The sequence below is a fragment of the Paenibacillus sp. FSL M7-0656 genome (assembly GCF_038003225.1).
In the GTDB taxonomy this organism is placed as follows: Bacteria; Bacillota; Bacilli; order Paenibacillales; family Paenibacillaceae; genus Paenibacillus; species Paenibacillus amylolyticus.
The window spans coordinates 2,768,227-2,998,912 of record NZ_JBBOOT010000001.1; the positions used below are offsets into that span (position 1 = coordinate 2,768,227).

The following is a 230,686-nucleotide window of genomic DNA, read 5'->3' on the forward strand; positions in this document are numbered from 1 at the left end:
CTTCGGTATTGTTCACTTTACCGATATACGTATCTTCCGCGGAGCGCTGCAAATCCGTGTTGATCGCATCCAAAACACGAATGGAACGGATTTTTTTCCACGCATTATTCTGTCCAGCGGCCGGAGTTACCAGGGTGTTTACACCGCGAAGTGCTTTCACCTGACGTCCATCATGGAAGAAAATAAATACGCCATTCTGTACCGCCTGCTCCTGTTCTGCACGCGTCCACCGACGTGTCACATCATCGAACGGAGTAGCTGCATAGGTTGTGGATTGGTTCAGACGTTGTCCGGCGATCAGACCTGCAACATAGGCGGATGTTTCCGCCGAGCTGTAAAATGCATCTCCAAGGCGAACCCCTGTACCAACATTAATCACACCTTCATGGTTGAGCGCAAGCGAACGTGCTGCTGCTTTTTGTGCTGCTGTAGCAGAAGTGTCATCCGCTGCGGAACCGCCAAATATAGCCACCACCGGTTTTCCTTCACTACGCACACGTTTCACCCATGCCGCAAAACTCGCAAGCAGGGGTGCATCAGCCGCCTGATCCAAAGCCAAGACGTCGAATTGCTCCCCTTCCAGCGCACCCTGTACAGCAATGTATTCTGCATTGGTCAGGTCATCGTTGCCACTTACGCCGCCTTTGAATGCCGCACCCGCAATTGTTGCAACTACACCTGCACCATCGCCAATCGCCTGAGCCGTTACCCAGACATTTTGTTCATCCGCGTTAATCTCTTTTGCCAGAGAAGCTGCTGTAATATCCGCTGTCAGGAGCGCATACAACATCCGATTACCTTCAAAAAGACGAACTTCATGTTTCGTATTATCAATCACACCTGGCTGGATGGTGACGTAGAATCCATTTGCACGATCCCCCGGATACTTCGCGTCCAGTTGCAGCACATTGGCATCACTGCTGTCCTTCAAGGTAAGCGTGGCTACTTTGGCCGCGGCACTTGCTACCCGATAAGCGAGCAACTTCTTCGGCCCACCCAACAGGGCGAGCTTCAAGGAAGTATAAGCCGTACCGTTATCCAGCACATTCGCCGCATAGATACGTTCAATCGCCGCTTCGCTCCCTACTTCAACAAAAGTCCCCACAGGACCCCAGTTGGCCTTGACTGGCACAACGACCGTTCCCCGCGTACCCGCTTGAATGGCCGAAGATGCTGCCGCCTGAAAATTCATATATAAGCCCGGAAGGACCGGACGATTTGTTTGCTCCCAAGTTCCACCTGCCATTATCCCTTCACCTTCGCTTTCATAAATTGGTTAATTCGTTCCTGCGTTTCTTCAATGGAAAACGTCTCTTGCGCCGCTTCGTACAGCGCACCGTACAGCACCTCTGCCTTAACGGCAAAGAGGGCTTCTGCATGATTCATCAGTTCTGCCCGTGTATACCGCGGGGCTGTCTGTTTGCTTTTTTTCACCGAGCTTGCCATTGCCATCTCACCTCATTTGTTGGACTACTAATTTCGTGAAACGATGATCTTTAAGCTTGATCTATGAATTTTTGATCCTATGAATATGAAGCTATAATGTTGAAGCTACATCTATCATCTCAAAGCTATAATCTGGAACCACTCTTAAAAGTGCATGTTCAAAAAGATCGGTTTTCAGTACCGAGAAGATGGGATGAAGTTAGAAATGGAGTAGCAGAGCGTAGGGAAAACTACGTGAGCAACTACAATGTTTCCAAAGGAAACATACTTCGTAAGCTCATGCTTATTCGGCTGAATTCCATATTCGATGCTGATGATGCCGTTAGGCATCCTTTGTAATCAAAAGCGGGCTTTTTGAACAACCTCTAATAGAAGGTTCCTCTCGACTAACGTTTACTCCATACCTTTGCTATGGTGAATCTCACGAATGAAAGGTACATTCGTACCCGGACGACGAATCCGCTGTTGCAACGTCAGGCGAATCTGACCATTCAAATACGCATCCGTCTGTAAATCTGCCGTGACTTCATCTACTGTGATATATCGCGTGTTACCTTCGTGCTCTTCGCCATCCGTTTCAGTGACGGCAAGACGAGATTGCACTGCAAGTTGCCGGGCCAACCGAGTAACGGTCTGACGTGTTAGTACTGGATGATCGGTTAGCACATGCCCAATCCACTGTTGTCGAACCTCCAATGCCGAAGTGCCCGCCACAGAAGTGCTGCATCCAGCCAATCGCCATAACACAGACGGCATATCGTATCCACCGGGCCAGACATCCCCATATACCGACCAGTTCGAGCCAAGCTCTTGCTGTGTCCAGTCTTGAAGCGCAGCTAGCCACACGTCTCCTGTTAAAGCGAGAGCAGCTCCCGAGCCTTCGGGAACATACACTCCGAACCGCAGACTGCGCGTAAGCATGCCAGACCCTGCATCCACCCGATCACTATCTGAAGAACCCAAATAGATGCAAGTGAATGCTCCACCTGCTTCATCCACCAGCCTTACCTGGTGCAACCCTTCGATTAGATCAGCTGACCAAGCTTCTACCTTTTCAGCGCCACCATCTTCTGGACGAGCGTATGGTGAGATTTTAATAATCCTTCGATATCCCGCCCAAGTAGACTTCGGCACCTCTTCGGCAAACGCAACCACGGCACAAGGCCAAACCAACACTTCTCCTGACGCAGGTACATCTAGCACACGATCGTCCCAATCTGGAACAAGTACTGCGAGCTTCTGTTTCAGCGTTTTTTTAATGAACTTACTCATTTTACCGGTGCTCATTACAGTGCTAATTTCATTTCTCATAGACACATTCATTTCGCCCCCTTTGGCTACAAGTTTGAGACCTGCCCACACCGTGCAGCGGCAATGCAGCAGCAGTAGACTCCCCCTTTTAACTCAGAGTCGTATTCCGACCGAACCAGTAACGGGACTACATTCACCGCATCAAAAAGACCGGCCACCTGGCCGGTCTGTACATTAGCGTATGTGCTTTCGGTGCGTCCCTTGTTATTGATCCGATAATACAATCTTACACCCTTTCATTCCTAGCGCGGATGGTGTTCCGTACGACTTCGGTGCGATTAAGGGAGACGTTCGGGTGGAAAAAAGACGATTCTAGATTGTGATTTTTTTCTCATTTATCTAGACAAATAAAATGTAAAAATATACTATTTAATAAAGTGATAGCGTTATATCATGATTGGAGGCGAAGTAATGAAAAAATCGGATTTAATTTATATATGGGTGTTGATCTCTAGCTACTGTGCAGGAATAGTTACCTACACTTTAAGCATGTTTCTTCTGTATAATGAAGAAGTTAGTGATTGGGGACAACTAATTACTTGGACTGCACAGACTTTTTTCACAGTAAACTTGTTATTATTTATTTTGTCCATTTTCTTTTTGAAATTGATTAACAAGTATTTTTTTTGGACACAAACCATTTTATTTGCAATTGTAGCAATTATTCCGGTTTATATTATTCCATTCCTTTCTGGTTTTTTTAATTTCGCTAATATCAGTTTCCCTTTTACTCAAGAAGGATTTTTATTTTATTTATTCTTTTTAATTGCAGCTCTTGTTTCATCATATGGAATATGGGTGGCGCAAAAGCGCTTAAATCCTAAATCATTTCTATTAGTATCCTTTGTTATATTAATTTTTTTAATAATTACCATCATTTTAAATTAAACGATAGAAAGCGAGCTACCATTGACCTGGAAGCTCGCTTTCTTTTATTTGGAACAGAAAGGTTATTCACCAGAACAGCTTATTGAAGTACAAGGTACCTACTCTTCAAAAAGCTCTGAAGCACCTTACGGTGCCTCAGTAACATTCGCGGATGAACTCGAAGCGAAGTACCAATATATCATTTTTAACAACGGAGAGATTAAGCAGTACAGTCATACCAGTGATTACCCTAAACATGAGGAACCCATGGTGAGATAACAGTTTAGTTCAGCGTAACCTGCGGGTTCAACGTAATCTCAAATGCACGGCCCCAGATGAAATCAGGATTCCCATATTCCAGCAGCGCACTGCCATACGTCGCATAGGACAATTCGTCATTACAGATCTGCTTAATCGCCACATTGCCTGTCTGGAAGGCTGTTTTATTCGCAAGCGCGGTGGTATAAGTCTGCATCAAATCACGGAGCAATGTTTGCAAATGGGCATAGTCTTCCTCTGAGTTGAACAGCAACATATTTTGATCCGAAAGTGTAGCCACATTGGTATACAGCGCATGGGCTCGGGAATACGTGCGGATGTCCGCAATCGCTACCGCTTTGTAGTAGTAATCCTTCAGAAAACGCTTAAACAACAGCGATCCATGCGCATTCATAGCATCTCGCAACTTATGCTCATGCTTCTCTGTTGTAATCAACGCGTACCTCGACTGCCCCATACCTACAGCAATACCGATCTTGTTACCTGGTGTATTCCATGCACTATAACCCAGAACCCGTCCGGTATATGGACTGTTGAGCAATGCTTCGGCAACATCAACATTGGCTGGTCCTTTACCCACAAAATCAATCAACACCGAAGGCAGACCTTGCTCACTATTCAGCGTCAATTGCTCCAACGCAGCCTGCACCTGATCCAGAGCCGTAATGGCGATAATCTCAATGTCGATGCCCGTGTTCTCCCCGGAATTACCTGGGTGACCCTTCGTCATACGATCCAGTTCGGAGGTCATGTCAAACGGGACAACTTGATCGGCTGCTACAGCCACTAGCTGTTCATTTTCCAAGCCAGCACCCACATCCGTCACCACCTCCGGTTCAGGATATGCCGAATCCGCTACAAGCACACCACCTACAATATCCACATGACGAACCACATTCTCGTGTACATCCATGTATTCATACGTGTTAATGATGGTATTGCCGTGAGGACCAAAATATTTCACTGCGTAACGTGTCCTCGCCCCGCCTCGGAACAACTGGTTAGCCATGCGAGCAACCAAAGCGTGCCCCAGACCATCCGCATCCGGCAAGACGATAGCTCGATCCGGATTTTGCCCATTGGTTCCACCCAGCCATTCATTGATCCGCGCTTCTACATATTTGATTTCATTGATCTGAACACCCTGCGTGTTAGCATCGTCGACTCCAACTGCAAGGAAATCGATATAACCTGTGCGAGCCAATTGATCCAGAATGTACAGATTTGTTTTGAATTTATGCTGTCTTGTATTGTAATACTGTTCTTTATCAAAATAGGTCGTTGTCCCATATTCCACTCCATCCGGGGACAGGTTATAACCTTCGATAATATCCTCAAACTCAGTGTATGTCTGACGTGGCTGCTGCATCAATGCACGGGACTCATTATATGCATCAAGCGCCAAGCCATCTGCAAACGAGGTCGTAGCCAAACGCATGATGGTGTCCATTACAAATACGGGTTTGCGTGGGTATTTCTGCTTGATCACGCGGATCACATCCAGGAAACGAGTGGTTTCCTCATCGTACTCAGGATAGGTGCCTCCTCCATCTTCGCGGAGCTGACGACTGCCGATCAGACCGCCATAGGCGAGCATATCGGATGAAATAATAAATCCGTCGACCTTGGCAGCATGTTTCAGAATAAAGTCGTGAATCTTGGACGGTTTGCCATAAACCGGCGTGGAGGTGCCGAGCAGCGTTGTGCCATCTACGGTTTTCTCCGAGTCCAGACGATTCTTAATATCACTCAGGTTCGGTGTAACGATATGGATACCGGCTGCTTTCCCTTGCACAATCACATCATCCAGATTCGCTGGACGATCATCCAGTGGAACATACAATACTGTTTTCATATCACGTAGCCTCCTGTTATCTGTTTAGTCTTTAATACCCGATCAGGGCAAGGATGCAATCACCGAATTAAAAAACCGGCCCCCTAGCCGGCTGTACGTTAGCGTATGAGCTGTCGGTGTGTCTTCCTTGCTGCTGATCCGATAATACCATTTTACCGCCTTTTCTCACTCGCGCTGATGGTAAACGGGATGAATTACGCCTGAATGTAGTCGTGTCCGGGGCGGACAATTGTCGGTTTTAATCTGGATAAAACTAATGTGTGCATTTCAATTCAAACAAGCTATACGATGATGGATTTTAGAATAATGGGTGCCCGTGTCCAAAAAGCTTGAAGTCCCAGCCCGCTAATTCCGGCGAATGGATAGATGATTTTCTAAAGAACACAGGACGTCTTATTTGGCATTCAGGTCCTCTTTTTAAATGATAAGGAACATCAGACACGTTATTTCCTAAATGCCCTGACAAAACCGCCGAAAACAGCTGTTTATTCTAATATAGCGTGTCTCAGGTTCCTCAGATTTCTGTAGACGCTTCAAATCCTTGAATAAGACACCTCCGATTCGTTAGCTCTCACGCCTCTAGGCTTTGCTCCAACCGCAAACCGGAGGGAAGACCTCGAATCCGTCTGGAGCAGAGCTCTGCATGAGAAGGGAGACAATCCGCCTTTTACGATATTACGAGCGTTTATCGCACATGAAGGACATGGGCTCGTAAATGAAGGGTGCATTCTCGGACATGAAAAGCTTAGTCTCGCAGATTCAGAATACAGTGAGCTTGCCAACTCCGGACACATTCGGATCCGCTTCGGCTTTCAGTAGCTTGGAATATTAACGCTAGAACACCAAAAAGCACCTGCCAGCTTTGGCAAGTGCTCTTCATTTTGATTCTATATCGTTGGTTCCATATCCTTCGTTCTATATCGTTTGTTCCATATTGTTGGCTCTATCTCACGCGATGATATAACGAAAATTCTCCCATGTTTCCGGTATAGGTTCCCCGTTCTTCGCATGATGATAGAAACTGAACGGGAATTTAAATACATGACCTCCGTTCCAGTCACGGGAACGTCTGTCGGTGAGCCAATATTCCAGTTCATGAGGGAGCGCCACTGATCGTTCTGCCCGTTCCAGTGGCAGCAGGTCTACGGGTGATTGCAATGTTGGCATCTCCTGTTCAATATCCACATCTCGGCTTAAGCGTAGTGCCTTCACCATGGTAAGGAAAGGCGGAATGCCTTTGTGGAATAATGCCGGATAACCCAATTCATATAATATGTTAAGCGCATGTCCATAGGTGAGCATATGACCGATCAGATCATGATGCGCTTCCGCGTGATAGATAGTCTGAAACGCCCCAAGCTCATCCAGAATCAGGCGTGACAACTGAACTGGATCTTCGATCTCGGGGAAACCATCGCTTTTTTCCGGCTTGAGACTGCGAATTTCTTTCATCGTTGTGTTCATCCAGGATCTTCCCGGGATGGTTCGATCGAATGAATCGATCAGTTCAACCAGCCGACCAATATCCTCCGCAGTGCCCCATCCATCCAGTTCGCGAATGGCTTTCAGACTGATTGCCCCGTAGATGGCCTGGTGTCCAACCCAGTGCAACTCTCCAATCGTTCGATCCAATGCGTCCGTAATACACGCCTCGGCATCTTCCCTGGGCATCATCTCACCAATCGGAGAGGTCTGACCAGGGCTGATTCCATGCTGGCGAAGCATGGCTTTTGCTTCGGCGGTAACACTGCCGGCGGCAAGGGCAGTGAGACGATTTTCCCGCAACCAAAAATATGCCGCAATCGCACCCGCCCCATAATGGGCGTGCCACAGATCTCCTGTACGTTCCCGACTGGAAACGATAATCGCTAGTCCATCTTCCAACAAACGTCGATCCAAGCTTGCCACCACCCTTCATCATCTGTAAGCCTGACAGAACAACCTTCCAATCACTGTTATCCCCAGATTTTTTTTCGATCCCCTTTCCTAAGGGAAAATCCGGTGATAAATGTGAGATTATGCTTATGAAGTAGCTTTCTTTCAGAAAGCTTTCAGCTTCGCTTTTTCAGGTTTTTTCTGTCCTCTCCGTTATCGTGTAAATTTAGTTCAACTTATATATCCTAATTAATAAATAAAGCGTTTACTTCTATAACATGATGGAAATGCTCCACATATGCCTGTTTTGCCCCGGAATACAATCTTTAGCCAATTCGAAGCTTGCCCACGCCACGGATGGATACTTCCAGCGGATAGATCTGTGCTTTTTGCTTGGAGAAAAACCACGTCCGATCCTTCCTCACCACAATAAATAAACCATGTACATCTCCTACAGGAGCAAAGGTATCACTAACCTCACCCCATCGCGTGAGTCCAATCTGCTGAAGCTCATTCACCGTAGACAGAACATCCTCCGTCACCAGTCCAACTTCACACACCTGTAATATATCTTGAGTCGAGAAGTCATGGTCACTCTCGTTCTGAATACGATGATGAGCAATCAGCTCAATAATATTGCCTGCTGGATCTTCGAAATAGAGAGAATGAGAGTTCCAATTAGTAGAGTACGTCTCATCCCGATCTCCTTCTCTGCTTAAAACAACACGTGATGCAGCCCACTGCTTCGCTTCCTTGAACCGATTCGTCGGAATCGACCAGGCCACATGATAAAAGGGCTCACGATCTGTTTCACACGGTTTGAAAATCATCTTTGTCCTTCCAACCTGCAGGTTGAAGGCCTGATCCGTCGCATTGGACACCTCCATTCCCAACGTATCACGATAAAAATGCTTGAGGTCCTCCATCCGTGTTGTATATAACTGTAATTCTTCAATCATCATACGGTCTTCTCCTGCATCTCCTCCCACTGACTCCACGGCACCATGCCGAGTTCAGGCTTCGCTTCATCCGGGAGCATGGCGATGAATTCAAGCAAATGACCATCTGGATCGTTAAAATATACAGATACCGCAGGCATCCAGCCGAAGACGTACAGTTCACCGATATCATCATTCAGGAAGTTCTGTGTCTTGATCCCTTTGTTCTCCAAGTGAGCCACCGCGTGTTTCATATCCTCCAGAGATACATGAAAAGCAAAGTGCTGACGGTTCACCTCGGAAGATTCCTTTTGCCACAATCCCAGCATGGCATTGCCTTTTCCACCAATCCAGTAGAAGGAGTTCCCACGTTCTTTCTGCCCGTAGGCATGAGGTAAACCCAGGACCGTTTCATAGAAATGATGGGATCTCTCCAGATCCGTCACGTTTAGATGTGTTTCAAATATGCCTTTAATCATAATGCTCATCCTCTTTTCCTTTTCCGATTTTTCATCTTCCTTGGTTCTCAACTCATGGTAGAATTCCGCGCATTCGTTAACGTCTGTGCCAGATTTAAAAACGATCCAATAACCCGCTGCACCCGGTCCTCTATATCCTGACTGCCTTCGTACTCTTCATATCCGTCAAATGTCGCTTCGAATTGTCTGCGCTGCGCACCACCAATGGATATCCACTCCTGGGCATTGATGCCATGCAGATTGCGAACAATCGCTTGCAGTTGTAAAAGCGAACTTACCCCCACCGCTCCGCCAGAGGAGCTGATGGACAGGACGGTCTTGCCGCTGAAATGAGCCTGACTCAGGTGATCCAGTGCATTTTTGAGCACACCGCTAATACTGCCGTGATACTCTGGTGTAGACAGGATGATCGCATCAGCCGCGAGCATACGTGTATTCAGGTCTGCCAGATGTTCATGATCCGCTTGTTTTTCATCTGGTGCGTAGAATGGGAGTGGTGTCTGATACAGATCAAACAGGCTGGCCTGATGTCCCTGACCGCGAATAATCTCCACAGCATACTCTCCCAGACGTGTACTGGTTGCATTGTTCCGATTGCTTCCTGCCAAAATAACAATATTCATTCATGTCACTCTCCTTGGTTTTTTAATAATTCAAACTCTCATGTTTCAACCGATCTGTTATTTCTACTCTTATCTTACCTTTCTTTTGCATCCAAATCGTCAGCAGATAGACTTAACTTGAAATACCAAAAAACTCAACCTTTAGGTTGAGTTTATACGACTTAAGTATGAACATATGTCGGAATTGGTCACACGACCCAGCCATTTCTTACGGCATGAAGAGCCGCTTGCGTCCGATCTGCCAGTCCCAGTTTGTCGAGCAGATGACTGACATGGGTTTTGACCGTTTTTTCGGTGATGACCAATTGAACTGCAATTTCCTTGTTGCTCAATCCTTGAGCAATCAGCCCCAAGACTTCTTGTTCACGGCGAGTGAGCATATCCAGTCCGCCAAGAGACGCTTCAGTTGATTTCCCCTTCTGCTTTGGCTCCTGATGTTGATTGTCTGCTGACCGATCTGTCAGTATATGCTGTGGTTGCTGTTCATTTATGGACCAATCGGATGAAGCCATCACATGCATCAATTGACCTGCTGCGTCAGGATGCAATTCCACCTGACCTGCATGCACATTGCGAATGGCTACAGCCAGATCCTCCGGTTCAATATCCTTGAGTAGATATCCTTTAACTCCTGCGCGAACAGCAGGAACGACATGATCCTGATCCGAAAACGAGGTGAGCACAATGATTCGCGTTGCTGGCAATAACGTGCGCAGCCTTCTGGCTGTTTCGATTCCGTCCATGACCGGCATATGCAGATCCATTAATACCACGTCAGGTTTTAACGCTTCCGCCTGAGCCAGTGCTTCCTGTCCGTTCGATGCTTCGCCCACAACCTTCATGTCTTGCTGTGTCGTCAAAAAAACGTGCAACCCCCGTCTCACCATCGCATGATCATCTGCGAGCAAAATCGTAATCGGCATCTCTTCTTCCCCCTGACTTTATACAGATTCGAACGGAAGTGGAATGACTGCCGTTACTGTCGTTCCCTTACGGGAAGAACTCACTATTTCTAAGTTGCCTCCGAGCGATTGAGCCCGTTCCTTCATAATGGACAGGCCAAGGGAGCTTCCAGACGACGCTTTTGGCCTGTTCGCACCACCTTTTCCCTGATCTGTGACAGTGAGCACCACTTCATGATTACTTAACTTGAGGGTGACCTCAGCAGAAGGAACATCCGCGTGTTTCCGTACATTATTCAGCGCTTCCTGTCCGATTCGCCACAATGCTTCTTCTATATTACGTGGTAAAGACCGCATTCCCGTCCGATTCGTCACCACTTGAAGACCCTGGCTGGTGCCGTATTCCTGTAGTGCATGGAGCAGCCCTGCTTCCAGTCCCGCGGGACGGAGCTGCATAATCAATGCGCGCATTTCCTTGAGAGCCTCCTGAGACAAAGCCCGAATATCCTTCAACGCTTCCGTTGCCGGGAGCAACTGCTCGGAGCCGGATAACATACTTTCCGCACCTTTAGCCGTTAACGATAGTGAAAATAAAATCTGATTAACCGAATCATGCAGATCGCGAGCCAACCGGTTTCTCTCTTCCATTCGTGCAAGTTCGCGGCGATTCTCCGCCAGCTTCAGACTCTCCCATGAGGCCGCAATATGTTCGGCCAATGCCTCCAGCACTTCACGGTCCGCCTGTGCAGGACCTGATGTTCCTATTCCGATCACCAGAATTCCCGTTTCTCCCGGCGTATGGTACGGAAGTGGAGCAGCAATTCCCGAGGCAATGGAATTCGTAGTCTGGTCAGGCTTGCACAGGGTAAATATTTCAGCGATCTCTGTCCCAGACAGAGATGTTACACGATGACTATTGATTACATGGTTAATGTGGCTCGTCACTTCGGAAGATAACGGAGTACCTGATAACGTTCGAACCGTATCATTTGCATAGGCTGCCTGCAAAACGAACATTCCGCTTTTCTGCTGAATGATTGTAGCAAAAGGCCAATCATAATGCTGCCCAAGCAGCTGTACAACTTTTAAACAAAAAGCATCAGAATTGGTGCATTCGTTCACTGCAAGACCCAAGGCCGTGCTGAACTCCCCCAGCTTGGCATACAGATCAGCTCGTCGCTGCTCCGTGCGATACAATCTCATCCGCTCTACCGCACTACCAATCTGGTATGCCACGCCCTGTAACAGCGCCAGTTCACTGTCGCTGAAATGTTCCTTGGCTGGCGCAGCCACGTTGAGCAGGCCGAGCATCTTCTCACCTGACCTTAACGGGACGGTTGCATGGTGGGTAATATCATGGGTATCTCCCCATTGGAATTCCACCGCATCCTCCAGCCGTTTACAGTTAATGATGTTGACCGCATGATTGAGTTGACCGTCCTTAAAGCGGTTCACACACCAGCAGGTACCCGTTCGCATGGGCTCTTTATCTTCACGCAGTAATGCCGGGGGCAGATTGTAATCCGAAACACAGGTATAGTCTCCACGTTCATTAATCAGAAACATCCAGCCTGCCGTTAATCCGGTCAACTCCAGTAATTTGCCGACCACGGTATCCAGCATTAAGTTCAGATCATTGGACGTATTGAGCGTTTCCGCGATTATCTTCAACGTGACCATTTCCTGCATTCCGACTTCTTCCGACATCGCAGAATTCTCTCCTTTGGCTGTACCAACTGTGGTTTGTTCAACTATTGTAACCAATCCACCTTGGATATTAAAGGATCAACTTCTTCAATCGCTCACTCAGCCCAGCTTCTGTCGCTCTTTGCGGGACACAGACAAAGGCTCCATATTAATCAGACCTCGATCTGACAGAGCCAGTGCCATTTTATAGAAAGCACGTGTACGAATCTTCGTATACGTATCCTTGCTGACAGGCGGATCAAACACATGGTTATACACTTTATAGTCAAACACATCATCGTCTTTCAGATATCGTTCACAGACGAGTACACGTTCCTTTTCACTCAGCCGGGATACAACAAAATCAATCGTATCGCAATATGCCTGACGCGCGCGCTGCAAGTCCACATTGTAGATTGCCGTTCTCGCCGTGGAATCCCCCGTCACATTGGTTGCACCGTGGAAACGCTCGGCGTAACTTGCCGTCACCATGACCTCTCGTTCTTCAAATGCAATGGTTTTATAGATTCGGTATTTTTCCAGCGCAGCTTCAACAGCTGTTTGCGTTTTGCGTCGGTCCAATTCGGGCAGCATCAATTCCATATTTATCTTCCTCCTTTAGTATTCTTTATAAAATAAATTTCTAATAGTTTCGCATGATCACTCTGATGACAGACAACCTAGTTAAACATGCAACCACTTCATCTTTAGCACTTTCATTTCTCAACTCATATCACTCATTCAATTTTTCACATGAAATTGTTTTGCAATCGTGAACGATGGCAAAACGCTCTTATCCATAGAGTTGTCCAGTTCCCTAAAAAAGTAACGACATTTTTTCAATTTTCCCCTGTTGCCTTTTGGAATCACTCCAAACCGCAATAATTCAGGGAATTCCGCTTTCCAGAAGGTGATTACAAAACACACGCTCTGCCTCAACTTTACATTTTGTTCGTATAGTGTTCGTATTTCTATTTGAGGATACCACTTTCTGGAGATCGGAGTAAACCTTCATTTTGGTTCGTTTTGACGATAAAATAAAACCTTCGCTCTCATTTCCTATGCCTTTTGGCATAATTGTTTCATATCTCTTTACCTAATGGTATATATACGATATAGTACTGTTTAATTAATGAACTTCCGTACAAGTCATTTGATTTTTAATATTAAGAAGCTCCCCTTCTCCTTAATGCCGCTAAGGTATATATCAAGCGCATACGTAGTGAAGGAGACGGAATCGATTCTGAAGAAGCAAAGCGTTCGCCTTTATCAACGGATTTCACCCTTTAGGAAAGGGAAACAGGAAATCCGGGGATAACAGCGATCAAAAGAACGATCCGAATCCGGAACGGCGCACCCGCAGAGGTTTAGGAGTTGTCGCATTCATCTTTCTTCTTAATATTAATTCAAGCACTTGTACGAATCGAAGGAGTTGGCATAATTGTGGAGCACGCTTTTGGTCCTTATATGAAACAACTGCGCGAGCAACAGGGATACAGCATCAATCAGCTCGCCGAAGCAGCCGGAATAAGCAACTCACAGATTTCACGTATTGAGAATGGGGTCCGGGGTGTGCCGAAACCAGCGACCATCCGCAAGATTTCAGATGCACTCTCGGTGCCCTATACAGAGATGATGAAGCAGGCCGGTTATATTGAACCAGGGAGTGCTGCTGAACTTCAGGACGTACCGGAATGGGCTACATACAAAGACCGTCGTGATTTCAAAAAGATGCTGGAGGACGATGATGATCTGATGTTTGACGGTATTCCACTCGATGAAGAGGACAAGAAACGAATCAAGGATGTGCTGACAGGTCTGTTCTGGGAAGCGAAACAGATGAACAAACGCAAAAAGACAGACGAATCGGACAATCGCCCATGAGGCATGACCCACTGAATTTAATGAGGCAGCAGGTGAGATCATATGGATGACATCGTAACAAAGCTGATTCGAAAACACCGGACCAACTGCCCGTTCAGCATTGCCCGCGCGGTTGGAATACAGATTCGTTTCACCAATTTGGGGAAGTCCACCAAGGGACTGTACTTTCGCAAGCTCCGGCGCAGGTTTATCGTCATACACAATGATTTGCCGCCGGAGTGGCAACGGTTCGTGTGCGCCCATGAGCTTGGACACGACCGACTTCATAAAGGTATTAATCGATTCTTTCTGGAGGAACATTCCTATTTTGCTCCAGGCAAGCTGGAAAGACAGGCTAACCGTTTTGCCATTCAATTGCTGACCTCCGGAGTGATGCCTGAACCGGATGAATCTTTGGAGAAATTTTGTTTGCGTACCGGACTGCCACGTGAAGCGCAGCATTTTTTTTACACTCTTTAAGAACATATGTTCTTTCCGAAGATTATATTTTCCAACAGCAGATTTACATGTCACTTTCAGGTTACTTATTTTTACGTAATTCGCGAGATTTCCTAATAATAGTCTGTTAAAATACTATTTGAGCTGTGTAAATGCTCAAGTAGATTATTATTTTGGGAGGTTTCGGAATCATATGAAAATCTGGAAGAATTACGTTTCACTTCTGCTAACGGTCTGTTTGCTGTTTGGCAGTGTAGGTATTGCCGCAGCTGCAACGGATACCACTCCGGGCACAGGTAAACACATTACCATTCTACATACGAATGATACGCATGCCCGTGCAGTTGAATCTTCACCTGCTATGGGTTTTGCCAAAGTAGCTGGAATCGCTGACAAATATCGTAGCGAAAACCCGAACACACTCTTGCTCGATGCTGGAGATGCTGTGCATGGTACAACATTTGCCACTCTTGTGAATGGTGAGAGCATCGTGAAAGTCATGAATGAAATGGGGTACCAAGCCATCGTACCGGGTAACCACGAATTCAACTATGGTTCAGATCGTCTGATCGAACTGGCAGACATGATGAACTTTCCCATGCTGAGTGCCAATGTGAAGAAAAAAGACGGAACACGTCTCTTCGATCCTTATCTCATTAAAGAAGTAGATGGCGTGAAGATCGGTATCATCGCTTTGACTACACCGGAAACGTTATACAAAACGAATCCAAAAAACGTAGAAGGTCTTGATATTACAGATCCATCTGCGGAAGCTAAAGTTCTGGTAAACGAAATCCGCAGCAAAGTAGATGTTGTTGTTGTACTGGGACACCTTGGACAAGACGCGTCCAGCACCGATACTAGCTTTAAAGTTGTTAAAGAAGTCCCTGGCATCGACGTATTCATCGATGGTCACAGTCACACTGTACTGCAAGATGGCCTTGTATCCGATAACGGAACATTGATAGCAAGTGCAGGAGAATACACCAACTATGTAGGTGTCATCGATCTATGGGTAGACGGTGGTAAAGTAACAAAGAAACAAGCAACATTAATTGATGAAACGGAAGCAAAAGACATCAAACCAAATGAGAAAGTCGCGACTCTCGTGAACTCCATTCAAAAAGAACAAGAACCTATTTTGAAAGAAGAAGTAGCCAATACAGCTATTCTGCTGGATGGTAAACGTGAACAGGTACGTGCAGGTGAAACTAACCTGGGTGACCTGCTTGCAGATGCCATTCGTGATGTCAGCAAAGCCGATATTGCACTGACTAACGGTGGTGGTATCCGTGCTTCCATCGAAAAAGGGATCGTAACCAAAGGTGATATCATCACAGTGCTTCCTTTTGGTAATCAAGTAGTAACCCTTGAAGTGAAAGGGTCCGATATTCTGGCAGCCCTTGAAGTCGGTGTAGCTTCCTACCCTGAACCAAGCGGTGGATTCCCGCAAGTATCTGGTATCAAGTTCAAAATCGATACTTCCGCTGCAGAAGGTAGCCGTGTACATTCCGTAACCGTGGGCGATAAAGCCCTTGATCCGGAAGCAACGTATACACTGGCAACGAATGATTTCACAGCTGTTGGTGGTGACGAATATAACATGTTTGCCAAATATCCAACTACGGGTATGTATGGCGCGCTGGACGAAGCATTGATCAATTACATGCAGAAGCTTGGCGCTGTAGACATCAAAACAGATGGTCGGATCAGTGAAGCGGTAAAACCTGCAGTAGAGCCGGAAACTCCGGCAACAGAAACACCAGCTCCAACCAAGCCAAAACCAGAAACACCAAAACCGGAAAAACCGTCTAAACCAACGCCGAGCAAACCAGCTCCAGCCAAACTGCATGTTGTGAAATCCGGAGATTCCCTGTACTCTATCTCCAAACAATACGGCACAACTTGGCAGGCATTGCAAAAGCTGAACAATATCAAAAATCCACACTGGATTTATCCAGGTCAACAATTGAAATTGCCTGCAGCTTCTTAAGCTCAGCAAAGCAAAGTGCATATAGGCATGACCGCTTATAGTGCATCAGCATACCGATCTATCTTGTCATAACTAAAAGGGTGTCCCCAAAGCCAGATTACTGGTTAAGGGGACACCCTTTTGTATCTCCGTTCTTAAACATCAATCCATATCAGATACTTGAACATTTCCTGTGGACATATCCTGCTGATCCTGACAATCATCTGAGGCAAAAATAAATCCCAGCCTGGCCTTTACGGACCAACTTCATCATGTGCCTTCCACACCGAACTATATAAAAACTCTCCGGAATGACCGTGTTCATGCGGTTATTGTACTTTTATTTCGACATCTCTATCTTCTCAACATTGCATACTTGCACATAAATCCGCCTGGGTATGATCATCTTCAAATCCTTAATCATAAAATCATTTGTATACTAAATACAACTATCCAAATATAGTTATTTCGTATGATATCACTCATAAAATCCTACCAAATTTTATGCCTATAGCCCTCTTTTTCATGCTCACATTGAAATTTTAGCAATCAAAATCAGCTACCGCATCATATTCGGTACTATTATATGAACTCATATAATTAGCGATTCCCCTGAATTTAGGAAGTGAGCTGTTCCTTCACATAAAGCACAGCTTCCTGTGCAGTCAACCCGATTCGTTTCGATTCACCTGTTGCTGCAAGTGCGTGTGACCCCAGTTCGACCTGTCCTTCGGCTGCTCCTCGGCCAATAACGATCTGCACAGGCAATCCAATCAGCTCCGCATCCTTGAATTTCACACCTGGACGTTCATCCCGGTCATCAACCAATACCGTGTAACCGCCATCGATCAATTGTTGTTCCAGTTCGAGGGTGAGCTGACGCTGCTGCTCATCCTTCCAACTTACTGTAATCAGATGCACATCATAAGGCGCAACAGCGGCAGGCCATCTTATGCCTTCATCTCCTGCATACTGTTCAGCTATCGCAGCCATCAGGCGGGATACGCCAATGCCGTAACATCCCATGACTGGCGCACACTGGCGACCATTACGATCCAGGAATGAAGCACCCATGGCATCACTATATTTCGTTCCCAATTTGAATATGTGTCCAACCTCAATACCTTTGGTAAACACAAGTGGCGATCCACATGTTGGACAAGCATCCCCTTCCGCAGCAAAGCGGATTCGTTCTACTCGCTCCAATGCAAAATCAACCCCTGGGCGTACACCGGAAACATGCACATCCACTTCATTGGCTCCTGTAATTGCACTCTTCATCACTGCCACGTCAGCGTCCACCACCATCGGCAGATTTAGTCCAATCGGACCCAGGAATCCTACCTTCAGATTTGGATGTGCCGCAATGGCTGCATCGTCTGCAAGGATCAGTTCCTCTGCCCCCAACACCTGCTTCAATGCGATGTCATTCAATTCATGATCTCCACGCACAAGCGCAGCGACGAGCTGACCATCCGCCACATAAACCAGCGTTTTGATCATATTTTCAGCCCCTTCGCCCACAAAAGTGGTTAACTCTGCGATCGTACGAACGCCAGGTGTCGAGATACGTACTACGGTTTCCACTCCTGAATGTTGATCCGTTTGAAGCGCGGAGTCTGCATTCGCAGAATCAGCTGGAACTTCCAAGCTTCCTTCTTTTTTCTCCATATCTCCAGAAGTCTGATAATCCGCTTTCTCCAGATTTGCAGCATATCCACAATGTTTGCAGGTTACAATTGTGTCCTCACCCACATCAGCAAGAGCCATGAACTCATGTGTTTCTCCTTGACCGCCAATCGTTCCTGCGTCCGCCTCAACACGGATATAGTCCAGACCACAACGCTCCAGAATGCGACTATACGCCGTGTTCATAGCCTGATAAGTCCGATCAAGCTCTTCCCAGTCCGAAGCAAAAGAGTACGCATCCTTCATGATGAACTCACGACCACGCAGCAATCCAAATCGAGGACGGCGCTCATCCCGGAACTTGGTTCCGATCTGGTACAGGGTGAATGGCAACTTACGATACGAGCTCACCTCGTCCCGCGCTAAAGCGGTTACGACTTCCTCATGTGTTGGTCCAAGAGCAAATTCCCGTGCATGACGATCCTTCAGACGCATCAATTCGGGACCATACTGTGTGTATCTTCCGGATTCTTCCCACAACTCCGCAGGCTGCATAATCGGCAGTAACACTTCCTGACATCCAGCACGATCCATCTCTTCACGAACGATCTGTTCAACATTTAACAATATACGCCGTCCAAGGGGCAGGTAACTGTATATCCCTGCTGCCAGTTGGCGAATCATGCCGGAACGCAGTAACCAGCGATGTCCCGCTGCATCTGCCTCCGCTGGCGCTTCACGTAATGTTGGGACAAGCATTTCACTTTGACGCATCATAACACACTCCTAATCTTCTTTTTTTTGTTATCAAATACGGCGCATAAACAGCAAAAAGACACATCCGTCAAGGGACGAATGTGTCGTGGTACCACCCTTATTTAACTGCAAATTAATCCGTTCGCAACCTATGCGATCTGTAACGTGCAGTCCTACGGGGCATAACGGGCCCTGCCGGCGGAGGTTGCAACCCTGTATGGGCATTCTCTTCCGCAGCTCGCGAGGTAGGAATTTATGAAGCAGCTACAGGAACCTTGCACCACACTGTTCCCTCTCTGTTGAAGCTGGCTTGCACAATCATGTCCTCGTTATAACGCTGTTATCATTTTTGACCACATTAGTTCATTTACAAGTAATTGTCAACCAATTAGTCGAATACAACTCCAGAATAATACTCCACTACATCACGAATGAGCATAAACGCATCCCCATTTGTAAGATTGTTCTTGTCAGCAATGCCAGCAAGCGTGTCGGCACTTATAAAGTTTTGTGTTTGCAAATGAGCAAGTGCCTGTTCAAGTGAAGTTTCCGTTTCTGAAGATCCCATTGCCAGACATAACATATACGCAGCCTGATCCAACGTTAAAGGTAGGGTTACGGCATTCTCCATATTTGCTAGAGCTTGGTCAGCACTACCTGTGTAGGCTTCTGGAAACATCGCTTGCATTCTTTTCAATTTACTTAAAAATCGTTCTGGATTCATTCCTTTATCCAGTTCCCAACCATCGTTATTATAATTGCCTGAAGTCATATACATACTCGCTGCAGCCAGCAATCCCTTGTAATCCTTATGCTCCATATAATCAGGCTGTTCGAAACGATGTACTTTCAGATCCATCCCCTGATTCTCCAGCATCTTACGTAATTCAGATGCTCGCTCTTCGGAAGTTGAGAGTTCGCGGAAGGACTCCTTATGGATATATGCCAGCTTAACCGCCGCTCCTGCTGCTTCTCCCTCTGCCATTCCCAGTGGGACAACTCTTGCACTACCGTGTGGGATTGTATCAAAACTTGCTGCACGTCCAACGACGAGCAAACCATCAACCTTTAGCGGTACAAGCGAGCGAAAAGGTACACCATATTGAATCGGACTCAACATAATCGTGCCGGGATTTCCAACACTCGTGCTCTGAATATCAATATCGTATGAGCCGTATCCAATGGCATCCCAATGATCACGATTTTCCATGACATCAGCTAATGTTAATCGGTACTCGCCATAGATATGACGTGATTCTCTCACGTAAAGCTCGTCTGCTGTTCCAGCATATTTTAGCCCTGCAAATTCATCATAATTTTTCTTCAGAAAATCAACAATTAGTGGGGCTTCTTTACGCCCGATTTCCAGACCTTTTTTCACAGATATCGGATCTAACGGATCTACCCCAAAGATTTGCATCGTATTAATCAAGATTGTATCATCATTTTGTCTTCCGATATTCAGACTTCGAATCTTAATATGTTGTGGATTGGAGGATTCATATTTTCTAGCATCACCGTACCCCCAAGCACTCATCTTATCAACCCCGGTTCCCTCTCTTTCCCTAAACTTTTGCCATACCTCATCAGTAACACCGCTTAACTTGAATACAAGCGTAGAGACCATTTTGGATTTACCATCTCCAATATCTTGTCTACCTATGGAGTATGGAACTCCTGCAGCGGCTGCAATATCCGCATCTTGCGTTGCATCAATGATGGAGCGGGTTGAAATCTGAACAGTTGTTCCATCTTCTTTAGTTATGCTCATACCCGTTATTGTCGTGTGATCTCCCGTAGATTGTTCAGTAAGGGGGACTAATTCCTTAACATTCATCAACAGGTCAATATTAGGTTCAGAACGAACCATCCGATAGAAAATGTTAGCCGCTGTATTGGTATCAAATGAACTACCCTCGATCTGGTCGAACCATTCCTGGAAGATACCTTTGTTCAAAAAGTCAGGCTGCCGCAAACTACTCAATAACTGCGGTTGTTCAGGGGAATAATTTAGATCCAGCGTATTAAGACCTCCCTCGGTCAACAATCCTCCCAACATGTTGCGATCTCTTGCTTCCACCAGCAATACACGCATCCCATTACGAGCAGCTGATAAGGCAGCAGTAATACCTTCCGGATCCGTTCCGGCTACAATAACGTTATAGGAATCTTTCAGGTTTAGTGTAGATTGCACGTCCTCCAAAGGCTGCCATACATAATTATTATTAAATTTATAATTCTTGTTCCAAATATAGAATGCACCATATGCAGCGCTCATTAAAACAATAAACACACTGGCTATAATTGCTGTTATTTTCAATTTTCTACTAATCAAAGAAACAAACCTCCATATGTACTTTAAATTCAATAATACTAACTCGTGAAGTAGTTTTCCTATGTTATACCAACAACCGACTAACTTTTTCTCCTTTCCTACATGAGTATGCTATAAATAATAAAAAACTCCCCAACACTTCAAACCGTGTTAGGAAGTTCTGATAATAAGACGTAAAATTCTACTTTTATGTTGCCATAAATACAAACAAAACATAGGAAAGTCCCTAACTTTCCTCATTATAACGACCACTTTTGGCGAAGTAAAGACTTACCAAAACCGGAAATGCATTAGAAAGATCATTAAACACTCAGACTGTCCGTTCATCCTGACTACAATGAATTCTCTGGCGATGGCTGACATGGCAGCACGTTCCCTGTAATATAGAGAAATAGAAATCTATCACAGGTATTAATCGATAAAGGAGCTTGTCCTATGCCATATATCATATATGATCTTGAATTCACGGTAAGCCGCAATACTCGCTATTCTTCTGAAATTATTGATATCGGTGCCGTCAAAGTTACGGAAAGTGCGGATGGATTGGTCGTAACGGATACGTTCCATACGTATGTTCGTCCTTCCAATAAGTCTGTTCTTTCCACTGACACGATTCAGTTTACAGGTATCACACAGAAAGATATTGATGCAGCCCCTCTTTTTCCGGCAGCACTGAATCAATTCATCGCCTGGATGGGAAGTGACCCCTATTACATGTGTTCCTGGGGACCCGATGACCGCAGCAAACTGATCTCTCATTGTCGCACCCATCAACTTGATGTGGCCTGGATCACCAATCATAACGATCTCCAGCAACAATGGTCCCGCACCGTTCGTAAAGAAGGTAAGTTCCGTCAACTCGGACTCGCTCAGGCTCTTGAAATCTGCGGAATTGAATTTGATGGTACCCAGCATCGTGCCTTGGATGATGCCATCAATACAGCCAAGGTGTTTATGCATCAATTTGACCGTTTCACTCTGGAAAACAACTGTGCAGCCGATGATGAGGGCATTACATCCAAGGTTGTTTATTCCAGCTCCACAGAAGATGAAGAGAAAGAATCTCCATTTGGCAATCTGGCAAGCCTTTTCAAAACCAAAGAGTAACCGTCCACAGCACAGTACTTAATCGTGTTTTGGCTTAGGATAGGTGGCATTCTAATCTCAACTTTTATTGTACATTTGTTGCCAATAGTTTAGACGTTCTTTCATCTTGATGCGGCAGATCTCCGGTTCGAGAATTTCCGCATCAGGTCCATATTTAGATATCCATACAAGAAATTCGTCAACATCACTTAATATGGCTTCAAATAACAGGCTACCTTCCGGTTCAATGGTTAGGATGGGTCGTAAAAAAAATTGCTCCTGCATCACACGCTCCACAGCATGGGGTGCAAATCGAATTTTGAACGCAGTCCACTCCGTACTTCCCTCGTATGCCCAAGGAATGCGGAAGTGCGATTGCATCAGATAATCCTCTTTGCGAAACGTGCGTGGCAATATTCGTATCTTTTGCAGCCGGCTCACCTGAAATATTCGAAGTTTCTCCGACAGGTGACAATACCCTAACAGCTCAAATCTGTATTCACGAGGGATAAGACAGTAAGGATCTATACGTACGATCCCTTTTTTACCTTGAGACAGATACTCCCCTTCAATGGTGTTCTGTGAAATGCCAGCCTGAAGCAGGGTAATCATGGATTGATTCTGCGAATCGTTGTTTTCATTTTGCCATGCGGGCAATCCCGCTTTGAACAATCCACTAATTTGCTCCGACCATTCCACTCGTTCTGTTTTGTTTTTCTGACTCGCAGCAACCACTTTCTCATAAGCGCTCTCAAAAGCAGGTTTCAGCAAAGGACGAATATTCTCCATAACTTCAGCAAGATGCATGAAGGCTTGGGCTTCTTCATCAGACCAATTTAGCGGATACATGGCAAATTGGCTGATAAACATGTACCCTTGCCCGTGTCCCATATTGGCGATCGGGATATGCATTGCACTGAGGGCCTCCATGTCGCGGTATATCGTCCTTTCCGTCGTCTCGCATCGCTGGGCGAGCTCACGTGCCAGTATGCCTGGCTTCGCCTGCACCAGCGTTATAATGCGCATTAATCGGATTAGTCGGTCTGTCATTTTGCCGGACCCTCCACGATGTTGTTTCAATAAATTTGATACAACTCCATCCATTATTTAATATGATATTGATACATACATTCGACCTTCTCCTAAACTTCACCTTCAAATATGTAGACTCTCTCTATACCGTTAACATCTGAAATCAACCCTATTCCCCTAATATCTTTTTTTCACGATCATGATATCCTGTTGTAAACGTGATCTCATAGTGATAACGCAACTTTTCAACGATCTCGGCTTCCGCGTAATAGTCCAGATCTTGCTTCCGCGCAGCTTCAATTAACAAGGCATCAGCATGACGACGTAACATATTACTTCCCTCTTGAACCCGGCCTCTTTCGTAGGCGCGCAGGGCTTGTTTGATCAAGGGTACCGTTTCACTTAATTTGATCGTCTTTTCCACCTTGGGATCTTCTGGCTGTCGCAGCATGCCCAGATGACTGGTGTACTGAATATACAACTGTTCTCTTCGTAACAATACACGTTGACTTTGCTTCAACTTCCTTGTGCTCCAGTAGGCTGAACATACGGCAGCTTTTCCTGATACACGGGGTCCCATGACGAATTCAAGCAAAATTTGTTTACTTTCTCCCTTGTACATATCCCCAAGCCTCAATAACCAGCCAATATCCGTTTCTTTGGAACGACATCCATAAATGCCTTTTAGCTGTACTCCATATTCCGGTTTGAGCAAAAGTTCCAAATCTCTTGATACAATTTTGGGTGCTATTTTCCTAAGTCTTTTGGCAGGGGCACCGTTACGCCACTCTACCATCATATATACGGGGTCGGCTCCCCCTGTCGGTATGGCCTCTTTATTCCACGAATAAGATACTTCAAAGACTGAGTTCACTGGTAGTCTCTCCCCCGATTTATGTGTATTATCTTCTAAGTTATCAGGGTGAATGGACACTATATTGTCACGGAACACATGTTCTCATTAAATTTTTCCAATATATTAGTTTTATATCCCTAAATCCGTCTCAATACGACAATAAACGACGAAAAAGCCTGGCATTATGCCAAGCTTATCAATCACTTATCTATGACAAGTCTCAAATTAAACAGTAGGATGATCGATTCCCATTTTGTGTAAATATTGTACACTATCTGCTTCGTTTACCGGTGCATAGGTGACACTGTCAATGACCAGCTTACGCCCTACTGGCTCTCCATTAACAGTGATCATAATTGTTTTGGTTGATGTGTTCTGATCTGCTGTATACATATGTTTCTACTCCTTCATGTTCACGATCTTATATTCAATCGGATATATTGGTATCGTTCATTAAATTGCGCATTTGTGAATAGCATGCACCCGGAACTGAAGTAAAAGATCTGTAAAACGGTCCGGTATGCTTGCCTATCGTTCTATTACCCCGCAGATTTGTAAGCTAAACAGCCCTGTTCCTAAATAATTTTATATATTTCGGGTAATAAAACGATATCATCTTGAACCCATCGTCCCGGTTTTGACGTATAATGTAAGAGCCGTATTTCAACAATAGACGACGAATTCGGCGATTGATCTATCTAACCGAAGAAAGAGGTGTTAACGATGCCAAAATCCATTCAGGGTTATTTCATTCGGGTGTTATTCACCACATGCATTCTATTTACCGTTTCGATCGCTTCGACAGTAAGTGCAGCCAGTGCCAATATTTTTACGGATATATACAGCGGATGGGAGCGAGTCTCCGAACTGCCCGGAGAAGTGAACGCTCTGCAGGAAAGTTATAAGCAAACGATGGAGCAATTAAATCAAACGTCTGCTCAGTTGGGACAAGCCCAGGCCAATGTCGAAGCATTTAAGACCCAGAACGAACAACTACTGGCTCAGAACCAGAAACTAACTGAAATGGTAAGTAAATTACAGGACGACCAGAATGCCAAAGCAGCTACCACCAAACGAATTCAGACGACGATCATCACTGTCGTTTCTCTCATATTGGGTTACTTTGTTCTGATTCGTGTGATGCGCTGGGGAATGCGTCGCCGTTCGGGCCGAGTATAAAAGAACAGGAGCAACTGCATGAACATACACCTGAACAATGCTGAAGCAAGCGGAGCAGGACAAGTCGTCACATTTTCACTGATTAAAGATGACCGCCTTCATATTTTGCATCCGCAGCAGATTGTGGCCTTCCGCGGTCCAAGTGGGAGTCGCAATGATAAATTCATGAATATCACGGGCATATATCGCAAAAAAAAGCTGATTAAATCCGAAATCACCGGACCTTGCCAATTTGTGGCTGCCCTGCCTCCCGGATTCACGATGAAGGAAGTGGAGCTCACGGAGGACAGTGATCTGCTCTATGACTTCCGCCACCTGTTCTTCTACTCTGATGGTGTAACCATGCATACCAAAATTCAGAAAATCAAAAACATGCTGATCACCCGTGATGCAGTGAAAATGAAATTTTCCGGCAAAGGCAAAATCGGATTGCTCACTCAAGGTCAGGTCTGCCAACAGGAACTTCACCCAACAGCGCCGCTCTATGTGGATGCTGGTAGCATTATTGCCTATCCCGAAAATGCACATCTGGAACTCACCGTATATGGTAACAACCTTGCCAGTCAGCATATGAATTATCATTGGAAGATGACAGGACATGGATCTGTACTCTTTCAGGCGGGACGTGAGAATCACCGCTTGGAACAGGATCTTAACGATGAGGGACTGTTAAAACGAATTCTGAAAGAAGTGATCCCTTTCGGCAATGTATTGATCAAATAAGCTGTTAGTTGATGGAGCCGACCAATTAGCTTCCACTATGCTCCAGTGGGGTGGTCACCACACCGTTTCATGTTATAATGGTTCAGACAATTGAAGAAGAAAATCCATGCCTGTGGCATGGGAGAGGTTCGCGAACTCCCTCTATAAGACTTGACCATGTGATGGTCAGTATAAGTCTTGCGTACACATTGCGGTCACCATGCAATCATGTACGTAAAAAACTAAGGACACTTACTCTTGCCTGCTTTTTTGAAGCGGTTATCGGGAAGGTGTGTTTTTTGATGGATGCCAGTTCATGAACTTCTCTGTTCTTCCGACACTCTATGCCTATGTGCATGGTTTGATCTCAAGAAGATAGAGAGGTTTTTTTATGTTGAACGAAGAAAAAGCAGTCGTTGTATTCAGCGGCGGTCAGGATAGTACCACGTGTCTGTTCTGGGCCAAACAACAGTTTGCCGAAGTCGAGGTTGTTACGTTTGATTATGGTCAGCGCCACAAGCTGGAGATTGAATGTGCAGCCGAGATCGCTCGTGATCTGGGCGTACAGCAAACGGTACTCGATATGAGCCTGTTAAATCAGCTTGCCCCCAATGCGCTCACTCGCACGGATGTGGAGATTACACATGAAGAAGGCGAACTGCCGAGTACATTTGTAGATGGACGAAATTTGCTGTTCCTCAGTTTTGCGGCCATTATGGCCAAGCAAAAAGGAGCACGTCACCTGGTTACAGGTGTATGTGAGACGGATTTCAGCGGATACCCGGATTGCCGGGATTCATTTGTGAAATCGATGAATGTGACACTTAACCTGTCGATGGACTATCCATTTGTCATTCATACCCCGCTCATGTGGCTGGACAAAGCCCAAACGTGGAAGATGGCCGATGACCTTGGTGCTTTTGATTATGTCCGTGAGCGTACTCTGACCTGTTATAACGGCGTGATCGGCGATGGATGCGGAGATTGCCCCGCTTGCAAACTACGCAAAGCCGGACTGGATCGTTATGTACAGCAACGTACTGCTGTTGAATCGGCGGGAGTGGATGTACGATGAGAGAGCCTGGAACATTCCGTATTGTAGAGCATCTGCAACGCATCGGAGAAGATATTCTGCCCACCCAGCTACGCTACCACCGCAAACGTGTGCTTGTAAGCAAAGAATTCACCTTTGACGCAGCACATCACCTGCATTGTTATGAAGGCAAGTGCAAGAACCTGCACGGTCATACGTATAAAGTTATTTTTGGTATCAGCGGTTATCCGGGTGAAACCGGGCTGACGGTTGATTTTGGACATATCAAAGATATATGGAAAACTCAAATTGAAGGATATCTGGATCATCAGTACCTCAACGAGACACTTCCTTTAATGAATACAACGGCTGAAAATATGGTCGTTTGGCTGTTCGAACAGATGGAACATGCGCTCCAGACGGAACCCTATGCCGGGCTGACCGATGGTGGGCGGACGGAGTTTGTCCGACTCTTCGAGACACCCACCAGTTACGCAGAAGCGAGACGGGAGTGGATGATCGATGAGTAGTGTGACACACCAGGTGAATGAGACGGGCTCTCGCAAAGAGGCTCGTATTCCCGTGATGGAGATTTTTGGTCCGACGGTTCAAGGCGAAGGCATGGTCATCGGACAAAAAACGATGTTTGTTCGTACCGCCGGCTGCGATTATCGCTGCTCCTGGTGCGACTCGGCCTTTACCTGGGACGGCAGTGGCAAGGACCAGATTCGGATGATTACGCCAGAGGATGTATGGGAAGAATTGCGCCGCGTTGGCGGCACCCGCTTCTCCCATGTGACCATCTCTGGCGGTAATCCCGCCCTGCTCGCTTCGCTGGGCGGATTGGTTGCTTTGCTGCGGGAGAACAGCATCCGCACCGCGGTGGAAACGCAGGGCTCCCGCTGGCAGCCTTGGCTGGCGAACATTGACGAAGTCACCGTCTCGCCCAAGCCACCGAGCTCCGGCATGGACACCGATTGGGCCGTGCTGGATGATCTGATCGAACGGCTGGCCGCTGGCCCGGTAGAACGAAGTCACAGTCTGAAGATCGTGATCTTCGATGAGACAGACTTGGACTATGCCCGCCGTGTGCATGCACGGTATCCGGGCACGGATTTATTTTTACAAACCGGGAACCCGGATGTGACTTCCGCCGATACGCCAGATCTGGCGTCCTCGCTGCTCGCTCGTTATGAGTGGCTGATTGACCAAGTCAGTGCCTCCGATGACCTGAATGATGTTCGTGTGCTTCCACAGCTTCATACGTTGGTATGGGGCAACAAACGCGGCGTGTGATGGGCAGTATGGGTGGAATGGGCGGCATGATGTAAGGATGAGGGCGAAAGGTCCTTAGAAAATAAGAGAATTCAACAGGCAAAAAAATGCCTATTCATATATACCGCGAGGCTTCGGCTTTGACGGAAACAAGGAGCGTTTAATAACCGATGAGACAACCTGATGAGATGCAAGATGTGACGTTGCTGGGCAACCAGAACGTTAAATATACGTTTGAATATGATCCCGGAATCTTGGAAAACTTTGACAACAAACATCCGTACCGCGATTATTTTGTGAAATTCAACTGCCCGGAGTTCACTAGTCTGTGCCCGATTACGGGTCAGCCGGACTTTGCAACGATCTATATCAGCTACATTCCGGATGTGAAAATGGTCGAGAGTAAATCACTCAAGCTGTACCTGTTCAGCTTCCGTAACCATGGTGATTTCCACGAGGATTGTGTGAATATCATCATGAACGACCTGATCAAGCTGATGGACCCCCGCTACATCGAAGTATGGGGCAAATTCACACCGCGCGGCGGTATCTCCATTGACCCGTATACGAACTATGGTAAGCCGGGAACAAAGTACGAGCAGATGGCCGACCATCGTATGATGAATCATGATATGTATCCGGAAACGATTGATAATCGTTAATTCGTCAGGTTCATCCATTCTGTATAAAATAGAATCATAGAATGCCAAAAGCCGAACTCTTCAAATCTGAAGAAGTTCGGCTTTTTAGTATAAACCTTTAGAAACTCAGACTCTCGATGCAGTGGGATCGCAGCGCATTCAAGTAGATTGATCATTCTTCAGTTTTTTGACTTTTTTGATGTAATGTCGCAACATCAGCACACCAATTGACTGACAAATGATAAATATGACGATAGCAACAGACAAAGATGCTGGGGCAACATATATAGCCTGAAACGTTATTACAACCATATACAAAATAGTCATCACCAACTCACGTTTGGCGGATTCATAAGGTGATAAGGATTTCATATCCATCCCTCCTCCATCCTTATTACACATAAATATAGGTCTTCTTACAGTAGATGCTAAAGTAATACGTTTATTTTGTAAATGTAATGCTATTAAAAAAACACCTCGGAAATAGAGTTCAATTCATCAACGTTTTCCCTTGTTCCCCTTGTCGGTCCAATCAATCTATCCTATTATGTAACAATATGCTTACACGCATATATTACAACATCAGGCGCTGATCCCTCGTGACCGCGACCAAAGGAGAATTGTACATGTCTACTCAATCCACTTTAACCAAGGACGCCACAGCGCGTTCGAAAGCCCCACCCGGATCGGATGCCCAAAGCACCGTTTACCGGATACTCATTGCCATCAGTTTGGTTCATCTCTTCAATGATTCGATCCAGTCGGTTATTCCAGCCATTTTTCCGATTCTAAAAGATTCCATGCATCTCACGTATACTCAGATCGGATGGATCTCATTTGCTATTAACTTTACCGCATCCATTATGCAGCCTGTCGTAGGCTGGTTTGCTGATAAAAAACCGACACCATCTATCCTGCCCATTGGCATGGGTTTTACATTTACCGGCATGTTGCTGTTGGCCTTCGCCGACAGTTATATGGCTGTCCTGATCTCCGTTATCTTTGTCGGTCTGGGTTCCGCCGCTTTCCATCCGGAAGGTTCACGGGTATCCCATATGGCTGCTGGTCAACGCCGTGGACTGGCACAGTCCATCTTCCAAGTTGGTGGTAACGCCGGACAGTCCCTTGCCCCATTGCTTACACGCTGGATCTTTATCCCGTTTGGACTGTTCGGTGCCATTGGATTTACAGGCATTGCTGCCATGGGGATTGCAGTTCAGATCTACATAGCCCGTTGGTACGGACGTATGCTGCAATCGGGAGGATATCTGCGTAGACAGGCTACTGCACGTCGTGCACCCAATCCTGCTTTGCGCAAAAAGATTACTGCCGCCATTACGCTATTAATCTTGCTCGTTTTTGTTCGTTCCTGGTATATCGCTTCCATCGGCAGCTTCTATGCGTTTAATCTGAAAGATACTTTTGGATTGTCCACAGAGGACGCGCAGATCTATATCTTCTTGTTCCTGGCTGCTGGAGCACTTGGTACGTTCTTCGGAGGCCCACTGGCAGATCGATTCGGCAAACGTAACCTGATCTTCCTGTCCATGGCTGGAGCTGCTCCGCTGGCTCTGTTGCTACCCTATGCGAATCTGTTCTGGACAGGTGTACTGCTAACCATTATTGGTTTTATCATGTTATCCAGCTTCTCGGTTACGGTTGTATACGCGCAAATGCTGATTCCGGGCAAAATCGGAACGGTTTCCGGTCTAATTACTGGTCTGGCATTTGGTATGGGAGGCCTGGGCGCACTCGTGCTGGGGAACTGGATTGACGTCTTCGGCGTATCACCGGTAATGCAGATGTGCAGCTTCCTGCCCCTGCTCGGGATTTTCACATTCCTGCTTCCATCCGATAAATTACTCAATATCTGGGCGAAAGAAAATGGTAGTGAGGAATAAAGAATACATCAACAGGTGTCCACTTTTTATTCTATATTAGATCCATTCCTTACGTGGCAGCATCGCCTTATAAGACGTTATCTTGCGCTAACGAACCTGACAGCACTTATTTGAACGAATACTGCCGGTTTCGCAATCTAAAGAATCTGAGCAACGCTATTCCTGAGAAAAAGGCCGAAAACCTTGGAATGTGCGTGTGAGATGCAGAAATAACGTGTCTGAGATTCTTTAGAAATCGGGATTAGTGAAATATCGCCGAATAACGTCTGCTGAGTTCGTTAGATTTCACTTTAGTCACCAACATTTGTAGTCTAAATAAAATGTTTGAACCATAACAAAAGGGTTCTTGCCAACTCTGTATTCACAGACTGGCAGGAACCCTTTTGTTATATATGTTTTTCTCGTATTTAGCTTCAACCATTTATTCCACGTCACACATGACAACGCTGCTACCTTGAGCTGTAATCAGTTCCTTCACATCTTCAAATTCAAGAAATACCGTTGCCGTATTTTCCATGGGATGAATTCCAATTTTCTGACCAACTAAATCCTTGTCAAAAACTACGGTCACGTTTTTCTGAATATTATTGATAACCCCCATAGGGTTGACGTGCCCTTTTTCCAATCCGAGGAACTCCAACAAATCCTTTTCACTGGCAAAACTTAATTTGCGGCTAGGTATCTTTTCGCTTAAACTTCTCAAATCAACTGACTTCGTTCCAGCAATCGTCACCAGATAATAGTTGCGCTTCTTGTCATCACGCAGAAACAGATTTTTAACGATACGTTCTGTATGTGGAATCTGATAAGAGAATATTTCCTCCATCGTGTATACTGCGGGATGTTCAATACTTTCGTAAACGATATTATTGCGATCTAAAAGATCATAGAAACCCTGTTTGTTTAACATATCAAATTCATCTCTTTCAATATAAATATTCTTCTCTAATATTACTTCTTCTGTAATATTACTTCAAACGCTGAAGGATCAGCCGTTTCTTGTACAACATTTTGCCTGCTTCGGCTACATCTCGAATTGTATTTTTGTTGCTCACGGAACCAAACACCATGCCGGCAATAGGCACGAGTTGGAACAGTTTCTTCCAACCAAAGGATTCACTGTAGGAGTTAAACACTTCCCGCCATCCCTGCATCTGCGATACCACTTCAATTGGCTTGTCCGGATCGTCGTAGGCGGCCAGTTCTTCAATGATCGCTTTCTTGCCTACAATATCGGCGGAAGAGAATTGCAGACATTTGACAATGAAGATGCGCTCCAGCGGTTCATCCGGATCATAACCATAACATAGAGCCATCTCTTGCAGTACCTTCAGAGAAAGCCCCATCACCATCGGAATATCTGCTGCTATGGTTACAATGCCACCAAACCCTGTAGCTGCTCCCTGAGCCGCGGCAAACTTGGTTCGACTCTCTGTGATGTTATCGGCCACCCGGTCCAGCACCTGAAGTGGCAGATTCTCTACACTATGAATCTTTGCTGTCCCCTCCGCTTCAGATTCCTGCTCCAGACGATAGGTCGTATCCATCATGGAATAACCTGACCTCCCGGCTTCCTCTTGCAACAGCTTGGCTACTTTTTTCTTCTGTACGAGGAACTTGCCCCCATTCTGCACATACTGACCCACATCGTTCAGGGAATCTCCGATCTTCTGTTTCAGCGCTTTAGGCATCACTTTATCCAACATCGCAAAGGGCAAACGCCCGATTTTATCCCAAATAAACAAGTCTTTCTGTTGTTTCTCCCATTTCAAAATCTGTTCAAGTTCCTTGTCCAACGTCTCGCGTGAATCCATATGTGATCCTCCTAATAGGTTCTGCATCGTAATCTGTATCTCTTTCATACGCAGAAATCATCGTTGTGGTTGCTTTGTTTTGTGTCCAGGACACATATGTTCAGGCCACTCTATCTTATCGTTCACACACAGAAGAGCCCTTAATCAGCATCACTCGCTAACTAAGGGCTCTCATATTAAGGTTTCACTACCTCTTATTTTGCTTCTGCTACTGCGTTGCCATCTGGGACCGGAACACCGAAATCAGGTGTGCCATCTTCACGCCAATGAATCACTTGAGCACGGGCATGGCGGTTCGGATCATACAAGGGATCACCCTCGATGTCTTTGTAATTACGCGCATGATAAATCAGAATATCGGTCTTGCCATCCGGTGACACCGTAAAGCTATTATGACCCGGGCCGTATTGGCCGTTCGCTTCACAAGTCTGGAATACCGGCTTGGGTGATTTCACCCAGCTTGCCGGATCAAGCAAGTCGGCATTTTCATCTGCGGTGAGCAGACCCATACAATAATTGTAATCGGTCGCGCTGGCCGAGTAGCCGATGAACAAACGCCCATTCCGATGCATCACGGCTGCTCCTTCATTGACCTTAAAGCCGATGATCTCCCAATCATACTCTGGCGTAGAGATCATAACCTGTTCGCCGCGTAGCGTCCATGGGTTCTCCATTTCGGCAATGTACAGGTTGGAGTTGCCCACAATATCGGGATCTTTCTGTGCCCAGACCAGATAGCGGATTCCCTTATGTTCAAAGGTCGTTGCATCCAGCGCAAATGATTCCCACCGGGTGTGAATCTGCCCTTTCTCTACCCACTCTCCTTCGAGTGGATTCGCGGAATCGTTCTCCAGGACATACATCCGATGATCGAACAGACCTTCGTTGGTCTCACTGGTGTGAGCGGCAGCGTAGTGTATGTACCATTTGCCATCGATAAAATGAATCTCCGGTGCCCAAATGTTGGCACTCATTGGCCCTGTGTCACGCTTCGTCCAAGCCGTTACCGGCTCAGCATCTCTTAACTCTTCCAACGTCTCTGCTCTTCGGATTTCAATCCGGTCAAAGGCTGGCACGGAAGCGGAGAAATAATAGTAACCGTCTGTATGACGGTACACCCACGGATCAGCACGCTGCTCCAGGATAGGATTAGTAAATGTAATGGAATCAGTCATGGGAATGCTCCCCTTTCAAATGTTGTTTGGCTCGAAGTTTGGGGATGTAACCCAATTGCGAAAAAGCGAAAACCCTTTTGGGGTGGTGCACAGCGGACGTTCGGGGGTGGCAGGGCCTTGGTGCTCTCTTGTCCTCCGATTTCTTTTCCCACCGCTCTTGGCGGTTGAAATCGGATGCCAAACTCACTCCTGCGGCTCCTTCCTCCCCCTCACTGCTTGTGCACCATCGAAGCGACAGCTCTCTCTTACCGCGCTCGCTGGGTTACAACCTCACTTCGAGCCTTTTTTGTTGGCTCGATCTTATGGGGTCGACCGCTTCGCAGGGTCAACTCTCCCCCATGTAATGTAGGGCTAGCCGCAGAGCTACAGGCTAGCTTTGTGGTGCACAGCGGATGCTCGGGGGTGGCAGGGCCTTGGTGCTCTCTTGTCCTCCGATTTCTTTTACTACCGCTCTCTGCGGTTGAAATCGGATGCCAAACTCGCTCCTGCGGCTCCTCCCTCCCCCTCACTGCTTGTGCACCCTCGGAGCGGTAGCTCGCTCTTACCGCGCTCGCTGGGTTACAACCTCACTTCGAGCCATTGTGTGGCTCGATCTTATGGGGTCGACCGCTTCGCAGGGTCAACTCTCCCCATATTTAGTGCATGATTGGCCTCAGACATAGGCCAGCACAGATGAATCTTAAGTGTCTATCTGCGTTAGCGCAGCTTAATAGGACAGCTTGCATGCACAGCGGACGTTCGGGGGTGGCAGGGCCTTGGTGCTCTCTTGTCCTCCGATTTCTTTTCCCCACCGCTCTTGACGGTTGAAATCGGATGCCAAACTCGCTCCTGCGGCTCCTTCCTCCCCCTCACTGCTTGTGCACCTTGGCGCAGCAGCTCGCTCTTACCGCGCTCGCTGCTCGCCCCCTTACTCCTCCGCTGCGCTGATCTGCTTGCCCCAGACCGCTACACCGCGGTCATTGAGGCCTGTTACCACCAACGCGGGCTGGCTTCGCTCCCAGTCCCAGGACGGGAGCAGCTTCAGCTCTTCCGTGGAGGCTCCGCCCCATGGGCTTTCTTTCCACTTCAACGTCAGTGTTTGTTTGTCATCAAATGTCCAGGTTCCTGAACCTTTTTCACTTTTAATTTTACCGTTGCTTGTTAGGGTATAAGGAACGGCTTGAATCTGCCCGTCTACGGACGGATCAAGCGCCATACCTTCCCACTCCCCCGCAATCATGGATTTCGGAATGTCCTGCGCTGTCTCACCAGCGTACCGTTCAGGTGAAACCACAGGCCAGCCATCCTTCGTCCATAACATTTTGCGCACATGCAGATAGGGCCAGTTTTTATCCGTCTCGCCCCGTGCATGATGCACGATGTAATAATCGTCTCCGTCCTTCAGAACCGAGTTATGTCCGGGCGCAACCCAGCCCTCGCCTTCTGTGAAGCGATAACCGCCGAGAATTTTGGTGCCGATCTCATATTGCGGCAGATGATCCGTATCCAGCATGTTCATGCCATTCATGTCCGTGTACGGTCCTGTGATTGAATCAGCACGCGCAACCCGCACGTTATAATCTTCGAACAAGGAATCATACGAGACGAACAAATAATACTTTTTGAACTCCGGGTTATACACAATGTATGGACCTTCCACTGCGCCCTCTTCAGTTGCACGATCCCGAGCAGCAATGCGAGTACCGTAACCCTCGTCCTTGAATTTCCCGGTGTCGGGATCAAGTGGCGCAATGTAGATTCCGTCAAAGAATGAACCGTATACCATCCACGAATTACCCTCGGCATCCACAATGGGATTGGCATCAATGGCATTTAATTTGTCTTGTTCATTCGCAGAGGTTTTCACAACGAGTCCTTCATCTGTCCATGGACCTTCGGGAGATGAGGATGTCTGAAGACCAATAGCCGACTGTGTACTGCCAAAAGAAGAAGCCGAATAATACATCCGATAGGTATCACCAGCCTGAATCACATCCGGTGCCCACAGATTGACTGCACCTGTCCAATCCAGCGCTTCTTGCGGAATCCCGGGCAGAGCCTGACCTACCCATGTCCAGTGGATCAGATCATCTGATTTGCGTACCATGACGCCGGGTTTCGCTTCTCCTGCTACACGAACGTCTGTGGAATAGACGTAGTATCCCTGGTCTGTTTTGATAATGGCCGGATCATGCGCATTGTTAACCGTCCAGCGTGATTCATCGTCCAAAATGGAAGTGTCGTACAACTGAGTATCTTGAGGAGCTTCAGGAAAGACGGGACGGGACACCGTTTCTCCTGCTCCAGAACAACCCGTAGCTCCAACAACCAACAATAACAACATGGAAGCAACCACTCCTTTTCCTGAATTCGACCACCGTCGGAATTTCTTCCGCTGGTTCATCCCTTCACTCCCGAAATGGCAACCGATTCAATAATCTGTTTCTGGAAGATCAGAAAGATGATTAATACAGGTAACAGAGCCACAATCGACGCCGCCATAATAAGCGGGTAATCTGTTTGAATCGCATACGTGGCATTAAAGTTCGCTATAACGAGCTGTAACGTCTGCTTCTCCGGTGAATTCAGATAAATAATCGGTGCCAGATAATCGTTCCAGATGCCCATGAACCAGAGAATCAGCTGTGCAGCAATCGCCGGTTTGATAAGCGGAAACGTAATACTGGAGTACAGCCGGAAGTAAGAACTTCCATCGATTTTTGCCGCCTCAATAATTGCATCAGGCACACTAAGCAGGTATTGGCGCAGGAAAAAGATCATGATTACGTTACCGAACAGGCCTGGAACGATCAGTGGCAACAGCGTATCCACCCAGCCCAGCTTTGCAAACATGATGAATTGCGGGATCATGACTGTTGGATAAGGAATCATCATGGATGCCAGCAACGCGAGAAACAGTTTGTTTTTGTGCGGGAATCTTAATTTGGCAAAAGCAAAGGCAGCGATACTGGACGTAAACGTACCCACCACCGTTACACTCACCGCAACGATGAGGCTGTTTTTGATCCCGCTGAGTAGGGGACCTGCTTCCCAGATTTCTTTATACTTACCAAATTGGAATACTTCAGGTATCCACACAGGCGGAAGCGCGAACACATCCTGCTTCTCCTTCAATGAAGTGGACAACATCCAGATCAGTGGTGCAATCATCGCAATCGCACCAATCGCGAGTACGATAAAGATGATAGAGTTCGTTAATTTCCTCTTTTGACTGTAAGACATCTCCGGTTCACTCCTTTCCTTGACAATCAATCCCCATCATAGGCTGATTTTTCGTTCATTTTGAATTGCACCAGGGTAATGACAAAAATGAAAATACCAAGAATCATGGCCATCGCTGAGGCATAACCCATCTGCAAGTTACTGAAGGCTTTCTGCCAGATGTAGAAAACGATTGATGCCGAAGAATATTCAGGACCACCCGTAGGTGTCATAATGTTCATCTCGGTGAAGATCTGGGAACCGCCAATGATATTTGTAACAATGAGGAAAAAGGTAACTGGCTTCACCATAGGCCAGGTGATATTGCGGAAGATTTGGAACCCGTTCGCTCCATCCAGCTCAGCCGCCTCGTAGTATGTACGTGATACACTTTGCAGTGCTGCCAGGTACAACAACATCGTGTATCCCAAGCCTTTCCACACCGTCATAATAATCAAAGCCGGTTTAACCGTGTCTTTGTTCGCTAGCCAGTTAGGACCTTTAATCCCAAACAGGTCAAGGAACTGGTTCACCAGACCGTAATCCCCGTTGTACGCCCAGTTCCACATGATGGACACCGCAGCGAGGGAAGAAATGACCGGGATGTAATAGATTACTCGGAATGTCGTGGTGCCGGGAATTTTACGATTCAGACCCATCGCCAGCAATAATGCGAGCAACAAACCAATCGGAATACCGAGCATCAGGAAGAATGTATTAAACATCGCTTTGTAGAAGAGGTCATCCGTGAGCAAATCCTTGAAGTTGGCCAAACCGATAAAGTTCATCTGTCCCAGTCCGTCCCAATCCGTAAAGGAACCATAAAGGGAGTAGAGGAACGGGAACATGACAAAGATCAGCAATCCAAGAATCGGAGGTAAAATAAACAGATATCCGTACAGCATCTCTTTGCGATACAAACTCGATTTCGTAATCACGGCGTTCACCCCTGTTTCTAGTATCAGCATGTGGCATTCTTCGATTGAACCTTGTCGATCAACGAATGCCACATGCCCGTATGGAATCCAATAAGTTCCAATACGAATGATGCCAGCAGCATGATTGCAGGCTGCCGGCATCACCCTTTCCTATCTACTATTTCTGAGATTTCTTTTCTTGTTCTACCGCTTTGTCGAGCAGTTTCTGCATTTTCGGTTGTTGCTGCTTCACATAGTCTGCGGCTGTAATCTTGCCATCCAATACCGGCTGGATGTCCGTGAAGAACAGGTCATACCATTCCGCATTGTACGTGTAGTTACCTGGCAGAGCCCGGCCATAATCTTCAACGATATCAATGAATTCCTGTTTGTTGGCTGGTTTCGTGGATGTATCTTTGGCCCACTCGTCTGCCATATCAAGCAAGTTCGGAATCTGTACCTTGGCATCTACCAGTTGCTGCATGCCTTCCTTCGAAGCCGTAAGGTAGTTCACCAATGCTGCTGCTTCTTCTGGATGTTTCGTTTTGGCCGATACTCCGATTCCCAGAGACCCGATCCACGTTGCCGATTTACCAGTTGATCCCGCAGGGAATGGCAGCAAATCATAATCGAAAGGCAATTTCTCAAATGTACTCATATCCCATGGGCCTACAGGGAAGAAAGCCATTTCACCTTTCATCCAGCGTTGATACGTATCCAATGTTTGCGCTTCCTCAATGGAAGGTGTAATTTTGTATACATTCTGCATATCCGCGAAGAACTGCAGCGCTTCAGCGAATTTTGGATCATCAATCGTTACCTTTGTTTTGGTCTCATCCAACCAATCCCCACCGTTGCTCCATACAAAGGATTGCAGGGCCCACTGTACGTTGAATCCAGTACCGTATACATCCGGTTTACCATCTCCATTGGTATCCTTGGTCGCTTGCTGATTCACCTTGATGAACTCTTCCCATGTGTATGGTTTATCCTTGTCAGGGAGTGGAATGCCCTCTTTTTCAAACAACGTTTTGTTGTAGCCCAGTGCAAATGGCCCCAGATCCTTCGGCATACCGTAGATATCACCTTGACCTGCCATTTGGCCGTCATAACGATACAGGTCCACGCCGTATTTCCAGATATTATCGAGATCAACATCCGGATTGTTTTCAATATACGAAGTGAGGTTCATCAGCACATTGCTGTTCACATACGCTTTCACGTCGCCCGGATTGATATAAAATACGTCAGGCAAGCTGTTGCCTGTAATTGCCGCTCTGAGCTTGGTTGCATATTGATCCGCAGCCGTTACGATAATTTTGACTTTCACACCCGGATGATCTTCTTCGAATTTCTTGACCACCGCTTGGTATGCTTTCTGCTCATCAGTACCGCCGCGGAACATAAACGTTAACTCCTTGTCCCCACTTGCACCGCTGCTTCCTCCGCAACCTGCGAGTACCAGCGCACTTACCAGCATAAGAAGCATAAATGTGACCCAACTCTTTTTCTTTACCATCTGAACCCCTCCTGATCTGGACTTGTAACCGTATTCAATTGGATGAAATAAGATTTCTGTTGTTAAATTTATCAAATCCAGATCACTTTAGTCAACACTTTTATAAAACATTTTATATTTATATAAAATAAATCAGTATTTCGGCCAGCCACTCGAGTCCCAAAGCAAGTCATTAATCAGCAATTTCGGATTGCCATTATCCTCTGCATCATAGGCATGTCTTGCGATGACATTGCCGTTGTACACGTCCTGACCACCTGGACCTTTCCATTTTACATTGCCTGTATCCAATATCGTTCCGCCACCATTCAGCATATTAACTCCGTTTTTGTCCACATAAGGGCCTGTTATACTGGTCGAACGTCCATAGACCATTTTGTAGGTACTGTTCACACCTTGGCAGCAAGAATCAATGGAAGCAAACAGGTAATAATAACCGCCACGATATACAATACTTGGTCCTTCAATAGCACCTCCGTTATTCGGGCGCGCAGCAATGGAAGTTATACTTCCCGTCGGTTTCATCGTGTTTTTGTCCAGCTTAACAATCTTCAGGCCACTCCAGAAAGAACCAAAGGCCAGCCACGGATTGCCTGAAGCATCAATGACCAGATTTGGATCAATGGCATTATAATTATTGGCGGTCGTGGTTTGAAGCACCAATCCTTCATCCTTCCACTGCCCTGCTCCAATGCTGTTCGCAGAAGCAAGACCAATCGCAGACCGATTGGAGCCAAAGGTGGAGATCGAATAATAGAGCCATACTTTTCCGTTATACTGCTCTACATCCGGTGCCCATACATCCAATCCGCTTTGTCCCGGAACGGCAGAAGCCCACCAGGATGGTTTACTTAAGAAGATTTGTGGAACACGATACCAGGACGATCCATTATCGGATTTCAATACTTGAATGCCCGGACCCGTTGAAAAGGTGTACCAGGAACTGCCCTCTTTGATAATCGACGGATCATGAACAGCGGTATCTCCGGTCAGATTCCAGAATGCCGCCAAAGCTTTTGACTGACCTGCCAGCAGTAATACCATCACAAGTAATGCCGGTAACGCCATGCGTTTCCACTTAAACCTCTTAACATTGCTTAACTTTTCCATACCGAACTCCACCTTTCCTGATCAAATGGTTAATTAGGTTCATGAAGTAATGAATCAATTTAGGTATAATAGGATTATAAAAGCGGTTACATTACATTTCAATGGTATATTTCAAATATATGTGAACTGATTAACACTTATTTTAACCGGAATAGTGGACAAAATATAGATTATATTTTCGTATTTGCGCTATATACAAGGGTTTTGGCTTCTATTTCTCCACCCTTCCCTTCCATGAGGGAATGATTTATAATTATCTGAAATAAAACATATAAATGTGCAAATGTCTGTGTCGAAGACTTTGTTCAGAACGGGGAAAGGAAATCCACCTATGATTTATATTAAAGATCTGATGTCGGGTGTGAATATCTTCAAAGCGCTCAGTTCGGAAATCCGGATTCAGATCATCGAGCTGCTAGCCAAGAACCAAAGCCTTAATCTCAATGATCTCGCAACCAAGCTGGGACTGAGCAATGGCGCTATCACAATGCATATCAAGAAGCTTGAAGAGAGCGGATTGATCGAGATCAACACCGCCGTTGGCAAACATGGAATTCAGAAGATATGTTATCTCAATGAGGAAAAATTGATGGTTGATCTGCGTTCACAAGAGATTAACAATCGTTATGAGGTGGAAATTCAGGTCGGTCATTATAGCGATTATCAGGCCGCACCTACATGTGGTCTCGCTACCCGGGACAGCATTGTTGGAGAGTTCGATGATCCGCGGTACTTTGCTGATCCACTGCGAATTGATGCGGAGATGATCTGGCTGGCTGAAGGTTATCTCGAGTATCGAATTCCAAACTATCTCAAACCTAATCAGTCGTTTAGCGAAATTCAGTTGTCGATGGAACTGGGTTCGGAGGCCCCTGGCTTTTGTGACAATTACCCTTCGGATATTTACTTCTATGTCAATGGGATTGAGATTGGCTGCTGGACAAGTCCGGGGGATTTTGGCAATACACGCGGTACCTTTAATCCGGAATGGTGGCCTCCGCACTTGAATCAGTACGGCATGCTGAAGCTGATCCGGATTACACAGGAAGGCAGCTATATCGACGGATGCCGCATTTCGGACGTAACGCTGGACCAGATTGGGCTGGATTACAAAAGCGATATTCACTTCCGCATTGCGGTTACGGACGAACCTTTGAACAAACGGGGCTTAACGATCTTTGGCAAAAACTTTGGTAACTATGGACAGAATCTGCTCGCTCGGGTTCTCTATAACGTGCAAGAAGAGTAGAGCTGGCTCTGTCTATTCACTCGATATGAAGTTCGACCGATCTGCTAACGTAACTGTTCAACACAACAACAATCATGTGTCTTCGAAAGGGTGCTATCCAGCACTCTTTTTTTGTTTCCTCTCACCGAAGAACTTGTCCAATTATGTTGGAACAAAACATACTGGATGTTATGACTTCTATAGACCCTCTGTAATCCTCCATCTTGTTTACCCTGGCGTGATATAATAATGGCCTGTAATGACAAAATGGAATAACGGGCGGGGATACCTTTTGAAATTGGAGCGATTAATCTCAATCATATACAAACTGCTGAACCACGAAGTATTGTCTGCTTCCACCTTGGCGGAAGAGTTTCAGGTGTCCCCAAGAACGATCTATCGGGATATTGATGTAATCTGTGCCGCCGGCTTCCCGGTCGTCTCCCATCAGGGACTCAAAGGTGGCTACGGCATGATGGACGGATACAAGATGGATAAAAGCTTGCTTGGTTCTTATGATGTGGACTCCCTGATCACGGTCCTGAGCAGCCTATCCACAGTATTCGAAGATGCACGTGCACAAGGCACGATTGAACGTCTGCAAACGATTGGACCGGAGCATCAAACCTCAAGTCTATCGGTGGATCTGGAGACACGCCGAACCGAACCTGATGCCCTTCCTCATCTGCGTAAAGGTATTACGGATCATCAGGTTGTCCGTTTTGACTACATCAATACAAAAAATGAACATACACCCCGCCATCTGGAACCGGTAAGACTTCATTTTAAATATCGTAATTGGTATGTATATGGATTTTGCCAGACACGGCAGGATTATCGCGAGTTCCGACTGTCCCGGATGATGAACGTGCAACTGACATCGGAACACTTCCAACCCCACCTTGAGCTTCCCCAAGAGACGGTTGGGTCAGATCCGTCATGGCAAGATCAGGTAAGTGATGTGGTATTTCGGGTGAACCCGGAAGCGCTCGCGGAAGCCATGGATCATTTTCAACAGGCAGATAAGCAATTTCACGAGGATGGAAGTATGACAATGCGTATCTCGGTTCATCAACCGTTACAAGCCAAGTGGTTATGGTCGTTTCTACTTAGTTTAGGCAGTGGCGCCGAGGTACTTGAACCGATTGAATTACGAGACATTCTGAAAGAACAACTTCGAAACGCACTTAAGCTCTATGAAGAAGTATGACACGCTGTTGTCATACTTCTTTTTTTATAATCATCTCAGTAAGTTAACCTAATCTATAGCCAAATTAAAGGAGACGATCATCAATGAATCATCCGGAACAAATGTATAACTACCACGCATGGGCCAACCAAACCATCCTGGGCAGAATCAAGGAATTGCCCTCTTCTGTACTGAGTCAGAAAGTGAACAGTTCATATCCAACCATTGCTCACGCACTCAGCCATATCTATACAGTGGATAAGATGTGGTATCTGGTGTTAACTGGCACCGGTATGCGCGAGGCACTGCAAGCATGCATACCACTCAATAGTGAAATTCACGGTTCTGTGGATGAGTACATCCAATGTTTTACCGACCTGTCGGCACAATACAGTGAGTGGTTACGAGGCCAAACTGATTTGGAGCAAACCATTCTACTCGATAATCCATTTGCAGGAGTTCGCGAAACCAGCTTATCGGACATCGTAATACATGTGGTTAACCACGGAACCTATCATCGAGGCAATGTTTCTACGATGCTGCGTCAATTGGGGCATGCCTCCATCATGAATGACTATTCACTCTTTTGGTATCAGGAACCGGCTCGGGTATAGTTGACAATCGGATGGAAAATGTAAATTGTATCCCCATGACGTCGAGGGATGAATTGAGAAATTGGTTGCAGACACATGGAAAAGTTGAGAAATCTTGCTGGGTAATAATAAGCATAAAACCCGTGCCAAATACCCTGCTGTATTTGGACGTGGTTGAGGAGTCGCTGTGCTTTGGCTGGATCGATGGAGTCAAAAAGAAAATATCCGAGACTCAATTAGCACAGAGATTATCTCCTAGAAGTAAACGCAGCTCATGGACTGAATTGAACAAGGAACGTGTCCGTCGTCTTGAAAAGTTGGGCTTCATGCATGACGAGGGTAGAAAGGTTCTTCCTGTTATGGAGCCAAATGCTTTCATAATTGATGGTGTGATCGAACAAAGGCTGAAAGAAGATCATCAGGTTTATGCAAATTTCATGTCCTTTCTTACCCTGTATCAAAACATTCGGATCGATACGATCCAAAGTGTTAAGAATCAGCCAGCATTATTCCAGAGCAGATTGGATAAGTTCATAACCAACACAAAGGAAAATAAAATGTACGGTCAGTGGCATGACAACGGACGGCTTTTGGACTATTAAATTCCCCCTTTTCCCTGAGACAGCAGACAGGACCTCCCTATGAGGAGGCCCTGTTTTGGTGTTTTATATTCGATCAGGTATTAATGAGTCTGCCTGTATGTTTTGGGGGATTCGCCAAAAGCTTTCTTAAACTGGCGGGTGAAATAATTACTGTCGTTAAACCCGCATTCATACGAAATTTCCGTAATGGACAGATTCCCGTTTTTCAACAAATGACATGCCTTCTCCAGACGCAACTTTTGCAGATAAGAGATCGGGGTCATCTGATAATAGGATCGAAAAATCCGATTCAGATGCCTTATTGAGATATTCGACTTCCCCGCAATATCCTCTAGCGACAGTGGCTCCAGATAATGATCTTCAATAAATGAAATGGCATTTGCCAGATGCATCAGATTATTACCTTCGATCCCTTTCTCCTGCGTATCATATTGCCTCGACAAATAAACAACCATCTCCGTAAGACGTGAGATCAACATCGTCTGATACCCTTGCTGTTTACTCTGATACTCCTCAATCATGAACGATATCAGCGATTCTACATACTCCAGACTGGAAATGGATAACGCCAATTTACTCGGAAAGGAGTGAATATTACGATAAAACGGTTCCAAAACAAACAGCGCCTGGAAGCCGTTAGATTTTCTCAGATCGGGCCCAGCCGAAGCAAGCATCTCGGGACTGAACATAATGTTACAGATCCTAAAATCATGAGGGTCTTTATACGCATGATGGGTGTCGCCATTAATCACAAATGCGTTCCCTTTTTTAATAAAAAATTCCTCGGTGTTCACCACATGGGTTGCATGACCATTCAGAACAATCACAAGTTCCGTAAAATCCATATGATTATGAAGCTCCATGTCCTCAACATGTCCACCGTACTGGATAAAAAACGGAAATTGTTGATGGTCCGAGGTAAACCATTTCAAATATGCATTACTCAAAAGCATTCCCCTCCGCGAACATAGTTGGGTTGAATGTCTATATCATGCTATTCCAAGACCGAAAAATCAAGGTTCCATATACTTATAAGCGTTATAATTCGCCTTGTAGCAGGGATTTTCAATGTGTCCAGATTCATACTAAACTCTCACAATGAATAGGAGCATAAATGATGAAATATACCAATCCGGTCATTCCGGGGTTTTACCCAGATCCAAGTATCTGCCGTGTAGATGAAGACTACTATCTGGTAACCAGTACCTTTGAATATTTCCCTGGTGTGCCCGTTTTTCATAGTAAAGACCTTGTGAACTGGCGACAGATCGGCCATGTCCTCACAACAACTGAGCAACTCCCTTTAGCGAACGCGGGCAGTTCTGGCGGCATTTTCGCCCCAACACTCCGGCACCATGATGGCTGGTTCTACATGACAACAACCAATGTCAGCGGCGGCGGAAATTTTTATGTGCGTAGTGCCCTGCCCGAGGGACCATGGTCTGCTCCGATTTTTGTTGATCAGGGCGGCATTGATCCCTCTTTTCTCTTTGATGATGATGGACGTGTGTATTTTCAAACGGCCTGTAACGGCGATGAAGGCGAGGGCATTTATCAGTGCGAGATAGACATCACGACCGGAGCCAGACTAACCGATAGCCGATTGATCTGGACTGGAACCGGAGGAGCAGCGCCCGAAGCGCCCCACATGTATAAAATAAACGGTATCTACTATCTGATGATCGCCGAAGGTGGAACCGAGTATGGTCATATGGAGACCATCGCTCGGAGCACAGAGCCATACGGACCATTTGATCCGTGTCCTCATAATCCGATACTGTCCAATCGGAGCATGAAATCCAGCATCCATGCAACCGGGCATGCAGACCTTGTCCAGATCCAGGACGGAAGCTGGTGGGCCGTATCTCTTGGTATTCGTCCAGCAGGTTATCCCATGCGACACCACCTGGGACGCGAGACCTTTCTAGCACCTGTCACTTGGACGGACACCGGTTGGCCGATGATCGGTGTGGACGGACATATTGAGCAGGAGATGACTGGGCCTTTGTTGACTGAGCACCCTTGGCCACCTCAGGCTATACGGGATCATTTTGACGAACCAACTTTGGACATGAACTGGATCTTCTTACGGAACCCGGCTCCGAATAGTTGGACACTCACAGAAAATCCCGGGCAACTCATCCTGCGGGGTCAGCCGGTTTCACTCGATGATGGAGGAAATCCAGCCTTTGTCGGACGTCGCTTGAGCCATTTCTTATGCAAAATGGCAACCGAGCTGCGTTATGAGCCAAATGCGAACGGTGAGGAAGCTGGACTAACCTTATTTATGAATGATAAATATCATTACGACTTGGCTGTAACACAGATCGACGGTCAGAAGAAAATCGTATTGCGGCGAACCGTCGGCTCTCTGCGAACCGAACAGGTGCTTGACTGTGACACGGGGCCGGTTGTATTACAAATCAAGGCTGACCGTAATCACTTCACGTTCCTCTATCAGCAAGGTTCATCCGATGCCATCGAAGTGGGTTCTGGAGAAACACATCTGTTATCTACCGAAGTGGCAAGTGGTTTCACAGGTGTGATGATCGCCATCTACGCTTATGCTCCATCGGGGGAGTGTACGCCTGCAAGTTACGATTGGTTTGACTATGAACCTCTAGACGAGTAATCGTTGTAACTCCTATATTCAGTAATAGAAAATATAATATATGATATATGATCAGCTGAAATTATCCCCTTAAAGTAGATACTCTTTGAAAAGCCTTGTGTGGTAGCATAAGGAAATGAGTGAACTTTGAGGGGATTTTGCTATAGCTATATCTTTCTTACGGATTGCACTGGAATTTATAAAAGAACCATTGCTTTATTAGAGAAGTTCTCCTAGTATTTTTAGAAGGAACACCCCAGCAGCTCCCATCTTGGCAATAACTTCACTGCCCATATGAGAGCGCTATCGCTGCAGCACTAAGATAAACGGGAGGTTGCAGATATGAAATGGAATCACTTCAAGTCCAAGCTTCTGTTTAAGTACACCCTATCCTATATCTCCATTTTCCTTATCCCTCTTGTTATTTTAACCATCATTATTTATCACAACGCTGTGGACACGCTCCGTTCAGAGATTGAACAGACCAATGTCAATCAGCTCACTCAAGCCAAAACTGTCATTGATGATCGCATGAAAGAACTCCAAGACATCGCTTTTCGCATCGCCTACGATGAGCAGTTAACGCGGTATTGGACCCACCATCCGTACTATAGCCGGGAATCAATCGGCGCATTGGTCAAATACAAAGCCACCAGTTCCATTATCGATGAGTTATTCCTGTTCTTCCGTGAAGATGATAACATCTATTCTTCTCAAGGTTCTGAGAACCTGGATGTATTCACTGGCCGCTACAAATTTACTACGTGGAACAAAACAGACATGATCCGGGATTTGAATAACGTACAGTCCCCCACAATACGTCCAGCGGAGCAGGTCGTCCAAGGAACCAGAATACCCAATTCCATGCTGGCATACCTTGTACCGATTGCACCTAACAATACGCCCGCTCATGGAACCGTCATGTACTTGATACACGAGTCCAATCTGACGGGCTTAATTGATTCCATCCTCAGCGACTATCACGGGATGACTTATATTTTCGATAATTTCGGGCAAGTCCTGGCAGCCAATTACAAGGGAGAAATCATATCCGAACAGGAAGTTAACGCTCTGTTTGCTCTTGAATCCGGCACGCACAGCATCTCCTTAAATCAAGAACCACATTCGGTTGTATCCGTTAAATCGGATGCGGGTTGGACTTATGTAACCGCTATGCCCAGCAACCAATTTTTTAGCCGAATCGTTCATATTCGCACCTTTGTTGTTCTTGTTTTCTCCTTCATGGTGGTGATGGGCACATTCTTCGCCATTATGTTGGCCCGAAGACAGTACCATCCGATTTCAGACTTAATGGAGTTCATTCGGTTGAAAAATGATCCTGCTCCATCCTCCACCACCAACGAGCTGGAATGGATCAAGAAAACACTGCATGATTATAGTCAGCGCGTAGATCTTCAGGAGCCCTATGCTCGCAATCATATTTTGCTCATGTTGCTGAAGCACGGTCACACCGGAGATTTTCCCTCTGAGTTTACGGATAAGCTTGGCATACGCTTTAACCGGTCCCATTATTTTGTCATGATCATGGGCTGGGAAATGCATGCTTTTCCTATCGGTGATAACCCCGAGCAACCTACTGTCATGCAGCTGATGAACGATGTGGACCTGCCGGAGTTGTCTGCATATGCTTACGGCGTAGAGCTGCCACAGGCAGACCAATTGGCCCTTATCGTGGGATTCGATGCCGAAATTGGGCATGAAGGTAGCCTGAATATCCGTATGGAGCCTATCGTTGAAAAACTGCAATGGATGGTGACAGGACACACCGGGGTCGCGCCCGCAATCGGGGTAGGCAATCGGTACACTTATCCGAAACAGCTGAATCAGTCCTACATTGAGGCCTCGACCGCTCTGGAAGCATCGATGCTGCATGGACAGGGCAGGAGTACATACTTTAACGACCTCTCTGGTTCCGATGTACAGGATTCCTCCTTCTGGGTCCCTAAGGATGTATTATTGAAGCTGGTTCAGAGCTTGAAACAAGGCAGCTATGATGTGGCAGTTCAGATGGTATCAACTGCGTTGAATACCCTGAAATCCGAAATGCCATCTGTACCGCTGCTGCGTTGCATCTGCTTTGATATTCTGAATACAATGCTCAAAACCGCTTCGGAGCTTGGAATCCATCATGTGGTTGATCAACTTCCAAGAATCACTTCCTACGACTCGTTGGAGGATTTGGAGAAAAAACTGACAGGCCTTGCCGCCGAAATCTGCGCCCATGTCGAGGCGAAGAGTGAGACGGAAGAAAGCTCTCTTATGGATGAAATCGTGGCTTATATCGATGCCAATTTCTCTGATTATGATCTCAGTTTAGGTACGATTTCATCGAAATTCACGATCTCTTCATCCTATTTCAGTCGTTCTTTCAAAGAAAAGATCGGCATGAACTTTACCCAATATATCTGGCAGAAACGGATGGATGAGGTCATTCGACTACTGCTGCATACAACCGATCCGTTAAAAGATATCATCACGCGTGTCGGTTACCTGGATACACCAAACTTCATCCGCAAATTCAAAAAAGAGACGGGTTATACCCCAGGGCAATACCGTAAAATGCACCGTCCCAACGGCTCCGCCGATTCCCCTGATGATGATGACGAGGAATGTATTGGATAAATGGTAATATCGTCTAACATGTGCCTGATTCATTAGACCAAAATAACGCAAACAAGGGGCCGTCCTATACGTCATGCTCATGACGTATAGGACGGCCCCTTCGTATGTTTTTAGTCTGTAGACATCATCTGACCCGTCGGCTCCCTGAGGTGTTTATCCTATTCTCCCAGCCGGAAGATCCCGCAGCCCTTGATGCATTGCACCAAGCAGACGATGGGTCGGATCACACGCGTACTCCCAGAACATGATCCCGGCCAGACCTTGATCCTTTACGTAATTACATTTGCATTGGATCGATTCTTCATCATCATAAGATATGAGGCTGGACCCATTAAACAAAAACGGTGCACAGGCTTCTTCATCCCAATAACGGGTGTAACCATTCTTGTTAATGTACTTCGCTTCCAGCTCGGCAAATGACGGACCGTAGCCGCCTGTGCTGCCGGCCATTTGATGGAGTCCGTGGTTTCGGTCAGGAACCTCAGTCCAGATCCGGGAATAGAAGGCGGCACCGATCACAATTTTCTCCTTCGGAACGCCTTCGCGAACAAACAGGTTCACGGAAGCATCCGTACTGATTCGAAACAGATCTCCTGTTGGCGTGTACAGATTCGTATGATGTCCGGTCAGAACCTGAAAACCGCCGCGCATATCATAGGTCATCAACTGCACGTAGTCCAGGTACTGCTGCACCTCAGCCATCTCTGTACCATCAACGTAGTATTGATCAGCCCCTGCCGCAATGGTGAGCAGATAATGACGGCCATCCGCTTCTCCCTTGGTACTCAGTGCCTCCCGCATCGTCTTGAGAAGTAAGGTGAAATTCCGTTTATCATCTGGGCTGGATGCGATACCAGCTTCACCGTAACAAGGATATTCCCAGTCCAGATCGATCCCGTCAAAAGGATATTCCTCCAGCGCCCTAACCGCTGATTCAGCCATGCTGTCCCTCCCCGCCTGGGTTGAGGCTGCTTCGGAAAAACCGCCTGCGCTCCATCCGCCTACAGACAGCAGCACTGTAAGATTTGGATGCTCCCGCTTGATGTTCTGGATCACATGACCGTTTTTTAGATGCTCGGTTGTTATTGCATCATTCTTGACATGTCCAAAGGCTACGTTCAGATGTGTTAATTTCAAGAGATCCTCATGTGTCATGTCAGGAAGAACTGAATCAACAGCATAACCCGCAGCAATATATTTCGTCACTCTCTTCACTCCGATCTGTTCGATGATTGAGATATCGCAGCAGCAATCTGCAAGGCTTCCTTCCCGGTACCAATCTTGTACCCGGAAGCCAAATAACGAACTTGATGCTGAGTATCCAGCACGAACAGATGTGGATAACCTGCTTCATGAGCCGCAGGCTTCGAATTGAAGCCGGACAAGGAAGCATAACTGGAATCTCGTACAAAAACCGTGCGTACAGGCAGCTTTGGATAACCAGCAGGGTCAAAGGCAGCGTTCCATTCCATATCTCCGATCATGAGTACGATGGGTATACCCAGCCTATCCAGCGGCTCTGCCAGCTCGCACAGTTCACGAATCAGATGTTTGGTCGGTTCCCGCTCCGGTTCAATCCAGGCAGCAATAGCACCCTCCGATCCCAGAAGTTCCTCTAGTTCTACCTCTGAACCGTCCAGAAGGGTCAGCATACTTCCTGGTGTCAGTTTACCCAGTACAGGAATATCAACCTCATTCTCGCGGTAAGACATTACAACCTCAGTGGTATCTCCGGCGTTCACGGTAAAGTAAACAAATCGCACTTTTGCCGTTCCATCTTTCAGCCTAACGCCTGTCGTTAAGCGATAAGCGCCTGCTTCAACCTCATATGGCTCGTTATAGACATCCGTACTGCCATAAGGATAAATCAACGTCTTGTAGACACCATCTTCCAGACGGGCAAACGTAAAGTTCTCGAAATAAGATGCTTCAGGTGTATCTTGCGGAGCTTTTATATCCCTATGAAGTTGGAGCATTCCCCAGCTTGTGCTCTCCTGAGTCAGAGGTGAGGTGAGACTAAATACTGCATCCTCCCAGCCTCTGTCTCTTAGATACTGTGGTTTCTGTGCACTGGGATGTAATCGGGCCGGAATACCCAAACTGCGACATACAGCCACAAACAAAATATCCAGTGACTGAAAGTCCCCCTTCTTCAGACTAAATGTCCCGATCGGATTCCCTTTACCTTTTAGATTAGGAAGATCTTCATAGTGTTCATATTGCTGTTCCAGTATTCGGGCAAGTTGCGAGGGATTCTCCCTGAAAGTTGCCGCTTCATCTGCCGAAAAGGCATTCTGGAATATCCCCCGATAAGGGACCAGCATCTCATAGGAGATCCGCGGACACAGGATGTATCTCACAAACGTATCCTCCGCCCAAGATCCTTGCTGCGAGAGCGCACCAATCAGATGATCATCCAGCGTCTGGCGAAAAGTATCAATTAAATCTTTTTCATTCATCGACTCCAGCAACCGGAGCGGCCACTCACCGTATGGATTGGAACGTTCCTCTAGAAAAGCTGCAATTTCCCGGCTGTTCCCCCGTGCCTTGCGGAGAACATCCCATACACGTACCGAGGGCAGTCCAACCTTTTTAGCCAGCGAGACAGCTTCCTCCTCACTCAGGAACGTGTCCTCATACTCGCTCCGGGTCTCCGCTCCTTCCTCCAAACGACGATTATGAATCTCAATTTTCTCTTCCGGTAATGCAACCATGACCTCTCCCTCCCTTTCCAGAGGAGGAACCATATCGAAATCTACAATCCCTGTGGGCTGCTCTGATGAGTCCAGCACTAGCTCTATAACTTTGTTTTCCTGAGCCTTGAATAGGACCTCACTCCACTTGCCGCCGCTAACCGCACGAATCAAAAGGTCACCACAGCCAGTCTTAAAGGTTGCTTCCCCTTGTGCATCCGTCCTAATCTCGGCAATCGGATAGAATTCAGCCGTATTGTACAACTCAAAGCGGACACTCGCGCCGGGTACGGGCTCTCCCTGTCCATTTTTCACCTTCACATAGATGTTACGTGTGGGCGCATAGTTCTCAAGTAAATTAATTTCCGTAAATCCCTTTTCGGAGAGCGTAATATCCTCTGGTCCGGGATAGTCGGCATAGATCCTCGTATTAATCAGCATGGCCCTGCGGGCTGGCGGACTGAACCACCCTTGGTTCAGACGGGCTTCAGGCTCGCATGCCCCGATGTAATACCATTGACCATCTGCCCAGGCTTCTACCCAAGCATGGTTACTGTCACAGTGAGCCCAGCGCGGTGTGTAGACCTGGCGGGCAGGTATACCGATGCTGCGAAGAGCGGCCACTGCCAGCGTGGATTCTTCGCCGCATCGGCCACGAGCATTTCGGATCATCGTCAGCGGTGATATCGTGCGCAGATCGCTGCCTATATAGGTCGCTTTTTCATGACACCAGTAATTGGTCTCCAAGATTGCATCTGCCATGGATAAGTTCGTAGTCCGCTCGACTAATTCGCCATACATCAAGCCGCGGTAATCTTCAATATTTTCCGTATTTACCCGATAAGGCAGCACAAAATGAAGGAACAGATGATCAGGAACTCGATCTCCCCAAGGCACACGTTTGCGGGTATCCAAAGCCCGGCGCACATGACTCAAGAACAAGTCCCCGTTATAATCAGCCATGTCGTTTACCGGCATATAGGCATAGACATACTTCAACGCCCATGCCTCTTCTTGCGTTAGCTCCTGCTGAAAAACATGAAACAATTCCGATTTGCGGGCCTCTGCAAAACGCACCTTCTCCTGGAACTTCTGCTCGATCCTCTCCAATGACTGTGCATCAAGGGAAAATACCAAGGTTTGGCTGGTCATTGTGTTCTCACTCCTTCCACAGCTTTCCGTCTTCCCGAATACAGATCAAGGCCGTTCCGTCCGAAGACGGCGCAGTAATCTGGAAAAGGCTACGAGTCGTTTCAATAACAGGCTCACAGCTCCACGATTCCTCACCCATAAGCAGCTTCACATCCTGTGTAAATTCACCATGGGTTTCATAATAATTACGTTCACGGTAGTAGAGCTTGCGAAGCTCCCATTTGATTCGTTCGTCTTCAGGCAACTCAAACGACTGATCCGTTCCGTCATCCGAGAATACAACATAACCCCATAACTCCGGGTAATGCATGTTGATAATACCCATAGGTGACCAAACCCAGTTGTCCTCCGGATAAGGTTTACCCGTATCTGGATTCAGCACCTTGCGGTACTCACCGTCCTGTACCTCGGTTTGCCACTCCACACGCGAGAAGTTGACACGCCAGAACTCACCCGGCTCAGGTGGACGGTTTCCTTCGGCACATTCCTTTAGACTGGCCCAGGGAATCGCGACTTCCACGCTCCATTTCCGGTTCTCTGCACCAGGTCTGTTTAGTTCCCCATCGATATATACGGCCGTCTTGAGACCACTGATGTCCCAACCGTTAACCGGAGGCCCACCATCCCGATAAGGCTTCACTAATAACAGGTCCCATACCGTATTGAGCGCATTGATCTCGAACTCATAATATTGATGGGAATCCCCGTCGGGATCAATAAAAATCTCGAAGTCATTGTCATAAAAAATAACGGAATCACGTTCAGTCAGGGTAGCCCAGATCTGATCTTCAATCAGCTCGGCAGCAAAATAGAAATAGTCGTCATCCCACAGCATTTTTACCCGTGTCTGTTTCTCTGGCTTCGGACGAAGATCCCCTTCGATATCAACGAAATCCTCCGTCCAATGAGCCGCATTCCAAAATGCCTTATCCACACGACCGTCTAACACCAATGGTTCCTGCGCACGCTTGCATATATAATGTTTGGGAGCATACTCAATCCTGGGTTCTGGTACTCCACTTCTGTTCATGTCACTCTCTCCAATTCGTAAGGGAGGGCATGCATCTACCAGCACACGCCCTCCCCGTAATGGTTAGTTATGGGTGACAACGGCTCCAGAGCCGCCGTACATTTCCAGCTCCTCATCGAATTCGAGCTTAAGAACGGTCACCTGTTCATGCGTGTCCTCCGGGGTCATCTTGATCCACGTTGTCCCCGGGATATTGAACCAAGGCACGCCCCCATGAATCTCATGATTCAGCTCTTTGCCCGAATGCAACACGGTAATTTTCTTGATCGGATTGCAGAGACCCTTGATGCACACATTCTCTTTTGGATCGTCATACACAAACAGGTACAGCGTCTTTCGATCCTCGGATACGGTGCTTCCCCCCAGATAATAGCGAGGCATAATGCCTTCACCCGTACCAAAGACGGCCTCTTCATGGGTTCGGATCCAAGCTCCCAGTCCAAGCAGAATATCCTCCTGCCTCTGATCGATGGTGCCATCTTCACGCGGACCGATATCCAGCAACATATTACCGCCCATCGAAATGCAGTCACAGAACATTCGAATGATCTGATTTAACGATTTGTATTTATGATCTGTTGGCACATAACCCCAAGATCTATTGATCGTGGTGCAGAATTCCCAGGGTCCCTCCGGTCTTGTGATCGGAATGCCTTGCTCAGGCGTTTTGTAATCCCCATAACCTTGAAGGCGGGAGTTGATGATGATATCCGGGTTAAAAGATTGCAGATAATGCTTGAACTCCGGCAGATTCCACTGCTCGGCACTCCGTTCCCAGTCCCCATCAAACCACAGCAGATCCACCTTTCCGTAATTTGTTAAAACCTCTTCCAGTTGATGGTTATTGAATTGCAGGAACTTCTGCCACTTTTCCTGATCTTGAACGCCGTCCACAGGACTTGAGTGCCGGTTGACACTGCTGAGATCCTCAGGCACTTTTCCACCTTCATACACGCTAGGATAATCCGGGTGTGACCAATCAATGAGTGAGTAATACATCCCCAGATGAATGCCCTTTTCCCGAATCGCTTCCGCATATTCCTTCACGATGTCCCGATTCGCTGGTGTCTGTTTGACAACATTGAGATCACTATATTGCGTATCCCATAGAGCAACGCCGTCATGATGCTTCGTTGTTAATACGGCATACCGGGCACCAGACTTCTCAATCAATTCCGCCCACTTCTCCGCATTGAATTCCGATGCCGTAAAACCATCCAACTGTTTCATATATTCTTCATAGGATATCCTGCCATTATAGAAGGACCAGGATTCCGCAACCCCGTCCACCGCATAGATGCCATAGTGGATGAATATCCCCAGTTTGGCTTCTTCAAACCATTTCTGCATAACGGTTCACACCTCCCGCGAGAATTCTTATATGCGAAAAATTTAATGCAGCTAACAATATTGAAGCTAACTGCTCTCTTTCTGCATGGGATGTACCTCGATAGGCTTTATTGCCCCGAATTCCAGCGGTCATATGCCCCCTGATACAGTTCGATGATACGGTCACTGCCCATTTTCTCCATCTGTGCAATGTACTTATCCCAGTTCTCAAGTGGTTCCTGGCTGGTCACAAACTTCGCTTCCATCTGTTTAACGTACGTATCCAAGTCAGACAATAGAGCGGTTGCTTCGCTTTGCTCTTCATTTGTCAAATAAACGTTAGGAAATGGTGCTTTTCCGATAGGTACCAACTTCTCTTGATTTTGCGTGTCAATCCACTCATCAAATTCGGTGCGAAGACCCTTCGCTACATCCGGATCATTAATACCCGGTGTCAAGATACCAAAGTTCGGCGTGATTTTACCCCGGTATTCCTCACGATCCCCGCCGCCAGGAACGGGGAGCCACTCTTTAACATGATTTTCCTTGTCTTTGAATTTCCACAGCACACCTTCCGGACCTTGATTGAACAGTGTCGCACCGTCATAACTGTATAAGTAATCGATCCATCGCATCGTCGCCTCGGGTGACGGGTTGCTGCTTGTAATAGCAAAGGTACTGCGAGCCGACATGCCCGGATGCTTGCCATATACTGGAGAGTCTGCCACCTCGCTCTTCACGGGTGTCATTAGCGGATGATCCGTGCTAGGTTCACCACCGAGTGTGAAGTATGGATGGTAATCGTTGAACAGTGCAAGTTTGTTGCTTTCACCTTTAGCTTTTTTCTGATCACCTGTTTGAGAGAAGGTCTCATGATCCAGCAAGTCTTCCTTCCACAAGCGGTTCATGAATATAAGATAACCTTTGTAACCTTCTTCTTGATAAGGATAGTGAACTTTACCGTCCTTATCGGAATAGATGCCTTCGTTGTACATTCCCCAGAAGCCGAAGAAAAACATGCGAAGATCATCAAGTTTTACAGAAGTAAGCGGAATTTCATCTTGCTGGCCATTGCCATTGGGATCTTCTTCTTTTACACGCTTGAGATACGTATACAATTCTTCCGTAGTCTTGGGCTCTTCTACGTTAAGTGCCTTCAAGAATTCCCCGTTATACCACATTGGGCCTCTATACCACACGGCCGCTTTATCAATGAATGGGAGTGCATACATATGCCCATCAGGTGTTGTAAATGATTTGCGGACATCCGGGTTCTCATCGAGAATCTTTTTGATATTTGGGGCGTAACCTTCGTCAATGTATTTTTCCAACGGGATCAGGATGCCCTGGCTGCCATAAGTCACCTGCTCGGCTGGCTTGAGGTCCGCAGCATAGAACATATCCGGCAAGTCTCCGCTCGCGAAAACCAGATTTTTCTTCGTTTCAAAGCTGTCGATTGGTGAGAGCTGGTACTCCAGCTTGATGCCCGACAGTTTCTCCATTTCTTGAAGCACAGGCATGGTGCTCCAATCGGCTACGCCCGCATCCTGGGACATGACCTTCAACGTTAGCGTTTTGTCTACAATGGGGAAACCTTCCTTTTTGACCCCCTCTACTTTGGAGGTCGTGCCTCCATCTTCATTGGTTGAACCACAAGCTGCAAGCAATGTTGCGAATAAGGTGAGACAGAGTGTAATGGATGAAGCCTTGCGAAGCTTTTTCATAACAACAACTCCCCTTGTTTAATGTGGTATATGGATTAAGATCATCCCTTAACGGAACCGATCATAACACCCTGTACAAAGTAACGCTGGAGGAATGGATACACCGCAATGACAGGTAGGGTGGCAACAATAATGACGGCATATTTAACCAGTGCAGCGATCTCCGCTTTGGTATTCATCGCCGTGGCTGAAGACGTATCGATAGCGCCTCCCCCTTGAGCCGCCATTTCTTGAAGCACCAGAATCTGGCGCAGAAAGAGCTGCAGCGGGTACTTGGAAGAATCATTCAGATAGATCATGGCACTAAAATAGCTGTTCCAGTGTCCGACTCCATAGAAGAGCGCCATCACTGCAATGATTGGCATCGAAAGCGGGAGCACAATCTTGATGAACAACCGGGTGTTGGTACACCCATCAATATGCGCCGCTTCCTGTAACTCCTTGGGAATGGTCGATTGGAAGAACGTCCGGCATACGATAATATTCCAGATGGATGCAGCCCCGGGCAGAATAAGTGCCCACATGCTGTTCACCATACCAAGATCCTTGACCAGCAGGTAACTTGGGACAAGCCCTCCGCCGAAGAACATCGTTACCATAAACATCGCCATGAAGAATCCACGTCCCACAAAGTCCGAGCGGCTGAGCGCATAGGCTGCCGGTAGTGTAACAATCAGGTTAACGATGGTGCCTACAACGGTATAGATAATCGTATTTTTGTACCCCATCCAGATGTTGGTGTTCTCAAACACCCGGGCGTAACCTTCAAACGTAATCCCTTTTGGCAGTAGCCACATCTCACCAGAGGCTACATATTTGGGATCACTGATTGAAGCACTGATGATGTATAACAGCGGATACAGCACAATGACGAGCGCTACCGTCAGATAGATGTAATTGCACAATAAGAACAATTTATCACTTCTGCTTTCTTTCACAGCGGATGACATGTGTATTCCCTCCTTTTACCACAGGCTGTTTTCACTGGTGCGGCGTGCAATCTGATTCACGGTAATAAGCAGAATCGCATTCACTACGGAGTTGAACAATCCCACCGCCGTAGAGAAACTGTACTGCGCATCAACCAGACCGGACCGATAGACAAATGTTGAGATGACATCGGACGAGCCCATGTTCAGCGGATTTTGCAGCAGCAGGATTTTCTCGAATCCGACGCCCAGAATACTGCCCATATTCAGAATTAACAAGATGGTGATCGTAGGGATGATCGCTGGAATGTTAATATGCAAAATCCGTTTGAAACGGCTCGCACCATCCACCACAGCCGCTTCATGCAGTTGCGGGTCCACACCCGATAGAGCGGCAAGGTATATAATGGTGCCCCAGCCTGCACTTTGCCAGACTCCTGACAGTACATACACTGTTTTGAACCACGCAGGGTCCGTCAGGAATTGAGGTGCCTGGAATCCAAGGGCCTGTACCAAATTGACAATCATGCCTGACGAGGGTGATAAAAAGGTAATGATCATCCCCGACATCACCACGACCGAAATGAAATGCGGTGCATACGTGACGGTCTGCACAGTACGCTTGAAGAAGGAATCCTTCACTTCATTGAACGATAACGCCAGAATAATCGGCAGTGGAAAACCTATAGCCAGCTCATACAAGCTGATGCTAAGGGTATTCCATAGTAAATCCCAGAAATAATACGAATTGAAGAAACGGATGAAATGATCGAATCCGACCCATGGGCTTCCTGTGACACCAAGCGTTGGGATAAAGTTTTTAAATGCAATTTGTATGCCGTACATCGGACCATAATGGAATATCAGAAAGTATAAAAAGGCTGGCGCAATAAACAGATACAACTCCCAGTTCCGAATCGTCCTTCTCCATAATTTATTTTTCTTGCTATTCGGAATCGTGTTTACCGTTAAGTTTTGCGTCGAGGGAGACTCCCCATTTAGCTGCATCAGTTGTTTCCTCCTTTTCTAATGAAAATCCGGCCGTTTGTGAGGAAGAGCGAAGCACTCCTGTTTTAATATAAGAAGGAGTTCCGAACCGCGTCTCCATAACGAGCGGCTCTGTTCCCCCTCTTAATTGGTAACGCTTACATACTGAGTTTATGGATCATTTTCGAATCCGTAAATATGCCATTTCCATCTTCACTTCTAAAATCACGGAATATACTGTTACAACAGGGGTTTACACTTTTGTTGCCAGCTTGTCATTGTCATTTCGCGGGTATAAAACATGTAGAATTTGACCTATTTCCCTCCTGTAGTTGTCATTGAGAGTTTCATCACATCAACTTGAAAGATGTCAGATCCGAACTTAGGTTAGAAAACAGACCTTAAAGTCAAAACCCACATATACGCATGGGACACGGTATTGATGTCTACAGCCATCATACTGAATTCTAAGGTTTGCAGGTTTCAAGGTTTTACCGACGTGATACAATGTAATATTATCTATCATACATCTCTCGCAAACTACAAGCCTGTAATGGCTTGCCTTTATTCTATATTTCTCCTCCCTCTTTCGTATATATGTTGTTTTTATCTTTGCCTTCAGGATACATAAACGCTTATAAACACTAGTAATTTGGAGTCATATATGTAAATTTTGCACAAGGTGTGGAATCTGAAAACAGTAGATATTTCGGAAAAGACCATTAAAAAAAGCCATTCCGCTAACACGAACTGGCTTTACATCCTAAGTAGATATCCATTTCTTTATAAAAAAGCGACAGGATTAATTACACTACATGTAATATAAATAATCATATGAAAACCTGTGTACAGTTTCAACTCAAATAAAAAACCACTCTCCATACATGTATGGAGAGTGGTTTGGAAGATACACATCCGTTTTAACCATGTTCAGTTTGTAGGGTTTGCAGTGAATTTACTTACCAGAAGGTTGAGCTTCTGCTGTATACCCTGTTGGGATATCCGTTTCTGCAGTCACATTGGTGATAACCATCGGATACATCATGTCTGGATCAGGTTGAATAATGGAATAGAGCACGATAGCGCGTCCATCCTTCTCCAATTTCACATCATCAATCTTCAATCCATAACCAGGATGCGGCATTTCAGCACTGAGTTTAACTTTGGTTGTTTTGTCATCAACCTTTGTCGTTGTTACTTCAGGTACAATCGCTTGTTGGCCTTCACCTGGATTGGTTGGAGTTGGCTCTGCTGAGCCGCCATTGCCGTGTTTATCCACAAATTCAAGTGCATTAAAGATCATGCTTGCAGCCTCCATACGGGTAAGCGACTGATCTGGACGGAAGTTACCGTCCTTATCCAGTTCAATGATGTTCATGTTCAGCAGGTTCTGGACTGCAGATATGGCGTCCTTACCGATTTTATTTTCGTCCTTAACAAGATTATACTTCATGATGACCGGATAATTCCCGGTTGTGTTAATCCCTTCATTCAGCAAAATGACAAACAGTTCACGTGTCATCTTGCCCTGCGGGTTCACTTCAACCGGAATGGACAGTCCATTCTGAGTAGCGGCCTGCACCGCATCGGCATACCACGTATCCGGACTGATTTTATTCTGAGCGGATGCTTCCGCAAATTCATTTTTCAGACCAAATGCATTCACAATCAGTTGAACACCCTGTGGCTCGGACAATGCAAGATCTGGACGGAACAGATCCGCTGTTACTCCGCTAACAATACCTTTTGATTTCAATGAATCCACAATCGACTTCTGACCTTCATCCTTCACATCTGTGAAAGCAAATACCGATGCACCTCCTGCTGTCAAAGAAACGCAGAGCGCAAGTGTTGCAGCCAAACCTTTTTTATGTTTCATTTCCTGGCACCTCCATATGATTAGTAAAGCCTATTTTTTACCTCTTCATTCCTACAGACGGGGCATCCTTAGAAAATGTTTCAGTAATTTCGACATCTGGTGAATACAACACGAGAACACGGCATAGAACCCTTCTCCAACGCCGATAATCTAAATCACCTGCTTTTTGCTAAGTGGCTTCGTTGACATCCCATCGGATTAGCGCAAAAATAAGAATAGAGAAATCTATCGGATGACGGATAAACAACGAACTGGATCGCATACAGTAAGAGGGCACGACGCGCTAATAACAGGTGTCGGCCCTTTTCTTGACTCCACCTGCTGAACTGACTTCACCTATAACAAAAGGAGAACAACGCTTATGTCCAAGAAAGGATTACTTCGCGGTTATGTTGTGTCGAACTGGCCTGTTTATCTGGTTGCTGTTCTTCTGATTATTGCCTCCAATGTCGGGCAAGCATCCTTGCCCCGCATACTCGGCAGCTTCACGGATCAGTTGATGCAGAACACGCTTCAGATGCAGACGGTCGTAAGGTACAGCCTGTCCCTTCTAGCTATTGCCATCGGGTATAATCTGCTGTTCGGTACCGGGCAATTCATGATTATGAAGCTCGGTCGACGCTTCGAATTCATGACGCGTGAGCGTATATTCAGTAAGTTTTCCGAACTTAGCGAACATTATTTCTCCAAACAGGGGAACGGAAAACTCCTCAGTTATGTCATGAATGACGTTACTTCCGTACGTGAAGCGATATCCAATGGTGTGACACTCATGACCAATGCCACCTTCCTGCTGTTGTCCTGCATTGTCATGATGCTACTTAGCGGGATTCCGTTGACGCTCATTTTAATCAGTGTTGTCCCTTTGCTGGCGATCCCATTTCTGGTCGTGTTTTTTGGTCCGCGGATTCGCAAGCGCTCTCGCGACGTGCAGGAAGCTCTTGCAACCATGACGGAATCGGCGGAAGAGCAGCTGGGTGGCATTCGCGTAACCAAGACGTTTGCCATCGAAGACAGTGCTCGTGCACGCTTTGGAACCACCGTCGATGAGATCAAGAGCAAACAGCTTCGACTCGTTCGTCTGTCTTCGTTGTTTCAAGCATTGCTCCCGCTGCTGGGAGCCATCTCATTGGTCGTTTCTCTGCTTGTCGGAGGTATTATGACCATGCAGAATTCTATTACACTCGGGAGTTTTGTCGCCTTAACCTTATATCTGCGCATTATTATGGGACCGCTTCAACAGATCGGCAATGTTATTAATACCGTTCAGCGCTCAGGCGCATCACTGGAGCGGGTGAATGACCTGCTCAGCGAAGTAGCAGATGTACGTGAACTTCCTGAAGCCACAGCGCTCCAAACCGTACAAGATATCACCATGGAGAATCTAACCTTCTCCTATCCTGGCAGTTCATCTCCTGCTCTCCAAAACATTCAACTCAATATCCGTGCCGGGCGAACGGTCGGTATTGTAGGCAAGACCGGCTCAGGTAAAAGCACCCTCGTTAAGCTATTGCTGCGTACATATGAACCACCTGAAGGAACAATTCGCATCAATGGTACCGATATTCGGCAGCTGTCGCTGGAAAGTCTAAGATCGCGCATCGCCTATGTCCCTCAGGATGGATTCCTGTTTAGTACCACCATCCGAGATAACATCGCATTTAGCGACCGGGAAGTATCGCTGGATACAGTGGAACATAGTGCACGGCAAGCCATGATCTATGATAATATTGTCCGTTTTCCTGATCGCTTCGATACACTGCTTGGCGAACGTGGACTCACCCTGTCTGGTGGACAACGTCAGCGAACCAGCCTTGCAAGAGGACTGATCAAACAAGCACAGTTACTTATTCTGGATGACAGTATGAGCGCGGTTGATGCCGTCACCGAGAGTGGTATTCTGCGCAGTTTGCGCGAGATTGGCAAGGGCAAGACTACATTAATCATCTCTCATCGCATCAGCGCGGTCCGTCATGCGGACGATATTATCGTTCTGGATGAAGGGCGAGTCGCTGAACAGGGAACACATGCGCAGTTGATGGCTGCCAAGGGGTTATATGCGGCCACCTACCGTTTGCAGGAGGAGGGATTACATCATGTCTAACACTAACGCTGAACTTCACCCAGATGCAGAGGCCGATCAGAGTAAACGAACTTCGTTTAAGGCCATGATGGCATACGCCAAACCGCATAAATGGGCTTTTGCCGGTATCTTCTTCTGCTCACTGCTCGGCATATCGGCAGATCTGCTGCAACCCTATCTGGTGAAGATCGCCATCGATGATCATCTGGCCGTGGGCCAGACCAGTGTGGGCTTTCTCGTTCAGCTCGCAGCCATCTTTCTTGGGCTGGCTGTCATCAGTTTTATTTTTACCTATATCCAGAATAATCTGTTGCAGCATGTGGGTCAGAACATTGTATCCCGGATCAGAAAGGACCTGTTCAAGCATATCTCCAAGATGTCCATGTCCTTCTTTGACCGTTTTCATATCGGCAGTCTGGTCACGAACGTATCCAGTGATACGGAGACCATCAGCAGCTTTTTCACTCAAGTACTGCTCAGTCTGATTCGGGATGGTATGATGCTGGTGCTCATTATCGTCTTTATGTTCCAACTTGATCCTGTGCTGGCGACATACTCCCTGATCGTTCTGCCTGTCATTGCGGTGGTTGCGGTATTATTCCGTAGTCGACTGCGAAAAGCTTATCAAAATGCCCGTACGCGTCTTTCCCGTCTGATCGCATTTACGGCGGAGAACCTGTCCGGTATGTTTCTGATTCAGGCTTTTCACCAAGAGGAAGAACAGAAGAAACGTTTCTCGGAACAGAACGCACTTCACCTGAAAGCCAACATTGCTCAAGCCCGCTCCAATGTTATCTTCAACCGGACGTTTGATATCCTTGGCAATGCGGCACTGGTTATGATGGTCTGGCTTGGAGGTCGCGCTGTACTGGGTGAGTCCCTGCAAGTCGGGGTATTGTATGCGTTTATCAGCTATATTCGTCAGTTCTTTCAACCGATTAACCAGATTACGATGCAATGGAATACATTCCAGTCCACGACCGTATCAATGGATCGCATCTGGAACATTCTGAATACACAGCCTGAAGTTGCCGATCCCAAACCCGGTATGGCTTCCTTGCTGGAACCAAAAAATGTGATGGGTCAGATTGATTTTAATGATGTGTCGTTTGGTTATCGGGCAGACCGGCCTTTGATCCAACAGATGAACCTGCACCTCTATCCGGGTGAAATGGTAGGTATCGTGGGAACAACAGGCGCTGGTAAAAGCACACTGATCTCCCTGCTCAATCGCTTCTATGATGTAGACAAGGGCAGTATCGAGATTGACGGTACCGATATCCGGCATCTGCCGCAGGCTAAGCTTCATCGGATCGTGGGTCTGATTCAACAGGAACCCTTCCTGTTCTCCGGTTCCATTATTGATAATGTGAGAATGTTTCGTGAGGATATTACGCGAGAGCAGGCAATTGAGGCCTGCCGGTTTGTCGGGGCACATGCGATGATTTCACGTTTGCCTCACGGATATGATACACATCTATCCGAACGCGGAAGCGGACTATCCGCTGGGGAGCGGCAGTTGATTTCATTTGCCCGGATCGTGGTGTTCCAACCCCGAGTGCTCATCCTGGATGAGGCAACCGCCAATCTGGACTCACACACGGAACAGCTTGTGCAGCAGGCGCTGGAATCGATATCCCAGGGACGCACCACCATTGTCATTGCTCATCGCCTGTCTACGGTGATGCATGCCGATCGAATTCTGGTGATGGAAAATGGTGAGATTGTGGAGGAAGGACCGCACCAGGAACTAATCACAGCCAAAGGTGTATATGCAGACTTGTACACCCATGCGCGTGATGCAGGTAAAAATTCAGCTATATCAGGGTAATGAACCTGAGTTATAGTAAATACAGAACGTTGAACATGCCGCTCTGCTTATGCAGGCGGCACGTTTGGCATATCGATCAGCATTGTTAATTAGGAGGAACATCTATGCAACAACCCGAAACACCCAAGCGTGACCATCAGCAGATTCGTTACCAACGCAGCACAGCTCTATGGAAGGGAAGTCTATGCTTCCTGTTCCTTCTCTTATGCGTGAGCTTATTATGGATCATCGTGGACGGACAAGCCGAAAGACTGGAGACGATATACTATTCCATTGCAGCCGTGCTGGGTATGTGGTTGATCGGACCGCTATTCTTCATGTTTGTGTCACGACTAACCCGAACCCCTGCCGTGTTGTTATCCTGGGATGATGATGCGTTGAGCACGGGCAAACGGAAGATTGCTTGGAGCCAGATTCGCAAAGTCGAACTTGCCTCACCTGCCCGCAGCAAGTGGCTCCTGTCTGCTTCTCCCATGTTTGTCCTGTACTTAAAGGACGGCACACGGTCTCATATTCAGACAGATCATCTGCTGAGCAAAAAAGAGCTGAACCAGGCGGTGTCCTTACTTCAGGAGACTTTGCAGGAACAGAAACTGGATCGTTGAGTACCGGGATGGATGAGGGCAAGTTCCCCGCATATCACTGTGATTTCTCAACACCTATGGACAGGCTGACTTTGTAATTGCCGTAAGGTAACAACGCTTCAAGCAGTTGGCCAAGCTGCTCTGTGGTGCCAGTCTGCACCCGCATCAGATAGCAGCCTTCTCCACTGACGCGATGGACTTCAACGATGTCCTCACGTTCAGCAATGAATGTACGAAAGGCAGCATGTCTGTCGCCGGAGTTCAAGAAAACTGTGACAAAGGCCTGTAGGCCGAGGCCAAGGCGTTCCGGGTTCCATTTTACCGTGTACCCTTCGATTACACCCAGATCTTGCAGCTTGCGCACTCTTGCACCAACGGCCTGTCCCGTGAGATGAACCTCTTCACCGATCTCTTTGTGAGAACGTTTGGCATCCTGAATCAGAATCTGCAAAATACGTATATCCGTGTCATCTATCATTTCATTCATCTTGCTTCAGCAATCCTTTCACGGTGAAATTAGCGTGGCCTAATTCCATTCATCATGTTATGTACGCCGTTAAACGGGTTGTATACCATATAGGGTAATACTATTAAACAACTCGAAGGAGTGCAAATATAATGAAAATTCAATTGATTCGCAATGCTACACTGTGGCTGGAATACGGAGGGCTGAACATTCTCGTTGATCCGATGTTGATGGACGTCGAAGTCATGCCTGCATTCCCGAACACACCGAATGAGCTACGTAACCCGAGAGTCGGTCTGCCCGAAACCGAAACGGATTATCTGAATCCGGATCTGTTGATTGTGACACACACCCATGTGGACCACTGGGATGAATCCGCGGCGAAACAACTTGGCAAAGACATTCCTCTGATCTGCCAGCCTGGGGATGAGAATGTATTTCTGGGTGCCGGATTCACGAATGTAACAGCTGTAGATGAAAAACATGAGCATCACTCTGTCCGATTTGCCCGCACATCCGGGCATCATGGCACAGGTGAAATCGGTGAACGTATGGGCAAGGTGTCCGGTTTCGTACTTGAAGCAGATGGAGAACCTGTCACCTATATTGCGGGGGATACGATCTGGTGTGAAGAACCTGCTGAGGCCATCCGCCAATATACGCCTGAAGTTATTGTCGTGAATGCCGGAGGTGCACGCTTCGTGGAGGGTGATCCCATTACGATGGACGGCCCTGACGTTGTCGCTGTGAAGCGCCATGCGCCGTCTGCTCATGTCATCGCTGTGCACATGGATGCGATTAACCATTGTGTGATGTCTCGTACGGATCTTGCGACTTTTCTGGCATCCGAGCAGTTGGATGGTCAGGTGCTCATCCCACGTGACGGTGAAAGTTTTGAGTTTTAAGTTGAAGCGGAAGCTACGCTGAATCAAAGCGGAAGAGAAATAAACTTTTCACACAGGTGGGTGGATTGTAACGAACTCAGCACACGTTATTAGTCTGTTTTCAGTTAATCTGATATTCTAACGAATCCTAGACACCTTATTTCCGCTCTGGGCATGCTTTTCCCGAGATTCATCCATCTTTTTGCCAGGATAACGTGTCTCCGATTCGTTAAATTTCTAATATAACAATAATCGGCACAATAAGGTGTCCCAGGTTCGTTAGCGCGTATGCGTATGACAGGACTGTGCACTTCATTTTCAACACACGCCATTACCTAATTTATATGCTACCTTGTCTGCCACTTCATTACTCATGCCTCCCATGCCTTCCTTTTTCCTATAAAATACAACGAAAAAAGCTGGATGCGATGAACTCGCACCCAGCTTTTTTGATTGAAGGAACACGCTAATCCGCTGTTCGCTGGCTTCCTTCTCAGGCATCAAGCCTGCCTTTGCGCTCCAACGTGTCCCATCCCTTTATGCTAATCCATTACTGCACTTTCAAACGAATCACGTTCCATGATGCTTTTGCCAAGCTCGCCGTAATCAGAGTATCAGATACAACTGCACCCCCGCGATTATGAGGAGCAACGCGGTTTGGTTGTGCTGCCGTATTAGATGCTTTGAGATCATCACTTTCCAGCACGATATGCTCGATCACGGTACACTTCCCGAAGCTGCGCAGGTCCACTTCGAGCGGAAGGGATTCTTCCAGATGACGGTTGACTGCAAATACAGTCACTTCACCCTGCTCTTCGTTATGAACCGCAATAGCTTCCAGATAAGGAACATCTGTGATTTGTTTTGTATCGTATTTTGGAGACTGGATCAATGGCACCAATGCTGTTCCACGTCCGAAGAGGGACGTATGCATGAATGGATAGAAGATTGTCTGTCTCCATGAACCACCGCCCGTATCTGTCATGATCGGTGCAATCACGTTAACGAGTTGTGCCAGACAGGCCATTTTAACCCGATCCGCATGTTTGAGCATACTGATCAACATACATCCAACAAGCAGTGCATCCTCATGATTGTAGATATCCTCCAGCTGTGGCGGAGCAATCTGCCAAGGGTCCATCTTCGAATCATTTTCATTGGAGTGATACCATACATTCCACTCATCAAAGGACAGATACATCGTCTTTTTGCTACGTTTCTTCGCTTTGATATAATCACAAGTCGCCTTCACGGTATCGATAAAACGATCCATTTCAAGCGAGCGTGCCAGGAACGTTGGCGTATCTTGCTCTTGATTGCCGTAGTATTGATGCAAGGACAGATACTCCACGTGATCATACGTATGATCCAGCACCGTTGCTTCCCATTCCGGGAACGATGGCATATTCAGATTCGAACTTCCGCAGGCTACCAGCTCAATCGTCGGGTCCGTCCACTTCATGACTTTTGCCGCTTCAACAGCTAACCGTCCATACTCATCTGCCGTTTTGTGACCAATCTGCCAAGGACCATCCATCTCGTTGCCCAGACACCATGTTTTGATCGCATGTGGCTGCTTGTATCCATGCTTGATGCGAAGATCACTATAGTACGAACCTTCCGGATGGTTGCTGTACTCCACAATGTTGCGAGCTGCATCCGTACCCCGTGTTCCCAGATTAACGGCCATCATGACTTCAGAATTAGCCTGTTTTGCCCAGTCCACGAATTCGTTGAAGCCAAATTCATTGGTCTCAATCGTTCTCCAGGCCAGTTCCAGTCTGCGTTTGCGTTCTGACACAGGTCCAACCGAATCTTCCCAATTGTAACCGGATACAAAATTACCTCCAGGATAACGTACAATCGGTACATTCAACTCCTTGACCATCTCCAGCACATCCGTGCGGAAACCCTGTTCATTCGCTGATGGATGCCCCGGCTCGTAAATCCCGCCATAGACGGCACGTCCCAGATGCTCAATAAATGATCCGTACAAGCGCTTATCCACTACACCAATAGTAAAATCTTTATCTACCGTCATTTTTGCTTTTTCCATAATGAATTTCAACTCCCTAAGATTAATATAAAAATTAATTGATATTCTATGGATCAACGTTCATATTTATATTAAAATCGATTATAGCCTTAATTTCAACCTGAATTTTGCAAAATGTTATTCTTTTTACTGAATTTATGTTTAACTTAATTCTATACAGATAAAATGGAGGAACAACTGTGATTAGAGCAAATACCGATGCCGAATGGCTCCCCCTATATGAAGCACTTGCCAGTGAAGTCCGTCTACAGATCATCCGCCTTGTTGCAGAGACCCCGATGAATGTGAAAGATCTTGCTGCTTCACTGGGTCTGAGTAGTGCCATCGTGACCATGCATGTCCGCAAACTTCAGGATGTAGGCATTATTCAGTCCAAAATGATACGCAAAGACGGCGGCACACACAAAATGAACAGCCTTGCTGTAGACTGGATTGGCATCTCCATGCCCCAAGAAAGCGGGACAGCCCGCAAGCTCCATGAGGTTTCCGTCCCTGTGGGACACTACACCCACTTTGACGTCTATCCGACATGTGGTCTGGCTACGTCCAATCATGTTATCGGTCAGTATGATGACCCTCGTTATTTTCTTGACCCCGAGCGGATGCATGCGCATATTCTGTGGTTTGGCCGTGGATTTGTGGAGTATAAAATTCCAAACTATATCTTATCCGGACAGCAGATCAATGCCATTGAACTGGCCCTCGAGATCGGATCAGAAGCCCCTTCGGTGAATCCGAATTGGCCCTCGGATATTACATTCATGCTGAATGGCATCCGATTGGGGGAATGGACAAGCCCTGGGGATTCAGGCAACGGACGTGGCATGTTCACCCCGGAATGGTGGAGTGACAGTGTCAATCAGTACGGCATGCTCAAGGTACTGCGAATTACCAATGAGGGTACGTTTATTGATGGACAACATCTATCCGACATTACACTCGCAGATATCCCGGTCGAACGCAACCAATGGACTCTTCGTCTTTCGGTGGAGGAAGATGCTCAGCATGTGGGCGGGCTTACCTTATATGGCGAGGGATTCGGCAACTACAATCAGGATATCCTGTTCCGGCTGTACTATCACGATTGAGTTCTTCAAAATAATAAATAACAACAAAACACCTCCCAGTCGCCTGTCAAAGGCAGAATGGGAGGTGTTTTGTATGCATATGAACATGCGTAGGTTATTTAAGAAAGTTCTTGTTCTAACTTACAGCGCACTGCCACCAAACAGGAAGCGATACTCCCAGTGTTTGCCGGAGATATCACTAGTTGTTACACCACCGCCAGCGTTGGAATACGTATGTAATACCTTGCCGTTGCCCAGGTAAATCCCTGTGTGCGTAATGGTTGCGCTAGATTTATTCACGCCCGAATACGATGATGCAGAGCTGCCTTTATACGACATGAAATACATCAGATCGCCGCGTTTCAGGTTTTTCCAGTTCGTCTGAACTGTACCCTTGGCTTTTACATAGTCTCCCTGTTTGCGGGAATCCGCTGGAAGCTTGATGCCCAGTGCATCAATGAAGGCCTGGCGTACAAAGCTGGAACAGTCAAAAGTAGCTGTGCTGTTACGACTGGCTCCGAACTCATAAGGTGTTCCCAAATATTTCATTCCCGCTGCAATCACTTTTTCTACAGATGCATTGCCGGTCACCGATGTACCACTATTCGAACCCGATCCGCTTGTGCCGCCACTAATCGCTTGTGTGTATTTGGATGAAGAAGATATGTAGCCTGTCCGGTTAGCAGAATCCTTAATCTTATACCAATCCGAACCGGATTGCTGAAGCACCGTTACCGTTTCCCCTTTAGCGACCAAGCGAACAATCTTCGCAGAAGAAGAAGGTGTTGTGCGTAAGTTTACGCCCCAAATTACTTTTACTTGTGAATTGTTAACAGCAGCTGCCGATACCTGTGCCGTTAGTGCTCCTGTCGTCAGACTTCCCATCAGCATCGTTGCTGTGACACTTGCCGTAATAATCGTTTTTTTCCAGTTCATGATGTCGAGTTCCCCCTGATGTTACAGAATTTTAACCTGGCTTGGTTCTCCCGGGCTTGCCCCATTGTAAACGGGCTCTCCATAACGTTCATCAGTCAAAAGTCCTGTATTGATATAGGCGAACTTGAGCACTAAGTATCAGGGTGCGTCCATAATCTACTGGAAAAATTCACTGCTGATCCCTTCTTTTTGAAAGGTTAAATTATTGTAACTATTTGATATGCTTCATTTTACCGCGATAAAAGAGTTAGGTCGTTTCTCATTCAGGCTATATGCCATATGACCTAGATTTTAATGTTTAAAATCGCAAATTTGGTAAACATTACTATGATTCATTTGCCGATTACCGTTCACCGAATTCACATTTTTGCCTCCAGCCCCAATACGGATCGATTTATCAGCAGTGTCCGTTTGATTATTTCGTATTTCATTTATGCTTTCCATAAAAAAAGAAAAGCCAGGGATTTCTCCCCGGCTTAACCTGTATGATGAGTAACATCACTCTACAATCGGTCGATCAACTCATTTAAGGTTCAATTCCCCATACCTTGGCGCCATCCTGATAAGCTGTCACTTTTGTCCAGGCACTGAAGGCCGATTGGGTGGAATCAAAGGAATAATCATTCGTTTGATCAAAATTCGTCCAGTTGTTTTTCGAGAAACGTCCCTGGATGATTCCGGTTTCGGCACCCGCGGCCAAACTGCCAGCACCTGCTTTGAATTCAATCTCCAGATACGTATCTGCCGTGCCCTTGGCCGGATCTATCGAAACAAAATGCCCTTCCACGTTACCACTGCCAATCTGCGCATAATCACACCAGAAACTCAGATCAGCGGCACTATCCTTGGTGAAATAATACCGGACCTTCACTTTGCTCAAGTCCACAGCAGTTGTACCTGTATTCTTCACATTAAATTGTGGAGTAATCGCATTGACCGAAGCCCCTGAACTACCATTACGGTATTGTACTTCAAGCGTTCCTGTTGTAACTGGAGGTGCCAATGGGGTCAACACCAATACATTTGAATTCGTCTGACCACTCGTATTAATGGCTACGACTCTATAATTATAAGCCGTACCATTCACCGCTGTAGCGTCGGTATACGTCAGTGCGGTCAAACCTGTTGCCAGATCAGCATATGCTCCGGTACCAACCGAACGTTGTACCTTATAACTCGCTGCTCCAGTTGATGCGGTCCATGTCAGTACCGCCTGGGCATTGCCAGCTGTTCCAGTAAGGTTGAATACGCCTGGCACAACGGTACCTGCGAGTGGTGTTGCAGATGCCTGTGTCGACGGTGCAGACTCACCTACGGCATTCACCGCAGTGATGACATAATAATACGTTGTGCCGTTGGTCAAGCCTGTATCCGTGAATGTCGATCCTGTGACCCCTGTCGCTACAGACGTATAAGGACCACCATTCACCGCTGCACGTTTCACAGTATACGAGGCTGCACCAGCGGCTGCGTTCCAATTCAGAATCACTTGCTCACTTCCTCCAGTTGCTGTTACGCCAGCAGGAGCAGCGGGTACTTCCACTTCCGGACTATCCGAATCTCCGAGGAGACGATCATACTCGCCGTACGCTGTAGCCATATCCACTTGTGACCAGAACCGGTGATACGTAAAGGTAGGTGCGCCGTTTTCCCACTGTTTCGTGGTTGTGTTATATGACGTTTTGTACAGATTATCCAGGTAAGCCCATGCCGGATCTTGCTTGATGGCTGGACGCAGATCGGAGTATCCAATGTATACGCCATTGCCACCTTTCGCCGGATCGGAAGGTACACCTGCTGTACCTGGAATCGTATTGCCTTGACCAAAGGTTCCAGACCAGTTCGCTGGGATATAGATCTCTTTGGCAAAGAAGCGGAAGTAGTCTTTACGTTCTTCTTCCGTAACAATCCCCACACCATCATTGTAATCCCAAGCTGTATCCAGCAAAGCCTCAGCCAAATCCTTGGCTTCTTGGCCTTCCGCGCTAAGTGTACCGTTCTCTGCCTGTGTTCCGGCTGCGAAGAAGGTCAGAGCTTTAACGTAACTTCCCAGAACTCCTGTGTCCTGCACTGGATCTTTGGTCGTTACACGGAAGTTCGGATTTTCCGTAAACGAACTGAATCCATTCCACTTGTCCGGTTGACCCTGCCATTCCTGACCACCCGGAATCCAGAACTCTCCCGGCGCCGGCGTTGTTGCTACCTGAACATTAGTTCCTCCCAAAATGCGCTGTCCAGCCGAATTCAGATAATACCCTTGCGCATCCGTCACCGGACGCTCACCTACAAATACATAATCCTTACTCCAGTCGATCCACTTCGTGATTACCTTCTTGGCCATCTGGAAGTTCTCAGAGGTCAAATCCCCGCTCTCCGCAAGAATATAGTACATCTCGGCTACACGCTCCAGCGGCCATGCCTGGAATCCAAACCAGGTGTTGGAATCCGGATCACGATATACAGGCGCCTCCTGATATGCCATGTCATAGAATGTACTTACCCCTGCTGGATAAGCTTTGTATGAACCATCCAGACTGTTCGTTGCTCCCCCGCCGATGGCTCCTTCATGGGATTGTAGCCAAGTGTAGAATTCCAACTGACGTTTCAGCGTCGCATTCCAATCTGCCTTCGCTGTTGCCGATTCCGGAATCAAGCCGCCAGCCGGGTCAGACAAAGCATAGGCTGCAACCGGGTTTTGATAAGCCTGATGGGTATGGCTCGCTCCAATGCGCCAAGCCCAATCCCCACCTTGACCCAAGCCACCTCCCCAAGACGTATACCAAGCCATGAGATACATGTTGGAATCCTTGCCTGTACCCGGAGTTGGTGTACCGCTCTTTGCACTCCCAATTTTCTGGAAGTATTTATCATACATGCCGTAGCGCAGATAGTCCCCCATCTTCTTCGCTTTATCCAGATATTCCGGATTGTTGTATCCCATCTCCTTCGCCCAATACAGCACCTGTACTGCACGTGCATCCGCATCCGTTGCGTTTGTATAACGCCATTGCGCTGACGGTACCTGAGTTTCCTTTGTGAACAAGCTCATGAAGCCTTCGTTTGCCTTACCAAAAGATTTATCATCCTGAGATGGATGCGGAATGGCTTCCCACACAGACTCCTGCTCCCCACGCTGGAACGTGTTCACATAGGTAGCCGTATGTGATGGATTCAACAGGTTTCCATATCCATACCAGTCATCCACATCGACCAGCCAGTGCATGAGATAAGTCTGATTGTTACCATAGGTCGCCTTAAGTTCGGCATCAATCGGGTCTTTACCCGCTGCATATTGACCATTAAGTGGCGATGGATATTGATCAGGAAAAGGTTTTTCCGCTGCATACGTAGCAGGGCTGTTCGGATTGTACGAGCTCATCGTAGGCTGTTCTTCCTTGCCGTCACCTTCGTTGACCGGGATAATGTATTTCTCCATACTGTCCCAAGCTGCTTCCAGTTGGGACCAGTCTCCAGTGTAGTGACCATACATGGTTTCCAACCACAGCCAGTAACTGTATGCCTCTGACGTCGTCATATGACCATAATCCGGGGCCTCACTGAGCAGGGTCTCAATGGAATGATACGGTAGACCCTCTGGCGAAAAATATCCGTTCGCCGGATCTTTCAACTGATCATATAATTGCAAAAACCGGGCTTCATTAATGCCGTCTGCCTGAATCTCGATGGCCTGATCTGCGGCATGTGCTGTTTGCGGCCCTGCCCAGAGTCCGGTGTATCCGGTCAACATGACGGTTCCCGCCAGCATGGCTGTTAAACTTTTTTTCGCAGCTGATTTCAACATTAATATATACCTCCCTGGAATAGTGGAAATTGAATATAAGTGCTGTTGGTCTGCCCATGCTGCTATTCGGCCAATGATCTTGAGCTAGTTACGGCTCCAAGCCCCATACTTTGGTGTTTCCCTGATACCCTGTTACCTTGTTCCATACGGCAAAAGCCGTCTTGGAAGCATCATAGGAATAATCATTACTTTGATCGAAATTACTCCAGTTATTTTTGGAAAAGCGTGCTTGAATCACGCCGGTCTCTGCTCCAGCGGCCAAACTGCCTGCTCCAGGCTTAAAGCTAATCTCCAGATACGTATCTGCGGTACCCTTCGCCGGATTCACTGCGACAAATGTACCTTCAACATTGGCCGTGCCCATCTCGGCATAATCACACCAGAAGGTCATTTGATCCGCACCATCCTTGGTGAAATAATATCGGATCTTCACGGTACTGAGATCAATCGCCTGTGTTCCGGTATTCTTCACGTTGAACTGCGGAGTCGCCGCATTACTTGAATTCCCAGACCCTCCGCTGCGGTACTGCACTTCGAGTGTACCCGTCGTCACCGGAGGTGCAGAAGGCGTCAGTGCCAGGACATTGGACAGTGTCTGTCCGTTCGCATTCACAGCTGCAATCCGGTAATTGTACGTGGTGCCATTCAGCGCTGTTGTGTCGGTGTAAGTCAACACGGACAATCCGGTTGCCACATCTGCATATGTCCCGCCTGCCACCGAACGTTGTACCTTATAGCTAGTAGCGCCCGAGGCTGCTGTCCAGGTCAGGACCGACTGCGCATCACCAGCTGTCCCACTTAAAGTCAGCGCTCCTGGCACCGTCGAAGCTACTTGCGGGGTAGCCGACACCTGCACAGAACCCGATGATTCCCCTGCTGAATTCACAGCAGTCACTACATAATAATAAGCCGTCCCGTTGGTCAGTCCCGTGTTTGTGTAGGTCAATCCATTAACCCCTGTCGCAACAGTTGTATATGGTCCTCCACTCACCTCGGAACGCTTCACCGTATACGATTCGGCCCCGGATACAGCGGCCCAGGTCAGGTTAACCTGACTACTTCCCGCTACAGCCTGCACGCCAGCAGGTGCGCCTGGAACCGTGACTGGTGTAACACCAGGCTCCTGTCCATACACCTTCACCCCCGCATCATAGACTGGAAGGTATATGCTCTTCACAGGAGTGCCTGTGGTCAGCGTCTGGAACGAATGGTCATTGCTGGCATTCCATGCACCCTGTGGGCCTGTAATGCGGAACTGTACTTCTTTACGATAATTTCCTTCCCCACCTGGATAGATCTTGGTATTACCGAAGTTCGCCGTAATGGCATAGATATGCTGAGCTGCATTCACCACAACTGGTTGAGATACCGTCGCCCCCTCCGTATAGGAGGTTGTCACTTGCACGTCCGATACCGTACGTCCGGCAGCATACACTTCACTCAAATCCAGGAAATACTTAAAAGAAAGTTGATCTCCCATTCGGGCGGGCCAAGCGGAACGATTATTAAGCTGTGCCCTGATTTCCGTATAATTGGCACCTGATGATTTGATCGCAGCTTCCACAAAGAACTCATCTCCCTTCACCTCAGGTGCAGGGAAGTTCGCCAGGGGCTGATGATTCTGACCAAACAGCAAATTCATCTTTGCCAGTGCGCCGGTAAAACCAGCATTGTAATCGGTTGCGACCTCATTACTCACGTAATCCCCGATATCATCGGTATATCCATCCGATGCATCCGGGCCACCGACCATGGCACCATACAGAATGTGGCGATGGTTAGCCGGGATATCTTCGTTATTCAGCCATGAACTGTGAGCGGTCCGATGATGCGGATGTTGAGGTGCATTTTGCCCATATCCGACCACATAACTGCTCTGACGCGGATTATCGCCCAGAATATAATTCATCTGTGAGACAGCAAAATCCTGATATCTTGACTTTTTCACAGGATCACTGACCCAGTCGGAGTATACAAAAGAAATAAAGGATGCATTCGCTGCATATCGGAGCGATCCCCACTGATCCAACCACGCCAGACCTCCTGGCGTATACTTGACTCGTGTCCCATTGACTCCAACCGTCCAATAATCCAGATTGCGCTCAGTCGACTGAATAAATCTTGTCGCCTCCGGCATGTTCAAACTGGACGTAATACGGGCAAGCAGAATCTGGGCACCATAATGTTTACTGTCCCAACCTTGTGTCCAGGTATAGGGCCAATTGGCTGAGCCTCCGCTAGAAGACCACCGGTCCGTAGCTGCAATGGCTTTGGACAAGTAAGCGCTATCATTAGTAGCTAAATAAAGCCATGCGCCACCCCATGCCAACTCGTCTTCGTATCCTGTCCACGAATTATAAAACGCTGCAGCATCAGTGATACAATCGGTGTATTCCCCCCGATATGTATCTGCGAAGTTGTACAGCTCTTTCGCATGTTGAAGCAGTCTGGCCGAATATGCCGGATCATCATCTGCAAATACAATCGATGACGCTGCCAGCGCTGCAGCCGTTTCTGCCGCCAGATCACTGCCCGGGCATGAAGCATCAATCTTGAACGAAGGACGGTTCATCTGCATGACTTCTGCGGGTCCCCACCAGGCATGGTCGGTATTACCTGCCCCCACTTGTCCCCATAATTCATTTGGTTTCGTATGCGCTTTCATAAAATAGTCGGTCGCCCATCGGATATTATCCTTGATCTCCTCCAGTTGTCCGGCCTGTTCATATCCGTCACTGTATTCCACGACAGACCAGGCGAGCATCGTTGCGGAAGCAGCCATCGGAAAACCAAACTTCACGTGATCTCCGGCATCATACCATCCTCCGGTCAGATCAACACCTACATCAGCTCCATCCTGCATGCCCGAATTACCACGCCATTCGACCCGATTACTCGCTGGCAACGGACCCGAGCGCTGTGCCTCATAGAAGTAAATGGCCTTTTGTAGTGCTTCAGCATAGTTCTGATTTCCGGCGGCCGCATCCGCCTTACGAATTCCTGTGCCCATCGATAAACTCCCTGCCAGTAATCCTGCCGATAACGCGATCATAGCGACTCGTCTCCACCAGCTCCCCTTCATGTTCAACTATTCATCTCCTCTTCATCAATATTCCGTATGCATTACTCTGGACTGCAAGTTTATATCGCTCCTTCCCATGGTGTATTTCAGTGTAAGTTACACCATTAATTACCATTATAGCCGTTTGTTTCACCAGCTATATAAGCGTTGGTGACTTCTGAAATAACATTGTTGTGACCTGCTCTGCGTCATGCGACAAAAAAAGCTGTTTCTCTAACGCATATGCGCGTTAGAGAAACAGCTTCTCGCCCTTGTTATCATCAACAGTACAAATCGAATGGCATTCTGACCATCCTGTCAGTATGTTTCTGTACACCTTAGATATCACAGAACATCTCTTAGTTACACTTTGAACTTGTTAATCTGCTCCTGCAGTTCTTCGGCCATTTTGGATAATGAACCTGCGGATGATGCAATCTCTTCCATCGAAGCCAACTGCTGCTGAGTTGCGGCAGATACATTATGAACCCCGCCCGCTGCCTCTCCAGCAATGTTGGAGATTTGACTTACATATCCTACAACCTCAGTTGTACTCGCCGACATTTCCTCTGAACCTGCAGATACTTCCTGGATTTCCCCCGCTACTTTGTTGACCGCATCCGAGATCTGCTCGAAGGCTTGTCCTGCCGCAGTAACCATCTCGATTCCGGCTTCTGTCTCACTGCTGTTCACTTTCACTGCCTGAACAGCATGATCCGTATCTTTCTGAATCAATTGAACGAGATCCGTAATTCTTTGCGCAGATGTAGAAGATTCCTCAGCCAACTTACGCACTTCTCCCGCAACTACGGCGAAACCACGTCCGTGCTCTCCTGCTCGTGCGGCTTCAATGGCTGCATTCAGTGCAAGCAGATTGGTCTGCCGGGCAATGTTGTTGATTACCTCGGTAATGGTTCCAATCTCTGCTGAACGTTCCCCCAGCCCTGTAACCAATTCAGTAAGCGAAGCAATGGAATTTCGAACAGAACCCATCTGTTCAACCGCTTGCTGAATAATCATATTTCCTTCGGAAGATTGATTCGCCGCATCTACAGCAGATACGGATACACTCTGAGCAAGCTCGGCAATCTGCTCTGATCCCAGAGCCATCTCATTCATCGCCTGTGAAGAGCGCTTCACAATATCAACTTGATCTGACGTGCCCACGGCCAGTTCCTCAACCGTTTCGGAAATCTGTTCCGAGGCTTGAGTATTTTGCTCTGCACTTGCAAGAAGCTCTTCCGATGAAGCCGCTACCTGTTCAGAAGTCATCGATACCGATTCAATCATGGAGCGCAAATTACCACTCATGGTATTGAAGGAAGCCGCCAGCGTTCCCAATTCGTCTTTGTTCTTAAGTACAATCGTCTCACCCGTCAGATCACCATTGGCAATAGCCATGGCCGCTTCATTCATCTTTTTGATTGGACGTGAGATGATGCTTGCAATGAAGAAGGCAATGAACACAGCTAGCAGGAATGCAAAAATCGTCACGGCCAAAATCACATTAAATGTATTCTCAGCCAACTCGACAGAATCATTCGTTGCTGCATCCGATCCTTTATTCCCAGATTCGATCAGCTTGGCAATCGTGTCGTTAGCTGTATACCACAATGGATAGGCTTCAGTGTGCAGTCTACTTGCTTCTTCATAGTTATTTGCAATACCGAATTCTATGAATGCAGGCATTTTCTCCACATAAGCATCATAATTCGTACTGAAATCATTGTAGAGCTTCATTGCTTCATCATTGCTCTCAATGAACGTTAGCAGCTGTTTACGCTCATCTTCAATCTTCGTGAGGAGCAACTTTAACGCTTCATTCACCTTGACGTTTTCTTCTTCGTCTTGTTCAACGATAATCGCCAACGCCAACCGCTCTACATCCGAAACATCACCATTTATCATACCTAGCAGGCTTACACTCGGCATCCAGGTCTGGTCCACATCATTGGCTTTACCAGACATATTATGGATCTGTATTAACGCATAAACGCTTACAACAATCAACAGAGCCACGACTATGAGAAAACCAGTCAGTAACTTGCCTCGAATCGTTAACTTCAATATCCCCAACTTATTCCCCCGCGTGTCTTCCATGTGTCCCACTCCTCAAAATAATACATATTTATAATATATCGTCACCTATCGTCATGAATTGTAGATGTTAGGATTCAATTTCTATAAATTTCATGTAACTTCGAACATAACACAAAAAAAGTCTCCCATCTTTGGCAGAACCAGAGATAAGAGACTTCTTTCAATAAACTACCAAAACTTCACTAGACATTACTTTCAAAAGCTAACGAAAAACACGACGGTGTATGTTAATGAAGAAGTCGGGAATCGACTTGGTATAATTGCGGGTTGTAATCAGAACCACACTAAGCAGACTTCCGAGAATGAATCCTCCCAGAATATCTCCTGGATAATGCACACCAACATATACACGCGACACCCCTGTCAACACAGCGAGTAACAACATCCATGACCCGAAGCGACGTCCAATAAAGAATGAAGCAGCCGCTAGAGCAAATACAGCGGAAGCATGTTTACTTGGAAAAGAAGGATCAGGTACATGGGCAACCAGCTGATGCACAGTCCCTTCCACAAAAGGTCTTGGATGACCGACCGCTGGTGATATCCCCCATTTGGCCAGAACTAGCGCTACAATGGAAGCCACACAGGCATAAAAAACAATTCGTTGTTTCGATGGATCGCCGAGAAACCATACGATAACGAGCAGTGCAATCATGACCCAAACCGCATACTCGGATGATGTGATCATAAACCAGTCCAGAAACGGTATTTGGTCTGCAAACTGATTAATCCAATTAAATAGTGATTGATTCATAACTGGCTTTTAATACCCCCATTACACAAAACAAGATTATTTTTTACATAATAAATATACACTAACTATTTGTCAAACATTCCTCACATTGACCGAAGTTACGAAATCAAAGAGGACATTTTGCTTTCTTTTTGTTAAACTAGTTTGGGTTACATATCAGTTCAATCATAGAAAGGTGAAGATTATGCTTAAAAAATGGTTATGGGGTACAGCCCTGACCCTGGCACTTGCGATTACAGGTGTCGTTGTATATTACGGATATTCGATTGTTCATTTTGCCAATAGCATCTCCACGGCTTCCGGGACTTCATCCAACTCGTCCTCTTCCGGCACAGACAGCGATTCAGACACACCAACAACAACGATTCCCAGATGGGAGGGCCAGGAACGAGTGAACATTCTGCTCCTTGGTGGAGACTCGAGAGGCGACGATGCAGGACGCTCAGACTCGGTCATGGTCGCTTCCATTGATCCGGTCACCAAGAAAGCCCATCTATTCTCCGTACTGCGTGATACCTATGTCGCCATTCCCGGGCATGGCAAAAGCAGACTTAATGCAGCCTTTTCCTACGGGGGTGCGGAGCTGACCAAACAAACCGTCAGTGATCTGCTCGGTATTCCCATTCAGCATTATGTCTACACAGACTTTACAGGTTTCATGGCACTTGTTGATGCGGTAGGCGGCATTGAGATCGATGTGGAGAAAGACATGTATTACACCAGTAAAGCAGATAAACATATGTACGACATTGACTTGAAAAAAGGATTGCAGCATATGGACGGCAAAACCGCCCTGCAATATGTTCGGTTCCGGCATGATGCCACATCGGATTTCACCCGTACCGAACGGCAGCGGATCTTCATGACCGAGCTGGCCAAGAAAATGCAGAGCACTACGTCGCTCTTCAAAATCCCTGATATCCTGGAAGCGATCGCTCCCTACATTGAGACGGACCTCAGTCCAACCCAGATGTTAAAACTCGCATCACTTGGCTTCGATATCCATGTGAACGATATCGATCAGCAGCAGATTCCACCGAACAAACTACTCACCAATGAACTCGTCGGCTCAGCTCAGGTGCTGGGTGTTGATGTAACCAAACTCCAGTCCTACATTCAGAAACTGTTTGAAGAAGATGCCGAGTCCTCAGAGACTCCATCATCAGAGGAACAGAACTAAAACAAGCATGAGATATATCAATAGAAAAGACGGCCAAAGCCGTCTTTTTTTGTACCTATTTTCTCCATTTAATGCAGTCTTAATGTTTAACGGGTACCCTTATATGATGAACTCCGGTTCCTGGAGGGAGGATTACAATGTGAAAAAACCGCGAATAACGGAATGGACCGAACTGCGGGGCATTGCCTTTCTGGCAATCGTCATGCAGCATAGTATCGCTGAGTATATCTATCGCGCTGATATTGAACAACCGGATTCCATTATGCTGACCATGATTTATCATCTGACCCGATTTGGTACGCCAACGTTTGTATTTCTATCGGGTGTAATGTTGTTTTACCATCATCGTAACACCAAACCGGAATATCCTCGCTTCATTCGAAAGCGATTTGGCGATATCTATATGCCGTTTGTCGTATGGACACTGATCTACTGGCTTTCTGTCCGTATCTTCACCCCCGCGTTCTGGCTTGCAGGCATACCGGATTTTCGCAGTCTGATTCGTGAACTGTTTATACCACAGACGGGATATCATCTCTGGTTTGTCATTATGGTGTTTCAATTCTATATTCTGTTCCCCCTGTTCTGGACAGGAGCAAAAGCCATTCAGAGACGTATCCAGAACACCTCACGTTTCACGCCCATGCAAGTCATTATCGGACTAATTCTCTTTGCAGCAGTACTATATGCCCTGCTTATGCAATGGTCCTACTATAATATGGAGGGCTGGACAGAATCCATGTCTGAGCCTTGGTCAACGTTGCTGCAATATCGCTCCTATTCATGGGTGATGTACTGGTTTTACTTTTTACTGGGTGCCGTATGTGCCTGGTCAGTGGATAGCTGGAGGAGCTGGACCACAAAGATCCTGCCATGGACGATCTGTCTGTTTATAGGGATGTATATATGGCTTGGTTACGATGTGCTGCGTGGGTCCGGGGATGTTGTTAATCTGAATATCTCCACCTATCTGAAACCAACCACATTCCTGATCATTATGGCTCAGATGTTTATGATGTATGGTTTCCTTGTACTGATGCGGGGCAAAGATACATGGTTTCAGCGCCTCTTAGCCTGGATTGGCCGCTATTCATTTGGTGGATATCTGGTTCATGCACTGGTGATCTACGCGATCGCTTACGTCACCAGACCGCTTCAACTCAGTGGATGGCATCTGCCTGTAACGTTGCTATCGTTCCTTGTAACAGTTGGCATTGCTCTTGCAATCAGTTGGGCGCTGTCCAAGCTTCCTGGCTCACGTTTCACCGTAGGGTTAATGCGCAAACCACGTTTAACTCCCAATCCATCAGCTGCTATGGACAAAAGAAATTCACCTGAGCGAACTCCGTCACCCGGCTCAACTCGCAGTCCGGGAACGAGTGAGCCGTTTTAGAATAAAGAAGAGCGTCCCCTCACGGAGACGCTCTTCTTTAATTTACTTCGCTCGAAGTTGATCGTCCAGGAACAGGTTCCTGGGGACCCGGGGCTGGATGTACGTTGCCCTTCTGATTCACAAATCTCTTCAGATCACCCGTTAATTGTTCCTTCAGCTTGTCCACCAGCTGCGTTTCACTAATGCCTTTTGCCTGAGCAATCTCAGCCAGGGATTTCCCTCCCTGAAGCTGCTCATGCAGTTGAGCAGGGGTCACTCCAATAAACCGGGCAATTTCGCCCTTATCTACCATGGAACGTTTGCCATGGTGGGCAAATTCACGCCGCAAATCACGCAGCGGGGTATTAATGACCTTTTTCAACTTGGTATCCATGTCCGCCTTCGTGGCTGCTGCTTGTTCCTTGGTGAGACAACCTTCTTCCACAGCTTGATCCAGACGCTGTGCAAGTGTAGGCTTCAACTTCTGCAATAACTGTTCCTCACTAAGTCCCTTACGCTCTTTCGCAATCTGGGACAACGTCTTGCCAAGTTCCATCTGTTCTTTCAGATCCCGAAGTCCAATCCCAAGCAAGTCTGCCGTCTCACCAATCATAAACAGACCGTGTCCTGCCTGCATGCATGGCTTCGCTGGTTTACCGGAGGAAGAAACTTTTGACGCATCGTCATGTTCCTCAGCCCGAACCGTTGAATCAGCAAAAGCTACATGTCCTGTTGCTGCTGTTATGACTACGGCCGCCAATCCGGCTGCCATCCATGTTTTCCATTTCAAATTCATTTTTCTGCCGCCTTTCCGATGTCGAAATCCTGTGCCTTCCTAGTTTGAGCCTAAAATCCACTTTTTTATGCCATAAAATACAAAAAGTCATCATTTTTCTCACAATTGATCACAAAAAATCCTATTTTTTTCAGTTTATTTCCGCTATACTAAATGTAACTTCATGATCTAGTCGAACAGTCCTTAGTCACCTTATCGCAGGAAGGACGATATGTAATAATGCTGAGAGATTGGTTAGATCCGTTTAGATCCGATCTGGAGGTCGTGTTTGCTTCAGCGGAACAACTCGTACGGGAATATCCCGAACCCTTGTCAGGACATGCATTAGAGCAGCTTCGTTCGGTTAATCCGCTGTTACGAGATTCGGGACACAGCTACATCGGGTACATCACTCCACTTTGGATGCAACACTCAGATAAACTACCCCCAGAGAAAGCACACCAATTAAGTACAGCCTGTCTCATCCATATGTTATATTTTCTGAATCAGGACGACGTGATGGATGAACAACCGGAGAATGCCACATTGAAGTTATCTCTTGGTAATCTATATTACATGGATGCACTTCAATCTTACTCGGTATTATTCAATCCTTCCTCCACGTTCTGGGTCTATTTCAGACAATATGTAGTGGATTGGGCCGTGAGTGTTACGGGTGAGCATTCCATTGATTATTTCCAACAGAATCCCTTGTTGATTGCGCAAAAGGCTGCCCCTCTCCTCATTGGAGCTACTGGTGCACTGCTTCTGCTGAATCAGTCCGACCGGATCATCCCGGTGTGTTCTGCCATCAACATCACACTCATGACACTCCAGATGACCGATGACTTCACAGACACGCAACAAGATGCTGTGCATGGAAACTACAACAGCTACCTCTCCCACATATCCGCAGCATTGAATCATAACTATCCAGTTCATCCTCTAAGCGACCGTATACATGACAATGTATACAATACACAACTCATGAACTCTTACGTAGACATTGCTTATCACTATAATCGTACACTAACATCGTCTAACTTAGGAATATCGCATCTTGAGGCGTTTAATTCTTATTTATGCAACACTTTAGTAAAAGCTGTTCAGGACATTACACAACGGAAGAAACAGCTCCTCCAAGGTGGGTTTCATCACTGGATTAGCGAGCAACAGTTGGGATTCTGAGCATAACGACTAAGCTGATTCAGTTTAATTTTAAATATGAAGGGAATGTTGACGATGATGGTATCAGAGAAAACGTTGCATGAGGATATTATTGAAAAGGCTTGGACTGACGAGCACTTCAGACAACAATTGCACTCCAATCCGAAGCAGGCGCTTCGTGAAGCGTTTGGCATCGTAATTCCGGAGCACATTCAGGTCCGTACTGTTGAGGAGCAGCAGAATGACTATGTACTTGTCATACCTCCCAATCCTTCCAAAGTAAATTATGATGTGAATTGCGGACCTTGGAGAAGTTAATTCGGGTGAGCTAATCTTGTAGTGTAAGAAATTAGGGGTAGGAACAAAAAAAGCCGCTGTATCCTTCTGTGAGTTCGTCAATCGACGAACTCGACAAAAGTTACAACCGCTTCTGTTCCTACCCCTTTGGTGCTTGTAAAGCTGATCTGTCCTTGCATCGCTTCAACAATACGGAATGTCACCATCATGCCGAGGCCTGTGCCTTTGATTTTATTGGAGAAATAAGGCTCGCCCAACCGGGAGAGTGCTTCCTCGTCCATTCCTTCTCCGTTATCCCTGACATGCACCTTAATCATTCCGTCCTGCTTGTACGCCCAGATATCAATCTGGCCTTGTCCCTGCAGAGCTTCAATACTGTTCTTAATAATATTGATAAAAGCCTGCTTAAACTTCGAGGAATTGCCTCGAATATATAGATCTGGCGGAATGTCAGTGGTGATTTTACCACCTTCCAGATTAGCCATCGGTACAAGAATGCCTTCAATATGATTGAACTCATCCGAGATATTGAGCGAGATAATATGATCAAACTCAGGTTTGGCAAAGGTAAGAAAATCCGTTATGATGCCCGAAGCCCGATCAAGTTCTTCCAGTGCAATTCGCACATACCCCTTATTTTTGTTGTCTTCCTGTTCCGTCATAAGTTGCAAGAACCCTCTTGTCACCTGAAGTGGATTACGTACTTCATGGGCAACGGAAGCGGCCAATTCACTAATAATCTCCATCTTTTCGGATCGCTGCAACTCATTGTTGAACAGCTCCAGTTCCTTGGAATACTCTAGAACTTTAGTATGTTTTTCGGCAAAACGACTTCCGAGAATGGCAATCAACGAGATCACAAATGCAACCATGGACCATTTCCACCATAACAGATGATACGTCCCACTCCGCTGATAATACCATAACAGTTCAGCCACACTGATCAAGGCAAATGTACCAAATCCCGTTGCAAGCAGCATAGCTTCCCGATTTCGTTGCAGCGCTTTGGCGATAGTACCAACTAACAGGATTGTCAGCAGAATGACCAGCACAATGCCAACCACACGCTGTACGAGCAGATTGTAGAGGATCTCCCATTGCCCACCTGAAGTAACATAGATAAATAGAGAGAATACAGCGATAACTGAATATATGAATAGTATTTTTCGCAGTTTGGTGAAGATTCCATGCAGTCCTGGCCCGATAATCTGTTCAAAAAAATAACATAGCGCTGGCATACCCAGCAGCATCGCCAGATCAAAGACTACGGAATACAGGTCACCATATACCTGATAGAACGTATACAAAAATTGCGAGTACGTGATGATCATCGTGCCGATGGAACCCATCACGATGCATAGCGAGATCCATAATCCCTTATGGAATTTGCCAAGGAAGAATGTACAACTCAGCATCGTAATCGCTGTGAACACAAAGGTCGCGCCCAAAATTACATCAATAAGTCCGTTATGAATATATTTCTCCTGTAACGCGGCATAAGGTCCAACCTGAACAATACCTTGTATCCCCAGACGGCCTTTTTCATTTTGCGACCATACATAGAGCGTGTCACCTGAATTTTCGCTGGATAAGGGCAGCAACACAGCATTATTATCATAATTGTAATGATAGTTCTCGTAGACCTTGCGGTCTTCCAGATAAACAACAATATGATTGCCTTTAATGTTCTCAAATCGAATGGCTGAACTTTCCTCACTCAACTCAGGAATGGTCAGGCGAGTCCATAAAGAATTCGATCGATCCGTATTGCTATACTCTAACTTATCACTGCCCTGCTTTTCCCATATTTCGTCTGCTCCCTTAACCTCACTGATGAATCCTTGATCGTCAACGTTCCCCCATTTTACTTCCCATCCTGTAATGGATACAGGTTGCTGAACCACTCCTGTAGTTGCAAAGACTATCCCATGTGGCATGCCTAGAATAATCAATACACTCATCCATAAGATGACGATAGCTTTGGGCACATTTTTCATTCACAGCACCTCAAAGTTCTAATTTTCCCTATCTTAGATTCTCTCATTTATCATTCGCCACCGTTTGTCACGTCACCTTCTTGAGATAAAATGAAATTTCACATTTAAGTCGATTTATAGTCTTATTTCCATTTTATTGTTAAAGTTATCCGATTAATCATGCAAGTCTTCGAACTGGTTCACTATCATTTCCCGTTCTTTCTGTTCAACTTGACTGCGAAATTCAAGCCACTGCTCTGTCTCCTCATCATCATAGATGGTCCATATGTCGGAAAAAAGGAAATCCCGTAACTGGACAACTTGCCCGGACCATATACCGCCTACCCAAAACAAACCATCCGGACGACGGATGACGGTACGGGAGAACCCGGGTGTGGACGCCTTTTGCCCGATACGGATGCGTGTGATCATATTACCCAGTGTATACCAGTCCACATGAATCCCTCCCTTACATATTCAAGCTTCATCATAACATAGGCAAAACAGGAAAAGCTGTAAAAACGGTGGCTGCGATTCAATCCTTTGCTCCGGGTGTAATGGTTTCTCAAAGCAAACAAACACGCTAAGGAGATGATTACAATGAATGAGCCCCATCGTACGGTTGAGGTAGAACATAAGGATGTTCAGCATAAATCGGATTCAAGTATGGTCGCTTCCACATTTATTAAATATGCCGCATATATCATTATCTTTTTCGGATTCTTATACTTCTTGGTTAAATATGTATTCCCCAAATTCTAAGGCATTCATATCGTAGTGAACACCCGGAGATAATAACCTGTGCAAGATTACAACACTAGCGCTTTGGGTAACTACGGAGTAAGAAGCTTTGGACAACCGACAATGAAAGGAAGTGTTACTCATGTCTGACAAACCAATTAGTAACGAAGAGAGCGACCGCTATTATGACCGTTATCAGAGGTCCCGCGATATTCCACCAGAGACGGAAGTCCCGGAAGGCGATATGGACACCTTTGATGAAGTTTCCGGCAGACGGATTGTTACGGAAGATTCGGATCTGGCACCCGTAGCCGCAACCGCTGTGGATGAGCCGGAATTGGATTCACGTTTGGCTGAGACACCGCTGGAATCTGTACCGGATGCAGATCTTCTGCAACCGAACAGTCCGGTTGATCCTGCTGCACCCGATCCGGATGCGTTGCATGGTACCGACTTGCTTAATGGTGCTGGTGCGGATGCTAAACCAGAGAACGACATTCCACCGCGACATTAACAGCTGTTATGACATCCTGAATGAGGAGGTGCATACACGATGAAGGAAGATCGCCAAAAGCATGTGCATGAACCGGATAATCTCGTGACCGAACGGGATATTGACCCGGACTTCGGACTGTTCACTGAGGACTCCTTCCCCGAAGCACTTGAGGATGAGGATCAACGTGATGCGGTCGAGCATGCCATTCCCAAAGAGAAGGCTTCTCGTAAGCCCTCTTCGGATGACTAACTTATATAGATCCGTAGTAGACTTAAAAAAGATGACGTCTGTAATTTCACAGCGTCATCTTTTTTGTTACCTGTAAGTTCACGTACTCTTAGTGATTTAGCATCATCGCTTAGCGGAAACCTTACTTGCCACGGGCAGTTTGTGATCCAATCCTGACCACTTCGCTACCATCGCAGTGATGATCAATGCCACTCCATTAATAATAAATATCCAGCGTATCGGCAGCCAGCCCCCAAGTACACCACCAATAATCGGTCCCGCCATCGTCCCGATCTGGGCAGCGGATTGATTCAGACTAAAAGCCCTGCCCCGGAAACTCGATGCGGTAGCCTGCACAATCATGGCGTTAATTGCTGGAAATACAGCCGCAAAGAATAAACCATACACAAATCGTAAAATGCCGAATGCGATATATCCTGTTGTAAAGAACTGCAGAAGATTCCCTACAGCCCCACCAACAAGTCCAATGATCAACACTTTACCGTATCCAATCCTTGAACCAATCTTGCCCCAACGCGGTGCCATAATAACTGTTGCTACCCCCACCGCTGAGAAAATAATACCCGAGCTGAGTGAGGCACGATCCGGCTGAACGCCCATCTCCATCACATAGACCGTCAATAATGGCTCCAGAATCATGACGGAGAACGTACATATGCCCATCATGCCAAGCACCGTCATAAACAAACGATTCGCTCTTGCTTCACGAATGTCATCCATGACGTGGGAACGCGCTTTGTTCCGATTGAAGTTCTCTTCTTTTACCCAGAAGGTTGCGATGATCGCGGAGACTAACACAACAATAGCCGAAAACAAAAATGCATTCCGGTTGCCATAATAATGACTCACCACGCCACCAATTAACGGTCCGATAATACCACCAGTGGCTCCTGCAGTGGACATAATACCAAGTGCATAACCAGTCTTCTCTTCAGGTGTATTCGTGCCTACCAGGGCTATCGCTGCTGGAACAAACCCTGCAAGCAGACCTTGAAACAATCGAACAACAATCAGAGAATACGGGTCCTGCACGAAATAATTAATTAAATACAAGACGGCAAGGCTGTATCCCGACCGGATCAGCATGGGCTTGCGTCCGTATTTGTCAGCCAGTGATCCCCAGAACGGAGACACGAGTGCACTCGCAAGAAACGTAATGCCAAATGCCAGTCCTGACCATAACTCCAGGTGATCACGAACCCCCAAGTCAGCACTTAGAAACAGAGGCAGAAATGGAATCGAGATCGAATAGGCGGTGCTGCAAAAAAATACACCAATCCACAATATGACCAGATTGCGCTTCCACGAGAAGTTCATATACCCGCACGCCCTTTCCGTTACTGACGCCGGGACTGCCGTGTATTGGAGCGGACGGAACAGACCCGTACGTCCCCGATGCGGAAGCATTTTCCTTATTTTACACCCATCATTCTATGAAGGCCATCCCTTGTTCACCACAAACACATGTATTACATTGCCATCTTGTCCACAAAAACGGTATGATAGTTGGGTAAATATCCAAATATGATTTGGAGAAAATATATAATGCAGAGATGCAAGGAGGAACGTTTTCATGTCTTTACGGTGGAAAAAAACAACCGCAGTATCGCTCGTTCTTGCGATGCTGCTTATCGTCATTAGTGGTTGCGGACGCCCTGCAACCAGTGCCGAGCAAGCGCCGGTCCCGGCCGCACCTGAAGGTCCAAACCCGGTGGCTACCATTGAGATGCAGGATGGTAAAAAGATCGTTATTGAGCTCTATCCCGAGATTGCGCCCAACACGGTGTATAATTTCATTTCCCTTGCGAATAAAGGGTTCTATGACGGCCTGATCTTTCACCGGGTCATTCCGGGCTTTATGGTTCAAAGTGGTGACCCAAATGGTAACGGTTCGGGCGGCCCGGGATACACGATTAAGGGCGAATTTACATCCAACGGTCACAAAAACCACCTGAATCATACTCGCGGAGTTATTTCCATGGCACGAAAAGATGGAGATCTGGATTCCGCAGGCTCCCAATTCTTCATCATGTTAGCTGACGCGGATCATTTGGATAATGCCTATGCTACTTTTGGAAAAGTGACCGAAGGTATGGAAGTTGTGGATAACATTGCAGCTCAGAAAATAGGTGAAGGTGACAAACCCGTTACGGATCAAGTTATGAAAAAAGTTACGGTAGACACCCACGGTCTGAAGTATCCAGAACCGGTAAAAATGCCTTAATTAACTTCCTTTCCAAACGGATAATAATCCATGGTTATGACTTGAAAGGAACTCTAAACAAACAAAAGCTCTGTCCTGTGCGTATCTCGCAAGGCAGAGCTTTATTTATTGATTTTAATGATAGCGGTTACATATATGACTTTATAAAAAATGACCTCTTCCGGCATCATCCTCAATACATCCATCCCATCAAACGTAACCAGCCGATAATCGCAATCCATAACGGGCAGCTAAAGGCAACGCCCCATGCAAGCCCTTTCAGTAAACCACGGTTTACTTCCACGAACAACGACTCCTTTCTCCAGGGAATAGTCGCAGTATCGGTAATAGTATATGATTTTATACCCGTTTTCATTCGTCACGCAACCCTCGTTTTCCTGCTTTTGTTCCGGAGATTCATGGAATGCTTTACGGGAACCTGATATACTATGACTACTGTACGATAAATGGAACCTGATTCATGTTTGGAAAGGAGATTTTCCTATGGCAAAATCCAAAAAACGCACTCCTGCTCCCAAAGCAGCAGTAGCACAGGATAAACCCACAACACTGAAGGATCTGCTTAGCAGTGATGTGCTGGAGAAGCTGAAAGCTCAGGCGGATGAAGCGAAGGCTACTGAAGCGGCTCTTAAAGAGCAGGAACGTCAGCAAGCAGAAGAAGCTCGCCAAGCGGAGCAGAAGCGCCGAGATAACGATTTCGAATATTTGCTCAATAACAGTGCAATGGACTGGAAGAAACATAAGTAAGCCAGGGCATGACCTAAGGATGTCTTCTATCACACATGCCAAAATAATATTACTGCAGACAGATCATGAAGATGATCTGTTCAAAGAACAGGGCCGCATTGCGGTCCTGTTCTTTTTGATATATACACATATGATTCACGCATCTTGAGCCGGGTATGTTAGAAGTAGAGCGTACAACGATAATCTAACTCTTGGAGGGATCAGAGATGACAGAACAACGTTTGGAAGGCAAAGTCGCGATTGTAACCGGAGGTGGATCCGGTATTGGTCAGGCTACTGCTATTCGATTCGCCGAGCATGGGGCCAAAGTGTACATGCTGGATCGCACACCCGAAAATGCGGAGGAAACCAAGCAGACGATTGAAAAGGCTGGTGGAGAAGCGTATGTGATCGAATGTGATATCTCCAAACCGGATAATGTGCAGAAGGCGATCAATCAGGCTGCGGCTGAAGCGGGTAAACTGGATATTATATTTGCAAATGCAGGCATTAACGGAACAATGGCCCCGATTGAAACGATGGAAATCGAGGACTGGGACCAGACGATGGAGATCAATATGCGAGGAACCTTCGCAACCGTAAAATATGCTATTCCCCATCTGAAAGAACATGGCGGCAGCATCATTATCACCAGTTCCATCAACGGTAACCGGGTCTTCTCAGGGATCGGTTTCTCTGCATACGCTTCCAGCAAAGCGGGACAAACTGCGTTTACCAAGATGGCTGCACTGGAGCTGGCTCGTTATAAGATCCGTGTAAACGCCGTCTGCCCAGGTGCCATCGATACCAATATTGATGATAATACCTATCCGTCGGATGATCTGAAAGAAGTACAGATTCCCGTTGAATTCCCTGAGGGTCATGAACATCCGCTTAAGGGCGAACCCGGAACGTCGAAGCAAGTCGCAAACCTCGTCCTGTTCCTCGCTTCCGATGAAGCCTCTCATGTTACAGGTACACGAATCTATGTGGATGGTGCGGAATCTCTGCTCCGTGGATAAAAATATAAAGATAAGTTGGTCCCTTCCAGGGACAACGCCAAAACATCCCGTAAGCAATCTGATCCGTTCAGATTACTGCGGGATGTTTTATATAAAGAGTTTATAATGCGGCGCAGGCGCAACTACTAGGATTATCCCTATACCGCGGAGCTTTTACCTTTTTTCACACGATGCTTCAACCGATCTGGAATGGCAAAGAGCAAAATGTACATCAGCGAGAACAAGACTAATGCAAGGATCTCTTCCCCAAGGATGTACATGGGATACGGACCTAGCACATCCAGCACCGAGGGTGTACTCGGTTTGTGTCTCAAAAACATGTAATTCGCGTCAAGCATGACATCTACAACGTATACGATTAGTGCTGCCACATTCACAAATATCGTCGAACCTGCTACAGATCTCCAGCTAGGTCGCAGCTGTTCCACCCAGGTCATGTAGAGTAAAGCCAGAATAATGCAGGCATGAGCAACGAAAAATTGAATGAATCGAAAATGTGCATAACCATAACCCAGATTAGGCGTAAGGATCGCCATAAGGGCTCCAGCAATACCTGCAAACAGCAGTGCAGAATGTAACAGTCGACTGCGTGTTAACAGTAACAACGCCGATAATAGCAGAGACAGACTGCATAGTTCGAGTGGCAGTGACGTCTGCAGGCTCCATATCCCTCCATACACATACCAGAGTTGCAACACGATTTCACAGGCAAACATGATACAAGCCAGAACAATTCGCAGTATGCGGCGTGCCCTCTCTGACCATGATCGAAGATGGTGTCGAAGCAAAAACATCAGTACAATCAATGCTGTAATTACGCTAATTGAAACGATATGTGAAGTGGAGAACAGGATAAACGGCTCTGCATCATAAGGGTCCAGCCATGTTGGATACGCCATGAATCTCTTCTCTCCTTTACAAGGATCTCACAAACAGTATCTCTCTTTAATGTTAACTTTTTCATTTTGCCATTGAATGAAAGTACTGTCCAGTTGGAATTCTAAATAAGCATTGTAATTTAAATATCTTTATGTTAAGATAAATTCAGAAACAAAACAAACGAAAAGTTAGTAACTTTCTTAAAAAAGAATAAATTAAAATAAACTCAAAAAATGTTCAACTGAACTTTTACACGATAACGGAGAGGACAGAAATAACCTGAAGAAGCAGAGCGTTCGCCTAAAAGCTTTCTGAAAGAAAGCTACATCGGAAGCATATGCTATCCCCGGATTTCCCCTTTCAAAAAAGGAGTCAAAAAATCTGGGGATAACAGCGATCGGAAGGTTGTTCTGTCATCGGAGTGCCAGTGTAAATAATCCTTAGTTGAACGTATAACCTAAATTAGGAGGAATTAATATGCAAATCAAAGGACTTCACCACGTATCCGCTCTTACAGCACATGCCGATCAGAACTATCGTTTCTACACCAACATCATGGGTCTGCGCCTCATTAAAAAAACGGTCAACCAGGACGACGTGTCCGTCTACCATCTCTTCTATGGCGATGAAAAAGGCAATCCGGGTACCGAACTTACCTTCTTCGAGATTCCGATGGCCGGACAGACTCGTGAAGGGGTGAACAGCATATCCGGAACGTCACTGCGCGTTCCAAGTGATGCAGCACTGACTTACTGGCAGCAGCGTTTTGACGAATTCGAAGTCCCACATGGAGAGATTGTTGAACGGGGTGGTCGTGCCACGCTTTCGTTCACAGACTTTGAAGGACAACGTCTGATTCTGGTCTCGGATGAAAACAACACAGGTGTCGCTGGTGGTAAACCATGGGATCAGAGTCCTGTGCCTGCCGAGTATGGCATTGTAGGTCTTGGCCCTATCCATCTTACGGTAAAAGATGCTTCCCTTACCGCTCCGGTTCTTACAGAATTGCTCGGTTTCAGAGCTAAAGGAAGTTACCCTGCCTTTACTCCAGGTCAACCTGATGTACTCGTTTTTGAATCCGGTGAAGGTGGCAGCGGCTCCGAGGTGCATGTTGAGGAACGGAATGACCTTGCCCAAGAGCGTCCTGGACGTGGCAGCGTACACCATGTTGCATTCCGTGTGGATAACGAAGAAGAACTGAAACAATGGGTGGAACGGGTTCGTAACTTCCAATTCCCTAACTCCGGTTTTGTAGATCGCTTCTACTTCCGCTCCCTGTACTTCCGTGAAGCAAACGGTATTCTGTTCGAACTTGCAACTGATGGTCCGGGATTTGATACAGACGAAGAATTGGAGCATCTGGGTGAATCGCTTGCTTTGCCTCCATTCCTTGAAGGTCGCCGCGCCGAGATTGAAGCCAATCTCAAACCGCTGGATACCGTCATTCGTTAATATTCGTAACAAAAAGAAAATAAAAACGATGTTCACCAGGCAACTCTGAATACCGGATACGGTTCAGGAATCGCCTAGTGAATCATCGTTTTTTTATGTTTATGCTTGTCTTGCCCCTTCTGTAAGGTCGCAAACTTGCAGATTGTGTTTTACTTCGTCAGATACGATGTTGTGAGCGGTACAAACAGAGCCGAACCCGGATCTTCAGATACAATCTCTACATAGACAGCGTCTGTACCTTTAACATCCACATCTAGACTCATCATACCGCTTTCTGGAGTGATATTGAACTTTTTGAGTGTCGCGAGATCCTGATCATAGATATGAATCTCCTGATTTCCTTTCAGCGCGGCAAGTTCCAAGTGCAGAGAAGAATACTTTTTACCCGTATTAATCTGGATATCATCCCCCTGTTTCGTAGGATCATTATGCAGATAAACATCCTTGTAATCCTTGCCTTTATATGTGGTATCCTTAGGATCTTTGGTGTGCCAAGCGGTAGATCCCAGTACGGATGTTCCAAGTGCACTCAGCGTTACTTTTCCGTTGGTTACGGGCTCAGATCCATTCTTTCCGCCAATCAGGACGGATGAAGTTGCACTGTCATAAGTGATCTCTGTCCCAAGCAAGGATCCCACAGCACGCACAGGCAAATAAGTCGTTCCGTTGTAAGTGATAGGCAACACTGTTTTACCATTGGCATCTTTGGCTGTCACCGTGGCACCATTCATTTTTAGCGTAATCTTGCTGTTCAGATAGGCTTTAATCTGTTCCAGTCCTGTTGCTGCGAGTGCACCTGTTCCGATTCCAAGCGTTAATGTGCCTACCATCAAACCCAGTACAACCTTTTTCTTCATCAAAATCCCTCCTGAATGTTAAAATGATTCGTCCTTTATACATTTAAACGACTAAAGCGATAAAGTCAATTGTTTCCTACGTTTTTAGTACACTGTGCCTATTTCCGGGCAGCACAAAACGAGGCTGTATGTCCCGATTTTTTTTCAGCCTCGCCCTGTTTCCCACTGTCCGTATACGGAGTAAGGAAGATATTCTTGTCAGATGTTCACTTAACTCCACACTCGAGAACTTTCAATTCCCGCTGTATTACGATATCAACATGACGCCATTAATCAAAAGTTTCATAATATTCTTCTTCATACACTTCCATACTGTACTTCAAATCTACGGCCTTCCACTCGCCATCTTGATACTCATAAGTGAATGTCAGATCACCCGCATATAAAGCCGCACCGTAAGATCCTGCTGCTGATACGACAAGCTGACCATCTTCTACACTGTAATAGGTTACTCCACCGAATCCCAACTCTTCGTTATATACGCCGCCACTTGTATCTTCCTCAATCCGTAAAGGTTCTGCTTGAACGCCATCAACGGCGACATCAACATCCACGCGGTCTGATCTAACCGTAACTTTTGACTTCACATGCTGTTTCGCAATCTCATCCAGAGATTGCATCTTCATCTCCTCCAGCGTTACCGGATTAATGATACGTGCTTGTCCCAAATAAATACCTGTTCCATGACCTTCCGTGTACAGAACAATAATTTCTTTCTGGCCGTCTCCATTCAGATCCAGCTCGTGCACTTCGGGTTTGTAAGACCCACCTTCTCCCTGCCAATCACTAAATTCTTGCGTTTTACCGTCCACTTCTAAAATCATTCCGTTATATATATAACCTGAACCCTCAACTTTCATAGGGTATAATCTGACGTTCTTATTCTCTGGAGCTACCGAAACATATTCCTCTTTCACGGGAATGGATTCCTGTGTTGTCTTCGCTGTGTCATGCATTTTATCTATATTGGAAGCCTCGACCACTGCGGTCTGGCTGGATTGATCATCTATATTAAGCTGTTTTTGCGATTCATTCATGGTTCTGGCAGCCGAAGTTGTACTAATCGTAGCTACCGCCAAAATAATCATCAGCAGGATACCTGTCCAAGTTTTCAATATACTGGGCTCCTTTATCTGTTGTGATAATCCTATTATATCTTCATTTATCGCCTGCAAGTTGCGAATTTGTTAATCTTTCATAAAATAATCTTTACAAATTTCCGTTTTCACGAAAGAACGTTCGGCTTTAACCAGAATAAGCAAATTCTCATGCCAAAACTTTTCTTCAAAAACAAAAAAAATCCCGAACACAGCTTAAGGCTGCATCCGGAATGCTTTGGTTTTGTCTAATAACCGATCGGTTAATTGTCTCAGTTCTTCCGCCGAGGATGAAATCTCCTCCATGATGGCTGTCTCTTCGTGTGCGGCATCCATAATTCGTCTCGCCTCATCCGAGAACGATCCGGCTTTCCCCTGGATCTTCTTCACATGACCGTGCGTTTGCTCCACGCGACCAGTCTGTTCTGCGATCTTGGAACCGATATCATGCGCACCCTTCATAAATACTTCCACTGTGCCTGTCAGCTCATGCAACGTCTGATCCACAGAGATGGTCCGCTCCGATTCATTGACCACGAGACCATGCTGCTCATGAGACAGTTGGGCTGTCTCCCTGATCCGTTGCTGCACACGACTTATCAGCTCATTAATACGATGTACCGATTCCTTACTTTCGTCTGCCAGCTTGCGGATCTGCTGCGCCACGACTGCAAATCCAGAACCCTCTTCTCCAGCTCGTGCAGCCTCAATAGAAGCATTCAGGGCAAGTAACCCTGTTTCCTCAGCAATGTTTTTGACAGAATGGGTAATTACCTCGATATCGGAGGCTTCCTTCTCCAGCAACAGCATAATGTCGCGGGAACGATTGTGCGACTCGGCCAGCTCGTCCATCCCCTTCATCAACGATGAGAAAGTCTGTTTGGTATGATCCACCGATCGTTCCATCTGACCGGACATCTCTGTCATGTCCATGGACTGGCTATGCATACGCTGGAAATCGTTCAGCATCTCATCCGCAGTGATCAGAGATTGATGGGAAGTGACCTTCTGCTCTTCTACGCCTACCGCAATATGATCTACCGCATCCGACATCATCTCGATCTGTTCGGCAGCCTGGGTAATCGCTTCACTCAGAGACTGTGCGTTCTGTGAAGTCGTTCTTGTACTGTCTGCAATATCATTTACAATGCTTCGAAGGTTAGAAACCATTGCGCGAAAAGCATCATATAATACGGTAAGTTCATCCTGCGTGCGTCGCTGCGGAATTTCGGTTGTCAGATCACCCGCTGACACCTGCTGTGCAGCCCGGGACAGGTGAACGATTGGACGAGTCAGCCAGCGTGAGGCAAACCATCCCAGAATCCCGTTCCAGCATACTCCCATGATCAAAATAATCGATATGTATACCCAATTCGGAATATCTAATGTAATCCAGTCTTTGACAAAAAATATAAAAAAGCCGCTAGTTCCGTAGGTAATAATCGAAATCAGTACCAGACCTGCGACAGTCTTTGCTCCTAAAGTCCATTTCATGTGCGCACCCCGTAGTCCTTTTTTCCTATTTTACCAATCAAGTACCAAATTTCATGTGATATACATCACTGAAAACGTTCTATTCCTCCCATACTTGCCGTTCATGCATGACTTCTCTACCATAAAGCGCATAATGTATAAGACAAGCTTGGATATCCCTAATTTTATTTATTATCGGCACAAGAGGTCAAATGATTTAGATTGGCATCCATTTTGCTTAAATGATATACTGAGTGCGCTTCAGCAACGCTGAAGCCGAACTATTTTTATTGATGCCACTGGAGGCGAACGAGATGTCTACTATGTCCACACGGACGGAGAAAGATTTTATCGGTGAAAAAGAAATCCCGGCTTATGCTTATTACGGAATTCAGACGGTACGGGCCGTGGAAAACTTCCCGATTACCGGCGTTCCGGTACACCGGGAGCTGATCACGGCTCTGGCTGCGGTGAAGAAGGCAGCAGCGATTACCAACATGGAGTTGAAGATGCTGCCGAGCAAGATTGGCGATGTGATCGTCATGGCAGCTGAAGAAATGATGAAAGGCCATCATCTGGATCATTTTATTGTAGACTCCATTCAGGGCGGTGCAGGCACCTCCATGAATATGAATATGAACGAAATTTTGGCCAACCGCGGGCTGGAACTGTTAACCAAAAGCAAGGGAGACTACTTCCATTGCAATCCCAATAATCATGTGAACATGTCCCAATCTACTAATGACGTGGTTCCTACAGCACTGCGCATTGCGGCGTATCAACTGTCGGAGACGTTACTCGCTACCATGAAAAGACTACAGGATGCGTTTCGTAAAAAAGAAGTGGAATTCAACGATGTGGTCAAGGTTGGCCGTACCCATCTTCAGGATGCCGTACCTATTCGCCTTGGACAAGAATTCGGAGCTTATGCCCGTGTCATCGGACGGGATATTGAGCGTCTTGAATTCGCCAATCGCCGCTTGCTTACCATTAACATGGGTGCAACTGCGGTAGGTACAGGACTCAATGCCAAACCCGAATATATCGTCAAGGTTACAGAGCACCTGTCTGATGTTACCGGACTTCCACTACAAACAGCTGAGGATCTCGTGGATGCAACGCAGAACACAGATGCCTATCTGGAACTTTCAGCGGCGCTGAAGGTATGTGCGGTTAGCCTTTCCAAAATCTGTAATGACATTCGTTTGATGGCTTCAGGCCCGCGTGCAGGATTCAATGAATTGCGCCTACCACCGCGTCAGCCAGGTTCGTCCATTATGCCGGGCAAAGTCAACCCCGTTATGGCGGAAGTCATTAACCAGGTATCCTTCCAGGTGATGGGGAACGACCATACGATCTGTATGGCGTGTGAAGCCGGTCAATTCGAGCTGAATGTCATGGGCCCAGTTATTGCGTTCAACTTGCTGCAATCGCTGAAAATTATGAATAACGGCATCGATGTTTTCACGCGTTATGCAGTTGAAGAGATGGAAGCTAACCGTGAGCGCTGCGAATTAATCATGAACCAAAGTTTCAGTATGGTTACGGCATTGAACCCGCACTTGGGTTATAATGTGGCAGCTTCCATCGTGAAGGAAGCGCTCAAGACTGGACTTTCCTTACAAGAGATTATTTTGGAACGCGGATTGCTGACACCGGAAGAACTGGAAGAGATTCTTCATCCGGAACAGATGACTACACCAGGGATTGCCGGAGAACACTTCCTGCGTAATATGGAACGATTGTAGGTAATCAGGAAAACTGTGCAGCAATCCAAACACGAATAATTAACAAGAACCCCCACAGACCGTTTATCCGGTTTGCGGGGGTTCTTGTATTCAGAGATGATAAGACGCCAGTTATTCGATTAAGCCCACCGTTTACGCTCAAGGGAAGGCAGAATCTGAAGTTCCTCCCTGTACTTGGCAACCGTTCTGCGGGAGATGACAATTCCCTCCTCGGCGAGCAGTGTGGCCAAATGACGATCCGAGTAGGGACGCTGAGTCTGTTCCGTGCGAATGATTTCTTTTAATCTACGTTTCACCGCTGAGGCAGATGTTTTATCCCCTGACGTTGTGCCGATTCCCGAGGCAAAGAAAGCTCTGAGTTCATATACACCATGCGGAGTGTCAATGTATTTACCGTTCACCGCACGACTTACCGTTGATTCATGCATGCCAATCTTCTCTGCAATAACAGCCAAATTAAGCGGTTTTAGCGCGGATGGGCCTTTGACCCAAAAGTGCTTCTGCTCTTCCATCACTGCCGCCAGCACACGCACTAAAGTCCTGCGCCGCAAGTGTACACTCCGAATGATAGCCCTCGCCTCTGCCACGCGGGTAGACCAGATTGCGTCCGGAGCCTCTTCCCTGATCCAGCGGAAGCACGCTTCATTCATCGATACACGAGGGTTACCTGCTGCATGCAGGCTAAAATGGGCCTCACCGTTACGCAACCTGACAATGGCATCCGGAATAATGTAATGTGGCCGTTCTGTACATCCGATGGATCGACAGGGCTTGGGGTCCAGACGTGTAATATAGTCATAGGCAGTCTGAGCTTCCCGTGAAGTCATACCTAATCGACTCCCTGTTCTACCTGGGTGAAAAGGAACCAGTGCTTCCAATCCCGCTTCCACCATACGTTCAGCGTACTGAATAGCCAATGGATCACGTCTAATCTGGAGCAACAGACATTCTTGCAGATTCCGCGCTCCTACACCAGCAGGGTCCAGCGATTGGAGAAGCTCCAGTCCCGCTGCAATCTTGCTCATCGAAAGCTCAAGTGTTGCTTGCACCTCTGCCAGTTCAACCGTCAGATAACCATCATCATTAACGCACCCTGCCAAATATACGGCCATATTTTCCAATTCATCTGGAAGTGTCATCACCCGAATTTGCGCAATCAGCAATTGTTCCAGAGTAGGTTCGGCACCTTTGGCCTGAAGCAACGGATCATAGGAATCATACCTGCGCTGATCCATTCTCCGCGGAATCCGGGCGAGAGGCGCAGCTTGTTCTTCCAGCTCAAGTACTGGATTTTCCTCCGCCGCATCCAGCAAGTAACGGGTCAGATCCTGGCCAGACATGGTTAGCAAATGAAAGGATTGTTTCATCTCCGGCGTGATGGACAGCCGAATACGTTGTTCCTGTACCAACTGAACACCTAACATCCGTTACCCTCCTTATGCCTTCGGCAATAAGCATCTGTGTTTCTTATACGAACAAAAGGATTTGCAGGGATAATAGCATACTATTCAAGCGAATGTAAGAAGTTTTTAGTTGGATTATGAGTTTCTGTCTAGTATTTCTCCGACACCAGCTTCGCCTGGGTAAACAACAGCAGATAGTCTCTTCCACCTGCCTTGGAATCCGTGCCTGACATGTTAAATCCGCCAAATGGATGTGTGCCTACCAGTGCTCCGGTACATTTCCGGTTGAAATACAGATTACCCGCAAAGTATTCGCGTCTTGCCTGTTCCAGATGTTCACGATTACGTGAGATCACCGCGCCGGTCAGACCATAGTCTGTATTATTGGCGATATCCAAAGCATCCTGGAAAGATTCTGCTTTGATGAACGCAAGCACAGGTCCAAAAATCTCATCCTGAGCAATCCGGGCTTTGGGATCCACATCGGCAATTATGGTTGGTTCAATGAAATAACCTTCAACGTTCCCTGTACCGCCACCGTGCATAAGCCGCCCCTCACCCTTGCCGATTTCAATATATTCCGTGATCTTCGCATAGGCCTTGTCATCGATAACGGGCCCAACCTGACTGCCAACTTCAAGCGGACTACCCATCGTCAGTTTCTGTGTCCGTTCAATCACTTTTTGCAATACTTCATCATATACATCCTTATGAATAATGGCACGGGAACACGCCGAACATTTCTGTCCTGAGAAACCAAATGCCGAAGCGGTAATGGACTCTGCCGCGAGTTCCAGATCACTGTCACTGTCTACTACGATGGAATCCTTGCCGCCCATCTCTGCAATAACCCGTTTGATCCACTTCTGACCTGGAGCTGTTCGTGCTGCACGTTCATTAATTCGCAGTCCCACATCTCGGGAACCAGTGAAGCTGATAAACCGGGTGAGCGCATGATCCACGAGATAATCACCCACTTCACTGCCTGGTCCTGGTAAAAAGTTCACAACGCCATCCGGCAGACCAACTTCTGCGAGCAGCTCCATAAACTTGGCGGCAATCACCGGAGTTGTACTTGCTGGCTTTAACACCACCGTGTTGCCAGATACCAGTGCAGCAGAGGTCATGCCTGCCATAATTGCCAGCGGGAAGTTCCAAGGTGGAATAACAACACCAACGCCCAGCGGAATATAACTCAGTTCATTATCTTCTCCTGCAATCCGCACGAGGGGCTGCGGTTCACTCAGTCGCTGCATATCCCGTGCATAGAATTCCATAAAATCAATGGCTTCCGCTGTATCCGCATCGGCTTCCGGCCAAGTCTTGCCGGCTTCATAGACCATCCATGCGGAGAATTCATGCTTGCGACGGCGCATAATGGCAGCTGCTTTGTATAGATAACGAGCTCGTTCATTCGGGTCAGTATGTTTCCATGTGTGGAATGTCTCCGCTGCTGTCTGAATGGCCTTTTCGGCCAATTCCTGATCTGCCTGATGGATCGTTCCGACAACTTGATTCTTGGCTGCGGGGTTCACGGAAGTTAACGTGCGGCTGCTTGTTATTTTTTGCCCACCAATAATAATCGGGTATTCCTGCCCAAGTTCAGCTTCTACCTGACGAAGTGCGTCTTCAAATGCTTCCTGATTCGCCTGGACTGCAAAAGGTGTGAATGGTTCGTTAACAAAAGGGATATTCATCAATGATTCCTCCTTCAGGATGTGGGATTCGCTGGCTGCTCGCCTGAATTATTTTGCATGTTACTCATCACCAAATATATGTAGCAAAATCCGTGCCAACTCCGGTTGGGATTGAAATATTTTTCGCTGAAAAATAAAAAATATTGAATCTTGCTGGTTCTGGCACGCTTCTTGCTTCTAATTAGGGATAAAAAGCATGATTTAACCGAGTTGGATCGAATGATGCACAATGCCGAAGGAGGAAACGAAAATGAGTGTGGGAACGGAAATATATCGCAAAACCTTATTAACCGTGGCAGGCAACAAAGCTGTAGAGAACCTGTCCATTAGATATGGTAAGAAGCTGGCAGGCAAGTTTATTGCAGGAAACACCTTGGAAGAAGCTCTCGAAGAGATCCGCATACTCAATAACAAAGGCATTATGGCTACGCTCGATCATCTGGGTGAAGGCATCACCCGCCTGAGCGAAGCGGCATTGTACAGGGATGAGTATGTACGCCTGGTAGAAGGCATTGCACGTGAAGGCGTAGACTCCAACGTCTCGCTAAAACCAACCCAGATGGGCCTCGCACTTGACCCGGAAGAGGGTTACCGAAATATCCGTACCGTTGCCACACAAGCCAAATTACATGATCTATTTGTTCGAATTGATATGGAGGATAGTCCATTTACTCAAGCAACGCTGGATATTGTCCGAAGACTGCACTCGGAAGGACTGCATAATACAGGCACAGTATTGCAAGCCTACCTGCATCGCACCGAAGAAGATACACGTGATATGATTCGGGAAGGTATTCGGCTTCGGCTGGTTAAAGGTGCTTACAAAGAACCCGGATCAGTCGCCTATCAGAATACTTCTGAAGTCATTCATCAATTCAAAACGATGATTCGTAATCACCTCGATCAGGGTGTGTACACTGCGGTTGCCTCTCATGATGATCACATCATTAACTGGACGAAACAATACGCCAAGGATCGGGGAATCTCGCCGGATGCCTTTGAATTCCAGATGTTATATGGTCTGCGCATGAGCGAACAGGAACGTCTCGCCAAAGAAGGTTATCGCATTCGCTGTTACGTACCTTATGGCACCATGTGGTATCCGTACTATACTCGCCGTTTGGCCGAAAAACCGGCTAATCTCTGGATGGTCGTTAAGAATATGTTCCGATAGTTATTTTCCTGCTGGATCAATATTTATGAAAAAAGACAAAAGAAAACCATGTCGCCTCTTTTTTTCTGGGCACATGGTTTTTTGTGTACGAACACTTTACGAGAGCATCCAACTTGACGAATGGTCTAAACAAAAGTTGACAACTATATAGTTAGGCACCATACTATATGTATGGACAATCAAAACAAATCAACAACTGATATGTACCTCATCCCTTCGTTAGTACAAACGAAGCGTCAGGTTGATCGCTATCAATTAGACGTGGATGCACAAGCCGTGCTTGTCGCATCCAGACTGATGGTAGCAGGAGCCAAACTTGGGCATGCTGCAGAAATCCATTTCTCCAGATTTGGTTTATCGACAGGACGATATCGTCTGTTGGCAGATCTTGAAGATCACGAAGGAGAAGAACTGCCCTCCCAACTGGCGGAAAATCTGGGTGTAACCCGTGCTACCGTAACTGGTCTAATCGAGATTTTAGAACGCGACGGACTGGTTGCTCGTCGGACGAGTTCCGTTGATGGTCGTCAGAAGTCAGTCATTTTGACCGCCAAAGGTGCGAAGAAACTAACGGATATGGCTGCGGAACATTTTGCCAGACTGGAAGCGATGGTTGGATTACTTACGATCGAGGAAAGGAGTGTGTTTCTCAACCTGCTGGGGCGTGTAACACAAGGTATTGCTGCACTTACAGATGAGTCACACGACTTCTCCGAACCAAAATCCTAGGAGCATAACGAAGAAAGGTGAACCGGGCTAGTTCAACTAGCCCATTTTCATCGCCATATAGTTAGGCTCCTAATTACTTATAGATGAAAGCAAATCAGTGATTTCTAAACAAAAAGGAGTAGTGATATGGTTAACCTTAATGACCCCATTCATTCCGAGGAAGCTTATCCAAACCGAGCTGCTAATTCTCCCCCAAAACCTTTTGTGCTGTGGCGTGAATTAATCCCGGCCTACTTGTCTCCTGCCATCATGGCAAGCATCGGGGGAATCGTTACCGCTGATGAAGTCCTTCAGTTACGAGCTTTAACAACGATTGGAGGGGCGTCTCTGCTTATGGCTCTATGGGCCGGACTCTGGCTTCGTAACCGTAAGAACCGCACACGGTGGGTGGCAAAAGCCCCCCGAATCATTGTCGTGGGCTGCTTGGCACTTGCAGGCGCAGGGTTTGGCTTGGTGGCGGCGTGGGGGATTTCTAATGTATTGCAGATCGTAAACCCGAGTTCTTCATGGGCTTGGTTGGATCATATTGGGTTCGATTTTCCATTGTCCGGTGCAATAGCTTGTACGATCATGACATGGCGCTGGCGAGCTTACATTATCAAATAAACAAGTTCATTATAAGGAGAGATTGAAACATGATTACTATTATTGGAGCAACAGGCATGATTGGAAATGTACTTTTGAGACGTTTGATGGAAAGAGGTATTCCCGTTCGGGCAGTAAGTAGAAAGCCGGATAAGCTTCGTCAACAAATGGCGGACTTGGCGTTGTCCGGGATTGAAATCTGTGCTGCCGATGCAAATGATTCCGAATCCATGCGCAGAGCTTTGGCGGGTACCAGTCAACTATTTCTAGCGTTATCCAACAACCCTAAACAAGTGGAACTAGAGACATCCATTATTCAGATGGCTGCGCAAGAGGGAGTCAAGCATGTCGTCAAAATATCCAGCCCAGCATATGACGAACGTTCACCAGTAACTGTAGCAGGCTGGCATGAACAAATCGAGCAAGCTCTAGTGAAATCCGGGATGACATATACAATGCTGCGGCCCTATGCTTTTATGCAAAATCTGCTCCGACTCGCACCAACCATTACAACTCAAGATGTATTCTTCGGCTGCATTGGAGATTCCCCGTGCAACTTCATCGATTGCCGAGACATCGCAGATATTGCCACAGAAGTGCTGACTAGAGACAAACCAGTGAACCGCATCTATACGCTTACCGGTTCCGAAGCATTCACTTATGCACAGACTGCAGATAAAATGTCCACCCTGTTCAATCGTCCGATCGGATTCTTCAACCTCAAACCCGAGGAGCTTCGAACGGATCTGATCGAACATGGACAGATGCCTCCTTGGCTTGCAGACCACGTTGTGGAAATTCAGACGATGTCTTCCGTTGTGCCAGAGAAGCCGACGGATACGGTCCAACGCTTGCTTGGCAGAGCGCCGCGTTCACTTGATGCATTCCTGAGAGAACATCGAGATGCATTTAAACCAAGGCTGTAAACCAAGTTATACAATAACGAAAAGGGGCTCTCTCGCTCCAAGCGCTAACGACCCCACCGCATATTAAAGCGATAAACAAAAATGCTAAGTTTAACGAACTTCAGCGTTCTAGAGGATGGTTATGAGCTCTACAGGAATCCTAGCCGGTAATAATGTTTTTAATGAGAGAACTTAACTATTAATTAAGCTAAAGTCTAGCCACTCAAAAAGAGCGGCTAGACTTTATATTATGACTCTTTTAATGCGAAAATTATTAAAGTGAGAACTTCCCATGATTTGCGACCGAAGACTGTCAACCACTAATTATGAGATAGGACCACAATTTTAAATGTCTATTTTTCTGGACACACCCATTTATTATTTAAAAGTTAACCACTTAACTGTTGAATAAGAATAGAAGCATTAGCATTGGTCTGTGTTCCACCTGCTAGTGTTTGCAGACCAACAGCTGATGCGCTGGAATGATTCCGTAATGTCAGCACATCACCGGGAGCAGCCGTAATAATGACCATGCCTGGATTCGGTTGAGTCCCAGCTCCTGAACCATAGACACTGCCACCTACAGGGGCTCCGTTTTGATAAAGGGTGAATTGGTTTGCCTGCACACCTGCAACGTTGAAAAACACCGCATAGTCCCCGGCATTACCAATAATAATCGCAGCGGTATTGGGCGCATGAGTAATATTAGTAAGATTTTGGTTGCTGTCGAAGATTACATCCGCTTCAATAGCTACAGTTTGAGCTGAAGTATTAAAAATATAGGCATAAGAGGACAACCCTTGCCCTGCTGTACCGGTTGCTCCAGTGACACCTGTTGTTCCGGTAACCCCAGTGCTTCCTGTTACTCCCGTAATACCCGTGGCTCCTGTTACTCCGGTAGCCCCGGTACTTCCCGTTGCTCCTGTAACACCAGTCGCTCCTGTCACTCCAGTAGCTCCAGTGCTTCCCGTTACTCCAGAAATGCCCGTGGCTCCTGTCACTCCGGTAGCCCCGATACTTCCCGTTGCTCCTGTAACACCAGTCGCTCCTGTCACTCCAGTAGCTCCAGTGCTTCCCGTTACTCCAGAAATGCCCGTGGCTCCCGTAACACCAGTGGCTCCTGTCACTCCAGTAGCCCCGGTGCTTCCCGTTGCTCCCGTAACACCAGTGGCTCCTGTCACTCCGGTAGCCCCGGTACTTCCCGTTGCTCCTGTAACACCAGTCGCTCCTGTCACTCCAGTAGCTCCAGTGCTTCCCGTTACTCCCGTAACACCCGTGGCTCCTGTCACTCCGGTGGCCCCGGTGCTTCCCGTTACTCCCGTAACGCCCGTGGCTCCTGTTATTCCGGTGGCCCCTGTGCCTCCTGTTACTCCCGTAACGCCCGTGGTTCCTGTCACTCCGGTGGCCCCGGTGCTTCCCGTTGCTCCCGTAACGCCCGTCGCTCCTGTTACTCCGGTGACCCCGGTGCTTCCCGTAACGCCCGTGGCCCCTGTTACTCCGGTGACCCCGGTGCTTCCCGTTACTCCCGTAACGCCCGTGGCTCCTGTTACTCCGGTGACCCCGGTGCTTCCCGTTACTCCCGTAACGCCCGTGGCTCCTGTTACTCCGGTGGTCCCAGTGCCTCCCGTTACTCCCGTAGCTCCTGTCACTCCAGTAGCTCCGGTGCCTCCTGTTACTCCCGTAATACCCGTGGCTCCAGTGGCTCCAGTTACACCCGTTGTGCTCAGCGTTTCTCCCAATAACTCCTTGGATACCAATCGGTGAGCCGCGACTAATTCGCCTGCCGCATTTTTACCCCATACGGATATTTGTGCTTCTGGAGCAGCCGTGTCTGAGGTTGAAAATACAAACTCAAAAGCATCAAAATTCCCATTATAAACTTTGGTTATGACCTGATTAGGTGATACATTGAGCAGTTCTTCTACATATAATGTTCTGACTCCATTAAGGTAATAGCCCCGAAGAAGCACTGTGAACATTTCTGTCGCATTCCGGTTATCGATTTTGACCGTAACGGATTGAGTTGGTCGGATCCCCGTTATTCCTGAAATATTATTCTCAATGGGCCCAGTTGATAGAATCGCCATTTCATCACCCTCCTTCGATTGAATTCATTCATTTCAGTCCTTGGTATAGTATTATTCAGACGATACTTAATGGTGTGGACAAATTGAGAGTCAACATATAGAATCACTTAACCTGCCCAGTGAATGTGTTGAGATTAACGAACTGATACTGTCATGTTCATGAATGCTTCACTTTCGCTTCAGATTGAGAGCGTATTCTAGTTGTACAAAACAAAATTAACCACTATTTCCGATTGTCTTATGTATGATTCATGTCAAAAAATCTATACACACTTCACTTTGAAAGCTATAATATGGATAACTATCTCACTCAAATATTTCCATTTACTCCGATCATAAAAGTTCCTTGTAACAGGTACAGTTCTGAAAGTTATGCCCTAACTGAGGTGATATCGATGAAACATTTACTTCCAGAATTAATGTCTTTATTGCGTACGGATATGGATGTTCTGGATACAGACCTCCCCACACTTACCATTCCGTCATCAACATCGTTGGTAGATGCCTTCTGCTTATTCGACACATCTTCTTATTTATTCCTTCAGGATGATGGCCCTCTATTGGGATATATCGCCGTATCCGATGTTTTGCATGCCATGATGCATGCGCATCGCCTAATAGAAGCTTATTTTGAGACCACACTGGAGACAGCGGGTTCAGCTCTGACATTAATTAATGAAGATGCCAAGGTGGCCTACTGGACAACTGGCGCGGAGCATGTTTTTTCGATCAGCAAAAATGATATTATCGGACAACCCGCGGCGGACTTTTTTCCTCCAGATCGGCTACAGTCTCTCAAGACGTTGTATACCGGCGAAACGGTCTATCGCAAACAGCATCAGCCACGGCCCGACCTGTTCGCCCTGATTAATGCTCGTCCTGTCCAACTGGATGGACATATTGTGGGTGCAGTTGCTGCCGAAGTGGATATAACAACCGAAATCCGATTACATCAGGAACTATTACATATGACCTCCAAAGTCCAGCACCTGGAGAAAGCCGTTGCTCGGCTACGTCCCGAATTAGATCCATTTGCCAGAATCAAGGGCAGCAGCCCGGTCATCAAGCAGTGCATGGAGACCATTCGCAAGATCAGCACCACCTCAGCAACCGTACTTATTCTCGGGGAGAGCGGCACAGGCAAGGAGTTATTCGCCAAAGCCATTCATGATCTCCGTGAATTGCAGACTGCACCGTTCATCGCTATTAACTGTGGGGCAATCCCTGCTTCCTTGTTTGAAAGTGAATTATTCGGCTACGAAAAAGGCGCCTTCTCCGGAGCGGATCCCAAAGGCAAAAAGGGCAAGATTGAGCTTGCCGAAGGGGGTACTCTTTTTCTGGATGAGATCGGTGAGATGCCATTGGAATTGCAAGTGAAACTGCTTCGGGTGTTGCAGGAGAAGAGTTACTTTCCTGTGGGGGGAACGCGTATGAAGCAGGCCGACTGCCGGATTATCGCAGCAACCAACCAGAATCTAATGAGTATGATTGCCCGTAATCAATTCCGAGAAGATCTCTACTATCGGCTGAATGTCATTAACCTAGTCATCCCTCCTCTGCGTATGCGCAAGGAAGATATATATGAATTAACCCAGACGTTCCTTCAAGAATTCTCATTGCTCTATAACCGTCATATTGAGTTGGTTCCACCTGAAGTGTTCAAGTTGCTGTTCCAATATGATTGGCCAGGCAACGTACGTGAATTACGAAATGTGATCGAACGCCTGACCATTCTGACGACAGATGGTGAGGTGAAGCAGGAATATCTGCCCGATACCCTCACTTCCCTCACCATACAAGAACAGTCCGAAATTCAACTGACATCCGGAATTCATTCACATGCCAACAACGAATATCAGCAACGTCAGGATTCGGCAGGAGCAGAACAAGAACCTCGAACAGTTGCAAATGTGGACGAATCAGATCCCTCGGATGATTCCGAACTTGTCTCCGGTGTTACCTACCAGCAAAAATTGGACACCTATGAGGCGCAACTTCTAATTCAATATCTGAAAGCAGCAAGTGGTAACAAACGAACCCTCGCCAAGCAACTTGGCATCTCCAGGGCAACGCTCTATAACCGCATGAAGAGGCTTGGTCTATGACCAGCCTCTTCTTATCGTCATTATCGGTATGATGAACGAATAGAACCCTACAAAATCCGCGCCAAGCGAGTCAGCGCTGTTCTGAGATGGCGATAGAATGTCGCCCGACTCATGGAACACGTCTGGGCTGCGGCAGTTGGATTGCCAGCATGCGTCCAGTAGGCCGCGTATAACAGCATCTGATCCTGTGGAGATAGGCCATGTACTCTGCCTTCTAACAGATCCATGACATACAGCTGTAACTGGATTCCATCCTTTACTCCTCTAACCCTGCCAGCATATTCATGTAATTCTCCCGGGGAACGAAGATCCCCCAACATCTTGCGAACATCCTGTTCAGTCCAGATTACACCATCCACTTCCGTTGTTTCCGGCTGTATACGATCCTCTGTTGATTCCGGATCAAGCAGAGACATGACCCACTCTCCGAATTGCCCGCTACGCAAATCCAAATCAAGTATGTCCGCCTGGTCCTCGAATCTGTCACAGACACGGGTGCGGGTTCTTCGCATCTGGAATCCAATGCTCTGCAAAAATAGTTTCAGGTGAGGATTCGTTGCAACGAGTATCGCTCGTGCACCATCACCCAGTAGAGATAGTCGATCCAGTGCCATGTATCCCACCAGTTCTTCTCGTGTATAACCAGGCACATCATCTCTTGCCGCAGCCAGCAAGGCAAAGTGCGTATCACTCTGATCCGGGTCATTTTCAAGTTCCTGTGGTGTGAAACATTCATACATCTCATTTGGAAAATATTTTAGTAAAAACTCACTACTCTCCCTATGTACAAGAATGGTAATGAACATGGCGATTGTCTCCCCAAGCTTGTCACGCATTAATACGATTCCTTCGGGATAACGGTGCGCCAGTTCATCCAGAAAGGGACCATAGGATACCGCCTGCCATGGTTCCACGCTGTACTCGCACCATTGCTGTAACAAGCTGTGCAGAGCGGGCAGATCCTCTTTTCTCATCGTCTCAAGAGGGGAGAACAGGGAATCACGAGACACGTCTGCGTACTTGCGGTATTGAAGCATCGATTCCTGACAGAGCAGCAGCATCTTTCGGGCGATTTGACGACGCTCATGAGCCCCTGCGTATTCATGTAGCGGTTTCAACAGCTTCGCAATCTTGATACGCAATGTCTGCAACCGATGTGGCTCACGCTGGCGAAAATCTCGTAGTAGATGTACTCTGGCCATATCATGCAGGGCAAGACCATCCGGGCCGGAACGGATAAACGACATCTGTCTCAGCATGTGGTACTCTTCTTTTGTCACGGTCATATCCAGTACTGATGATAATAGTTCCTGATTGGCTGTCTCAAGCAGTGTTAGTACCTCCACTACAGGATGCAGACGGGGTGTCGTAAGTTCCAATAATAATCGAGCACTGATCATATGGGACAGTTCAGCCCATTCGGACTGTGGGAGATTCCTCCTCTGATCTGCAGCTTCTACAGCAAGCGCCAGCCCCAGCGGATGTCCATCGGTCATTCGCGTAATGGTACCTGCCATCCCCTGATTCAGAAAGCCTGCCACCGTGATGTATTCCGTAATCTCATCAACTGTGAAATGTTGAAGCCGCATCTGTATAAATCTCTGATGTAATCGGGGATGTGTCCGCCAGGTGGACGCCAGTTCCGGGCGTGATGCAAGAATGACAAGTATCCCTCTTAACGGAAGTTTGGATACAAAGACTTCCATGAACCAGCTTTCTAACAGAGCAAGCTCTTCATAATTATCCACGGCCAGAACCAATCTCTTCTCGATCGATGTGTCTCTCAGCAGACTCAATGGTCGCGGGTATCCTTCACTATCCATTGTTTCCAAGCCTAATGTAGAGGACAAATAATCCATAAAAACGGAAGGAGTTGCCCCACATGATCGACCATCCATCCATATTGCCGTCGCACCTCGATCCCGAGAGACAGATAACATCTCTGAAAGCAAGGAAGATTTACCAATGCCTCCCATACCCGTAATTGAAAATATGGTTAATGGGGCTTCCGGATGATTGAACCACCGCTCCAGTGTCGTCAGTTCCTTGGTTCGACCAATGAAACGTTTGCCATCCTCAACATATTTGTCGTATTGAGCCTCACTACTGTTTCCCATATATGTCCTCCGTACTAGATACTGGTACTTTTAATATACTTTTTTGAATCCATTTCATAACTCAGTAAACTATCAATTTTGTAACTAGATATAGACAAATTGAATCGTTTTGATCTATATCTACCTTTGATTGAAGCAGCTGAAGGTATTATGAAATTGATTCTATTCTCTCACAAAATTGAGACTATATTGAGACGCGCAATTGGGTGTGAAGTGATAGAATCTTGTTAAAAGCCAATTTATAGTAAATATTCAAAACAGCGGACATGGAAACGTTTTTACAAGGTATACATAGACCCCTCCGCGCTACTTCTTAACATAATGGATCATTCCGCCAATCAAGCACAGCCAACATGTACATGAGCATTTACCGATCTCGAATTCATGCTTCCCTTTCATACCCTACTACCAGCCCGATATTCCAGGAAAGGCGGATTTCTGTGAGAATAAACCTCGATATCTGTAATCTGAGCGGACAACTTGGAATCAATCCTAAACGACTTAATGAATGGCTGCACCAAAGTGGCATTTCAATGGAGGACAATGAAGCAGAACAGGAAGGACGTCCCGACCGGTCGTCACCCCCGTATCGGCTGGCTACTCCTTCTTCATTATCACTGGCACCTTCCTCCGGTCAAACGAAGCTTTATCGGGGCCGACGCTCCGCTTCCACTCTGCAACGCCTGCCTGCTTCATTACGACACACCCGGCGGATTAGTAAAAACTGCTAGACTGTGCTCAAGGTAGTGTAAGATCGATGCACAGTCTGTGTTGCATCCCTTTCACCTCATCAAGAGGATTGCCACTGTCCATTCTCAATCATCACGTGCGCGAGCAACGCCATCTCCAGACAGATTCTTCTCCCTTGATCCATGTAACCTGGACCCATCAGTTCTTCCAGCTTCTCCAGTCTGTTGTACAACGTTTGCCGATGAATAAATAACTGGGCGGCCGCATCCCGTTTGGAACCAAAGTTCTGCAAGTAGGCATCCAACGTCTCTACCAATCGCAGGTGATGCGTTTGGTCATGTTCAATCAACATACCCAGGTGATCCTGGACAAAGGGTTGCAGGAAGGATTGGGGTAATGCCTTTAACATTTGATATATACCCATACGTTCGTAAAAGTGAACATGTTCCATCGAATCTACCGATCTCGAAACTTCGATCACCTGATAGGCCTCCTGAAGGCTCTCCGGCAGACTGGTCAAACGGCTGCGAAACTTGCCAAATCCGGTATGAATCATGACCTGGTTCAAGTTGCGGCTGGCAAACCGCTTCACATCCAGGGCGATTCCTTCCAGCAATCGCAGCAGTTGATGACGTGCAGCGGCCGTTACCGCTTCCTTCGCACAGCACAGATATACCTGGTTGTTCTTCAGCATAATCAGGCTAGGCAGATTGTTCTTCTTGAGCAGGGAACGAAGCAGGACAAGAACATCCTGATGATTCGCTTCCATCCTCTCCCGGCCCGTACCCTTCAATCGATGCTCAATCTCGATGACCCCTCCCGCAAACCAGTACTGTCCCTTCACCAGCAAACGAAGTCCCATTCGGGTCTGGGCCTGCTCCTCCTGATGGATGTTGCCATTCATCAGATCCTGGATCAGCTCGTTCTGATTGCGGACCATCTTCTCTTCAAGAAACTGGGAGCGAAGCGTGAGCGCTGCCGCTGCCTTCGCTGAATAGTCGAGCAACAGCTTGAGATATTCGACTGGAGCTGCGGGATGCACAATCATGCCTACAGCCGAAAATACCTGGCCAAAACAGACGACCGGATGACACAACAGAGCCTTCTCTTCGTCTATGTGGAACCATAATTCAGTATCCGAATCATTCAGATCCAGATGTTCTACCTCCTGTTCATACCAGGTATAGATTGCTTGCTCCATCTCCGGAGCAAGTTCGGGCACAAAGCTACCCGGCTCCATAGACGAGATGTACACCACCGGTTTGGCAGCGTATTCATGCAACAGGTTCAGCACAGCAGACATGTCCGTACTCTGTAATGTACGCTGCTGAAGCTGGCGGGAGTAGGCTTCCAGACTTTTCAACAGTTGGTGCTGATGATTAATGAGCAGAGAGTGAATATCCTGTGTAATCTCGACAAAACGGACCGGTTGCTCAAATACGATCAGCGGAAACTGGTGTCTGTCCGCCAGTTCAATCAGTTCTTCCGGGATTCCGAATATGCTGGTACCAAACTCCACACACAGCCCGGCTGCCTCACTGCCAATGAGCTGAAGCAGATACTCTTCGCGCCCTTCTTCCGATTGAAGCCACAGTCCAGTGGATAAAATAAGATCATGGGGGCTTACGAATGGAGATACATTGGTAATCTCCAATACATGAACCCAGCCAACCTGACGGTTCACTCCATCCTTCCCTGCCGCTAGTCGTGCTCGGCCAAATACCGGACGTGCAAGGATATCTTTGATCGTAAACACACGGTCATTTCGCAATGGCGATCCCTCTTCGTGTTATTTTTTCTTACATTATAATCCATGGACAAATGTCCTGAACAGTCTTTTTCGACAATATGTTGAGTTCAATTTCTAAAGATTAGACATCAAGTAAGGTGCAAAACGATTATCCAAGTCATAAACTTGTAGTATAAGCTAACAACCAATAAATGGACGAGGTGCATGGTGATGAGAATCGGAATTCCCAAAGAAATCAAGAATAATGAGAATCGTGTAGCAATGACTCCGGCCGGGGCTGCTGATTTCATCAGAGCCGGTCACCAGGTACTGATTGAACAAGGCGCGGGGAACGGCAGTGGATTCACGGATCATGAATATCAAACTGCGGGCGCCGAGATTCGGATGGATGCCAAGTCCGTGTGGACCGAAGCCGATATGATCATCAAGGTGAAAGAACCGCTTGCCAGTGAATATGGATATTTTCGTCCGGGACTGATTCTGTTCACATACCTGCACCTCGCAGCGGAACCGGAGCTTGCCAAAGCCCTTATTAAAAGCCGGGTAACGGCTATTGCGTATGAGACGTTGGAGGTCAACAGCGCTCTCCCCCTGTTAACCCCTATGAGTGAAGTTGCAGGCCGCATGGCCTCCCAGATCGGAGCACAGTTACTAGAGAAAACGGAAGGTGGCAAGGGCATTCTGTTGTCCGGTGTACCCGGCGTCAGTCGGGGGAAAGTGGTCATTATTGGTGGCGGAACGGTGGGAACAAATGCAGCCAAAATTGCTATTGGTCTTGGAGCTGATGTAACTATCCTTGACCTGAATCTGAATCGGCTGCGCCAATTGGATGATATCTTCGGCAATCAGATCCACACGCTGGTATCCAGCCCGTCCAACATTGCAACAGCTGTTGCGGCGGCAGATCTGTTGATCTGTGCGGTGCTGATTCCGGGCGCCAAGGCGCCAACGCTTGTCAGCGAGCAAGTGGTGAAGACGATGGCACCGGGTTCGGTCATTGTGGATGTGGCGATTGATCAGGGCGGGATCGTTGAGACCATTGATCATATCACAACCCACGATGAACCGACCTATGTGAAACATGGTGTCGTGCATTACGCCGTGGCGAACATGCCGGGCGCCGTGCCGCGTACGTCCACGGTGGCGCTGACCAACGCCACCATGCCTTATGCGCTCCAGCTGGCCAACCACGGTGCAGCCGCCGCGATTCGCGGCAGTTCGTCCATTCGCAGTGCGGTCAACGCGCTGAATGGACATATCACGTATGAGGCGGTTGCCCGGGATCTCGGGCATGCCTATGTTCCTGCGGGTCAGGCGCTGGAGAATACCGCCGCTGTCCAGTAATCTTGATATGATCGTTCCACCCCGGCGCCTTGTCGCCAGGCCTGTGGAACGCAATAGAAGCGCAAGTCGGGCAGATGATGTTCCCGGCTTGCGCTTCTTGTTTTTTTTCACATATGAAATAACTCATTAGTTGGTATAAGGCCTTTAGTTTCCTAAGGTTTGGGCGCTTCAGACTGCTCGCTCACTGCACACTTCGCGGAAGTTGCAATCCCGGCAGGACCGGTGCGATGGCATCGCTGTGAAGTAGGTGACGTCCTTGGGACGGTTGTAATACTCATCCTCCACGCAGGATCGCATCTCCTCAATGTAACGACCCACGTTCTCCTCCACCTTCCGGATATCCTCTTCTGTCGCTGTGAACTCCCGGTGTTTTCCGGTTAACAAGTACTCCACACGAAGCTCAATCTGCTCCAAAGGAATTCGGTAGTGCTCCCTTACATAGGACGCGTACAGCATTAGCTGATCTGAGAAGTCATCTTCTTTGCCCGTCTTCCAGTCCACAATAACAATATTGCCGTTACTGCGTCGATACAATAAATCCATCTTCACATACACACGCGTATCGTGCAGCATCATGGTATCCCATTTCTCGATCTCCAGAATGTCCGTACTTGCTCGGGACAAGTCCTCCCACGTAAGCGTCTGGTACAGGTTACCGACACAGGCCGAAGCCCGTTCCTTAATCGTGGCGATCCGGTCATTTAACGTATCATCCCCGTAATAGATCTCGGACAACATCGTGCGATTCTTGGGGTTCAGTCGCCACTGATCCGCGTCCATGGATTCCACATACGCCTGATTCAGCAGCTTGCGTATCGTCTGTTCCAGGAAGTGTTCACGCGGTTTATCTTTGCCCTCTTCCCTGCTGCGTACCGCCGACTCACACATCCGATGTGCGAGATCCCCAAAGACAAGATACAGATTGCTGAGCTGCTTCAGACGGTACAGACGAACCTGCATCTCATCAGCAGAGTCTGTCTTCCAACCGTTATGGGCACCGTAATAATGATAATAATATTTGCGCAGGCACTCATCGAACATACTCGCCCGCGACTGCGAATAAGACCACTGCGGGTATTGTGCCATAAGTAATCTGCCTTTCTGTATGCCGGATCTGCATGAGATCCCTTAATGCTCACAGTATAAAGCCCGGGCAACCTTGTCGCAAGCGCGCTTCCGTTATTTTCTTCTGACGCAACCGTTTCCGATTCGATCCGTATCGTTTATATAGTAACATCACCAAAAGATGAAATTGCGGAGCAGAACGCATAATATACTCTATAGAGGGCACGAATCCGGGACCTGGATGTTAGTACGGGTCTAGCTCGGGGCCAGTGCAGGCCCGGCGCTAACGAATCTCACACACCTTATCACGTGGATCACGAGGTTTTACGGAATCTAACGAACCCCAGACAAGCTAATTAGTCTTATTTCGGTTGTAGAACGTGTTTATTGCAAGCAAATGAGTTAATAGCGTGTCTCTGATTCGTTACATTTTCAGATCTGGCGATTTACGTGAAATAAGACTTACTCGGTTCGTTAGAAAATGATTATATGAAAAAAAATTGTACAGGCATATCCTAAAAGGAGGCACCACCCATGAATCGACCGGATTGGTTCCAGGCGGAAGAAGCACTACAACAGATCCAAGTCATCGGAAGCGACCGGAATGAGCTCGTGAACATCATCGGCGATGTAGAAGGATTGAATTGCATTGGCACAGGTACGGATGCGGCTGTATTTACGTATGACGGCTTGCCGCAGTATGCCTTCAAAATGTACTCGGATCATGCCTTGGACAAACTCGAAAATGAAAAACAGGTATACGAGCAGCTCAAAGGCCTGCCATACTTCCCTACCTATTTCGGCAGTGGCCGGAATGTACTTGTGATCAGTTTTGAACCCGGGGATACGCTGCTGGAATGTTTGGAAAAAGGAATCCCCGTCCCCGAGCAGGTGATGCTCGATGTGGACGCAGCGCGAGAAGCCGTTCGCAGCCGCGGGTTGAACCCTCGCGACATTCATCTGAAAAATGTAATACTTCAGGATGGACGCGGGAAAGTGATTGACGTATCCGAGTATATCCAGGACGGCAATGACAATCGCTGGGAGCATCTTGTCTGGGCTTATCACAACATCTATCCACGGATCAAGGGAACGCCCATATCTCCACGCATGTTGCAAACGATCAAATGGGGATACAATCAGTTCGATCATGCCAACGTCAAAATGGACGACCTCGCCAAGAAAGCCAATCGTCTGTTCTCCAGATTTATGAAATAAGCACGTTGTACACATAGATGATTGTCTTGATATGATTGAATCAAAACCACCCGGATAACAGCCTTGAGTTGGCCTTTATCCGGGTTATTCTTTGTATATGTGCGTATGCGTATAATTATGGTTACGGTAAGCACTTCTGTGTGCTTCCACTTCTGCTTCTGTTTCTACTTCTACTTCTACTCACAATTGCGACTGCGAGTTACTTAAGGTCACAACCTTCGTTATAGACATTTTATTCGAGACTACTGGTAAACTGGCCGTACTCAACCTTCTTTTCTCCCCCGCCCCTGTGAGGGGGTCATGCCCTTGTACTGTTTATATAACTTCGTAAAATAGTTGGCATTGTCGCAGCCGACTCTGGCGGCGATCTCTGTAATGGTCAGACTACTGCCTTGCAATAGTTGCTCTGCCTCACTCATCCTGCAACCGTTCACGTATTCCACAAAGGTACGTCCGGTCAGCTTTTTGAACATTTTGCAGAAGTGATACGCATTTAATCCCACATGACTTGCCGCTTCCGTAACAGACATCTTACCTGTGGGGTCCGCTTCAATCTGTGCAATCAACTGTTTGAAACGTTCGCGGTTTGGAAAATACGATCCGACCGTTTTATCCGGTAGCTGTTGCGGCATAAAGGTTCGCGCAAGCAGGGTGAACAAGGCATGCATCTTGGATTTCACCACGAGCTGATAAGCCGGGGGCTGTAACGCCATTTCCTCCACAGCTTCATTCAGCAAAGAATAATAGCCTGTGCAGGCTGTATTTTCCTCTGCTGGTTTGACCGGAAATCTCACTCTTCCTTCCAAATACGGCGCGACATATTGCTCATGCACAGGATCATGAGTGAAATCATGGAACAGTGCACGGTTGACCACAACGGAATCATAATGCACATCCCCCTCATCCAGAGCATATCCGACATGTAATGTACCTCCAGGAATGATGATGACCTCACCTGCTCGAACCACATAAGGTTTGCTATCAATATGAAACAGCGCACTGCCCTTGCGCATAATAATCAGCTCAAAATGTTCATGCCAATGCAAATACAAAATGCATTCTTCAGCTTTCATATCTGAACACCGATTTTGGAACAGCTGAAATGGATGTGATTTATGGTCAATTCGGGTATTTTCGTGAAGCGCTTTCAGATCCAGCACGACTTCTTCCCCCTCTTCACAAGATCCGACTATTATTACACAAGATTGTTTAGAGCCATCCCGTTAATCCACGGCTATAATGAGTGTGTCACGAAGTACTATAAGCCAATATTGGAGTGAAATACAACCATGAATAAATCATTACGCATCGGTACCCTTGTAGGCGGGCAGGACGCCGTCCGCGTTATCCCGCAGATCATGCAACATGGCTTCGAATCATTTAACCTGACCTTCTGGCAAACAACTGGTGACCTGGACTTGGCAGAGACAGCCAAACGTGTCCGTGAAATCGTGGACGAACAAGGTATTGTCATCTCCGCGGTGAGTGTATTTGGTAATCCGCTAACTGGAGCCGGAGACAACGCCGATACACTGGCAAGCTGGGAGCGAGTGATCGATCACGCACAGCTCTTCGGTGCAGATATCGTCTCCGGGTTCACCGGACGATTGACCGATCAACCCATTAACGAGTCCATCCACCGGTTCAAGGAAGTATTTGGTGAACTGGCACGCCGGGCAGCGGACCGGGGTGTACGGATTGCTTTTGAAAACTGTGATATGGGAGGCACCTGGCAGACAGGCGACTGGAACATCGCACATAATCCAACGGCCTGGGAGATGATGTTTGATGCTGTTCCGGATGAAAATGTAGGCCTGGAGTGGGAGCCTTGCCATCAAATGTCCAGCCTGATCGATCCTATTCCACAGCTACGCAAATGGGCTCACAAAGTCTTCCACGTACATGGCAAAGATGCCACGATTGCCTGGGATATTGTCAAAAAATATGGCGTGCATGGCCCACGTGAATTTGTCTGGCACCGCACACCCGGCTTCGGAGATAACAACTGGGCTGACATTATCACCATTCTGCGTCAAAACGGTTATCAGGGCACGATTGATATTGAAGGCTGGCATGATCCCGTCTACAAAGACGAACTCGAAATGACCGGACAGGTGCATGCATTGCGATATTTGAAACAATGCCGCGGCGGCGATTTTGTGCCCAATCCGGTATAGGAAACCATGCGAGGCTGTATAACACAATCCATGCAAAGGAGATGAGAACATGACTCATCCTTATCGGGTAATTATTGCTGGCTGCGGTGCCATGGCAAACACATGGGCGGACTATGCCTTGCAAAGGCCAGATACAGTAATCGTCGGACTGGTCGATCTGTATGAACAGACAGCCCTTGCTTTTGCTACAAGACATGGCCTCACCTGCCCCACGTTCACCGATATCCGTGAAGCCATTCAAACGACTGGTGCAAATATCATATTTGATGTCACGATTCCGGCGAGTCATTACGGCATTGCCATGACAGCCTTGAAGGAAGGATGTCACGTGTTTGGCGAGAAACCACTGGCAGAGTCCTTCTCCGACTGCACAGATATTGTGCAAACCGCTCGCAGCACAGGACACATTCAAGCCGTCATGCAGAATCGCCGTTTTGATCCGCGTATCCGCGCCTACCAGCACCTCATTTCCGGCGGAGCTATAGGGCAGGTAGGTTACGCAGGAGCCGACTTTTTCCTCGGGCCACACTTCGGCGGATTCCGTGATCTGATAGATAGTCCACTGCTGCTCGATATGGCGATACATACGTTTGATCAGGCACGGTATATTCTCGGAGCCAACCCGGTATCTGTGTACTGCCATGAGTTCAATCCTCCAGGTTCCTGGTATCAGGGCAATGCGATGGCGTTATGTATATTTGAGATGTCCGACGGGTCCGTATTCAACTATCGCGGGTCCTGGTGCGCAGAAGGTGTACCCACATCATGGGAAGCAAGCTGGCGCGTAATCGGTGAAAAAGGTACCGCCATCTGGGATGGTCATGATGACATCTATGCTGAAGTAGTTACTGCGCAAAGCCTGGATGCTGACGGCAAACCATCCTTTTTCCAGCCAAGTGAGCGGATTGAAGCGGAACTGCCTGTCATGGACAAAACAGGACATCACGGCTGTCTCGAAGACATGTTCGCCGCACTGGAATCCGGCCGACTGCCTGAGACCGATTGCAGTGATAACCAGTTCAGCATGGCCATGGTCCTCGCTTCCCTGGAAAGCGCCCGCACAGGACAGAAAGTGTTCATCGCCGATCTACTGAAAAACACATAGCGAAGCGCCTGTGTTTTTCATATTAAACAAAGCCCAACTGCAAAGTTCAGCAGTTTGGGCTTTCTTGTTTTTTACCTACTCTCCTATTCTAAAAATGATATCGTTCAAAAACAGTCGCGCTCGATAGTGAAAGTAGTGTAGGGGACGAAATCGATTCTGAAGAAGCAAAGCGTTCGCCTTTATCACCGGATTTCGACTTTACAAAAGTCGATCAGGAAATCCGGAGATAACAGCGATCAAAAGAACGATTCGTAACCGGAACGGACACTTTGCAGGCAGTTTTTTTGGACTTTCATCATTTTATAGAATTCCTTTTTTCATTGCCTTGTACACCAACTGCGAGAACAGGCTGTTGGACCAGGCAAACCATGGTCTGGTGAACGTGTTTGGATCATCGGCGTGGAAACCCTCATGCATGTATCCAGTACCCGCATCTGTGTTCTCCAGTAATTCAATCATCGCCAGCATCTCCTCGTCATTGTCTGCGGTCAGACCCTGCATGGATAGCGCCATGTGCCAGATGTATCCTGGAGGGGTGTGGGGGCTACCTATACCTTTGGCTACCTTCCCTTCATAGTAGAACGGGTTTTCTTTGCTCAAAATAAATCGACGAGTGTTTTGATACACCCTGTCTTCAATCGAAGCATACTCCATATACGGTATAGACATCAGTCCAGGTGTGCCCGCATCATCCATCAGACAAAAGTTGCCGTAACCGTCCGTCTCATAAGCATAGATCTGCCCATACTCTGGATGACGGTATGTACCGTACAGAGAAATACCGTGTCGTATCTCTTCTTCCAAACGAGCCATTTGACTCACCAGCTGCTCATCCCGGAACACCCACTTCGCGATCTCCCCCATCTGGCGCAAGGTTACCGCAGCGAACATGTTCGCCGGAATATTATAATGAAAATCACAGGCATCATCACTCGGACGAAATCCGGACCAGATCATCCCCGTATAATTCACCGGCATACCCAATCCTTCATTACGCAGCGTATCATGGGCTGGACAATTACGGCGCATGAACCGGTAAGGTGAACGCTCTGCGTGATGCTGCTCCGTCTCCCATAGTTGTACGATATTCTCCATCACTTTCTTGAAGCGCTCATCGAATATATCCGTAAGTTCCGTCTCCCGCCAATATGTATAAGCCAGCTTCATGGAGAAACAAAGAGAATCCAGCTCAAACTTCCGTTCCCACACCCAGGGCGACATCTCCGTCTCATCATTGGCGTCCCAATGCCATCCATTCGCCGTTTCATTGAACGCATTGGCATAGATATCCATATCAGCGTAGAACGTATGCCGTTTGATCAGGCCTCCGATAATACGTTGCAACTTCTCATCATCCTTCGCAAGTGGAACATAATGCATGACCTGCTCTACGGAATCCCTTAACCACATGGCGGGAATATCCCCTGTAATCACAAAGGTTGTCCCATCCTCCAGTAGCTTCGTGGTCGTTTCCAGTGTATTCGGAAAACAATTGCGAAACTGAGTCAGCAATCTCGGTCGATGTTGCAAACGCTCGTCCGCCTCAGTCAGAATATCCTGCACAGCTTGCGGCAATTCCAGATGCGGCATAGGGATTTTCGGTAATCTGAACTGTTCCATGGATGTTGTCTCCTTTGAATTGAAGTTTAGCAAATTGATTTAGATTAAGCCTAACACTCTCACACTATTGTTATTTTTGTTATGATAATTTATAATAACATTATTATTTGTAAGTGTACTGTGTCAGAAGATGATCGTCAAATGAAGGAGTAATGATATGTCACGCAAAGTATCCATTCAGACGCTGGCTGACCAGCTCGGATTATCCAAATATGCCGTCTCCCGCGCACTCAGTGGCAAGACGGGTGTCAGTGAAGCAACACGCGCACGGGTACTGGAACTCGCTCGGGCTTTAGGATATCGCCAAAGTACTCCGGGTGCTAACAATAGTCCTGCTACTGCAAACCATGCAGATCCGTCCGATCCACCGTTTGCTCTCATATGCATGAATCAGCTCAACCGCGGTGAACCTCACTACTGGCAACGTGTTCTGTCAGGCATGATCTCCGCCTGTAATGAGCGTGGTTGGCATCATGCCATTGTATCTCCCTCACTCGGAGTGACGGACGAGAACACCTCTCCCGAAAAAGCTATTGCTCCTCACTTGGACTGGGAACGTTGTGCCGGGATTATTGTCATGGGGGCTTTCCCTCATACGGTTCTGCAACGACTCTCTCAGACGGGTCGGCCTATTATTTTGGTAGATCATCAGGAACCCCTGCTGAATTGTGATACGATCAGCCATGATAATCTGGAAGCTGGCATCACCGTGGCTAGATATCTAATGTCTATGAATTGCCGAAGGATCGGCCTTATCACAGATGATGGGCGTGCTGCAAGCTTCGCGCAGCGGAAGATCGGGATTGAGTTGGCTTTGAACCATTTCCATGTGGACACCAGTCATACGACCAGCTTCAGAGAATGGAATATTCCGTATGAGAACGGGGAATGGGTTAACCAGCTGGCTACCACCATTCAAAACATGCCAGATGACAAACGTCCCGATGCCTGGATTGGTGTTAATGATGATATTGCCTTGCAATGGATGCACAAATTACAGGAGATCGGTATCTCTACACCTAAAGATTGTCTTGTCATCGGTATCGACAATGTACACTCTGCGGTTACGTCCTCCCCGCCCCTGACCACAGTTAATCTGTGTAAAGAGGAACTTGGACAGCGTGCCGTTGAAGCTTTACAACGCCGGATCGAACGCCCGGGAACGCCGAAAGAGACGGTTATGTTATCGACTACGTTGATTCCAAGGGAATCGGCATAATTCGGAAAGGGTAACCGCTCATTTCTGAAGATGGTTTCGTTAGGTACTTGCTGTCCCATAAGTCTGGTGCATACAAAAGAGGCCCCGCATATTATGCAGGGCCTTTTTCGTATATTAGGCTTATATCCTTATATTCCTGTACATTCACACTCAAATCTGTTGATCCATCTACCCATCCTTATATCATCCATTCGAAGCTTCATTTACTTCATGTCTAAGAATTGTACTAGTGGTTATTTCAGCCAAGGCAGGCTACTGTACGACGGAAGATCCACTTCCCAATTTACATCACGGAACTCTTTATCGACCACCTCACGTTTTAAGGTGAATTTTGTACCGTTATCTTTGTAAAAACCCTGAATGATCAATTGCAGTTTATCGGTAACATATTCACCATTATTATTGGGCTGATTTGGATAACCAACCACTTCAACAGGATATTCTGTCCCTTGTGAATCTACCGCTATCCAGCGATCGCCATGGAAAGCGTTTCGAAACGTCCCTGTTCCACTCAGAACAAGGGAATATCCTTTATTCACATCACTCTTGTGAAGGTTATATGATTGTGGAACAGGATTATAATTAAAATCATCAAATTGAAGCTTATCACCAAACTGCTCGAATTTTACAAAGGTATGAAATGCAGTGTCCTTACGCCTCTTCTCCAGATCAACTTCCACTGATTTCTCTTCCTTCACCGGAATAGTGTAGCCATCTAGGACAAAGCGAATGTTCTTGGCATCTAGCGATACTACAGACGGATCCCATGTATCTGACAATTTCAACGCTCCATCATTTCTCAATTCACGCTGATCATGGAGCCGAAACTTGGGTTCACGTGCACCTGGTCTATAACCGTTGAAAATTCGATATTCATTTGTTTCAGGAATCTCAAGATGGTAGATGATACTCATATAGCTCGCCCAATTCTCATCAACTTTGGCACGAAGCTGATCATCCAAACTCACATCCATATCAAGCCGAGTTCCGTTAGGAGTTCGAACAAGCTGTGTCATATCGAGCTTCAGCCCTTCTGGCGTGGTATATGTGTTATCCATAGAATTTTCAACAGCCAATGATTTAGCTTTGGTCATATCAACGCTGAATCCAAAACTCCAATCCACTGTAACGTCTCTTTCCTCATATGACTCTGTCACAAAATTATAGAACAACCCTACTTTTAAATGTCCTAATTCTCCACGCACGAGCACCTGATCAGGGATATCTTTGTGAAACTGAAATACAAATTTGTCAAGAGAGCCACTGCTTATTCTGGTATCCCTTGCAAGGGTCGCAACCTCTCTTCCTGTTTCATCAGTGACATGGATTCTTCCCATTTCAGGATATAAAATTGACATTCCGGTTCCATCAGGTGCTGTTTGTTGCAGCCTCATTACAATCTGAGAACGATCCACCAGCACATCTTCAATCTTGAGCTTGTATCCTTGATCTTCAATAAGTAAATTCGGATTCACCACTAGTCCATGAGGTTTAAGACGTTTGTAATCATCAGCCAAACTGGAATAGCGTAGCGCTTCCGGCACGGAAATATTAGGCAGTGGAACAATATCTACAGCGCTCACTACCGGCTGCTCGGGTGTACTTGTGCGATCCCAAGCCAGCCATGTACATCCTCCGAAAAGGAGCACAGCCGCAGCCACAATCCCCGTACGGTATATCCATCTTGTTTTAGGCACCTTTCTCGAGAATGGATGCTCAGCTTCTCCACTTTCCATGGACACGCCATCCAGCTTCTGCATGATTTTAAGCGTAAAATCTGCGTCCGGCTCCTCACGGTACAGGTGCTCCTCCCATAACCGATCTTCATCCCTTGAAATAGGCTTCATACGTAGCTAAACCTCCTTTGCGTTCCATTTGCTTCCTCAGCGTTTTTTTTCCGCGATAAAGGGCGTTGCGCACTTTGGTTGAACTCATGCCTGTAATGTCTGCAATCTCTTCATAGCTCAACTCGTTTGTGTACTTCAGTAATAACACCAGGCGATACGATTCAGGTAACTGTTCGAGCTGTCGATATATTTCACGCTGCATCTCTTTATGCAGCACACGCTTTTCAGGTGTTTCATTACTGACAGGTTCGATCCCCTGATCGACCGGAGACATGACGGGTTTCTTTTCCCGTATAAAATCCCGCATCCGATTCACCGCAATGGTATACACCCACGACGAGAAACTGCTTCCCTCCCGCCGCGAAGGGAGATAACGATAGATGCGAATAAACGTATCCTGAGCGAGATCCTGTGCATCCGGATGACTCGCGCCCATTCCGCGCATGATGCCGTAGACTTTATTTTTATATCGATCCACTAGCACGGAGAACAACTGCTTATCCCCTGCAACAATACGCTGAATAAGCTCCTCCTCCGGTATCTGTTGATTCATGTAATCCCCCTTCTCTACAGCTTCCATGCATGGTTCTGTACTATATAGACGGAAGCCGTTCCCGAAACCTCTCACTTTATCCAAAAAAAAAGAATTCGCCCTTATCGGCAAAGCCGACTGGGTGAACTCTGCTTACTTGCCTCTTAATCTTCCCTGTTCTTCTCCGCAACAAAATCAGCAAGCTGGGAATAGATCGCCACAATCTCATCCATCGACATGCGCACGAGTCCACTGGACGACGGAGCGACGAACTCCTGAATTTCCTTGACGACCGGGTCGTCCTGAAATCCCCATTGCACTTTGGTACGCTTGCTGTAATGGGTGTATACACCTTTTCCGACAAAACAAGCGATGTCCGGTCGGTATTTCTCCAACTTTTGCCGTAAAATCTGTCGTCCTTCTGCGTACTCTTCCTTCGTAATATCCTCCATACCTCTGGTGGGACGGGCCACAATATTCGTGAATCCATATCCCAGCTTCAGCAACTCTCCATCCTCCTGTGTATCATATAAACGCGGGGTTAATCCCGAACGTTCAAGAATGCGCCAGAACCGGTTTCCTTTGTAAGCATAATGATGACCCGTCTCTCCAGACGTAATGCTCGGATTGAAGCCTATAAACAATATCGATAAACCAACATCCAGATGATCTGGAATCATGATGGGAAGCCCCCTTATCTTTTTTAGCTAATTAAATCTTTCGTGTGTGTATAAAATGATATAATAAGCAAAGTATTTTCGAAATCGGATTGAAATTTTCATGAAAAAGGAAGCTGAACTAATGATTGCAGACATCATGCTTGAAGTCGTCCTGCCCGTCTTTCTCCTGATCGCCGTCGGGTCCTGGATGCAAAAGGTGTTCAAGCTGGACTTGTACACCCTCGCCAAAATCAATTTCTATTGTATTACCCCCGCAGCCGTCTTTATGAGCATGTACCACTCGGATATGTCGGGCGAACTGCTTGGGACCGTGACACTCTTTTACGCGATATATGTATTGATTCTCTATATTGTAGGTTCTGTATTTGCGCGCTCACTTCGGATGAATAAAGGCATGAAGGCTGCTTTCAACAACAGTATTATGCTGGATAACGCAGGCAACTATGGACTGCCCATCAATGCACTGGTATTCCGCGGGGATCCACTCGCCTCTTCCATTCAGGCACTGGTCATGTCTTTGCAGGCATTACTGACATTTACCTATGGCGTGTTGTCCATTCAGGGCGCGAAGCTCAAAGGTAATTACCGTGCCGTGATTATTGGATTTCTTAAAATGCCTGTTCCATATGCGCTCTTGCTGGGGATTCTGTTACACATGTGGAAGGTTCCCTTGCCTACGTTCCTGTCCATGCCACTGACCTATGCGCAGCAAAGTATGGTTGCCGTGGCGCTTCTGACACTCGGGGCACAGATTGTAAAATATCCAATTCAACTGTATCGCCTTGATGTGTATATTAGCACATTTTTGCGTCTTCTGATTGGCCCGGCTATCGGGATTTCGATTGTGCTTATGCTTGGGTTGGAAGGTATCGCTGCACAGGCACTTATTATCGCTTCCGGTATGCCGACGGGTGTCAACGCATCCATTCTCGCAGAAGAATACGATAACGAACCCGATTTTGCAGCCCAGACGGTACTAATCTCAACGTTGCTTAATATCATCACAATTACGGCACTGATCTCTTATGCCAAAACGTTCTAGATGAGGAATGTGCGTAAGTACATACCTCCGTTAAGACCAAAATCAAATTTACAAGTCCACGCCCCCTACAGGTGGTTGTGGGCTTCTTTGTTTATACTGTTCGTCCCACTTGCAGGAACAAAGTCTTACGAAGAGTACTTATTTAACCCAACCAAAGGACTGTTTTGCGCGTCAATTGCTTATTAGCCGTTGCGAATAAACGTTTCGACCTTTAAAATTAATGGGTAAATATTTCACAGCGTTTCATTTTTGATATATACATAATCTGTAGAAATTCTTAATTTTATCTTCCACGAGGTGAATGTCGTGACCAGGATTATTGTACCGCCTGAGCAGCTTCAGGCAATCTCCAACCAATTTGCTCAAGCTTCGGAACATAGTCGTAGCATGATTAACAATTTAAGCAGACATATAAGTACATTACAGAGCCAGTGGTCAGGAATCACACAAGAGCGTTTCTTTCAGAACTTTCAGGTGGCACATCGGCAAATGGAAAGATTCTCTAGCTCAGTCTCTGCGATTGGCACGGAACTACATACCATCGCAACTCGTTTCTCACAAGCGGATCAATCTCAGGAGCATGGTGTACAGACCAGTACAAGCCAATCCGCTTCTGGGAAAGATGTAAAAACGACGCTATCGGATATATATGATCAAGGAAGTAAGTCTTGGAATATAATTAATGGGATTCATGGGAATGTAGGCCTGATTGGAACAGGACTATATTCTGCTATGGCTACGTCCATGGTACTCTCCAAAACGGTTCATTTCAAAGTAGATCCCCGGAACTCTAGCCGTGCCAAAGTCCATAATGCTCCGTGGGTGAAGGGAAAGGGAAATTCCTTTCTGAGCAACATGGCACGTAAACTGGATAAACAATTCCGCAGCCCGGGTCTGGTCATGAAAGGATTAAAGGGCTTTGATCGACTTGCAGGTAAATTAAAAGTAGGTGATATCGGGCTTGGTTTCAACAAAGCCAACAGCTTCGGTCAATGGACCCGCAATGTTATTGCCGGTGTGAATAAAGGTCAATACGGTATGAAAATTTCCAAAATCCCTACAATGATAAGCAAAAAACTGTTCCCCATCAACGTAGGACTTAATGTTTGGGATGAAGGGGTTAAAACGGTCTCCAAGTATAAGGAAGGAACATTAACCAAAACGGATCTCGCCGTGTCCACATCGAATATCGTGATCAAGTCTGCCTCTGCAGGAGCCGGGGCTATTGTTGGCGGGACCCTATTATCATTCGCCGGGCCTGCAGGAACAGCAGTTGGAGCTTATGTAGGCGGAGCTATAGGTAGTTATGCCGGAAAACATATAGCCTCAGCAGCTGAAAAAGGGATTAGATGGGTTAGTAAACTCTTCAAATAATACTTAGGAGGTATCCATGCAGTTCGTTACATACCAACGCAAATATGCAATTCGTCATACGCTGATATCTGCTCTTTTTATCATTGCTGGACTTGTCTTGATTGGTGATGTTATCTATGGTGACAACAGCGTTCTTCAAACCTTGTACTTTACTAGTGCGGCATTCTTAAGCTTTTGGTTTGTGGGGCGTCTGTTTATCTGGAACATCACGAGAATATTTGGTACAAACATCTTATTTTCCTTCGATCTGTCTGGCATTAAGACAAATGCAGGAAAACAGTTATCTTGGAAGGATATACGCACCATTGATTTCGTAGCTCCGGGACTAAACAAATGGATTCAACCTACTCCATCCTATTACTTATTCAAAATGGTTGACGGAAAGAGCTATAAAATATATACGTATAGTCTACTGAAACATCAGGAAAGTGACATTCTTAAAATACTTCGAAAAACCTGGAATGAGCACAAATGACCTTCTAAAAAAAGTAACCTGTATCTATCAATCTACATAGAAAGTAGGCGGTTAAGCTCATGAATAAACGACTTGTTACCTTATCCATTGAAGAATTCGGATTTGCGCTGGCCACACTTGGCGCAGAGGACATTGCAGCCGGTCTCCTAAAACCGATGTATGGCGAGTTATCTGAACAACACTGGGAACTCGTTCTAAGGGCTGCCTCTCACGGTCTTTTATCCAAGGGGCTAATCTTGCATATGGAAGATACCAAGATAGAGATCGAGCCGGAGTTTTTGAAGATGCTTATGCATTTTGCCCAAAGCCGTAGCATGATTAGAGCGTACTCAGACAGCCTTGAACAAGAAAAGGTATTAACCATTCACAAAAGTACGGATAACAACGATACATACCTCTATCATTTGGCAGTAGATCAACGTGTGCATTTGTTCACCTGGACAGAACCTGAGGAATGGGAAGAGGAGTTGTTCCGATTTTACATAGGGCAACACAAACCATTCATTGATCAACCTACTCAGTTCACGATAACGGAGGAACAATGGACTGTCCTGACGAACGAGGAAAACCATATTTTTTTAGATAGATTCATGGATGATTGGGAGCTTCCTCTAGAAACACGCGAGTTATTGAAGGTATGGCATAACTCTTTTGAAGCTTCTGGTCGTAGTGTGGATAACCTCAGCATCATCAATTATGCCGAAGATGTAATTCCTCTGCCTGATCAAGCTCTCCTGCTGCTTCATACCGAACAAGGTATCTGGAGCATGACTAACAGAGATTCCACCAGCGAAAGTGATTCTAACATCGAGATTGACCAGCACACCAATTCCTCCTTTCGTAAACAATTGCGAGAATGGATCGATCTCTTCGCGGTCCCTGTCTCCCATACTTAAATGTGTAGCACACGCAAAAAAAAGTCCAAGAGCCACCACCTTTGGTCTCTTGGACTTCTTCCATTATTTAACCCATGAACTCTCAACTGCCTGCTCAGCCTACTTGTCATGCAGCCTGCCATAGGACTATGATTCAAACGTCGTTCGTTCCGGGAACTTGCCGCCTTCCCTGAATAAACATCGTACCAGTCGCTGCGCGGCTCGGTTAAAGAAAAAACTCGGGCTTACCCCATCCACCTGGACAGGTTCCAGTTCCTTCACACTTTCCTTAATCTTATTCATCTCAATGAGCCCCATCTTTCGCTCATTCGGTCCGAAGCGATAAATAACCTTCTCATCGTCCTCCGTCTGTTTCACCAGCAGAATCACAGATGCCATACAGGTTACCCCCTATCGTTACGTTATGAGATTCCATTAATCACTTGCCTACTATAATTATTACCCAGATTCTAGTGGAAGGATATAGGACTTAAGTTAGTTATACCTAAATTAAATATCCTGATATAAAGATTCTCTGAAATGAGTCGTTAGGCTCACAAACACCGTGTTTACACTATCCCAATGGATAGTCACTGTCATGAAAGTGCGTACTGCCCAAGTCGTTTTTCTCCGTTTATACTAACCATATCTTGAATTTCCAAAGGAGAGAAACTTATGACTACAGCTCAAATATATAGCCACGGGGTCCCGTGGGAAGAGGCATTCAGCGTTGCTCAGGGATACAGCATTAACGGTACGATCTACATTGCAGGTCAATTTTCGCATGATATGCAGGGAACGTTTATTGGTGTCAATGATATTGAAGCACAGGTCCGCCAGACATTGGATAACTTGGATCGCGTGCTCGCAGGATTTAACGTGACCAAGTCGAACATTGCTGAACTGGAGATTTTTTTGGTTCACCCGCAGGAGCATCTTGAGCCATGTGTTGCTGTGTATAAAGAGTATATTGGTACTCATCGTCCGGCTGTTACAATGGTTGGGACATCGGGTCTGGCCTTCCCTCATCAACTGATTGAGATTCGCGCCGTTGCTCATACCAACTGATCCAGGTCATGTCAAAAGTTGCAGCGCCAAGTAAAATGGCCTGATGAGGTTTCGCTTTAACGAAGTTCATATACAAAAAAGAAGCAGGGCCGGATAAACTCCGAACCTGCTTCTTTATGAATTCTTATTCTTATTCTTATTATTTGACTTTCACCGTCAGCGTATTACCAGATGAAGTGAGGGATGCCCCAAGCCCTTCTACCAAAACTCTGAGGGGAATATACGTCGTTCCCTTAATTTCTTTGGGTGCTGCCTGTAGGGTGACTTCTTTCCCGTTAACCTTCACCTTTTTACTGCCCAAGGTAAAGATTAGCTTGTACTTGTCTTTGGTAACGGTAATGGTCTGAGTCTTACTGTCCCAAGACGTTTTGGCTTTCATTGCTTTGGCCATCTCACGCAGAGGTACGAGATTTGTGTTATTCATTATAATTGGAGATTCGGTGAAAATAACCTTGGAACCATTCACCTTCACCTGAACAGCAGACTTGATATATTCTGGTTTAGGAGTGGCTTTCTTTTGGGTTGCCGTTGAAGACTTATTACTTTTCTTGGTACTTCCTGAACTGGATGAACTTGTAGAGGAAGATTTGGAACTCGAAGAAGAACCTCCGTTGTGATAATGATATTCCCCTTGTTTCAGCCCCCATTTTGCACAGTTGGTACGACAGGTGTGCCCTCCACTCGAATCTGTTCTTCCCGGGTGAGCAGACGCAATCGTAGCAAAAATCATAAAAATGGCAAGCAAACTACTTATTACTTTGATACGCATACGGATAACCTCCAGCAATTAGTTTGGCCAGAGTATCATACCATAATTACCCATACAATATAGGTGAATAACAAAATTTATTTTCATATAACAGTTTACAAACGCGGGTCTACTCGCTCTGATTCCAGCGAAAGCGCCGCCAGCACGCATTCATGAATTCGTTCCACTGGCTCTCTGCGTATAAAGCGCTCAATACCCTCCATACCCAAGACACTCTCCATTAAGGCGTGACGTTCTTTTTTGGACGTTTTGCGTTTACGAAGCCGGGACAGATTCTCGGGTGCCAGGTAATCCATACCATAGATGATGTGCAAATATGCACGTCCTCGTACTTTAATCGCAGGCTGGATGATTTTGTTGTTATTCCAGGCGCGGAATGTTTCGGGTTTGATCACAATCCCCTCATGTCCTTCCGCCGTAATCTCATCCCACCAACGAATGACATCCGTTTCATCTGTCTCACTTGCGATCACGCGATATTCCGTCTCCATCATCAAGGTCGACATCCGGGCGAACTCACGGTTTTGTTCCATATGCCATTCATGTGTTTGCTCCCAAAATGCTCCCGTGCTATGTGCAAGTGTATGGAACGGCGCAATCCGAATGTCCCCGATATCATCCACATCCCAGCAGTATTTCTGGAATACATCGCGGAACGTTTCGGCATTAGTGAGTTTACCTACCGTTTCCTGCAACCACTCCTCTACGTTACGACCTGCTGCTTGAGCTTCGCGCAGTTTGTCCAGCACCGTAGAGCGATCCATCATGGAGGCTTCAGCCACATGTGCATATTGTGAAGCAATCAGCTCACGCGCCTTTAGATTCCAAGGTACAATCTCCGCATCGAGCAGTACAAACTCTGTCTGATGACGATCAAAATAACCGTCTACGGTCAAGTCCGCATGTAATCTGGAAAGCACATCTTGCTCTGTCGAAGGGTCAAAAAAGGATCGGCCCGTCCGGGTCACAATGTTCCCCAACATCGGCCTACCCACTCGCTGCACCGCAGCTTGCTCATCCCGGAAAAGAAGCAAAATGGCCCGACTGCCCATGTGTTTCTTCTCGGCAACCATACGGGTAACGCCCTGTGAGCGATAATAATGGAACGCATCCTGTGGATGCTCCAGATATCCCTCTACAGAACAGACACTCGGCGGCGGACTCATCGTAGGCGGGATGTAAATCAGTTCTTCCAGCGGTACAGTATAATGGGAAAACGTATCAATTGCCGTCTTCGCCACCTCACCGTGCACAAACACATCAAGTTTGGATGCTGTCTGAACCGTGAAACCCTCCTTGAACTTACGTATGTTGGGCGGAGCAAAACGCCGCTGTTCCCAGCGCTTTAATGGACTATCCGGATCCCTCGCATAATCCTGCTTCGCCGGAACACTGACTGCCTCACGTTCTGGCATTCGCCAAGCAGTGAGCATGCCACCAAAAACGACACCTTGATCAATGTTGACCGTATCATTCACAATCGTAGGATATGGACGGGGATCATGTCCCCAGACGATGCATTCACCCGAATTGTGATCCACGTACCAATCCTTGCGCACAGGCCGACCCTGCTCATCCGTACCCTCCACATCGCCATATCGGCAGTAATCCTGAATGCGTTTGGACTGTTTTCCGATAAAATTATCTCGAATTCCCGCGTGTGCTACAACCACCTGTCTTACCCCGTTCCGGGAAAAGACCAGATGAGATGGTGCATCAAGCAGAAATGCCCTAAGCTCTGCACGTACTCGCTTTGCTGTCTCTTGGCCTTGCTCCCGCTCAAACTGTAGCAGTTCCATCTCCACCCGTTCGTCACCATGACTCAACGTAACGTCACGACCATCCAGATAACGCGCGATCTTCCAGCCGTGATTACTGTCAATCATGTAGGCGAGCTCGGCGGCACAATGCCGTTGCCAGAACAACAGACATTTTAAAGATTCTGGCCCACGGCTCGTTACGTCACCAACGGAGACCAATTTGCGTCCTTCAGGGTGACGGTACAGGCCACTCCCATCCTCGTCCACATACCCGAGACGCACGATTAATTCCATCATTTCATCGTAACAACCATGAATATCTCCGATGATATCAATACCTGCACCCATGTCGGTCACCAGCGGATTGGATGTGCGGACAAACGTAATCTCATCCGGCTGCTTCAGCACATAACTGGCATCGAAGCCATCCTCACGGATCGAGCGCAATGTGCGCTTGAACTGCTGCACCTGTTGTTTCACCCGTTGACGTCCACGCGGATACTCCCGCTGGGCATCACGTTCCAGCAACTCTTTTTCAGGGATATCCAGCACCACAGCAATCACAGGCACATGAGCCTTTCTTGCCACCTGAATCAGGCGCTCGCGATCCTCGGGATACAGATGTGTCGCATCCACCCAGGTCAGCTTGTTCAGACGGCAGCGGGTTGCCAGCATCGCCTCCATCGCCTCAAATGCTTTGGCCGATACTTGCTGATACTCCGCATAGATCACATTCGCTTCGCTACGGGGACGTTGTTTCCAATCCACATACTCATCATCTCCAACCAGCATGCGGAATTGATCTGACGAGACGGCTTCTGTGCGGCGAATGACACTTTCTGCAACGAGACGATCCAACATCGTACTTTTGCCACTGTTGGACGGGCCAACAAGAACGACGATACCTGCATAGGGCAGACGGATCTCCCGCTGTCTTTCCTCCATCCCATTTTTCCGATCCTGCTGTCCTCTGTCCACACCAACTGTTTCGCTAGAACCCGTTTTTCCACTCATGATAGACTCTCCTTTCTCCGTTCAAAAATGACCAGTTGGGTAGGTTGTCCATAGCCCTCTACATGCTCACCGATACCCTTAATTTCATAGCCATAGTTCCCGTGCTGCGTCCATTCCTCACACCGGGAAGCCAGCTCCGCACGAGTCCACTCAAAGCGATGATCATGGTGGCGGAAGTTTTCCTGCTCCATTGCATACACTTCGTTATATTCCTTGTTTGGTGTAGTGACCAGCAGCACTTCTGGCTGATAATCGTTCATGATCGTATCCATAATTCCGTTCAGACGATATTCCTCGATATGCTCAACCACTTCGCACAGAATCATAACGTCCTGGTTTTGCATCTGCTCGTCAAAATAAAACAGTGAACCGATGATCGGCTCCGGCATAGCCAACACTCCTGAACGACCCTCCAACTTAGCAAAGTGCTCCATGGCCCGGAGCCGCGACTGACCGGAAGGTTCAACGGCCAGAATTGCCTCCACACCGGGAATGTACGCCAAACGGGCAGACAGCTTGCCTTCACCCGCTCCCATATCAACAATGCGCCGTTTGACTGGCAACGCTGCAACCACATCTGTAATCGCACGATAACGCAACTCGTTTAACCGCACAGGAGGTTCAGATTGTTCAGATTGCCCGCCATCTCCTCCAGCTGTACCTGTATCTACATCAGCAATCTTTGCATTACCATCTTCTATCTCTGTATCTACATCTGCATCCGTACATTCACCTGGACCTCTAGAATCTGCATTCAGTTGCTTCTCATCGCTATCGGACTCGGACCCCAGGTGCTCTTGTTCTCCTTCTTCCTGATGCCCTGCTTTTTTCTCCTGAATAATCGCTTCCGAGATGTGACCTATTCCTCTCTCCTGTCCAAGAGACGCAGACAAAGCACCCTCTTGTCGCTCATACTGCCGAATCAGTTCGGCAAATCGTAGCGTACGCTTCACAATGAGTTCTTTCAGTGGGTGAGCATCCAGCCACCCTTCACCATACCGTTTGATTTTATCGATCTCATCTTCACTGATGAAATAATGTTTATAATTATCCAGCACTGGAATCAGTAGAAAAAGCTGACGCAGTGCATGTTGTACCGTGTTACGTCCACGCAGGATGATATGGCGAACCGTGCTTTTATTTTTCAGATCAAATGAATACGATAGTTCTCCACGCTCCACCGAAACGGCGTATCCTAATGGCGAGAATAATTCTTCCACAACTCGATCCGGCAGATCGGAAGCCACTGGGCCAAAGGTCAGTTCCAACTCAAAAGCATGACCTACCCATTGCACATAGTCTTCCTTGGGCTTACCATTCAGGGCTGTTCCTAGCGCCCCACGTATGTAAGAGCAGAACAGGCTGCTGGTTACGAACTCACGATCATTGGTATATTGCGTAATGTCATACCCATCAGGTGTACCTCTGACCAGATCCACAGGATCAGACTCGGCATGAATTAGTACTTCTGTTTCGTTCTCTGTAGCCGCAGTGTACACCATTCTTACACGCACACCTTTGTCTACGCGGTCATATATATTCAGCGGATTCTTCGCTAACAAATGGGATACAACCCCCGCGTCAGCGCCGCTTGCTTTCAAGATCAGATGCATCAGTTCTCCTCCTTATATATGAAAAATGTTGTCACGCACTAGTGCGTTTCTTGCAAACCTGCTGAAAGCCCAAGCGTTCTTAAACGTCCCGGAGCCAGAGCAGCACAAGTGCATGATGGAGCCCTAACGAATCGCTGGCGTCTTATTTCATGATGAGAAGCACCCTCGGAAACCTAACAAACCCCATTCACGCTATATGGAGATAAACCGCCTTTTTCTATCCTTTTATCCGACTTTTTCGGAAAATAACGTGTCCCATGTTCCTTACATTTTAAAAAATCACCCTTGAGGCAACATAAGACGTCCTGTGTTCCTTAGAACATACTCTCCCTAGCAATTGCAATTCGTCACAATCAGCCAGCCGACCTGGACTATAAAACGTTCGGACGCGGACATTCATCATCGAATCGCTTGCCTGGGTGAGAAGAAACGTCCTAATTGTTCCCCCATACCTCTTGTAATGCAAAACGGAAAATCCGGTCCAATTCTTCAAATTGAATAATCTGCTCATTCTCCATCTGGCCAGCCAGTCGTTCAAAATGCTCGATCTTCTCCGCCAAAAAAGCCTGTATTGCTGGCAACTGCGGCTCCAGATCCAGTTCCTCGCCCGCCTTTTTCCGGCGCAGCAATTCATGAATCTCCGTATACAGCGGTGTAGTCGCAGGTACAAGTTCTTGCACTAGTTCTTCAAATGCCATCGGTGGCATCGCATCATAACGTTCGATCCAGCCACAAGCCAGTAAGGGGCGAAGAACATAGAAATACTTTTTAATCTTCACCTGGTCCCCTTGTAAATAATCGCGGAAGTTCCCCTTTGCCATATTGAGATAATGATACATGCAGGACTTGGGCGAGAAGGTCAAAGGCGACAGTGCACGGATATGCTGTGCCACGTTATACTGTTCATCATACTGAATGGGGGATTGCAGCCACTCCAGCAGTGGTGGATTTGATTTGCGAAACAGCTTCAACGCCTTGCGCAGATCCCAACCATTGATATCGAGCTGATCACTGATTGGACGTTCGATCACATCCCTCTTATCCTCAATCGACAAGTACCATTCCAGTGGTCTTACATACAGAAAACGCACATCATAATCACTGTCTTGGGAAGGAAATCCCCAGGCTCGACTGCCCGATTCACAGGCATAGATAATCCTTACCTGCTCCTCCTGTTCAATCTGCTTCAGCTGTTGTCTAATCGTAACTCTCATTTCTTCATGAACATAGGTCATGGTCCACCCCCTCCAAATTTCCCAATTTAAATCTCTATCTCTCTCACCCGGTTCGCGAGTGTATCATATCCTGCCACAGTCTCGGCAATATACGTCAATACCGTTTCACTCCAACCGTAGATGTAAAAGGTTTTGCCATCCCGTGGCGGTACCATGGCCTGCTGATAAGGTGCTATATCCACAATAAATGCCTTCAGCTCCGGATTCATCATCCGCCGATATCGCTCAAGCTCAGCATATAACGGGCTGCCTTCATTCTGCTGTTCATCGGTGATCATAATGATCTGATCCACTTTTTCTCCGATATCCCGAAGTTCCCGCACTGGTCGACCCGTGTCTGTTCCACCTTGTGCGCGAATACGGTGAGCTTGGGAAAGGATGCTCTCATCCATCTTGGGACGAGCATCTTCAACCATATGGTCGAATAACCAGAACAACGCGTTACCTCTTGTTTGTTTATATAGTGCCAGTGCCAGCACCGAACCAATCCGCAAATAGTCCCCTTGCATGGAACCGGAGCGATCTAGGAAAATGGCCGTTCTTCCCGGCAGCGTTGGCAGGTTGCCAATGGATAGCTCCACCGCTTGCCGCAAAGCATCCCGCAACTCTTCTCTCGCAATCATTTCATATGCACTGGCGAATCGGAAAGGCAAGATGCGCGACTTACGCAGGGCTTCTGCATCCGTTAAACGACGTGTTACATAATCGATATTTTTCGATTTTTCAAAAACACCTGCCCGATCCATTGCATTCAGATGGCGCAACAATGCAAAGGTCGGCATCTGAGACATTAACGCCTCCCACACCGTACGTGTCGGTTGCATGATCGAGGTGACCACCGAATACGGGAGTTTACCTTTCTCGATCAGATGCATCCGACTTGCCGGGTTTGGGGTAGCTTTCAGCTTTTCAAGCGCCTGCAACTGCGGAAGTTCCGTAAGATCCACCTCATGCCCGCGCAAATAACGGAATAAGGCTTGTTGCTTCGTATCTATCGGCTTGGGATGTGCTGTAGCGATCATATCGCCCAGACTGTATCCACGCCCACGCCCGTTGTATTTGATGGCCCAATATTCAGTAATGCCGTTCAAAAACCGACTCACCTGACGCTTCACCGCTCGGCCGCCCTGTCCCCGACCAGTTCCTCTGAGAATGGTCAGAAAATCGGCCAAGTCAGCCGGTGTCTGTACCACCTTGGAGAATACCTTCGCAAACTGATCCGGGTCCACTTTGGACAGCAGTGCCAGCCCGTATAGAGGCTGTAACCGCATCAAACCTTCATTACGAGCATAGACCAGCGCCCGCGCCATAAACCCTGCATCGACCTCAGCCATCTCCTGATGACTGACCATCGCATCGTCCATCAGTTGCTGGGTATCTGTATAAAACGTATTGTTCAATGTATTGGTCATCAACATCTGTATATATTGTTCCTCCACCAATCGCTCATAGGCTCCATAACCCCCATGATTACGTGTCGTTGGCTGAGGTTGATTAAATAATTGTTTCGCTCTGCTCATCACTCATGACCTCCCGGTGTGAGTCTATTTGCTGTTCTTTCATAATAAAATGTTCCGAGGAAAAAGGTGGGAAGGTATAATACCCGCTCTACCGCTGAGCTACACCGCCATGAACGGCGGCGATTGGATTCGAACCAACGACCTGGTCGATTAACAGTCGAAGTAACCCTCCCTGGCGCCTCGGAACCTTAATTCACAGCGCTTATTGCTGTCCCGCTTCACAACCTCATTATGCCTCACACATCTACATGCGAACATGGTAAAAGTATGACGACGACTCAATTTCTGAAATGGAGTGAATTTTCATAAGTTTAAAATGAAACCTGCTACTCATCCTGCTACAATGAAGGGATAACAAGGAGTGAATGTGCATGGCAAGAGAGAGTTTTGACAAAGAAATTCAGTTCTTACGCATGTTATCCCTAACAAGCGGTGCATATAACCGTAAACAGTATGCCGAGCGGCTTGGCATATCCGTACATACCTTTGATAAAACCAATCGCAGATTAAAAGAAATCATGCAGACCGTCGCTGACCAGCGGTCAGGTGCCGAAGCAAGCCGGGAAATGGCAGATCTCGTCCGCTTCCAATACGGGGAGTCGGCAGAGCCAATGCTGCTCTTTCTCTTCCGCGCCAAGTCGATGAAAGAGACTGAAGTTCAGCGTCTTTCTGTTCTTTTGCATACCTTACAACATAAAGCCTTAACCGCAATGGAACTGCTGGACGCCTGCTGTGCTGATCTGCCGGAGGATCTGGCGTTACCTGACGAGAAAACCATTCGCTCCGACCTGAAGTATTTGGAAGAGGTTGGGGTTATTCGAAAAGAGCCCGGTGGCAGACCGTATCGATATGCTTTACAACAGGACGTCCTTACCGAATTAACAGTGGTGGAACAGCTGGAGTTGTATGATTTTGTGGATATGATGGCGAACACCCAAGTTCCTTCCGTACAGGGGTACTTATTGCGGGACAGTTTAAAAAAAGCCATTACGGCAAGTTTCCCGCAAGAAGAAGCTACCGAACCCTATATCTACAAGTATCACTATTATTCTCGTATCCTGGATGAAGCGCATCTCTACACACTGCTTGGTGCGATTCGTCAGCGCAAGCGTGTGCAGTTCATATACTATTCACCGAAAAAACCATCCAGCTACAGTTCACAGAATACGAATCCACGTTTTGAACGGGAAGCAGATGGTCGATCCAACCGGATCGTGCCCCTTGAAGTGATCTATGACCATCAGTATGGTCGTTGGTATGTCATTGGATATCAGGGCCGCCGTGGCTTTGTGAAATTCCGCATGGAAGGTATAACCCAACTGGAGGAAGAGGAGTCAGTCGAAGAGGAATACATGCTCGAGTTGAAGCAGCAGTGGACCGACATTAGTCGCTACAGTTGGCTCGTGGATACGGGGAATACTGTGACGGTTCAAGCACGCTTTTTCCACCCGGAGCGTGGTCAGCGCAACTTCATTCTGGATCGGGTTCGTCTGCAAGGTCAATGGGGCAAAATTATACCCGAAACGGATCATACCTTTCTCTATGAAATTCAGGTCAACGGTACCACCGAGATCAAACCGTGGTTACGGAGTTTTGGCTCCAGCTGTGAAATAATCGCACCTCAGAGACTACGCCAGGAGATGATCAAGGAATGGAAGGAGATTGCGGAATATTATGAACCTGTTCGAGAAGATGTTCAATTACCAGATGATGACACGACTGAATGAAACCGGACTGTTCACCTGGACCTCACAGGAACGGGCCTGGCTTCGCATGATGCTGAATCACCCTGCTGCGAGAGAAGCGCTAAGCGCTGTAACGTTGGATAAAATGTACAACATGCTGAATGGTGAGCAGGACCTGCACCTTCAAGATTACCTGACTGAAAAAGCCAAAAGCGAAGAAAACAGTGTCTCTCACCCACTACTTCGACAGTTACGGCTAATCATTCTGCATCATCAGGGATTTCGAATGACAGGCCGCGTCCGCAATGGACGCACAAGCCAGGATGAATTCGGCTTCCCGTATAAACTGGAGTATTCCATGGTAAAAAAAGAATGGTACGTGCTCTGGTACGCGCCTCGCTTCGACAAACTCATGTCCACCAAACTGCACAGCATCGTTACCGTGGAAGCCCAGCAGGTTGAACCGGATACCGCTTCGAGTTACACTGCTCGAATTGCCGCAATTACGGAGAAGCGCAAAACGACCATCACCATCGAGGTTCTGCCTGAGTTCAATCAGGAGTTATCCCGCATCCTCTATGCCTTCTCCTGCTTCGAGAAACAGGTCGAGTACCTAGAAGCCGAGCAGACGTATCGAATCGAGCTGACCGTTCCGCGGAATGAGATGGATTATGTCTTATCCAAGATGCGTTTTCTAGGCAAACGGGTTCGAATCGCTGACCACACGATGCTGCGGGAGCGGATGTCCGAGACAGCTGCCAAGGCATTGGCCCGTTATGCAGAGACAGATTCTGTTATGCATCCCAAACACTCCAATGAAGTTCAGCACCCCCAACGCGAGGAAGGCTCTCTTGCGAAAGCCGATGGCCAATGATTTTGTAAGAGTGGGTTAACCATAACTATTGCTCAAAAGCCAAATCCATATCCATATCCATATCCATATACGAAAAAAAAGGTCTGGATGATCTCATCCAAACCTTTTTGCTATACATGCGCCTAAACTAGGTTCCACCACTGCTAGCTGCCGAGTTCCTTCTTTTGTTAATCGCGTGCACGCCCATGACCACTGCAATTAATTCATACGTGTCCAGTTGTTCCGACTGGTTATCTAATACAAATGCCCCTGAACTAAACCAGCCGCTGGTGCGACGGAAACTGGCCACGATGCGGCCACCACTGCCACTTATATCATATTCCTGCGAAAATGCTGGGGCAGACACATCATACGTACCGCGTGATCCCGCATCATATTCATACTTTTTGTTAAAGAAACTGAACCTGGCCCGAAGCACACCCAGATGTCTCCCATCTGCTGCAGTGATATCCCAACGATTCGTTAACATGCGAAATTTGCCGCTGCAGACCAATCCCGTGTTATCCGATACATCGAGCGAAGAACCAAAGACACTTTTCAAATCCAGATGCCCGGCCTGTTCCTGATTCGGATTCATAATCTCGGTGTAACCCGCGTTAAAAAAGTTATCCCTGAAGTATAGTTCCATAACGCTTCCTCCTTTCGCTTACATATCCTTTTGTTCTCTTTAAACTAATCTCGCATCAAGCACACAATATATTTATATATACGTATAATTAATGGTAATGGATTCAAAAAGTGGATTATTACTGGATGCAAAAAACGAGCAACTCTGGTTGCTCGCATCACGTTCAAATTATCCTGTCATCAAACTTCGACTTTTTTGTTGTTCAAGTAAATGGTAGCCCATACCAAGATGACCGCCACAATGACTTCAAATACAATGCTTCCCCACATGCCGTCCGACCATAGTACACCATTGGCTGTGATTGCAATACCTGTACTTTCTTCCGTATACCGGAACATCTCATTTGGACTGAAACGTCCTGTCGTAATGATATTTTCCAACCAGCCAAGCAGATTAACGAGGACAAAGAATGCAACGATTCCAATCCATGGCCCCGTTCTCCAACGGAAGCTGCCTGCAATCGAGATCGAAAGGAAGATAATGACGGTCATGAATACCATAACCCATGCGCTAAACAGCAACAAACTAATATAATCCGAAACATGCAGACCCGAAAGATCAATATTGGTAGCCATGTTCATTCGTAGCTTCATTGAGATATAGATGTAGGCATGAGTCGCGAATATAATGACTAACCCCAACCCGCAAAGTAGTCCAAAGATCAAAGGAGACAACACATGTGATAGGCCCGTTACGGGTAACAGACGGCGATTATAAGAGCGGATATTGGACGTGTATGTTTTGATCATTTTCACATAAATAGCCACACCTACTCCAACATAACCCATAATGCCAAGCACAATCCCTGTGACCTCAGACACGAAAAGGGAAAGCCCCACTTGAGCGATAATCAAAATAACTAGCCCAGCCAGCAGTGTATTCCAGTTCCTTCTAAAGTCATACTTCAATAATGTCATCATTCCGCATAGACCTCCTTGAACATCTCATCCACACTTTTCCCATATTTCAGACGGAGCGTTTCCACTTCTTCCCGCATCACCAGCTCACCCTCGCGAATAAAGACAACTTCATCAAAAATCCGTTCGATATCATTCACAAGATGCGTGGAGATGATCAGACTGCTGTCTTCATCATAGAATTTGACGATCGCATCCAGAATCTTGCCACGCGCGACCGGATCTACTCCGCCAATCGGTTCATCCAGCAAATACAGACGAGCCTTACGAGAAAGTGCCAGTGTTAGTTGTAGTCGTTCATTCATACCTTTTGACAGATGTCGTACCCGGTCACTCTCGACAAGGTTCATGAAGTCCAGCATCTCCCGCGCCTTCTCCTCATCAAAATCAGCATAGAAATCGCGATAATACGCAATCGCATCCCGCACTCTCATCCACTTCTCGGTTAATGGACGATCCGGCATAAATGAAACCAGCGCCTTTGTCTCCAGCCCAACAGGCTTACCTGTGACTTGAATCGTTCCGCTGCTCGGATGTAACAACCCTGCAACCAGCTTCATGAGCGTACTTTTTCCACTACCGTTGCTACCCAGCAGACCTACGATTCGTCCTGGAGCAATATCCAATGTAATATTACTGAGCGCTTTCTTATTGCCATATGTCTTATTGATCTGGTTCAGTTCAAGGATGTTACTCATGCGTTGTTCCTCCCTTTCCTTCCGCAACGGCATCGGCTACGATGGATAAGATATCCTGCTCTTCGATCCCCAGTTCCTGCATTCCGGTCAGAAAGCGTTCCAGCAATTCACCGGCCATCTCTTTTTTGATCGTCATAATCTTCCGCTCCTCACTGGTCACATATCTGCCCAAGCCCCGTTTGGTTTCGACCACTTCTTCCCGCTCAAGCTCCTGAAATGTCCGTTGTACTGTATTTGGATTGATCTGTAGTTCAGCCGCCAGTTCACGAACCGAAGGAATTTTGTCACCTGCTTGAAGTGTCCCGGTTACAATCTGTCTCTTGATGTACTGCATGATCTGCAGATAGATTGGTAAATTGTTATCAAATTCTATAGTCACAAAGCTCTCGCTCCCCTCTGTACTGGTGTGTTAGTTACATAGTACACTAGTGAAATAGTGTTGTAAAGCCCATTTGTTAAAATATATATTCGCTCAATTGATGGGCAAGCTTCTGCTATCGATATCCATACAAAAAAAAGAGCAGATCGTGAAGATCTGCTCTGCATAACATTATTAATCGTATTGTTATCTTTTTCATATGCTTATCCAATAAAAAAGAGCCAGCTACACGATATCTAGAGGTACTTTTCCTTTAGGTGCAGGGAATGCCTCATCCAAACGGGCGAGTTCCTCTTGTGTCAAAACGATATTCACTGCTGCTGCATTGTCTGCCACATGATTCAGCTGTACCGCCTTCGGAATCGCCAGTACATCTCCATCCCTGATCACCCAGGCTAATGCGATCTGCGAAGTCGTAACTCCTCGATCCTGCGCAATCTTCTGAATGACTGGATGCTCCAACAATTCACTTCGAAGTCTGCCACCCTGTGCCAGTGGACAATACGCCATTACAGGAACGCTCCGTTCCCGCATCCAGGGAAGCAGATCATGTTCAATACCACGCGAAGCTGCATGGTAGAGCACCTGATTCACCATGCACTGAGACCCCTCCGGCAGACTCCATAACTCCTGCATATCCCTTGTATCCAGGTTTGATACACCCCAGCGAATGATTTTACCGGATTGCTTCAATTGTTCCAAAGCCTCAACCGTCTCTTCGAGTGGTACTCCCCCTCGCCAGTGGAGCAGATACAGATCCAGGCGATCTGTTCCTAAGCGCTTAAGACTACGTTCACAGGCCGTAATCATCTGCTTGCGATCCGCATGATGGGGATACACTTTGGATACGAGAAAAACTTCATCACGATAGCCCGCGATGGCCTTTCCCGTAACAACTTCTGCCCCACCTTCTGCATACATCTCCGCCGTATCAATCACGGTCATTCCCTGTTCAATACCGGAACGAAGTGCTCGTACTTCTTCTTCTTGGCTAGATTGCTTCTCTCCCATGTTCCATGTGCCTTGTCCTATCGCAGGCAGGGCAGTTCCATCCGGAAGTAGAATCGTGCGTGTTGCATCACCATGCATCATCTATATTCCTCCATTCTGAAGACTCTATGGACATTGTGACCTCTCTAACGACGATTATACGAATCATAAATCATGTTATCACTCACATGTCTCCAGTGGCTCATCATCATGATATACAATTGATCCAGCGGCACTGTGAGGCTACTTTGGGCAACGCTGATGGTTGCATCGACCATATTACTGTTGACCGTCATCAATTTGCGTTTCATCCCGTTCTGGCGATCCAGAAAGGCTTTCTCGTCCCGCAACTTGACCCCGATCATTTTCTGTCCCATCAATTCATACATAAAAATATTCTCAACGTCTTTCCAGGCCACTGCTCCTCCTGCGGTATAAGAAGATGCATCCACAAACCCATCCTCATCGATTACAAAAGAAGGTTCCTTCTTGATCATCTTTACCAGACTGTAACAGAAACATAGCCCAAAAAACAAAATGGATAGAAGTCCAATCACATCCGAAAGGATGGAATCATTCGTAACTGAAGAACGATCAAAAATCAAAAAAAATCCGGCTGCCACAAAAAGTGCTGCCCCTGCCGTGAGCCACGCCATTCGTTTCCGGTTTGGATATTCCACATGTTGCTCATAGGATGTGCTCAACGTGACGTTCCTCCTCCATTGCGACTGAATCATACGAGTTCTATATAAACGAATGGCTAAGAACCAAATACCTGAAATGTAGAACAGGAATTGCATTGTACATTAAACCAAATTCACCAATGTTAAACATTAAAATTAGACCGTTTTTCGTCATTTCTGCGCTTATTCAACATTAGGATTCGTCATCCTTCGAGCAAATCCTTTTAACACACCTATATGAATTGAACTAAAGAATGTTTGCACCGGCCACTCCGATGACAGAACAACCTTCCGATCGCTGTTATCCCCAGATTTTTCGATTCCACTTTTTCAAAGTGAAAATCCGGGGATAGCCTATGCTTCCGATGCAGCTTTCTTTCAGAAAGCTTTTAGGCGAACGCTCCGCTTCTTCAGGTAATTTCTGTCCTCTCCGTTATCACCCTTATTGTCCTGTCCCTTGCTTTCCGTTAATATAAATGGAAAGGTTGGGAAATTAACCAATTCTAATTCATGGTGGGAGGACAAACAATGATGAGTCAGCGCGGCATAACATCGGAAGATCTTTATCAGATTACATGGGTTAATGATCCAACTCCGTCCCCTCAAAGCGGACAACTGGTATATGTAAGCCGGAAAACGAATGAAGCACGTGACGGTTATTGTTCTCACCTGAGACTGCTGCATCTGGGGAGTCAGAAGGACAGGCCCTTTACCTCTGGTGAGAAGGATCATTCCCCTGCCTGGTCGCCCGATGGGTCTCAGCTTGCCTTTTTAAGAGAGGTTGATGGGAAATCCCAAGTGTGGATTATCGCATCAGATGGCGGAGAAGCACAGCAAATCAGTCACCTGAAACATGGCGTCAGTTCCCTGCTCTGGTCACCGGATGGTCATACTTTGCTTGTGAAATCATCCGTGGATATGAGCGGAGATGAAGAATCAGAACATACAGATCCTATAAACGATAAACCCAAACTGCTGCAAGAACATGTCGTAGACCGGATTCGCATGAAGTCAGATGCCAGTGGATTATGGAACGGTCGACGTTCCCACCTCTTCGCTCTCGCACCGATCGATGCGGAAGCAATTCCTGTAACTACAGGTCATTATGACGTTGGAGACTACGTCTGGTCCCCGGACGGATCATCCATCGCTTGGATTGCGCAGATGCCCGAAGAAGGCGAGGACCATAACGATTACACCCTGACTAATCATGTGTACCTTGCCAAAGCAGACGGATCGGATGTGCAGCAGTTGACCCCGGAAGGATATACGTTCAGCCGACTGGCCTTTGCACCGGATGGACAATCCATTGCACTGCTCGCCAGTGACCGTTCTTATGGAAATGCCACACTTGTGAAGTTGTACACCCTTCCAATATCAGGTGGTGAACTCGTATGTCTGAGCACAGATTGGGACGTACAGTTGAATCACAGCATTGTTGGCGACATGCGATCACATCTGACAACCACGGGGCCTGTATTCAGCAGGGATGGTTCTTCAATCTTCTGTCTGGCGACCATCCATGGCAGTGTACGCATCGCCAAATTCGCTCGAGACGGCAGCAGTGCTGACTATATATGGCCTGACGAACGGGAGATTTATCAATTTGCCGAGTTGGAAAACGGGCAGATCGTTGCCGCTGTAGCCGATACACTAAATCCTGGTGATCTCTATATATATGAACAACCGGAAAATCCCGGGGTAGAACCGATTCAGCTCACCCGCAGCAATCCACAGCTTGAGGATGAGATCCATCTAAGTACACCTGAGACCTTCTGGTTCAATTCCTCAGATGGCCTACGGCTGCAAGGATGGATCATGAAACCTCATGGCATGGTCGACGGGGTCAAAATTCCGACCATTCTGGAGATTCATGGCGGCCCACACATGATGTATGGTTTTACATTTATGCACGAGTTCCAGATTCTCGCCGCACAAGGCTACGCTGTTGTGTATATCAATCCACGCGGTGGCCTCGGATACGGGCAGCAGTTTGTAGACGCATGTCGCGGAGATTACGGCGGTGGAGATTATCGCGATCTCATGGAGAGCGTGGACTATGCCCTGTCTCAATATGAGTTTATCGATGAATCCAGACTGGGCGTAACCGGAGGTAGTTATGGTGGCTTCATGACCAATTGGATTGTTGGACACACGGATCGCTTCAAGGCCGCTGTTACCCAACGTTCCATCTCCAACTGGCTATCCTTCTATGGCGTAAGTGACATTGGATATTTTTTCACGGAAGACCAGATTGGCGGTAACGCGTGGGATGACACGGAAAAACTGTGGAAACATTCTCCGCTCGCTTATGTCGGCAACGTGAGTACTCCGCTGCTCATTTTACATGGCGAACAGGATCTGCGGTGTCCAATTGAACAGGCCGAGCAATTGTTCATTGCGCTGAAAAGACGCAAGCAGACCACAAGGCTCGTTCGTTTCCCAGGGGCAAACCACGAGTTGTCCCGTGGAGGTCACCCTCACTTGAGGGTACGCCGTTTGGAGCATATTGCCGGATGGTTTAACGAGTACCTGTAGCGGACTAATATCTAGACTATTAATTCAGAGTATAGAACCAGATATGGATTCAACCCTAAAAGCCGTCCAATGAAATCTGTTATGATTTCAACGGGCGGCTTTTGCTGTTCACCTCTTATAGAAGGAAAGATTACTCTTCGCCCCACACTACGGTGATTTCATTCAGATCCTTATTGGTTGCAGACACCGAACCTGTGATGGTTACGGCATATTTGCCATCTTCACGACCCACAATGCTGAAGCCATCTGCCTGGATATCCTGAGTGTTCTGGCTCAAGTTTTTGGTCTGGTAGTAGTCTTTGTAGGATGTTCCAACGGTTAGCAACGTTTCTTTGGTTGTGTACGTGAGCACTACTTTTTTGTCACCATCCATTATGTTCTCAATGAGACTTGTTGCCTTCGCATCCTTCGGTAATGGGAAATCAGCCGGAAGATACTTGGACTTTACTCCTGCCGCCTGTGTGTTTGTACCTGTTGAGGGCGATGTCGATCCGCTGTTGCCTGTGGATGTTGACCCACCAGAAGAGCTTGAAGAACCGATGCTTACTTTATTGTTTTGGGAATCATACTTCACTTCGGTCTTTAACGCATCGGCAATCGAACGAACGGGGAGATATGTACTGCCTTGATATGTAATTGGCGCAAGCTTTTTGCCCTGGTCACCTGTCGGTGTAAATTTCTGTCCGTTCACTTCGATGGCGAGCCCATGGTTCAGATAAGCTTTGATTGTCTCCAGTTGTGTACCTGCATATACACCTGCCGATCCGGTTAACACCATGCCAAACACACCCGCAGCAATCAACCACTTTTTGCTTTTCATCCCTAAACGCCTCCTGAGTTCAAATGTCAGCCTTATGCATAATACGATTCAAGCGATCGCTCGATGTACGCGAAAGACTCATGTAGTTATGCTCATCATGTATGGGTACGAGCTTATTCGGATAACAGCCCGTTGTTCCACCAAATGTTAGCAATATAATAGCATCTGACAAGAGGTTGTAAATAATATATGAACAAAACAGGACCAAGGGCGTACAAAAATAGTCTTTGTCGTATTCCCGCTGTACTCTCGCTCGTTAAGTTGTTCTTATATGAATAAAGTCCTGAATTCCGGACCATACATATGAAGCTAATCATACACGCACAATAGTTGCGAAATTAACCAATGTATTAGATAATTATTTGTCGATTTGTGGTCGAAGGAACGGAACTCAAGGGGGATTAAATACGATGAACAACAATAACAGCACATTTGACCAGTCTATTAACCGGATCTCTACCGGATCAGAAAAATGGGATGCGCTTGAGGATATCTTCGGAGCCGCTGATGCGCTTCCGATGTGGGTGGCCGATATGGATTTTGCTGCTCCACCATCCGTCATTCAGGCCCTGAAAACACGGATGGAGCACGGGATTTTTGGTTATACAGTACGGACTGAGGCGTATCATGCAGCTGTTGCAGGCTGGATGGAACGGCGTCACAACTGGAAAATTAACGATGACTGGATCGTATTCACTCCAGGTATTGTGCCCGCACTCAGCATTGCTGTACAACGATTCACCGATCCTGGAGATGCTGTAGTCATCCAAACCCCGGTGTATGCTCCCTTCTATGAAGTAGTACGTGGTCAGGGCCGTGAACTGATCACCAATCCTTTGGTAGAGAATAACGGTCATTACACGCTGGATCTGGAACAACTGGAATCCAGCTTACAGACCGGTCGGGTCAAAATGCTGATTCTGTGCAGTCCTCATAACCCGGTTGGACGGGTATGGACTCGTGAAGAGCTTGAAGGGCTTACGTCATTGTGTCTGCAATACAACGTACTGATGGTTTCAGATGAAATCCATGCCGATCTTGTTCATCAGCGCGGAACTCATACACCACTGACCCTGATCTCGGACGCCGTCTCTGATCTAAGCATCATCTGTACGGCTCCAAGCAAAACGTTCAACATTCCTGGCCTCTGCACATCCAATATCATCATCCCCAATGCCAAGTTGCGGGAATCGTTCGCGCAGGGTGTAAAAACGATGGGACTTGCCAATATCAGCACATTGGGGGCTGTTGCAACCGAAGCTGCTTACAATGATGCCGAGGAATGGCTGGATGAGTGTCTTGCCTATATCCGTGGAAATATGGAGTATGTACAGCAATATGTTGCGGAACATATGCCTCAGATTAAGATGCATCTGCCCGAAGCGACCTATCTGTTATGGATGGATTTCCGGGAGCTGAATATCCCACATGCACAACTATGCAATATGCTTCTTCATGAAGCAGGGCTTGCTTTCAATGACGGGAGCTTCTTTGGAACAGAGGGCTCAGGGTTCATGCGCATTAATGTAGCCTGTCCACGTTCCACGGTTGAAGAGGCGATGCGCAGGTTATCTGTGTTGTTAAGCAATGTGTCGGGCAAATAAGCTGTCAGTTACATCTATGTACGTTGCGAACAAAACGTGTACTGTTTGTTAAATGGTGAATATTTGTCAAAATAGAAAAAGGGGTGCCCCGTAGTCAAGTCCATGACTCATATTCATGGTCAATGACTTCACAAGGGGCACCCCTTTTGTATTCGATCATTTTATTTATTCAAAACATAATTAAAATTACAGTCACATCGATATCGGCATCGGTGTAATTCTGTCGCACAACCTGTTCAACAAATCCCGATCATGGCTTATGATCAATAGCCCCAGATCACGCTGGCGAGCCACTTCCATCACGGTATGCCATATCTGTGCCTGAGTGATTGCATCCAGCATCGTTGTCATCTCATCTGCGATCACATAACGTGTCGCTGTGCCAAGCGCCCGCGCCACACAGAAACGTTGCAGTTCTCCACCTGATAATTCAGTCGGCCTACGGTCCAACCAGGTCTGCTGAATACCCAAAGCTTCGAGCAACTGTTCATCCTGCACAGACGCCTCCTGAAGTACACGACGCATCCGCCAGCGTGGATTCACAGCCTTCTCCGGGTGCTGGAATACCAGCTGAACCGGACATACTCCTGTACGTGGGAGTGGGTTCCCATCCAGAAGCACTTGTCCTGCCACAGGTTCGGCATATCCTGCAAGGATGCGTCCAAGGCTTGTTTTTCCACAGCCACTTGGTCCCCACAAGCCAACGACTTCGCCTTGTTTCACCTGCATATTCATCTGCTGGAACACCCACGATTTCGGATCATAACGGTAACTCACGTCCCGTGCTTCAAGTGACATGGAAACACCTCACTTCTCCGCCCCGTACCTTACGAAGTTCTGGACGTTCGCGGGTACATGCAACGGTTGCTACGCTACATCGGGGAGCAAATGAACATCCTGTCGTGATCTCTTGACCTGCCAACGGCTGGGAGCCTGGGAGTGGCTGAAATCCGTTCTGCGGCAACGCATTCCAGAGCGCTTTTGTATATGGATGACGCAGACGTTCTCCATTCCCTTTAAAATCATCCACCTGCGCCGCCTCTACATTGGTCCCCGCATAAAATACAGCGATACGATCGGCTGCCATCAGGGCTGTCGTGACATCATGGGTGATCCACAGGATACCTACGCCTTGATTTGCAAGCTCGCGAAATTGCTTCATCGTCTCGGCCAGCACTTCGGGATGAATGCCTGGTGTCGGCTCATCTGCAATGATCAGCTTGGGCTGACCTGAGGTCGCTGTCGCCATCAACACCCGCCTTGCCATACCTCCAGACAACTCAAACGGGTATTTCCCGGCTGTTCCTTGAGGAAGATGATAACGATCCGTCAGCTCCTGCTCCGTCTTTTTCATATGGGATCGAGCTATGAAGCGGCTCTTCCGTCCCAAATCCAGGGTTACCGGCTGAACTTGTCTTCCCACCTTCATCAGCGGGTCCAAATAACTGACGGATTGTGGAATCAACACCAGTTCGTCTCCACGCAGATGAAGCTGCCGCTCTGGGGTTAAAGGCTCGCTATTATAGCTAATACGTCCCTCTAACCTGGCATTGGCAGGCAGAATGCCCATGATGGCCTGCGCCAGCACACTTTTACCCGATCCACTTGCGCCTACAACAGCCACGATCTCGCCCTCGTTTATGGAAAGATTCAGATTCTGAATGACATAAGTCTGTTCGCGTCCAAACCAACCACGAGCGCGCCGAAATGACACCGACACTCCCTCAATATCAAGCAGAGCCATATTTACCTCACCTCCCTTGAACTACCTGTACCCGTCAATGTCTTCAGACTGTTGCCCAATACATCAAAAGCACGAACAACCAGCAACAATGCCAGTCCCGGGAAAAAGGCGAGCCACCACATGCCAGCAGATAAATATCTCATCGACTCTGACAAAATAATTCCGATTGCCGGTTGTTGTGGGGACAACCCCAGCCCCAGAAACGTAATGGCTGCCTCATGCAGAATCGCATGGGGAAAGATTAGCAATATGCCCACGAACAGCTGCGGGACCAGATGTGGCAGCATATGTTGCATCGCAATCTGTAACCTCGATTGGCCCAACTTGTGTGAAACCTGAATGTATTCTGCGGATTTCAGTTGAATCATCTCCGCTCTTACAATCCGGGCCAGATTCGGCCAATGCGTCAGCGCAATCGCTGCCGCCACTCCTGCCAAACCTCCACCGAATACAAAGGCCAGCATAACTAGCGATACCAGATGAGGTACACTCAGGAACAGGTCGATAATCCATGAGATTACCCGGTCAGCAGCCTTGCTTGAAGCGGCAGCCAAACCCAATAGCAGTGCGATCAATCCGCCACCACATGCAGCGAGCAATCCCACTTGAATGCTGGTTGCCAATCCTTTTAACGTACGCATGAACATATCTCTTCCGAGCCAATCTGTGCCAAATGGATGTGCCCAGGTTGGAGCCAAATTCCGATCCATTAGTGAAGTCAGCGTAGAACCAGCCGGAAGCAGTCTGCCCGTCAACCATACAACGGCAATCCAGATCACCGCGAGGCTTCCCCAGATCACCGCTCTTTGGCGAGGGTTGCGGAAATTTTGGTCTCTGGCAGCCGTATGATCTTTTCTCGATGGGCGTGAGGTTCCTGTTCCATTCCCAGCTTGTAGAGACCCGGTATTAATGTTGTACCGTACCTCTTGATTCGCAGTTTTCACTTTCTGTATTTTGGCTGTTTCTGTCGTCTGCTCGGAGGAGCGTTCTACCGTCTGCTTCATGACATCAGCTCCTCCTTCATCCGTGGATCAATCAAGCGATACAGAATGTCGGCAACCATATTACCTGTGAAAACAAAAATCGCACTGCACATCACAAGTCCAAGCAGCAGTGGAACATCTCCACGCAACCCCGCCTGAACCGTCGCCTGACCAAGGCCGGGGTATGAAAAAACCTGTTCTGCAAGCACAGCCCCACCAAACAGTTCACTGAACGAAGCAAACTGCAGCGTGATGGCTGGCAAAACAACATGTCTGAACCCATGTCGACGGAACAGCTGAAATCCACGCTCACCTCGCGCTCTCGCAAACAGAATATAATCTGACTCGAGCACATCTGTGAGCTTCTGCCGGGTATGCAAAGCAATAGAGGCTACCCCGGTCAGGCTGAGAGTCAACGCTGGCAGAATCATATGAATAGCCCGATCTCCCCATGTGACCTGATCAGCCGACAGCCCTGCGGGTACCCCAAGACCAACTGGAAGCCATCCGAGCCACACCCCAAATACCATCAGCAGCAACAGCGCAATCCAGAATACCGGCGTGGAGGCCAGCGTATAACAATACCAACAGATCAGGCGATCCAGCTTCGAATCCCGTCTCATGGCGGCAACTACACCAAGAGTGAAACCAATGATGCCGGATAATATCCAAGCCACAGCCATAAGCGCAACAGAATTCATGAACCGTTCCTGGATAATATCCGCTACAGGCTGTCTGTAGATCATTGATGTCCCCAGATCTCCCTGAATCAGCGCTTGTCCCCAGGTTAGTAATCGTTCCACGGGAGATTCATTCAATCCCCAACGTTCTTCGATTAAACTGCGCTGTTCGGCGCTTACTCTAATCATGTCTCCACCAATGTAGGCTTCGATCGGGTCCACAGGAGAGAATTGCATTAATATAAAAGACAACACACTGACTCCAACCAATAAAGATACAAGTCGCAACACTTTAAAACCAACAAATCTGGCCCATCCATTCCTGCCCGTCATCCAATCTCTCCCCAATTCAGGCTAAAGCTACCGGTACGTTTCCTACTTTGTACTGTTATCCCAGGACCATTCCTCCAGATTGGTTGTCACCGGCCAGCCGTGACCATGAGGATGGATCTGCTGCTCACCAATGTTCAGTCCATTCGTAACCAGATACAGATGATCTATATTTACGAGCCATGCCCATGGCGCATCACCCTGATAACTGAAACCTGTTGTTCCATCCCATTCCGCTTTCTGCCAGAATGGCAATGCCTCTTCTTCACTGGTGGCCTGAAGGGCTTTGTCCATCCAAGAATCCACGACAGGATTACTGTACAGCCCCACATTGTAATACCCTTCTCCCTTATGAGTACTGCTATAGAGGTTATAGGTTTCCAAAGGATCATGACTGCCCCACCCAAACAATACAGCGTTGGAGTAAGCCATCTTTTTTGTCTCTTCACGGCTTTTGCCTTCAACATTGATTTTGATTCCCGCCTGAGCTACCATATCCGCAGCAGCCAGTGCCAGAGATTGTCTTGTTAAATCACCTGCAAAATAAAGCAGATTGAATTCGGCCTTAACGCCGTTTTTCTCGACGATACCATCACCATCCGCATCCACCCAGCCACCAGACGCCAGAATGCGCTTCGCTTCTTCGAGACTGGCATCTGTAAATACAGCTTCTGCATTGCTCCAAGGCAGATCATCACTGACGGAATACGCTGGACGACCGTACCCTTCCAGTACACCCTCAACCAAAGCCTCACGATCAATCACGACATTCACCGCTTGGCGAATGGCCAGATCGGATGTCACATCATTCCCTGCGGGAAGACCATCGCCCGACTTGGCACCAGCAGGTTGCATGGGGAACATGATGCCCCGGTTATCTACGGTTTTCACGGCCTCCAATGTCATGCCATTCACCTGTTGCTTGCTAAACGCTGCCGGGATAGCAGCGATATCCACCGTACCTGCCTGTGCAGCGGCATAGGCCGCATCTTCATCCAGATAGAGGAAGGTGAGTTTGTGGAATGCAGACTTGTTACCGTAATATTCTTCATTGGCCTCAACGATAGCCTGTTGTCCTTTGTCCCACTGAACCAGCTTGTACGGTCCTGATCCGACCGGATGTTCTGCATAATCGGCACCATAGGCGTGTTCAGGCACAATGCCAAGTGTCGTCAGCAGACTGATGAATGTAGACTGCGGCGACTTCAGTGTAAATACAACCGTGCTATTATCAGGTGCCTGCACATCAGCCATATTCGTCAAATCAATCACAGACCCACTCTTGGCAGCTGTTTCAAACGTAAATTTTACATCCTCAGCCGTCAGGGGTTCCCCATCAGAGAATTTCACATCGTTCCGGAGTGTAACCGTCCAGGTCAGCCCATCTTCACTAACTGAGTATGCCGTAGCCAGATCGTTAACCAGTTGTAACTTGGCATCCCGCTTCAGCAAGGTACTCTGGAAAAGTGGTGACCCATATTGCCCCCATCCGGTTGTTGGATCAAACCCACCTTCCGGCTCGGTGCCAACGGCCAGCACCAATTCGTCTTTGGTTAAGGCTGTACCTGACTGTCCATTCTCTGCTGACGAAGCTGTTGGCGCTGTGCCCTGTGCACAACCAGATAAACCAATGGAACATACAAGTAAAATGCCTAATCCTGTTCTACCTTTTCGTTTTCCCCATCTCCATAAAAATCTGCCCATTCTGGTCGTTCCCCCTCTAAATATGTGCTTCACTCCCTTTTTTCGTGTTACTTTTTAGAGAAATTGTAGCACAAAATATAAATCATATGTCAACAAAGTTAACTTCAAAATCCATATTTTTTCATATTTCAGATAAAAATCCGGATAAACTCTATAATCGAGCATCTGTATTGCTTATATGGAGTTAGGTATTATAACAAATAACAAAAAACAGACCGTTGGCATCTTGAATTGAGATGTCATAGCTCGGATGACGCACAAAAGTTTCGGAACCAAAGAAGAACTAAATAACATAAAAATTAAATTATTATAAAACTTTCTTCATTTTTTGTTGTTATATATTATAAGAGTTGGAAAAGGATGTAGTATGTAATGTATTACATACTACATCCTTTTCCTGCTCATAAAAAACCATGGTGAAAAAATGTCTAAGAGTAAGGTGAAATTATTTGGATTAAGATTGGCTGCATCTCTTATGTTTTCTAAGTGACTAGCTCATCTTTATATGAGCTCCTGTTTCTGTTGAACCAAAAGAAGGATTGTTTTTTGCTACCACTGAAGAAATTAGCAAAAACGTGGCACAGTCAAACATTGTACTAGAGAAACCTAGTTCTGATTTACATGCCCTTAATGATTACAGCTCTTTCCCATATGATGTAAAGGAATTTGCAATCAACCCTGAAATGAGATCATTCTTACAAAAAGCACTTCAAGGCGGGAAAAAGGTTTACTTATATGGTGGGCTGACTTCGGGGAAATATGAGGAGCTTTTAAACCAACCGTTAGAGTTTAAAGTAAGTAATGAAGCTGAGGGGGGAAGTAAGATCGCTCGTCATTAAATGATGTTCAACAAAACGAAGGTGAACTAAAAAGCGGCCTAAGAGAAACAACCGAACAAGAGATTGTGGGTTATACACTCGAGGATAAAACTATAAATTGTTGTTGCTTAACTATCAAAACATGAATGAAAACGGAAACGAAATACCTACGGATGCATCAATTATTTTAAATCAAATCGTCAATCACGAAGAAAGAGCGAATCAAATTACTCCTTCTGCTACTATTATAAAAAGTAATACAACTGATATTAGGACTGTTGTCGGCCTTTATGGACAATATAGTGGTGAAATGGTTACTCAATGGTTTCTGTACAAAGAGAATAATGAGTCAGATCCAAAATTTGATTATTTCGCAATCAAAGATATTATTCGAATAAACAAACTTGGGCTCTACCAATTCCAAGAAGTTAACAGTTACTCATGATGTCATTTACGCAAAAGATGATTTATATAGTGCTTCTCCTAAAACCTCAAGTAGTGGACCTTACACAGTTTCATTTGCGTATCCGTGGGGTTTAGAGTGGAGTTTTACTTACGATGGTAATCCCAACATTTCTGTCACAGAGAACACAAGTGCAGATACAGCAAAGTGGATAATCACACCTGGTTTCTTAAAGAATCTCCAAGGATCAGATAGACTTGAATTAGGTAGCAGCTGGAAAGCAAATCCTGCATCTACTTACACCGGAGTACAGGTCAGTCATGTTTCGGAATGGCACAGTGCCATTGATCGATTTAAGTAACACATTCAATGTGGGGGTATAATTGGTAATGAGTAAATTCCAAAAAATTGTGTCTGTTCTGCTGGTTCTGATAATTGTCTTACTGTGTCTTAACTATTTTGAGATACGGTACAGCAATAAATTACAAAATATTATCATTGAGCATTTGTACAATCATAAATCCTAAAACAAATTTAATTACAAAAGGCCACCTACATCTTAAATTGTTCCCTGTAAAGTAAACAGTAAAAAAACAAAAAATGAGTTCATTTAGATGCCTTAGTTCGGATGACGTGCTAAGGCATCTTGTTTATGCAGCTCGTCCGTATTCGTTCGGAGATACACAGCTCAAATGCTCTGTGTAACGGTAGTTTCTTAGTAGCACAATATACCTGTGAATCACGCTGTGAAGATCTTAGTAGTGCCCTAGATATAATAATTTTTAACTTATACGTTCCCCAAAATCGTTCAATCGGTTGGTTATCCAGACAGCGACTTACACGAAACTTCCTCTTCGTTTATCCGTACTTCAACTGAAGATGGTTCTACTCACGAGACATGTGCTGAAAGCCTCTGTCACTCTGGATCATAGGCAGCACACCTGAATGTTTGACATACGCCTTTTTCAAGGTATCCATCACGAGTTTATTATCTGCGTGGGATGAGTACCTATGAAACAAGACGCTTCACTTTCTAGCATGCACACTTTACATTTTTTTGGAAGAAGTTAAATTGTGCACTCCCTATTCGTTCTTGAGCTTTTTTTTTACGTCCCTTAATCACAGGAGACCGTTTTTTTCCCTTTATGAGCAGGTTTACATTCGATCCCCTGAGTATCGGTTTTCGGTACCTTTAACCCGTCCAATCCATGTACTCTGTATCCTGGACTGAATTCTTGCTTACCCCAAAGTGTTTAGCTTCTACATTCGGATTGAATTGGAGCTCAAGACAGCTTTGTACGATGTGTAATTTAATTTCTAAAGAAACCGGACTTAGTTAAGACATAAGAAAACTCCCCTCATCGTAGACGTAGAAGTTTGTTTTCTCTGCTGTCTACGATGAAGGGAGCATATCACATCTAACCAATGGTCTGTTTTAATTACATTCGCTATTTTTTAAAAACTTCACTCGTATTTGTCTTACTCCGTAGAGCGATGATGATGATGGCTGTGACCATGCTGACCCGCACTTTGATTGTGGTCCAGACTTTGATTCAGATTGCCATCCTGACCGCTACTCTGAGCATGAGCCAGTTTATTAAGTTCATCCACATAAGTCACAGACAGCTCCGCATACAATACCCCTTTTTGTACCTGGATCTGTTGATGCAAATGACGCAATCGTCCCAGGTTACCCCGTACGGCAATTACCTCCAGGCATTGGTCATGGTTCAGGTGCACGTGCATATTGGAAATGATGTCATGATGCGCCTCATGCTGGAGCTCCATCAAACGAATGGGAAGATCACTGATATGGTGATCGTAGACCATAACAATGGTGCCGGCCACATCCTGATCGGATTGTAATGCAGAAGGTTGCAGTAATGTTTTGCGAACAAGATCACGGAAAGCCTCAGATCGGTTTTTGTATCCCTGTTCCTCAATATACTGGTCAAACTGCTCAATTAGAGGTGTAGGAAACGCCACCCCGAACCGGGTCAAATCTTCTTTATCTGCCATACTTCTCCTCCTGCGCCCTCATTTGCTTCGAGTGTACCACAGACTTGTCTGCTCATCGACTATACTGTTGCATGAATCGTACTGCCGAATGTATCGCCTGTTGTCCAGCGTCACTCTCCAGATCAAATTGATAATCATGTCCCAGCTTCTCTGATGAGTTTGAGAAAAACAAGGTTTCCACCTCAACATCAAGGCGCTTCAATACTTGTGCCAGCTCAATCGATTGACTGGTCAACGGGTCATCATTGCCTGAGGTAATAAATGCAGGCGGGTACGCTGCTGTGGCCTGAAGCACGGTCGACATTTCATGCAGTCGTGGATAGTCTTCGAATGTTTTGACTCCCGTATATGACCAGAGAAATGTCCGTATGAGTGGAAAGCCTGTATTGGCTACCGTGCTTAGATTGTATGGACCACAGAATAGCAGAACCCCACGCAACTCTTCCGGCTGGGCGGCTGGTGTTATGTTCATCAGCTTGGCGAGAGATGGATTGGTCACCACTGCCGCAGTCTGACTTGCAATCTGGGCACCTGCCGAATTGCCTGCGAGAAATATGTTTTCCGGGTCACCGTGATACTCACTGACATGGTTCTTCACGTAAGTCAAAGCCTGATTCGTCTGGATCACGGGAATGGGATATTTCGTATCCGGTGCGAGCGCATAATTCATACTGACCACAACGTAACCCTGTTTGGCTAATTGTACGGCATAATCTGCGATATCCTTTTTGTCACCCAAGACCCATCCACCACCATGAACCCACAACACAACAGGCAAAGGTTCCGATGTTACGGAAGGATAATAGATATCCAGTGTACTGTCATTACGCCCTTCGTCTGCATAGGGTACATCCACAACACGAGTTATCCCACCCGAGAGCATAGTGTCCTTGCTATTTGTGTCTGTATTAGCAGTTTCAATTAATGATTTTAATAAAAATACCGTTATTTTGGGTGTCCATTGTGTACCAATCCCAATAAAACCTATGATCAAAATTAGTACAACGCTGGGAATCCAGTAACGTTTACGTTTAAAACCTTTTGCCCCCGTACGTTTCGTTTCCAACTTGGACTGCAATAGCTCCACCTCGTTCCATCATCATCGAAGCGTCTTTACATCTAAAGTTGTGTACGTTGCAGAGAGGACCGGGTTTCCTCTTATTTGGGTCTCTTGGCGATTTCCTGTCTGACTTTCACATACGTAGTGGATACGTTTTGCTCCAGTGTATGAATACTTTGTTTTGTTCCTGCCCACTTCTCTGCTACAGACGCCAAGGTGTTCAATGAGCTGAGTACACGTGACGTTTGGCTTTGTTTTGTACTCTGTTTGAACTGTTGTAGAGCTTTGGAATATCGTTCTTTTGCCAGACTCGCCTGTTTTTTAGCCGTTTGAATCTGTTTCTTCGCGGAGTCGGCCCCTGCTAGCATAGCTCGTAAACGTTTTATTTCAGCGCTCTTCCGTTTACGTGCTTCAGCAAGTTCCTTTTTCTTGATCCGGATGTCTTCTCTGGCAAGCTTCACAACGGGTCTCAACGTATCTGCCTGTGTGCGGATCGCTGCACTCCATTCCTTATTTTTGATGGCTTTGGCTGCATCCAACTGTCTATTGACTGAACTATAGAGAGCGAATAGTGGTTCATATCGGGCTTGGGTTTGCTTTACCTTTTCAGCTAGAGCTGCGACCTTCGCATCATCGATTTGTCTTATTTCTACACGTAATCGCTCCAATTGCGCGGTATTGGCGGCATGAAGTGTCTTTATTTTTTGTTCCCAAGCCTGCTCTTGTGTCTTCCAGTTTCCCACTTTATCGTACGCTTGCTTCAACGTTAACTTGGTTTGTGCGTCGGCTTTGTTCAAAACGGAATCCCATGCTTTTTGCGCTGTTACGCCAAGATCTATGCCAGCAGCCTCTACTGAAGAAGCAAAATACATCGTGCCTGCGCTGAACAGAATCACAAGCCCTATAAGCAGGCGTGATCCGAAAATAAGATGAGTCAACAATGGCAATTGACGACGCCGGACGTTACTTTGTTCCTTCATGTGACTATGGCTACCTGCTACTGGAGAAGGGAATAGTATGTCACTCGTCTCCATTAAAGCTATTTCTTCTGTAGATATATCTTCGATATGCTGTCGCACCTTCTTCTCTTCTACTAAACCGTGATGTTCTATGAAGTTATGAGAGCTTGATCGTTCCAATAGGGAACAACATACCATGGCCTCCTGTTCATTTATCGTTTCCTTCCATGCTTCTGTTTGCATGCGTCTCTACACCCTTTCTTCTAAAATATTTAGCAGAATAGCCCACGAAATCAGCGAACGACAAAAAAGCACCCGCAAGTCAGGCATTTGCCTGCTCTTACGGGTGCTTCCCTCATAAGCCGTTCCATATGAGATTCGATTGAACGAGTCGCTCGAACCTTTCCTTTTTCTAATATATTCCATTCACTGTGCCTGGTCAAGTAAATCTGGTTTCATTGGTTGAATAAAACTTTCGATCAACGGGAGAACCCTTCCCGCTTATAGTTAACAACTGATACAACTCAGCTTATTGATTGACCAAAATAGCTTTCATTTCCTCGGTCAGATCCTCTTCTTTCAACATCATATAGATGTTCGACCCCCTTACCGAGTTAAGCTTAATTTGGTAGACCGTATCCTGATCGGTGTAAAAACCGGTTCTTTGTCGCAGTAGCAGATCGCTGATTATTTTTTTGTTTTTGGTAGCGACCTGTCTGTTACCATCGATATTTACATCCACAAAATTAGGCTCAGGATACACCATTCTGTATTTACCTGGATTATCAATCTCCTGTTTAACAAATTGGGCAGAAGCCATATCCTCAGCCGATACCGTAAGTTGATCATAGAGATTGTTCTGTTTGAGCCATTCCATCAAGCGGCCATAGCTTGCCTTGAACTGATAACTCACACTGTGGCTCGGTCGATCCAGCTTTTCTTTGGAAGATGCTTCATCAAGATAATCCTGATAGACTTCTATCGAAGCGAACGATTCCCATGAGGATAGCTGGTCCTCATATGTCTGATTGAGTATTTCAGACTTCAAAAGTTCCTTGAATTCACGAATCAGCTTAGGATCGCTAATGAATACTTTACGCTCCGAGTTGAGACTGGATCGAATACCAATACTGCGAACATCTTCATCCAGTGCATAGGTGTCATAAGTCGTTGATTTATAATCTTCCCACTGTTTCACCTCTGCTAATTCCTGCCTGAATTCTTCTTCGGGAATCTGATACCTACGTGTCATCGTTTTCCCATTATTGAGTTGGTAGTCGATCAATACATATTCATCGTTGCTTCTGTTCTGACCGCTGTTCTGATTACGTACTCTTTCGAGCAAGGGCAGATCGGAGTGCACAATTTTCTGATGCAGTGCAAGCACAGCATCCACATAACCCGGAGTATCTGAATAAAATGGGCTACCATCCAGTTTTACACTTTTATCATTCACATAGATGTAATGGTCTCCCCCCAGTCGTACCATTTGTACATTTTCCTTTGAGGGCACATTATTAGCGTAACCGTTCCAATCGGCTACAGGGATATACAAAATTAATCCTGCCACGATACCATATACTGCAAACCGGGGGAGTAACCTGCTGCTCCAGATGAGCCATGTTTTACGTATAATCATCTCAGCACCAATATAACCAACCACACCACCTAGCAGATAACCAAAGATACCCCATACACCTGATCCTTCAGGAGCAATTCTGGTAAAGTAGGCACCTCCTAATAATACCAATGTGAACATGAATCCAAAACGGAAGATGGGTTTGACGATCCTGAACGTAATTGCTTGTGTCGCCGACTCTACATGTCTTCTCGCATACAGCACATAACACAACACGAAGAGTATACAAGTTATAGCCGCATAAATTCCCAATTCCCCCCATTCTGGAGGATAATAACCCATAGAGCTCATTCGGAAGAGCAGGGATGTTTTTTCCATGTTAAAGTTACTCGAATTATTGTACGTAAAGCCAAGCAAATAACGTTGTAAATGAAGCTCATAAACTCCCCAAAAGATCACCGGAATTAATATTAGACCAAAAACTGTAAGTCCTTGCAGAATAGATTGGCCTATACACATTCCCACGGCAACCGTCAGGGTAAACATAAACAATGAGAAGATGCTCATCGTCACGCCCCACATCCAGATATCATGACCACTGAAAATATAGGATGGTTGATCGAGCACCGCCCATACCCACCCGGTAATCCCGGTGGTTATCCAGATCGGAAGCAGAATCATGACATATCCGGTCAACAGATTCATCGTTAACAGATGTTTACGCTGTAAGGGCAGACTGTGGTATAAATCCGCAGGCGCACCAGTTTGAATATAGCGGAAGAGAAGCAGCGCTATGGCGACAGGAAAGGTCAGCGCAAATACCAGATGAATTTCATTAGCCTGAAACAGACTGGTGATTTCCAGAGGTACTTCTATATATTGTGTTCCAATATATAGCGGAAGTGAGAACAACAATGTGATGAGATATAAAATCCCTATCCATCCATGTTGTCTGAAATTTTGGATCAGGATGCCCCGGTTACAGAACAATCGGTTGAATATCATACCCTGCGTCCTCCATTTCGTAAATAAAGATTTCTTCGAGCGTCAAAGGCAGTACATCCAGCAGATACGGATCATGTACACGGAATTGATCCGTTACCTGTTGTCGGTTACCTTTGACAATGTACAGGGATACACTTCCCCGTTTCTCTTCATGCAAAATATCAATCTGCTCATCCATGGCTTTGGCATGGTCCGGGTGGCGGAAAGCGACCTGGATTTTATGCGTATCCGCCTTCAGATCATCGAGATCTTTCTCTACAATAATTCGGCCTTTGTGCATAATCGCCACATGGTCACACAGATCTTCAATCTCACGCAAGTTGTGCGATGAGATGACAATGGTTACTTGACGCTCAGCCGCTTCCTGGAACAGCAAGTTTTTGATCTGCTGGCGCATGACTGGGTCAAGGCCGTCAATAGGCTCATCCATCAGTAGCACTTCAGGCATACAGCTAAGTCCCAGCCATACGGCTGCCTGACGGCGCATGCCTTTGGACATGCGATGCAGCTTGCGTTTTACATCCAGTTTGAACACGGTAGCCAGTTGCTTGAACCGTTCCTCATTCCAGCGCGGATATACCGAACGATAAAATGCAGCCATCTGAGTTATTGAAGATTGCGGGAAAAAGTAGGGTGAATCTGCCATAAAAATTGTGCGGCCTTTGAGATCCATATTTTCATAAATCTCATTATCTTCGATACGAACAGTCCCGCTGTCCTGACGGTAAATGCCAGCCATCATTTTGAGCAGCGATGTCTTGCCTGCCCCGTTGGAACCGAGCAAACCATAGATCGACCCCTTATGTATGTGCATCGTTACGCCATCCACTGCCTTTTCCTGTTCAAATGCTTTGACGACTTGATTCAGCTCAATCATGAGGCTCCTCCTTCTCTATACGGGCCATCGCTTCCTCAAACAAAAGCGTCATATCCGCTTTGGTCAAACCGGAATACGAAGCTTCTGCAATCAACTTCACCAGAGACTCTCTGATCTCATCTCTCATGGCTTCATTCGGATGTTCCACTGACGATGATACGAAGCTCCCTTTTCCCTGCAAAGAATAAATGTAACCTTCACGTTCAAGCTCACGATACGCTTTCTGAATCGTATTTGGATTCACGGTCAGCTGCGTAGATAACGCACGAACGGAAGGAAGCTGCTCGTCGGGCTTTAGAATACCGTATACGATCATTTCTTTGACTTTGTCCACTAGTTGCTCGTAGATCGCCTTACGGCTGCGTACATCTAATTCGAACATCCCGCACCTCCTTTCTGTAAATGTGTGAATAACCTATGGGTTTAAATGACTGTATCTGAGGTGTATGTGTAGTTATCTGGCTGTAAAAAGGCATTACCTAAGCTGTACAGCTGTACGTATTCAACTCTTAGGTGTATTAACTGTACTACTATTATTAATACAGTTAAAACGAATTGTCAACCGTTGACTTTGACTTCTTGTTTTATTGGGAGTACGTTAATAAAGATAGGTTATATGGTTTAAATGACATATATAATTTGGGGAAGCAGGTTCATTCCGGCTTAGGACGCGGCACGATCAGGGTGGCGTTCACATGAGGTGAGGCAAAACGGTTATCTGAAGCAATGTGGCTACTTGAAGTGATACGGCTACCCGCAACCTTTGCTTGACCGCTTTTGACAGAATTACATGCAAAGGTTGTTCAGGTCTTTCCCCTTCCGTTATGATGGGGATGAAATATTGTTCAATAATCACTTTATCTTTGTTACTTTTTTGTGCGCGTTTAATCTGATTGATTGTTAGGTCTGTTATGCGTTTGTTGTGTTGTGTTGTCTCGCGTTATAGATCTATTGTCTGCACAAACGGTAGGCCTTAAACTGGGTAGCTATATCAGAGTTAGCAAAACTGTGTATTTGCTTTAAATTCGGGTTTGCACAAATAAGCTACTATGGAGTGGTCGAGTGTAGACTGGACCGTTATTCATTTGGCTTGTTGGTCTAAAATCCTAAGGCTATATATGAGTCGCGTTGGATGGGTCGGGCAGACTCCAGCCTTTTCAATCGTTTATCTGTTCGTTTGGAGTGCCAACTCGTGCTGTCCGCACTGAGCATACATATTGCATATTTGTCTTTCAAAGGGTGGACAAGTACATGAGAAAGCACCTCGGAATTGATATTCTACATATAGATTATTTTTAATTTTATATCTGAAAACATCTATATGTAGTGTTTCATATTCATGGATGGATATAGTATCTTTTTAGAAAAAGTGTCCACTCTTTGAAAGACAAAATCAAGATAAATGTCCTTTTGTAGTGGACAAATATATGCCCGAATTCCATTTATATAAGCTGAACTATACATTTACACGAAAATATAGAAGTAAGTAGTAACCCTAAGAAGTGTAACTAGAAACTTGCTGTAAGAAAGATACTATGGAGGCATATGTTACACTTCTAATACCTCATAAGGAGAATCCGAGATGAATGAACATAGACAGGATAAAGATCAGAATAATAAAGCGAACGCCTCATTCGAGACTAGTGACCAACAGGGAGAATTAAGCGGGGCAACAACGACTTCAGATACTAGTCCGGTACAAGCAAATTCATCACAACGTGTGTTAATTGTAACCGCGGTTGATGCGGAGAAAGATGCGGTCCTCCGTGGTTTGGGAGACATGGCCGCGGAACGATTTGACGTCATCGCTGCGGGCGTTGGCCCAGCCTCGGCAGCTGCGGGAACAGCCGCTACATTGGCATATGCCGTAGTGGCTGCAAGCACTAGGGCGTTGGCGCAGGGTTCCACTGCGCCAAGCCCATCCGATGTGGCACAGGCATCTGCCACATCGGATGGGCCGGGGCCCCTTGCCGGGACCGGTAGATCACCAGCCTACATGCTGGTGATCAGTGCCGGCATCGGCGGCGGGTTCCCCGGCCGGGCAGACGTCGGCTCCCTCGTGGTAGCCGACGCCATGGTTGCTGCCGATCTGGGCTCGCAGACGCCAGACGGCTTCCTTAGTGTGGACGAGCTCGGATTCGGCTCGTCCATTGTGGCGGCGGACGCGGAGCTTGCCGCTCGCCTGCGCCATGAGCTGCAGCGGGCTGGGCTCGCTGTCAGCGGAGGCACTGCGGTCACCGTGTCCACGGCGACCGGAACAGCGGAGACGGCCGCGGAGCTATTGCGCCGCGTGCCCGATGCCGCCGCCGAAGGCATGGAAGGCTTCGGCGTGGCAACAGCTGCCCAGCAGTTCGGCGTGCCAGCACTCGAACTGCGGGCCATATCCAACGCGGTCGGTCCACGCGACCGCGACGCTTGGCGCATCAAGGACGCCCTCGATGCGCTCCGGGCCGCAAGTTCCATTTTACGGGAGGTTATTACATCATGAAAATTGCATTTTCCCCTTGTCCAAACGATACATTTATCTTTCACGCGTGGGTGCACGGGTTAATCCCGGGCGCACCTAAGCTGGATGTCCGTTATGCTGATATTGATATTACCAATGGTCTGGCAGCAAATCCGGATGGACCCGACACACCTGAAGTGATGAAAATATCTTATGCAGCACTGCCATACGTGTTATCTGACTATGCTCTGCTTCCTGCTGGAGGCGCACTTGGCAGAGGCTGTGGTCCTTTGGTTCTGACCGCAAATGGCACGACCGATCCAGCATATCTGTCTGGACGACGGGTTGCTGTGCCAAGTGAACGCTCGACAGCATATCTATTATTCCGTCTGTGGGCAGCGCAAAATGTTCCTGGCGGTGTAGGCGAGATTGTTGTCATGCCATTCGACCAGATCATGCCTGCTGTTCGTGACGGCAAGATCGATGCCGGACTTGTCATCCATGAAGCACGCTTCACGTACCAGAATTATGATCTCAAACTAATGACAGATCTCGGGAACTGGTGGGAAAGCGACACAGGCCTTCCGATCCCGCTTGGAGCGATCATCGCACGTCGCAACATGGATGCTCATGCCCTCGCCGGATGGGCACGCGCCTCCGTTGAATATGCATGGGCGCACCCGGATGAGTCGAGAGCATACGTTATGGAACATGCCCAAGAAATGGACCCTGACGTAGCTGCACAACATATCGGCCTGTACGTTAACGAGTTCAGCGCCAACCTGGGTGATGATGGTTACGGTGCAATCACTGCACTGCTTGGCCGCGCCATGAAAGAAGGACTCGTTCCCGAGTTCGACCTTGATCTGTTGCGAATCTAGCTTTGATTTAATTTGAGTTAGTTTCACTTCGCTCTATATCTAAAGAACACAGCACATCTTATTTAGCCGAATAACGTGGTATGAGAATTCTAAAGAATCTCAGACACCGTATTCGGCTAAATCTCGTTCATATCACCGACAAACTCGCATAATTTCGCACAACAACGATCCTACGATTCGTTAGAAATTGGTATGTGCAGATTTTCCTAGAATAGCGTGTGCTCAGTTCGTTAGAGTCCGTTCCAAGACGCTCTGAGGAGCAAGCTTTGTAGAAGCCTATTCGGGGATTCGAAATTTAAGTGGTTTGTAAAAGTAGACTTAGGGTGCTACAAATTCGCAGTTTTTTTCTCTTACGAACCCAGTTCACCTTATTTAGCCAAATATCATGCTACGAAAATTCTAACGAATCCCAGACACTCTATTCAGTTAGAAATCGGTCATATCACCAACAAACCCGCTTCATTCCACCCAATAACGATCCTACGATTCGTTAGAAATTGGTATGTGCAGATTTTCCTAGAATAGCGTGTGCTCGGTTCGTTTGAGTCCGTTCCAAGGTGTTCTGAGGAGTAAGCTTCGTAGAAGTCTATTCGGGGTGTTCGTGGATACAAACCACTTAGCTAGCCAGGGTGATGGTGGTGTCCTTGCGTCTTGTTTCTTAAGAGCTTAGTTACTTAGGGCTAGTAAAGGTCGTATTCAGGAGGGCACGAATCGGAGTCTGTCCTTTAACTGCCCCGTACCTGTTTTGCTGAATTCCTACCTTCCAACAACAGTTGTATAAGCCTTAATGGGTTTCGGGTTTCGGATTTGCGGTTTGCGGTTTGCGGTTTGCGGTTTTAGAGTCTATTTTTTACCTAGGCAAAAAACTTTCATCAAGATTCTTTGCTGCAAACTAGTGACCTCACTAACCATGTTGGACTACACTACCCATGACACACCAAATAGAAAGAGCTGTCCCCTAACGTCAGACTTATGACGATGGGACAGCTCTTTTTTTCACTTTATATTCAACTTCATATTTATACTCATATCTAACACTCTGCTCAACCCAAGATCGAAGCAGACAAAAACCATGCAACTACACGCTCTCCACGTCATCTTGAACCCTACTGTACTCCATCATCCACCCCACTGCTCTCCCTCTCACAACTGCGGTCTACGAATCTAACCCTCGCCTACGTTCTCCTGCAACCGCAGCCGAACGATCGCAACCATTCCCTACGAATCAGCCACAACCGTGTGAATCATGATCCGCAGCGCATCCAGCATCATTGGAATAGGAAGCGACGGAACGGAAGGCTGCAACACAGCCATCTCTGTGGAGGCAGGAAAGTGTACAAATCCTGCACGGATCGGAAGATGCCCTATACGAATGTGATCCAGTACCCGATACATCGTGTTGTTGCAGATATATGTACCTGCTGTATTGGACACGGTAGCGGGGATACCTGCTGCGGACATGTCATCCACCATCGCACGTATGGGCAACGTGGAGAACAAACCGTCCGGGCTGCCATCTACAATTGGCTCGTCCACAGGACGCTGCCCCTGGTTATCCGCGTAGGAGCCCGGCGGAATATCTTTGACATTAACGGCAATCCGCTCCGGTGTGATGGACGTTCTGCCCTTGGCCAGCCCACAGGCGATGACAACATCTGGCCGATAGGCTTCCATCTCTGCAATCAGCAGGTCTGCACATTCATCAAAGTGCACGGGCAACAGTACTGTTTTTAGCTCAGCACCCTCGATCACTTCGTTTGCAAGAGCATCCATTAATGCCCCCGTCGGATTCACCGCATCCCCGCCAAAAGGTTCAAACCCGGATATCAGAATCTTCACCATCACACGTCAGCTCCTGTCTGTTACTCCGATTTGTAACGTAATCCCCACTGACCCCGAATTGTGTCCATCAGCTTCATGATTTCCAGGGATTCGTCCAGTTTAATGGTGTTGCTCTCCGTCCGACCTTCGAGGATACAACGTCCCGCTTCTTCTGCCTCAAAAGCATAACCAATGCACGTTCGATCATCCGTGAACTTTTCGGGCTCGTCCTGACCATTCACATGCAGATAGGCTTCTTTACCCGCCAAGAATAAAGGAAGACGAATCTTGCCTTCCGTACCGTATATGACCGCTTCATTGCTAAGGTTCAGACGAATGGCAGCACTCAGTGATGCAGAACGTCCCTCGGAATAGGACAACAACACGGAAAATTGCTCGTCCACACCCGTCTCACCGATATTGGCCGTACTCCATACATGCTGGGGCTGTTCACCAAAGATCATCGATGCAAAGGAGATCGGGTACACCCCTGCATCCAGCAAAGCGCCCCCACCCAGATCCGGATTAAGCAATCTTCCTTCCGGCTCCCAGCCGACACGGAATCCAAAGTCTGCCTGTAGCAAACGTACTTCACCGATTCGTCCTTCTGCAATCCATGCTCTGGCTTGAGCGATCGGTGGCAAAAAGCGTGTCCACATCCCTTCCATCAGGAAAAGGTTACGCTCCCGTGCCGTCTCCACCAGTTGCTCCAACTGACGTGCATTCATCGTAAATGGCTTTTCACAGAGCACCGCTTTACCTGCCTCCAGACAAGCCACTACATTCTCCTTATGCACAGGGTGAGGTGTTGCCACATAGATAATATCTACCTCAGGATCTTGCAGCATCTCTTCATAAGAACCGTAAGCGCGTGCAAAACCATATTCAGCTGCAAACTTCTCCGCACTTCCCGCTGTCCGTGAACCTACCGCTGCTTTCACAGCGTTTCCCGCATGCTCCAGATCCCTTGCAAACTGGGATGCAATCCATCCCGTGCCCATAATGCCCCAGCGTACTTTGTCCCGTCCCACTACTTCTGTCATATTAAAGCCTCCCTACTGCAATTTGAGTTGAAAAGGTTCATGATTCAGATCAGGCCAACATGTTATCCCCTTTATTTTACCAAAAAGAAACGCTTACGTCAGAAAACGATTTCGATGATGTGCTTTCAATAGACTTCAAGCTCATCAGGGCCTCGAACATATCTGTGTACATTTCAATTCTCCAGTAGATTTGCTAAGATTATCAGCAGACTAGGGCCAAGAAGTCTTGTCCCTAAACAAACTTGTAACTAGCGACAATCTGGTTAAACTATCGATTACATCTGATAACGGGATCATACCCGTGTGCTATTCATAAAACTTCTGACTATACTGCAAACGTGCTTTTGACAAGACAGCCAGTAATCATAACATCATGCGAAACGCATCAATAGTCGTTCAAGAAAGACCTTCAGGTCCGAGAAAATATGTTACGTTCCAGATTCAATTATTACCTAAACTGTTCATAAGAGAGGAGGTCGCATAGCACCATGACTACCATCCCCGGTACCGCCCACAGCGGCATGAATCCACACACGTTGGACCAGCAGACAAGTCCCAATGCAGAAAAGGAATCCTCAACCCGAGCAGACCTGGATGCATTCCTGAATGATACCCTGATCGAACTTCGTCAGACAGAACATATTATAACCCGTGAGAAATGGCGCTGGTCCACAACTGAGTTAGCTCATCATACCTTCATATACATGCACAAATTCACAGGCCAACTGATCATGAATGGAATCCAATCTCACGTGGTTCGCAAATCAGCTTGTCTGTCCCTACCAGGAACTGCAATTGAACTGATTAGTGATGAAGACCATGATATTGAACTATATATCATTCACTTTGATCTGTATCGGGCTACGGAGAAAACAAAAGCCAGACGAATCTACGAACGTGAACTCAGTTCACCTGTTACAGGTTGGATTCAGGGCCCATTTTACGGTATACAGCGCATTGCCGCACAGCTTACACAATTAAGCAATGAAGGTTTGGAAAGGGGCTTGAAAGCACAGCTCTTCCTGACGGAACTGTTACATATGCTCTGGCCTCAAGAAGACCAGACTGACGTGGGGGCTGGGCAGGATGAACCCGAACAGTGGCTCAGGTCCACCCTGCAATACATGCGCGAAAACTATATGCACGAGATCAAGCTGGAGAAGCTGGCTGAACTGGCTGACATGCACCCGTCCTATTACTCGCAGCTATTCAAGAGCCGCATGCAGAAAAATCCGATTGAGTACATCACTCATCTGCGTATGAACCGGGCCAAGGAATTGCTGCTTACTTCAGATCTGCGTATCCGTGATGTGGCTCGTGAAGTGGGTTACCGTGACGAATTTTATTTCAGCCGACGTTTCCGAAACCATGCCGGTTATGCGCCAACTTCCTATTCGAAGCAGGTCCACCGAAATATCGTGTCGCTCTCCTATCCATACACGGACCACCTGATGACACTTGGCATCACGCCATGCGCAGCTCAGATCCAAGGCCATCTTCCTCATATGCCCAAATCGCTGACGCTGCCCTTCCACGCCTATGAACCTTGGGAACAGGGACGTCAGGCTTTCCTGGATGTGAATCCTGAATTGATTCTGACCAAGGACAATGCAGCTGCCAAAGCGATGGAGCATATTGGCGATGTCGCGCCCATCATCACGATTCCCTGGAACCAGACAGACGTCTTCGGTCATCTGCATCAGATTGCATCCATTGTGGATCGTACCCAAGCAGCGACAGATTGGCTGGATCGACATGAACGCAAGGCAGAGCGTGCACGCAAAAAAATCAAGGAATTCGTCGGGGACATCACCGTTGCCGTTGGCACGTTAACACCTAAAGGTCCACGGATGTACAGCCATCGGAACTTTGGACATGTCTTTTATCGAACCTTGCAATTGGCCGCTCCTCAGCGCATTCAGACCGAACTGGCTGGCAAATCTCCCGGCGTTGGATTCAACTGGCTGCCCTTCACACCAGGAGAATGGGACGGACTTGAGGCAGATGTGCTGGTACTGGCGATTAATTCTATGCATGAAAAGGCAACACTGTTGAAAGAGATGGCTTCGAATCCACTGTGGAACAGCCATCCTGCGGTAAAAAACGGACGTGTACATCTCATCGACTGGAACTCATGGGTCGTATATGCTCCATATTCCATCAACATCCAGCTCGATGAAGCGCTCTCTATGTTGACGAATAAACCTTCACTTTTGTAATCTAAAAAATGTCCATCTCCAGAATCTTAATTTATGCCATGTACGGGCCTGAATTAAGATTCTATAATGATCACTAATTGATAATGATAATCAATAACAATGAAATACGTTGTTGGTACCAAAGGAGTGACCCGTATTCAACATCCGGGACTGCCACATCGTCCGTCTAATTCAAGAAAATCTGCAGTGACCGTTGGTCTGACGTTTTTGTCTGCCATAGCCATACTGCTGCTAAGTATGTTTGTCGCAATCTCTTTAGGTGCCAAAGGGTTAACGCTGGAAACCGTATGGGCTGCCATATTTCAGTACAACCCAGCTTTGACACCACATCAGATTATTCATGAGCTGCGGCTGCCTCGTGTCCTTGCCGCAGTTATTATCGGCGCTGCCTTTGCCGTTGCAGGAGCTTTAATGCAAGGCATTACGCGTAATCCGCTGGCAGACACGGGCATTCTGGGCATTAATGCTGGAGCCACTTTTGTCGTAGCACTGAGCTTTGCCTTTTGGCCCGGACTGCCATACGGCTGGATTATGTTTTTATCCTTCCTCGGGGCTGTTCTGGGCACACTGCTTATCTTCCTGCTTGGAATGGCAGCACCTGGTGGTCTGAATTCCATCAGACTGACCGTTGCCGGAGCGGTTATTGCAGCCATGTTAACCTCGCTCAGCACAGGCGTTGCCATTTATTTTGACCTGAGTCAGGATCTGGCCTTCTGGTATGCGGGAGGTTTTGGCGGAATTGAATGGCGGCATCTGAAGTTAATTCTTCCCGTACTGCTCGTGACACTAGTACTGATCATGCCACTCGCCCGGCGTGTATCCCTTATGTCACTCGGTGAAGAAGTAGCGATTAATCTCGGGATTAACTTGCGCTGGACGAGGTTTCTCGCCCTCGCAGCGGTTGTTGTGCTGGCTGGTGTGTCCGTGTCGGCAGTAGGCTCGATTGGATTTGTCGGACTTGTCATCCCTCATATCTCACGCAAACTGGTGGGTGTGGATTATCGACTCATCATTCCGATGTCTTCTCTGCTTGGAGCGATATTACTGGTGCTCGCTGATCTGGGCTCACGCATCGTGAACCCGCCCGAGGAGCTCGCGGTAGGCATTATGGTCGCTTTTGTCGGTGTACCGTTCTTCCTCTATCTGGCCCGTAAAGAAAGGAGGGCCTTGTAGCGATGAATTTTAATACACCTTCACGAGGTAAACGTTCGATAGTTGTCAGTATCACGCTGCTCTGCATCGCGATTGCCGTTATTGTGATCAGCCTGAACACGGGAACCATTCGTCTCTCCCCAGCGGCTGTGTTACAGACTTTGTTTGGTAATGGCAGTTCGGATGATCAGATTGTACTGTTTGATTACCGACTGCCTCGCATCCTGGTAACTGTACTGGCTGGAGCGGGACTTGGTATTGCCGGAGCAGCCTTGCAAGGGATCACCCGCAATCCATTGGCGGACCCGGGGATTCTGGGATTACATGCAGGGGCGGCATTTGGACTAATGGTGTTTGTTAGTCTTTCCTTTACGATGGATCGTTCTGTTGCCTTGCTGATCCCGTTGTTTGCTTTTGCAGGCAGTGTGGCCGCCGCCCTAATCATCATGCTGTTATCCTATGATCGGCACAACGGCGTATCGCCCATTAAGCTGATTCTGGTGGGAATCGCGGTAGCGGCCGGTTTCCATGCCTTGACACTCTACCTATCCCTGCGTCTGGATGAAGACACCTATTCCTTTGCCGCTCGCTGGTTGGCAGGAAGCGTCTGGGGCCGGGATTGGATTCATGTGCAAGCGTTGCTTCCTTGGGTGGTGTTATGTATCTCGTACATCTGGAGTCGATCCAAAACGCTCGATGCCTTCAATCTTGGAGATGCTGCCGCAACCAGTATCGGAACGCCTGTCCGATCCCAGCGTATTATTTTGCTGCTCTGTGCCGTGGCTTTGTCTGCCGTTAGTGTATCAATGGCTGGTGGAATCGGCTTTATCGGTCTGGCGGCACCACATCTGGCGCGTAGGCTTGTCGGTCCGATGCATCGGCATCTGATTCCAGCCGCCGGGCTTATCGGTATGGTTATTCTGGTGAGCGCCGATACAATCGGGCGAACGATCTTTCAGCCTAATGCCATTCCGGCAGGCGTGGTGGTTGCCGCGATTGGTGCACCTTACTTTTTGTACCTGTTAGTACGAAGCAAGTGATCTTTTTTTCAAAAAACAATTAAGACATCCAAGAGATGTTCAAGGAGAATGTGATTACCCATGTTAAAGAAAAATCTTATGCTTGTCATGAGTATCTGTCTGGTGCTTGTGCTTGCAGCCTGTGGAACGACCAATAATTCATCATCTGCTTCTGGTGGTTCGTCCACGGATACTTCAACCAAGAATCAAGACAACAGTGCAAGTTCGGGAGAGCAACGTATTGCCTCCATGTCGATCCATCTGACCAATGATCTGCTGTCTCTCGGCATTACTCCGGTTGGTTCCGTTATCGGTGGCGAAGCCAAAGGTTTCCTGTCCCATGTTGCTGATCAACTTCAAAATACAACGCCACTTGGTCCGGTTAAAGACCCGGATATGGAAGCTTTGCTTGCCCTGAAACCCGATGTGATCTATCTGGACGAAGAATTCTCCGGTGGTGATATTGCCAAATTCGAAAAAATTGCTCCGGTGCATGTCTTCAATCTGGATGACGGTACATGGCGCGACCATCTGAAAGACATTGGCAAACTTGTGAATCGCGAGAAGGAAGCCGAGCAATACATTCAGGACTACGCAACCGAAACGGAAGAAGTGAAATCTCTGATTCATGATACGATTGGTGATGGGACTGTGATGGCGATTCGTGTTACTGCCAAAGAATTGCGTGTATTCAGTACACGCCGTCCCATGGGTCCCATTTTGTATGAGGATCTCGGTCTGACTCCTGCCAAAGGGATCACTGATATCGATTCAACTAAACCGTATCAAGTCGTCTCCCGTGAAATATTGCCGGACTATGATGCAGATGCGATCTTTGTAGTTGTGAATTCGGATGATGAAGCCCAGACCATGTTCAAGGAACTGCAAAACAATCCGATCTGGCAAGGCCTGAAAGCAGTCAAAGCCGGCCATGTCTACCCGATTGGTGCACAGCCTTGGCTGGATTACTCATCGATCGGTAATAAAATGGCCATGGATGAAGCCAAAGAAATGTTCTCCAAAAAATAAAGTGTCCGTTACATCTGATACCCATCATCTATAAAAAAACAAAAAAAAACCTCACTTTGAAATCGGAACAGCGTTTGTATGAATCATACGGACGCTCTATTCCCTTCAAAGCTGAGGTTTTTTGCTTTGGATCTGCCAGCAAGCTGTAGTCCATCCTCTTCTACCATGTGTGCTCACAGTGTACAGACAATGATCTCAACATCCGTATTGGCAAAAGTTTCCTGGATAATCGGACTGACCTTCTCCCATTTCAGCCTGTCCAACCCGCATCCTATTCGGGGCATAGCCAGTTTCGTAATGCCATCCATCACACATACGTCTCGCATGGATTCTACCGCATTAGTCAACGATTGATACGTCGGCTTATTGGAGAACTTTACCTTGGTGACCAGATTCATCGTCCGTCCTACCGGATAACATCGTCCAATCTCAAGCGGCTCCTGTTTGGCCTGCTCTTGAAGATTTTCCAAACCAAATCGCTCCCGGAACTGTACCGCAATGCCCTTCCCCATCCTTGCATCGGCTGATATGCAGTGCGCAAGCGTGTACTCATCCCCCAGTTCAAATAAATCCTGTTCTCTCTCATGAAACTGCATGGCATTCATCTCCTTTTCACGCGCTCTCATTCAATCTATATCCCATATTTTTTTATTAGGCCTCTGCCAAAAAACGTTGAAATGCCTTTAATGTTCGCTGACCTGAGGATCGATCATATACAGCAAATACAATTCGTTCAAAGGAGTCCTTAAATCCCTCTCCCACTAACACATCGTGAAAATACTTCGCCACCACTGCCGGTTCATTACGAAATACTCCACAACCATATGCACCGAGAACAATCGTCCGATGACCATTCGTAGCAGCCACGTCCAGAATATAACGGATGCGTTCCTTCATCACGGACTCAATCTGTAGATCATCAGCTTCTCCACGCTCTTTCACCACACCCGCATTCACCGCTGGCGCAGTAATGAATGATGATACATAATATTGGTCCAGCAGTCGGTCTTCATCATCACGGATCACCGGAACATCCGGAGAATAGATCATATAATTCGAATAGAGACCTGATCGCTGTTTGCGATTGTACTCGTACATTTCATCCATTTGGGCGATGCACGGGTATAGTCCTGTCGCCCGGGCCAGACTCTCTTCCTGTGCCTGACTTCCACCAAGGAAACCGCCGCCAGGATTTTTCGCCGATGCAAAGTTCAGACAGACCACATCTTCTCTTCCTTCAGCTACCGTCAAACGTGAAGCCGCTCCAAGTGTAGTCTCTCCAGTAACCTCAATGCGCACTGACACAGATGCAGCTTCAGCTTCAGTTGATGAGGCTACCGAATGAGTTTCTGCGTGAGCTTCTGTACGGAACTTCCCCCTGAGTGTGGAAAGCTCCGAAGGACGATATAATACCGAATTTCGAATGGCTTGCTGCACATCGATACCTATCTCAACCTTGCGATCATACCCATTTACGTATTGCCCTTCATCCAAAATAGCCAGCGTCTGCTGTGCGATACTGGCCCGCATGGTACGTGGATTGGAGCCGGTAATACCCGTTGATCTATCAAGTGTACTGTTGTTGTTGTAACGTCCACTGCTGTTCTTGTTATTACTGCTATTGTTCTTATACTGTTGCTTATCACTCATCTGAATCACTTCCTATATCTTCTCTTAGACGGGTGAGAATCTCACCCAGCCAGTTGGTTCCCCGCCATGTTCTTCGATTACGAATACGTGGGTCTTCCTCTGCCAGTCCCACACCCCAGATACGATCATCAGGACTTGCTTCCACAAGGGTCGTTCCACGGGTGGCACGTAGCGCGGTTAGCAGTTCTTCGTTTTGTGTAAATTTGCCCCAATTGCCTTCGTAGACAATGCGCTGGCATTCCGTTTCCCATAAAGTCTGGTCGAAACTTGCGACCTGTCTGCCCAGCTTTTTTTGCACCGAAGCAGAGCTTGCCTTCAGAATCTTGTCTGCGATGGTCTGATCGCCAAACAGCAGCGCTTTCTGGTGCATCATGTATTGCTCCGCACTCGTATAGTGAACCCCGTTCATGGTAAAATCCGCCGGGTGCCACTGTGAGAACGGAGATGCAGTCCGCCAAAAAAACGTAAACTTTTCCATCCCTATCCCCTCTTTACTTGTTCCTCATGGTTGCAGCAATCCCGCCCATGGCTTGAATCACTTCTCCTATTTCATTGATGCTTCCCCTTTTCAGGGTGTCTGCCTCTCTGGGTCCAATCTGTATAAACGTGATGGTCGATGACCGGCACTGCTCGCATACTCTCCCGTCTCAATAACCCAATCGGCGATTTTACGCCGGAAAGCGGCAGCCAGCAGTTTTTTGCCACTGATGATCTCATGTACTTTCTGAAGTGCAGTCAGCGTAAACGTCTCCGGCATCAGATTAAATGCAATATCCGTGTACTCGATCTTGGATCGCAGACGTTCAAGTGCATAATGAATGATTTTGGCATGATCAAATGCAACCCCCTGAACCTCCCCCAACGTCAAACGATGGCTTCGTACTTTTCCTTCTATCGTTTCTTTCGTTTCAACAATTGCCGATAACTCTTCTGTTCCATTGGTCAAAATCAACTGCAATCTGCGTTCTGTCACACGTCCACGCTCATGGATATGGCGCTTCTCTTCCAGAAGCCGCTGCTCCACCCGAAACCAATTGGCCTCACTGGCATCATCGCCAGCCTGAAGCTCCAGCTCGCTGCTATCGACCAGCGCCATATAGGAACAGCTGATGACCCGTGTGCGCGGATCTCGCTCCACATCTCCCCAGGTGTACAGTTGCTCCAGATAAATATCATCCAGCCCTGTCTCCGTCAACAATTCCCGCCGAGCAGCATATTCCAATGATTCCTGCATGGAGACAAATCCGCCCGGTAACGCCCATTGGCCCAGATAGGGATGACCACCCCGCCGGATTAGTAGTAACTGGAGTTCGGGTTCAGCGAGCTTGCGATAATTCTCCTGAGCTTCACTGCGAATCGTAAAGACCAACATGTCCACGGTGACGGAAGGACGTTCGTAATCACCAGCATTATACGTTTCCAGAAACTGTTGTTCACTGATATGTACCTGATCCTGATGCTCCCGGTAATCGGGGGCTTTTCCTCCAAAGGAACCTTCGTAAGTCATAATATACAAACTCCATTCTGTTATTAACATTATGTTATTAACAATTAGATAATATCAATTTATCACATCATTTTATGTCAGGTCAATATTCCCAGTCCTAAATAAATGATCTGTATTCACTTGACGATATGTCAAATCAAACTTAAGATTTAGTTAGTCGACTAACTAAAAGGATATGAACGGAGCGGATGATATGAACCCAGTCCAAAATGATCGGTTAATGGGACAGCTATCCGAACTCGTGAAACTGAAACGCTACAAGGTTCATGAGAAACTTGTGAACCACCCCGAGTTATACCCGGGGCAGCCCCCTTTGCTGTTCCAGCTTGAACGGGAAGATGGCCAATCCCAGAAAAACCTGGCCGAACAACTTAAGCGCAGTCCCGCAACGGTAACCGTGATGCTCAAGCGCATGGAATCATCCGGTTATGTGAGACGTGAAGCAGACCCGAAAGATATGCGCAGTTTGCGGGTATACCTGACGGATCAAGGGCGCTCTGCGCTACAAGAATTGAGAGAAGTGATTCAGGAGTTGGAACAGCAAGCCCAGAAAGATTTTACACCGGAAGAATCCGAGATCATGTCTGCACTTGCACAGCGCATGCTTCAAAACCTGCGTGAAGCTTGAGGTAATACAGATTCGCGATTGAAGCAGCTAAAGGTATTATGAAATTGATTCACTTATGCTATGAAGATTGAGGTGATTCCCTATTGTGGACGTTAAAACGATTCTTGACCCCGTATAAGTCGGCGGCAATCGTCGCCCCGCTGCTCATGGTACTTGAGGTTACCATGGACCTGCTCCAGCCCAAGCTGATGTCCAGCATCGTGGATGATGGTGTACTTGCAGGGAATCTGCCCCATATCATAACTACAGGTCTGATCATGCTACTTGTTGCGTTAATCGGCTGGGTTGGCGGCGCAGGCTGTACACTCTATTCAAGTAAAGCTGCCGTTGGATACGGCACAGATCTGCGACAAGAACTGTTTGACCATATTCAAACCTTCTCCTTCCGCAATCTGGATACGTTTCAGGAAGGATCTCTGATCACTCGTCTGACCAGTGACATTACCCAGATGCAGACCTTTGTACAGATGCTGCTACGGATGTTTATCCGTTCACCAATGCTAATCATCGGTAGTATCATCATGGCGTTTACGATCAGTGTAAAGCTGGCTTTAATTCTTATTGCAACTGTACCGGTGCTGTTTATTATTTTATTTATTCTGATAAAAGCTTCCTATCCGCTGTTCGCCAGTGTGCAGAGCAAGCTTGATCAGGTCAACGCTGTGCTTCAGGAGAATCTTGCCGGCATTCGTGTCGTCAAGGCGTTTGCACGTGCGCGTCTGGAGAAAAAGCGGTTCAAACAATCCAATGAAGATTACACCTCAACTGCCGTCAAAGCCTGGCGTATTGTCACACTGAATGCACCCGTACTCAGCCTGATGCTGAACGCTACCATTGTAGCGGTGCTGTGGTTTGGAGGTTTCCAGGTAGTGGGAGGCGATATTGCTGCCGGGGATCTGATTGCTTTTATCAACTATGTCACGGTTGTACTCTCGTCCCTCACGTCGATCGGCATGATGATGATGAGTTTCTCCCGCGCCAAGGTATCAGCTGCACGGATCAACGAGGTGTTACATACACAGCCGGATATTCAATCGGGAACCGATAACTCCGGGAATGTACAGTCATCCCCGTCTACTCGTGATCAGTCCCGAAACCAAACGTCTTCTCTTCCCTCCTACACAGGCGGTCAAGTGGAGTTCAGAGACGTATCTTTCCGTTATGACGGAGACCATGCACTCACTGACATTAACCTGAAGGCTCGCTCGGGTGAGAAAGTGGCCCTGATCGGTTCAACAGGTTCAGGCAAAACCTCGCTGGTGCAGCTGATTCCCCGTCTATACGATGCTTCGCAGGGTGAAGTGCTCGTGAATGGTGTGAACGTTCGCCACTGGGATCTTCAGGATCTTCGCAGCCGTGTGTCCATTGTGCTACAGGAATCCATCCTGTTCAGCGGCAGCATCCGGGATAACATTTGCTTCGGCCGGCCCAATGCAACAGATGCTGAATTGCGTGCTGCGGCGCAAGCTGCGGCAGCGGATGATTTTATTATGAAACTGAAAGATGGGTATGACACGGAGCTGGGTCAGCGCGGGGTCAATCTGTCCGGTGGACAGAAACAGCGTATATCCATTGCACGCGCCCTGCTCATGCGACCGGAAGTACTGATTCTGGATGATAGCACCAGTGCTGTGGATCTGCGTACGGAAGGGAGTATTCAGAAGGCTTTGCAGTCCTTGATGAAAGACAGCACCACCTTTTTGATTGCACAACGGATCTCCTCCGTGAAGGATGCAGACTGTATATATGTCATTGATGAAGGACAGATCGTTGCCAGGGGCACACATGATGACCTTATGGCTCATTCATCACACTATCAAGCGATCTATTATTCGCAGCAACGGAAGGAGGATGTTCAATTTGGCTAAACCTGCCTCTTCCTCCATTCAACAAACCGTCGTGCCTCCGATCGGAAGACCCGGACCAGCAGGCAGAGGACCTGTTCCCAAAGTCAGAGCCAAAAATGCTCGCCACGCCCTGATTCGGGTATGGTCGTACATGGGGCGTCATCGCAAAGGAGTTATTGCTGCATTAGTGCTGACAGCTCTTGGAACACTGCTCAATCTGGCAGGACCTTATCTTCTCGGCCGTGCCGTTAACGAACATATCGTGCCCAAAGTAACAGCGGGTTTACTGAAGGAATGTCTTCTTTTGCTGAGTGTGTATGTCTTTGGCTCACTCCTGATGTGGGCTCAATCCTATGTCATGATTGGTGTGTCCCAACTGACCGTTAAGGATCTGCGACATGCGTTGTTCTCCCGACTGCAAGAGCTGCCTGTCAGCTTTTTTGATAAAAATCAAAGCGGGGATCTGATGAGCCGGGCCACCAATGATATCGATAACGTATCTACAACGCTGAATCAAAGCGTAACCCAATTGATGTCCAGTGCCATCCTGCTCGTTGGTTCTTTGTCGATCATGTTTGCACTCGATGTTCGGCTTACCCTGCTCAGTCTGATAACGGTACCGTTGATTACCATCGCCACTCGCCTGATCGCGTCAAGAACACGCAAACACTTCACCGCCCAGCAGAAATTGCTTGGTGAGCTTAACGGGTATGCTCAAGAAACCATTGCTGGACAAAAAGTCGTAGCGGCTTATAACCGTCAGGATCAGGCACATCAACATTTTGAGAATTTGAACGAGAAACTGCGCACATCCAGCACACAGGCCCAGACCGTTTCGGGTTTGGTTGGACCTACGATGAACGTGATGAACAATATCGGGTTTGCCATACTAGCTTCTGTAGGTGGATGGATGGCTTATCATGAAATGACGTCCATCGGACTGATCGTCAGCTTTCTCGCTTACTCCCGCCAGATTGAGCGGCCGCTCAACGATCTGGCCAATCAGTACAATCTGATTCAGGCTGCAATCGCAGGTGCTGAACGAGTGTTCCACATCATGGATACACCTAGCGAATACGTAGAGGAACAGAAGAAACAACTGGATCAGATTCAAGGTAAAGTGGTATTTGAAGACGTCTCCTTCGGGTACAGTGCGGAGCGAGACATTCTTAAGAAAGTTAGTTTTACTGCAAAACCTGGTGAGATGATTGCACTTGTTGGACCCACCGGCGCAGGCAAAACGACCATTATCAACCTGTTGCCCCGTTTCTACGAGATTACAGGCGGACGGATTACCATTGATGGATGTGACATCTCGGAACTGGAGAAGGATCAACTCCGTCGACAACTCGGCATTGTACTTCAGGATGCCTACCTGTTCTCGGGTACCATTCGCGACAATCTCGCCTACGGCAAGCCGGACGCAACCGATGAACAGATCAGGCAAGCGGCTGAGCTGGCGAATGCACATTCGTTCATCCGAAAACTGTCACAAGGTTACGACACCCCCATCATTTCCGGGGGAAGCAACCTGAGTCAGGGACAACGACAACTGCTGACCATTGCCCGGGCAATTCTGGCTGATCCGGCCATTCTTATTCTGGATGAAGCAACGAGTAGCATTGATACGCGCACGGAGATGCACATTCAGGAAGCGATGCGCACTTTAATGAAAGACCGCACCAGCTTTGTCATCGCCCACAGGCTGAGCACGATTCGTGAAGCCGATCAGATTCTCGTCATTGATGATGGGCAGATCGCTGAACGGGGCAACCATGATGAGTTGATGAAGCAACAAGGATTCTACTATCAGTTACATCAGGGACAGCTCAATAAGTCGAACTAAAGCGACTCTGCAAAGTTAATCCATGCCGAAGTGGACCTTAGCGCGTACGGAGCAAGCGAATGTGCTGTATCCTGAATGTGGGAGAACATGTCCTTCGCGTGCGAACAAGCGATCAATATGCCACAAAAGTGGATTTTCTCTATTCCAAATGAAAAGCTCCACTCCGTGCCGGGCGGGCTTGAGGACATCGTCCAGCTCGCGGTTGGAACAGAGCAAGAGCGTAAACTAACGAATCTGAGGCGCCTTATTCAAGCTTTTGAAGCTCCCTCAGAAATCTAAAGAACCTGAGACACGTTATATCCAAATAAACAGCCATTTTCAACGTTTTTTCATGGGATGTTGGGAAATAACGTGTCTGAAGTTTCTTACAAATTAAAGTAAGGACTTGAAGGCCAAATAAGACGTCCTATGTTCCTTAGAAAATCGACTACCCAATCGCCAGGATCAACCGGCTTGAACTTCAGACTTTTATACGCTGACCTCCATCATCATATCGCTTACTTGAATTTGCAGACACACTCTTATATATCTAAAATGATCGGAACCGATGTGGTCTCCACACATTAACTTTATTAATCGAAATATTAAACGCCGCACGGGGTTCTTCTGGACCCATGCGGCGTTTTTATGTTTTTGTCTAATGACTACTTAATTGCTATCTCTGGTAAGTTATATGATTCACGTCTCCATTGGCAGATGAAGCGTGAAGGTGGAACCAACCCCCATTTCGCTATGGACGGTAATTTTACCATTGTGATCCTGAACGATTTTCTGGCAGAGCGCAAGTCCAAGTCCCGTACCTTCTTCTTTGGTTGTATAAAATGGATTAAAGATGGTGGATAGCGAATTTTCCGGAATGCCGCTTCCTGTATCTGTAATTGAAATGAGCACTGCGTCTCCGTCCTGCAACAAATCCATATGGACCTCACCAGGGTCTGTCATTGCTTCAAAAGCGTTACGAATCAGATTGATCAATACCTGCACAATTTTATCACGATCCATGATAATTACAACTGGCTCATTAGTCATTTCAAGCGTAATTTGATGCCCCCGGGATGCCGCATCTGACTCGGTCAAAGACATCACTCGTTCAAGGCACTGACCCAGATGTTCAGGCTTCATGTGATTGGCATGTGGTTTGGAAAACTGTAAAAATTCAGCCGTCAGATCGGTTACTCTTGTCACCTCACCCATAATCACTTCATACCATGGCGCGATATTAAAGGCTTGTCCACGGGACAGCTGCAGGAATCCCCGAATTGCGGTAAGCGGGTTCCGAATTTCGTGAGCCATACCCGCGGCCAGTTCACCTACAGCCCTTAGTCTCTCGGAACGAAATACTTCTTCTTCATTTTTCAGCCATTTGCTGCGCTGTTGTTGAAGCAGCCTATCCTCGGCTACCGTCATAAAGTGCTGCAACGAATCCGACATTTCCGGGTACAGGGAGATGCTGTAGCTTACCTGGAGTCCTTGAAGCTGCACGGATAGTAGTGACGACATTCGTTCTTCCACATCCTGTATCTCTGGCAAAACGACCGCAAATCGGTCTCCTGCATACCGGGATATGCCATAGGCCTCGGTGAAATGATTGCTGATCATCTGGCCTGTACCTGTGATTACCGTACACCAAGGATCTTCTGACTCTTTTTTAAAGCCGCTAAAGTTATTGACGTTCAAAAGGACAAGCAAAAAAGACCGTTGCTCTTCTACTGTCTTATGTAACACCTCCATGTAACCTTCGTAATTCAACAGTCCGGTAAGCGGATCATGCAGGGTCAGGAACCGATTTTTTTCCCGAAGCCTGCGCTTCTCGACCTCACTGTTGATTAAGGTATGATACAAAAAAATGATAACAACCGAGGTTAACAGGTCAAATAACGAAACCAGCAAAGCATATGTATCTACAGGCACATACGAAAGCCGAATCAACGTATATTGCAGCATAAGCAGCAACGAAATCGGCAAGGTCTGCGTCAACCTTGGTTTGTCCTGGATCATTGAAATAATGAGCATATAATACAGCATGTTGCACCAGTTCAGTTCACTGAAATAGTGGAATATCCCTAGAAAAATCCACTGAAATTTTCGCAGCACAGGATATCGTCTCTCCCCATAAATACTTGCTACCAATAATGTCGCCGAAAGTGACATTATTGCCATATTAGGGGTAAGCCTGAGAACATAAGAGGACAGAATGACAAGCAGACAACCTAGCGGGAATATCACCATTTTCATCGTGTAACTAAGCAAACAGCCTCGCCCCCCTTTGACATAAAACTCACATCAAATAACTTATGTACATGTATTATATCGATTATGATTAGCTGATGTTGTCGATTAGTGGAGGCTCGCCAAATTCGCACGAATGTATAAATTATGAAGGCAATAGGACATATGATGTAATTGTAATCAACAAAAGTGAAACAATTCCTCTTCGCATAAATCATTATTGTGGTACAATACAATAATGGATTAATTTAGGATAAATACTTGGTTATGGAGGATATCACATGACAACACAACGAAAACCACTGGGCCTCGGAACGCTCTCTCTACTCGTACTATTGATGGGTCTCGCCTTTAATTTTCAATGGGGCACAACAAATTTTATGATCAGTCATTATCTTTTTAACTTAATAAACATACCTATTTATAGCAACGGAACTCAAGGACTTCACATTCCTTTTGTAGTAGCAGCCCTCTTCTGGATTCCAGCCTTCTTGATCGCCAAAAAAAATCGTTCACATTATGGCACAAGTGTATCTTATAACGTCGCCGGATTTATGTTGCTCTTATGCATCATTGGACCAGTTATCTCCGTTATCGATTGGATGGTCAATGGTTAAACAATTAAAGCCAGCTCTCTATATCCCGAGGGCTGGCTTCTTTGCTGCTTTTCCATATAAGATGAACAAATTGTTTACACGATAACGTAGAGGACAGAAATAACCTGAAGAAGCGGAGCGTTCGCCTAAAAGCTTTCTGAAAGAAAGCTGCATCGGAAGCATATGCTATCCCCGGATTTTCACTTCTTTAGAAGGGAATCAAAAAATCTGGGGATAACAGCGATCAGAAGGTTGTTCTGTCATCGGAGTGACTGGTGTAACCTCTTGAGGCTCATCTTATTTCTTTGCCATATACTTACGGATATCAAAAGCCACCGCAGCAACAATGATCAATCCTTTGATAATCAACTGCCAGTATGGACTCACACCGATAAACGTCAGACCATAGTTAATGACCCCGAAGATCAGTACACCCGCCATTACCCCAGGTACTGTTCCAATACCACCCGCCGTTGATACGCCGCCTACCACACATGCGGCAATCGCATCCAGCTCATACATGTTACCGTAATTGTTTGTTGCTCCACCTGTGCGTGCTGCCTCAAGTACACCACCCAGACCATACAGTGCACCCGCAATGGCATACAGCGCAACCAGGTTGCGAGCCACATGAATCCCGGATACATGCGCCGCCTGAATGTTGCCACCGATCGCGTACATGTTTTTGCCGAGACGTGTTTTGTTAAAGATTACCCAGCAGATTAATGCCACCGCAATAGCAATGAGGACAATATACGGGATGGAATAACCTCCGCCCAGATCAATGTATCCAGAGCCAATGACGGTAAAATCGGGTCTCAATCCTCCGATCGGCTGTGACTGGTTGGGTTCCGTATCAAAATAAATGGAGTTCAGTCCGTACACGGCAACCATTGTACCCAGCGTTGCGATAAATGGGGGCACATGTAATTTGGCGACAATGAGTCCATTGACCAATCCCACAAACAGACCTGCGGTAATCCCGACAAGGATCGGCAGACCCACCCATAAGTGGGGCAGATCGGGGAAGAAGCGATTGGCATACTCGTCAATTTGTAGCATCGATGCCGATACAACAGCCGTCAGACCAACCACCCGTCCAGCGGACAGATCGACCCCGCCCGTGACAAGGATAAAGGCTGCACCGAGCGCAATAATGGCCCGTGTGGAGGACTGCTGCAAGATGTCCCGCAGTGTGGAGAAGGCCAGAAAATTCGGATCGGCAATCGCAATACCAATAATGAGCAGGATCAGTACGATAAAGATGGCGCGCTGTGTTACATATTGTTTCACTTGATTGATCATCTGTGTGTTCATCTGTTTCCCTCCTGACTAAGCCATCCGCTGCTGCGCGGCCAGCCTCATAATATCCTGCTCTGTTGCCTCGGCTCCGTCCACGATTCCGGTGAGACGCCCTTCGCTCATCACCATAATGCGATCCGACATACCCAAAAGCTCAGGCATCTCTGAGCTAATCATGATAATGCTTTTGCCCTGACGAGCCAGTTCCGTAATAATGGTGTAAATCTCAAACTTGGCCCCTACATCGATTCCACGTGTCGGTTCATCCAGTAGCAGAATCTCCGGGTCGGTCAGCAACCAGCGCGCTAACAGAACTTTCTGTTGATTGCCGCCAGACAGGTTTCGAATCAGCGTGTTAACTGAAGGCGTTTTGGTTCTGAACTTCTGCGTCTGCTCACGTGCCTCTTCGCGGCCCTTTTTCTCGTCCAGCAAGCCCACGCGATTTCGGTAGCGCCCCAGACTGGCAATGATCGTGTTCTCATACACCGACAACACCGGGAAGATTCCTGTGACTCTTCGTTCTTCCGTGAGCAACGCAATGTTATGACGCTTCGCTGCTGCGGGGGAATTAATCTTCACCTTGCGCCCATGAATCGAAATCGTACCTGAAGCGAGTCCGCGCAGTCCAAACAAGGACTCAATCAGTTCTGTCCGCTGTGCTCCAACCAAGCCGCCAATACCAAGTACTTCACCTTTTCGCAGCTCAAAGGATACATCACAAAACGATTTGGACTGGCTTGATGTCAGACCCTCGGCTTTTAATATCACTTCACCGGGTACGTTCGTCCGTTCCGGGAAACGTTCGTCCAGATCACGGCCAACCATACGCGTAATGATCAGATCTGTCGTTAGATCCACAGCATCCCATGTCCCGACAACGAAACCATCACGCATGATCGTCACTTCATCCGAGATCGTCAGGATTTCCTCCATCTTGTGTGAAATATAGATAATGGATACGCCGCGACTGCGCAGTTCATTAATAATGGCAAATAGCTGATCCACTTCTTTGCCTGTCAGGGAAGAAGTTGGCTCATCCATGACGATGACTTTGGATTGAAAAGAGACCGCCTTGGCGATTTCCATGGATTGAATCTTGGAGACAGACAGTGTTCCCGCCTGAGCCTTCGGATCAATATCCAGGTTCAAGTCCTTGAACAGGGCCAGCGTATCGGTATACATCCGTTTCTCGTCCACCAGTATTCCCCTCATCGGAAAACGACCCAGCCATATATTCTCCATCACCGGACGATGCGGGACCGGATTCAGCTCCTGATGAATCATGGATATGCCTTGCTGAAGTGCCGCTTTGGAATTCGGAATATCCACATCCTTTCCTTCGATACGTATCGTTCCTTCATCCGGGTGATACATGCCGAACAGACATTTCATCAGTGTGGATTTCCCCGCTCCATTCTCTCCCATCAAGGCGTGAACCGTCCCCGGCTTTACTTTCAATGTGACCTGACTTAGTGCCTGCACACCCGGAAATGCTTTGGAAACTCCATTCATCTCCAGCAGGTAAGGTGACTCCATCTTGGTTCCTCCCTTCCATATGACCGTCAAAAAAGGGACGCTACCCGAATGTCGGACGTCCCTGTCTCGTGCTGTTATTGGGCGTCGGCGATGTTGTCTTTTGTAATCTTTTTGTATGCAATCCAGACGTATTTACCATCTGTAATGTCGTATTTGGTATTTTCCTTTGTTGGTGTCTCACCTTTAGCAAGTACGGAAGCCAGTGCCACCGTGGCTGCACCCTGATTCTTGGCATCATTAAGCACCGTGCCCAGCATTGTGCCATCCTGGAGAGCCTGAATGGCTGGAGCTGTTGCATCCACACCTACCACCGGCATGGATTTGCCATCTTTGAAGTATCCGGCTGCTTTCAATGCCTCAATGGCTCCCAAGGCCATGTCATCATTGTTTGCGAGAACGGCTTCAATCTTGTCACCATGGGAAGCCAGGAACGCCTGCATTTTCTCCTGACCTTTCACCCGGTCCCACATCGCCGTGTCTTCCGCCAGTGCTTCCACTTCGATTCCGGCATCCTGGATCGCCTGAACCGAATATTTGGTCCGAAGCTCTGCATCCTGGTGACCCGGTTCCCCTTTCAGCATGACGTATTGCAGTTTGCCATCGCCGTTTTTGTCCGCTTCCGGATGTGCTTTCCAGTAATCCACAATCAGCTGTCCAGAGATTGTACCGGACTCCTCCGCTTTTGCTCCTACGTAATACACTTTATCCCATTTGTTCATATCTTCAGCTACTGGCTCACGGTTGAGGAATACCACTGGAATGTTCGCTGCCTTAGCCTTGTCAATGATGACACCTGCCGCCGTCCGGTCCACCGGGTTCACGGCCATTGCATTGTATTTCTTGGACACAAACAGATCGACTTTCTCATTCTGGGTCGGCTGTGCATTCTGGCTATCCACGATATCCAAAGTCGCGACACCTTCCGCTGCTGCGGTCATGGCATTACGTACACCCGTCATGAATGTATCGTCAAATTTGTAGATGGCAACACCAATCTTGGGCGTTTCCGTACCGGCTGCTGTCTGGCCTCCTGTATCTGTTCCCGTACTTCCACCTGCGCTGTCTCCGCCGCTACTGCACCCCGCCGCCACAACCATACATGCCGTAATCAACAGTGTCATCCATGTCTTCTTCATATCCTAATGACCTCCCCCAAGTTCATTCGGCTTCACCGATGTCTTTATTATGAAAGGGTTTACATTAAATTCGAATACAATATCTTCACCTGTTCTATCGAAATCTTCCTCAAGTTAACAAACACCTTAATTTCTTCGTTCAGCATTCGTTCCAGCATTGGTTCATTGTACAAAAGGAAACAACAGCTTCTGGTTATCCATCCAGAACATATTGTCTGTACTAACCAGCTTGGTCTCAAGTAACACTCTCGCTTGCACCTGTTGATTGTTCAGCCGCGCAACGGCTTGATTCAATCCCAGATAACCTGCACTGTATCCATTCTGGACGATGAGATGATCAAAGACCCCTTCTTGCAATTGCTCCAGTTGCTGTTGTTCACTGCCAAATCCAACTATCCTTACCTTGTCCGCAGAGTTGCGTCGATTCAGTTCATCTGCTGCTCCCAGAGAAGCCGGTTCCTGAAGAGTAATGAAACCATCTACCTCCTGCTGGTCCAGCAATTGCTTCGCAGTCTGCCAACATCCATCCCGTGTATTACATATCGATTTGGGTTCCACTTGAATATTAGGATACTGTACCAAGGCTTCCATAACTCCCTGCTCTCTCTGAATCAGACCCGAATTAAGAGGATCAGGGCCCAATAAAGCCACATGCCCTTTCCCTTCCAGAAGCTCCGCCATAGCCTGGCCGGCCTGTCTTCCCGCCTCAACATTATCCATCGAGATGAAACTGGTGATGCCTTTCACGGGAAATTCATCGTTAAGCACAATGACAGGAACAATGGTTCCATCGGAATTTGTTGTCTGTGCCTCCTGAATGATGTCACTAAGTGCCTTTTCACTTAGGGGATCAACCAATAGAGCTGATGCCCCATGCTTCAGAGCCGATGCGGCGGCCTTCACTTGAGCCTGCTCTCGCGCACTGCGAGACAACGTTTGGCTTTTGATATTTGCATGTTTGACCTGCATCTGACTTCCAGCAGAGTCCAGAATGGCAGGCGTGTAGATATCACCATCGGAAGGGTATGCTTCCACGGTAATCAGTTCGGCCCCGTTCTCTTTGGCAGCCGCTTCGGCACCAAGCCGGATAGCTTCCGCAAGTTCCCCTGTCCCAGCTGGCGTAATCAGCGCGATACGTGGCGGTACTGTCGTAGCATCGGGACTCGATAAGCCACAGGCGCTGCATATGAGCAGACAGCAGCTTGCAGCTGTCTGGGTTACTAACCAACGTTTCCGGATTCCAGGGAAACTCGCAGCAACCTTTTTCCAAAACGTACGGATATTCAATCCTTTACCTCTATGGGCATCGTTCCTATTCACTTGGTTGTCTGTCATCAGGCTCTCCCTCCTTCTGCTGCGATTGAATGGGAATCCGAACCCAGACCGTGGTGCCTTCTTCCAACTCACTTGCAAATTCAAGGCCATATGCCTCTCCATAATAGAGCCGGATTCGGTCATGTACGTTGCGTACAGCTACGCCTGATCCTGCACCGCTTTTGACAACCGGACTGCCACTCAATAATCCCGACATCTGTTCTTCCGTCATGCCGACCCCATTATCTGTTATGCGAAACACCAGCTTGTTGCCCTCACGATAAACATCAACCTCAATACTTCCTTCGTCCATGTGGTACTCGATGCCATGAACAATGGCGTTTTCAATCAGGGGTTGGAGCACCAGCTTCAATGTCAGGCAATCCAGAAGCGTATCATCTGCCTTAATCGTAAAGTTGAATTTACGCTTGAACCTCATCTGCTGAATCGTCAAATAATGCTGCGCATGCTCCAGCTCTTCCCTGATCGTGATAATCGTTTTGCCTTGACTAAGACTGATGCGGAACAGGCGAGAGAGAGACGTGATCATCGTAATCACTTCTTCATTGCGACTCATGCCTACCATGCGCACTACTGAATTCAGAGTATTATATAAAAAATGTGGATTGATCTGGGCCTGCAAGGCTTCCAGCTCCAGACGCCGCTTCTGTTCCTGCTCATGGATGATCTCATCCATCAGGGTGCGAATTTTATTGACCATCAGGTTGAAGCGACGGGATAGACGTTCCACCTCCAGCGGCCCTTCAATAGGCAACTCCACGTTGAAATCCCCGCGCTCTACGGCCTTCATTTTACGTTCCATTCGCCGAATCGGACGAGTCAGACTGGAGGATAAGAACAGCGAGACAAGAATGACCAGTACCAGTACAACGACCAATACACGAATGAGATATCCGTTCACTTCCTGACGCGTTGTCATAATCTCATCCAAATAAGCAACACCGACGATTTTCCACCCGATATTGGCAACGGACTTTACGGTATTCAGCCTTTTCTGCCCATCTGCTTCATCTTCGTAACTGCCGGAAGCCACCAAAGCCTGTTCGATATTCTCGCTTTTGAGTCCCATATACATCAATTGTTGCTGCGGATGGTACACGATATTGCCCGCACTCTCATCGATGATATACACGTATCCTCGTTGCCCCAGACTGACCCGACGGCTCAGTTCATCCATCTGTTTGAAATTGATATCGACCAGCAGGATAACCTGCCGATCCTGACCATTTTGCCGTATCGTTATGCCTTTGCTCATGGAAACGACCCATTTATATGGGCCTGTGTACATGTTCTGAATATGAGGTAACGAGAAACTCAGGTGATCCGGCACACGAAGCGCAGACTGAAACCACCCTTGCTGTGTCACATGGGCGCTGGTTTTTAATTCGGCTGTAGGTCGGTTCTTGAGCAATTTCCCCGTGGAATCAAGCAGAGTAATCGAGATGATATCTTCACGACTGCTGAGCAGTGTGTCAAGCTGTTTGTCCACCAGTTCCCCTTCCCATGTCCCGTCACGCAACATGTGTTCCTCAATGGCACGGTACAGATGCGACATACTGCGGACGTAATCCTCCAGGTTATAACTGACCTGATCCACAATTTGTCTCGTCGTGAGTTCCGCACTTCGCTCGGCAGCCTGCGTGAACTTGTCATGCAGAAGCATCGCCATGATGGTTAGCACCAAGACGATGAAGACGGAAAAGGACCATGTAATAATAAACCGGATACTGCTGACTCTGGACGAACGCAAACGAGAGCGTAATTGAGGTCCCATGGACTTTACCCATCTGGACAACAACTTCATCGGATTGAACCTTCACTTGCCGCCTGGGAAGCCTGTTTACGATATTCTTTGGGCGAGACGCCAATATGTTTTTTGAAACAAAAACTGAAGTAGTTGGGTTCGGCAAAGCCAACCTGCTCCGCAATTTCAAACGACTTCAGCTCGGTCGAGCGAAGCAGTTCACGCGCTGCCTCCATTCGGATCTGCATCAGGTACTGCAAGAATGTAAGTTGTACTTCTTTTTTGAAAATGCCACAAAAATAACCGGAGCTGATATGCAAATGCCCGCACACCTTCTGAATGGACAGGTCCGGGTCAGCATAATGCTCTTTCGTGAAAACTAATGCCTGCTCGACAATATCTTTGTATACATGCTGGCGTCCGCTGGCAATGCGATGTTGCACGAGTAGACAGACCTCCCGTACCTTCTTCTGTGCCTCAGTAAGTCCAGGCAGTCGGAACAAATCCGCATACAACTGGAACCCTGCACCAAAGATGTCCTCCATCGCTTCCCCTGATGCCTGTGCCGCCTTCCATACTGTTGTTAACACTTCAATTAAATAGAGCTGAATATCACTTCGCCCGTGTTCCACTGTAATTTCCCGAAAAATGATCGCAAGTGCTTCCTCCAGCTCCGCTTGTGTACCCGCCTTCAGGCAACGTGTCAGCGTCTGCTGCTTCAACTCGTCGAACCGCAGCTTGCCCGCTGTCTGTCGCTCCACGTCCGCGATGTATATAATTGAATCCGTCCCGGGCACAAGCCGATAATCCAATGCCAGCAGGGCATCTTCATAGGCATGATTCACATCCGCGAGTGTATCCACAATCTGACCAGAGCCCACCGTAGCCGGGATACGTAAATAGTGGTTGATGCTGCGCATCACATTTTCCAATGCCTTCTGTTGCCGCTTCGCTCCATCTGTACCGCCCGTACGATCCACATAGAGCAGAACAATCGTCTCCTGATGCATAAAGGCATGACCAGCCCCATGCTCCGCCCAAACTTCTGCCGCAATGTTAAGTGCCGCAAAGCGTTTCAGTTCAGCATCCTCAGATTGACGCAAGGAACCTCCGGGAACGAATATCTCAGACTGGTCCGCTACCTCGGATGTTGTTTTGTTATGTCGCTGTGGGGGCTCGCTGAATCCTCCCTCAGGTTTCTCCTTCTGCACATCTCCATCCATATGCAGTGTCAATACGGACACCCCATAGCGTTCCCCTGTCAGATCCAATCCGCATTGTTTGGCTTTACTATGAATATATGTTGAGGATTTCTGTCGATGGAGCAAGGTCGCCATCAGATCTGCCTGTAATAAAGGCAAACTGGTATGATAGTGCTCACGCAGTTGCTGTACATCTTCACGCTCAGCCACTTCAGACGCCATCTGGGCGCGCAATCTTGTGAGCAGTTCGGTGAGATGCCCTGCCGAGAACGGCTTCAGCAGATATTCATCCACACTTAACGAGATGGCTTGCCTCGCATAATCAAATTCATCATATCCAGTCAAAATGACCACCTTTACGAGTGGATTACGTTTCCTCAATCTTTGTGCGAGTTCCAGACCATTCATGAATGGCATGCTGATATCCGTCACCACAATGTCCGGCTCTACCCTCTCCGCCATCTCCAATGCTTCCCGCCCATTCTCAGCCAAACCGACTATCCGCAGATCGAGCGCTTCCCAATCGACCTCTACAACAAGTCCTTCACGCACATCTTCTTCATCATCCACCAGCAGTACCCGGTACACGTTTGGATTCCTCCCTTTTGATGACGGCCTTAGCCCTATCAACGAATATATATGTAGCATTGTGAATCATTTGATTTCTTATTGCTCAACGAATTGAAGCAAAATGCAAAGGCTCAGCGTTGATCTGTTCCAAGGTTGCCATCATAATATACAATATTATCAGGGATATGTAATCGCTTTCTTTATTAGAGGTAAGGCAACCCTGTCGGGCAGTGCCTAAGTGAAATGTGAAGGATCGTATATGAATGCTAAAGGTAGGTTAAAGTAATACAAACACGGAAAATTTCGAAGTACTTCTAATAAGAGGTGTTTTGATTCTGACTATAATTCAGTCTTCATTCTTGTTCTTTACGATGATTCGTACTTAATGCTTTAAAATAAATCATTGTTGTATCTGGGTTGGTGTGTCCCATTATCTCGGCCAAACGGTGCAGTGGCGTATGCTCAGCCATGGCGTAGCCAAAACGATGACGCAGGTCGTGTGAACTCAGTCCTTCCAGCCCTGCTGTTATCATTACTTTTTTAATCAGGTGGCGCAATGCTCTCTCCGTTAAACGATCGTTTGTCTTCTCTGAAGGAAAAAGATACGCACGATCGGTAGCAAGATCAGATAAGTACTGATTCAATATGACAACACACTGCATATTCAGAGGGATCTTACGTTGCACGTTGCGTTTATCTGCGCTCACTGTCAGGTGACCGCTTCGTCTACCAATTTCGATATCATGAGGCTTGAGGTTGCATACCTCCATCGTTCGCAAGCCTGTGTGAAACATAAGGGTGAGGATGGTCTGATCACGAAGGGAATTACCATACTCCACTGCCGCGAGGAATGCCTGCTCTTCTTCCAATGTCATTCGGCGTGGACTTACTTTGTCTTCCGGAATGAATTTTAATGGTTTGGAAGGGTCATGACTGAGCCTGGATTCCAAGACAGCCCATTTGAAAAAACGCTTCAGCGTAATCAATCTCCGGTTAATGGTGGCTGGTTTCAATAACATAACTTGGTGAGCATCTTCACGATAACTGACTAAAGTGGATGTATCCACATCTTCAATTCGCAGTGAAAACTCTGCGCTGAGCATGGTGCTTTCCTTGTACCATTCAATAAAGTGCTTCAGATCACTTGCATATTCCTTCACGGTTTTGGGATGCAATTCCCCCTCTTTAGCAAGCATATGTATGAATTCCTCTACTGTCGGTTCCCGCTGCACCGAAACCCCTGATGACTGATTCATTAGAAAATACCTCCAAATCTTGACTTATATTAGCGGACATGGTATTATCATATTAATCGATACATTAGCGGACATCAAGTTCGTGGTTTAAATGCACCAGGTGAGTGTCAATTTTAAATTATACTCGTCATAATGATCGGCTAAAAACTTATTTTTTGGAGGAATCACATGCAAACAGGTACAGTGAAATGGTTCAACGCGGATAAAGGATTCGGCTTTATCGAAACTGAAGAAGGAACAGATGTATTCGTTCATTTCAGTGCAATTCAAGGTGAAGGTTACAAATCTTTGGACGAAGGTCAACGCGTTCAATTTGAAGTAACTCAAGGTAACCGTGGACCACAAGCTGAGAACGTTACTAAACTTTAATTATATGAAAGCTGCCTTATTAATAAGGCAGCTTTTTATTTACACATATGTTGCACAGTAAAGAAAAGATTTCACATCCCAAGATTGAAAGCGAGGTATTCCCCATGGATAAAGAACAATTGATCACAGAAGTAGCTAAGGCTGGCGGTTTCTCCAAGAAGAATGCTGAAAAAGCTGTAACCGTTGTACTGGACTCGATTCTCGAAGCTCTCAAAGAAGGCAAAGAAGTTCAACTGGTCGGATTCGGGAAATTTGAAGTGCAGAAGCGTGAGGCAAGAACGGGAAGAAGCCGGAAAACAGGCAAAGAAATTCAACTACCTGCAGGTAAAGTTCCTGTATTCACAGCAGGCTTAAGCATGAAAGAAGCTTTAAATTAAACAACGCAACAACTTATTGAAAAGAGGTTTTTATTCAAACACACAATGATAATATGGATTTAAATGTCGTGTTTACTACCGTTGATGATATCATTAACTTTTATTCAGGCAAACAGACAAACTCGGATCATACAGAAAATCACACTCATTTGAAGCCCCCATCAACAAAGTCTGATTGTACCCTACGACCACCCACTCGTTAAATTAACATTTCATCTTGGACAACAAGAGGCCCTGATCCGCTCAAAACGGTCCAGGGCCTGATTTGCTTGGAAGCCGGCTCCGTCAGGAACCAGCTTATTTGTCTTTTAAGCACAATGCACATCCAGCCTATTTGCTGTTCAGAAGTTCGCGCAAGATCTGTAGATCATATGTAGAGACAAGACGTTCCAAATGCGTATCCAGCCATTCCTCATCCTGATCCCACCACTTCAATTCCAGCAGCAGTGCAATCGTCTCTTCGTCAAAACGCTTTTTAACAGTCTTGGCTGGATTACCACCAACAATCGTATAGGGTTCAATGTCCTTAACAACGGTTGAATTGGAGGCAACGATTGCCCCGTCTCCAATCTTGATACCAGGCATGATCGTTACATTTTGTCCAAGCCATACATCGTTCCCCAGTACCGTGTCACCCTTATATGGAAGTTGTTCCACTGTAGGTGTCACACGCTCCCATCCTCCACCAAAAATGTTGAACGGATACGTGGTCATACCCTCCATCCGATGATTCGCGCCATTCATAATGAATGTCACACCTTCCGCAATTGCACAGAAATTTCCAATGACCAGGCGATCACCAATAAAGTCATAATGATGCTGTATCCGGTCATAGAATTGCTCTGGTGGATTTGTGTTATCACTATAATACGTATAATCACCGATGTCCACGTTGGAACGCGGCGGCAGGTTTTGAATGTAACATACCGTACGGATATTCTCATTCGGGAAAAGTTTTGTTTTATCAGGGGCCATATGAAGTCCCTCCTTTTCCCTATTGTAACAGATTTTAAATCTTAAACGGACTAAGTGAGGTCGGACATGGACGAGGCCGGATTTTGCTGGATGTTCGCTCCGTCTAACCTGACAAAACAGAGCAAAAAGGGATTCGATCTGACCATCGAATCCCTTTTCTCGTTCTCCATACTAACGTTGATCTGCAGGAGATATTTCTTATTTGGATGTAAGGCTTACTTGTGCAGCGGTTTGATCCCAGTCCACGGTAAGTCCCAGTCCTTCTGAGTTGAAGCGTACAGGCACAAGTGTGCGACTGTTTTGAATGATCGCTGGTGCATCAATTTCAAGTGTCTCTCCATTTACGGTTGCGGTGCTACTTCCGATCTTGAGCACAAGGGTCTGATCATTCAGAACCGCTGTTACCGTCTTCGCCGCTTTGTCCCAAGTCACTTCTGCACCCATTGCTTCGAGGATTGCGTTCACAGACACCATCACTCGGCCACTTTGCTGCAGCGGGTCCTGATCCTGGAATGTGATCAATTTACCATCGAGAGTTACGGTAATGGTTTTGTCGGTTGTTCCAGATGAGGTGTTCGAACCTGTCTCTTCCGAAGTCTCAGGCAAAGGCGTTACTTCACGTCCAAGTTGCTCTTGCAGATTCGCAAGACGGTTCAGTGCAAATGTCGTCAGTGACCCGGCTGCCATGGAGCCCATGCCTCCGCCCCCACCGCCAAAGTTACCACCAGGGCGTGTCTGCGTATTATCTGTACCCGTTGTTGCATCTGTTGTACCGTTTCCGGTTGCAGTACCCGGCTGAGTTGGAGGTGTTGTTCCATCTGGAGGTGTCATTCCTTCGAAACCTTCAGGCGGCGTCATACCTTCCATGCCTTCAGGTGGGGTCATGCCTTCAAATCCTGCTGGTGGTGTACCGCCCATACCACCTGCCGCGTCTGCATTTGCAGAATAAGCGATGTTGGATTCGAACTGTTCTGTCGTATAAAATTTCGTGGAATCTGCTTCCACATAAGGACGAATCTCATCGGCAAGGCCAGTGATACGATCCTGAATGCCTTCCATGTAGTCCGTCAGTTTATTGACGTAGCTCAAATATTTTTCCTTATACTCCGGCACAGCAAGCAGGTTATTAATCATCGGTACATTTTCCATGTTAATGCCTAGTACCGGCTCGTCCACAGATACGTTTGTTGCGTTGGTGTTGGTCGTGGTTGATCCGGTTGTTGTGCCACGTCCGCCTCCACCCGAGTACCCGTTGAAGGACATGTTAAAGTCCCAAGGAACAACGGTGAACTTGCCAGCGGCATCACTGTAGAGCATGTAGTTGTGCCCTTTGTCGCCGTTATAACTGTCATAGTTGCCAAAAACCATGTTGCCTGCAATATATTGAAGCGCCGAATCCACGTCCAGTACATTTTCAATATCACCTTTTTCACCTTCTGGCATCTCGTTCAGCGTTTGGATGAAGGTTTTGAGTTTGGCTTTGTCTTTATCTGTACCCAAATCTTTGGTGATTGTACTGTAGTCACTGCCCTCTTCATATTGAAGATAACTCTTCTCATCCGTATCATAGAGGACGCCTTCTTCGTAATCCTCACCGTAGTTGCGCTCCAGATAGCTATCATCCACTGCTTCAACGCCAGTATAGAAACCAACCAGCTCGCTGTTAACGTACAAATTAACATAGTTCGTCATTGGTACATCCATGCCAATGCTGCGCAGTGCTTCATAGTGAAGAACTTCATGCATGTACGACGGATCGGCGTAGTTATTGTTTAGTACCATTTTATCCAGTCCAAGCAGGGTTTGTGTTTTGTCGTATTTATCAAACTTCAGTCTGAAGCTGTAACGGTCCGAATCTTCCATTGAGGCTACAGCTTTCAGGGTCAGATTGCCCTTGGTGGAGAAACCGACATTGTCCAGCTTGTTGCCGTCCACTTCCACACTAACATTCTTATAATCCTTATCCAGCGGACTCTCGAGCATGCTCTTCCAGTCTGCATCATCAATCGTTACATTCACATCAATGACGTTATCCGTCTGGAACAACGATTCATAAGCTTGCGTCACGCCTACACTCGTGGTTGTCGCTGTACTTTCTGCGGCAAATGCCGCATTCGGACTTCCGATCAGACCAAAAGATGTCGTTACCATCGTCACGGACAATGCCGTTACTGCAACTTTTCGTAATAAAATATTCAAATGATGAATCCTCCTTCTTGGTTTCTGTTAAGCAACCGAGGCTTATGTAACCATGGTAGGGGACGAACCTTTAGTGAATCTTAAACGCGATCAAAAATGATATGTATCACTATGAAATTTTCATGGATATACAAGAAATATAATGAAAAAAGCGCAATTATAACCTTGGAACCGGTTCATAAGTCCTATTTTGTTGCAAATATCTAATATTAATATGCCTATATAACGATATATCTGAAGAGTAGAACTTACCTGGAGTTCATATACGTGAATAGCAAAACCCATTACGAAAAGCTTTTAGAAACAAAAGAGAATTTGATCAGACAGGATATTTAGGGACGATTTCACAGTTTTTAAGTCAACAATTACATAGCGTGTACAACACCCAGGATAAGTCCTTCGTCACAATCGTAGAAGGAGTGAACCATCTTGTTTAATAAGCTTCGCTGGAGTACCATGCCTTTCTTCATCAAAAATTTGGTGATTTCATTCGGCAGCATCATGTTGATCGGTGTAATCCTGATTACTGCCGCGTATCAATTGCAAAAAAATATCTTGGTTGAACAGTTGCACGACCAGGCTACCGTCATCACCCAAAAATGGTATGATGATCTCGACACTGCCAAAGTGGCAGAAGCGGCTAAGGAAAAAAGCTACTCCGGTCCTATACAGCTGGAAATGAAAACTTATCTCGATTCCATCCATGAATTCTATCCAAACATCGCGCAAGCGTACATTTTTGGTTCAGAACTTGAGCAAGGAAACGGAACGTCCATCATCGCGATTCCAACGAACCTGTTGGAACCATTCGAGGAAGGTAATCTGCCCGCAGGTGCCATGTACCCGCTGCCTCAGAATAACGTCGTAGTGCTGGAACAGATGAAAAAGGACGGAAAACCTGCCTTCAGTGATTTCTACACGGATGAGTACGGAACCTGGACCACTCTGATCTATCCGATTAATAACGCAGATGGCTCCATGTACGCTGCTCTTTACTTCGATGTAGATGCAAGTGCCGTTCCAAAAGGTTTGAACAAACTGCTTACGTACGGTTTGATGTTCCTGATCGGTTTCCTGATCCTGTTCATGGTGTTGCAATTCATTTTGCTGAAAAGAACGTTGCTTCCGATCCGCAATCTGATGAAAGGTATCGAAGAAGTCAGCACGGGTAATCTGGACGTAACCATCGATACCGGACGAGATGATCTGGGTATCATCAACGAGAAGTTTAATGCGATGATCCATCGCTTCAATACAACCATCTATAAAGTACAGAATGCTTCACATCACCTCTCGGAGTCTTCCAAACAACTACTGGGCATTTCCGAGAAAAATAATGTGAACATTCAATCCATCAGCACCAATATTCGAGAAATCTCTACTGGACTGGTGTCACAAGACAAAGCCACTGTGGAGAACGCTCGTGCCATGACAGAGATGTCAACGGTAGTGCAGACGATCGCCAGCAGCTCAGCCGATGTGGCAGATGAAGCACTCAGCATGGAGCAGCGCTCCAGCACAGGTAATGTGGTGATGCAACAAGTCATTGAGCAGATGCGCCTGATCTCCGGTGCGGTGCAAAATACGTCAAACTCGATTCAGTCTTTGGAAAATAACTCGAACCAGATTAGCAACATAGTTAACGTGATTACGGAGATTGCTGGACAAACCAACTTGCTTGCACTTAACGCTTCAATCGAGGCAGCCCGCGCAGGTGAAGAAGGAAGAGGTTTTGCCGTGGTTGCAGGCGAGGTACGTAACCTGGCAGAGCAATCGCAGGAATCAGCGAAGCAAATTCGACAGTTAATTGAAGAAATTCAACGGGATATCATGCAGTCTTCCGAAGCGATGCAGTTGGGTTCCAAGGAAGTTACCAAAGGCTTGGAAGTTACCCAAGAGACTGGTGTATTCTTCGAGAATATTCTGACTGCTACGAATAAAGTTGCAAACCAGATTCAGGATATCTCCAGTTCTACTGAAGAAATCTCGGCAAGCACACAGGAAATGTCTGCCACCGCCGATGAACTGTCTGCCAATGTCAGCAAGGCAGCAAGCAGCAGTAAACAAATTGAGCAGTCAATTGATGAGCAGGAAGCCTCCATGGCAGCCATTGTGAGTGCCTCCGATGAGCTCTCGGTTGTATCCGAGCAACTGCAAGAACTGATCTCATTCTTTAAAGTACGTGCAGAATAGAATTAATAGGATATAGATAAAAGTAATAAGACACAGTAAAAACCAAGGCTCATGAGTGACTGAACTCAAAGCCTTGGTTTTTTTGTTGATACCAGGGTAGGCTCTATACCTTCCCGGTATCATTTAACAGACAGTGGTGTCATCAACTGATTGTTGAACCTCCAATCCACTATAATCCTGCAGCTGCTTTAATTTCTTTTCTCTGAGAAACGATTAATGATTGTAACTTTGCTGTTCCAAATGCACCTGCTGAGAAAGCATTCGCTTTCGGATAATAAACCATTCGAAAAGATGTTCCATCTTGAAGGTGCACACGTAAAAAAATCCCTGTCTCATGCTTGGATTTCTTATACACCTCATCAAAGCCAACATATCGCAACGGCAAAAGCTCGTTCATGAATTCGGATGCGGCTTCCTGGGGAAAGTCACCGATTGGGCTGCCATCGTTCCCGCTTTCAAGGCTGACTTTTTCCACTTTGTCTTCAATGTCCATCAGGTCTCCCATTGTCTTAGCATTGGGATTTTCTTTTGCTTCGTAAACCTTATTATTCGCTACTACGCGATAATGCGACTTATAACCTTTCAGTTCATATATAACAGTTCCAATTGGAAGATATGCCGCATCACCATTCTCGGTCACGTGATCCGCACACGCATGCTCGTTCAGCATGTAGCTCACTTCCCCTACCCTATCCCCAATTTGCTCTGCAGGTACCACTTTGGCCCCTTCGTTGTTTTGAAAATATGTAACATTATGAATCATCAGAAAATCAATCCATTCAAGGGTTCCCGGGCATCGTTTCGTTGATTCCTTTGAAACTTCTTTCGTAATCGTTTCCTGGGGTTTGGATGTTATTTCTCCCTTATTCGATGTTCCACAGCCAACAATAATGACTAGAATTAAAAGTATACTCAAACGCTGGCTCCAATATTTAAATGGTTGCATGATCAATCACCTCAACCTAGTAGACGGATTCAACTAAGACATAGTTACGAGTTTTTTTCAATCAGCTATTCAACTCATTAACATTATAAGAATAGAGAGCAGTTATTTGGGCCAATGTGTTCCTTGGTGTACTTCATTCATGCAAGCGGCATTTCTGGATCTTTCTAAAAAACAGGTAGCAATGCTTATGTAGTAATCGTAGTTCTAACCGTTGCCATACAAAAAACACAAACAGCTCAGCCATCTGTGAATTCATTACTCGTATTAGGAGCTCAGTTAGATACCGAAACCATGCTCTTCCTCCTACCAAAATTTCAATTCATACACACTATAGGGAGTGCGACTCGTTGAACGCGATCGGGTCCGCAAGGAGCTTGAAATTTCAATCCACGCACTCCATATAGAGTGCCACTAAAGGGTGTTGGGGTCCTTTACTTTCCCTACATCATTTCAATCCGCACACTCCATACGGAGTACGACACCGACAATTGCATCAGACTCAGCGATACCTTCAAATTTCGATACACATTCTTCATACGGAGTGCAACCTTAATTTACTGATAATTTCACAATTGGGTTTATCCAATTTCAATCCACATAGTGCGATACATAAGGCAGTTCAGCTCAGTTGAATGCTATTATTTTAATCTACACACTCCATACGGAGTGCGACGCCTGCCATCTGTATCCCTCCTTGGTTAGAGGCCGATTTCAATCCACGTACTCCATACAGAGTGCGACTCCAGAAGCGCCTGCCGGTTGGTGCACGTGCAGCTATTTCAATCCACGAACTCCATACAGAGTGCGACTAAAAATCTCAAACCTAATACCAACTATGTCTATATTTCAATCCACGCACTCCATACAGAGTGCGACCCGAGTCCAAACCCAAACCCGAGCCCACCATCTAAAATTTCAATTCACGCACTCCATACAGAGTGCGACTTAACACAGCCTTGCAAACTACCGTCCGCAACAGCATTTCAATCCACGCACTCCATACAGAGTGCGACGCTCACAAAAAATAGACCTTAACTCCGGATCCAGAATTTCAATCCACGCACTCCATACGGAGTGCGACCGGACAAGGATACAGGGACACTTTGTTGGGATGATATTTCAATCCACGCACTCCATACGGAGTGCGACTACGCCACCAACCCGAATTACGCGAACAACCTTATATTTCAATCCACGCACTCCATACGGAGTGCGACAGCGAAAAAACACGTATCTCAACAACCCGAACCATCAAAAACACGTTTTTTCACTATTATTCTATGACTTTCCATATCATTATTCAATCAAATTATGCCTACATGTTGCCTTAAGGTAACAATTTTGCCCATTTCGACAAATTCTGAGGTGCGAATCCCCCAGGGTTTTCATGTGAGCATCACATTCGCACCTGTCCTATCCATACCATGACAAAGATCACATCCACCTTCCCTGTTCAAGTGCTACAGTTGTTAACGACCAACTGACTATAATAGTAAAACGGTCAATATAGGACTTACCTTACCATTATCCTTTCAACCTACAAGGAGGTGTATATGCGATGAAAACGATAGATCGAAGGCAACAGGTGATGGACTCTGCCGAGAAATCCTTTGCCCTGTTTGGCTACAAGGCCACAACGATGGAGCAGGTTGCGAGACTTGCCAATGTGGGCAAGGGAACGATCTATACTTTTTTTGATAATAAAGAAGAACTGTTTAGCGAGATTCTGCGCTCGATCATTGCGGATATGAGACAGATTACAGAGCAGACGGTGAAGGAAGAGAACTCCTTTCTGGATAACGTGCATATGAGTATGGATTCTTTGCTGGAGTACCGGGAGGAACATGAGCTGTTGATCAAGCTCTTTCAGGAGGTCAACGAGTTTGGTACACCGCAAGCCAAGGAAGGTTTGCAGAAAGTGGAGACAGCCATTCTCGAATATCTGGAGCGTCAGGTGAGCCGTGCCATGGAGTTGGAGCAGATTCGCAGAGACGATCCCAAGCTGGTTTCTTTTGTCCTGCTGAAGCTGTATGTCACCTTAACCTCAGATTGGAACAAAGCGCATCCTACGTTGCACAAAGATAAGATCAAGGATTTTGTGGGCCTCTTTCTCAAGAATGGCTTATCCCCCACCTAGAAAAGGCATGTACTAGATTCAACACATAATAGAGATAAAACAAACGGATTAGCGTAAGGATAGGGAGAGAACATGATGAAATCATTCCACGTATTTGGGCAGGATCTGAAGTCCGCCTTTAAAAAACCAAAAGTATTTATTCCAATTCTCGTTGTACTGTTCATTCCGGTGCTGTATAGCGGCCTGTTCCTGAATGCATTCTGGGACCCCTATGGCAAAATGAATGAGTTACCTGTGGCAGTGGTCAACACGGATCAGGGCGCAACCTACAATGACAAATCGCTGGAAGTCGGTCAGAATCTGGTCGATGAATTGAAAAAAAGTAATGATTTCGACTGGAAATTCGTGACACGGGAACAAGCGGAGCAAGGTATGGAAGACGACAAGTATTATATGACCATCGTGATCCCCGAGGATTTTTCAGCAAAAGCTACCACTCTGATGGAGGATCACCCACAACCAGCGGAGCTGATCTATGAGCCCAATGAAGGATACAACTTCCTCGCGGGTCAGATTGGTGGAACTGCGGTCAAACAGATCAAATCCAAAATCTCCGCCAAAGTAACTGAGTCGTATACCGAAACGTTACTGGATCAGGTGGAGAAGATCTCTAGCGGTTTATCAGATGCCGGAGCTGGTGCTGACAAGATCAACGAGGGCGCAACCAAGCTGGATGACGGTGCTGCCACATTGAAAAAGAACCTGTCCAAACTGGCGGATAGAACCGACAAACTGGAAACAGGTGTGGCACCGTTAAAAGAGGGTACAGCTACCTTGGCACAAGGAATCGGCACGCTTCATGCAGGAGCCAGCTCCCTGTCGGATGGATTGTCCCAATTGGCAGCAGCAGGCACGAAGCTAAGTGATGGAGCAACCCAGGCTGAAACAGGCGGCAAACAACTACAGGCTGGCCTTCAATCTGCTCAGGAAGGCGCAGCCAAGCTGGATGCAGGACTGGCGGCTTCCGAGGAAGGCAGTGCAAAGCTGACTGCTGGGCTGCAAAGTTCTGTTGAGGGCAGTGGTAAAGTTAGCGAAGGTACCAAAGCGGTTGCACAAGGGCTCGCCCAATTAGCTGAAGCCAGTCCGGAACTTGCGGCAAGTCCTGCTGTGCAGCAACTCTTGGTAGCCAGTCAGGCCGTAGCCGCTGGCAGCGAACAAGTGTATCAGGGTGGACAGCAATTAGTGGCAGGCAGCCAAAACCTGTATGCTGCACAACAGCAACTACATCAAGGCAGCAGTCAGTTGGTACAGGGTGAACAACAACTGGTACAAGGAGCTACGCAGTTGTCCGCCGGACAAGAAAAGCTTGCAACAGGGCTGAAACAATTCAATTCCAAATTATCCGAAGCAGCCGCTGGCGGAGCCAAACTTGTGGATGGTTCAGGTCAATTGAATGCTGGTGCAGGCAAATTGGTTGCGGGTGTAAGCCAGCTTACAGACGGAATCTCAACCCTTGCAGATGGTTCACATAAGCTTGATGACGGCGCCGGTCAGTTAAAAGAAGGTACGCTTAAGCTAACGGACGGCTCTGGCAAACTTGCCACCAAGCTGAATGAAGCGGCTGAGCAGACGGGGAGTGTGAAGAAGACCGATGAGCTGGTAACCATGTATGCAGAGCCTGTTCAGGTCGATGAGCATAAATATAACGAGGTTCCTAACTATGGTACAGGATTCTCGCCATACTTCCTGTCACTCGGGCTATTTGTAGGGGCATTAATTGCCACATTGGTAGTGCCAACACGCGGCAGCACGGTTAGTGAGGCAAGTGGCTGGAATCGTTTTGTGAGTAAAACGCTGTCCTTCACGCTCATGAGTGCTGTACAGTCCCTGCTTGCTTCATGGCTGGTCTTGTACGGTTTGGGTCTGGATGTTCAGAGCGTTCCATTGTTCCTCTTGTTCAGCTTTGTTACCAGTCTAAGCTTCATGTACATCATTCAGGCACTGGTGACTTGGCTGGAGAATCCGGGTCGTTTTCTTGCGATTCTGATGCTGATCTTCCAGCTCACCACCAGTGCAGGCACCTTCCCGCTCGAACTAATTCCAAATTGGCTGAAAGTGTTTAATCCATGGCTGCCTATGACCTATTCGGTAACAGGTTATAAAGCAGTTATCTCGAGTGGACAGTTCAGTGTAACCTGGGATCAGATTGGTATTCTGTGCATATTCGCCGTGATTGGTCTTGGAGGAACCTTAACGTATTTCCTGATGCATCGCACCACGGAGAACGAAAATGTAAGCAGTGAAGCTGTTTTCCAAGTTTAAATAAAGCGACTTCAAGCTTAGTATAAGCATTAGATAAGATATTGAAGCGATATAGAAGTAATAGACTATTAACGCTATAGAAACCAAAAGGCATATCCTCTGTCCTGACTCGCTGATTCACAGCCAGTCTGGTGTATGGGATATGCCTTTAAATATTAAAAAACGTGTCACACTAATACAGCTGACCTTACCTAGGATTTAGAGCAAATAAAAAATTCCAGGTTGAGCCCTTTACTTCAATTTTCGCTGTAGTTCTAGTAACAACTCTGGCTCCTGGGGAAGGAACATTTACTGGTGACCATCCATAATTTCTTGGAAGTATCGTTCCAGAAATACCTATATCTAAAATTTTAGTTTGATTACTTATTGCTTTACCACTAATACCCATACCATTTTGATGAATCTCCATCTTTTTCTCAGTTACTTTGTACAATGAGTCCTTAATCTCTAATCGATAGTCGATTTTATTTATGTTTATATAACTAAATCCAGGATCATCTAAATGAACCGTATAATAAATTGTCTCATAAAAAGTCATACCATTATTCGAGTCCGATTCATTACCTTTTGTTTGGTGCTCAGATGATGCTTTAATTTCAGTTTTATATTGGACTGCTTCTTCTCCAGTTTGTTTATCAATCAGGTCATACAGTTTTTGGGTTTGTAATTCTTCTACAGACCCTATTATCTTCTCACCAGTTACATCGTTATCCATTGCTATCTCCATTTGAGAACTAGATGTATGCCCAAGAAGACTTGACTCTAACTCTTTTTCATTTAATATACTCTGTTTATGAGTGTCAGCATAACTTCTTTTAATAGTATACTTTTCAGTATCAAATGAATGTTCGTTTTCCTGTGCAAGAACAGAAGTATTTCCCAATGAAATGAGTAATAGAACGGATAATATTATTCTTGAAAATCTCGGTTTTCTCAAAATTATTCCACCTTTCATTATTTTTTCTTACCTCGGATTCATACTAAATGAGAATTCCCACGAATTCGACCCTCTCGTAACTAAAGCAGTTGTTTTAGTTCCTAATCTAGTTATTAGATGATCAAATCGAGTAGCGACCCATCCGAAATCTCTAACCAATATCGTTCCTGAGCTATTTAAATCAACTGTAATAAATTGATCTTTGTACTTATTATCGTTAATACCTGCCCCCCTTTGATTGATGAGCATTTTCTTTTGAGTTACTACATACTGTGGATCTTGTCTTTCAAATCTATAGTCAATTTTATTAATATTTATATAATCGACAACATTTGTTGTAGCCGTATAATAGATTGTTTGAAAGTATTTTAATCCTCCAGATTTATCAACTCCATTATCACTTCCTTGGTTTTCTGTTGAAGCCATAATTTCTGCTTTATAATGTACAGCTGCCTCACCAGTTTGTTTATCTACAAGGTCATATAGTTTCTCAATTTCTACATTTTCAATTAAACCAAGGTTCGTTTCACCAGTTTCTGTATCAGTTAACTTAACTTCTCCCAAAGATATAAGACTATTAGGGAATTTGCTTGTTGCATAATTTTTTTTAACTTCATCACTCTCTTGGTGTAGGTTAGAAGATCCCTTGACAATCTCATACTTTTCCTCATCGTAGGTCGCATCATCAGATAGAGCTAAAGCAGACGAACCAAAAGCAAAAGACGTAATAAAAAAAATAGAAACCATACATAATTTCAATAATGAATTGTATCTCATAATATTCCTCCTCTTATTAATAATCCTTAAACCATATCATAAATATTTATAAAAAGTAACAAATAGTGGGTTTTATTCTAAATAACATACTTTATACCTACACAATTAGGAGGTTTCAGCTATAAAATTAGTTATTAATTAATCAGTTCCGTTGATTTATACCTAATTTAATTACTTCACGATTTTTAAATATGAATATCGAATTTATTTATCTGCGCACCAAAAAAACGCTATGAACACACCCTGGAATGTATTCATCGCGTATAGGTTATATTTCTATATAATATAATTCTTTCAATCAATTCAACGAGACTCCCCTTGCATGTCCACCCGCTGTAAAAACGTCCGGGTACGTGCAAGCTTTGGATTGCCGAAGATCTGTTCTGGAGGCCCTGCCTCTGCGATCTCGCCGTTATCCATGAAGAATACGCGATCCGCAACGTCACGGGCAAAGCCCATCTCATGCGTGACAATCATCATGGTCATGTTCTCCTGCGCAAGCTGTTTGATGACACGCAACACTTCTCCCGTCAGTTCGGGATCGAGTGCCGATGTCGGCTCATCAAACAGGAGGATATCCGGTTGCATCATGAGTGCGCGGGCAATAGCTACACGCTGTTTCTGTCCACCGGACAGATTACCAGGGTAGACATCGGCCTTGTCCGACAGCCCTACTTTGCCGAGTAATTCCAGACTGCGCTTCCGGATGATTGCCAAGCCATCTTTTTTCAACGTCTTTGGTGCGAGTTCTAAGTTCTCCCTTACAGTCAGATGCGGGAAGAGGTTGAAATGCTGAAATACCATTCCCATGCGATCCGTAATCTTTCGAATATCCGCCGCACCAGCGTAACGGCCATTATCAACCAACGTCTGATCCTGAATGCGAATCGTTCCTCCCGAAATATCCTCCAGATGAATCAGGCTGCGCAGCATCGTACTTTTTCCCGAACCCGAAGGCCCGATCACGGCAATCACTTCGCCTGGTTCCACTTTGAAAGATACCTGCTTCAGCACATCAAGTGTACCGAATGATTTTCTCAACTGATTTACTTCTAATATATGTGTCATATGCAGACAGTCCTTTGATTGATCAGATTTAATTTATTCAAATGAAAACCGCTTCTCCAATCCTTTAAACAGCAAAGTAAGTACCAGGGTCATCAATAGGTACATAATCGCAGCGATGAAAAAAGCAATCAACTGCCCATCCCGATTCACTGCCGCTTGAGCATAATACAACAACTCATGCACAGAAACAGCATATAACAATGCCGTATCCTTAATCAGTGTAATGGACTCATTGGCTGTTGCTGGCAATACCACGCGGATCATCTGCGGGATAATGACCTTCATCATCGTTTGCCGTCTCGTTAAGCCCAGCACTTTAGCTGCCTCATGCTGCCCCTTGTCTACGGAGAGCAATCCACCTCTGAAGATTTCGGCAAAATATGCCGCATAATTTAGTATAAACGCAATCGCTGCTGCAACAAATCGATCAAACACTAAATATTCGCCAATTACAGGCAACAGCGGCAGACCGAAACAGAAGAAGAAAATTTGCAGCAATAGCGGCGTTCCGCGCATAACATAGACGTACATATGTGCGATCCAGGCTAGGGGTTTGAAACGACTTCGCATGATTAACGTTATCCCAAAACCAAACGGCACAGAGAGCACGATAGCGAACAAAAACATGAAAATCGTCATCTGAGCCCCTTCCAGCATCGGCTTCATCACGGTAAAAATATAATCCCAACTCATTATTATGTCTCCTCTAATCTGTTAACCCCGCATTCCTCAGCAGCTTCATGGGCTCCATCGTGGAATACGGGGTCATTTTGTTTTAACTCATATTTCAGGTGTCACACCTGTCTATTTCAGAACCTTATCTTCACCCAACCATTGAGTGGAGATCTTAGCCGCTGTTCCGTCTGCATTCAACTCATCCAGCGCTTTTTGCAGCTGATTCAGAAGTTCTTCATTGCCTTTTTTGATCCCAATACCATATTGCTCCGGCGCAAGGGCTTCATCCAACAACTTGTACTTTCCCTCTTCCTTGGACATGTAATATCTCGCAACCACTTCATCAATAATGACTGCATCCAGCCGTGTCGTTTTTAAATCGGTCAGTGCAAGTACATTATCCTTGAATTCCGATGTTTTCACTTTGTCCTTCAAAGGACTTGCCGCGAGGGCGTCTGCCGCCGAGGAGAGAGCCTGCAATCCCACATTTTTACCATCGAGTTCATCCAGCTTTGTGATTGGCGAGTCCACCAGTGTAATAGCTACCTGACTGTTTTCCAGATATGGCTTCGTAAAGAGTACTTTCTCTTTGCGCTCATCTGTAATGGTGTACCCGTTCCAGATCATGTCGATCCGGCCACTGTTCAGCTCCAACTCTTTGGAAGACCAGTCGATTGGCTGGAATGTGATTTCTTTACCCATTTTCTCCGCTGCAGCTCTTGCGTAATCAATATCAAAACCAACAATTTCATTTTGCTCGTCCCGGAAGCCCATTGGAGCAAACTTGTCATCAATTCCTACAACAATCGTGTTATCGTCTTTGCTTGCGGAACTGGAACAACCAGCCACAATCAATACACATATACTAATGAATAATAGTAAAATCGCTTTTTTTCTCATCTCTCGAACCCCTCCATGTCTATAACCAAAACCCAAACGCTTTAGTTCGTTACCACGTTATCAGAGATTTATAATAACATAGCATGGGAGAAGAGTCGAGTCTCTTGCTTATTTCCTTCTATTTCATGCAGCTTAATTGGCAACAATCTGTGAAAAAGCCTCTTTCACTTGTCCCGGTTCCACCAGCTTCTCGCGTACAGTCGAATTCCATAACTCCGGATTCTGAAGCTCCTTTAATTCCGTACCTGTCCATTGTTGGGCAGATTCACGACGTAAGGTATGGCTGGTATTGTCAAACTGGTAGACGATCTGCTCCAGATTATCGATCATAACAAAGTTCGCAACCGCATTATATACGAGTATCCGCTCAAGTTCCTCTGCATCCATCTCACGCGTATCCAAGCTATAATTCACTTGAGCTGTGAACGTCTCCGGGTACAGTTGGTAACCATTCAATCTTTCACGTAAAGGTAAAGCCTGATTCAGATGACTAAGGTTTGAATTATCACCCATGTAGGGACTGCGATATTTGGCTAAAGCGGCAAAATTATGTGTCAGCGGATTCTGCTGCTCTTCCTCGTACCGAGTCTGTTTCGCCTCGATCTTCGGATTAACGAAGCCTTCAACAATCACTAAGCCACTGATGCCCAACACAACAAGTGTTATAATCCATATGTTTCTAATTCTCATAACGCATCACTCACTTCATACTTACTAACAATCCGATACGCCCGATGCACAACCAAAGGAATAATAACACTCAGTAATGGGATGGCAAAGGCAATGACGATCACAGCAAACTGATAGGGTCCATCCACCTGAATGGGTCGATTAAACCAGATGTTGCTTCCGAATCGTAACGCTGCCTGCGTTCCCCATAGTACGAGTATTAATGCTGCCCACAACCACCATATCCTGCGATTCCACTGCACTAAGGCAGGGATTCGAATAACCGTGGTTTTCACGGAGGTTGCAGAATCGTTCGTCTTGTTGATCAACAGATACAATACATACATGCCACCAACAATGAGACTCACGATCATAAGCAGATTGTTTATGGCGGAGCCTTGCATCAGCACTCTCATTGGAATGGTAATGATCCAGGCTACGAGGCTATAAATCAGAGCAGACTGCAACAACGCTGTCCAGTAAGGAACACGTTGTACCCTTCGATGGTCACTCATCACTTCATCCATACCAGCGATATGCTGAATGGCGGTCTGGAACGCCTTCTCTTCACTCATACCCTGCGAGATATAATCGTCAATCCGCGCAGCGAGATTGCTGTGAATCTCTTCTTTTAATTCTCGATTGTCTAATGTATCTTGTGCGTGAGCGAACAAACGATTCACATGACGAGTGATGCGAGCTTCCAATCTCATAGGTCTTCATCTCCTTTTTCTCCAGTGACAATCATGCAATCAATCAGTGCCTTGGCTGCTTGCCAAGCATGAACCTGCTCTCTATAGGCTTTAAGGCCTTGCGTTGTAATTCGGTAATATTTGCGTCGTCCTCCCTGCGTCTCTTCCCCCCAGTAGGACTCCACATATCCACTCTTCTCCAGCCTCTTCAAACTGGAATAAAGCGTAGGTTCCTTCAATTCAAACTGCTCTCCGCTCTTACGATAGATCTCCTTAATAATGCTGTAGCCATAGTTATCTGCGGGTATAAGTACACTCAGAATGATGGGGTCAATATTGCCCCGAATCAGATCACTGTTAATCACTTGCACATCCATCTACGAGTTTCACCGACTTTCTTCCGTCCTGTGTATACTATAAGACACATTACTATGTCTGTAAAGGTAATATGTATCACATGGTAAATATGCATCGCAAGAGTAACACTAGCAACATTCCTCTCTTGCAAATAAAATTCTTCAATACGATAAGAACATTGACCACATTGGTATTTCTTTCAACTTTGCTTATATTATCCGGCTGTAATCCTACTCCAAGTCATAGTACAAACAAAACTGCCTACACTAGTGATACAGACTGAAAGTGGCACTCCTATTCCTGCTATACAGGGCAGTTATTGCTGGGAAAGTATGTGTGCAGACTATGCAGGTGATATGGAACTGTTGGAAGGTCAGGTACCTGTCTCCGTGTTGGTAGGCGAGAATATATCTATTCATCTGGGTACAAATGTACCACCTGACGAGTTAACTCTTGTCGAATATGTAAATGGAGTGGCACGTCCCATCTCTTTACGAGAAGGTTCATTCCAGTTAGCGCAGGAAAAAGGTACTCATTATTATGGAGCCTTTGCCCGCTGGACTTCCCCTCAAAATTCCCAGGTTTCCTTGGGTGATACCTCTTTTGCCTTTGTTATCCGTGGTGTCGAAAAAAAATAAAAACAAACAGGGCCCCTCCAATTTTGGAGAGGCCCTTACGCATTTTTATCTATTGCTGCACTTTCTCGCGATCTTTCCCTTTATCGGATTCGCCCGCATTTTTGTTCGCAGCATCGCGATCCTGTTTCATTTCTTCCACCGTTTTCACCTTGAGTCTTGCCGCTCCTTCATATTCCATTGTTGGAATAAGGTCACCTGCAGCAAGTCTTGTTTCTGCAGCTGCAATCGCATCTCCGTACTGCGGCAACCACTCGGCCTGTGCAACGAGCATCTCGTCGACCATCTGCCAGATTTCTTTTGGATTACATACGGCACCCACGAGCGGGTCCATCATGAACGCCTGACGAAGTAATTTGTCATCTCCGTTCACCGCGGCTTCAACCGCGAGCCGTTGCACGGAAATACTCACATTACATACCGCCGCCGGGCCAAGGGGCAGATCCCCTACATGTGGCATAGAGATCCCGTTGCGATCCACATATCCCGGTGCCTCAATAATCGCATCATCCGGCAGGTTGGAGATGACTCCATTATTAACGGTATTGAAATGTCCACGATAGACACGTCCCGTCTCCAGCCCTTCAATAATGTATGAACCGTGCTCCTCGCCCCGTTTTTCCGGAATGAATTGCATCGGTTCATCCTTCATCCAGTTAGGAAAATCAGTCTCAAACCAGTTGCGCCCCTCGGTACATACGCGCAGATACCCACCTGTCTCTCCGTTGATCCAGTTGCCCAGGTCGATCCATTCGTTAATCTCTTCCGGACGTTTGCGGTACCACGGCACATATTCACTCAGATGACCATTCGATTCTGTACTGTAATATCCGAACCGGCGTAGCATATCGATCCGCACTTTCTCAGTACGGCTATACTCCGGATGTTTCTCGAAGGCTTCGAGCAGGTCACCTGTAAGGTCTTTACCTTCATGAGAAGCCTGAATATACCAGGTCTGATGGTTGATGCCGGCACAGACAATATCCACTTCACTCTTTTTCAATCCAAAAGCTTCCGCAATCTGATGATGACCATGCTGTACGCCATGACACAGTCCGATCGTCCGTACACCACCGTACTTGTTGCAAGCCCATGTGAGCATCGCCATCGGATTGGAATAGTTCAAGAGCAGCACGTCGGGTGCGCTCTGTTCACGAATATCCTTACAGATGTCCAGCATCTCGGCGATTCCCCGTTGTCCGTACATAATGCCGCCTGCACACAGCGTATCGCCGACACATTGGTCTACCCCATATTTCAGTGGAATATCTACATCTGTTGCAAATGCTTCCAGTCCCCCAACACGAATCGTACACAGTACATACTTCGCATCTTTCAATGCTTCTTTACGATCTGTTGTCGGCTGAATCTGAATATTCAATCCATTCTCACGGATATCCCGCTGACACAGCTCAGTCACCATGTCCAGATTGTGCTGGTTAATATCGCAGAACGCAATCTCGATGTTGTTAAACTCGGGTACCGTGAGCAAATCCCTTAACAATCCCCGTGTAAATCCGATACTTCCTGCCCCGATAAACGCCACTTTAAAAGACATCCCTATGTCCTCCCTTAATCCGAATCTTTCGCTTCGGTTAATGACTCTCTTCATGAAATCATTGTACCAACCGCATATAGGGAAGCGTTATCAAAATCATGACCTGTTCAAGATCTTGTTGTCAAAAATCCTAACTTTTACGCGCTAGCTCCAATAATCCAGTTGTATTCGAAATAACTGCAATCGGCTCATTCATCGGACGGGTACTGACTGACATGTCGTTCCATAGAGGAGCGAAATTCAACCGGCGTACGACCTGTATATTTTTTGAACAACATATGAAAATACTGACGACTGCCTACTCCAACATAGTCAGAGATTTCCGAAATCGGAATATTGGTCTGCTGAAGCAGCATCTTGGCCTTTTCCATTCGAAGCATCGTCAGGTAGTCGGTAGGTGTGCGCTGCGTGTGCTGACGAAAAATACGATGTAAATAGCCTGGATGCAGATTAACTGCTGCCGCAATATCCTTCATCTGAATGTTACGATCCATATTGTGATGCATGAATTCAATGGTTCGTTTGACGTACAGTTCCGCCTGATCTGGCGCACTCCGGCTCATTTCTCCGCGCAGACGTGCAACACGGACCAGCAACTGCACGAACAGCGTACGCACCAGCATACCCTGTTCCGGGGACGAGAGATTCCGGGCTTCCCGGTGATGCAACCTTTCCTCAGGTGGAATAATCCTCATTGACGTGGGCGCTCTTCCTTGCTCCAGTAGACCACGCTGATCGAGTTCCAGCACCAGACTTTTCATAATATGATACACTTCTTCCGGGTCAGGCAGTACCAGATATGGAGAAGCATTAGTGAGTAGAGTGTGGACTTCTTCCTCTTCCAGCGCAAGCTGGCGGATGGATAGCTGTCCGGGAGACGAGGTGGAGAAACCAAACTCCACATTGAGCATCCGGCAAGGGACACCATCTTCCACCAGCAAACGGTGCGGGACACCTGCGTCGAGCATAATGAACTGCCCTTTTTTCAAAACGGCCTGCTCCGAACTCCCATCCGACATCTGCACATCCACCCGGCACATTCCCGAAATAATATACATGATCTCTGTCGAATCATGATTGTGATAGGACATACGATAGTTGTCCCATTGCTTGTAGTAGTACGCGTAAAATCGCGGCCCGCAATCCTCTGTTCGCAAACCCTCCTGATACAGGCTTCCTGTCCAAGGCTTTGTGATGCTCATGTCGATACCTCCATTCCTTCAACGATCGATCCTCACTTTTCTCCATTGTAGCAATTCTATAGGTTGAATATAAACTGTCTTGCTTAAAAGCCTCATTGCAATATTTAATTAGATGAATATATAATTAGTTTATCATCTAATCATTTATGTGAACTGTCTATAACTAAGGAGGTTTCCAATCATGAGTACCACCTTTCATTTGGTGAGACATGGTCTCAAAGAACGAAGAATCGGTGATGTCTCCCTCACTGCCGAAGGGGCTTTACAAGCCGAAGCCACAGCACTTCATTTTGCCAGAGCTATCTTTCCCGTTACTAAAATCCTTACCAGCCCACTTCAACGGGCCCGAGAAACTGCAAGTATGATTGCCCGCCACACCCGTTTTCATATAACCGAAGATCCTCGCCTGCGCGAACGTGCCAATTGGGGCGATTGCCCGGATCAGTCATTCGAAGAATTCATTGCGATGTGGGATCGATGTACGTCTGAGCCAGATTACATTCCACCCGTGGGAGACTCGGCCAAACAGGCTGGTGAACGTCTGGCCTCCCTCCTAACCGAATTAGCTAATGAAGAGCCAGAGAACAGTAACATTATTGTGGTTACACATGGTGGACTCATTACTGATTTTCTGGTGCAAACCTTTAGCGAGCGCGAGCTTAACGTCTGGCATTCCGATTTTATAGCTATGCAGAACCAACTTATCCCGGAGTGCTCCATCACCACATTGATCCATGATCAAGGTAAATACACCATTAAAGCATTCGCTTCTACCGTGCATCTAGACTCCAACGATGTAAAAAAATGACGTAACATGGATGGCTGAGCAAACGCCAAGCTTTATCCGCAGATCCTTATGTGAAAAAAGCTCTGAAACCCCATGTGCGAGACACATTGGGATTCCAGAGCTTTTAAGCTTCGATGCCAATTCTTAAAAATGCCAACGCTGCTTTACGTTACAGGCTCACATGTTGTAGTGCTATTGCTAGGCAGTGCTCATCCAGCCTGCTTACTTTCCGCCCTTACCTGGCGTGTAGAACTTAGGTAGCGTTACTTTGGACCAGTCCATATCCGATGCCATATAGAAGGACGGATAGGACGGCTGATTGTATCCACTGTTCTGTCCGGCAATGCCCACACGATACATCGCATCATGCATCAGCGTGTACAGCTTGCGGTCTGTCTTCTCGGTACTCAGATAGATACGAATCGCGGAACTGTCCGTGGTTCTCACCAGCATCTCTTCCCGCCAATCCCCTAAGATATCAGCTACAAGGGAAGGTGTACCTTTGGTGTGATTGTTGGTCAATGTGCCTGTTGCCGTCAGCAACGTGCCACGATTCCAGTCTTTGATGGTTGGTGTAACATCAATCGCACCATCAACGATCTGTGTCGTCATATCGGCAGACCAACGGATATTCATATTCGTTCCCGGCATCTGATCACTGATTTTCTCACCCTTAGCTGTCCACAAACCTACAGCCCATGTCTCCAGTCCACGGCGAGTCGGATCAACATCACCCACCATGCCGCGACCGGTATCTTTCCCCGTGTACCCACCATAGATTACTTCTCCGGTCTTCGCATCACGCAGGGAATAGCCGTATGGCGCCCACGGACCACCCTCGTGAACCATGAAAATCTCCAGTCCCGGACGATCCGGGTCGATATCTGCCACATGAAGAGCATCCCCATGACCCAGACGGGCAATCGTTCCAGGCGCAGCACTTTCGGCAGGCATCAGGTCTGTTGAGCTGTATAGCACGCTGCCGTCATGATCAATCGTAGCGGAGCCATAGATAATCTCCTGTTTACCATCTCCATCCACATCCGCCACACTGAAATAGTGCGCTCCCTGAGTTGTAATGGAGCCGTACTGCGGATCTGTACCATCTACGCCGTGCGGTCCGTCATTGAACGGGTTCTTCATCGGCGTCCAACCGCTGTCCACTTTCCATTCCTTTTTCAGCTTCTTGCCGTCCCAATTGTAGGCAACCATCGTTGAACGTGTATAGTATCCGCGTGCAAATATAGCAGATGGTTTCTTGCCGTCCAGATAAGCCACTCCGGCTAGGAAACGGTCCACCCGATTCCCAGGTTCGATCCGTGCCATGGCATAATCGCCCCACATCAGGCCATCATCATGACGCTCAGGTTCATATGGGATGGTCTCCAGCTCTTTGCCCGATTTGCCTTCAAATACCGTAACATACTCAGGACCATCCACGATAAAACCTTCGAACTTGCGCAGCTCATTGCGGTTACTGCGTTCTACCGCATATACATCAATGAAGTAGTCAGCCAGGCCCTCGGCATCCTGCTGAGATAATGGGTAATTATATTTTTTCTCGATTCCAAAAGCTTCTTCTAATGTCGCAGGCCAGTTCCCCTTTACAACCTCGTCGTGCTTATGCCAGTTTCTGAACATATCCACCATATGATCGTAGTACCCATCAGCACTCAAGCGATAATCATCTTCGTTTGAGTACCCTGCCTTGCGATCCTGCTTCGGAAGTGTAATGTATTTCTCGGATGTCACTTTTCCTTTTTTGTTATATTTGATAATCTTCGTGCCCGGCGCGGTCTTGAACATCATCTCAGCCTTGCCATCCCCGTCAAAATCGTAAACGAGCATCTGTGTATAATGAGCACCTGCACGGATATTGACCCCAAGATCGATCCGGTACAACAACTGACCGTCCAAGGTGTAAGCATCAATGTAGGTTTTACCTGTATATCCTTTTTGCGATACGTCCTTGGCGTTGGAAGGGTCCCATTTGACGAAAAACTCATATTGACCATCCCCATCCACATCACCCACGCTCATGTCATTGGCGGAATACGTATAAGCTTCTCCCGCAGGCGTCACACCATCGGCGGGTTTTTGCAGTGGAATGTCCACATACCCGTTCGCCCAAGGTTTGACGGATGCACTGCGTTTGCTCTCCTTCCCCTTCTTGTTCACCGCTGCCACTTCATAACGGGAAGAAGATTTGCCCGCGGCATCTACATAGTTGGTGCTGTCGGTGACGGTAGCGATCTTTTTGCCATCACGATAGACGTTAAAGTCCGTACCTGTCAGCCCTTTGTCGCTATACCCTGTGGCCTCGTCACCAAGCAATCTCCAACTGAGAAAAACACCTTCAGATGTCGATGCAGCCACCAAACCCCGATCCAGATATTCCAGTTGAATCTCTTTCACGTGACTGTCCCCCTTATGTGATTGCAGGCCAGCCTCCGTCCCCCCATTACCGTTCGAAGCTTCCGCTCCGGTAATCCCAGCGGTTCCTCCAATGAGCAAAGCTACGCTGAGTGCCGAAGAGAGCACCTTGGCTGCAAGTGGCATACGAGCCTTCCTGCGACCGGATTGCCGACCTGACACCGATCCCTTATGTACCGGCGCTGTTGTTTCTGAGTTCATCCACCTTCACGCTCCTTGAGACAGAATGGGTAACGCTTGTACACATCGATGATGATTAGACGTTCGATAATTCATAGAGGCCTTCTTCGAAAGAAGGTTTCAACCCGAAATGATTACGCTTACAAAATTAAAAAAGAGAAATCAGCTTGCCCGACTACCAGAGTGCGGTCCCCCTTCCATTCTCTTTCCAATCCGAGCGAGGTGATCCCGCCCATCGGGTTCTATTATAGACATCCTGTCTGCTAGACCCTAGGCAAATATCCGTCCAAAACGATTAATAATCAGTGTTTTTAGGAGTCATTTGGAAAATCAACCCGATGACGCTTCAGTCGGAAGGATGATTTAAGCTCACCGCCAAGTTTTTCTAACGAATCTCAAACACCCTATTGGGGCGTTATACTCCAACAACGAATCCTTACGAATCTCAGCAATCTTATTTGGACCAAAACGGGTCTAAGGGGATCAAAATCCACCCAAATTAACTGAATAGCGTGTCTACGGTTCGTTAGAATTTTCAAATGCATCAATTCAACTAAATAGCGTGCCCTCTGTTCGTTAGAAAAGAAATAGTGCCGCCCCCTCCCCCTGATTATTTTCATAACCAGAGGACAGCCCAGCTTAATATATCCGCTCTCACATCCTAATTTCGGATCTTCAAGCGATTCTAAATACATTTTCATGTGAGAACTTCAATCTAGAATGACTCTTGTACTAGAGTAAAAGGCTGGGCAAAACCCAGCCTCTCCTCATCAAACCGTACGTGAGGTTTTCCCTCATACGGCTTTCCGATGTTTGTCATTCATGGGCATGCAGATTACAATAGCGTTTTTAATTCATATTGACTGGCGATGTACTTAACCTCAGCTATTGAACCCATCCATTTTCTGCGTTGTCTCTTCTTCGCGTACCACCGTGTTAACCGTTGCAACATATACCAATCCAGCTTAGCTAGTCTCTTTTGGCTGTAACTCGTGTAGTAATAGTTTCTCCACCCTTGAATTTTCGGATTGAGCCATTTCACATGTTCCGCAAACGATCTAGATCGCATACTCGGTGGGGATAATCGCTCTTTAATGACTCCACGAATTCGTTCTTCCGCCTTTTTGGTTAGCCATTGCTGTGTGGTGTAATATACCTTCCCTTGCGACGTTTCTGCTTTCGTTTTTCGGTGGTGCATTCCTAAGAAGTCGAATCCCTCGTTTCCTGTCCATAGACCTACAATGCGAGTTTTGGTCGGGTGCAGGGTTAGCTCCAGACGTTCCATAATTTTGCCTATGTGTTCATACGCATGCTCGGCGTCCTTTTTGGTTTTACAGATGACTACAAAGTCGTCTGCATACCTTGTCAGTTCTCCCAGACCTCTTCCATGTTTCTCCCATAGTCGGTCAAAATAGTTCAGATAGATATTCGCCAGAAGCGGTGAGATCACACCACCTTGCGGCGTTCCTAAATCGGAGCGCCTTACGTTTCCTTCTTCCATCACTCCCGCCTGAAGCCACTTCCGTATTAATTTCAGTATCCGCCTGTCGTTGATGCGCATCTGCACCAATTTCATAAGCTTCTCTTGATTAATGTTATCGAAGTAACCTTGGATATCGACGTCGACTACCCAATTCCCTTTGCGGTTGCAGGCTTTCCGAATTCGTTCCAGCGCTCCTTTCGCACTTCGTTTTGGGCGAAATCCGAAGGATACGTCCTCAAAATCCACTTCAAAGATGGGTTCAATTACCAGTTTCGTTGCCATCTGTATGACTCGGTCGCGCACGGTGGGTATGCCCAGCGGCCTTTGCTTCCCATCTTTCTTGGGGATATAGTGCCGCCGTACAGGCTGCGGATGGTAGTTGCCTTCTTTCAACGCTCGTTCGCAGTCCTTAAGGAAGTTCATTTCTCCTTGTTCCTCCACATCTGCCAGCGTCATGGCATCTACTCCTGCTGCTCCCTTGTTCGCTTTCACTCGTCTCCAGGCTTCGCACAAAACATCTCCCCGGTAGACTTTGTCGTACAAGGCATGGAATTTACGCTTGCTGTTCTCCTTGGCCACATGACCTAGCTTTTCTTGGAGTTGTTGAACTTTTTCCTTTGGTGTTGTTAGCCGATTGGCATTCACTCACTCGTACCTCCTCCAAAAGCATAAACAAAGCAGGGCTCCTTCCCTCCCCAAGGTTATGTTGTCCTTGGGTTCTTCGGTACTATGAGCCCCTCGGACTCCCTTCCCACAGACGTTTCACTTCGTCTTTTGGACTTATAGAGCATCTCTTTACGAATTCCTAAAAAAAAAAAATCCGTGTGGGGGAGGGTCTCCCCAGTTCACTGCATGATCTTTCAAGCCATGCCGCTCCCTTTACGCCGGAAGGTTCTTCACTGTTGTTCCAAGTTCTGCACAGCTTCCTTGGCCTTCATCTATATGACCGAGACTCGGCACCTTCTTTTCCCCCTTGCAGGGCCTTTTTGACGACGCGGCAGGATTCACTTCATGTTACGGCCTGGCTTGTTGCTCGCCCTGTTTCTGACAGGTACTTTTGTCGATGCGCTTTTGCACACAGATTTCGCCATATGCAAGCATCCTAGCTACCAAGGTGGCTTGGCCCCTCCTTGGGTTGGACTTTCACCAACAAGATCATGCGTGCCTCTGGGCACGCATGCATAGCAAAAAACCGCAATCCTCTAACACACAGAGGATCGCGGTTAAGACAGTTACAAATAAAGTTTAAGGCTCAATACCCCATACCAGGTTTCCACCTTGGTGGAGTGTTACCTTGTTCCAATCCTGATAGGATGTTTTCGTTGGATCGAAGGAATAGTCATTAGTCTCGTCAAAGTTGGACCAGTCTGTTTTGTACATGCGAAGCTGGATGTCTCCAGTCTGTCCACCAGCCTGAATGCTGCCAGCGCCAGATGTGAAGCTCAGCTCAACGTACGAGTCTGTGAAGGTCCGCTGGATATTGGCTCCGCCAACTTGAGCGTAATCGATGGCAGAATCCATCGCAGCCGAGCCTTCTTTGGAGAAGTAATACCGGATCTTCAGATCACTCAGATTCACAGCAGTACTACCCAGATTTTTGATGTTGAAATACGGTTTGATCTGGCTATCTTGAGCATTGGTATCTCCAGCACGATATTGCACGACAAGATCACTCGTTGGTACAACGACACTTTGAGGTGTCGCGGAAGCTACAGCGGAATTGGCACTTTGCCCTGCTACATTCACTGCACTTACCACATAATGATACGTTGTGCCGTTCGTCAGGGCAGTGTTGGTGTAGGACGTACCACTCACATTCGCCGCGATCGTTGTGAACGGACCTGTTGCACTCAGTGCGCGTTTCACATCATAACTTGTTGCAGCTGTAGAAGCTGTCCACGTCAGGCTCACCTGCGCATTGCCTGCAGTTGCTGTGAGAGCAGTCGGTGCAGCTGGCGCCGTTACACCTGCAACAGGTGTAGCTGTTGCTGTTGCAGAGTTAACACTTTCACCTACTGCATTTGTTGCCGTTACCACATAATAATAGGTTGTACCATTGATCAGACCGGTGTTGCTGTAAGATGTTCCACTTACATTAGCTGCAACTGTTGTGAATGGACCTGATGCACTCAGTGCCCGCTTCACACTATAACTTGTAGCCCCTGTAGAAGCTGTCCACGTCAAGGAGACCTGAGCGTTACCGGCAGAAGCTGTCAATGCTGCTGGTGCTGCCGGAGCTGTTGTTCCGCCCGGAGGATTACCTCCACCGTTACTTGCAGGAAGTACAGGGAATGCGTTTTTCACCAGTGCCACGAATTGATCATGGAACCAGTGACCCGATACCGGAGCATTAGGCAATGCACCTGTTAATACACCATCCCGAGTTGTGAAGGTTGGATCACACATCCGGTCAAAACCTTTGCCTTCGTTATTCGGAATTTCGGAGCTGGAGCCATCGGATTCACCCGGAGGTTTCACCCATACATAAGCATCCAGATGCGCTGGTCCTGGTGCAGCCTTAGGTGCTTCACCAATACCTGCGCCACTGGCATTACACCAGTTCCCCCGATGCTCCCGGCGATCTACACGTCCGGAGTTCACATAATCGTTGATGTTGCTGCCCGTAGCAGATGCTGGACGGTCTACCCCGCCCCACCCATTCCGGCTAGTATCAATCAGGAAACCTGTACTGCTTGGCCAGCCAGCTTGTACGAAATCGGCATACAGCGCAGCAGTGAAATCGGTTTCGTCAAAATAAGGATTCCACTCATAAAACTTGGCAGATTTAATCGGTTGTCCACCGATATTGAGATCAGGGTTAGACAGGTTCGGCTCCCCCAGCGGTGTAGTGTTTGCTGTATTTGTAATGAAACCATCTGCACTGCTCAGACCTGCGGCTGTCCCTTGCACAACACTTGTATACAGCGCGACTGCTGCAGAACGATTGTTATCCCACCCAAGCCAGCCGGAGTGGCCGATATCCAGATAGTTGTACACATTTGGAATGGCGTGCAGCTTGTCCAATGCATACTTCACACCCGCCTCATAGATACCTGTTGAGCTGGCTTGACCACAAGCTGGTGTACTCAGGTTGGTCACAAGGTTAGGCAGACTGTCCGGTTCAATGACAGCAATAATACGAATATCCTGATACTTCGGATCTGCGAAGATATCTGCGAGCACATCAATATAATCCGTTTTATAGGTCTGCAGTGCCGCCTGTGTTAGTGGAAGCTCACCATTCGATGCAAGTGCATGACAATCCCGTCCGGGCAGATTGTAAATGACAAATGAAGCCGTTATTGGTGTACCCGGTTTCTTTTGAGCGAGAACGGCATCAAGATGTTGCTCTACACTTTTGCGACCAGCGTTGTCCGTACCGCCATAGATTGCAGCAATCCGGTCAACCCATACTGCGGTTGGATACGATTTGATGGTCTCCATCTTGGCCTTCAACGACGCATCGTTGGTCAGTGCAATGGATGTATCCACGAGAGCTGAATAGTCCTGATTCAGATAGGCCGTTGCCCCTACAAATGGATTATCCACATGTGCTTCAGCCGCCTGAGCCAAGCCGGGAGACAGTCCAGGGAAAATCCCCGCCGCGAGCAGCGTTGCTGCCAACATTTGCTTTACACCTTTGCGCAGGATCTTCTTACCTCTTGATTTGGTTTTCAATTTAGTCTTCATAGTTCCACCTTTCCTTTAGTTAGATTGGGTTGTACTCATGTCTGATCCTCTGTGTCATTATGATGCTTAGCACGAAGAGAACGTTCGGATGAGTTGGTTGTATCACCTCCAAAAGAAATGGTTGTATCACTGGAATCTTGAGCAAACAAATGGTGTGTGAGGGAGAATCATGTGAATGAGTATAATATGGTGGGTGTGGTTGAACGTGTGTTAGACATGAAGAAGTGTGAACAATGACTTATGGGATGTCTGAATCCTAAATCGGGTAAGCGCTTTCTTCAAACGGTTAAAAAAAAGGTCTTCGCCTATCCATCTACAAACATGATGTTCGGTGTCACCTCCTTATGTTCTGATTATACGACATGTAAATTTTACTGTAAATTGAATTATATAAATTTAATTATATTTTTTTCCATAATTCAGGCAGGAATCTGGACATCCCTTGCTCCAAAAGACACACGAGGTCCATCGTGGCAATCTGCCACAATGAACCTCGTGTTTTTCAATGCCGAATTAACCCGCTCGTCTAGCTAGTCACTACATATAATGTCTTGTTCTTATATTCCTACATCTAAGGCAAAACGACAATGTCTCCCGGTTTCAAGCCACTAACCACTTCCGTCTTGTCCCCCGATTCCATTCCAGCCTGGATCGTCAGCGGCTCGGTCTGTCCATTGCCTTTGTCTAACAGTACGTAAGGCTCGGTCTGATCCCGCATGATCGCGAGGCTTGACACTACCGTCACTTTATCCTTCCGCATTGTCTCGATATCGCCTTCCAGACTCACGCCTCCATACATTCTGGCGTCCGGCTTCAGATCAATGACCACGTCAAACTGTGAAGCTTGCTTGAGGTCCGTATCGGTACTCTTGCGGGCGAATTTGGACACCTTACTCACCTTCCCGGTGAATTGCAGGTCTTTCTGCGCTGTCATTCGCACCTTAACTGGCATGCCCACCTTGAGCCTGAACATTTCTTCCTCACCAACAATCGTCATAAATTTCAGTTTGCTGATGTTTGTAATCGACCCGATCAGCTGTCCTTCCGTCACCGCACGTGTCTTGCTATCCTCTTCATTCATCTGAAATATACCGGATGCGGAAGCATACACAACAGACTTACTTATTACTGCCTGCTTTTTCTGTATCTCCTTCTCCTTGAGGGCCAACGCTTTTTGATTCAATTCATTCGTCAGGCGTTTACCTTCCCGATCTGCAAATGCCTTCTTGCGCTCCTCTTCCGTCACGCCAAGGGTCTCACTCATATTCGCCTGATCCAGGGTAACCTGATTCATCTTGTTTTCCAGCTGAGCTTTCTCCAGATCACTCTGCAACTGTTCTACTTCCGTTTGTAACGTGGAAGTATCGAGGCTAAACAGGATATCGCCTTTGCTCACCTGCTCACCACTTTTCACGTGCCACTGCTTGATGTTGGAAGCATACGGAGCGAAGATATCCGTCTGATCGGTGTATACGGATTTCCCTTTCACCTGTATCGTTTGCGTCATCGTTTCCTGTGTCACATCAAAGGTAATCGGGGGTGGAATCTCTATAGGCGCCTCCGGTTTTGGCTTGTACTTTTCATACAGCCAGTACCCTGCACCTGCCAAAAGTACAACGGTGATGATAATTTTAATCCATTTCTTCATGTGCCCAATTTCCCTTTCGCTGATAAAATTACATTGATTTGATCACAGTTAATGCATTGGTCCGAGATGCGCTGATTGCCGGATATATACCTGATACAATGCCAACCAGAAC

The 230,686-nt window shown here is 46.9% G+C and carries 193 protein-coding genes (2 of these 193 running past the window's edge); 76 read left to right on the plus strand and 117 right to left on the minus strand.

Annotated elements, in window-relative coordinates; translation table 11 throughout:
- From MHI01_RS12320 to MHI01_RS12330, 3 genes are all read right to left on the minus strand, one after another.
- Window positions 1-1,246 carry the 5' portion of a phage tail sheath subtilisin-like domain-containing protein gene (locus tag MHI01_RS12320; protein ID WP_340983221.1) on the minus strand. Its footprint begins 218 nt before the window's first position, so only the first 1,246 of its 1,464 coding nucleotides appear in the window; the start codon lies at window positions 1,244-1,246; its stop codon lies beyond the left edge, outside the window.
- Complete coding sequence (locus MHI01_RS12325; protein ID WP_249911568.1) at window positions 1,246-1,434, minus strand: hypothetical protein; 189 nt, start codon at window positions 1,432-1,434, stop codon at window positions 1,246-1,248. The genes MHI01_RS12320 and MHI01_RS12325 overlap by 1 nt, the downstream gene beginning before the upstream one ends.
- A 405-nt stretch (window positions 1,435-1,839) precedes the next feature.
- Window positions 1,840-2,763 carry a hypothetical protein gene (locus tag MHI01_RS12330; protein ID WP_340983222.1) on the minus strand — a complete coding sequence of 308 codons (924 nt, stop codon included), beginning with the start codon at window positions 2,761-2,763 and terminating at the stop codon, window positions 1,840-1,842.
- Window positions 2,764-3,168: 405 nt separating this feature from the next.
- Here MHI01_RS12330 and MHI01_RS12335 point away from each other — a divergent pair, with 405 nt between their 5' ends.
- Window positions 3,169-3,645, plus strand: a complete 477-nt coding sequence (locus MHI01_RS12335; protein ID WP_340983223.1) for a hypothetical protein — start codon at window positions 3,169-3,171, stop codon at window positions 3,643-3,645.
- A 21-nt stretch (window positions 3,646-3,666) separates the two neighbouring features.
- Window positions 3,667-3,903, plus strand: coding sequence for a hypothetical protein (locus tag MHI01_RS12340; RefSeq protein ID WP_340983224.1), 237 nt, complete (start codon window positions 3,667-3,669; stop codon window positions 3,901-3,903).
- 4 nt (window positions 3,904-3,907) lie between these two features.
- On the opposite strand, the gene MHI01_RS12345 is transcribed toward MHI01_RS12340, so the two are convergent.
- The 8 genes from MHI01_RS12345 to MHI01_RS12380 form a co-directional block, all read right to left on the minus strand.
- The gene (locus tag MHI01_RS12345; RefSeq protein ID WP_340983225.1) at window positions 3,908-5,758 is read right to left on the minus strand and encodes a DUF4127 family protein; all 1,851 of its coding nucleotides are present in this window, start codon (window positions 5,756-5,758) and stop codon (window positions 3,908-3,910) included.
- 948 nt (window positions 5,759-6,706) lie between these two features.
- Window positions 6,707-7,666 (minus strand): hypothetical protein, encoded by a 960-nt coding sequence (locus MHI01_RS12350; protein ID WP_425607804.1) that lies wholly within the window; start codon window positions 7,664-7,666, stop codon window positions 6,707-6,709.
- Window positions 7,667-7,959: 293 nt separating this feature from the next.
- On the minus strand, window positions 7,960-8,595 hold the full coding sequence (locus tag MHI01_RS12355) for a VOC family protein (protein ID WP_340983226.1): 636 nt from the start codon (window positions 8,593-8,595) through the stop codon (window positions 7,960-7,962).
- Window positions 8,592-9,050: a VOC family protein gene (locus MHI01_RS12360; RefSeq protein WP_340983227.1), complete on the minus strand. Its 459-nt coding sequence runs from the start codon at window positions 9,048-9,050 to the stop codon at window positions 8,592-8,594. The genes MHI01_RS12355 and MHI01_RS12360 overlap by 4 nt, the downstream gene beginning before the upstream one ends.
- Before the next feature lie 47 nt (window positions 9,051-9,097).
- Window positions 9,098-9,673, minus strand: coding sequence for an NADPH-dependent FMN reductase (locus MHI01_RS12365; RefSeq protein WP_340983228.1), 576 nt, complete (start codon window positions 9,671-9,673; stop codon window positions 9,098-9,100).
- Window positions 9,674-9,861: 188 nt separating this feature from the next.
- Complete coding sequence (locus tag MHI01_RS12370) at window positions 9,862-10,596, minus strand: response regulator (protein WP_282319144.1); 735 nt, start codon at window positions 10,594-10,596, stop codon at window positions 9,862-9,864.
- Between the two features lie 18 nt (window positions 10,597-10,614).
- Window positions 10,615-12,282 (minus strand): GAF domain-containing sensor histidine kinase, encoded by a 1,668-nt coding sequence (locus tag MHI01_RS12375; RefSeq protein WP_340983229.1) that lies wholly within the window; start codon window positions 12,280-12,282, stop codon window positions 10,615-10,617.
- Window positions 12,283-12,381: 99 nt separating this feature from the next.
- Window positions 12,382-12,864: an ArpU family phage packaging/lysis transcriptional regulator gene (locus tag MHI01_RS12380; RefSeq protein ID WP_253506193.1), complete on the minus strand. Its 483-nt coding sequence runs from the start codon at window positions 12,862-12,864 to the stop codon at window positions 12,382-12,384.
- An 837-nt stretch (window positions 12,865-13,701) separates the two neighbouring features.
- Here MHI01_RS12380 and MHI01_RS12385 point away from each other — a divergent pair.
- The 3 genes from MHI01_RS12385 (at window position 13,702) to MHI01_RS12395 (ending at window position 16,576) form a co-directional block, all read left to right on the plus strand.
- A complete protein-coding gene (locus MHI01_RS12385; RefSeq protein WP_082219000.1) occupies window positions 13,702-14,145 on the plus strand; it encodes a helix-turn-helix domain-containing protein in 444 nt (147 codons plus the stop codon).
- 42 nt (window positions 14,146-14,187) lie between these two features.
- On the plus strand, window positions 14,188-14,604 hold the full coding sequence (locus MHI01_RS12390) for an ImmA/IrrE family metallo-endopeptidase (RefSeq protein WP_017690190.1): 417 nt from the start codon (window positions 14,188-14,190) through the stop codon (window positions 14,602-14,604).
- A 172-nt stretch (window positions 14,605-14,776) separates the two neighbouring features.
- Complete coding sequence (locus tag MHI01_RS12395; RefSeq protein ID WP_282319146.1) at window positions 14,777-16,576, plus strand: 5'-nucleotidase C-terminal domain-containing protein; 1,800 nt, start codon at window positions 14,777-14,779, stop codon at window positions 16,574-16,576.
- A gap of 597 nt (window positions 16,577-17,173) precedes the next feature.
- Here the strand turns inward: MHI01_RS12395 and MHI01_RS12400 are convergent.
- Both MHI01_RS12400 and MHI01_RS12405 read right to left on the minus strand, forming a co-directional pair.
- On the minus strand, window positions 17,174-18,958 hold the full coding sequence (locus MHI01_RS12400) for a proline--tRNA ligase (protein WP_282322221.1): 1,785 nt from the start codon (window positions 18,956-18,958) through the stop codon (window positions 17,174-17,176).
- 370 nt (window positions 18,959-19,328) lie between these two features.
- Entirely contained in the window at window positions 19,329-21,275 is a 1,947-nt protein-coding gene (locus MHI01_RS12405) for an FAD-dependent oxidoreductase (RefSeq protein ID WP_315373371.1), read from the minus strand.
- Window positions 21,276-21,710: 435 nt separating this feature from the next.
- Between MHI01_RS12405 and MHI01_RS12410 the strand changes: the two genes are divergently transcribed.
- Entirely contained in the window at window positions 21,711-22,382 is a 672-nt protein-coding gene (locus MHI01_RS12410) for a 3'-5' exonuclease (RefSeq protein ID WP_017690193.1), read from the plus strand.
- 57 nt (window positions 22,383-22,439) lie between these two features.
- Here MHI01_RS12410 and MHI01_RS12415 read toward each other — a convergent pair whose 3' ends face one another.
- From MHI01_RS12415 to MHI01_RS12425, 3 genes are all read right to left on the minus strand, one after another.
- Entirely contained in the window at window positions 22,440-23,411 is a 972-nt protein-coding gene (locus tag MHI01_RS12415; RefSeq protein WP_036669185.1) for a helix-turn-helix transcriptional regulator, read from the minus strand.
- Between the two features lie 151 nt (window positions 23,412-23,562).
- Window positions 23,563-24,267, minus strand: coding sequence for a hypothetical protein (locus MHI01_RS12420; RefSeq protein WP_017690195.1), 705 nt, complete (start codon window positions 24,265-24,267; stop codon window positions 23,563-23,565).
- A 207-nt stretch (window positions 24,268-24,474) separates the two neighbouring features.
- Window positions 24,475-24,642, minus strand: coding sequence for a hypothetical protein (locus MHI01_RS12425; RefSeq protein WP_164783260.1), 168 nt, complete (start codon window positions 24,640-24,642; stop codon window positions 24,475-24,477).
- Window positions 24,643-24,972: 330 nt separating this feature from the next.
- On the opposite strand from MHI01_RS12425, the gene MHI01_RS12430 reads away from it, so the two are divergent.
- The 6 genes from MHI01_RS12430 to queF all read left to right on the plus strand — a co-directional run bounded on the left by MHI01_RS12430 (window position 24,973) and on the right by queF (window position 29,100).
- Complete coding sequence (locus tag MHI01_RS12430) at window positions 24,973-25,428, plus strand: hypothetical protein (protein WP_036611459.1); 456 nt, start codon at window positions 24,973-24,975, stop codon at window positions 25,426-25,428.
- Between the two features lie 18 nt (window positions 25,429-25,446).
- Complete coding sequence (locus MHI01_RS12435; protein ID WP_282319147.1) at window positions 25,447-26,151, plus strand: AIM24 family protein; 705 nt, start codon at window positions 25,447-25,449, stop codon at window positions 26,149-26,151.
- Between the two features lie 373 nt (window positions 26,152-26,524).
- On the plus strand, window positions 26,525-27,205 hold the full coding sequence (gene queC, locus MHI01_RS12440) for a 7-cyano-7-deazaguanine synthase QueC (protein WP_282322222.1): 681 nt from the start codon (window positions 26,525-26,527) through the stop codon (window positions 27,203-27,205).
- Window positions 27,202-27,693: a 6-carboxytetrahydropterin synthase QueD gene (queD, locus tag MHI01_RS12445; RefSeq protein ID WP_036611465.1), complete on the plus strand. Its 492-nt coding sequence runs from the start codon at window positions 27,202-27,204 to the stop codon at window positions 27,691-27,693. Before queC ends, queD begins: the two co-directional genes overlap by 4 nt.
- Entirely contained in the window at window positions 27,686-28,459 is a 774-nt protein-coding gene (gene queE / locus MHI01_RS12450) for a 7-carboxy-7-deazaguanine synthase QueE (RefSeq protein WP_315371496.1), read from the plus strand. Before queD ends, queE begins: the two co-directional genes overlap by 8 nt.
- 149 nt (window positions 28,460-28,608) lie before the next feature.
- Window positions 28,609-29,100 (plus strand): preQ(1) synthase, encoded by a 492-nt coding sequence (gene queF, locus MHI01_RS12455; RefSeq protein WP_036668798.1) that lies wholly within the window; start codon window positions 28,609-28,611, stop codon window positions 29,098-29,100.
- A 138-nt stretch (window positions 29,101-29,238) separates the two neighbouring features.
- Here queF and MHI01_RS12460 read toward each other — a convergent pair whose 3' ends face one another.
- A complete protein-coding gene (locus MHI01_RS12460; protein WP_101314161.1) occupies window positions 29,239-29,451 on the minus strand; it encodes a hypothetical protein in 213 nt (70 codons plus the stop codon).
- A gap of 254 nt (window positions 29,452-29,705) precedes the next feature.
- On the opposite strand from MHI01_RS12460, the gene MHI01_RS12465 reads away from it, so the two are divergent.
- Complete coding sequence (locus MHI01_RS12465; RefSeq protein ID WP_315371497.1) at window positions 29,706-30,980, plus strand: MFS transporter; 1,275 nt, start codon at window positions 29,706-29,708, stop codon at window positions 30,978-30,980.
- 421 nt (window positions 30,981-31,401) lie between these two features.
- On the opposite strand, the gene MHI01_RS12470 is transcribed toward MHI01_RS12465, so the two are convergent.
- From MHI01_RS12470 to MHI01_RS12505, 8 genes are all read right to left on the minus strand, one after another.
- The gene (locus MHI01_RS12470; RefSeq protein WP_127547923.1) at window positions 31,402-31,890 is read right to left on the minus strand and encodes a prolyl-tRNA synthetase associated domain-containing protein; all 489 of its coding nucleotides are present in this window, start codon (window positions 31,888-31,890) and stop codon (window positions 31,402-31,404) included.
- Between the two features lie 58 nt (window positions 31,891-31,948).
- Window positions 31,949-32,794 carry an EcsC family protein gene (locus MHI01_RS12475; RefSeq protein ID WP_082218996.1) on the minus strand — a complete coding sequence of 282 codons (846 nt, stop codon included), beginning with the start codon at window positions 32,792-32,794 and terminating at the stop codon, window positions 31,949-31,951.
- A 194-nt stretch (window positions 32,795-32,988) separates the two neighbouring features.
- A complete protein-coding gene (locus tag MHI01_RS12480) occupies window positions 32,989-33,969 on the minus strand; it encodes a glycoside hydrolase family 43 protein (RefSeq protein ID WP_315371498.1) in 981 nt (326 codons plus the stop codon).
- Window positions 33,970-34,876: 907 nt separating this feature from the next.
- A complete protein-coding gene (locus MHI01_RS12485) occupies window positions 34,877-36,292 on the minus strand; it encodes an arabinan endo-1,5-alpha-L-arabinosidase (RefSeq protein ID WP_340984852.1) in 1,416 nt (471 codons plus the stop codon).
- A 56-nt stretch (window positions 36,293-36,348) separates the two neighbouring features.
- Window positions 36,349-37,191, minus strand: coding sequence for a carbohydrate ABC transporter permease (locus MHI01_RS12490; protein ID WP_036611483.1), 843 nt, complete (start codon window positions 37,189-37,191; stop codon window positions 36,349-36,351).
- 26 nt (window positions 37,192-37,217) lie between these two features.
- Window positions 37,218-38,108, minus strand: a complete 891-nt coding sequence (locus tag MHI01_RS12495; RefSeq protein ID WP_036611613.1) for a carbohydrate ABC transporter permease — start codon at window positions 38,106-38,108, stop codon at window positions 37,218-37,220.
- Window positions 38,109-38,265: 157 nt separating this feature from the next.
- The gene (locus tag MHI01_RS12500) at window positions 38,266-39,606 is read right to left on the minus strand and encodes an ABC transporter substrate-binding protein (RefSeq protein WP_076319039.1); all 1,341 of its coding nucleotides are present in this window, start codon (window positions 39,604-39,606) and stop codon (window positions 38,266-38,268) included.
- A 132-nt stretch (window positions 39,607-39,738) separates the two neighbouring features.
- Entirely contained in the window at window positions 39,739-40,674 is a 936-nt protein-coding gene (locus MHI01_RS12505) for a glycoside hydrolase family 43 protein (protein WP_445744924.1), read from the minus strand.
- 373 nt (window positions 40,675-41,047) lie between these two features.
- Between MHI01_RS12505 and MHI01_RS12510 the strand changes: the two genes are divergently transcribed.
- The 4 genes from MHI01_RS12510 to MHI01_RS12525 all read left to right on the plus strand — a co-directional run bounded on the left by MHI01_RS12510 (window position 41,048) and on the right by MHI01_RS12525 (window position 44,328).
- Window positions 41,048-41,965: an ArsR/SmtB family transcription factor gene (locus MHI01_RS12510; RefSeq protein WP_036668788.1), complete on the plus strand. Its 918-nt coding sequence runs from the start codon at window positions 41,048-41,050 to the stop codon at window positions 41,963-41,965.
- A 271-nt stretch (window positions 41,966-42,236) separates the two neighbouring features.
- On the plus strand, window positions 42,237-43,154 hold the full coding sequence (locus MHI01_RS12515) for a helix-turn-helix transcriptional regulator (RefSeq protein ID WP_076319038.1): 918 nt from the start codon (window positions 42,237-42,239) through the stop codon (window positions 43,152-43,154).
- 83 nt (window positions 43,155-43,237) lie between these two features.
- A complete protein-coding gene (locus MHI01_RS12520; RefSeq protein WP_340983230.1) occupies window positions 43,238-43,747 on the plus strand; it encodes a DinB family protein in 510 nt (169 codons plus the stop codon).
- A gap of 11 nt (window positions 43,748-43,758) precedes the next feature.
- On the plus strand, window positions 43,759-44,328 hold the full coding sequence (locus MHI01_RS12525) for a YdeI/OmpD-associated family protein (RefSeq protein ID WP_340983231.1): 570 nt from the start codon (window positions 43,759-43,761) through the stop codon (window positions 44,326-44,328).
- Window positions 44,329-44,408: 80 nt separating this feature from the next.
- On the opposite strand, the gene MHI01_RS12530 is transcribed toward MHI01_RS12525, so the two are convergent.
- Entirely contained in the window at window positions 44,409-45,275 is an 867-nt protein-coding gene (locus tag MHI01_RS12530) for a helix-turn-helix domain-containing protein (RefSeq protein ID WP_340983232.1), read from the minus strand.
- Between the two features lie 170 nt (window positions 45,276-45,445).
- On the opposite strand from MHI01_RS12530, the gene MHI01_RS12535 reads away from it, so the two are divergent.
- Together MHI01_RS12535 and MHI01_RS12540 are read left to right on the plus strand one after the other, a co-directional pair.
- Window positions 45,446-46,960, plus strand: coding sequence for a glycoside hydrolase family 43 protein (locus MHI01_RS12535; RefSeq protein WP_340983233.1), 1,515 nt, complete (start codon window positions 45,446-45,448; stop codon window positions 46,958-46,960).
- Between the two features lie 321 nt (window positions 46,961-47,281).
- Window positions 47,282-49,582, plus strand: coding sequence for an AraC family transcriptional regulator (locus tag MHI01_RS12540; RefSeq protein WP_340983234.1), 2,301 nt, complete (start codon window positions 47,282-47,284; stop codon window positions 49,580-49,582).
- Between the two features lie 153 nt (window positions 49,583-49,735).
- Here MHI01_RS12540 and MHI01_RS12545 read toward each other — a convergent pair whose 3' ends face one another.
- The 8 genes from MHI01_RS12545 to MHI01_RS12580 form a co-directional block, all read right to left on the minus strand.
- On the minus strand, window positions 49,736-50,788 hold the full coding sequence (locus tag MHI01_RS12545) for a glycoside hydrolase family 18 protein (protein WP_340984853.1): 1,053 nt from the start codon (window positions 50,786-50,788) through the stop codon (window positions 49,736-49,738).
- A gap of 5 nt (window positions 50,789-50,793) precedes the next feature.
- Window positions 50,794-53,427, minus strand: a complete 2,634-nt coding sequence (locus MHI01_RS12550) for a transglutaminase domain-containing protein (protein ID WP_340983235.1) — start codon at window positions 53,425-53,427, stop codon at window positions 50,794-50,796.
- 7 nt (window positions 53,428-53,434) lie between these two features.
- Window positions 53,435-54,457 (minus strand): carbohydrate-binding family 9-like protein, encoded by a 1,023-nt coding sequence (locus MHI01_RS12555; protein WP_340983236.1) that lies wholly within the window; start codon window positions 54,455-54,457, stop codon window positions 53,435-53,437.
- Between the two features lie 63 nt (window positions 54,458-54,520).
- Window positions 54,521-55,807, minus strand: coding sequence for an alpha-L-fucosidase (locus MHI01_RS12560; RefSeq protein WP_340983237.1), 1,287 nt, complete (start codon window positions 55,805-55,807; stop codon window positions 54,521-54,523).
- A gap of 107 nt (window positions 55,808-55,914) precedes the next feature.
- Entirely contained in the window at window positions 55,915-57,510 is a 1,596-nt protein-coding gene (locus MHI01_RS12565) for an extracellular solute-binding protein (protein WP_340983238.1), read from the minus strand.
- A gap of 41 nt (window positions 57,511-57,551) precedes the next feature.
- Complete coding sequence (locus MHI01_RS12570) at window positions 57,552-58,460, minus strand: carbohydrate ABC transporter permease (protein WP_253506155.1); 909 nt, start codon at window positions 58,458-58,460, stop codon at window positions 57,552-57,554.
- Between the two features lie 15 nt (window positions 58,461-58,475).
- Window positions 58,476-59,447, minus strand: a complete 972-nt coding sequence (locus MHI01_RS12575) for an ABC transporter permease (protein WP_340983239.1) — start codon at window positions 59,445-59,447, stop codon at window positions 58,476-58,478.
- A 934-nt stretch (window positions 59,448-60,381) separates the two neighbouring features.
- Window positions 60,382-61,305: an S-layer homology domain-containing protein gene (locus tag MHI01_RS12580; protein ID WP_315371906.1), complete on the minus strand. Its 924-nt coding sequence runs from the start codon at window positions 61,303-61,305 to the stop codon at window positions 60,382-60,384.
- A 361-nt stretch (window positions 61,306-61,666) separates the two neighbouring features.
- On the opposite strand from MHI01_RS12580, the gene MHI01_RS12585 reads away from it, so the two are divergent.
- The 3 genes from MHI01_RS12585 (at window position 61,667) to MHI01_RS12595 (ending at window position 65,824) form a co-directional block, all read left to right on the plus strand.
- Window positions 61,667-63,409: an ABC transporter ATP-binding protein gene (locus tag MHI01_RS12585; RefSeq protein ID WP_076214585.1), complete on the plus strand. Its 1,743-nt coding sequence runs from the start codon at window positions 61,667-61,669 to the stop codon at window positions 63,407-63,409.
- Window positions 63,402-65,219, plus strand: coding sequence for an ABC transporter ATP-binding protein (locus MHI01_RS12590; RefSeq protein WP_340983240.1), 1,818 nt, complete (start codon window positions 63,402-63,404; stop codon window positions 65,217-65,219). The genes MHI01_RS12585 and MHI01_RS12590 overlap by 8 nt, the downstream gene beginning before the upstream one ends.
- A gap of 104 nt (window positions 65,220-65,323) precedes the next feature.
- Window positions 65,324-65,824, plus strand: a complete 501-nt coding sequence (locus tag MHI01_RS12595; protein WP_340983241.1) for a hypothetical protein — start codon at window positions 65,324-65,326, stop codon at window positions 65,822-65,824.
- 34 nt (window positions 65,825-65,858) lie between these two features.
- Here the strand turns inward: MHI01_RS12595 and MHI01_RS12600 are convergent, their stop codons facing one another.
- Complete coding sequence (locus tag MHI01_RS12600) at window positions 65,859-66,290, minus strand: Lrp/AsnC family transcriptional regulator (RefSeq protein ID WP_036611514.1); 432 nt, start codon at window positions 66,288-66,290, stop codon at window positions 65,859-65,861.
- 131 nt (window positions 66,291-66,421) lie between these two features.
- Between MHI01_RS12600 and MHI01_RS12605 the strand changes: the two genes are divergently transcribed.
- The gene (locus tag MHI01_RS12605; protein WP_340983242.1) at window positions 66,422-67,174 is read left to right on the plus strand and encodes an MBL fold metallo-hydrolase; all 753 of its coding nucleotides are present in this window, start codon (window positions 66,422-66,424) and stop codon (window positions 67,172-67,174) included.
- A gap of 297 nt (window positions 67,175-67,471) precedes the next feature.
- Here MHI01_RS12605 and MHI01_RS12610 read toward each other — a convergent pair whose 3' ends face one another.
- Both MHI01_RS12610 and arfA read right to left on the minus strand, forming a co-directional pair.
- Complete coding sequence (locus MHI01_RS12610; RefSeq protein WP_340983243.1) at window positions 67,472-67,654, minus strand: hypothetical protein; 183 nt, start codon at window positions 67,652-67,654, stop codon at window positions 67,472-67,474.
- A gap of 49 nt (window positions 67,655-67,703) precedes the next feature.
- The gene (gene arfA / locus MHI01_RS12615) at window positions 67,704-69,209 is read right to left on the minus strand and encodes an arabinosylfuranosidase ArfA (RefSeq protein ID WP_100526926.1); all 1,506 of its coding nucleotides are present in this window, start codon (window positions 69,207-69,209) and stop codon (window positions 67,704-67,706) included.
- Between the two features lie 182 nt (window positions 69,210-69,391).
- Here arfA and MHI01_RS12620 point away from each other — a divergent pair, with 182 nt between their 5' ends.
- Window positions 69,392-70,297, plus strand: a complete 906-nt coding sequence (locus MHI01_RS12620; RefSeq protein ID WP_036611621.1) for an ArsR/SmtB family transcription factor — start codon at window positions 69,392-69,394, stop codon at window positions 70,295-70,297.
- Between the two features lie 120 nt (window positions 70,298-70,417).
- On the opposite strand, the gene MHI01_RS12625 is transcribed toward MHI01_RS12620, so the two are convergent.
- The 5 genes from MHI01_RS12625 to MHI01_RS12645 form a co-directional block, all read right to left on the minus strand.
- A complete protein-coding gene (locus tag MHI01_RS12625) occupies window positions 70,418-71,212 on the minus strand; it encodes a C40 family peptidase (protein ID WP_047841902.1) in 795 nt (264 codons plus the stop codon).
- 526 nt (window positions 71,213-71,738) lie between these two features.
- The gene (locus MHI01_RS12630) at window positions 71,739-75,014 is read right to left on the minus strand and encodes a glycoside hydrolase family 48 protein (RefSeq protein ID WP_340983244.1); all 3,276 of its coding nucleotides are present in this window, start codon (window positions 75,012-75,014) and stop codon (window positions 71,739-71,741) included.
- 88 nt (window positions 75,015-75,102) lie between these two features.
- Entirely contained in the window at window positions 75,103-78,096 is a 2,994-nt protein-coding gene (locus MHI01_RS12635; RefSeq protein ID WP_340984854.1) for a glycoside hydrolase family 9 protein, read from the minus strand.
- A gap of 342 nt (window positions 78,097-78,438) precedes the next feature.
- Window positions 78,439-80,175, minus strand: a complete 1,737-nt coding sequence (locus MHI01_RS12640; protein WP_340983245.1) for a methyl-accepting chemotaxis protein — start codon at window positions 80,173-80,175, stop codon at window positions 78,439-78,441.
- A 202-nt stretch (window positions 80,176-80,377) separates the two neighbouring features.
- The gene (locus tag MHI01_RS12645; RefSeq protein WP_340983246.1) at window positions 80,378-80,929 is read right to left on the minus strand and encodes an undecaprenyl-diphosphatase; all 552 of its coding nucleotides are present in this window, start codon (window positions 80,927-80,929) and stop codon (window positions 80,378-80,380) included.
- 184 nt (window positions 80,930-81,113) lie between these two features.
- Here MHI01_RS12645 and MHI01_RS12650 point away from each other — a divergent pair, with 184 nt between their 5' ends.
- Together MHI01_RS12650 and MHI01_RS12655 are read left to right on the plus strand one after the other, a co-directional pair.
- A complete protein-coding gene (locus MHI01_RS12650) occupies window positions 81,114-82,109 on the plus strand; it encodes an LCP family protein (protein ID WP_340983247.1) in 996 nt (331 codons plus the stop codon).
- Between the two features lie 139 nt (window positions 82,110-82,248).
- Complete coding sequence (locus tag MHI01_RS12655) at window positions 82,249-83,502, plus strand: acyltransferase (RefSeq protein WP_340983248.1); 1,254 nt, start codon at window positions 82,249-82,251, stop codon at window positions 83,500-83,502.
- Between the two features lie 37 nt (window positions 83,503-83,539).
- On the opposite strand, the gene MHI01_RS12660 is transcribed toward MHI01_RS12655, so the two are convergent.
- A complete protein-coding gene (locus MHI01_RS12660) occupies window positions 83,540-84,277 on the minus strand; it encodes a hypothetical protein (RefSeq protein ID WP_315373220.1) in 738 nt (245 codons plus the stop codon).
- Between the two features lie 219 nt (window positions 84,278-84,496).
- Here MHI01_RS12660 and MHI01_RS12665 point away from each other — a divergent pair, with 219 nt between their 5' ends.
- On the plus strand, window positions 84,497-85,444 hold the full coding sequence (locus tag MHI01_RS12665; RefSeq protein WP_340983249.1) for a hypothetical protein: 948 nt from the start codon (window positions 84,497-84,499) through the stop codon (window positions 85,442-85,444).
- Between the two features lie 54 nt (window positions 85,445-85,498).
- Window positions 85,499-85,741, plus strand: a complete 243-nt coding sequence (locus MHI01_RS12670) for an NHLP leader peptide family RiPP precursor (protein WP_091015589.1) — start codon at window positions 85,499-85,501, stop codon at window positions 85,739-85,741.
- A 77-nt stretch (window positions 85,742-85,818) separates the two neighbouring features.
- Here MHI01_RS12670 and MHI01_RS12675 read toward each other — a convergent pair whose 3' ends face one another.
- Together MHI01_RS12675 and MHI01_RS12680 are read right to left on the minus strand one after the other, a co-directional pair.
- Complete coding sequence (locus MHI01_RS12675; protein WP_282319166.1) at window positions 85,819-87,681, minus strand: sensor histidine kinase; 1,863 nt, start codon at window positions 87,679-87,681, stop codon at window positions 85,819-85,821.
- A 189-nt stretch (window positions 87,682-87,870) separates the two neighbouring features.
- Window positions 87,871-88,152, minus strand: a complete 282-nt coding sequence (locus tag MHI01_RS12680) for a hypothetical protein (protein WP_282319167.1) — start codon at window positions 88,150-88,152, stop codon at window positions 87,871-87,873.
- A gap of 144 nt (window positions 88,153-88,296) precedes the next feature.
- Here MHI01_RS12680 and MHI01_RS12685 point away from each other — a divergent pair, with 144 nt between their 5' ends.
- From MHI01_RS12685 to MHI01_RS12695, 3 genes are all read left to right on the plus strand, one after another.
- On the plus strand, window positions 88,297-88,458 hold the full coding sequence (locus MHI01_RS12685) for a hypothetical protein (protein WP_017690239.1): 162 nt from the start codon (window positions 88,297-88,299) through the stop codon (window positions 88,456-88,458).
- Window positions 88,459-88,579: 121 nt separating this feature from the next.
- Window positions 88,580-88,951, plus strand: coding sequence for a hypothetical protein (locus MHI01_RS12690; RefSeq protein WP_036611534.1), 372 nt, complete (start codon window positions 88,580-88,582; stop codon window positions 88,949-88,951).
- Between the two features lie 39 nt (window positions 88,952-88,990).
- On the plus strand, window positions 88,991-89,182 hold the full coding sequence (locus MHI01_RS12695) for a hypothetical protein (protein WP_036611535.1): 192 nt from the start codon (window positions 88,991-88,993) through the stop codon (window positions 89,180-89,182).
- Between the two features lie 102 nt (window positions 89,183-89,284).
- Here the strand turns inward: MHI01_RS12695 and MHI01_RS12700 are convergent, their stop codons facing one another.
- Window positions 89,285-90,499: an MFS transporter gene (locus MHI01_RS12700; protein ID WP_036612104.1), complete on the minus strand. Its 1,215-nt coding sequence runs from the start codon at window positions 90,497-90,499 to the stop codon at window positions 89,285-89,287.
- A 256-nt stretch (window positions 90,500-90,755) separates the two neighbouring features.
- On the opposite strand from MHI01_RS12700, the gene MHI01_RS12705 reads away from it, so the two are divergent.
- From MHI01_RS12705 to MHI01_RS12715, 3 genes are all read left to right on the plus strand, one after another.
- Entirely contained in the window at window positions 90,756-91,406 is a 651-nt protein-coding gene (locus tag MHI01_RS12705; protein ID WP_340983250.1) for a peptidylprolyl isomerase, read from the plus strand.
- A 483-nt stretch (window positions 91,407-91,889) separates the two neighbouring features.
- Window positions 91,890-92,153 (plus strand): YqkE family protein, encoded by a 264-nt coding sequence (locus MHI01_RS12710; protein ID WP_076251319.1) that lies wholly within the window; start codon window positions 91,890-91,892, stop codon window positions 92,151-92,153.
- 206 nt (window positions 92,154-92,359) lie between these two features.
- Complete coding sequence (locus tag MHI01_RS12715) at window positions 92,360-93,154, plus strand: SDR family oxidoreductase (protein WP_036612094.1); 795 nt, start codon at window positions 92,360-92,362, stop codon at window positions 93,152-93,154.
- A gap of 137 nt (window positions 93,155-93,291) precedes the next feature.
- Here MHI01_RS12715 and MHI01_RS12720 read toward each other — a convergent pair whose 3' ends face one another.
- Window positions 93,292-94,053 (minus strand): YwaF family protein, encoded by a 762-nt coding sequence (locus MHI01_RS12720; protein WP_340983251.1) that lies wholly within the window; start codon window positions 94,051-94,053, stop codon window positions 93,292-93,294.
- Window positions 94,054-94,510: 457 nt separating this feature from the next.
- On the opposite strand from MHI01_RS12720, the gene MHI01_RS12725 reads away from it, so the two are divergent.
- On the plus strand, window positions 94,511-95,485 hold the full coding sequence (locus MHI01_RS12725; RefSeq protein ID WP_076251315.1) for a ring-cleaving dioxygenase: 975 nt from the start codon (window positions 94,511-94,513) through the stop codon (window positions 95,483-95,485).
- 149 nt (window positions 95,486-95,634) lie between these two features.
- Here the strand turns inward: MHI01_RS12725 and MHI01_RS12730 are convergent, their stop codons facing one another.
- From MHI01_RS12730 to MHI01_RS12740, 3 genes are all read right to left on the minus strand, one after another.
- Complete coding sequence (locus MHI01_RS12730) at window positions 95,635-96,342, minus strand: stalk domain-containing protein (protein WP_340983252.1); 708 nt, start codon at window positions 96,340-96,342, stop codon at window positions 95,635-95,637.
- Window positions 96,343-96,611: 269 nt separating this feature from the next.
- Entirely contained in the window at window positions 96,612-97,457 is an 846-nt protein-coding gene (locus tag MHI01_RS12735; RefSeq protein ID WP_340983253.1) for a hypothetical protein, read from the minus strand.
- 198 nt (window positions 97,458-97,655) lie between these two features.
- A complete protein-coding gene (locus MHI01_RS12740) occupies window positions 97,656-98,933 on the minus strand; it encodes a methyl-accepting chemotaxis protein (protein ID WP_221819020.1) in 1,278 nt (425 codons plus the stop codon).
- 293 nt (window positions 98,934-99,226) lie between these two features.
- Here MHI01_RS12740 and MHI01_RS12745 point away from each other — a divergent pair, with 293 nt between their 5' ends.
- The gene (locus MHI01_RS12745; RefSeq protein ID WP_307414688.1) at window positions 99,227-100,660 is read left to right on the plus strand and encodes an aspartate ammonia-lyase; all 1,434 of its coding nucleotides are present in this window, start codon (window positions 99,227-99,229) and stop codon (window positions 100,658-100,660) included.
- Between the two features lie 119 nt (window positions 100,661-100,779).
- Here the strand turns inward: MHI01_RS12745 and rpoN are convergent, their stop codons facing one another.
- On the minus strand, window positions 100,780-102,084 hold the full coding sequence (gene rpoN, locus MHI01_RS12750) for an RNA polymerase factor sigma-54 (protein ID WP_307414689.1): 1,305 nt from the start codon (window positions 102,082-102,084) through the stop codon (window positions 100,780-100,782).
- Between the two features lie 128 nt (window positions 102,085-102,212).
- A complete protein-coding gene (pruA, locus tag MHI01_RS12755; protein ID WP_340983254.1) occupies window positions 102,213-103,760 on the minus strand; it encodes an L-glutamate gamma-semialdehyde dehydrogenase in 1,548 nt (515 codons plus the stop codon).
- 250 nt (window positions 103,761-104,010) lie between these two features.
- Here pruA and MHI01_RS12760 point away from each other — a divergent pair, with 250 nt between their 5' ends.
- The 4 genes from MHI01_RS12760 (at window position 104,011) to MHI01_RS12775 (ending at window position 107,174) form a co-directional block, all read left to right on the plus strand.
- Entirely contained in the window at window positions 104,011-104,934 is a 924-nt protein-coding gene (locus tag MHI01_RS12760) for a proline dehydrogenase family protein (protein WP_210109584.1), read from the plus strand.
- A gap of 171 nt (window positions 104,935-105,105) precedes the next feature.
- The gene (locus tag MHI01_RS12765; RefSeq protein ID WP_047841886.1) at window positions 105,106-105,663 is read left to right on the plus strand and encodes a MarR family winged helix-turn-helix transcriptional regulator; all 558 of its coding nucleotides are present in this window, start codon (window positions 105,106-105,108) and stop codon (window positions 105,661-105,663) included.
- 126 nt (window positions 105,664-105,789) lie between these two features.
- Window positions 105,790-106,269, plus strand: a complete 480-nt coding sequence (locus tag MHI01_RS12770) for a hypothetical protein (protein WP_340983256.1) — start codon at window positions 105,790-105,792, stop codon at window positions 106,267-106,269.
- Window positions 106,270-106,298: 29 nt separating this feature from the next.
- A complete protein-coding gene (locus tag MHI01_RS12775; RefSeq protein ID WP_340983257.1) occupies window positions 106,299-107,174 on the plus strand; it encodes an SDR family oxidoreductase in 876 nt (291 codons plus the stop codon).
- Window positions 107,175-107,542: 368 nt separating this feature from the next.
- Here MHI01_RS12775 and MHI01_RS12780 read toward each other — a convergent pair whose 3' ends face one another.
- Window positions 107,543-109,240 carry a beta strand repeat-containing protein gene (locus MHI01_RS12780; RefSeq protein WP_340983258.1) on the minus strand — a complete coding sequence of 566 codons (1,698 nt, stop codon included), beginning with the start codon at window positions 109,238-109,240 and terminating at the stop codon, window positions 107,543-107,545.
- 395 nt (window positions 109,241-109,635) lie between these two features.
- On the opposite strand from MHI01_RS12780, the gene MHI01_RS12785 reads away from it, so the two are divergent.
- Window positions 109,636-111,345, plus strand: coding sequence for a sigma-54 interaction domain-containing protein (locus MHI01_RS12785; RefSeq protein WP_340983259.1), 1,710 nt, complete (start codon window positions 109,636-109,638; stop codon window positions 111,343-111,345).
- A gap of 47 nt (window positions 111,346-111,392) precedes the next feature.
- Here the strand turns inward: MHI01_RS12785 and MHI01_RS12790 are convergent, their stop codons facing one another.
- Window positions 111,393-113,462: an nSTAND1 domain-containing NTPase gene (locus MHI01_RS12790; protein WP_340983260.1), complete on the minus strand. Its 2,070-nt coding sequence runs from the start codon at window positions 113,460-113,462 to the stop codon at window positions 111,393-111,395.
- A gap of 440 nt (window positions 113,463-113,902) precedes the next feature.
- Here MHI01_RS12790 and MHI01_RS12795 point away from each other — a divergent pair, with 440 nt between their 5' ends.
- Window positions 113,903-114,193: a hypothetical protein gene (locus MHI01_RS12795; protein WP_340983261.1), complete on the plus strand. Its 291-nt coding sequence runs from the start codon at window positions 113,903-113,905 to the stop codon at window positions 114,191-114,193.
- 59 nt (window positions 114,194-114,252) lie between these two features.
- Here MHI01_RS12795 and MHI01_RS12800 read toward each other — a convergent pair whose 3' ends face one another.
- Window positions 114,253-115,923 (minus strand): PucR family transcriptional regulator, encoded by a 1,671-nt coding sequence (locus tag MHI01_RS12800; RefSeq protein ID WP_340983262.1) that lies wholly within the window; start codon window positions 115,921-115,923, stop codon window positions 114,253-114,255.
- Between the two features lie 189 nt (window positions 115,924-116,112).
- Between MHI01_RS12800 and ald the strand changes: the two genes are divergently transcribed.
- Window positions 116,113-117,246 carry an alanine dehydrogenase gene (gene ald / locus MHI01_RS12805; RefSeq protein WP_340983263.1) on the plus strand — a complete coding sequence of 378 codons (1,134 nt, stop codon included), beginning with the start codon at window positions 116,113-116,115 and terminating at the stop codon, window positions 117,244-117,246.
- A 168-nt stretch (window positions 117,247-117,414) separates the two neighbouring features.
- On the opposite strand, the gene MHI01_RS12810 is transcribed toward ald, so the two are convergent.
- Window positions 117,415-118,332, minus strand: a complete 918-nt coding sequence (locus tag MHI01_RS12810) for a PD-(D/E)XK nuclease family protein (protein WP_076329468.1) — start codon at window positions 118,330-118,332, stop codon at window positions 117,415-117,417.
- Between the two features lie 513 nt (window positions 118,333-118,845).
- Between MHI01_RS12810 and MHI01_RS12815 the strand changes: the two genes are divergently transcribed.
- Window positions 118,846-119,529: a serine/threonine protein kinase gene (locus MHI01_RS12815; protein ID WP_340983264.1), complete on the plus strand. Its 684-nt coding sequence runs from the start codon at window positions 118,846-118,848 to the stop codon at window positions 119,527-119,529.
- Window positions 119,530-119,792: 263 nt separating this feature from the next.
- Here MHI01_RS12815 and MHI01_RS12820 read toward each other — a convergent pair whose 3' ends face one another.
- The gene (locus tag MHI01_RS12820; protein WP_340983265.1) at window positions 119,793-120,689 is read right to left on the minus strand and encodes a helix-turn-helix transcriptional regulator; all 897 of its coding nucleotides are present in this window, start codon (window positions 120,687-120,689) and stop codon (window positions 119,793-119,795) included.
- 129 nt (window positions 120,690-120,818) lie between these two features.
- Here MHI01_RS12820 and MHI01_RS12825 point away from each other — a divergent pair, with 129 nt between their 5' ends.
- Window positions 120,819-121,706, plus strand: coding sequence for a sugar phosphate isomerase/epimerase family protein (locus MHI01_RS12825; protein WP_340983266.1), 888 nt, complete (start codon window positions 120,819-120,821; stop codon window positions 121,704-121,706).
- Window positions 121,707-121,755: 49 nt separating this feature from the next.
- Complete coding sequence (locus MHI01_RS12830; protein ID WP_340983267.1) at window positions 121,756-122,811, plus strand: Gfo/Idh/MocA family protein; 1,056 nt, start codon at window positions 121,756-121,758, stop codon at window positions 122,809-122,811.
- Window positions 122,812-123,111: 300 nt separating this feature from the next.
- On the opposite strand, the gene MHI01_RS12835 is transcribed toward MHI01_RS12830, so the two are convergent.
- Entirely contained in the window at window positions 123,112-124,431 is a 1,320-nt protein-coding gene (locus tag MHI01_RS12835; protein WP_340983268.1) for a glycoside hydrolase family 125 protein, read from the minus strand.
- A gap of 157 nt (window positions 124,432-124,588) precedes the next feature.
- Between MHI01_RS12835 and MHI01_RS12840 the strand changes: the two genes are divergently transcribed.
- Window positions 124,589-125,650, plus strand: a complete 1,062-nt coding sequence (locus MHI01_RS12840) for a LacI family DNA-binding transcriptional regulator (protein WP_340983269.1) — start codon at window positions 124,589-124,591, stop codon at window positions 125,648-125,650.
- Between the two features lie 233 nt (window positions 125,651-125,883).
- Here MHI01_RS12840 and MHI01_RS12845 read toward each other — a convergent pair whose 3' ends face one another.
- The 3 genes from MHI01_RS12845 to MHI01_RS12855 form a co-directional block, all read right to left on the minus strand.
- On the minus strand, window positions 125,884-127,497 hold the full coding sequence (locus MHI01_RS12845; RefSeq protein ID WP_340983270.1) for a DUF4179 domain-containing protein: 1,614 nt from the start codon (window positions 127,495-127,497) through the stop codon (window positions 125,884-125,886).
- Window positions 127,475-128,050 carry an RNA polymerase sigma factor gene (locus tag MHI01_RS12850; RefSeq protein ID WP_036606450.1) on the minus strand — a complete coding sequence of 192 codons (576 nt, stop codon included), beginning with the start codon at window positions 128,048-128,050 and terminating at the stop codon, window positions 127,475-127,477. Before MHI01_RS12850 ends, MHI01_RS12845 begins: the two co-directional genes overlap by 23 nt.
- 143 nt (window positions 128,051-128,193) lie before the next feature.
- On the minus strand, window positions 128,194-128,709 hold the full coding sequence (locus MHI01_RS12855) for a mismatch-specific DNA-glycosylase (protein ID WP_340983271.1): 516 nt from the start codon (window positions 128,707-128,709) through the stop codon (window positions 128,194-128,196).
- A 121-nt stretch (window positions 128,710-128,830) separates the two neighbouring features.
- On the opposite strand from MHI01_RS12855, the gene MHI01_RS12860 reads away from it, so the two are divergent.
- The 4 genes from MHI01_RS12860 to MHI01_RS12875 all read left to right on the plus strand — a co-directional run bounded on the left by MHI01_RS12860 (window position 128,831) and on the right by MHI01_RS12875 (window position 132,496).
- The gene (locus tag MHI01_RS12860) at window positions 128,831-129,751 is read left to right on the plus strand and encodes an AEC family transporter (RefSeq protein WP_091015648.1); all 921 of its coding nucleotides are present in this window, start codon (window positions 128,831-128,833) and stop codon (window positions 129,749-129,751) included.
- A gap of 306 nt (window positions 129,752-130,057) precedes the next feature.
- Window positions 130,058-131,125 carry a WXG100 family type VII secretion target gene (locus tag MHI01_RS12865; RefSeq protein WP_340983272.1) on the plus strand — a complete coding sequence of 356 codons (1,068 nt, stop codon included), beginning with the start codon at window positions 130,058-130,060 and terminating at the stop codon, window positions 131,123-131,125.
- A 16-nt stretch (window positions 131,126-131,141) separates the two neighbouring features.
- Window positions 131,142-131,600, plus strand: a complete 459-nt coding sequence (locus MHI01_RS12870) for a hypothetical protein (protein WP_315937942.1) — start codon at window positions 131,142-131,144, stop codon at window positions 131,598-131,600.
- A gap of 59 nt (window positions 131,601-131,659) precedes the next feature.
- Window positions 131,660-132,496 (plus strand): hypothetical protein, encoded by an 837-nt coding sequence (locus MHI01_RS12875; RefSeq protein WP_127547169.1) that lies wholly within the window; start codon window positions 131,660-131,662, stop codon window positions 132,494-132,496.
- 126 nt (window positions 132,497-132,622) lie between these two features.
- Here the strand turns inward: MHI01_RS12875 and MHI01_RS12880 are convergent, their stop codons facing one another.
- Window positions 132,623-132,874: a hypothetical protein gene (locus MHI01_RS12880; RefSeq protein ID WP_076251279.1), complete on the minus strand. Its 252-nt coding sequence runs from the start codon at window positions 132,872-132,874 to the stop codon at window positions 132,623-132,625.
- Window positions 132,875-133,150: 276 nt separating this feature from the next.
- Here MHI01_RS12880 and MHI01_RS12885 point away from each other — a divergent pair, with 276 nt between their 5' ends.
- Window positions 133,151-133,543 (plus strand): RidA family protein, encoded by a 393-nt coding sequence (locus tag MHI01_RS12885; RefSeq protein ID WP_127547171.1) that lies wholly within the window; start codon window positions 133,151-133,153, stop codon window positions 133,541-133,543.
- 139 nt (window positions 133,544-133,682) lie between these two features.
- Here the strand turns inward: MHI01_RS12885 and MHI01_RS12890 are convergent, their stop codons facing one another.
- The 5 genes from MHI01_RS12890 to MHI01_RS12910 all read right to left on the minus strand — a co-directional run bounded on the left by MHI01_RS12890 (window position 133,683) and on the right by MHI01_RS12910 (window position 141,454).
- A complete protein-coding gene (locus MHI01_RS12890; protein WP_340983273.1) occupies window positions 133,683-134,312 on the minus strand; it encodes a copper amine oxidase N-terminal domain-containing protein in 630 nt (209 codons plus the stop codon).
- A 95-nt stretch (window positions 134,313-134,407) separates the two neighbouring features.
- Complete coding sequence (locus tag MHI01_RS12895; protein WP_340984855.1) at window positions 134,408-137,017, minus strand: polynucleotide kinase-phosphatase; 2,610 nt, start codon at window positions 137,015-137,017, stop codon at window positions 134,408-134,410.
- 65 nt (window positions 137,018-137,082) lie between these two features.
- Entirely contained in the window at window positions 137,083-138,699 is a 1,617-nt protein-coding gene (locus MHI01_RS12900; RefSeq protein WP_340983274.1) for a 3' terminal RNA ribose 2'-O-methyltransferase Hen1, read from the minus strand.
- A gap of 434 nt (window positions 138,700-139,133) precedes the next feature.
- Entirely contained in the window at window positions 139,134-139,934 is an 801-nt protein-coding gene (locus MHI01_RS12905; RefSeq protein ID WP_340983275.1) for a nucleotidyltransferase domain-containing protein, read from the minus strand.
- A 26-nt stretch (window positions 139,935-139,960) separates the two neighbouring features.
- Window positions 139,961-141,454 (minus strand): TROVE domain-containing protein, encoded by a 1,494-nt coding sequence (locus MHI01_RS12910; RefSeq protein WP_340983276.1) that lies wholly within the window; start codon window positions 141,452-141,454, stop codon window positions 139,961-139,963.
- Window positions 141,455-141,825: 371 nt separating this feature from the next.
- On the opposite strand from MHI01_RS12910, the gene MHI01_RS12915 reads away from it, so the two are divergent.
- Window positions 141,826-143,181 (plus strand): helix-turn-helix transcriptional regulator, encoded by a 1,356-nt coding sequence (locus MHI01_RS12915; RefSeq protein ID WP_340983277.1) that lies wholly within the window; start codon window positions 141,826-141,828, stop codon window positions 143,179-143,181.
- Complete coding sequence (locus tag MHI01_RS12920) at window positions 143,129-144,013, plus strand: WYL domain-containing protein (protein WP_340983278.1); 885 nt, start codon at window positions 143,129-143,131, stop codon at window positions 144,011-144,013. Before MHI01_RS12915 ends, MHI01_RS12920 begins: the two co-directional genes overlap by 53 nt.
- A gap of 127 nt (window positions 144,014-144,140) precedes the next feature.
- Here MHI01_RS12920 and MHI01_RS12925 read toward each other — a convergent pair whose 3' ends face one another.
- The 6 genes from MHI01_RS12925 to MHI01_RS12950 form a co-directional block, all read right to left on the minus strand.
- Window positions 144,141-144,641: a hypothetical protein gene (locus MHI01_RS12925; protein WP_076251264.1), complete on the minus strand. Its 501-nt coding sequence runs from the start codon at window positions 144,639-144,641 to the stop codon at window positions 144,141-144,143.
- A 179-nt stretch (window positions 144,642-144,820) separates the two neighbouring features.
- On the minus strand, window positions 144,821-145,561 hold the full coding sequence (locus MHI01_RS12930) for a hypothetical protein (protein ID WP_036672426.1): 741 nt from the start codon (window positions 145,559-145,561) through the stop codon (window positions 144,821-144,823).
- The gene (locus tag MHI01_RS12935; protein WP_017690291.1) at window positions 145,558-146,256 is read right to left on the minus strand and encodes an ABC transporter ATP-binding protein; all 699 of its coding nucleotides are present in this window, start codon (window positions 146,254-146,256) and stop codon (window positions 145,558-145,560) included. The genes MHI01_RS12930 and MHI01_RS12935 overlap by 4 nt, the downstream gene beginning before the upstream one ends.
- Window positions 146,249-146,635: a GntR family transcriptional regulator gene (locus MHI01_RS12940; RefSeq protein ID WP_036606428.1), complete on the minus strand. Its 387-nt coding sequence runs from the start codon at window positions 146,633-146,635 to the stop codon at window positions 146,249-146,251. The genes MHI01_RS12935 and MHI01_RS12940 overlap by 8 nt, the downstream gene beginning before the upstream one ends.
- A gap of 225 nt (window positions 146,636-146,860) precedes the next feature.
- Complete coding sequence (locus MHI01_RS12945; RefSeq protein WP_340983279.1) at window positions 146,861-147,727, minus strand: aldo/keto reductase; 867 nt, start codon at window positions 147,725-147,727, stop codon at window positions 146,861-146,863.
- A gap of 44 nt (window positions 147,728-147,771) precedes the next feature.
- Window positions 147,772-148,329 (minus strand): STM3941 family protein, encoded by a 558-nt coding sequence (locus tag MHI01_RS12950; protein WP_338707918.1) that lies wholly within the window; start codon window positions 148,327-148,329, stop codon window positions 147,772-147,774.
- A 507-nt stretch (window positions 148,330-148,836) separates the two neighbouring features.
- Here MHI01_RS12950 and MHI01_RS12955 point away from each other — a divergent pair.
- On the plus strand, window positions 148,837-150,846 hold the full coding sequence (locus tag MHI01_RS12955; RefSeq protein ID WP_340983280.1) for a S9 family peptidase: 2,010 nt from the start codon (window positions 148,837-148,839) through the stop codon (window positions 150,844-150,846).
- A 130-nt stretch (window positions 150,847-150,976) separates the two neighbouring features.
- Here MHI01_RS12955 and MHI01_RS12960 read toward each other — a convergent pair whose 3' ends face one another.
- Entirely contained in the window at window positions 150,977-151,666 is a 690-nt protein-coding gene (locus MHI01_RS12960; protein WP_053061461.1) for a stalk domain-containing protein, read from the minus strand.
- A gap of 410 nt (window positions 151,667-152,076) precedes the next feature.
- Between MHI01_RS12960 and MHI01_RS12965 the strand changes: the two genes are divergently transcribed.
- The gene (locus tag MHI01_RS12965) at window positions 152,077-153,270 is read left to right on the plus strand and encodes a MalY/PatB family protein (protein WP_340983281.1); all 1,194 of its coding nucleotides are present in this window, start codon (window positions 152,077-152,079) and stop codon (window positions 153,268-153,270) included.
- A 192-nt stretch (window positions 153,271-153,462) separates the two neighbouring features.
- On the opposite strand, the gene MHI01_RS12970 is transcribed toward MHI01_RS12965, so the two are convergent.
- Genes MHI01_RS12970 through MHI01_RS12990 form a run of 5 tightly spaced genes read right to left on the minus strand, consistent with a single transcriptional unit; the run spans window position 153,463 to window position 158,711 of the window.
- On the minus strand, window positions 153,463-154,068 hold the full coding sequence (locus tag MHI01_RS12970; protein ID WP_282319203.1) for an ABC transporter ATP-binding protein: 606 nt from the start codon (window positions 154,066-154,068) through the stop codon (window positions 153,463-153,465).
- Window positions 154,058-155,014, minus strand: a complete 957-nt coding sequence (locus tag MHI01_RS12975) for an ABC transporter ATP-binding protein (protein WP_340983283.1) — start codon at window positions 155,012-155,014, stop codon at window positions 154,058-154,060. The genes MHI01_RS12970 and MHI01_RS12975 overlap by 11 nt, the downstream gene beginning before the upstream one ends.
- Window positions 155,015-155,016: 2 nt before the next feature.
- Window positions 155,017-156,018 carry an ABC transporter permease gene (locus MHI01_RS12980; protein ID WP_340983284.1) on the minus strand — a complete coding sequence of 334 codons (1,002 nt, stop codon included), beginning with the start codon at window positions 156,016-156,018 and terminating at the stop codon, window positions 155,017-155,019.
- Window positions 156,015-157,010, minus strand: coding sequence for an ABC transporter permease (locus tag MHI01_RS12985; RefSeq protein WP_340983285.1), 996 nt, complete (start codon window positions 157,008-157,010; stop codon window positions 156,015-156,017). Before MHI01_RS12985 ends, MHI01_RS12980 begins: the two co-directional genes overlap by 4 nt.
- A gap of 42 nt (window positions 157,011-157,052) precedes the next feature.
- On the minus strand, window positions 157,053-158,711 hold the full coding sequence (locus tag MHI01_RS12990) for an ABC transporter substrate-binding protein (RefSeq protein ID WP_127547203.1): 1,659 nt from the start codon (window positions 158,709-158,711) through the stop codon (window positions 157,053-157,055).
- A 575-nt stretch (window positions 158,712-159,286) separates the two neighbouring features.
- On the opposite strand from MHI01_RS12990, the gene MHI01_RS12995 reads away from it, so the two are divergent.
- Together MHI01_RS12995 and MHI01_RS13000 are read left to right on the plus strand one after the other, a co-directional pair.
- On the plus strand, window positions 159,287-159,550 hold the full coding sequence (locus MHI01_RS12995; protein ID WP_340983286.1) for a hypothetical protein: 264 nt from the start codon (window positions 159,287-159,289) through the stop codon (window positions 159,548-159,550).
- A gap of 121 nt (window positions 159,551-159,671) precedes the next feature.
- A complete protein-coding gene (locus MHI01_RS13000) occupies window positions 159,672-159,974 on the plus strand; it encodes a hypothetical protein (protein ID WP_164783214.1) in 303 nt (100 codons plus the stop codon).
- Between the two features lie 1,437 nt (window positions 159,975-161,411).
- On the opposite strand, the gene nikR is transcribed toward MHI01_RS13000, so the two are convergent.
- The 6 genes from nikR to MHI01_RS13030 all read right to left on the minus strand — a co-directional run bounded on the left by nikR (window position 161,412) and on the right by MHI01_RS13030 (window position 167,813).
- Window positions 161,412-161,951: a nickel-responsive transcriptional regulator NikR gene (nikR, locus tag MHI01_RS13005; RefSeq protein ID WP_076319425.1), complete on the minus strand. Its 540-nt coding sequence runs from the start codon at window positions 161,949-161,951 to the stop codon at window positions 161,412-161,414.
- 52 nt (window positions 161,952-162,003) lie between these two features.
- Window positions 162,004-163,017 carry an alpha/beta hydrolase gene (locus tag MHI01_RS13010; RefSeq protein ID WP_340983288.1) on the minus strand — a complete coding sequence of 338 codons (1,014 nt, stop codon included), beginning with the start codon at window positions 163,015-163,017 and terminating at the stop codon, window positions 162,004-162,006.
- A gap of 92 nt (window positions 163,018-163,109) precedes the next feature.
- A complete protein-coding gene (locus MHI01_RS13015; protein ID WP_340983289.1) occupies window positions 163,110-164,213 on the minus strand; it encodes a hypothetical protein in 1,104 nt (367 codons plus the stop codon).
- Window positions 164,214-164,499: 286 nt separating this feature from the next.
- Complete coding sequence (locus MHI01_RS13020) at window positions 164,500-166,554, minus strand: hypothetical protein (RefSeq protein ID WP_340983291.1); 2,055 nt, start codon at window positions 166,552-166,554, stop codon at window positions 164,500-164,502.
- Window positions 166,529-167,431, minus strand: coding sequence for an ABC transporter ATP-binding protein (locus tag MHI01_RS13025; protein ID WP_047841850.1), 903 nt, complete (start codon window positions 167,429-167,431; stop codon window positions 166,529-166,531). The genes MHI01_RS13020 and MHI01_RS13025 overlap by 26 nt, the downstream gene beginning before the upstream one ends.
- Complete coding sequence (locus tag MHI01_RS13030; protein ID WP_036606399.1) at window positions 167,424-167,813, minus strand: GntR family transcriptional regulator; 390 nt, start codon at window positions 167,811-167,813, stop codon at window positions 167,424-167,426. The genes MHI01_RS13025 and MHI01_RS13030 overlap by 8 nt, the downstream gene beginning before the upstream one ends.
- A 1,200-nt stretch (window positions 167,814-169,013) precedes the next feature.
- Between MHI01_RS13030 and MHI01_RS13035 the strand changes: the two genes are divergently transcribed.
- A complete protein-coding gene (locus tag MHI01_RS13035) occupies window positions 169,014-169,919 on the plus strand; it encodes a futalosine hydrolase (RefSeq protein ID WP_340983292.1) in 906 nt (301 codons plus the stop codon).
- The gene (locus MHI01_RS13040; RefSeq protein WP_017690309.1) at window positions 169,916-170,758 is read left to right on the plus strand and encodes a 1,4-dihydroxy-6-naphthoate synthase; all 843 of its coding nucleotides are present in this window, start codon (window positions 169,916-169,918) and stop codon (window positions 170,756-170,758) included. The genes MHI01_RS13035 and MHI01_RS13040 overlap by 4 nt, the downstream gene beginning before the upstream one ends.
- A 1,218-nt stretch (window positions 170,759-171,976) precedes the next feature.
- Here the strand turns inward: MHI01_RS13040 and MHI01_RS13045 are convergent.
- Window positions 171,977-172,600 (minus strand): pyroglutamyl-peptidase I, encoded by a 624-nt coding sequence (locus MHI01_RS13045; RefSeq protein ID WP_340984856.1) that lies wholly within the window; start codon window positions 172,598-172,600, stop codon window positions 171,977-171,979.
- A 20-nt stretch (window positions 172,601-172,620) separates the two neighbouring features.
- Complete coding sequence (locus tag MHI01_RS13050) at window positions 172,621-173,622, minus strand: Gfo/Idh/MocA family protein (RefSeq protein WP_076329440.1); 1,002 nt, start codon at window positions 173,620-173,622, stop codon at window positions 172,621-172,623.
- Window positions 173,623-174,110: 488 nt separating this feature from the next.
- Between MHI01_RS13050 and MHI01_RS13055 the strand changes: the two genes are divergently transcribed.
- The 4 genes from MHI01_RS13055 to MHI01_RS13070 all read left to right on the plus strand — a co-directional run bounded on the left by MHI01_RS13055 (window position 174,111) and on the right by MHI01_RS13070 (window position 179,041).
- Window positions 174,111-175,841: an AraC family transcriptional regulator gene (locus tag MHI01_RS13055; RefSeq protein WP_340983293.1), complete on the plus strand. Its 1,731-nt coding sequence runs from the start codon at window positions 174,111-174,113 to the stop codon at window positions 175,839-175,841.
- A gap of 99 nt (window positions 175,842-175,940) precedes the next feature.
- Window positions 175,941-177,014 (plus strand): FecCD family ABC transporter permease, encoded by a 1,074-nt coding sequence (locus MHI01_RS13060; protein ID WP_340983294.1) that lies wholly within the window; start codon window positions 175,941-175,943, stop codon window positions 177,012-177,014.
- 2 nt (window positions 177,015-177,016) lie between these two features.
- Window positions 177,017-178,033, plus strand: coding sequence for a FecCD family ABC transporter permease (locus tag MHI01_RS13065; protein WP_340983295.1), 1,017 nt, complete (start codon window positions 177,017-177,019; stop codon window positions 178,031-178,033).
- A gap of 60 nt (window positions 178,034-178,093) precedes the next feature.
- Window positions 178,094-179,041, plus strand: a complete 948-nt coding sequence (locus tag MHI01_RS13070) for an iron-hydroxamate ABC transporter substrate-binding protein (protein ID WP_253506027.1) — start codon at window positions 178,094-178,096, stop codon at window positions 179,039-179,041.
- 173 nt (window positions 179,042-179,214) lie between these two features.
- Here MHI01_RS13070 and MHI01_RS13075 read toward each other — a convergent pair whose 3' ends face one another.
- The 4 genes from MHI01_RS13075 to MHI01_RS13090 form a co-directional block, all read right to left on the minus strand.
- A complete protein-coding gene (locus MHI01_RS13075) occupies window positions 179,215-179,667 on the minus strand; it encodes a macro domain-containing protein (RefSeq protein WP_308601005.1) in 453 nt (150 codons plus the stop codon).
- A gap of 25 nt (window positions 179,668-179,692) precedes the next feature.
- Window positions 179,693-180,571 carry a TIGR02452 family protein gene (locus MHI01_RS13080; RefSeq protein ID WP_340984857.1) on the minus strand — a complete coding sequence of 293 codons (879 nt, stop codon included), beginning with the start codon at window positions 180,569-180,571 and terminating at the stop codon, window positions 179,693-179,695.
- A gap of 112 nt (window positions 180,572-180,683) precedes the next feature.
- Window positions 180,684-181,169: an NADAR family protein gene (locus MHI01_RS13085; protein WP_340983296.1), complete on the minus strand. Its 486-nt coding sequence runs from the start codon at window positions 181,167-181,169 to the stop codon at window positions 180,684-180,686.
- Between the two features lie 90 nt (window positions 181,170-181,259).
- Window positions 181,260-182,198 (minus strand): NUDIX hydrolase, encoded by a 939-nt coding sequence (locus tag MHI01_RS13090; protein WP_340983297.1) that lies wholly within the window; start codon window positions 182,196-182,198, stop codon window positions 181,260-181,262.
- A 193-nt stretch (window positions 182,199-182,391) separates the two neighbouring features.
- Here MHI01_RS13090 and MHI01_RS13095 point away from each other — a divergent pair, with 193 nt between their 5' ends.
- The 4 genes from MHI01_RS13095 to MHI01_RS13110 all read left to right on the plus strand — a co-directional run bounded on the left by MHI01_RS13095 (window position 182,392) and on the right by MHI01_RS13110 (window position 186,798).
- The gene (locus tag MHI01_RS13095; protein ID WP_340983298.1) at window positions 182,392-182,826 is read left to right on the plus strand and encodes a MarR family winged helix-turn-helix transcriptional regulator; all 435 of its coding nucleotides are present in this window, start codon (window positions 182,392-182,394) and stop codon (window positions 182,824-182,826) included.
- 83 nt (window positions 182,827-182,909) lie between these two features.
- Complete coding sequence (locus tag MHI01_RS13100) at window positions 182,910-184,694, plus strand: ABC transporter ATP-binding protein (protein ID WP_340983299.1); 1,785 nt, start codon at window positions 182,910-182,912, stop codon at window positions 184,692-184,694.
- Window positions 184,678-186,519 carry an ABC transporter ATP-binding protein gene (locus MHI01_RS13105; RefSeq protein ID WP_340984858.1) on the plus strand — a complete coding sequence of 614 codons (1,842 nt, stop codon included), beginning with the start codon at window positions 184,678-184,680 and terminating at the stop codon, window positions 186,517-186,519. Before MHI01_RS13100 ends, MHI01_RS13105 begins: the two co-directional genes overlap by 17 nt.
- A 75-nt stretch (window positions 186,520-186,594) precedes the next feature.
- Window positions 186,595-186,798: a hypothetical protein gene (locus MHI01_RS13110; RefSeq protein WP_180361788.1), complete on the plus strand. Its 204-nt coding sequence runs from the start codon at window positions 186,595-186,597 to the stop codon at window positions 186,796-186,798.
- Window positions 186,799-187,197: 399 nt separating this feature from the next.
- Here MHI01_RS13110 and MHI01_RS13115 read toward each other — a convergent pair whose 3' ends face one another.
- The gene (locus MHI01_RS13115; protein WP_255319783.1) at window positions 187,198-188,754 is read right to left on the minus strand and encodes an ATP-binding protein; all 1,557 of its coding nucleotides are present in this window, start codon (window positions 188,752-188,754) and stop codon (window positions 187,198-187,200) included.
- 275 nt (window positions 188,755-189,029) lie between these two features.
- Here MHI01_RS13115 and MHI01_RS13120 point away from each other — a divergent pair, with 275 nt between their 5' ends.
- Complete coding sequence (locus tag MHI01_RS13120) at window positions 189,030-189,365, plus strand: hypothetical protein (RefSeq protein ID WP_282319223.1); 336 nt, start codon at window positions 189,030-189,032, stop codon at window positions 189,363-189,365.
- A 276-nt stretch (window positions 189,366-189,641) separates the two neighbouring features.
- Here MHI01_RS13120 and mglC read toward each other — a convergent pair whose 3' ends face one another.
- The 7 genes from mglC to MHI01_RS13155 form a co-directional block, all read right to left on the minus strand.
- A complete protein-coding gene (gene mglC / locus MHI01_RS13125; protein ID WP_017690326.1) occupies window positions 189,642-190,661 on the minus strand; it encodes a galactose/methyl galactoside ABC transporter permease MglC in 1,020 nt (339 codons plus the stop codon).
- A 15-nt stretch (window positions 190,662-190,676) separates the two neighbouring features.
- Window positions 190,677-192,182: a sugar ABC transporter ATP-binding protein gene (locus MHI01_RS13130; protein ID WP_340983300.1), complete on the minus strand. Its 1,506-nt coding sequence runs from the start codon at window positions 192,180-192,182 to the stop codon at window positions 190,677-190,679.
- Between the two features lie 74 nt (window positions 192,183-192,256).
- A complete protein-coding gene (locus MHI01_RS13135; protein WP_036606548.1) occupies window positions 192,257-193,318 on the minus strand; it encodes a galactose ABC transporter substrate-binding protein in 1,062 nt (353 codons plus the stop codon).
- A 162-nt stretch (window positions 193,319-193,480) separates the two neighbouring features.
- Entirely contained in the window at window positions 193,481-194,653 is a 1,173-nt protein-coding gene (locus tag MHI01_RS13140; protein ID WP_340983302.1) for a substrate-binding domain-containing protein, read from the minus strand.
- Entirely contained in the window at window positions 194,631-196,457 is a 1,827-nt protein-coding gene (locus MHI01_RS13145; protein ID WP_340983303.1) for a sensor histidine kinase, read from the minus strand. Before MHI01_RS13145 ends, MHI01_RS13140 begins: the two co-directional genes overlap by 23 nt.
- Window positions 196,454-198,187, minus strand: coding sequence for a response regulator (locus tag MHI01_RS13150; protein ID WP_340983304.1), 1,734 nt, complete (start codon window positions 198,185-198,187; stop codon window positions 196,454-196,456). The genes MHI01_RS13145 and MHI01_RS13150 overlap by 4 nt, the downstream gene beginning before the upstream one ends.
- A gap of 335 nt (window positions 198,188-198,522) precedes the next feature.
- Window positions 198,523-199,425 (minus strand): tyrosine-type recombinase/integrase, encoded by a 903-nt coding sequence (locus MHI01_RS13155; protein WP_340983305.1) that lies wholly within the window; start codon window positions 199,423-199,425, stop codon window positions 198,523-198,525.
- A 168-nt stretch (window positions 199,426-199,593) separates the two neighbouring features.
- On the opposite strand from MHI01_RS13155, the gene MHI01_RS13160 reads away from it, so the two are divergent.
- Together MHI01_RS13160 and MHI01_RS13165 are read left to right on the plus strand one after the other, a co-directional pair.
- Entirely contained in the window at window positions 199,594-199,794 is a 201-nt protein-coding gene (locus tag MHI01_RS13160) for a cold-shock protein (RefSeq protein WP_017690333.1), read from the plus strand.
- 104 nt (window positions 199,795-199,898) lie between these two features.
- Window positions 199,899-200,171, plus strand: a complete 273-nt coding sequence (locus MHI01_RS13165) for an HU family DNA-binding protein (protein ID WP_036606368.1) — start codon at window positions 199,899-199,901, stop codon at window positions 200,169-200,171.
- Between the two features lie 330 nt (window positions 200,172-200,501).
- Here MHI01_RS13165 and MHI01_RS13170 read toward each other — a convergent pair whose 3' ends face one another.
- Both MHI01_RS13170 and MHI01_RS13175 read right to left on the minus strand, forming a co-directional pair.
- Window positions 200,502-201,146 carry a Vat family streptogramin A O-acetyltransferase gene (locus tag MHI01_RS13170; RefSeq protein WP_340983306.1) on the minus strand — a complete coding sequence of 215 codons (645 nt, stop codon included), beginning with the start codon at window positions 201,144-201,146 and terminating at the stop codon, window positions 200,502-200,504.
- Between the two features lie 198 nt (window positions 201,147-201,344).
- Window positions 201,345-203,345 (minus strand): CotH kinase family protein, encoded by a 2,001-nt coding sequence (locus tag MHI01_RS13175; RefSeq protein ID WP_340983307.1) that lies wholly within the window; start codon window positions 203,343-203,345, stop codon window positions 201,345-201,347.
- A gap of 456 nt (window positions 203,346-203,801) precedes the next feature.
- On the opposite strand from MHI01_RS13175, the gene MHI01_RS13180 reads away from it, so the two are divergent.
- Window positions 203,802-205,538 (plus strand): methyl-accepting chemotaxis protein, encoded by a 1,737-nt coding sequence (locus MHI01_RS13180; RefSeq protein WP_127547408.1) that lies wholly within the window; start codon window positions 203,802-203,804, stop codon window positions 205,536-205,538.
- Window positions 205,539-205,707: 169 nt separating this feature from the next.
- Here MHI01_RS13180 and MHI01_RS13185 read toward each other — a convergent pair whose 3' ends face one another.
- A complete protein-coding gene (locus tag MHI01_RS13185; RefSeq protein WP_340983308.1) occupies window positions 205,708-206,484 on the minus strand; it encodes a hypothetical protein in 777 nt (258 codons plus the stop codon).
- A 1,558-nt stretch (window positions 206,485-208,042) separates the two neighbouring features.
- Between MHI01_RS13185 and MHI01_RS13190 the strand changes: the two genes are divergently transcribed.
- Both MHI01_RS13190 and MHI01_RS13195 read left to right on the plus strand, forming a co-directional pair.
- Window positions 208,043-208,621, plus strand: a complete 579-nt coding sequence (locus MHI01_RS13190) for a TetR/AcrR family transcriptional regulator (protein ID WP_340983309.1) — start codon at window positions 208,043-208,045, stop codon at window positions 208,619-208,621.
- Window positions 208,622-208,696: 75 nt separating this feature from the next.
- Window positions 208,697-210,883 carry a YhgE/Pip domain-containing protein gene (locus tag MHI01_RS13195; RefSeq protein WP_340983310.1) on the plus strand — a complete coding sequence of 729 codons (2,187 nt, stop codon included), beginning with the start codon at window positions 208,697-208,699 and terminating at the stop codon, window positions 210,881-210,883.
- 187 nt (window positions 210,884-211,070) lie between these two features.
- Here MHI01_RS13195 and MHI01_RS13200 read toward each other — a convergent pair whose 3' ends face one another.
- The 8 genes from MHI01_RS13200 to MHI01_RS13235 all read right to left on the minus strand — a co-directional run bounded on the left by MHI01_RS13200 (window position 211,071) and on the right by MHI01_RS13235 (window position 216,978).
- Complete coding sequence (locus MHI01_RS13200; RefSeq protein WP_340983311.1) at window positions 211,071-211,820, minus strand: hypothetical protein; 750 nt, start codon at window positions 211,818-211,820, stop codon at window positions 211,071-211,073.
- Between the two features lie 27 nt (window positions 211,821-211,847).
- Complete coding sequence (locus MHI01_RS13205; protein ID WP_340983312.1) at window positions 211,848-212,597, minus strand: hypothetical protein; 750 nt, start codon at window positions 212,595-212,597, stop codon at window positions 211,848-211,850.
- A 303-nt stretch (window positions 212,598-212,900) separates the two neighbouring features.
- Window positions 212,901-213,665, minus strand: coding sequence for an amino acid ABC transporter ATP-binding protein (locus MHI01_RS13210; RefSeq protein ID WP_340983313.1), 765 nt, complete (start codon window positions 213,663-213,665; stop codon window positions 212,901-212,903).
- A gap of 33 nt (window positions 213,666-213,698) precedes the next feature.
- Window positions 213,699-214,358 carry an amino acid ABC transporter permease gene (locus tag MHI01_RS13215; RefSeq protein ID WP_340983314.1) on the minus strand — a complete coding sequence of 220 codons (660 nt, stop codon included), beginning with the start codon at window positions 214,356-214,358 and terminating at the stop codon, window positions 213,699-213,701.
- A 111-nt stretch (window positions 214,359-214,469) separates the two neighbouring features.
- Window positions 214,470-215,240, minus strand: a complete 771-nt coding sequence (locus MHI01_RS13220) for an amino acid ABC transporter substrate-binding protein (RefSeq protein WP_340983316.1) — start codon at window positions 215,238-215,240, stop codon at window positions 214,470-214,472.
- A gap of 132 nt (window positions 215,241-215,372) precedes the next feature.
- Entirely contained in the window at window positions 215,373-215,930 is a 558-nt protein-coding gene (locus MHI01_RS13225) for a DUF4825 domain-containing protein (RefSeq protein WP_340983317.1), read from the minus strand.
- Window positions 215,927-216,622, minus strand: a complete 696-nt coding sequence (locus tag MHI01_RS13230) for a permease prefix domain 1-containing protein (RefSeq protein ID WP_339197463.1) — start codon at window positions 216,620-216,622, stop codon at window positions 215,927-215,929. Before MHI01_RS13230 ends, MHI01_RS13225 begins: the two co-directional genes overlap by 4 nt.
- Window positions 216,619-216,978, minus strand: coding sequence for a PadR family transcriptional regulator (locus tag MHI01_RS13235; protein WP_076253369.1), 360 nt, complete (start codon window positions 216,976-216,978; stop codon window positions 216,619-216,621). The genes MHI01_RS13230 and MHI01_RS13235 overlap by 4 nt, the downstream gene beginning before the upstream one ends.
- Before the next feature lie 336 nt (window positions 216,979-217,314).
- On the opposite strand from MHI01_RS13235, the gene MHI01_RS13240 reads away from it, so the two are divergent.
- Window positions 217,315-217,596: a hypothetical protein gene (locus tag MHI01_RS13240; protein ID WP_143781497.1), complete on the plus strand. Its 282-nt coding sequence runs from the start codon at window positions 217,315-217,317 to the stop codon at window positions 217,594-217,596.
- A gap of 49 nt (window positions 217,597-217,645) precedes the next feature.
- Here the strand turns inward: MHI01_RS13240 and MHI01_RS13245 are convergent, their stop codons facing one another.
- Complete coding sequence (locus tag MHI01_RS13245) at window positions 217,646-219,151, minus strand: alpha-glucosidase/alpha-galactosidase (RefSeq protein WP_340983319.1); 1,506 nt, start codon at window positions 219,149-219,151, stop codon at window positions 217,646-217,648.
- A 188-nt stretch (window positions 219,152-219,339) separates the two neighbouring features.
- A complete protein-coding gene (locus MHI01_RS13250; protein ID WP_340983320.1) occupies window positions 219,340-220,353 on the minus strand; it encodes an AraC family transcriptional regulator in 1,014 nt (337 codons plus the stop codon).
- Between the two features lie 181 nt (window positions 220,354-220,534).
- On the opposite strand from MHI01_RS13250, the gene MHI01_RS13255 reads away from it, so the two are divergent.
- A complete protein-coding gene (locus tag MHI01_RS13255) occupies window positions 220,535-221,161 on the plus strand; it encodes a histidine phosphatase family protein (RefSeq protein ID WP_340983321.1) in 627 nt (208 codons plus the stop codon).
- A 201-nt stretch (window positions 221,162-221,362) separates the two neighbouring features.
- Here MHI01_RS13255 and MHI01_RS13260 read toward each other — a convergent pair whose 3' ends face one another.
- From MHI01_RS13260 to MHI01_RS13280, 5 genes are all read right to left on the minus strand, one after another.
- On the minus strand, window positions 221,363-223,699 hold the full coding sequence (locus MHI01_RS13260) for a rhamnogalacturonan lyase (protein WP_340984859.1): 2,337 nt from the start codon (window positions 223,697-223,699) through the stop codon (window positions 221,363-221,365).
- Window positions 223,700-224,588: 889 nt separating this feature from the next.
- Window positions 224,589-225,881 (minus strand): group II intron reverse transcriptase/maturase, encoded by a 1,293-nt coding sequence (ltrA, locus tag MHI01_RS13265; RefSeq protein ID WP_036669585.1) that lies wholly within the window; start codon window positions 225,879-225,881, stop codon window positions 224,589-224,591.
- Window positions 225,882-226,481: 600 nt separating this feature from the next.
- Window positions 226,482-228,926 (minus strand): glycoside hydrolase family 6 protein, encoded by a 2,445-nt coding sequence (locus MHI01_RS13270; RefSeq protein WP_340983322.1) that lies wholly within the window; start codon window positions 228,924-228,926, stop codon window positions 226,482-226,484.
- 571 nt (window positions 228,927-229,497) lie between these two features.
- Window positions 229,498-230,574, minus strand: coding sequence for an efflux RND transporter periplasmic adaptor subunit (locus MHI01_RS13275; protein ID WP_340983323.1), 1,077 nt, complete (start codon window positions 230,572-230,574; stop codon window positions 229,498-229,500).
- A gap of 28 nt (window positions 230,575-230,602) precedes the next feature.
- Window positions 230,603-230,686: the final stretch of an ABC transporter permease gene (locus MHI01_RS13280; RefSeq protein WP_340983324.1), read on the minus strand. Its footprint extends 1,287 nt past the window's final position; 84 of the gene's 1,371 nt are visible here — the last part of the coding sequence; its start codon lies beyond the right edge, outside the window — the gene reads right to left on this strand; its stop codon occupies window positions 230,603-230,605.

Bases quoted from the DNA above. Each gene is read 5' to 3' on its own strand.
- MHI01_RS12595 (WP_340983241.1), top strand. From the start codon at position 65,324: ATGCAACAACCCGAAACACCCAAGCGTGACCATCAGCAGATTCGTTAC.
- MHI01_RS12430 (WP_036611459.1), top strand. From the start codon at position 24,973: ATGCCAAAATCCATTCAGGGTTATTTCATTCGGGTGTTATTCACCACA.
- MHI01_RS13275 (WP_340983323.1), bottom strand. From the start codon at position 230,574: ATGAAGAAATGGATTAAAATTATCATCACCGTTGTACTTTTGGCAGGT.
- MHI01_RS12460 (WP_101314161.1), bottom strand. From the start codon at position 29,451: ATGAAATCCTTATCACCTTATGAATCCGCCAAACGTGAGTTGGTGATG.
- MHI01_RS12895 (WP_340984855.1), bottom strand. From the start codon at position 137,017: ATGGAGGAAAGACAGCGGGAGATCCGTCTGCCCTATGCAGGTATCGTC.
- MHI01_RS13130 (WP_340983300.1), bottom strand. From the start codon at position 192,182: ATGGAGTCACCTTACCTGCTGGAGATGAATGGAGTTTCCAAAGCATTT.
- MHI01_RS12580 (WP_315371906.1), bottom strand. From the start codon at position 61,305: ATGAAACATAAAAAAGGTTTGGCTGCAACACTTGCGCTCTGCGTTTCT.
- MHI01_RS12355 (WP_340983226.1), bottom strand. From the start codon at position 8,595: ATGATGATTGAAGAATTACAGTTATATACAACACGGATGGAGGACCTC.
- MHI01_RS12500 (WP_076319039.1), bottom strand. From the start codon at position 39,606: ATGGTAAAGAAAAAGAGTTGGGTCACATTTATGCTTCTTATGCTGGTA.
- MHI01_RS12480 (WP_315371498.1), bottom strand. From the start codon at position 33,969: ATGACTGATTCCATTACATTTACTAATCCTATCCTGGAGCAGCGTGCT.
- MHI01_RS13105 (WP_340984858.1), top strand. From the start codon at position 184,678: ATGTTCAATTTGGCTAAACCTGCCTCTTCCTCCATTCAACAAACCGTC.
- MHI01_RS13165 (WP_036606368.1), top strand. From the start codon at position 199,899: ATGGATAAAGAACAATTGATCACAGAAGTAGCTAAGGCTGGCGGTTTC.
- MHI01_RS13050 (WP_076329440.1), bottom strand. From the start codon at position 173,622: ATGACAGAAGTAGTGGGACGGGACAAAGTACGCTGGGGCATTATGGGC.
- MHI01_RS12590 (WP_340983240.1), top strand. From the start codon at position 63,402: ATGTCTAACACTAACGCTGAACTTCACCCAGATGCAGAGGCCGATCAG.
- MHI01_RS12390 (WP_017690190.1), top strand. From the start codon at position 14,188: ATGGATGACATCGTAACAAAGCTGATTCGAAAACACCGGACCAACTGC.
- MHI01_RS12700 (WP_036612104.1), bottom strand. From the start codon at position 90,499: ATGAACTTCTCGTGGAAGCGCAATCTGGTCATATTGTGGATTGGTGTA.
- mglC (WP_017690326.1), bottom strand. From the start codon at position 190,661: ATGAACACACAGATGATCAATCAAGTGAAACAATATGTAACACAGCGC.
- MHI01_RS12360 (WP_340983227.1), bottom strand. From the start codon at position 9,050: ATGATTAAAGGCATATTTGAAACACATCTAAACGTGACGGATCTGGAG.
- MHI01_RS13025 (WP_047841850.1), bottom strand. From the start codon at position 167,431: ATGATTGAGCTGAATCAAGTCGTCAAAGCATTTGAACAGGAAAAGGCA.
- MHI01_RS13185 (WP_340983308.1), bottom strand. From the start codon at position 206,484: ATGCAACCATTTAAATATTGGAGCCAGCGTTTGAGTATACTTTTAATT.
- MHI01_RS12860 (WP_091015648.1), top strand. From the start codon at position 128,831: ATGATTGCAGACATCATGCTTGAAGTCGTCCTGCCCGTCTTTCTCCTG.
- MHI01_RS12695 (WP_036611535.1), top strand. From the start codon at position 88,991: ATGAAGGAAGATCGCCAAAAGCATGTGCATGAACCGGATAATCTCGTG.
- MHI01_RS13250 (WP_340983320.1), bottom strand. From the start codon at position 220,353: ATGAGCATCACAAAGCCTTGGACAGGAAGCCTGTATCAGGAGGGTTTG.
- MHI01_RS12525 (WP_340983231.1), top strand. From the start codon at position 43,759: ATGGAAAATGTAAATTGTATCCCCATGACGTCGAGGGATGAATTGAGA.
- MHI01_RS13255 (WP_340983321.1), top strand. From the start codon at position 220,535: ATGAGTACCACCTTTCATTTGGTGAGACATGGTCTCAAAGAACGAAGA.
- MHI01_RS12410 (WP_017690193.1), top strand. From the start codon at position 21,711: ATGCCATATATCATATATGATCTTGAATTCACGGTAAGCCGCAATACT.
- MHI01_RS13110 (WP_180361788.1), top strand. From the start codon at position 186,595: ATGTGGGAGAACATGTCCTTCGCGTGCGAACAAGCGATCAATATGCCA.
- MHI01_RS12435 (WP_282319147.1), top strand. From the start codon at position 25,447: ATGAACATACACCTGAACAATGCTGAAGCAAGCGGAGCAGGACAAGTC.
- MHI01_RS12965 (WP_340983281.1), top strand. From the start codon at position 152,077: ATGAACAACAATAACAGCACATTTGACCAGTCTATTAACCGGATCTCT.
- MHI01_RS13220 (WP_340983316.1), bottom strand. From the start codon at position 215,240: ATGAGAAAAAAAGCGATTTTACTATTATTCATTAGTATATGTGTATTG.
- MHI01_RS12520 (WP_340983230.1), top strand. From the start codon at position 43,238: ATGAATCATCCGGAACAAATGTATAACTACCACGCATGGGCCAACCAA.
- ald (WP_340983263.1), top strand. From the start codon at position 116,113: ATGAGAATCGGAATTCCCAAAGAAATCAAGAATAATGAGAATCGTGTA.
- MHI01_RS12415 (WP_036669185.1), bottom strand. From the start codon at position 23,411: ATGACAGACCGACTAATCCGATTAATGCGCATTATAACGCTGGTGCAG.
- MHI01_RS12685 (WP_017690239.1), top strand. From the start codon at position 88,297: ATGAATGAGCCCCATCGTACGGTTGAGGTAGAACATAAGGATGTTCAG.
- MHI01_RS13190 (WP_340983309.1), top strand. From the start codon at position 208,043: ATGAAAACGATAGATCGAAGGCAACAGGTGATGGACTCTGCCGAGAAA.
- MHI01_RS12535 (WP_340983233.1), top strand. From the start codon at position 45,446: ATGAAATATACCAATCCGGTCATTCCGGGGTTTTACCCAGATCCAAGT.
- MHI01_RS12730 (WP_340983252.1), bottom strand. From the start codon at position 96,342: ATGAAGAAAAAGGTTGTACTGGGTTTGATGGTAGGCACATTAACGCTT.
- MHI01_RS13210 (WP_340983313.1), bottom strand. From the start codon at position 213,665: ATGACACATATATTAGAAGTAAATCAGTTGAGAAAATCATTCGGTACA.
- MHI01_RS12600 (WP_036611514.1), bottom strand. From the start codon at position 66,290: ATGAATGAAATGATAGATGACACGGATATACGTATTTTGCAGATTCTG.
- MHI01_RS12990 (WP_127547203.1), bottom strand. From the start codon at position 158,711: ATGGGCAGATTTTTATGGAGATGGGGAAAACGAAAAGGTAGAACAGGA.
- MHI01_RS12625 (WP_047841902.1), bottom strand. From the start codon at position 71,212: ATGAACTGGAAAAAAACGATTATTACGGCAAGTGTCACAGCAACGATG.
- MHI01_RS13020 (WP_340983291.1), bottom strand. From the start codon at position 166,554: ATGATATTCAACCGATTGTTCTGTAACCGGGGCATCCTGATCCAAAAT.
- MHI01_RS12905 (WP_340983275.1), bottom strand. From the start codon at position 139,934: ATGACCTATGTTCATGAAGAAATGAGAGTTACGATTAGACAACAGCTG.
- MHI01_RS12395 (WP_282319146.1), top strand. From the start codon at position 14,777: ATGAAAATCTGGAAGAATTACGTTTCACTTCTGCTAACGGTCTGTTTG.
- MHI01_RS13080 (WP_340984857.1), bottom strand. From the start codon at position 180,571: ATGCGGGCCAGTATCGCACAGCAGACGCTGGCTATTTTGGATGAAGGG.
- MHI01_RS12510 (WP_036668788.1), top strand. From the start codon at position 41,048: ATGATTTATATTAAAGATCTGATGTCGGGTGTGAATATCTTCAAAGCG.
- MHI01_RS12845 (WP_340983270.1), bottom strand. From the start codon at position 127,497: ATGAAGCCTATTTCAAGGGATGAAGATCGGTTATGGGAGGAGCACCTG.
- MHI01_RS12425 (WP_164783260.1), bottom strand. From the start codon at position 24,642: ATGTATACAGCAGATCAGAACACATCAACCAAAACAATTATGATCACT.
- MHI01_RS12920 (WP_340983278.1), top strand. From the start codon at position 143,129: ATGAACCTGTTCGAGAAGATGTTCAATTACCAGATGATGACACGACTG.
- MHI01_RS12345 (WP_340983225.1), bottom strand. From the start codon at position 5,758: ATGAAAACAGTATTGTATGTTCCACTGGATGATCGTCCAGCGAATCTG.
- MHI01_RS12710 (WP_076251319.1), top strand. From the start codon at position 91,890: ATGGCAAAATCCAAAAAACGCACTCCTGCTCCCAAAGCAGCAGTAGCA.
- MHI01_RS13085 (WP_340983296.1), bottom strand. From the start codon at position 181,169: ATGGAAAAGTTTACGTTTTTTTGGCGGACTGCATCTCCGTTCTCACAG.
- MHI01_RS12565 (WP_340983238.1), bottom strand. From the start codon at position 57,510: ATGAAAAAGCTTCGCAAGGCTTCATCCATTACACTCTGTCTCACCTTA.
- MHI01_RS13065 (WP_340983295.1), top strand. From the start codon at position 177,017: ATGAATTTTAATACACCTTCACGAGGTAAACGTTCGATAGTTGTCAGT.
- MHI01_RS12650 (WP_340983247.1), top strand. From the start codon at position 81,114: ATGCTTAAAAAATGGTTATGGGGTACAGCCCTGACCCTGGCACTTGCG.
- MHI01_RS12585 (WP_076214585.1), top strand. From the start codon at position 61,667: ATGTCCAAGAAAGGATTACTTCGCGGTTATGTTGTGTCGAACTGGCCT.
- MHI01_RS13070 (WP_253506027.1), top strand. From the start codon at position 178,094: ATGTTAAAGAAAAATCTTATGCTTGTCATGAGTATCTGTCTGGTGCTT.
- MHI01_RS12485 (WP_340984852.1), bottom strand. From the start codon at position 36,292: ATGTTGTTATTGTTGGTTGTTGGAGCTACGGGTTGTTCTGGAGCAGGA.
- MHI01_RS12550 (WP_340983235.1), bottom strand. From the start codon at position 53,427: ATGACCAGCCAAACCTTGGTATTTTCCCTTGATGCACAGTCATTGGAG.
- MHI01_RS12505 (WP_445744924.1), bottom strand. From the start codon at position 40,674: ATGGCGTTACCGGCATTACTTGTGATGGTATTACTGCTGGCAGGTCAG.
- MHI01_RS12365 (WP_340983228.1), bottom strand. From the start codon at position 9,673: ATGAATATTGTTATTTTGGCAGGAAGCAATCGGAACAATGCAACCAGT.
- MHI01_RS12925 (WP_076251264.1), bottom strand. From the start codon at position 144,641: ATGGAACTATACTTCAGGGATAACTTTTTTAACGCGGGTTACACCGAG.
- MHI01_RS12790 (WP_340983260.1), bottom strand. From the start codon at position 113,462: ATGGGAAACAGTAGTGAGGCTCAATACGACAAATATGTTGAGGATGGC.
- MHI01_RS12880 (WP_076251279.1), bottom strand. From the start codon at position 132,874: ATGGCATCTGTGATTCTGCTGGTGAAACAGACGGAGGACGATGAGAAG.
- MHI01_RS12465 (WP_315371497.1), top strand. From the start codon at position 29,706: ATGTCTACTCAATCCACTTTAACCAAGGACGCCACAGCGCGTTCGAAA.
- MHI01_RS12870 (WP_315937942.1), top strand. From the start codon at position 131,142: ATGCAGTTCGTTACATACCAACGCAAATATGCAATTCGTCATACGCTG.
- MHI01_RS12985 (WP_340983285.1), bottom strand. From the start codon at position 157,010: ATGACGGGCAGGAATGGATGGGCCAGATTTGTTGGTTTTAAAGTGTTG.
- MHI01_RS12855 (WP_340983271.1), bottom strand. From the start codon at position 128,709: ATGATTCCAGATCATCTGGATGTTGGTTTATCGATATTGTTTATAGGC.
- MHI01_RS13195 (WP_340983310.1), top strand. From the start codon at position 208,697: ATGAAATCATTCCACGTATTTGGGCAGGATCTGAAGTCCGCCTTTAAA.
- MHI01_RS13170 (WP_340983306.1), bottom strand. From the start codon at position 201,146: ATGGCCCCTGATAAAACAAAACTTTTCCCGAATGAGAATATCCGTACG.
- MHI01_RS13205 (WP_340983312.1), bottom strand. From the start codon at position 212,597: ATGAGATACAATTCATTATTGAAATTATGTATGGTTTCTATTTTTTTT.
- MHI01_RS12815 (WP_340983264.1), top strand. From the start codon at position 118,846: ATGAATCGACCGGATTGGTTCCAGGCGGAAGAAGCACTACAACAGATC.
- MHI01_RS12945 (WP_340983279.1), bottom strand. From the start codon at position 147,727: ATGATGCATGGTGATGCAACACGCACGATTCTACTTCCGGATGGAACT.
- MHI01_RS12875 (WP_127547169.1), top strand. From the start codon at position 131,660: ATGAATAAACGACTTGTTACCTTATCCATTGAAGAATTCGGATTTGCG.
- MHI01_RS12380 (WP_253506193.1), bottom strand. From the start codon at position 12,864: ATGGAATTGATGCTGCCCGAATTGGACCGACGCAAAACGCAAACAGCT.
- MHI01_RS12960 (WP_053061461.1), bottom strand. From the start codon at position 151,666: ATGAAAAGCAAAAAGTGGTTGATTGCTGCGGGTGTGTTTGGCATGGTG.
- MHI01_RS13040 (WP_017690309.1), top strand. From the start codon at position 169,916: ATGAAAATTGCATTTTCCCCTTGTCCAAACGATACATTTATCTTTCAC.
- MHI01_RS12720 (WP_340983251.1), bottom strand. From the start codon at position 94,053: ATGGCGTATCCAACATGGCTGGACCCTTATGATGCAGAGCCGTTTATC.
- MHI01_RS12775 (WP_340983257.1), top strand. From the start codon at position 106,299: ATGATTACTATTATTGGAGCAACAGGCATGATTGGAAATGTACTTTTG.
- MHI01_RS12335 (WP_340983223.1), top strand. From the start codon at position 3,169: ATGAAAAAATCGGATTTAATTTATATATGGGTGTTGATCTCTAGCTAC.
- MHI01_RS13260 (WP_340984859.1), bottom strand. From the start codon at position 223,699: ATGCCACTTGCAGCCAAGGTGCTCTCTTCGGCACTCAGCGTAGCTTTG.
- queF (WP_036668798.1), top strand. From the start codon at position 28,609: ATGAGACAACCTGATGAGATGCAAGATGTGACGTTGCTGGGCAACCAG.
- MHI01_RS12930 (WP_036672426.1), bottom strand. From the start codon at position 145,561: ATGATGACATTATTGAAGTATGACTTTAGAAGGAACTGGAATACACTG.
- MHI01_RS12690 (WP_036611534.1), top strand. From the start codon at position 88,580: ATGTCTGACAAACCAATTAGTAACGAAGAGAGCGACCGCTATTATGAC.
- MHI01_RS12810 (WP_076329468.1), bottom strand. From the start codon at position 118,332: ATGGCACAATACCCGCAGTGGTCTTATTCGCAGTCGCGGGCGAGTATG.
- arfA (WP_100526926.1), bottom strand. From the start codon at position 69,209: ATGGAAAAAGCAAAAATGACGGTAGATAAAGATTTTACTATTGGTGTA.
- MHI01_RS12780 (WP_340983258.1), bottom strand. From the start codon at position 109,240: ATGGCGATTCTATCAACTGGGCCCATTGAGAATAATATTTCAGGAATA.
- MHI01_RS13140 (WP_340983302.1), bottom strand. From the start codon at position 194,653: ATGACAGACAACCAAGTGAATAGGAACGATGCCCATAGAGGTAAAGGA.
- MHI01_RS12490 (WP_036611483.1), bottom strand. From the start codon at position 37,191: ATGTCTTACAGTCAAAAGAGGAAATTAACGAACTCTATCATCTTTATC.
- rpoN (WP_307414689.1), bottom strand. From the start codon at position 102,084: ATGTTAGGTGTTCAGTTGGTACAGGAACAACGTATTCGGCTGTCCATC.
- MHI01_RS13235 (WP_076253369.1), bottom strand. From the start codon at position 216,978: ATGGATGTGCAAGTGATTAACAGTGATCTGATTCGGGGCAATATTGAC.
- MHI01_RS13030 (WP_036606399.1), bottom strand. From the start codon at position 167,813: ATGTTCGAATTAGATGTACGCAGCCGTAAGGCGATCTACGAGCAACTA.
- MHI01_RS12725 (WP_076251315.1), top strand. From the start codon at position 94,511: ATGCAAATCAAAGGACTTCACCACGTATCCGCTCTTACAGCACATGCC.
- MHI01_RS13245 (WP_340983319.1), bottom strand. From the start codon at position 219,151: ATGTCTTTTAAAGTGGCGTTTATCGGGGCAGGAAGTATCGGATTTACA.
- MHI01_RS12715 (WP_036612094.1), top strand. From the start codon at position 92,360: ATGACAGAACAACGTTTGGAAGGCAAAGTCGCGATTGTAACCGGAGGT.
- MHI01_RS12890 (WP_340983273.1), bottom strand. From the start codon at position 134,312: ATGCGTATCAAAGTAATAAGTAGTTTGCTTGCCATTTTTATGATTTTT.
- MHI01_RS12645 (WP_340983246.1), bottom strand. From the start codon at position 80,929: ATGAATCAATCACTATTTAATTGGATTAATCAGTTTGCAGACCAAATA.
- MHI01_RS12740 (WP_221819020.1), bottom strand. From the start codon at position 98,933: ATGAAATGGACTTTAGGAGCAAAGACTGTCGCAGGTCTGGTACTGATT.
- MHI01_RS12910 (WP_340983276.1), bottom strand. From the start codon at position 141,454: ATGAGCAGAGCGAAACAATTATTTAATCAACCTCAGCCAACGACACGT.
- MHI01_RS12370 (WP_282319144.1), bottom strand. From the start codon at position 10,596: ATGCCGATTACGATTTTGCTCGCAGATGATCATGCGATGGTGAGACGG.
- MHI01_RS13075 (WP_308601005.1), bottom strand. From the start codon at position 179,667: ATGAGAGCGCGTGAAAAGGAGATGAATGCCATGCAGTTTCATGAGAGA.
- MHI01_RS12560 (WP_340983237.1), bottom strand. From the start codon at position 55,807: ATGCAGAAATGGTTTGAAGAAGCCAAACTGGGGATATTCATCCACTAT.
- MHI01_RS13135 (WP_036606548.1), bottom strand. From the start codon at position 193,318: ATGAAGAAGACATGGATGACACTGTTGATTACGGCATGTATGGTTGTG.
- MHI01_RS12555 (WP_340983236.1), bottom strand. From the start codon at position 54,457: ATGAACAGAAGTGGAGTACCAGAACCCAGGATTGAGTATGCTCCCAAA.
- queD (WP_036611465.1), top strand. From the start codon at position 27,202: ATGAGAGAGCCTGGAACATTCCGTATTGTAGAGCATCTGCAACGCATC.
- MHI01_RS12605 (WP_340983242.1), top strand. From the start codon at position 66,422: ATGAAAATTCAATTGATTCGCAATGCTACACTGTGGCTGGAATACGGA.
- MHI01_RS12630 (WP_340983244.1), bottom strand. From the start codon at position 75,014: ATGTTGAAATCAGCTGCGAAAAAAAGTTTAACAGCCATGCTGGCGGGA.
- MHI01_RS12770 (WP_340983256.1), top strand. From the start codon at position 105,790: ATGGTTAACCTTAATGACCCCATTCATTCCGAGGAAGCTTATCCAAAC.
- MHI01_RS13240 (WP_143781497.1), top strand. From the start codon at position 217,315: ATGGAACTGTTGGAAGGTCAGGTACCTGTCTCCGTGTTGGTAGGCGAG.
- MHI01_RS12975 (WP_340983283.1), bottom strand. From the start codon at position 155,014: ATGGCTCTGCTTGATATTGAGGGAGTGTCGGTGTCATTTCGGCGCGCT.
- MHI01_RS13090 (WP_340983297.1), bottom strand. From the start codon at position 182,198: ATGACTTACGAAGGTTCCTTTGGAGGAAAAGCCCCCGATTACCGGGAG.
- MHI01_RS13180 (WP_127547408.1), top strand. From the start codon at position 203,802: ATGCCTTTCTTCATCAAAAATTTGGTGATTTCATTCGGCAGCATCATG.
- MHI01_RS12475 (WP_082218996.1), bottom strand. From the start codon at position 32,794: ATGGATTCACGCGAGACGTTGGACAAGGAACTTGAACAGATTTTGAAA.
- MHI01_RS12830 (WP_340983267.1), top strand. From the start codon at position 121,756: ATGACTCATCCTTATCGGGTAATTATTGCTGGCTGCGGTGCCATGGCA.
- MHI01_RS13045 (WP_340984856.1), bottom strand. From the start codon at position 172,600: ATGGTGAAGATTCTGATATCCGGGTTTGAACCTTTTGGCGGGGATGCG.
- MHI01_RS12575 (WP_340983239.1), bottom strand. From the start codon at position 59,447: ATGCAGCTAAATGGGGAGTCTCCCTCGACGCAAAACTTAACGGTAAAC.
- MHI01_RS12665 (WP_340983249.1), top strand. From the start codon at position 84,497: ATGCTGAGAGATTGGTTAGATCCGTTTAGATCCGATCTGGAGGTCGTG.
- MHI01_RS13000 (WP_164783214.1), top strand. From the start codon at position 159,672: ATGAATGAAAACGGAAACGAAATACCTACGGATGCATCAATTATTTTA.
- MHI01_RS12400 (WP_282322221.1), bottom strand. From the start codon at position 18,958: ATGCGTCAAAGTGAAATGCTTGTCCCAACATTACGTGAAGCGCCAGCG.
- MHI01_RS12705 (WP_340983250.1), top strand. From the start codon at position 90,756: ATGTCTTTACGGTGGAAAAAAACAACCGCAGTATCGCTCGTTCTTGCG.
- MHI01_RS12970 (WP_282319203.1), bottom strand. From the start codon at position 154,068: ATGTCACTTGAAGCACGGGACGTGAGTTACCGTTATGATCCGAAATCG.
- MHI01_RS12835 (WP_340983268.1), bottom strand. From the start codon at position 124,431: ATGGAACAGTTCAGATTACCGAAAATCCCTATGCCGCATCTGGAATTG.
- MHI01_RS12955 (WP_340983280.1), top strand. From the start codon at position 148,837: ATGATGAGTCAGCGCGGCATAACATCGGAAGATCTTTATCAGATTACA.
- MHI01_RS13035 (WP_340983292.1), top strand. From the start codon at position 169,014: ATGAATGAACATAGACAGGATAAAGATCAGAATAATAAAGCGAACGCC.
- pruA (WP_340983254.1), bottom strand. From the start codon at position 103,760: ATGAATATCCCTTTTGTTAACGAACCATTCACACCTTTTGCAGTCCAG.
- MHI01_RS12885 (WP_127547171.1), top strand. From the start codon at position 133,151: ATGACTACAGCTCAAATATATAGCCACGGGGTCCCGTGGGAAGAGGCA.
- MHI01_RS12850 (WP_036606450.1), bottom strand. From the start codon at position 128,050: ATGAATCAACAGATACCGGAGGAGGAGCTTATTCAGCGTATTGTTGCA.
- MHI01_RS13145 (WP_340983303.1), bottom strand. From the start codon at position 196,457: ATGAAGTTGTTGTCCAGATGGGTAAAGTCCATGGGACCTCAATTACGC.
- MHI01_RS12935 (WP_017690291.1), bottom strand. From the start codon at position 146,256: ATGAGTAACATCCTTGAACTGAACCAGATCAATAAGACATATGGCAAT.
- MHI01_RS13120 (WP_282319223.1), top strand. From the start codon at position 189,030: ATGACAACACAACGAAAACCACTGGGCCTCGGAACGCTCTCTCTACTC.
- MHI01_RS12765 (WP_047841886.1), top strand. From the start codon at position 105,106: ATGGACAATCAAAACAAATCAACAACTGATATGTACCTCATCCCTTCG.
- MHI01_RS13115 (WP_255319783.1), bottom strand. From the start codon at position 188,754: ATGAAAATGGTGATATTCCCGCTAGGTTGTCTGCTTGTCATTCTGTCC.
- MHI01_RS13055 (WP_340983293.1), top strand. From the start codon at position 174,111: ATGACTACCATCCCCGGTACCGCCCACAGCGGCATGAATCCACACACG.
- MHI01_RS12840 (WP_340983269.1), top strand. From the start codon at position 124,589: ATGTCACGCAAAGTATCCATTCAGACGCTGGCTGACCAGCTCGGATTA.
- MHI01_RS13095 (WP_340983298.1), top strand. From the start codon at position 182,392: ATGAACCCAGTCCAAAATGATCGGTTAATGGGACAGCTATCCGAACTC.
- MHI01_RS13060 (WP_340983294.1), top strand. From the start codon at position 175,941: ATGAAATACGTTGTTGGTACCAAAGGAGTGACCCGTATTCAACATCCG.
- MHI01_RS12825 (WP_340983266.1), top strand. From the start codon at position 120,819: ATGAATAAATCATTACGCATCGGTACCCTTGTAGGCGGGCAGGACGCC.
- MHI01_RS12570 (WP_253506155.1), bottom strand. From the start codon at position 58,460: ATGTCATCCGCTGTGAAAGAAAGCAGAAGTGATAAATTGTTCTTATTG.
- MHI01_RS12375 (WP_340983229.1), bottom strand. From the start codon at position 12,282: ATGTCGGAAGAAGTCGGAATGCAGGAAATGGTCACGTTGAAGATAATC.
- MHI01_RS12540 (WP_340983234.1), top strand. From the start codon at position 47,282: ATGAAATGGAATCACTTCAAGTCCAAGCTTCTGTTTAAGTACACCCTA.
- MHI01_RS12640 (WP_340983245.1), bottom strand. From the start codon at position 80,175: ATGGAAGACACGCGGGGGAATAAGTTGGGGATATTGAAGTTAACGATT.
- queE (WP_315371496.1), top strand. From the start codon at position 27,686: ATGAGTAGTGTGACACACCAGGTGAATGAGACGGGCTCTCGCAAAGAG.
- MHI01_RS13270 (WP_340983322.1), bottom strand. From the start codon at position 228,926: ATGAAGACTAAATTGAAAACCAAATCAAGAGGTAAGAAGATCCTGCGC.
- nikR (WP_076319425.1), bottom strand. From the start codon at position 161,951: ATGGCAGATAAAGAAGATTTGACCCGGTTCGGGGTGGCGTTTCCTACA.
- MHI01_RS12610 (WP_340983243.1), bottom strand. From the start codon at position 67,654: ATGCCTGAGAAGGAAGCCAGCGAACAGCGGATTAGCGTGTTCCTTCAA.
- MHI01_RS12760 (WP_210109584.1), top strand. From the start codon at position 104,011: ATGAGTGTGGGAACGGAAATATATCGCAAAACCTTATTAACCGTGGCA.
- MHI01_RS12900 (WP_340983274.1), bottom strand. From the start codon at position 138,699: ATGCATCTGATCTTGAAAGCAAGCGGCGCTGACGCGGGGGTTGTATCC.
- MHI01_RS12745 (WP_307414688.1), top strand. From the start codon at position 99,227: ATGTCTACTATGTCCACACGGACGGAGAAAGATTTTATCGGTGAAAAA.
- MHI01_RS12915 (WP_340983277.1), top strand. From the start codon at position 141,826: ATGGCAAGAGAGAGTTTTGACAAAGAAATTCAGTTCTTACGCATGTTA.
- MHI01_RS12670 (WP_091015589.1), top strand. From the start codon at position 85,499: ATGATGGTATCAGAGAAAACGTTGCATGAGGATATTATTGAAAAGGCT.
- MHI01_RS13160 (WP_017690333.1), top strand. From the start codon at position 199,594: ATGCAAACAGGTACAGTGAAATGGTTCAACGCGGATAAAGGATTCGGC.
- MHI01_RS12660 (WP_315373220.1), bottom strand. From the start codon at position 84,277: ATGAATTTGAAATGGAAAACATGGATGGCAGCCGGATTGGCGGCCGTA.
- MHI01_RS12980 (WP_340983284.1), bottom strand. From the start codon at position 156,018: ATGAAGCAGACGGTAGAACGCTCCTCCGAGCAGACGACAGAAACAGCC.
- MHI01_RS12470 (WP_127547923.1), bottom strand. From the start codon at position 31,890: ATGTTAAACAAACAGGGTTTCTATGATCTTTTAGATCGCAATAATATC.
- MHI01_RS13155 (WP_340983305.1), bottom strand. From the start codon at position 199,425: ATGAATCAGTCATCAGGGGTTTCGGTGCAGCGGGAACCGACAGTAGAG.
- MHI01_RS13015 (WP_340983289.1), bottom strand. From the start codon at position 164,213: ATGCAAACAGAAGCATGGAAGGAAACGATAAATGAACAGGAGGCCATG.
- MHI01_RS13225 (WP_340983317.1), bottom strand. From the start codon at position 215,930: ATGAGAATTAGAAACATATGGATTATAACACTTGTTGTGTTGGGCATC.
- MHI01_RS12785 (WP_340983259.1), top strand. From the start codon at position 109,636: ATGAAACATTTACTTCCAGAATTAATGTCTTTATTGCGTACGGATATG.
- MHI01_RS13215 (WP_340983314.1), bottom strand. From the start codon at position 214,358: ATGAGTTGGGATTATATTTTTACCGTGATGAAGCCGATGCTGGAAGGG.
- MHI01_RS12675 (WP_282319166.1), bottom strand. From the start codon at position 87,681: ATGAGTGTATTGATTATTCTAGGCATGCCACATGGGATAGTCTTTGCA.
- MHI01_RS12635 (WP_340984854.1), bottom strand. From the start codon at position 78,096: ATGAAGGGGAGCTGGTGGAGACGAGTCGCTATGATCGCGTTATCGGCA.
- MHI01_RS13230 (WP_339197463.1), bottom strand. From the start codon at position 216,622: ATGAGATTGGAAGCTCGCATCACTCGTCATGTGAATCGTTTGTTCGCT.